Annotated in this window: 203 protein-coding genes, 3 rRNA genes, 5 pseudogenes and 1 riboswitch (2 of these 212 only partly in view); of the genes and pseudogenes, 78 read left to right on the top strand and 133 right to left on the bottom strand. The window is 70.7% G+C overall.

The features are described 5' to 3' along the window. Both OG622_RS38925 and OG622_RS38920 read right to left on the bottom strand, forming a co-directional pair. Nucleotides 1-1,629, bottom strand: partial view of an FAD/NAD(P)-binding protein gene (locus OG622_RS38925; RefSeq protein WP_371581318.1) — the 5' portion only. It extends 228 nt beyond the left edge of the window; the window shows 1,629 of its 1,857 coding nt (coding positions 1-1,629); its start codon is at nt 1,627-1,629; its stop codon lies beyond the left edge, outside the window. A gap of 408 nt (nt 1,630-2,037) precedes the next feature. After that, nucleotides 2,038-3,261, bottom strand: coding sequence for a DUF5685 family protein (locus OG622_RS38920; protein WP_371581317.1), 1,224 nt, complete (start codon nt 3,259-3,261; stop codon nt 2,038-2,040). A gap of 303 nt (nt 3,262-3,564) precedes the next feature. Here OG622_RS38920 and OG622_RS38915 point away from each other — a divergent pair, with 303 nt between their 5' ends. Further along, complete coding sequence (locus tag OG622_RS38915; RefSeq protein WP_371581316.1) at nt 3,565-4,008, top strand: cell division protein SepF; 444 nt, start codon at nt 3,565-3,567, stop codon at nt 4,006-4,008. A gap of 51 nt (nt 4,009-4,059) precedes the next feature. On the opposite strand, the gene OG622_RS38910 is transcribed toward OG622_RS38915, so the two are convergent. Then, nucleotides 4,060-5,250: an acyl-CoA dehydrogenase family protein gene (locus tag OG622_RS38910; RefSeq protein ID WP_371581315.1), complete on the bottom strand. Its 1,191-nt coding sequence runs from the start codon at nt 5,248-5,250 to the stop codon at nt 4,060-4,062. Nucleotides 5,251-5,411: 161 nt separating this feature from the next. Continuing rightward, the gene (locus OG622_RS38905; protein WP_371581314.1) at nt 5,412-7,022 is read right to left on the bottom strand and encodes an MFS transporter; all 1,611 of its coding nucleotides are present in this window, start codon (nt 7,020-7,022) and stop codon (nt 5,412-5,414) included. 325 nt (nt 7,023-7,347) lie between these two features. On the opposite strand from OG622_RS38905, the gene OG622_RS38900 reads away from it, so the two are divergent. Together OG622_RS38900 and OG622_RS38895 are read left to right on the top strand one after the other, a co-directional pair. After that, nucleotides 7,348-8,541 carry a glycosyltransferase family 39 protein gene (locus tag OG622_RS38900; protein ID WP_371581313.1) on the top strand — a complete coding sequence of 398 codons (1,194 nt, stop codon included), beginning with the start codon at nt 7,348-7,350 and terminating at the stop codon, nt 8,539-8,541. 240 nt (nt 8,542-8,781) lie between these two features. Continuing rightward, entirely contained in the window at nt 8,782-9,804 is a 1,023-nt protein-coding gene (locus tag OG622_RS38895; protein ID WP_371581312.1) for a phosphatase PAP2 family protein, read from the top strand. Nucleotides 9,805-9,920: 116 nt separating this feature from the next. Here the strand turns inward: OG622_RS38895 and OG622_RS38890 are convergent, their stop codons facing one another. Continuing rightward, nucleotides 9,921-10,136, bottom strand: coding sequence for an I78 family peptidase inhibitor (locus tag OG622_RS38890; protein WP_371581311.1), 216 nt, complete (start codon nt 10,134-10,136; stop codon nt 9,921-9,923). 379 nt (nt 10,137-10,515) lie between these two features. On the opposite strand from OG622_RS38890, the gene ctaD reads away from it, so the two are divergent. Then, on the top strand, nt 10,516-12,246 hold the full coding sequence (ctaD, locus tag OG622_RS38885) for a cytochrome c oxidase subunit I (RefSeq protein WP_371581310.1): 1,731 nt from the start codon (nt 10,516-10,518) through the stop codon (nt 12,244-12,246). Here ctaD and OG622_RS38880 read toward each other — a convergent pair. From OG622_RS38880 to OG622_RS38860, 5 genes are all read right to left on the bottom strand, one after another. Further along, the gene (locus OG622_RS38880; protein ID WP_371581309.1) at nt 12,155-13,165 is read right to left on the bottom strand and encodes a helix-turn-helix transcriptional regulator; all 1,011 of its coding nucleotides are present in this window, start codon (nt 13,163-13,165) and stop codon (nt 12,155-12,157) included. The genes ctaD and OG622_RS38880 overlap by 92 nt on opposite strands. 84 nt (nt 13,166-13,249) lie before the next feature. Then, a complete protein-coding gene (locus OG622_RS38875) occupies nt 13,250-14,086 on the bottom strand; it encodes a hypothetical protein (protein WP_371581308.1) in 837 nt (278 codons plus the stop codon). Further along, complete coding sequence (locus OG622_RS38870) at nt 14,083-15,345, bottom strand: glycosyltransferase family 4 protein (protein WP_371581307.1); 1,263 nt, start codon at nt 15,343-15,345, stop codon at nt 14,083-14,085. Before OG622_RS38870 ends, OG622_RS38875 begins: the two co-directional genes overlap by 4 nt. Before the next feature lie 192 nt (nt 15,346-15,537). Further along, nucleotides 15,538-16,815: an ABC transporter substrate-binding protein gene (locus OG622_RS38865; RefSeq protein WP_371584359.1), complete on the bottom strand. Its 1,278-nt coding sequence runs from the start codon at nt 16,813-16,815 to the stop codon at nt 15,538-15,540. A 67-nt stretch (nt 16,816-16,882) separates the two neighbouring features. Next, a complete protein-coding gene (locus tag OG622_RS38860; RefSeq protein WP_371584358.1) occupies nt 16,883-17,470 on the bottom strand; it encodes a hypothetical protein in 588 nt (195 codons plus the stop codon). 123 nt (nt 17,471-17,593) lie between these two features. Here OG622_RS38860 and OG622_RS38855 point away from each other — a divergent pair, with 123 nt between their 5' ends. The 3 genes from OG622_RS38855 to OG622_RS38845 are packed head-to-tail and all read left to right on the top strand — an operon-like array spanning nt 17,594 to nt 21,896. Further along, nucleotides 17,594-18,097 carry a hypothetical protein gene (locus OG622_RS38855; RefSeq protein WP_371581306.1) on the top strand — a complete coding sequence of 168 codons (504 nt, stop codon included), beginning with the start codon at nt 17,594-17,596 and terminating at the stop codon, nt 18,095-18,097. Then, nucleotides 18,097-21,258: an ATP-binding cassette domain-containing protein gene (locus OG622_RS38850; protein WP_371581305.1), complete on the top strand. Its 3,162-nt coding sequence runs from the start codon at nt 18,097-18,099 to the stop codon at nt 21,256-21,258. Before OG622_RS38855 ends, OG622_RS38850 begins: the two co-directional genes overlap by 1 nt. Beyond that, the gene (locus tag OG622_RS38845; protein WP_371581304.1) at nt 21,255-21,896 is read left to right on the top strand and encodes an ATP-binding cassette domain-containing protein; all 642 of its coding nucleotides are present in this window, start codon (nt 21,255-21,257) and stop codon (nt 21,894-21,896) included. Before OG622_RS38850 ends, OG622_RS38845 begins: the two co-directional genes overlap by 4 nt. 97 nt (nt 21,897-21,993) lie before the next feature. On the opposite strand, the gene OG622_RS38840 is transcribed toward OG622_RS38845, so the two are convergent. After that, nucleotides 21,994-22,662, bottom strand: a complete 669-nt coding sequence (locus tag OG622_RS38840; protein ID WP_371581303.1) for a transglycosylase family protein — start codon at nt 22,660-22,662, stop codon at nt 21,994-21,996. Nucleotides 22,663-23,197: 535 nt separating this feature from the next. On the opposite strand from OG622_RS38840, the gene OG622_RS38835 reads away from it, so the two are divergent. Together OG622_RS38835 and OG622_RS38830 are read left to right on the top strand one after the other, a co-directional pair. After that, nucleotides 23,198-23,968: a hypothetical protein gene (locus tag OG622_RS38835; protein WP_371581302.1), complete on the top strand. Its 771-nt coding sequence runs from the start codon at nt 23,198-23,200 to the stop codon at nt 23,966-23,968. A gap of 197 nt (nt 23,969-24,165) precedes the next feature. Further along, nucleotides 24,166-24,522 (top strand): hypothetical protein, encoded by a 357-nt coding sequence (locus OG622_RS38830; protein ID WP_371581301.1) that lies wholly within the window; start codon nt 24,166-24,168, stop codon nt 24,520-24,522. A 66-nt stretch (nt 24,523-24,588) separates the two neighbouring features. Here OG622_RS38830 and der read toward each other — a convergent pair whose 3' ends face one another. From der to aroH, 5 genes are all read right to left on the bottom strand, one after another. Further along, the gene (der, locus tag OG622_RS38825) at nt 24,589-26,049 is read right to left on the bottom strand and encodes a ribosome biogenesis GTPase Der (RefSeq protein ID WP_371581300.1); all 1,461 of its coding nucleotides are present in this window, start codon (nt 26,047-26,049) and stop codon (nt 24,589-24,591) included. A 107-nt stretch (nt 26,050-26,156) separates the two neighbouring features. Further along, a complete protein-coding gene (locus tag OG622_RS38820; protein WP_371584357.1) occupies nt 26,157-26,747 on the bottom strand; it encodes a lysophospholipid acyltransferase family protein in 591 nt (196 codons plus the stop codon). 116 nt (nt 26,748-26,863) lie between these two features. Next, a complete protein-coding gene (cmk, locus tag OG622_RS38815) occupies nt 26,864-27,541 on the bottom strand; it encodes a (d)CMP kinase (RefSeq protein ID WP_371581299.1) in 678 nt (225 codons plus the stop codon). Nucleotides 27,542-27,833: 292 nt separating this feature from the next. Beyond that, nucleotides 27,834-28,919 carry a prephenate dehydrogenase gene (locus tag OG622_RS38810; protein WP_371581298.1) on the bottom strand — a complete coding sequence of 362 codons (1,086 nt, stop codon included), beginning with the start codon at nt 28,917-28,919 and terminating at the stop codon, nt 27,834-27,836. Beyond that, complete coding sequence (gene aroH, locus OG622_RS38805; protein WP_371581297.1) at nt 28,916-29,278, bottom strand: chorismate mutase; 363 nt, start codon at nt 29,276-29,278, stop codon at nt 28,916-28,918. Before aroH ends, OG622_RS38810 begins: the two co-directional genes overlap by 4 nt. A gap of 270 nt (nt 29,279-29,548) precedes the next feature. Here aroH and OG622_RS38800 point away from each other — a divergent pair, with 270 nt between their 5' ends. Genes OG622_RS38800 through OG622_RS38785 form a run of 4 tightly spaced genes read left to right on the top strand, consistent with a single transcriptional unit; the run spans nt 29,549 to nt 32,109 of the window. After that, nucleotides 29,549-30,217, top strand: a complete 669-nt coding sequence (locus OG622_RS38800; RefSeq protein WP_371581296.1) for a hypothetical protein — start codon at nt 29,549-29,551, stop codon at nt 30,215-30,217. Nucleotides 30,218-30,231: 14 nt separating this feature from the next. Next, on the top strand, nt 30,232-30,822 hold the full coding sequence (locus OG622_RS38795) for a DUF6529 family protein (protein ID WP_371581295.1): 591 nt from the start codon (nt 30,232-30,234) through the stop codon (nt 30,820-30,822). Then, nucleotides 30,819-31,253, top strand: coding sequence for a Rieske (2Fe-2S) protein (locus tag OG622_RS38790; RefSeq protein ID WP_371581294.1), 435 nt, complete (start codon nt 30,819-30,821; stop codon nt 31,251-31,253). Before OG622_RS38795 ends, OG622_RS38790 begins: the two co-directional genes overlap by 4 nt. 22 nt (nt 31,254-31,275) lie before the next feature. Next, on the top strand, nt 31,276-32,109 hold the full coding sequence (locus tag OG622_RS38785; protein WP_371581293.1) for a DNA polymerase beta superfamily protein: 834 nt from the start codon (nt 31,276-31,278) through the stop codon (nt 32,107-32,109). Here the strand turns inward: OG622_RS38785 and OG622_RS38780 are convergent. From OG622_RS38780 to OG622_RS38725, 12 genes are all read right to left on the bottom strand, one after another. Beyond that, nucleotides 31,990-32,787: a DNA polymerase beta superfamily protein gene (locus OG622_RS38780; RefSeq protein WP_371581292.1), complete on the bottom strand. Its 798-nt coding sequence runs from the start codon at nt 32,785-32,787 to the stop codon at nt 31,990-31,992. The genes OG622_RS38785 and OG622_RS38780 overlap by 120 nt on opposite strands. Before the next feature lie 3 nt (nt 32,788-32,790). Further along, complete coding sequence (locus OG622_RS38775) at nt 32,791-33,813, bottom strand: ADP-ribosylglycohydrolase family protein (protein ID WP_371581291.1); 1,023 nt, start codon at nt 33,811-33,813, stop codon at nt 32,791-32,793. Further along, nucleotides 33,813-34,565: an NUDIX domain-containing protein gene (locus OG622_RS38770; protein WP_371581290.1), complete on the bottom strand. Its 753-nt coding sequence runs from the start codon at nt 34,563-34,565 to the stop codon at nt 33,813-33,815. Before OG622_RS38770 ends, OG622_RS38775 begins: the two co-directional genes overlap by 1 nt. 177 nt (nt 34,566-34,742) lie before the next feature. Beyond that, nucleotides 34,743-35,864 carry a pseudouridine synthase gene (locus tag OG622_RS38765; RefSeq protein WP_371581289.1) on the bottom strand — a complete coding sequence of 374 codons (1,122 nt, stop codon included), beginning with the start codon at nt 35,862-35,864 and terminating at the stop codon, nt 34,743-34,745. Beyond that, entirely contained in the window at nt 35,864-36,520 is a 657-nt protein-coding gene (gene scpB / locus OG622_RS38760; protein WP_371581288.1) for an SMC-Scp complex subunit ScpB, read from the bottom strand. Before scpB ends, OG622_RS38765 begins: the two co-directional genes overlap by 1 nt. Then, nucleotides 36,517-37,602: a ScpA family protein gene (locus OG622_RS38755; protein WP_371581287.1), complete on the bottom strand. Its 1,086-nt coding sequence runs from the start codon at nt 37,600-37,602 to the stop codon at nt 36,517-36,519. The genes scpB and OG622_RS38755 overlap by 4 nt, the downstream gene beginning before the upstream one ends. A gap of 18 nt (nt 37,603-37,620) precedes the next feature. Continuing rightward, a complete protein-coding gene (locus OG622_RS38750) occupies nt 37,621-38,199 on the bottom strand; it encodes a hypothetical protein (RefSeq protein ID WP_371581286.1) in 579 nt (192 codons plus the stop codon). Then, nucleotides 38,184-39,311 (bottom strand): ParA family protein, encoded by a 1,128-nt coding sequence (locus tag OG622_RS38745; protein ID WP_371581285.1) that lies wholly within the window; start codon nt 39,309-39,311, stop codon nt 38,184-38,186. The genes OG622_RS38750 and OG622_RS38745 overlap by 16 nt, the downstream gene beginning before the upstream one ends. Nucleotides 39,312-39,760: 449 nt before the next feature. Then, a complete protein-coding gene (gene ald, locus OG622_RS38740; RefSeq protein ID WP_371581284.1) occupies nt 39,761-40,885 on the bottom strand; it encodes an alanine dehydrogenase in 1,125 nt (374 codons plus the stop codon). A 165-nt stretch (nt 40,886-41,050) separates the two neighbouring features. Then, a complete protein-coding gene (locus tag OG622_RS38735; protein ID WP_371581283.1) occupies nt 41,051-43,141 on the bottom strand; it encodes a tetratricopeptide repeat protein in 2,091 nt (696 codons plus the stop codon). 171 nt (nt 43,142-43,312) lie between these two features. Next, complete coding sequence (locus OG622_RS38730; RefSeq protein WP_371581282.1) at nt 43,313-43,939, bottom strand: NUDIX domain-containing protein; 627 nt, start codon at nt 43,937-43,939, stop codon at nt 43,313-43,315. Between the two features lie 97 nt (nt 43,940-44,036). Further along, nucleotides 44,037-45,695 (bottom strand): CTP synthase, encoded by a 1,659-nt coding sequence (locus tag OG622_RS38725; protein ID WP_371584356.1) that lies wholly within the window; start codon nt 45,693-45,695, stop codon nt 44,037-44,039. A 566-nt stretch (nt 45,696-46,261) separates the two neighbouring features. Between OG622_RS38725 and OG622_RS38720 the strand changes: the two genes are divergently transcribed. The 3 genes from OG622_RS38720 to OG622_RS38710 all read left to right on the top strand — a co-directional run bounded on the left by OG622_RS38720 (nt 46,262) and on the right by OG622_RS38710 (nt 51,462). Next, nucleotides 46,262-48,064 carry a glycoside hydrolase family 15 protein gene (locus OG622_RS38720; RefSeq protein ID WP_371584355.1) on the top strand — a complete coding sequence of 601 codons (1,803 nt, stop codon included), beginning with the start codon at nt 46,262-46,264 and terminating at the stop codon, nt 48,062-48,064. A 341-nt stretch (nt 48,065-48,405) separates the two neighbouring features. Continuing rightward, a complete protein-coding gene (locus OG622_RS38715; protein WP_371581281.1) occupies nt 48,406-49,788 on the top strand; it encodes an FAD-binding protein in 1,383 nt (460 codons plus the stop codon). A 21-nt stretch (nt 49,789-49,809) separates the two neighbouring features. Further along, entirely contained in the window at nt 49,810-51,462 is a 1,653-nt protein-coding gene (locus OG622_RS38710) for a PucR family transcriptional regulator (RefSeq protein ID WP_371581280.1), read from the top strand. A 22-nt stretch (nt 51,463-51,484) separates the two neighbouring features. On the opposite strand, the gene OG622_RS38705 is transcribed toward OG622_RS38710, so the two are convergent. From OG622_RS38705 to OG622_RS38685, 5 genes are all read right to left on the bottom strand, one after another. Next, nucleotides 51,485-52,621: a glycosyltransferase family 4 protein gene (locus OG622_RS38705; RefSeq protein WP_371581279.1), complete on the bottom strand. Its 1,137-nt coding sequence runs from the start codon at nt 52,619-52,621 to the stop codon at nt 51,485-51,487. Nucleotides 52,622-52,958: 337 nt separating this feature from the next. Beyond that, nucleotides 52,959-54,710 (bottom strand): DNA repair protein RecN, encoded by a 1,752-nt coding sequence (recN, locus tag OG622_RS38700; protein ID WP_371581278.1) that lies wholly within the window; start codon nt 54,708-54,710, stop codon nt 52,959-52,961. A 179-nt stretch (nt 54,711-54,889) separates the two neighbouring features. After that, nucleotides 54,890-55,795 carry an NAD kinase gene (locus OG622_RS38695; protein ID WP_371581277.1) on the bottom strand — a complete coding sequence of 302 codons (906 nt, stop codon included), beginning with the start codon at nt 55,793-55,795 and terminating at the stop codon, nt 54,890-54,892. Next, the gene (locus OG622_RS38690; protein ID WP_371581276.1) at nt 55,792-56,607 is read right to left on the bottom strand and encodes a TlyA family RNA methyltransferase; all 816 of its coding nucleotides are present in this window, start codon (nt 56,605-56,607) and stop codon (nt 55,792-55,794) included. The genes OG622_RS38695 and OG622_RS38690 overlap by 4 nt, the downstream gene beginning before the upstream one ends. 55 nt (nt 56,608-56,662) lie before the next feature. Then, nucleotides 56,663-57,007: a hypothetical protein gene (locus OG622_RS38685; RefSeq protein ID WP_371581275.1), complete on the bottom strand. Its 345-nt coding sequence runs from the start codon at nt 57,005-57,007 to the stop codon at nt 56,663-56,665. A gap of 42 nt (nt 57,008-57,049) precedes the next feature. Here OG622_RS38685 and OG622_RS38680 point away from each other — a divergent pair, with 42 nt between their 5' ends. Next, complete coding sequence (locus OG622_RS38680) at nt 57,050-57,397, top strand: SCP2 sterol-binding domain-containing protein (RefSeq protein WP_371581274.1); 348 nt, start codon at nt 57,050-57,052, stop codon at nt 57,395-57,397. Here the strand turns inward: OG622_RS38680 and OG622_RS38675 are convergent. The 4 genes from OG622_RS38675 to OG622_RS38660 all read right to left on the bottom strand — a co-directional run bounded on the left by OG622_RS38675 (nt 57,381) and on the right by OG622_RS38660 (nt 61,548). Next, nucleotides 57,381-58,241 (bottom strand): ABC transporter ATP-binding protein, encoded by an 861-nt coding sequence (locus OG622_RS38675; protein WP_371581273.1) that lies wholly within the window; start codon nt 58,239-58,241, stop codon nt 57,381-57,383. The two genes, OG622_RS38680 and OG622_RS38675, sit on opposite strands and share 17 nt — an antisense overlap. Further along, nucleotides 58,238-59,305, bottom strand: a complete 1,068-nt coding sequence (locus tag OG622_RS38670) for a FecCD family ABC transporter permease (protein ID WP_371581272.1) — start codon at nt 59,303-59,305, stop codon at nt 58,238-58,240. Before OG622_RS38670 ends, OG622_RS38675 begins: the two co-directional genes overlap by 4 nt. 29 nt (nt 59,306-59,334) lie before the next feature. Beyond that, a complete protein-coding gene (locus OG622_RS38665) occupies nt 59,335-60,378 on the bottom strand; it encodes a FecCD family ABC transporter permease (protein WP_371581271.1) in 1,044 nt (347 codons plus the stop codon). Between the two features lie 141 nt (nt 60,379-60,519). Continuing rightward, nucleotides 60,520-61,548: an HAD hydrolase-like protein gene (locus OG622_RS38660; protein ID WP_371581270.1), complete on the bottom strand. Its 1,029-nt coding sequence runs from the start codon at nt 61,546-61,548 to the stop codon at nt 60,520-60,522. Between the two features lie 149 nt (nt 61,549-61,697). Here OG622_RS38660 and OG622_RS38655 point away from each other — a divergent pair, with 149 nt between their 5' ends. Further along, nucleotides 61,698-62,990, top strand: coding sequence for a DUF1015 family protein (locus tag OG622_RS38655; protein WP_371581269.1), 1,293 nt, complete (start codon nt 61,698-61,700; stop codon nt 62,988-62,990). Nucleotides 62,991-63,069: 79 nt separating this feature from the next. Here the strand turns inward: OG622_RS38655 and OG622_RS38650 are convergent, their stop codons facing one another. Further along, the gene (locus OG622_RS38650) at nt 63,070-63,993 is read right to left on the bottom strand and encodes a hypothetical protein (protein WP_371584354.1); all 924 of its coding nucleotides are present in this window, start codon (nt 63,991-63,993) and stop codon (nt 63,070-63,072) included. A 33-nt stretch (nt 63,994-64,026) separates the two neighbouring features. Here OG622_RS38650 and OG622_RS38645 point away from each other — a divergent pair, with 33 nt between their 5' ends. Continuing rightward, entirely contained in the window at nt 64,027-65,613 is a 1,587-nt protein-coding gene (locus tag OG622_RS38645) for a hypothetical protein (protein WP_371584353.1), read from the top strand. 20 nt (nt 65,614-65,633) lie between these two features. On the opposite strand, the gene rrf is transcribed toward OG622_RS38645, so the two are convergent. From rrf to OG622_RS38625, 4 genes are all read right to left on the bottom strand, one after another. Next, a 5S ribosomal RNA gene (rrf, locus tag OG622_RS38640) occupies nt 65,634-65,750 on the bottom strand. Nucleotides 65,751-65,855: 105 nt separating this feature from the next. Beyond that, nucleotides 65,856-68,978: ribosomal RNA gene (locus OG622_RS38635) — 23S ribosomal RNA — on the bottom strand. A gap of 313 nt (nt 68,979-69,291) precedes the next feature. After that, a 16S ribosomal RNA gene (locus OG622_RS38630) occupies nt 69,292-70,817 on the bottom strand. Together the 16S, 23S and 5S rRNA genes form the textbook arrangement of a ribosomal RNA operon. 543 nt (nt 70,818-71,360) lie before the next feature. Then, the gene (locus OG622_RS38625) at nt 71,361-72,002 is read right to left on the bottom strand and encodes a DNA-3-methyladenine glycosylase (RefSeq protein ID WP_371581268.1); all 642 of its coding nucleotides are present in this window, start codon (nt 72,000-72,002) and stop codon (nt 71,361-71,363) included. Nucleotides 72,003-72,215: 213 nt separating this feature from the next. Between OG622_RS38625 and OG622_RS38620 the strand changes: the two genes are divergently transcribed. The 3 genes from OG622_RS38620 (at nt 72,216) to OG622_RS38610 (ending at nt 74,239) form a co-directional block, all read left to right on the top strand. Next, complete coding sequence (locus OG622_RS38620) at nt 72,216-72,998, top strand: sporulation protein (RefSeq protein ID WP_371581267.1); 783 nt, start codon at nt 72,216-72,218, stop codon at nt 72,996-72,998. A gap of 42 nt (nt 72,999-73,040) precedes the next feature. Beyond that, nucleotides 73,041-73,580 (top strand): YbhB/YbcL family Raf kinase inhibitor-like protein, encoded by a 540-nt coding sequence (locus OG622_RS38615; protein WP_371581266.1) that lies wholly within the window; start codon nt 73,041-73,043, stop codon nt 73,578-73,580. Nucleotides 73,581-73,732: 152 nt separating this feature from the next. Further along, the gene (locus OG622_RS38610) at nt 73,733-74,239 is read left to right on the top strand and encodes an HNH endonuclease (protein ID WP_371581265.1); all 507 of its coding nucleotides are present in this window, start codon (nt 73,733-73,735) and stop codon (nt 74,237-74,239) included. A 130-nt stretch (nt 74,240-74,369) separates the two neighbouring features. On the opposite strand, the gene OG622_RS38605 is transcribed toward OG622_RS38610, so the two are convergent. The 3 genes from OG622_RS38605 to OG622_RS38595 form a co-directional block, all read right to left on the bottom strand. After that, on the bottom strand, nt 74,370-75,308 hold the full coding sequence (locus OG622_RS38605; protein WP_371581264.1) for an SPFH domain-containing protein: 939 nt from the start codon (nt 75,306-75,308) through the stop codon (nt 74,370-74,372). Between the two features lie 158 nt (nt 75,309-75,466). Continuing rightward, nucleotides 75,467-75,898, bottom strand: coding sequence for an NfeD family protein (locus OG622_RS38600; protein WP_371581263.1), 432 nt, complete (start codon nt 75,896-75,898; stop codon nt 75,467-75,469). Between the two features lie 145 nt (nt 75,899-76,043). After that, nucleotides 76,044-76,835 carry an ABC transporter ATP-binding protein gene (locus OG622_RS38595; RefSeq protein ID WP_371581262.1) on the bottom strand — a complete coding sequence of 264 codons (792 nt, stop codon included), beginning with the start codon at nt 76,833-76,835 and terminating at the stop codon, nt 76,044-76,046. Between the two features lie 150 nt (nt 76,836-76,985). On the opposite strand from OG622_RS38595, the gene OG622_RS38590 reads away from it, so the two are divergent. Further along, entirely contained in the window at nt 76,986-77,771 is a 786-nt protein-coding gene (locus tag OG622_RS38590; protein WP_371581261.1) for a hypothetical protein, read from the top strand. 576 nt (nt 77,772-78,347) lie between these two features. On the opposite strand, the gene chpE is transcribed toward OG622_RS38590, so the two are convergent. From chpE to OG622_RS38575, 3 genes are all read right to left on the bottom strand, one after another. Next, complete coding sequence (gene chpE, locus OG622_RS38585) at nt 78,348-78,596, bottom strand: chaplin ChpE (protein ID WP_371581260.1); 249 nt, start codon at nt 78,594-78,596, stop codon at nt 78,348-78,350. A gap of 160 nt (nt 78,597-78,756) precedes the next feature. Next, complete coding sequence (locus OG622_RS38580) at nt 78,757-79,395, bottom strand: response regulator (protein WP_371581259.1); 639 nt, start codon at nt 79,393-79,395, stop codon at nt 78,757-78,759. Further along, on the bottom strand, nt 79,388-80,533 hold the full coding sequence (locus OG622_RS38575; RefSeq protein ID WP_371581258.1) for a GAF domain-containing sensor histidine kinase: 1,146 nt from the start codon (nt 80,531-80,533) through the stop codon (nt 79,388-79,390). Before OG622_RS38575 ends, OG622_RS38580 begins: the two co-directional genes overlap by 8 nt. 254 nt (nt 80,534-80,787) lie before the next feature. Between OG622_RS38575 and OG622_RS38570 the strand changes: the two genes are divergently transcribed. The 3 genes from OG622_RS38570 (at nt 80,788) to OG622_RS38560 (ending at nt 83,539) form a co-directional block, all read left to right on the top strand. After that, nucleotides 80,788-81,483, top strand: coding sequence for an SDR family NAD(P)-dependent oxidoreductase (locus OG622_RS38570; protein WP_371581257.1), 696 nt, complete (start codon nt 80,788-80,790; stop codon nt 81,481-81,483). Then, complete coding sequence (locus tag OG622_RS38565) at nt 81,480-82,577, top strand: S-adenosylmethionine:tRNA ribosyltransferase-isomerase (RefSeq protein ID WP_371581256.1); 1,098 nt, start codon at nt 81,480-81,482, stop codon at nt 82,575-82,577. Before OG622_RS38570 ends, OG622_RS38565 begins: the two co-directional genes overlap by 4 nt. 296 nt (nt 82,578-82,873) lie before the next feature. Beyond that, nucleotides 82,874-83,539 (top strand): transglycosylase SLT domain-containing protein, encoded by a 666-nt coding sequence (locus tag OG622_RS38560; protein WP_371581255.1) that lies wholly within the window; start codon nt 82,874-82,876, stop codon nt 83,537-83,539. Between the two features lie 92 nt (nt 83,540-83,631). Here the strand turns inward: OG622_RS38560 and OG622_RS38555 are convergent, their stop codons facing one another. After that, nucleotides 83,632-86,148, bottom strand: coding sequence for an FHA domain-containing protein (locus OG622_RS38555; RefSeq protein ID WP_371581254.1), 2,517 nt, complete (start codon nt 86,146-86,148; stop codon nt 83,632-83,634). A 242-nt stretch (nt 86,149-86,390) separates the two neighbouring features. On the opposite strand from OG622_RS38555, the gene OG622_RS38550 reads away from it, so the two are divergent. Next, on the top strand, nt 86,391-88,277 hold the full coding sequence (locus OG622_RS38550; RefSeq protein ID WP_371581253.1) for a streptophobe family protein: 1,887 nt from the start codon (nt 86,391-86,393) through the stop codon (nt 88,275-88,277). 153 nt (nt 88,278-88,430) lie between these two features. Further along, nucleotides 88,431-89,642, top strand: a complete 1,212-nt coding sequence (serB, locus tag OG622_RS38545; protein ID WP_371581252.1) for a phosphoserine phosphatase SerB — start codon at nt 88,431-88,433, stop codon at nt 89,640-89,642. 141 nt (nt 89,643-89,783) lie between these two features. On the opposite strand, the gene OG622_RS38540 is transcribed toward serB, so the two are convergent. The 4 genes from OG622_RS38540 to OG622_RS38525 form a co-directional block, all read right to left on the bottom strand. Beyond that, a complete protein-coding gene (locus OG622_RS38540) occupies nt 89,784-90,302 on the bottom strand; it encodes a histidine phosphatase family protein (protein ID WP_371581251.1) in 519 nt (172 codons plus the stop codon). 97 nt (nt 90,303-90,399) lie between these two features. Then, entirely contained in the window at nt 90,400-90,615 is a 216-nt protein-coding gene (locus tag OG622_RS38535) for a hypothetical protein (RefSeq protein ID WP_371581250.1), read from the bottom strand. A 155-nt stretch (nt 90,616-90,770) separates the two neighbouring features. Then, complete coding sequence (locus OG622_RS38530; protein ID WP_005477623.1) at nt 90,771-90,887, bottom strand: SGM_5486 family transporter-associated protein; 117 nt, start codon at nt 90,885-90,887, stop codon at nt 90,771-90,773. Nucleotides 90,888-90,936: 49 nt separating this feature from the next. Continuing rightward, nucleotides 90,937-92,316, bottom strand: a complete 1,380-nt coding sequence (locus OG622_RS38525) for a CynX/NimT family MFS transporter (RefSeq protein ID WP_371581249.1) — start codon at nt 92,314-92,316, stop codon at nt 90,937-90,939. Between the two features lie 70 nt (nt 92,317-92,386). Between OG622_RS38525 and OG622_RS38520 the strand changes: the two genes are divergently transcribed. Continuing rightward, the gene (locus OG622_RS38520) at nt 92,387-93,082 is read left to right on the top strand and encodes a FadR/GntR family transcriptional regulator (protein WP_371581248.1); all 696 of its coding nucleotides are present in this window, start codon (nt 92,387-92,389) and stop codon (nt 93,080-93,082) included. Here the strand turns inward: OG622_RS38520 and OG622_RS38515 are convergent. The 5 genes from OG622_RS38515 to OG622_RS38495 all read right to left on the bottom strand — a co-directional run bounded on the left by OG622_RS38515 (nt 93,057) and on the right by OG622_RS38495 (nt 96,101). Beyond that, on the bottom strand, nt 93,057-93,434 hold the full coding sequence (locus tag OG622_RS38515) for a hypothetical protein (RefSeq protein ID WP_371581247.1): 378 nt from the start codon (nt 93,432-93,434) through the stop codon (nt 93,057-93,059). The two genes, OG622_RS38520 and OG622_RS38515, sit on opposite strands and share 26 nt — an antisense overlap. A 189-nt stretch (nt 93,435-93,623) precedes the next feature. Then, on the bottom strand, nt 93,624-94,391 hold the full coding sequence (gene fabI / locus OG622_RS38510; protein ID WP_371581246.1) for an enoyl-ACP reductase FabI: 768 nt from the start codon (nt 94,389-94,391) through the stop codon (nt 93,624-93,626). Nucleotides 94,392-94,396: 5 nt separating this feature from the next. Beyond that, the gene (gene fabG / locus OG622_RS38505) at nt 94,397-95,116 is read right to left on the bottom strand and encodes a 3-oxoacyl-[acyl-carrier-protein] reductase (RefSeq protein WP_371581245.1); all 720 of its coding nucleotides are present in this window, start codon (nt 95,114-95,116) and stop codon (nt 94,397-94,399) included. Between the two features lie 162 nt (nt 95,117-95,278). Further along, nucleotides 95,279-95,560, bottom strand: a complete 282-nt coding sequence (locus OG622_RS38500) for an SEC-C metal-binding domain-containing protein (RefSeq protein WP_371581244.1) — start codon at nt 95,558-95,560, stop codon at nt 95,279-95,281. A 94-nt stretch (nt 95,561-95,654) separates the two neighbouring features. Next, entirely contained in the window at nt 95,655-96,101 is a 447-nt protein-coding gene (locus OG622_RS38495; protein WP_371581243.1) for a hypothetical protein, read from the bottom strand. A 488-nt stretch (nt 96,102-96,589) separates the two neighbouring features. Between OG622_RS38495 and OG622_RS38490 the strand changes: the two genes are divergently transcribed. Genes OG622_RS38490 through tyrS form a run of 3 tightly spaced genes read left to right on the top strand, consistent with a single transcriptional unit; the run spans nt 96,590 to nt 100,825 of the window. After that, the gene (locus OG622_RS38490) at nt 96,590-98,113 is read left to right on the top strand and encodes a TldD/PmbA family protein (RefSeq protein WP_371581242.1); all 1,524 of its coding nucleotides are present in this window, start codon (nt 96,590-96,592) and stop codon (nt 98,111-98,113) included. Next, the gene (locus tag OG622_RS38485; RefSeq protein WP_371581241.1) at nt 98,110-99,513 is read left to right on the top strand and encodes a metallopeptidase TldD-related protein; all 1,404 of its coding nucleotides are present in this window, start codon (nt 98,110-98,112) and stop codon (nt 99,511-99,513) included. The genes OG622_RS38490 and OG622_RS38485 overlap by 4 nt, the downstream gene beginning before the upstream one ends. A gap of 43 nt (nt 99,514-99,556) precedes the next feature. After that, nucleotides 99,557-100,825: a tyrosine--tRNA ligase gene (tyrS, locus tag OG622_RS38480; protein WP_371581240.1), complete on the top strand. Its 1,269-nt coding sequence runs from the start codon at nt 99,557-99,559 to the stop codon at nt 100,823-100,825. A gap of 79 nt (nt 100,826-100,904) precedes the next feature. Here the strand turns inward: tyrS and OG622_RS38475 are convergent, their stop codons facing one another. Further along, the gene (locus OG622_RS38475) at nt 100,905-101,183 is read right to left on the bottom strand and encodes a GlsB/YeaQ/YmgE family stress response membrane protein (RefSeq protein WP_371581239.1); all 279 of its coding nucleotides are present in this window, start codon (nt 101,181-101,183) and stop codon (nt 100,905-100,907) included. A gap of 244 nt (nt 101,184-101,427) precedes the next feature. Here OG622_RS38475 and OG622_RS38470 point away from each other — a divergent pair, with 244 nt between their 5' ends. After that, nucleotides 101,428-101,850 (top strand): DUF3099 domain-containing protein, encoded by a 423-nt coding sequence (locus OG622_RS38470; protein ID WP_371581238.1) that lies wholly within the window; start codon nt 101,428-101,430, stop codon nt 101,848-101,850. A 208-nt stretch (nt 101,851-102,058) separates the two neighbouring features. Next, the gene (locus OG622_RS38465) at nt 102,059-102,298 is read left to right on the top strand and encodes a hypothetical protein (RefSeq protein WP_371581237.1); all 240 of its coding nucleotides are present in this window, start codon (nt 102,059-102,061) and stop codon (nt 102,296-102,298) included. A gap of 5 nt (nt 102,299-102,303) precedes the next feature. Here OG622_RS38465 and moaA read toward each other — a convergent pair whose 3' ends face one another. The 3 genes from moaA to OG622_RS38450 form a co-directional block, all read right to left on the bottom strand. Next, nucleotides 102,304-103,293 (bottom strand): GTP 3',8-cyclase MoaA, encoded by a 990-nt coding sequence (gene moaA, locus OG622_RS38460; RefSeq protein ID WP_371581236.1) that lies wholly within the window; start codon nt 103,291-103,293, stop codon nt 102,304-102,306. 149 nt (nt 103,294-103,442) lie between these two features. After that, nucleotides 103,443-105,068: a cation acetate symporter gene (locus OG622_RS38455; RefSeq protein WP_371581235.1), complete on the bottom strand. Its 1,626-nt coding sequence runs from the start codon at nt 105,066-105,068 to the stop codon at nt 103,443-103,445. Beyond that, the gene (locus OG622_RS38450) at nt 105,065-105,421 is read right to left on the bottom strand and encodes a DUF485 domain-containing protein (protein WP_371581234.1); all 357 of its coding nucleotides are present in this window, start codon (nt 105,419-105,421) and stop codon (nt 105,065-105,067) included. The genes OG622_RS38455 and OG622_RS38450 overlap by 4 nt, the downstream gene beginning before the upstream one ends. Before the next feature lie 386 nt (nt 105,422-105,807). Here OG622_RS38450 and OG622_RS38445 point away from each other — a divergent pair, with 386 nt between their 5' ends. From OG622_RS38445 to OG622_RS38435, 3 genes and pseudogenes are all read left to right on the top strand, one after another. Further along, complete coding sequence (locus tag OG622_RS38445) at nt 105,808-107,343, top strand: S8 family serine peptidase (protein WP_371581233.1); 1,536 nt, start codon at nt 105,808-105,810, stop codon at nt 107,341-107,343. Between the two features lie 120 nt (nt 107,344-107,463). Further along, nucleotides 107,464-108,846 carry a CoA transferase gene (locus tag OG622_RS38440; RefSeq protein ID WP_371581232.1) on the top strand — a complete coding sequence of 461 codons (1,383 nt, stop codon included), beginning with the start codon at nt 107,464-107,466 and terminating at the stop codon, nt 108,844-108,846. Nucleotides 108,847-108,967: 121 nt separating this feature from the next. Further along, nucleotides 108,968-110,019, top strand: a pseudogene (locus OG622_RS38435) (CopD family protein). Nucleotides 110,020-110,152: 133 nt separating this feature from the next. Here the strand turns inward: OG622_RS38435 and OG622_RS38430 are convergent. After that, on the bottom strand, nt 110,153-110,857 hold the full coding sequence (locus OG622_RS38430) for a lysoplasmalogenase (protein WP_371581231.1): 705 nt from the start codon (nt 110,855-110,857) through the stop codon (nt 110,153-110,155). Next, on the bottom strand, nt 110,854-111,747 hold the full coding sequence (locus OG622_RS38425; protein WP_371581230.1) for a sterol desaturase family protein: 894 nt from the start codon (nt 111,745-111,747) through the stop codon (nt 110,854-110,856). The genes OG622_RS38430 and OG622_RS38425 overlap by 4 nt, the downstream gene beginning before the upstream one ends. Before the next feature lie 299 nt (nt 111,748-112,046). Here OG622_RS38425 and OG622_RS38420 point away from each other — a divergent pair, with 299 nt between their 5' ends. From OG622_RS38420 to OG622_RS38410, 3 genes are all read left to right on the top strand, one after another. After that, nucleotides 112,047-113,042, top strand: a complete 996-nt coding sequence (locus OG622_RS38420; protein WP_371581229.1) for a DEDDh family exonuclease — start codon at nt 112,047-112,049, stop codon at nt 113,040-113,042. Between the two features lie 105 nt (nt 113,043-113,147). Then, nucleotides 113,148-113,381 carry a hypothetical protein gene (locus tag OG622_RS38415; protein WP_078531414.1) on the top strand — a complete coding sequence of 78 codons (234 nt, stop codon included), beginning with the start codon at nt 113,148-113,150 and terminating at the stop codon, nt 113,379-113,381. A gap of 111 nt (nt 113,382-113,492) precedes the next feature. Continuing rightward, nucleotides 113,493-114,365 (top strand): SURF1 family protein, encoded by an 873-nt coding sequence (locus tag OG622_RS38410; protein WP_371581228.1) that lies wholly within the window; start codon nt 113,493-113,495, stop codon nt 114,363-114,365. 42 nt (nt 114,366-114,407) lie between these two features. Here the strand turns inward: OG622_RS38410 and OG622_RS38405 are convergent, their stop codons facing one another. The 4 genes from OG622_RS38405 to OG622_RS38390 form a co-directional block, all read right to left on the bottom strand. Continuing rightward, the gene (locus OG622_RS38405; RefSeq protein WP_371581227.1) at nt 114,408-115,367 is read right to left on the bottom strand and encodes a hypothetical protein; all 960 of its coding nucleotides are present in this window, start codon (nt 115,365-115,367) and stop codon (nt 114,408-114,410) included. A 262-nt stretch (nt 115,368-115,629) separates the two neighbouring features. Beyond that, on the bottom strand, nt 115,630-115,827 hold the full coding sequence (locus OG622_RS38400) for a YbdD/YjiX family protein (RefSeq protein WP_371581226.1): 198 nt from the start codon (nt 115,825-115,827) through the stop codon (nt 115,630-115,632). Then, the gene (locus OG622_RS38395; protein ID WP_371581225.1) at nt 115,824-117,989 is read right to left on the bottom strand and encodes a carbon starvation CstA family protein; all 2,166 of its coding nucleotides are present in this window, start codon (nt 117,987-117,989) and stop codon (nt 115,824-115,826) included. Before OG622_RS38395 ends, OG622_RS38400 begins: the two co-directional genes overlap by 4 nt. 85 nt (nt 117,990-118,074) lie before the next feature. Next, complete coding sequence (locus tag OG622_RS38390) at nt 118,075-118,332, bottom strand: DUF3311 domain-containing protein (RefSeq protein ID WP_371581224.1); 258 nt, start codon at nt 118,330-118,332, stop codon at nt 118,075-118,077. A 185-nt stretch (nt 118,333-118,517) separates the two neighbouring features. Here OG622_RS38390 and OG622_RS38385 point away from each other — a divergent pair, with 185 nt between their 5' ends. The 5 genes from OG622_RS38385 to OG622_RS38365 all read left to right on the top strand — a co-directional run bounded on the left by OG622_RS38385 (nt 118,518) and on the right by OG622_RS38365 (nt 123,731). Beyond that, nucleotides 118,518-120,074 carry a sodium:solute symporter gene (locus OG622_RS38385; protein ID WP_371581223.1) on the top strand — a complete coding sequence of 519 codons (1,557 nt, stop codon included), beginning with the start codon at nt 118,518-118,520 and terminating at the stop codon, nt 120,072-120,074. Beyond that, on the top strand, nt 120,071-120,793 hold the full coding sequence (locus OG622_RS38380; protein WP_371581222.1) for a SigE family RNA polymerase sigma factor: 723 nt from the start codon (nt 120,071-120,073) through the stop codon (nt 120,791-120,793). Before OG622_RS38385 ends, OG622_RS38380 begins: the two co-directional genes overlap by 4 nt. After that, the gene (locus tag OG622_RS38375) at nt 120,790-121,083 is read left to right on the top strand and encodes a hypothetical protein (RefSeq protein WP_371581221.1); all 294 of its coding nucleotides are present in this window, start codon (nt 120,790-120,792) and stop codon (nt 121,081-121,083) included. Before OG622_RS38380 ends, OG622_RS38375 begins: the two co-directional genes overlap by 4 nt. An 84-nt stretch (nt 121,084-121,167) precedes the next feature. After that, a complete protein-coding gene (locus tag OG622_RS38370; RefSeq protein WP_371581220.1) occupies nt 121,168-122,970 on the top strand; it encodes a glycoside hydrolase family 15 protein in 1,803 nt (600 codons plus the stop codon). A gap of 5 nt (nt 122,971-122,975) precedes the next feature. Next, on the top strand, nt 122,976-123,731 hold the full coding sequence (locus OG622_RS38365; protein WP_371581219.1) for an SDR family oxidoreductase: 756 nt from the start codon (nt 122,976-122,978) through the stop codon (nt 123,729-123,731). A 34-nt stretch (nt 123,732-123,765) separates the two neighbouring features. On the opposite strand, the gene amaP is transcribed toward OG622_RS38365, so the two are convergent. Genes amaP through OG622_RS38340 form a run of 5 tightly spaced genes read right to left on the bottom strand, consistent with a single transcriptional unit; the run spans nt 123,766 to nt 126,168 of the window. After that, entirely contained in the window at nt 123,766-124,344 is a 579-nt protein-coding gene (gene amaP, locus OG622_RS38360) for an alkaline shock response membrane anchor protein AmaP (protein WP_371581218.1), read from the bottom strand. A gap of 6 nt (nt 124,345-124,350) precedes the next feature. After that, a complete protein-coding gene (locus tag OG622_RS38355) occupies nt 124,351-125,070 on the bottom strand; it encodes a DUF6286 domain-containing protein (RefSeq protein ID WP_371581217.1) in 720 nt (239 codons plus the stop codon). Continuing rightward, nucleotides 125,067-125,441, bottom strand: a complete 375-nt coding sequence (locus OG622_RS38350; RefSeq protein ID WP_371581216.1) for a hypothetical protein — start codon at nt 125,439-125,441, stop codon at nt 125,067-125,069. Before OG622_RS38350 ends, OG622_RS38355 begins: the two co-directional genes overlap by 4 nt. Beyond that, on the bottom strand, nt 125,438-125,623 hold the full coding sequence (locus OG622_RS38345) for a hypothetical protein (RefSeq protein ID WP_371581215.1): 186 nt from the start codon (nt 125,621-125,623) through the stop codon (nt 125,438-125,440). The genes OG622_RS38350 and OG622_RS38345 overlap by 4 nt, the downstream gene beginning before the upstream one ends. Nucleotides 125,624-125,682: 59 nt before the next feature. Next, entirely contained in the window at nt 125,683-126,168 is a 486-nt protein-coding gene (locus tag OG622_RS38340; protein WP_371581214.1) for an Asp23/Gls24 family envelope stress response protein, read from the bottom strand. Nucleotides 126,169-126,255: 87 nt separating this feature from the next. On the opposite strand from OG622_RS38340, the gene OG622_RS38335 reads away from it, so the two are divergent. Then, nucleotides 126,256-126,984, top strand: a complete 729-nt coding sequence (locus OG622_RS38335) for a nucleopolyhedrovirus P10 family protein (protein ID WP_371581213.1) — start codon at nt 126,256-126,258, stop codon at nt 126,982-126,984. A gap of 42 nt (nt 126,985-127,026) precedes the next feature. Here OG622_RS38335 and OG622_RS38330 read toward each other — a convergent pair whose 3' ends face one another. The 3 genes from OG622_RS38330 to OG622_RS38320 form a co-directional block, all read right to left on the bottom strand. Continuing rightward, complete coding sequence (locus OG622_RS38330) at nt 127,027-127,818, bottom strand: enoyl-CoA hydratase/isomerase family protein (RefSeq protein WP_371581212.1); 792 nt, start codon at nt 127,816-127,818, stop codon at nt 127,027-127,029. 124 nt (nt 127,819-127,942) lie between these two features. Then, a complete protein-coding gene (locus tag OG622_RS38325) occupies nt 127,943-128,164 on the bottom strand; it encodes a helix-turn-helix domain-containing protein (RefSeq protein WP_266702971.1) in 222 nt (73 codons plus the stop codon). A gap of 348 nt (nt 128,165-128,512) precedes the next feature. Continuing rightward, the gene (locus OG622_RS38320) at nt 128,513-130,111 is read right to left on the bottom strand and encodes an ABC-F family ATP-binding cassette domain-containing protein (RefSeq protein WP_371581211.1); all 1,599 of its coding nucleotides are present in this window, start codon (nt 130,109-130,111) and stop codon (nt 128,513-128,515) included. A gap of 354 nt (nt 130,112-130,465) precedes the next feature. Between OG622_RS38320 and OG622_RS38315 the strand changes: the two genes are divergently transcribed. Further along, complete coding sequence (locus tag OG622_RS38315; RefSeq protein WP_371584352.1) at nt 130,466-130,879, top strand: VOC family protein; 414 nt, start codon at nt 130,466-130,468, stop codon at nt 130,877-130,879. 57 nt (nt 130,880-130,936) lie between these two features. On the opposite strand, the gene OG622_RS38310 is transcribed toward OG622_RS38315, so the two are convergent. The 3 genes from OG622_RS38310 to OG622_RS38300 form a co-directional block, all read right to left on the bottom strand. Next, nucleotides 130,937-132,334 carry a hypothetical protein gene (locus tag OG622_RS38310; protein ID WP_371581210.1) on the bottom strand — a complete coding sequence of 466 codons (1,398 nt, stop codon included), beginning with the start codon at nt 132,332-132,334 and terminating at the stop codon, nt 130,937-130,939. Between the two features lie 225 nt (nt 132,335-132,559). Beyond that, on the bottom strand, nt 132,560-133,687 hold the full coding sequence (locus OG622_RS38305) for an alpha/beta hydrolase family protein (protein ID WP_371581209.1): 1,128 nt from the start codon (nt 133,685-133,687) through the stop codon (nt 132,560-132,562). A 427-nt stretch (nt 133,688-134,114) separates the two neighbouring features. Then, nucleotides 134,115-134,846, bottom strand: a complete 732-nt coding sequence (locus OG622_RS38300; protein ID WP_371581208.1) for a class II aldolase/adducin family protein — start codon at nt 134,844-134,846, stop codon at nt 134,115-134,117. 488 nt (nt 134,847-135,334) lie between these two features. On the opposite strand from OG622_RS38300, the gene OG622_RS38295 reads away from it, so the two are divergent. The 3 genes from OG622_RS38295 (at nt 135,335) to OG622_RS38285 (ending at nt 137,949) form a co-directional block, all read left to right on the top strand. After that, on the top strand, nt 135,335-136,597 hold the full coding sequence (locus tag OG622_RS38295; RefSeq protein ID WP_371581207.1) for an anion permease: 1,263 nt from the start codon (nt 135,335-135,337) through the stop codon (nt 136,595-136,597). Nucleotides 136,598-136,626: 29 nt separating this feature from the next. Then, complete coding sequence (locus OG622_RS38290; protein ID WP_046709667.1) at nt 136,627-136,848, top strand: hypothetical protein; 222 nt, start codon at nt 136,627-136,629, stop codon at nt 136,846-136,848. A gap of 243 nt (nt 136,849-137,091) precedes the next feature. Next, nucleotides 137,092-137,949: a helix-turn-helix domain-containing protein gene (locus OG622_RS38285; protein ID WP_371581206.1), complete on the top strand. Its 858-nt coding sequence runs from the start codon at nt 137,092-137,094 to the stop codon at nt 137,947-137,949. 460 nt (nt 137,950-138,409) lie between these two features. On the opposite strand, the gene OG622_RS38280 is transcribed toward OG622_RS38285, so the two are convergent. Together OG622_RS38280 and OG622_RS38275 are read right to left on the bottom strand one after the other, a co-directional pair. Continuing rightward, on the bottom strand, nt 138,410-138,655 hold the full coding sequence (locus OG622_RS38280; RefSeq protein ID WP_371581205.1) for a hypothetical protein: 246 nt from the start codon (nt 138,653-138,655) through the stop codon (nt 138,410-138,412). Between the two features lie 96 nt (nt 138,656-138,751). After that, nucleotides 138,752-138,958, bottom strand: a complete 207-nt coding sequence (locus OG622_RS38275) for a DUF397 domain-containing protein (protein ID WP_371581204.1) — start codon at nt 138,956-138,958, stop codon at nt 138,752-138,754. A 235-nt stretch (nt 138,959-139,193) separates the two neighbouring features. Further along, nucleotides 139,194-139,336, top strand: a riboswitch (cobalamin riboswitch). Nucleotides 139,337-139,444: 108 nt separating this feature from the next. Here OG622_RS38275 and OG622_RS38270 point away from each other — a divergent pair. The 5 genes from OG622_RS38270 to OG622_RS38250 all read left to right on the top strand — a co-directional run bounded on the left by OG622_RS38270 (nt 139,445) and on the right by OG622_RS38250 (nt 146,075). Then, nucleotides 139,445-140,416, top strand: coding sequence for a cobalamin biosynthesis protein (locus tag OG622_RS38270; RefSeq protein ID WP_371581203.1), 972 nt, complete (start codon nt 139,445-139,447; stop codon nt 140,414-140,416). Next, the gene (locus tag OG622_RS38265; RefSeq protein ID WP_371581202.1) at nt 140,413-141,939 is read left to right on the top strand and encodes a cobyric acid synthase; all 1,527 of its coding nucleotides are present in this window, start codon (nt 140,413-140,415) and stop codon (nt 141,937-141,939) included. Before OG622_RS38270 ends, OG622_RS38265 begins: the two co-directional genes overlap by 4 nt. A gap of 76 nt (nt 141,940-142,015) precedes the next feature. Next, complete coding sequence (locus OG622_RS38260) at nt 142,016-144,097, top strand: putative cobaltochelatase (RefSeq protein ID WP_371581201.1); 2,082 nt, start codon at nt 142,016-142,018, stop codon at nt 144,095-144,097. Then, complete coding sequence (cobO, locus tag OG622_RS38255) at nt 144,098-144,697, top strand: cob(I)yrinic acid a,c-diamide adenosyltransferase (protein WP_371581200.1); 600 nt, start codon at nt 144,098-144,100, stop codon at nt 144,695-144,697. A 4-nt stretch (nt 144,698-144,701) separates the two neighbouring features. Beyond that, nucleotides 144,702-146,075, top strand: a complete 1,374-nt coding sequence (locus tag OG622_RS38250; protein WP_371581199.1) for a cobyrinate a,c-diamide synthase — start codon at nt 144,702-144,704, stop codon at nt 146,073-146,075. 44 nt (nt 146,076-146,119) lie between these two features. Here the strand turns inward: OG622_RS38250 and OG622_RS38245 are convergent, their stop codons facing one another. Beyond that, nucleotides 146,120-146,848: a ZIP family metal transporter gene (locus OG622_RS38245; RefSeq protein ID WP_371581198.1), complete on the bottom strand. Its 729-nt coding sequence runs from the start codon at nt 146,846-146,848 to the stop codon at nt 146,120-146,122. Nucleotides 146,849-147,029: 181 nt separating this feature from the next. Between OG622_RS38245 and OG622_RS38240 the strand changes: the two are divergent. The 3 genes and pseudogenes from OG622_RS38240 to cobC all read left to right on the top strand — a co-directional run. Further along, nucleotides 147,030-147,398, top strand: a pseudogene (locus OG622_RS38240) (cobalamin biosynthesis protein); the annotation flags it as partial. Nucleotides 147,399-147,778: 380 nt separating this feature from the next. Then, entirely contained in the window at nt 147,779-148,720 is a 942-nt protein-coding gene (locus tag OG622_RS38235) for a sirohydrochlorin chelatase (RefSeq protein WP_371581197.1), read from the top strand. Next, nucleotides 148,710-149,786, top strand: coding sequence for an Rv2231c family pyridoxal phosphate-dependent protein CobC (gene cobC / locus OG622_RS38230; RefSeq protein ID WP_371581196.1), 1,077 nt, complete (start codon nt 148,710-148,712; stop codon nt 149,784-149,786). Before OG622_RS38235 ends, cobC begins: the two co-directional genes overlap by 11 nt. A 129-nt stretch (nt 149,787-149,915) precedes the next feature. Here the strand turns inward: cobC and OG622_RS38225 are convergent, their stop codons facing one another. From OG622_RS38225 to OG622_RS38185, 9 genes are all read right to left on the bottom strand, one after another. Beyond that, on the bottom strand, nt 149,916-151,805 hold the full coding sequence (locus tag OG622_RS38225) for a DUF2264 domain-containing protein (RefSeq protein WP_371581195.1): 1,890 nt from the start codon (nt 151,803-151,805) through the stop codon (nt 149,916-149,918). A 124-nt stretch (nt 151,806-151,929) separates the two neighbouring features. Next, on the bottom strand, nt 151,930-153,174 hold the full coding sequence (locus OG622_RS38220; RefSeq protein ID WP_371581194.1) for a LacI family DNA-binding transcriptional regulator: 1,245 nt from the start codon (nt 153,172-153,174) through the stop codon (nt 151,930-151,932). A gap of 56 nt (nt 153,175-153,230) precedes the next feature. Continuing rightward, the gene (locus OG622_RS38215; RefSeq protein ID WP_371581193.1) at nt 153,231-154,883 is read right to left on the bottom strand and encodes a sugar ABC transporter substrate-binding protein; all 1,653 of its coding nucleotides are present in this window, start codon (nt 154,881-154,883) and stop codon (nt 153,231-153,233) included. 39 nt (nt 154,884-154,922) lie between these two features. Then, nucleotides 154,923-155,783, bottom strand: coding sequence for a carbohydrate ABC transporter permease (locus OG622_RS38210; protein ID WP_371584351.1), 861 nt, complete (start codon nt 155,781-155,783; stop codon nt 154,923-154,925). Nucleotides 155,784-155,848: 65 nt separating this feature from the next. Beyond that, a complete protein-coding gene (locus OG622_RS38205) occupies nt 155,849-156,703 on the bottom strand; it encodes an ABC transporter permease (RefSeq protein WP_371581192.1) in 855 nt (284 codons plus the stop codon). 273 nt (nt 156,704-156,976) lie between these two features. After that, complete coding sequence (locus OG622_RS38200; protein ID WP_371581191.1) at nt 156,977-158,068, bottom strand: amidohydrolase family protein; 1,092 nt, start codon at nt 158,066-158,068, stop codon at nt 156,977-156,979. A 110-nt stretch (nt 158,069-158,178) separates the two neighbouring features. Further along, complete coding sequence (locus OG622_RS38195) at nt 158,179-158,955, bottom strand: amino acid ABC transporter ATP-binding protein (protein ID WP_371581190.1); 777 nt, start codon at nt 158,953-158,955, stop codon at nt 158,179-158,181. After that, nucleotides 158,952-159,791, bottom strand: coding sequence for an amino acid ABC transporter permease (locus OG622_RS38190; RefSeq protein WP_371581189.1), 840 nt, complete (start codon nt 159,789-159,791; stop codon nt 158,952-158,954). Before OG622_RS38190 ends, OG622_RS38195 begins: the two co-directional genes overlap by 4 nt. Beyond that, a complete protein-coding gene (locus OG622_RS38185; protein WP_371581188.1) occupies nt 159,788-160,651 on the bottom strand; it encodes a transporter substrate-binding domain-containing protein in 864 nt (287 codons plus the stop codon). The genes OG622_RS38190 and OG622_RS38185 overlap by 4 nt, the downstream gene beginning before the upstream one ends. A gap of 214 nt (nt 160,652-160,865) precedes the next feature. On the opposite strand from OG622_RS38185, the gene OG622_RS38180 reads away from it, so the two are divergent. From OG622_RS38180 to thpD, 5 genes are all read left to right on the top strand, one after another. Continuing rightward, on the top strand, nt 160,866-161,966 hold the full coding sequence (locus OG622_RS38180) for an alanine--glyoxylate aminotransferase family protein (protein ID WP_371581187.1): 1,101 nt from the start codon (nt 160,866-160,868) through the stop codon (nt 161,964-161,966). Nucleotides 161,967-162,300: 334 nt separating this feature from the next. Then, entirely contained in the window at nt 162,301-162,852 is a 552-nt protein-coding gene (gene ectA, locus OG622_RS38175) for a diaminobutyrate acetyltransferase (protein WP_371581186.1), read from the top strand. Between the two features lie 68 nt (nt 162,853-162,920). Further along, complete coding sequence (ectB, locus tag OG622_RS38170; protein ID WP_371581185.1) at nt 162,921-164,192, top strand: diaminobutyrate--2-oxoglutarate transaminase; 1,272 nt, start codon at nt 162,921-162,923, stop codon at nt 164,190-164,192. A 98-nt stretch (nt 164,193-164,290) separates the two neighbouring features. Continuing rightward, entirely contained in the window at nt 164,291-164,689 is a 399-nt protein-coding gene (locus tag OG622_RS38165; RefSeq protein ID WP_371581184.1) for an ectoine synthase, read from the top strand. Nucleotides 164,690-164,691: 2 nt separating this feature from the next. After that, nucleotides 164,692-165,579: an ectoine hydroxylase gene (gene thpD / locus OG622_RS38160; RefSeq protein ID WP_371581183.1), complete on the top strand. Its 888-nt coding sequence runs from the start codon at nt 164,692-164,694 to the stop codon at nt 165,577-165,579. A gap of 131 nt (nt 165,580-165,710) precedes the next feature. Here the strand turns inward: thpD and OG622_RS38155 are convergent, their stop codons facing one another. The 7 genes from OG622_RS38155 to OG622_RS38125 form a co-directional block, all read right to left on the bottom strand. Next, entirely contained in the window at nt 165,711-166,811 is a 1,101-nt protein-coding gene (locus OG622_RS38155) for a maleylpyruvate isomerase family mycothiol-dependent enzyme (protein WP_371581182.1), read from the bottom strand. Between the two features lie 76 nt (nt 166,812-166,887). Continuing rightward, nucleotides 166,888-167,496, bottom strand: coding sequence for an RNA polymerase sigma factor (locus OG622_RS38150; RefSeq protein ID WP_371581181.1), 609 nt, complete (start codon nt 167,494-167,496; stop codon nt 166,888-166,890). 55 nt (nt 167,497-167,551) lie between these two features. After that, nucleotides 167,552-168,601: an aminotransferase class V-fold PLP-dependent enzyme gene (locus OG622_RS38145; protein ID WP_371581180.1), complete on the bottom strand. Its 1,050-nt coding sequence runs from the start codon at nt 168,599-168,601 to the stop codon at nt 167,552-167,554. 108 nt (nt 168,602-168,709) lie between these two features. Then, a complete protein-coding gene (locus OG622_RS38140; RefSeq protein WP_371581179.1) occupies nt 168,710-169,426 on the bottom strand; it encodes a DsbA family oxidoreductase in 717 nt (238 codons plus the stop codon). A 113-nt stretch (nt 169,427-169,539) separates the two neighbouring features. Beyond that, nucleotides 169,540-170,052: an N-acetyltransferase family protein gene (locus tag OG622_RS38135; protein WP_371581178.1), complete on the bottom strand. Its 513-nt coding sequence runs from the start codon at nt 170,050-170,052 to the stop codon at nt 169,540-169,542. Between the two features lie 182 nt (nt 170,053-170,234). Beyond that, nucleotides 170,235-170,843: a DUF1349 domain-containing protein gene (locus tag OG622_RS38130; protein ID WP_371581177.1), complete on the bottom strand. Its 609-nt coding sequence runs from the start codon at nt 170,841-170,843 to the stop codon at nt 170,235-170,237. A gap of 113 nt (nt 170,844-170,956) precedes the next feature. Next, nucleotides 170,957-172,486, bottom strand: coding sequence for an aldehyde dehydrogenase (NADP(+)) (locus OG622_RS38125; protein ID WP_371581176.1), 1,530 nt, complete (start codon nt 172,484-172,486; stop codon nt 170,957-170,959). Between the two features lie 135 nt (nt 172,487-172,621). On the opposite strand from OG622_RS38125, the gene OG622_RS38120 reads away from it, so the two are divergent. Together OG622_RS38120 and OG622_RS38115 are read left to right on the top strand one after the other, a co-directional pair. Then, complete coding sequence (locus tag OG622_RS38120) at nt 172,622-173,395, top strand: IclR family transcriptional regulator (protein ID WP_013004606.1); 774 nt, start codon at nt 172,622-172,624, stop codon at nt 173,393-173,395. A 109-nt stretch (nt 173,396-173,504) separates the two neighbouring features. Then, nucleotides 173,505-174,956, top strand: a complete 1,452-nt coding sequence (locus tag OG622_RS38115) for a peptidoglycan D,D-transpeptidase FtsI family protein (RefSeq protein ID WP_371581175.1) — start codon at nt 173,505-173,507, stop codon at nt 174,954-174,956. Between the two features lie 75 nt (nt 174,957-175,031). Here OG622_RS38115 and OG622_RS38110 read toward each other — a convergent pair whose 3' ends face one another. Continuing rightward, nucleotides 175,032-176,483, bottom strand: a complete 1,452-nt coding sequence (locus tag OG622_RS38110; protein WP_371581174.1) for an NCS2 family permease — start codon at nt 176,481-176,483, stop codon at nt 175,032-175,034. A gap of 269 nt (nt 176,484-176,752) precedes the next feature. On the opposite strand from OG622_RS38110, the gene OG622_RS38105 reads away from it, so the two are divergent. The 4 genes from OG622_RS38105 (at nt 176,753) to OG622_RS38090 (ending at nt 180,881) form a co-directional block, all read left to right on the top strand. Further along, on the top strand, nt 176,753-177,355 hold the full coding sequence (locus OG622_RS38105; protein ID WP_371581173.1) for a SigE family RNA polymerase sigma factor: 603 nt from the start codon (nt 176,753-176,755) through the stop codon (nt 177,353-177,355). Beyond that, nucleotides 177,352-178,236, top strand: coding sequence for a hypothetical protein (locus tag OG622_RS38100; protein ID WP_371581172.1), 885 nt, complete (start codon nt 177,352-177,354; stop codon nt 178,234-178,236). The genes OG622_RS38105 and OG622_RS38100 overlap by 4 nt, the downstream gene beginning before the upstream one ends. Nucleotides 178,237-178,336: 100 nt before the next feature. Next, a complete protein-coding gene (locus OG622_RS38095; RefSeq protein WP_371581171.1) occupies nt 178,337-179,167 on the top strand; it encodes a pectate lyase in 831 nt (276 codons plus the stop codon). A 31-nt stretch (nt 179,168-179,198) separates the two neighbouring features. Continuing rightward, nucleotides 179,199-180,881, top strand: coding sequence for a rhamnogalacturonan lyase B N-terminal domain-containing protein (locus OG622_RS38090; RefSeq protein ID WP_371581170.1), 1,683 nt, complete (start codon nt 179,199-179,201; stop codon nt 180,879-180,881). A gap of 104 nt (nt 180,882-180,985) precedes the next feature. Here the strand turns inward: OG622_RS38090 and OG622_RS38085 are convergent, their stop codons facing one another. Then, nucleotides 180,986-182,140, bottom strand: coding sequence for a right-handed parallel beta-helix repeat-containing protein (locus OG622_RS38085; RefSeq protein ID WP_371581169.1), 1,155 nt, complete (start codon nt 182,138-182,140; stop codon nt 180,986-180,988). A 248-nt stretch (nt 182,141-182,388) separates the two neighbouring features. On the opposite strand from OG622_RS38085, the gene OG622_RS38080 reads away from it, so the two are divergent. Then, nucleotides 182,389-184,593, top strand: a complete 2,205-nt coding sequence (locus tag OG622_RS38080) for a family 43 glycosylhydrolase (protein ID WP_371581168.1) — start codon at nt 182,389-182,391, stop codon at nt 184,591-184,593. Nucleotides 184,594-184,604: 11 nt separating this feature from the next. Here the strand turns inward: OG622_RS38080 and OG622_RS38075 are convergent, their stop codons facing one another. The 19 genes from OG622_RS38075 to OG622_RS37985 all read right to left on the bottom strand — a co-directional run bounded on the left by OG622_RS38075 (nt 184,605) and on the right by OG622_RS37985 (nt 208,018). Next, entirely contained in the window at nt 184,605-185,399 is a 795-nt protein-coding gene (locus tag OG622_RS38075) for an HAD family acid phosphatase (protein ID WP_371581167.1), read from the bottom strand. A 155-nt stretch (nt 185,400-185,554) separates the two neighbouring features. Further along, nucleotides 185,555-186,667 (bottom strand): pectate lyase, encoded by a 1,113-nt coding sequence (locus OG622_RS38070; protein ID WP_371581166.1) that lies wholly within the window; start codon nt 186,665-186,667, stop codon nt 185,555-185,557. A 35-nt stretch (nt 186,668-186,702) separates the two neighbouring features. Beyond that, nucleotides 186,703-187,905, bottom strand: a complete 1,203-nt coding sequence (locus OG622_RS38065) for a dienelactone hydrolase family protein (RefSeq protein ID WP_371584350.1) — start codon at nt 187,903-187,905, stop codon at nt 186,703-186,705. 4 nt (nt 187,906-187,909) lie between these two features. Then, nucleotides 187,910-188,944, bottom strand: coding sequence for a pectinesterase family protein (locus OG622_RS38060; RefSeq protein WP_371581165.1), 1,035 nt, complete (start codon nt 188,942-188,944; stop codon nt 187,910-187,912). 1 nt (nt 188,945) lies between these two features. Further along, a complete protein-coding gene (locus OG622_RS38055) occupies nt 188,946-190,154 on the bottom strand; it encodes a pectinesterase family protein (protein ID WP_371581164.1) in 1,209 nt (402 codons plus the stop codon). Further along, the gene (locus tag OG622_RS38050; protein ID WP_371581163.1) at nt 190,154-191,461 is read right to left on the bottom strand and encodes a polysaccharide lyase family 1 protein; all 1,308 of its coding nucleotides are present in this window, start codon (nt 191,459-191,461) and stop codon (nt 190,154-190,156) included. Before OG622_RS38050 ends, OG622_RS38055 begins: the two co-directional genes overlap by 1 nt. Before the next feature lie 113 nt (nt 191,462-191,574). Continuing rightward, nucleotides 191,575-192,381: a rhamnogalacturonan acetylesterase gene (locus OG622_RS38045; protein ID WP_371581162.1), complete on the bottom strand. Its 807-nt coding sequence runs from the start codon at nt 192,379-192,381 to the stop codon at nt 191,575-191,577. Nucleotides 192,382-192,588: 207 nt separating this feature from the next. After that, a complete protein-coding gene (locus OG622_RS38040; protein WP_371581161.1) occupies nt 192,589-193,935 on the bottom strand; it encodes a sugar ABC transporter substrate-binding protein in 1,347 nt (448 codons plus the stop codon). A gap of 71 nt (nt 193,936-194,006) precedes the next feature. After that, nucleotides 194,007-196,019, bottom strand: a complete 2,013-nt coding sequence (locus OG622_RS38035; protein ID WP_371581160.1) for a pectinesterase family protein — start codon at nt 196,017-196,019, stop codon at nt 194,007-194,009. A gap of 33 nt (nt 196,020-196,052) precedes the next feature. Beyond that, nucleotides 196,053-197,666 (bottom strand): family 43 glycosylhydrolase, encoded by a 1,614-nt coding sequence (locus OG622_RS38030; protein ID WP_371581159.1) that lies wholly within the window; start codon nt 197,664-197,666, stop codon nt 196,053-196,055. Continuing rightward, the gene (locus tag OG622_RS38025) at nt 197,663-198,508 is read right to left on the bottom strand and encodes a PmoA family protein (protein ID WP_371581158.1); all 846 of its coding nucleotides are present in this window, start codon (nt 198,506-198,508) and stop codon (nt 197,663-197,665) included. The genes OG622_RS38030 and OG622_RS38025 overlap by 4 nt, the downstream gene beginning before the upstream one ends. Then, nucleotides 198,508-199,707, bottom strand: a complete 1,200-nt coding sequence (locus tag OG622_RS38020) for a Gfo/Idh/MocA family protein (protein ID WP_371581157.1) — start codon at nt 199,705-199,707, stop codon at nt 198,508-198,510. Before OG622_RS38020 ends, OG622_RS38025 begins: the two co-directional genes overlap by 1 nt. Further along, a complete protein-coding gene (locus OG622_RS38015) occupies nt 199,704-201,011 on the bottom strand; it encodes a polysaccharide lyase family 1 protein (RefSeq protein WP_371581156.1) in 1,308 nt (435 codons plus the stop codon). Before OG622_RS38015 ends, OG622_RS38020 begins: the two co-directional genes overlap by 4 nt. Further along, nucleotides 201,008-201,910, bottom strand: coding sequence for a carbohydrate ABC transporter permease (locus OG622_RS38010; RefSeq protein ID WP_371581155.1), 903 nt, complete (start codon nt 201,908-201,910; stop codon nt 201,008-201,010). The genes OG622_RS38015 and OG622_RS38010 overlap by 4 nt, the downstream gene beginning before the upstream one ends. Next, complete coding sequence (locus OG622_RS38005; protein ID WP_371581154.1) at nt 201,907-202,842, bottom strand: carbohydrate ABC transporter permease; 936 nt, start codon at nt 202,840-202,842, stop codon at nt 201,907-201,909. Before OG622_RS38005 ends, OG622_RS38010 begins: the two co-directional genes overlap by 4 nt. Before the next feature lie 214 nt (nt 202,843-203,056). After that, nucleotides 203,057-204,778, bottom strand: coding sequence for an L-arabinonate dehydratase (araD, locus tag OG622_RS38000; protein ID WP_371581153.1), 1,722 nt, complete (start codon nt 204,776-204,778; stop codon nt 203,057-203,059). Next, on the bottom strand, nt 204,775-205,686 hold the full coding sequence (locus OG622_RS37995; protein WP_371581152.1) for a dihydrodipicolinate synthase family protein: 912 nt from the start codon (nt 205,684-205,686) through the stop codon (nt 204,775-204,777). The genes araD and OG622_RS37995 overlap by 4 nt, the downstream gene beginning before the upstream one ends. A gap of 97 nt (nt 205,687-205,783) precedes the next feature. After that, nucleotides 205,784-206,458 carry a GntR family transcriptional regulator gene (locus OG622_RS37990; protein WP_371581151.1) on the bottom strand — a complete coding sequence of 225 codons (675 nt, stop codon included), beginning with the start codon at nt 206,456-206,458 and terminating at the stop codon, nt 205,784-205,786. 966 nt (nt 206,459-207,424) lie between these two features. Next, nucleotides 207,425-208,018, bottom strand: coding sequence for a TIGR03086 family metal-binding protein (locus OG622_RS37985; RefSeq protein ID WP_371581150.1), 594 nt, complete (start codon nt 208,016-208,018; stop codon nt 207,425-207,427). Between the two features lie 300 nt (nt 208,019-208,318). On the opposite strand from OG622_RS37985, the gene OG622_RS37980 reads away from it, so the two are divergent. Then, nucleotides 208,319-208,927 (top strand): dihydrofolate reductase family protein, encoded by a 609-nt coding sequence (locus OG622_RS37980; protein ID WP_371581149.1) that lies wholly within the window; start codon nt 208,319-208,321, stop codon nt 208,925-208,927. Nucleotides 208,928-208,965: 38 nt separating this feature from the next. Here the strand turns inward: OG622_RS37980 and OG622_RS37975 are convergent, their stop codons facing one another. Next, nucleotides 208,966-210,132: a hypothetical protein gene (locus OG622_RS37975; RefSeq protein ID WP_371581148.1), complete on the bottom strand. Its 1,167-nt coding sequence runs from the start codon at nt 210,130-210,132 to the stop codon at nt 208,966-208,968. Next, the gene (locus OG622_RS37970; protein WP_371581147.1) at nt 210,129-211,085 is read right to left on the bottom strand and encodes a 5-dehydro-4-deoxyglucarate dehydratase; all 957 of its coding nucleotides are present in this window, start codon (nt 211,083-211,085) and stop codon (nt 210,129-210,131) included. The genes OG622_RS37975 and OG622_RS37970 overlap by 4 nt, the downstream gene beginning before the upstream one ends. A gap of 268 nt (nt 211,086-211,353) precedes the next feature. On the opposite strand from OG622_RS37970, the gene OG622_RS37965 reads away from it, so the two are divergent. The 3 genes from OG622_RS37965 (at nt 211,354) to OG622_RS37955 (ending at nt 213,991) form a co-directional block, all read left to right on the top strand. Then, on the top strand, nt 211,354-212,163 hold the full coding sequence (locus tag OG622_RS37965) for an NAD-dependent epimerase/dehydratase family protein (RefSeq protein ID WP_371581146.1): 810 nt from the start codon (nt 211,354-211,356) through the stop codon (nt 212,161-212,163). Nucleotides 212,164-212,463: 300 nt separating this feature from the next. After that, nucleotides 212,464-212,685, top strand: a complete 222-nt coding sequence (locus OG622_RS37960; protein WP_371581145.1) for a hypothetical protein — start codon at nt 212,464-212,466, stop codon at nt 212,683-212,685. Nucleotides 212,686-212,758: 73 nt separating this feature from the next. Next, nucleotides 212,759-213,991 carry a TerD family protein gene (locus tag OG622_RS37955; protein WP_371584349.1) on the top strand — a complete coding sequence of 411 codons (1,233 nt, stop codon included), beginning with the start codon at nt 212,759-212,761 and terminating at the stop codon, nt 213,989-213,991. A 152-nt stretch (nt 213,992-214,143) separates the two neighbouring features. Here OG622_RS37955 and OG622_RS37950 read toward each other — a convergent pair whose 3' ends face one another. The 5 genes and pseudogenes from OG622_RS37950 to OG622_RS37930 all read right to left on the bottom strand — a co-directional run bounded on the left by OG622_RS37950 (nt 214,144) and on the right by OG622_RS37930 (nt 219,792). Continuing rightward, nucleotides 214,144-215,163: a 1-aminocyclopropane-1-carboxylate deaminase gene (locus OG622_RS37950; protein WP_371581144.1), complete on the bottom strand. Its 1,020-nt coding sequence runs from the start codon at nt 215,161-215,163 to the stop codon at nt 214,144-214,146. Between the two features lie 257 nt (nt 215,164-215,420). Beyond that, nucleotides 215,421-216,059: pseudogene (locus OG622_RS37945) on the bottom strand (GntR family transcriptional regulator); the annotation flags it as partial. Nucleotides 216,060-216,303: 244 nt separating this feature from the next. Then, nucleotides 216,304-217,101, bottom strand: coding sequence for a hypothetical protein (locus tag OG622_RS37940; protein WP_371581143.1), 798 nt, complete (start codon nt 217,099-217,101; stop codon nt 216,304-216,306). A 75-nt stretch (nt 217,102-217,176) separates the two neighbouring features. Then, a pseudogene (locus tag OG622_RS37935) lies at nt 217,177-217,911 on the bottom strand (alkaline phosphatase PhoX); the annotation flags it as partial. A gap of 414 nt (nt 217,912-218,325) precedes the next feature. Continuing rightward, nucleotides 218,326-219,792: a hypothetical protein gene (locus OG622_RS37930; RefSeq protein WP_371581142.1), complete on the bottom strand. Its 1,467-nt coding sequence runs from the start codon at nt 219,790-219,792 to the stop codon at nt 218,326-218,328. Between the two features lie 397 nt (nt 219,793-220,189). Here OG622_RS37930 and OG622_RS37925 point away from each other — a divergent pair, with 397 nt between their 5' ends. After that, nucleotides 220,190-222,013 carry an endonuclease/exonuclease/phosphatase family protein gene (locus OG622_RS37925; RefSeq protein ID WP_371581141.1) on the top strand — a complete coding sequence of 608 codons (1,824 nt, stop codon included), beginning with the start codon at nt 220,190-220,192 and terminating at the stop codon, nt 222,011-222,013. A gap of 41 nt (nt 222,014-222,054) precedes the next feature. On the opposite strand, the gene OG622_RS37920 is transcribed toward OG622_RS37925, so the two are convergent. The 3 genes from OG622_RS37920 to OG622_RS37910 form a co-directional block, all read right to left on the bottom strand. Beyond that, entirely contained in the window at nt 222,055-222,798 is a 744-nt protein-coding gene (locus OG622_RS37920; protein ID WP_371581140.1) for an SRPBCC domain-containing protein, read from the bottom strand. A gap of 20 nt (nt 222,799-222,818) precedes the next feature. After that, the gene (locus OG622_RS37915) at nt 222,819-223,553 is read right to left on the bottom strand and encodes an ArsR/SmtB family transcription factor (RefSeq protein WP_371581139.1); all 735 of its coding nucleotides are present in this window, start codon (nt 223,551-223,553) and stop codon (nt 222,819-222,821) included. Between the two features lie 132 nt (nt 223,554-223,685). Beyond that, nucleotides 223,686-224,393, bottom strand: a complete 708-nt coding sequence (locus OG622_RS37910) for an antibiotic biosynthesis monooxygenase (RefSeq protein WP_371581138.1) — start codon at nt 224,391-224,393, stop codon at nt 223,686-223,688. A gap of 114 nt (nt 224,394-224,507) precedes the next feature. Here OG622_RS37910 and OG622_RS37905 point away from each other — a divergent pair, with 114 nt between their 5' ends. Further along, entirely contained in the window at nt 224,508-225,632 is a 1,125-nt protein-coding gene (locus tag OG622_RS37905) for a YihY/virulence factor BrkB family protein (protein ID WP_371581137.1), read from the top strand. A 168-nt stretch (nt 225,633-225,800) separates the two neighbouring features. Next, nucleotides 225,801-225,894: pseudogene (locus OG622_RS37900) on the top strand (MarR family transcriptional regulator); the annotation flags it as partial. Between the two features lie 392 nt (nt 225,895-226,286). On the opposite strand, the gene OG622_RS37895 reads toward OG622_RS37900, so the two are convergent. Both OG622_RS37895 and OG622_RS37890 read right to left on the bottom strand, forming a co-directional pair. After that, nucleotides 226,287-226,565, bottom strand: coding sequence for a DUF3618 domain-containing protein (locus OG622_RS37895; protein ID WP_371581136.1), 279 nt, complete (start codon nt 226,563-226,565; stop codon nt 226,287-226,289). Further along, nucleotides 226,562-227,023, bottom strand: coding sequence for a phage holin family protein (locus tag OG622_RS37890; RefSeq protein ID WP_371581135.1), 462 nt, complete (start codon nt 227,021-227,023; stop codon nt 226,562-226,564). The genes OG622_RS37895 and OG622_RS37890 overlap by 4 nt, the downstream gene beginning before the upstream one ends. Nucleotides 227,024-227,213: 190 nt before the next feature. Here OG622_RS37890 and dapA point away from each other — a divergent pair, with 190 nt between their 5' ends. Next, nucleotides 227,214-228,113: a 4-hydroxy-tetrahydrodipicolinate synthase gene (dapA, locus tag OG622_RS37885; protein ID WP_371581134.1), complete on the top strand. Its 900-nt coding sequence runs from the start codon at nt 227,214-227,216 to the stop codon at nt 228,111-228,113. A 17-nt stretch (nt 228,114-228,130) separates the two neighbouring features. On the opposite strand, the gene OG622_RS37880 is transcribed toward dapA, so the two are convergent. Continuing rightward, nucleotides 228,131-229,360, bottom strand: a complete 1,230-nt coding sequence (locus OG622_RS37880; protein WP_371581133.1) for a WD40 repeat domain-containing protein — start codon at nt 229,358-229,360, stop codon at nt 228,131-228,133. Further along, nucleotides 229,357-229,602: the final stretch of a SigE family RNA polymerase sigma factor gene (locus OG622_RS37875; RefSeq protein WP_371584348.1), read on the bottom strand. The gene runs 309 nt beyond the window's last position; 246 of the gene's 555 nt are visible here — the last part of the coding sequence; its start codon lies off the right edge, out of view — the gene reads right to left on this strand; its stop codon occupies nt 229,357-229,359. The genes OG622_RS37880 and OG622_RS37875 overlap by 4 nt, the downstream gene beginning before the upstream one ends.

Below are 229,602 nucleotides of genomic sequence, written 5' to 3'. Positions count from 1 at the left end.
GACGACATCCCCGTCGTCGTACAGCTCGCGCAGCAACCCGTCGCGGACCCGCGCCACCGTCGGCTCCGGCAACCGCGCCTCGATCAGCGCCCTCGCCTCGACGGACCCCCCGGGCACGGTGACACTGGAGGCCCGGAACACCCCGCCCTCGGCGACCACTCCCATGTCCGCCCCGACGAAGTTCAGGACGCCGGCCCGCGACAGGGCGAGCATCTGCCGCAGCCGGGGACCTGGCGGCCCGGAGGCCAGATAGCTGAAGAACCCGTGCCACCAGGACCCGACGTTGCCGAGCCGGATCAACTGCCCGTAGACGGACAACAGCCCGAAGAAGACCCCCAGGTCGGCACTGAAGGCGTCGTCGTGACGGCGTGCCAGGTCGGCCTCGACATAGCCGCGCAGCCCGTCCTGGAACTGCTCGTGCGACCCGTACCGCACCCCCTCCAACGGACGGTCCAGCGCGGCCAGGTCCAGCCGGTCGGCCGCGTCCGGCACCGCCGACGCCACCAGCACCGCCCGCTCCCCCGCGTCCGCCGCCGCGTACTTCTCCTCGAAGTCCGCCCAGGCCATGGCCGTCCGCCCGGGATGAGCGGTGAACAGCCGGTGGTAGTGCGCGAACCCCAGCTCCTTCTCCACCAACGGCCACACATCGCGCCGGAAGTCGAACCCGGCCGCCCTGCCCAGCAGTTCGTCGACCTCGGCCGGCCCGAAGAACCTCGGCAGCGGCGGCCGTTCCCCCTCCAGGTCGTACCCGATCTTCGAGTGGTACGGCACCCCGCGCCGCGACCCGACATGCAGCACGGGCTCCCGTCCGGACGCGTGATACGTCAACTCCCCGTCAGTGTTTCCCTCGTACCCCTCGTACCCCTCGTACCCCTCGTACCCCTCGTACCCCTCGTACCACCCGCCGCGCCCCTCCGTCAGCAGCACCATGAGGTCGACGAAGGCGAGCCCGAAGCCCCGCACGAGCACCGGTTCTCCGGGGGCCAGCAGCGACAGGTCGCTGTCGGCGGTGAAGTCCGGCGGCATGTGGACGAGCCCATGGGCGCGGGCGTAATCGGCCAATCGCTGCTGCTCGTCGTCGAGTTCGGCGTCCAGATGACCGAGCGCGAGGACGACGAGGTCCGCGAGGAGCGGACGCGGGCGCCCCTCCAGCCACACCTGCTGACGCCCTTCACCCGGTCCGCCGACCCGCAGCGCCCGCCGCGGGTGATGGTGAACCGTGACCCCCTCGGGCAGATCGGCCACGGCACTCTCGTGCACCCACCGCAGATACTCGCCCTGTATGCGCCGGTCCGCGAAGACCCGCCCGTCGAGCCCCGCCCACTCGTGCAGGGTGGGCCCCTCCCGTACGGGCCCGTCCATCCGCACCGTCTCGTCGGTGAACATGGTGATGTCCTCGGCCTGCGAGTTCATCCACAGCAGCGGCGACTGGTCCGCACGCCAGATACGCCCGGCACCCGGCGGATGAGGATCGACGAGATGGATGTCGAAGCCCACGCCCGCGTACAGCTCACCGGCGTTGGCGGCGATCCGCTCGATCAGTCCGGTGCCGCGCGGCCCGGCCCCGACGATCACCAGGGACGGCCGCGAGGAAAGCGTGGAGGAATGAGAAGAAGAGGCAGACGGCATGCGAAAGGCTCCGTGATGTCCGAGTCGAACACGGGTGCCTTCACACGGAGCGCGTCCATGGACGTGGACGCGGGCGACCGAGCCCCTCAGCAGCGGTCTGTGCCGAGAGTACGGCGGTCTTTCCCCTCACTGTCAAGGTTGTCCGAACTGTGAGCGCTACGTCTCAAGCCAGTTGACGCGCAATCGGATGCCTGTTCCACTTGACCCCATGCATTCGCAGCAGTGGCTGGTCACGCGCTCCCACATCGACTTCGGTCGAGTGTGGTCCTCGTCCTGTTGAGCTGACCCGACCCCACTGCGCGCCCCGCTTTCCGAGGGGCGCCGTTCGTGTTCTCCCCCTTGGCCTTCACACGCGCACCCCTCCCCTCGCGTTCGCCCGTACCTCGTCCCTCGCTCCCGGCCGCCGTCTCAGCAGTCGCAACCGCAGCACTCGCACGCCTCACAGCAGTCACAGTCGCAGTCCCGGCAGCAGCCCTCACGCTTCTTCCGGGACCAAGGGCCCTCGTACTCCTTCGCGCAGCACATCTGGCAGGTGCAGCACAGCAGCGTGAACATCCCGCACCCCGCCCAGAACCCCCGCCGCTTCGGCGGCTGCGGCGACGGCACCCCACCGAAGCCACCGCCCCCGCCATACCCTCCGCCGCCACCACCGAACGGATTCCCACCGCCGTCGGCGTAGGGATCACCGGCGCCGCCCGCGTAGGGATTCCCGCCGTCCCCGGCATACGGATCGCCCGGCACCGGCGCCCCGCCGGGCTGATGCGCCGAACACACCGGCACCGCCCCGAACGCCCGGTCCACCGACCTGCGCAACTCGTGCACGAGCAGCCGATGGGCCAGCTCGCCGTCCACGAAGTCGGCCTCGCGCAGGGCGAGCCGAATGCCGTGCAGGGCGTCGTCGGCGAGCCACCGGGCCTCGGCGAGGGAGGTCCCCGTGGCGGTCAGCGGGTTCCACGCGCCCACGGCGGCGTCGGCGGCGCGGTCCTCCACGGCGTCCAGCAGATGGGCGAGCCGTCCGAAAAGGCGTCCGGCCTCGGCGAGCGGTGCGGCGTTGCCCGGCCGTCCGGCCAGGATCGCGGTGTGCGCGAAGGCCGCCGCCGTCGCCGTCTCGGTGGGCTCGGTGACCGTCAGCAGCGGGGTTCCCGGCCCGGCGAGCGCCTCGATGCCGACCTGCCGGTCCACGGCGTCGACCAGCACCGCCGTGTCGAACCCGATGTCCGATCCCGTACGCGCCCCGGCGCGCCCCCAGTTCGTCGCAACCCGGCGCGCGGCGCGCGCCACCGGCTTGCGCGCGAGCACTCCGTCTCCATCAGCCACATGGTCACGCACCTTGGCCGAGGCGAGCACCAGCGAGACGGCGGCGGCGAGCCGCGCGCCCTCGCCCTGTGCGACGGAGGCGGTGCGCATCCCGCGCAGCGGACAGGGTCCGGCGGTGCGCCGCCAGTCGCTGGTGCGCTCTGCCTGAGCCTCCGTCAGAACCGAGACCAGCAGACCGTCATAATTGGTGACGATCCGGGCGAACTGCCCGTGATCCCCGCGCAGCGCGAGGCAGAGCCCGCACAGATGTGCCATCCATTGCGTCCGCAGCCCTTCGCCGAGCCGATGGCTGCAGGGCCTCACCATTCCGAACACGACACTCCCCCGTGTCTCCCCGTGTCTCAGCACGCTCGTCGGCGTCGCCGCATCGTAGCTGCCGGAACGTTCACCCGGACGGACCCCGGCTCACCCAAACGCCACGAACAATATTATTTCACTCCCTGTCAGCAGGTGTGTACAGCGGAGCCCTTGGGGCACATGGACTCTCGACGAATTCGTTCTGCACCAGTACCGTCACGAAACCCCCGTGCGGCGTCTATCCACTTGGCGAGACCTCCGCATCATGGACGACGATAGGGATGCGGAAAGCACGAAAGACCGCTGCGAGAGGAGGCGTCCATGGGATCGGTGCGCAAGGCGAGTGCCTGGCTTGGCCTCGTCGACGACAACGATGACGAGCGTTACTACGACGACGACTACGCCGATGAGCGGGAGTCCGGCTCCGGCGAGGCCTGGGTCACCGACCCTCGCGTCAAGGTCGCGTCCGAGTCCGTGCAGGACCACGGCCGCCGGATCGGCACGGTCACGCCGGACAGCTTCCGTGACGCCCGGCACATCGGTGAGCTCTTCCGGGACGGCGTCCCGGTCATCATGAACCTCACGAACATGGAGGCCGGCGACGCCAAGCGTGTCGTCGACTTCGCGGCCGGCCTGATCTTCGGTCTGCGCGGCTCCATCGAGCGGGTGTCCAACCGCGTGTTCCTGCTGACCCCGGCCGACACGGAGATCGTCAGCGGCGAGGTCGCGAGCCGTCCGGTCGACGGTTTCTTCAACCAGAGCTGAGGCAGGGCCGCTCGCCGGCCCGTCCTCCGGTGCGCGGTCGCACGACGCGGCTCACCGGAAGGCGTCAAGACCGGTGAGCGCCTTGCCCAGCACCAGTTGGTGCATTTCGACGGTGCCCTCGTAGGTGAGCACGGACTCCAGATTCGTCGCGTGCCGCATCACCGGGTACTCGAGGGAGATCCCGTTCGCGCCGAGAATCGTGCGGGCGGTACGGCAGATCTCGATCGCCTCTCGTACGTTGTTCAGCTTGCCGAAACTGATCTGCTCGGGACGGAGCCGTCCCGCGTCCATCCGCCGCCCCAGATGGTGGGCGAGCAGAATCCCTTTGTGCAACTCGACCGCCATGTCGGCGAGTTTGGCCTGGGTGAGCTGGAATCCGCCGATCGGCTTCCCGAACTGTTCCCGCGTCCTGGCGTATTCGACGGCCGACTCGAAACACGCCCGCGCGGCGCCCATCGAACCCCACACGATTCCGTAGCGGGCGTGCGAAAGACAACTCAGCGGCCCTTTCAGTCCCCTGACCTCCGGGAGTACGGCGGCTTCGGGCAACCGCACGTCGTCCAGGACGAGTTCACTGGTGACGGAGGCGCGCAGGGACCACTTGTGCTTGATCTCCGGCGCGGAGAACCCGGCGGTGTCCGTGGGCACGACGAACCCCCGGACGCCCTCCTCGGTCTGCGCCCACACCACGGCGACCCCGGCGACGGACCCGTTCGTGATCCACATCTTCCGCCCGTTCAGGACCCAGTCGCCGCCGTCCCGCTTGGCGTACGTACGCATCGACGACGGGTCGGACCCATGGTCGGGCTCGGTGAGCCCGAAGCACCCGATGACCTCACCGGAGGCCATACGCGGCAGCCACGTCTGCTTCTGTTCCTCGCTCCCGAACCGGTGGATCGCGTACATGGCGAGCGACCCCTGCACGGACACGAGCGAACGGATCCCCGAGTCCGCTGCCTCCAGCTCCAGACAGGCGAGCCCGTACTGCACCGCACTGGCCCCCGCGCACCCGTACCCCTGGAGCGACATCCCCAGCGCCCCGATCGCCCCCAACTCCCGGGCCAACTCCCGGATCCCGGGCAACTCCCCCTGCTCGTACCATTCGGCGACATACGGCAGTACCCGATCCCCCGCCCAGCTCCGCACGGTCTCCCGCACGGCGAGATCCTCGGGGTCGAGCAGATCGTCGAGGCCGAGGAAATCGGCGGGGTCGAAGGACGGCGATTTCGTGGGCGCGGTCATGGAACAACCTCCGGCTCATAAACTAGCGATGCTAACTACCGTACCCAACCCTTCGCCGTCTCAGCTGTGGGCCGGGCCGTCCCTGGCCGGTCACACCCACGCGGCGGAGCCGCACAGGGCGACAGCTCCGCGCCCGACGGGGCCCAGCCGCCCCGAACAGCTCAGCGCATCGACTCCGCGCGGACGGGCGTCGCCGCCTTGGCCTCCCGGGGCCCGGGAACGTCCGCGGACGCCCCGCACTCCATCCCCCGTGGCAGCCGCAGAGCCATCACCGCACCCAGCACCAGCAACGCCGCACTCACCAGCAGCGTCACATGCAGACCGTGCACGAACGCATCACGCGCGGCGTGCCGCAGCGCCTCCCCCGGGGGCCCGCCCAACCGGTCCGCGACCTGGTACGCCTCGCCGAGCGAGTGCCCGGCGGCATGGGACGCCGACGAAGGCACCCCCGGCACGGACGACAACCCGGGCGCGTACGCCGCGTTCATCACGCTGCCGAGGAGCGCGATGCCGATGCCGGCGCCGAGTTGGTAGGAGGTCTCGCCGATCGCGGCGGCCCCGCCCGCCGAGGACGCGGGCGCCTCGCTCAGCATCGACTCGTAGGCGCCGAAGAGGGTCGTCTCCAGACCGAAGCCCAGCAGGACGAACCCGGCGAGCAGCAGTCCCGCGTTGTCGTGGCGTCCCATGGCCGTCAGCAGGACGACCGCGAAGGCGGTGAGGCAGAAGCCGAGGGACACCATGCGGCGCGGCCCGAAGCGGTGCAGCAGGTGGGAGCCGACGAGACCGGCCGCCATCGCGGCGATGGTCAGCGGCAGCAGCCGCAGTCCCGTCTCCAGGGGGGACAGCCCGAGGACCAGTTGCAGATACTGCGCGGCGATCAGCTCGAGCCCCACCAGCGCGAGCATCGCGAGGACGATGCAGCCGACCGACGTGCTGAAGGCGGGGCGCGCGAACATCCGCAGGTCGACCAGCGGATGGGTACGGCGCCGTTGGCGTCGTACGAACGCGATCAGCAGCCCGGCGCCGCCGAGGAGCGCGAGGGCGGTGCCCGGGTCGAAGGGCAGGTGTCCACCGCCGAGCCGCTTCACGGCGAAGACGACGCCGAAGAGACCGACGGCCGCCATCAGGGCGCCGACGACGTCCCAGGGGCCGTCGCGGTCGCCCGTCGACTCGGGCAGCAGCAGCCGTCCGATCGGCAGACCGACGAGCATCAGGGGGATGTTGACCAGGAAGACGGAGCCCCACCAGAAGTGTTCCAGCAGGAACCCGCCGAGCAGCGGTCCGACGGCCGCGCCGACCGCGGCGACCGCGCTCCAGATGCCGATGGCGAGCGCCCGCTCGCGCCGGTCGGGGAAGACCTGGCGCAGGATCGACAGCGTCGCGGGCATGATCATCGCGCCGCCGACGCCGAGCAGGGCGCGGGCCGCGACCAGGACCTGTGGGTTGTCGGCGCAGGCCGCGAGGCCGGACGCGACGCCGAAGAGGCCGTATCCGAAGAGGAGGATCCGTCTGCGGCCGACCCGGTCGCCGAGCGTGCCGAAGAGGATCAGCAGCGAGGCGCAGACCAGCGGGTAGACGTCGACGATCCAGAGCAGCTCCATGGCGCTCGGCTTGATGTCCTCGGTGACGGCGGGGACCGCCACGTGCAGCACGGTGGCGTCGACGGCGACGAGCAGCAGGCTGACGCAGAGGACGACGAGGACGACCCAGCGGTTGGCACCGGCCCCGGCCTCCCGGCGGCGTCGCACAGCGGCCGTGGGCGTCCCGGACATGTACGTACCTCCCAGATGCTCTCGCGTTCGGCGGTACCAACGGGGTGGGGACTCCCCGGCGGCCACGGCCCGGGAGGAGCGGCGTCCCGGGCCCGCGCAACGAAAGGCGAGCGAGCCGACAGCGTACGCGAGTCCCGGCCGGTGGAGAGTGGCGGGCGTCTCATGGAACCCTCATGTGACGTGTGGCACACATCACGCCCCGGGCCGTCCACCGGTCCTCCATGACTCCTTCGTCACCCGTCCGTGGTTCGACCGTCACCGTCCATCACGGACCACCACGTGACCGCGTCCCGGCCGGTTCCTGGCTCCGCCGATAATCGAGCGCGTGACCGATCCTGCTACGCGCCCGGCGCCGCCCCTGCTGAGGCGGGCCGCCCCCGCACTCCTCGGGTACGCCGCCGTGCGCGCCCTGGGCCTCGTCGCCCTCGCCCTGTGGAGCGCGGCGCGCGACAAGAGCGCCCTGACACTGCTGTCGGCGCGCTGGGACTCGCTCTGGTACACCCGCGTCGCCGAACTCGGTTACGGCTACGAGGTGCGCCTGCCGAACGGCGACGTCCACTCGAACCTGGCCTTCTTCCCACTGCTCCCCTGGCTGGAACGGGCGGTGTCGGCGGTGACCCCGCTGTCGTACGCCCACGCCGGCCTCGTCGTCGGCACGCTCGCCTCGCTCGCCGCGGCCTGGGGGATCTTCGCGGTCACCGACCATCTGTACGGCGGACGGGTCGGGGTCTGCGCGGTGCTGTTGTGGGCGGTGCTGCCGGTCGGGATCGTGCAGTCGATGGCGTACACGGAGTCACTGTTCACCGCGTTGGCCGCCTGGTCGCTGTACGCCGTCCTGACCGGCCGCTGGGTGACGGCGGGCGCCCTGGCCGCCCTGGCCGGGCTGACCCGCCCGGTGGGGCTCGCCGTGGTCGCGGCGGTCTGGGCGGCGGCGATCGCGTCGTACCTGCGGGAACGGCGACACGAGCCCGCTCCCCCGTTCGTACGGAACCGGAGTGTGGAGGCGTTGAACAGCGCTTCTCTCTGGCCGCGCGCCCTGGGGATGCTCCTCGCGCCCCTGGGTGCCGCCGGTTACGTCCTGTGGGTCGGTCACCGCACGGCCCGGGGCCCGCTCGGTTATCTCGACGTCCAGGCGGGGTGGCGCAACGGCTTCGACGGCGGCCTCGCCTTCGCGCGCTTCGTCGCCGACAAGTTCACGTCGTTCCCGTCGGCCCTGGCGGGTGTCGGACTGATCATCGGAGTGGCGTTGATCATCTGGCTGTACACGGTGTGCGTACGGCAGGGGCAGCCGCTGCCGTTGCTGGTCTACGCGGGGGTCGTCACCGCGCTGGCGCTGTGCGCGTCGAGCTACTTCGGCTCGAAGCCCCGGCTGCTGATGCCCGCCTTCCCGCTGCTGCTGCCCCTCGCCCGGACTCTCGCCGGAGCGCGTACACCCGGCTCAGCGACGATCGTCGGCGCTGTCGGGGTGGCGTCGGCGATCTACGGAGCGTTCTGGCTGAATGGCTCCGGTCCGCCCTGACCCGGCCCGCGGCGGACAGCGAGCGGGCGGGTAATTCCATGTAAGCATTCGGTGAACGAATTCAAAAGGGTCGCAAAACGGATGCCCAGTATTAAGCCATGGAATTGAAGGCCGAGTGGCGCAACGATTCGTCATTCAGCAGAAATAAGCATCAATATGAGAGCCATCCCACATCACGGCGTCATCACAAAGCCGGTGATTCACGCCGCGTCGGAGCTCACTCGCTGTAACGTCGATTGAGTGCGTACCGAACTAAAGCCGACCCGTCTGGACCGGGTCTTCTCCAGGCTGGACCGTGAGCCGGAACGACCGGCCCACATCGATGTGCCGGTGATGACCCGGCACCGGGTGGTGCTCCTCGCCTCCACCCTGGCCTTCTACGTGGCCATCGTGTGGGCCATCGTGATCACCTCGTGGCTGGTCCGGCTCGACTGGCAGATCATGTTCTTCCGGCCGTACCAGCAGTGGCAGCAGATCCACGCCTTCCTGGACTACTACGTCGTCCTGGGCCAGCGCGGACCCACCGCCGTGATGGTCGCCGCCTGGCTGGGCTGGCGCTCCTGGAGACAGCACACCCTGCGCCCGATGCTCGCCCTCGGCGTCTCGCTGCTGCTGCTGAACATCACGGTCGGCGCCGCCAAGATCGGCATGGGCCGGCTCGGCCCGCACTACGCCACCGAGGTCGGCTCCAACGAGATGTGGCTGGGCGGCGACATATTTCCTTCGGGACACACCGCCAACGCCGTGGTGACCTGGGGCATCCTGGCCTATCTGGCGTCGACGCCGAGGGCCAGACGCTGGCTGTCCGCGCTGTCCGCCGTGATCTCGCTCGGCGTCGGCCTCACCACGGTCTACCTCGGTACGCACTGGTTGAGCGACGTCCTGCTGGGCTGGGCCGCCGGTCTGCTGATCATGCTTGCGCTGCCCTGGTTCGAGCCGCTGATCGCCCGCGCCGAGGCCTGGCTCTTCTCGCTGCGGGACACCCTGCGCGACCGTCGTGCGGCGCCACTGCCGGCGCCCGTACCCACGGCGGTGGGCACGGCCCCGCTGCGCCAGCCCGGCCATGAGCCCGCGGCCGTCCGGGAGACCGGCATCGCGGCCCGTGCCGCCCACGCCCCGATCGTGCCGCTGCACCTGTCCCCCGGGCCTCATCCGACCAGGTCGGAGCGGGCCCCGGTCACCCCGACCGGCCCCCGCCGACCGCCTCACGCGGACCGGGTCGCCCACAACGCGACCTCGGCCCGACCGGTCGCGGGCGGCTGACACGAGACAGCGGGGCCGGTACGCACAGCCCATGCCCCGCACGGTGAAGGCCCGGCTCTCCGCGAGCCGGGCCTTCCCCCGTCCTTGATCTGACGGCGATCTGACGACGCTCGGTCTCAGCCCTTCCAGGCGCGCCTCACCCGGCCGTCCTCGACCTCGAGGTTCAGCCGGCCGAAGCGGTACTCCATGGTGACGATCGCGCCAGGTGACAGCTTCCGGACGGTGGACCAGCCGCGTTCCACGGCTCGGCGCTCGGCGTTCGGCGCCTCCAGTCCGACGTAGGCGTCGGGGTCGTCCCGGGGCTCTTCGGAGGGGGTGGGAATGGGTGCCATGACCGCCACGGTAGGCGGCCGAGGCCCCGCTGTCCTCCCGCAGTCACGCTTCTGTCACAGAACCACGACACGCGTTTCGGCCCAACTCAGTCACACGTACGAGCGGTTCCTTACGCCTTCCGCGTGCTGCCGAACGTAATTCCCGGCCACTTCGGCACCATCACGAATAGCCCGTCGGAAAGTATGTCCGGGGCCGTGTGTGTCCGGTGCATGTCCAGCCTTTTCCCACTGATTCCCGGACGGCTCCAGGAAGCCCCCACCTCATGGGAAATACACGGTTCCCGCACACTTCCCCCGTACGTCCCCTGTCGGAGCGACCGGGGCGCGAGCATCATGGCGTGCGGCACGGGCCCAGGACGCGGCAGCGAAGGGGCGAGCGATGGGGACCGAGACCGTACAGGCGCCGGCACGACCCGTACGGGCGAGGGCGCCGGGGCGGCTGGTGGTCGACTGGCTGACCACGACGGACCACAAGAAGATCGGCCACCTCTACCTGGTCACGTCGTTCCTGTTCTTCCTGGCGGCCGGTCTGATGGCGCTGGTGATGCGTGCCGAACTGGCCCGGCCGGGCACACAGATCGTGGACAACGAGCAGTTCAACCAGCTCTTCACCCTGCACGGCACCATCATGCTGCTGCTCTTCGCGACTCCGACCTTCGCCGGGTTCGCCAACGAGATCATGCCGCTGCAGATCGGCGCGCCCGACGTCGCCTTCCCCCGGCTGAACATGCTGTCGTACTGGCTGTTCCTGTTCGGCGGGCTGATCGTGCTGGGCTCGCTGCTGGTGCCGTCGGGGCCCGCCGCCTTCGGATGGTTCGCCTACGCGCCGCTGAACGGTCTGGAACGGTCACCGGGGATCGGGGCCGACATGTGGATCATGGGGCTCGCGCTGGCCGGCTTCGGGACCATCCTCGGCGCGGTGAACTTCCTGACCACGATCATCGGGATGCGCGCCCCCGGCATGACGATGTTCCGGTTGCCGATCTTCACCTGGAACACGCTGTTCACGTCGATCCTGATCCTGATGGCGTTCCCGGTGCTCGCCGCGGCGCTCCTGGTCCTGGAGGCGGACCGGCGGTTCGGCTCGCAGGTGTTCGACGCGGCCAACGGCGGCGCGCTGCTGTGGCAGCACCTGTTCTGGTTCTTCGGGCACCCCGAGGTCTACATCATCGCGCTGCCGTTCTTCGGGATCATCTCGGAGATCATCCCGGTCTTCAGCCGCAAGCCGATCTTCGGCTATCTGACGCTGGTCGGGGCGACGATGGCGATCACCGGGCTGTCGGTGGTGGTGTGGGCGCACCACATGTTCGCCACGGGCGCGGTGCTGCTGCCGTTCTTCTCGTTCATGAGCTTCCTGATCGCCGTGCCGACGGGGGTGAAGTTCTTCAACTGGACGGGGACGATGCTGAAGGGCTCGCTGTCGTTCGAGACACCGATGCTGTGGGCCACCGGCTTCCTGGTGTCGTTCCTGTTCGGCGGTCTGACGGGGGTGATCCTGGCCTCGCCGCCGATGGACTTCCACGTCACGGACTCGTACTTCGTGGTCGCGCACTTCCACTACGTCGTCTTCGGCACGGTCGTCTTCGCGACCTTCGCGGGGTTCTACTTCTGGTGGCCGAAGTTCACCGGCAAGATGCTCGACGAGCGGCTCGGCAAGATCCAGTTCTGGACGCTCTTCGTCGGCTTCCACACCACGTTCCTGGTACAGCACTGGCTGGGCGCCGAGGGCATGCCCCGGCGGTACGCGGACTATCTGGCAGCCGACGGCTTCACGGCCCTCAACACGGTCTCGACGATCGGCTCGTTCCTGCTGGGCCTGTCCACGCTGCCGTTCCTCTACAACGTCTGGAAGACCTCCCGGTACGGCGTGCAGGTCGACGTCGACGACCCATGGGGCTACGGCCGGTCGCTGGAGTGGGCGACCTCGTGTCCGCCACCGCGCCACAACTTCGTGACGCTGCCCCGCGTCCGCTCCGAGGCACCGGCGTTCGACCTGCACCATCCGAGGTTCGCGGCGATCACGCCGCCCCAGACCCGGAAGGGCCAGGAGGGGACGCCGCATCCCCGCTTCGGTCAAGAGCGGCCGACAGCCGGTCCCGGAGAGTCCTGATCGCCCCGGTCAGCTCCTCCGGTTCGACGACCTCGAACTCGACGCCGGTCATCATCACGTGAATGGCCATCACGTCGAGGTTCGGCGCCCCGGTGCGCAGCAGACAGCTGTGCTCGTCGTAGGCCTCCAGGGTGCCCGCCGAGGGCGAGATCCGCTCGGCGGCCTCGTGGAGGGGCACCAGCAGCCGTACGACGGCGTGCGAGGCGTACACGCGCGTGGAGACGCCTTTGGACACGTACGCGGCGAGGTCATCGGCCGGTGGCTCGCGAGGGGTGAAGCGCGGGCCGTGCGGCGGCCTGGGCGTGACCCGGTCCACGCGGAAGGTGCGCCAGTCGGCGCGGTCGACGTCCCAGGCGACCAGGTACCAGCGGCGTTCGGTGCACACCAGGCGGTGCGGCTCGACCGTGCGGCGGGTGGCGGCGCCGGCGTGGTCGCGGTACTCGAAGCGCAGCCGCTCGGCGTCCCGGCAGGCGTTCGCGAGTTCGGTGAGGACCGTCGGGTCGATCGCGGAGAGCTGCGGCCCGCGCAGCAGCGGCACGGTGAAGGCGTTCAGGGCCCCCACCCGGCGGCGCAGCCGGCTCGGCAGCACCTGTTCGAGCTTGGCGAGTGCGCGTACGGAGGACTCGCCGATGCCGTCGATGCCCTGCCCGGCGGCCGAGCGCAGCCCGACGGCCACCGCGACCGCCTCCTCGTCGTCGAGGAGCAACGGCGGAAGTTCGGCCCCGGCGCCGAGCTGGTAGCCGCCGCCCGTGCCGGGGCTGGCGTTGACGGGGTAGCCCAGCTCGCGCAGCCGGTCCACGTCGCGGCGGACCGTGCGCGCGGTGACGCCGAGCCGGTCGGCCAGGTCCGAGCCGGACCATTCCCGGTGGGCCTGCAGGAGCGAGAGCAGTCGTAGCAGCCGTGCCGATGTCTCCAACATGGGGCGAGTCTGTCAGCGGTCGAGGACAGGGAGTGTCCTCGACCGCCGAAGCCCGCTCGGCTCTGCTCAGCTCAGCTCGTTCAGTCAGCTCACGGCGACGACCGTGACGGAGAGGTCGTTGTCGGCCGTGTAGGACGGCTCGGCCTCCACCGGGCCGTGCTCGGTCTCGACACGCTTCCTGGGATAGACGAAGACCGGGGTCTTCTCGACGATGTCGTCGAGAAGCCGCGCGACGCGCACCCGCGGGCCGGACTCCCCCTGGGGGCGCAGCCACACATCCCAGGTGCCGGGCCGCAGCTCGCCGTAGGCCACGGTGAAACGGAGGCCGCCCCGGCCGTCCGGGGTGAGGCCGGCCCGTACGGCGGGCGCGGACTCCTGCCGGTCGGTGAACTCGGCGTACGCCTCGGGCGTGGGTTCGGCGCCGTACGCCCGGACGGTCACCTCCAGCGCCGCGTCACCGATGTGGAGTTCGCCCGCCTCGGCATGGGGGGAGCGCTCCCAACTGCGGATGGTGAGGTTGCCGTGCTTGGTGCCGTACGGGATGCGGACGGCGACCCGGTCGGCGGTGGCGGCCGGAGCGCGGTCGACGAGGGAGCGCAGGTCGTTGAGGCCGGGAGACAGTCGGCACGGCTCGCCGTCGGCGATCTGGAGGTAGGCGTCCCAGCGGCCCTCGGGGACGTCCGCGCTGCCGGGCAGCGCGGCCCTCAGGCGGCCGTTGCCGGCCGGGGTGAGCGGCAGGCGCACCTTCCGGTCGCTGTCGCGGAGGAAGAGGACCAGGTGGGCGGGGTCGGACACGCCTCGGTCGTCGATGTCGAAGGTCAGGCCGCCGGCGAAGTCGGCAACGCAGTCGGTGCGCGGGGGCGTGACCCTGTCCTCCTGGTCGTCGCGGTGCGTGGGCTGCTGCGGTGCCAGCGTCATCATGCGGTGCGCCCCTTCTTGATGGCGGAACGACCGGCATCCCGAACGGCGTACGCGCGGCCGAGCAGAGCGCCGCGGGTGCGATGCAGGGAGCCGCGCATCCGGCCCACCGACGAGCCGCCGCCACGGGCGGCGAGGTCGCCGAAGAGCGTCTCGTAGCGCTCGGCGATGCGGGACGGGTCGAAGCGCTCGGAGTCCTGGAGAGCGGCGTGCGCCATCTGCTGCCGCTTGCCGTCGTCGTTGATGAGTTCCAGCAGACCGTCGGCGATGGCGTCGACGTTGCCGACCTTGACCAGGCGGCCGTCGACGCCGTCGTCGATGATCTCGCCGGGGCCGTGCGGGCAGTTGGTGGAGACCACCGGCAGTCCGCAGCGCATGGCCTCGACGATCGTCATGCCGAACGACTCCAGGCTGGAGGTGACGGCCGCGATGGAGCCCTTGGCCCACTCGGGTTCGATGGGATTGGCGGGGCCCATCAGATACACGTGGTTGTAGAGGCCCAACTTGTCGACGAGGGTGCGGAGTTTCTCCTTCTGCTTACCGCCGCCGTAGATCCGCAGGCGCCAGTCGGGCCGCTCCTCCCGCACCTTGTCGAAGGCCTTGATGAGCAGGTCGTAGCGCTTCACGGGCGCGAGTCGCCCGGCTGCGACGACCCACTTGCCGGAGCCGTCGGCCGGGTCGATGCCCGGCGCGGGCACCGGGTTGGGCACGGCCTGCACGCGGACGCCGGGCAGCCGCATCTTCGAGCCGTACGCGCGCGCGTCGGCCTCGGTGGTCGTGGTGAGCGCGTCGAGCCTCGGGTAGACCCCGCGCAGGGTGGCGCGCAGAGCCGAGGAGTGGCTGTCGAGCGTGAGGTGCTCCTGGCCGACGCGGACCGGGCCGCGGCGGGTCTGCCGGGCCATGTGCACGTTCAGCCCGGGGCGGGTGCCGACCAGGACGTCGGCGTCGACCGAGGAGAGGTGTTCGGCGATGCGCCGGTCGGTCATGGCGCTGTACTGGGCGTAGCGGCCCTCGGCGCGCGGGAACACCCTGGCGGAGCGCTCCAGGTCGGCGTGGCCCTTGTCGGCGCCGCCCTCCCGGATGTCGACGAGGCCCCGCAGCCGGACCCTCGGGTCGACGTCGAAGACCGGCTCGTCCCGGTGGCGGAAGACGGAGACGATCTCCACGTCGTGCTGTTCGGCCAGGGTGTTTGCGAGGTTGTACGTCGTCCGGATCGTTCCCCCGATGCCGTACGCGTTGTGTATGAGGAAAGAAATGTGCATGCGTCCCCCGAGCCCCCTGATTTCCCTGGTCATCCGTTGATTTCGCCGGTCATCCGTCAATGGCGGTGCTGGTCCACCGCCACACCGTTAGACCCGGCATCCCTGGGAATGGTTGGACAGCATCATCAACTTGTTTTGGAACGGTTGCCCGATCGATAGCGGGATGAGGGAACTTGTCGGCTCCGAATCGCATCAGGGCTGGTAAGGAAGTTGTGGAACGTCGAAACAGGTGTCGTTCATGTCCCCCTGGCTCACCCACCCCTTCGCGTCCTGCCAGCGGGCCACGGACACACACGTCCGGCGCGTGCTCGGGGGCTCGGTGAGCCGTTCGAAGCGGACGGGCACGAGCAGTCCGTCGGCGCTGTAGAACTCGGCTCGGTTCATGAACCGGTCGACACACGCGCGCGTGACGCCTTCCCGGCCCCCCGCGCACGAGCGCGCCGCGTCCGTGAACCACATCGCTGCCGCCCAGCCCTCCAACTGCCACTGGGAGTGCGTCTTCAGATTCTTCGTCGCGTCCCGGAACTCCCGTACGGCCTCGTCGCCCTCGTCCGCGTGGTTGCGGCTGGAGCCGGTGGCCCACAGGGCGTTGCGGCAGCGCGGGGCGTCCTTGTAGTCCTCGGCGACCGTGGAGGTCCAGTTCTGCACGTTGGTGACCTTGGCGGTGAGTTCGACGCCCGCCTCGTCCATCGCCTCGCAGAGCCGGGCGTTGCCGTGGCTGTCGATGGCGTCGAAGACCAGGTCTGCGCCCTGTTCCCTGATGTCGGCGGCGGCCGCGCGGAAGTTGGGCAGCGCGAAGTCGACCTGCTCGGTGACCACCTCGTACCCCTCGGCCTTCAGCCCCTGCACGACCAGACGCGCGTACGCGGCCGACGCGGACTGGTTGTACGAGACCACGGCGGCGGTACGGGCGCCGTGCTCACGCTTGAAGTAGCGGTAGACCTCGGTGCCGCCGTACTGCGTCCCGTCCCAGCCGGTCGTGCCGTCGCGGGGCGCGAGGCTGCCGTAGACGCTGTACAGGTACGGGTACGTGTCGTAGGCCGGGCCGATGGGCTGGCCGCCGATGTCGGGCACGCGCGCGTGTGCGACACGGGAGGCGCCCGCGTAGTCGAGGGCGGTGGTGGCGACGAGCGCCACCACGTCGTCCTCCTCCACGAGTTGCCGCACGCACTCGTTGTTGCCGACGCCGCTGCCCCCGTCGTCGCACTCCCGCACTTCGACGCGGCGGCCGTCGATGCCGCCGCGCGCGTTGAGCGCGGCGAAGTAGGCTTCCGCCCCGTCGCGCGGCCCGGTGAACGCGGCACCGCCGACCGGGCTGGTGACGCTGGTGATGATGCCTACGCGCAACGGCTCGGCGCTCGCCGGTGCCGTGGTGCCGTCCCGGCGCTCGAAGTCGCTCTCCGGGAGCCGGCTGCCGCAGGCCGTCACCAGGAGGAGCAGCAGGCCTGCGGCCAGGGCGTGTGGTGACAGTCCCGTGCGGTGCCTGCGCCGGGCGCCGCGGGTGCTGTGCGGGACTTTCACCACACGCTCCGAGGTCTCAGCAGCCAGGGCCCGGTGTCGCATTGCCGCTCAGCGCGACCAGTCCGCACAGTGTCTTGACGGAGACCTTCCAGGTGCCGTCCTCCTCGACGGCCGTACCCGCCGCGTCCGGCAGGGCCGTGGCGCCCTCCAGGAGCAGGGTGTACGTCACGTCGGCGTCGGTGGCCGAGGTGAACACGACCTTCTGGACCTGGGCCTCCACCTTCCCGCCGCGCTCGTCGCCGCTGAACGCCGCGAGGACCGGGCCCATCTCGTCGCCGTTCTCCAGCACGGCCTGTTTCTCCTTGGTGGAGGTGGCCGGGTCGAAGAACGTCTTCCAGCTCTCCTTGATCTGTTTCTCGGCCGCCGCCGTGTCCGCGGGCCCGCTCGCGCTCGTGGTCGCTTCGGCGGGCTCGCTGGTCGTGCGTTCCACGGACGGTGTGGGCGGCGCCGTGTCGCCGCCGCCACCGCTGTCGTCACTGCACGCCGCGAGGGCCGGGGCGAGGAGGAGGACGAGGGCGGCCGCCAGGGCCGTACCCCGTCCCGCCGCCCGTGGGCCGCGGCCCCGCCGTCCGTTCGCCCGCCTGAGGTCGCTCCCGAGAACCATCTGGCTCACCACCGGGGTGTCGGACCGGGCGGCACGCGCCCGGTTCTTTCAGGGTCAGCTTGCAGAAGGCATAGTGCAAGCCATCGGCTGGGATGGACAGACACACGACGTGTGGGAGCCCCGATGCGGACAGCCCGACTGCGGACCGTGCACCCCGTCCTCTGGGCCGGCTGGGCCGCGCTCGCCGGCGGCGCGGTGCTGTGCGTCGTCGGCTGGTACGGCATCTCCGGCGAGCGATTCGCCGAACGACAGCTCCCCTACCTGGCCTCCTGCACGGTCCCCGGCGCCGCGCTGATCATCGCGGGCGCGGTCCTCCTCGCCCACGGCCGAAACGCCCTGGCCGCCACGCGTGTGGAGGAGCTGTACGGCCTCCTGGTCACCGCCGAGCCCTCCGACGCCGACGCCGAGACGTCCGCGCAGGCGACGGCCGGGCCCCTCGCCACCAGCGGCAGGCTGCTGATGGTGCCCGGCGGCACCCTCTGGCACCGCGCGGACTGCCCACTGGTGGCCGGCAAGGCGGAGGCGGTGCCGGTGGACTCCCGGGTACTCACCGGCGGCGAACTGCGGCCGTGCCCGATCTGCGAGGCACCCTCCGGAAGCGACCCCGCCGAGCCCGCGGAGGGCTGATGGCGTCCCTGACGTACGACCTGACGCTGGCCGGGCTGTCGGTCGGCAGCGCGGCGGCCCTCACCGGAATCGGTCTGATCGTGACGTACCGGGCGACCGGCGTGCTCAACTTCGCACACGGGGCGATCGCGATGGTGTGCGCGTATCTGCTGCGCCAGTTCACCGTGGAGTGGGGGTGGCCTCTCTGGCTCGGCGCCCTCGTGACCCTGTTCCTGGTCGCCCCCGCCATCGGCCTGATCCTGGAACGCCTCGTCTTCCGCCCGCTCGCCGTGCTCGGCGGCGACCCGGCACAGACACTGGTCGCCTCGATCGGCGTCTTCGTCCTCCTTGTCGGCGGGGCCGCGCTGCTGTGGGGCCAGGGGGCGCGGGACGACGCGCCGACGCTGGTGCCGGCCGACCCGTGGGGCCAGCCGGCGGTGGCCTTGGCGGTCGCGGCGACCGTGGGCGCGGTCACCCGCTGGACACGCTTCGGCCGCGAGCTCCGCGCCGTCGTGGACGACCGGTCCCTCGCCGTCCTCGACGGTATCGACGCGGACCGGGTCGCCGCCGCGGGCTGGGCGTTCGGCTCGTTCACGGCGGGCCTGACGGGCGTCCTGCTGGCCCCGTACGTACGCCTCGACCCGTACGGCATGCCGCTCCTGGTGATGGAGGTGGTCGCCGTGGCGGTCGCCGCCCGGATGCGCAGCCTCCCGATGGCCGTGCTGGTCGCGCTGGGTATCGGGATCGCCCAGAGCCAGCTGACCCGGTTCCACCCGTCGGGCTGGGCGGAGCCGCTGCTCCAGGCCGTGGGCACCAACCTGTTCGTGGTCGCCCTCCTCGTCGCGGCCCTGGTCCTGCCCGGCGTGGGCACCCGCGACGCGCTGCCCCGCACGGCGACCGCGCGGGTCGGCACACCCGCCGGCGCGTGGATCGTGGCGCTCCCGCTGTTCCTGATCCCGCTGGGCTTCGCGGGCGAGGACCTGCACACTGCCGTCCAGGTGCCCGCGCTGGGCGTGGTCCTGCTCTCCCTGGTGGTGGTGACGGGCAGGGGCGGCCAGATCTCCCTGGGCCAGACGGCCTACGCGGGCCTGGGCGCGCTCTTCACGGCACTGCTGTCGGCCGGCCGCTTCCCCTTCCTCCCCACGCTCCCCGAACTGACCGCCCTCCTGGTGGCCGTCCTCCTGGTGGCCCCCCTCGGCCTGCTGACCGGCTGGCCCGCCATCAGCCGTCACGGTCTGGCGCTGGCCCTCGCCACGTTCGCCGTGGGCGTCGGTGTGAGCCGCTTCGTCTTCGCCCAGCCGTACGCGACCTCGGGCCTGACCGTCACCCGTCCCCCTGGTTTCGAGGGCGACCGCGCCTACTACGTCCTGGAGTTGGGACTGCTGTCCCTGGCGCTCCTGGCCACCCACGCCCTGCGCCGGGGCCGCACCGGCCGGGCCCTCGCCGCCCTGCGGGACCACGAGGCGGGCGCGTCGGCGGCGGGCGTACGCGTCCCGTCGCTGAAACTGGCGGCGTTCGTGACGGGCGCCGCCCTGGCCGCCCTCGGCGGCGGCATGCTCGCCATGGGCCTCCGCGCCTTCGACCCCACGGCCTACGACCCCGTCCGCGGCCTCATCTGGTTCGCCGCGATCGTCGTCCTGGGCGCCGACAGCACGCTCGGCGCTCTCGGGGCGGCCGCCCTGCTGGTCGGCCTGGACGCGGGCACCAGGGGCGGCGTGGCGGCCGCGGTCATCGGCGTCCTGGCGGTCCTGGTGGGCCGCTTCCCCGGCGGGCCCTACGAAGCGGTGCGGGCGGGGTTCGTACGGCTGCGGCCGGGGGCGGGCGGCCGACACGAGCTGACGTCGGCGGGGACGCGGGCCCGAAAGCGGGTACGGGCGGGGGCGCCCGTCGGGGTGGATCGACCGAGGTCGGCTCTTCCGGGCAGGGGCGCGGCGTCGGCGGACCGCTCGACACAGGACGCGAGCACCGGGTGGGCGAGACGTGGCACGGGCGCGGCCACAGCCTCGGCGGTCGCCGCGACGGACGGCCCGGCGCGGGGCTGGTCCTTCGCGGGCGCGGCGGCGCAGGACGCGCTTGACCAGGCCGTCCGGGACGAGGGCCCCGTGGTGGGCAGAAGACCGGCCGTGAGCAGCGGCGGTCCTGGTCGCGGAACCCCGGGCGGCGGGCGAGGCCGTGACGGGATCGGCCGACGGTGGCGGGTAGCGGCCTCGGGCCGAGTCACGTCGCAGGACGAGGGGCAGCCCACCGAGAGCGCGCCGGGCGGGGCGGAGCCCGCCGGTCACGACGGGAAGCGGTCCGACGAGGCGAAGCCCGCCGATCACGGCCAGGAACGGTCCGACAAGGCACGGCAACCGCCCACCCCCGACCTCGGCACTCCCGCCGGGCACCGGCCCGAGGTTGTCCCGGCCTCCCCTCCTCGGCCGGCCGGCGGGCGCGCCACGCGCTCTCCCCGTGCAGCCCCTTCTCCCGCCCCCTCCCTCCAAGCCCGCGACCTCCACCTCGGTTACGGCGGGTTCACGGCCCTCGGCGGTGTCGATCTCGACGTCATCCCGGGGCGGGTCTGCGCGGTGGTGGGTCCCAACGGTGCCGGGAAGAGCACGCTCTTCCACTGTCTCGCCGGGACACTGCGGCCCGGCGCCGGCCAGGTGCGCCTCGGCTGGCGGGACATCACGCGGCTGCCGGCGCACGCCCGAACCCGGCTCGGTATCGCCCGGACGTTTCAACAGCTGGCCGTGTTCCCGTCGTTGACCGTGGCCGAGAACGTCCGGGTCGGCGCCGAGCAGGGCCGGATCGCCGATCCCGGAGCCGTGGAGCGGGCGCTGCGGCTGTTCGGGCTGGACGGGCCGGTGCGGAAGGCGCCGGCGGCCGGACTGCCGACCGGGACACTGCGGCGGGTCGAGCTCGCGCGGGCGCTCGCCGGGAGCCCGCGCGTGCTGCTGCTCGACGAACCCGCCGCCGGACTCGACGCGGCCGAGCTGGCCGCCCTCGCCCGCGTGCTGCGCGCCCTCGCCGACGACGGCATGGCCCTGCTGGTCGTCGAGCACGACCTCGACCTCGTCGCGGACCTCGCGGACGTCGTGCACGTCATGGCGGCGGGCCTGATCGTCACCTCCGGCCCCGCCGACCATGTCCTCCGTGCACCGGGCACACGCGACCCGTTCGACCCGGCGGTCGAACGATGACCCTCATCTCCCTGCGTCACGCCCGCGTCCGATACGGCCCCCTGGAGGCGCTGCACGGCCTCACCCTCGCCGCCCCGGGCCCCGGCCTCACCGTGCTGCTCGGCCGCAACGGCTCCGGCCGTACGACCGCGTTGCGGGCCCTCGCCGGCACGGTCCCGCTCTCCGGCGGCGCCGTGGTGTGGGACGGGGCCGACATCACCCGGCTGCCCGCGTACGAGCGCGCCCGCCGCGGCCTCGTCCTCGTACCGGAGCGGCGCGCCGTCTTCGGTTCGCTCACCGTGCGCGAGAACCTCGAACTGGCCGCGTCGGACCTCTCGTACGCCCTGGACGCCTATCCACGGCTCGGACCCCTGCTCCCTCGCCGCGCCGGCACCCTCTCCGGCGGCGAGCAGCGCGTGCTCGCCCTCGCCCGCGCCCTGTCGGCCCGCGCGCGTGTCGTCCTCGTCGACGAACCCACCCAGGGCATGTCACCGGCGGTCGCGGCCCGCACCTACGAACTGCTGAGCGACCTCGACGCCTGCGTGGTCGTCGCCGAACAGCGCCTGCCGCCGGGACTGCGCGGCGTACCGGGCGTCCTGGTGTACGAACTGCGGCGCGGGGCACTGGCGTTCGGTGGCGAGGCGGCGGAACTCGCCTGAGACGGCAGGGGCCGTCGCCGTCCGGAGAGGCACAGGTCCCACCCGGCGGGTGTGCCGGGTGGGACCTCGGCGCCCAGGGGAAACGGGCGCGGGCGGGTCAGAGGTCGAGCCGCTGGCCCGGCACGATCATGTCGGGGTCGCCGCCGATGACGGCCTTGTTGGCGGCGTAGACCTGCCGCCAGGTGGTCCCGTGCCGGGCGGCGATACCGCTCAGGGTGTCGCCCTGCCGGACGGTGTAGTCACCGCGGGAGGCGCTGCGGTCCGAGTGGCCGGCGGGGCGCGACGGTGTCGTCGAGGGGGCCGGTGTGACGGACTTCCCGGATTCGGTGGGGTCGGCCGGCCTGGTCGACCCGGTGGGGGCCGAGCCGGTGGCGGGTCCCGCGGGTGCGCTGCCGGAGGCTCCGGCGCGCCCGGCGCAGGTGGGCCACGCTCCCCAGCCCTGCGCGCGCTGGACCTTCGTGGCGATCGCGATCTGCTGGGCCTTGGAGGCCTGGTCGGCGGTGGCCGCGTAGGCGGTGCCGCCGTAGGCACGCCAGGTGGAGGCGGCGAACTGGAGACCGCCGTAGTAGCCGTTGCCGGTGTTGATGTGCCAGTCGCCGCCGCTCTCGCACTTGGCGATGCGGTCCCACACCCCGCTGTCGGCCGCCGAGGCGGTGCCGGTGACGGCCAGGAGTCCGAGGGGGGCGAGCAGGGCCGCCCCGGCGAGGACCGCCGTCGTACGTGTCCTTCGAGCGCTGCCGCGCGCGGTATCGGCACATTCGGACATGAAGATCCCTCTCCACGGACCCGGGGTCCCCCAGGACGGGGCGCTTCCCGCGCATGGACGCGGGTGTCGCGCTCCGCCCCGTCCGCCGGAGGTGGTGCTGCGCGCTGTCTGGCTCTGCGCGGCCGGCGGACGTACCCGAGCGGTGCTCGTTGCACACGGCCGGGAATGTATGGAGGTTGACGGGCTGTCAGCAAGCAATCGCCGGTCATTCGAGGCCAGTTCGCCGTTACCGCGAGTAGCGGCCAATTCCGGACACCTACTTCATTCCCTTATTTACTGATATGTCGGCCAGACGCCTCGACGATCTGTGACCCACTTCACCGGCGTAACTTGGCCGGGCCCTTGGGAAGTTGGCGCGGAGTAACTGATTCCGCCCATGGATTCACCCTGCGCTGCGGTTGGTTCGATTCCGTTCGTCATCGGGCGTGACCCCGGCCACAGATCGCACGTTGTCTCCTTCATGAGCCGGAACCTCCGTGCTCATGGGCCGGGCGCCACCCGGCACCGACACGCACCGCATCCCGAGGAGCCACCCGTGCCGCGCATGCTCGAGGTCAGCGACGAGGTACGCGCCGAGATCGGCGACGAAGAGGCCGACCGGCTGCTCGCCGGAGAGAACGCCCCCGGCGGCTACGACTGCACGTCGTGCCGCACCCCCGGCGACTCCGAGCAGGAGCGCACCAGCACCGTTCTCTTCGTCGGCGACGAGACAGCCGTACTCGCCTTCGCCCACGCCACCTGTCTGCCCTCCCAGGTGGTCCAGGTCACCGAGGAGCAGTTGCAGGGCGCCGCCCGTTCCATCGCCGGGGACAACCCGGCCCAGGCCGTCCCCGAGCAGGCCGTGCTCGGCGTCACCAGCGGACTGATCCTGCTCAGCGGCGAGCTGCACCCGGCGCTGGTCGTCGAACCGACCGCTCCCATCGCCCGCCCCGGCACGACCGGCGTGGGCGACGACTTCCTGCCGCTGCTCATCGAGCAGGGCTTCATGCCGCTCCCCCAGATCGACTCCGTACCACCCGTACTGCACGGCTGGTCCGTCCTGCTCGCCATGGGTCAGCTGCACGCCATCCTGCAGCCGGGCCCCTCCGGTGGTTCGCCGGTCGCGTGGTGGCAGGCCCATCAGGCGCTGCAGGTCGCCGACGCGTGGCGGGCGGCCGCGAACAAGCACCAGCAGGTGCTGCTGTTCGCGGCGCCGGTGGGGTCGATCGGACGGCAGCCGCGGGAGGATCTGCTGCGGGACGCGCTCGACAAGGCGGCGGCCAACGGGAAGTTGGTGGCGGCCACCCTGCCGCTGGCCGGCACCTGATCGCGCCGCTCGGCGAGCCGTGACAATCCGCCATGGCGGAGCCGCATATCGGTACAGCCCCGCGCCCCTCGGGGCCGCGATTCCTTCCCGGAGGCTGAATGGTGGAGGCAGCGCATCCCTTCCGCGGTGGGGTCGTTGGCACAGGCGTGCACGCATACGAGGTTCCTCGCCGCCAGTCCTACCAGTCGATCCCGTCCATGCGGCCGACTCAGGATCCGTCGGCCACGCCCATCTACGACACGCTCTACGCGGAGTGGGTCAGGACCTACCGCACCCTGCCGGGCGACCGGCACGGGGAGGAGGATCTGGGGTTCACGGGCTTCGGCAGCCTGTCGCACGGCTCGGGCGGATCTCGCACCACAGCTCCGTACACCTCCGGCTCGTTCGCCGCCCGGCACGGGGCGGGGCATCTCGCCACCCAGCGCGAGACACAGTCCGGTCAGACGGCGACGACGACGGCCGTGTGGCAGCCGGTGGGGCGCATCCCCACCGGGTACACGGGGATGCACCACATCCCGTCCCCACTGCCCCCGGGCCCACGCCGAGGTCTTTGAAGCGGGCACATGAGGAGGCGGCCACCCGGATGTCCGGGTGGCCGCCTCCTCATGTCGTGCCGCTGTCTACTTCTTCCTGCCGCGCTTCTCGCGCACCCGCACCGAGATGTGGATCGGGGTGCCCTCGAAGCCGAACTCCTCACGCAGCCGGCGCTCGATGAAGCGTCGGTAGCCCGCCTCGATGAAGCCGGAGGCGAAGAGGACGAAGCGCGGGGGCTTCGTGCCGGCCTGGGTGCCGAAGAGGATGCGGGGCTGCTTGCCGCCCCGGACCGGGTGCGGGTGGGCGGCGACCAGTTCGCCGAGGAAGGCGTTCAGGCGGCCCGTCGGGACGCGGGTCTCCCAGCCGGCGAGGGCCGACTCGATGGCGGGGACCAGCTTCTCCATGTGCCGGCCGGTGCGCGCCGAGACGTTGACCCGGGGCGCCCAGGCGACCTGGGCGAACTCGGTCTCGATCTCCCGCTCCAGGTAGTAGCGGCGCTCCTCGTCGAGGGTGTCCCACTTGTTGTACGCGATGACCAGCGCGCGGCCCGCATCGACCGCCATCGTCACGATGCGCTGGTCCTGGACCGAGATGGACTCGGAGGCGTCGATGAGGATGACGGCCACCTCCGCCTTCTCGACGGCGGCGGCGGTGCGCAGCGAGGCGTAGTAGTCGGCGCCCTGCTGGAGGTGAACGCGCTTGCGGATGCCCGCCGTGTCGACGAACTTCCAGACGACACCGCCGAGTTCGATCAGCTCGTCGACCGGGTCACGGGTCGTGCCCGCGACCTCGTTGACGACGACGCGATCCTCGTTCGCCACCTTGTTGAGGAGGGAGGACTTGCCGACGTTCGGGCGGCCGATCAGGGCGATACGGCGGGGGCCGCCGACGGCCGTGCCGAAGGTCTGCTCGGGCGCCTCCGGCAGGGCCTCCAGGACGGCGTCCAGCATGTCGCCGGTGCCGCGGCCGTGCAGCGAGGAGACCGGGTGCGGCTCACCGACGCCGAGGGCCCACAGAGCGGTGGCATCGGCCTCGCCGCTCGGGCCGTCGACCTTGTTGGCGCAGAGCACCACGGGCTTGTTGGCCTTGCGGAGCAACCGGACGACGGCCTCGTCGGTGTCGGTGACGCCGACCTTGGCGTCGACGACGAACACGACGGCGTCGGAGGCCTCGATGGCGTACTCGGCCTGGGCGGCGACGGAGGCGTCGATGCCGAGGACGTCCTGCTCCCAGCCGCCGGTGTCGACGACCTTGAAGCGGCGGCCCGCCCACTCGGCCTCGTAGGTGACGCGGTCGCGGGTGACGCCGGGCTTGTCCTCGACGACCGCCTCGCGGCGGCCGATGATCCGGTTCACGAGCGTCGACTTGCCGACGTTCGGGCGGCCGACGATGGCGAGGATGGGCAGCGGGCCGTGGCCCGCCTCCTCGATCGCGCCCTCGACGTCCTCGATGTCGAAGCCCTCTACCGCGGCGAGCTCCATGAACTCCGCGTACTCGGCGTCGCCAAGCTCTCCGTGCTCGTGCTCGGAGGGAAACTGGTCGTTCATGAAGTCCGTACCTCGTAGTCATCGTGGTGATCGGTGGAGCACCCGGCTTGTCCGCCGGCTGGTCCACTACTCAGTGTCGCCCAGCGCCCGATCGGGCGCCCGGCGTTTTACCGGCGGCCGGTGAGCCGCCGGGCATGCTCCAGGTGCGCGCCGAGATGCTTCTGGATGCGCACGGTCGCCTCGTCGAGGGCCTTGCGCGTACGCCGTCCGCTGCCGTCGCCCGCCTCGAACGGGTCGCCGAAGACGACGTCGACGCGGGAGCGCAGCGGGGGCAGCGCCTTTATCAACCGTCCGCGCCGCTCCGTGCTTCCCAGTACGGCCACCGGGACGATCGGTGCGCCGCTGCGCACGGCGAAGTAGGAGAGCCCGGCGCGCAGCGAGGCGAAGTCGCCCTCGCCCCGGGTGCCCTCCGGGAAGATACCGAGCACGCCGCCATCGGCCAGGACGGCGAGCGCGCGGGTGACGGCGGTGCGGTCGGCGGTCGAACGGTCCACCTCCACCTGGCCGACGGCGTGCATGAAGGGGCCGAACAGACCGACGAACGCCTCCTTCTTGACCAGGAAGTGCGAGGGCCTGGGCGCCACGCCGATGACCATCGGGCCGTCGATGATGTGGGAGTGGTTGGCGGCGAGGATCACCGGGCCGGTCACGGGGACCCGCCAGGCGCCCAGCACGCGCGGCTTCCACAGCCCGTACATCAGACCGACGCCGATCCGCCGGCCCACCTCGGCGCCACGCGACGAAGGAGCCTCGGCCGACGGTGTCCGGGCCGAGGTCGCTCGGGCCGACGGGGCCCGGTCCGCTGAGGCTTCGCTCACTTTCCCGCCCGCTTCTCCTCGACGAGGGTGACCACGCACTCGATGACCTGCTGGAGGGTGAGGTCCGAGGTGTCCACCTCGACCGCGTCGTCCGCCTTGGCGAGCGGCGAGGTCTTCCGGCTGGAGTCGGCCGCGTCCCGCTTGAGAAGGGCCTCACGGGTCGCCTGGACGTCGGCGCCCTTCAGCTCGCCGCTGCGGCGCGCGGCGCGGGCCTCCGGCGAGGCGGTGAGGAAGATCTTCAGGTCGGCGTCCGGCAGTACGGTCGTGCCGATGTCACGGCCCTCGACCACGATGCCGCTCTCGGTGTCCGACGCGATGGACCGCTGCAGTTCGGTGATCCGCGCCCGCACCTCCGGTACGGCGCTGACCGCGCTGACCTTGGAGGTGACCTCCTGGGTGCGGATCGGCCCGGCGACGTCCGTGCCGTCGACGGTGATGGTCGGCCCGGACGGATCGGTGCCCGACACGATGTCCGGCTTGCCGGCGACGGCGGCGATCGCCGACGGGTCCTCTATGTCGATGGCGTTGTTGACCATCCACCACGTGATCGCCCGGTACTGGGCTCCCGTGTCCAGGTAGCTCAGCCCGAGCTGTGCGGCCACGGCCTTCGAGGTGCTCGACTTGCCCGTGCCGGAGGGGCCGTCGATGGCAACGATCACTGTGGCGCGTTCCACTGGGGAGCACCTTTCCTGGTCCGAGGTGGTGGGGCGGGACGGAAAGCGCCCCGGACAAGGGTACTGGTTGCCCGTACCCCATCCAGCCGCATGTCTCCGGCAGGCGCGCGCCCGCTGCTCATCGCCGACCGGGCGCACTCGGCCCGTCCGGTCCGAGGACGAGGCCGCGAGGCCGCGAGGCCGCGAGGCCGATGCGGGGGGCCGGGGCGCGATACTCGGGGACGGGAAGGGCAGGGGCGGCGGGGGCGGGCGATCTGCGCCTGCCGCACACCACCGATACCGCGCACCACCCCTACTGCCGGATGGCCCAGCCCCGCTCCCGCAACGCCGCCGTCAGCACCACCGCCGCCTTCGGCTCCACCATCAGCTGCACCAGACCGGCCTGTTGCCCCGTGGCGTGCTCGATGCGGACGTCCTCGATGTTGATCCCGGCGGCCCCCGCGTCGGCGAAGATACGGGCCAGCTGGCCCGGCTGGTCGTCGATCAACACGGCCACGACCTCGTAGATCCGCGGAGCGGACCCGTGCTTGCCGGGGACGCGGATCTGGCCGGCGTTGCCGCGGCGCAGGACGTCCTCGATGCCGGTGACACCCTCGCGGCGCTTGGCCTCGTCGGAGGCCTGGAGGGCGCGCAGGGCCTGGACGGTCTCGTCGAGGTCGGCGGAGACGTCGGCCAGGAGGTCGGCGACCGGGCCGGGGTTGGCGGAGAGGATGTCGATCCACATGCGCGGGTCGGAGGCCGCGATCCGGGTCACGTCCCGGATGCCCTGCCCGCACAGCCGTACGGCCGACTCCTCGGCGTGCTCAAGCCGCGCGGCGACCAGGCTGGACACGAGGTGCGGCATGTGCGAGACCAGGGCGACGGCCCGGTCGTGGGCGTCCGCGTCCATGACCACCGGGACGGCCCGGCAGTGCGAGACCAGCTCCAGGGCGAGGTTCAGGACCTCGGTGTGGGTGTCCCGGGTCGGGGTGAGCACCCACGGGCGGCCCTCGAAGAGATCACCGGTGGCGGCCAGCGGGCCGGACTTCTCACGGCCCGACATGGGGTGGGTGCCGATGTAGGAGGAGAGGTCGAGGCCCAGCTCCTCCAGCTCACGGCGGGGTCCGCCCTTGACGGAGGCCACGTCGAGGTAGCCGCGCGCGAGGCCCCGGCGCATGGCGTCGGCGAGGGTCACGGCCACATGCGCGGGCGGGGCCGCGACGATCGCGAGGTCCACCGGCCCCTCGGGCTCCTCTTCCGTGCCGGCGCCGAGCGCGGCCGCCGTACGGGCCTGCTCGGGATCGTGGTCGGTGAGGTGGACGATGACACCGCGCTGGGCCAGGGAGAGGGCGGCCGAGGTGCCGATCAGCCCGGTGCCGATGACGAGTGCGGTTCTCACTGGGCGATGTCCTTGCGGAGTGCGGCCGCGGCCCCCAGGTACACATGGGCGATCTCGGACCGGGGCCGGTCGGACTCGATGTGCGCGAGGACCCGTACGACCCGGGGCATGGCGCCCTCGATGTCCAGCTCCTGTGCGCAGATCAGCGGTACGTCCACGATGCCGAGCTTGCGGGCCGCGGCGGCCGGGAAGTCGCTGTGCAGGTCGGGGGTGGCCGTGAACCAGATGCTGATCAGGTCGTCCGGGGTGAGTCCGTTGCGCTCCAGGACCGCGGTGAGCAGCTCGCCCACCTGCCCGTCCATGTGCCCCGCCTCGTCCCGCTCGAGTTGGACGGCGCCCCGGACCGCTCGTACCGCCACGGCTCTGCTCCTCGCTGATGTACATCCCGGCTCGTTGTACGACCAGCCTAGTCAGCCCGCCCCGGGCCGGTGCTCGGCGCCCGCCTGCCGAGACGCGCGGCCCGGGAGGTGGTTCCGGTGGCGGATCACCGCGGCAGACCCTGACAATGTCACGCGAACGTCACTGTCCCGTCACTTGGGGTGAAATACCTCCATGCACCCCTGGACGCCGTCCCGCGCGTCCGCTTGCATGGGGGAGGCCGTCCGCGCCACGCCTCGGGGGAGGCCCGTATGAAGCGCTCCGGACCACTTCTCACCCTTCTCGGCGGGCTGTTGCTGGCCCTGTTCATGCTGTCGCTCAACGCGACGACAGGGACCCGCGCCACCTCGTCGTCCACCAGGAACGACCCGCCGCCCGCCTCGGCGTCGGCAAGTCCGTCCCGGAGCCCGTCGCCGACGAAGACCTCGCCGTCGCCGAGTCCGACACCCGCCTCGCCGGCCGATGCCGACTACGCGGGCCGCACCGACGACGACTCCGCCGCGATCGCCGTGACACTGCGCGACGGCAAGGCGGTCGCCTACTTCTGCGACGGACGCGACAAGGAGTCCTGGCTCAAGGGCGAGGTCGAGGACGACGGCGGCATGAAGCTCACGGGCAGGGACGGCGCCGAGCTGAACGGCACGCTGAAGGGGAGGAGCGTCCGCGGCACGGTCGACATCGGCGGCCGGGAGTACGGCTTCACCGCGCCCGAGACCGTCAAGCCCTCGGGGCTGTACCGCGCGACCGCCAACGTACGCGGGGCCGAGGTCGACGGCGGCTGGATCGTCCTGCCGGACGGCCGCCAGGTCGGCATCCTCAAGCGCGACGGCAAGCCCACGACGGCGCCGGAGATCGACCCGGAGACGGGCGCGGTGACGGTCGACGGGCAGCGGCTCACGGCCCGCCCCGTCACCCCATGACCAGGGAGCAGCCCATGACCGTCGACCCGAACGCCGCCACCCAGGACTTCCCGTCCCCGGGCCCCGCCCCCGCCGAGAACCCCGGCGGCGCCTCCCGCTACCTGGTCCCGGCCCTCGTCGCCGGCGCGGTGGCGGTCGGTCTAGGCGCCTACGGCAAGGTGCATGATCCGGCGGGCACCGCGTTCAATCTGGCGGGCTTCAGCAGCACGGGCGCCGTGAAGTCATGGCTGGCGACGGCGTCGTTCGGCTTCGTGCTCGTGCAGCTGACGTCGGCGCTGATGATGTACGGCAAGGTGCCGGGCCCGAGCTGGTCGGGAGTACTGCACCGCTGGTCGGGGCGGGCGGCGTTCCTGATCGCGGTGCCGGTGGCGGTGCACTGTCTGTACGCCCTGGGCTTCCAGTCGTACGAATCACGCGTTTTGTGGCATTCTCTCCTGGGTTGTTTCTTCTTCGGTGTTTTCAGTGCAAAGATGCTGCTGCTCCGCTCGGAGCGACTTCCCGGCTGGCTCCTGCCGATCGTCGGCGGTCTCGTCCTCACCGCTCTCACGGTCGTCTGGCTGACCTCCGCCCTCTGGTTCTTCCGCACGTTCGGAGTGACGACATGACGATGGGTTCCACCCGCCGCGCGGTGCTGGCCACCGGAGCCGCGGGCACGGCGGCGCTGCTCATGGGGTGCGGCGAGTACGGCGGCGACGACGGCGGCGACACCGGGGAGAAGACTTCCCCCGGGGACGCCGGTACGGACGGCGGCGGGGAGCTGGCGAAGACGACCGACATCCCGGTGGGCGGCGGCAAGATCTTCAAGGACCGGAAGATCGTCGTGACCCAGCCCGAGGAAGGCGCCTTCAAGGCCTTCTCGGCGGTCTGCACCCACGCGGGCTGCATCGTCAGCAGCGTCTCGGACGAGACGATCAACTGTGCGTGCCACGGCAGCAGGTTCAAGATCGCGGACGGGGCCGTGGCGCACGGACCGGCCACCGAGCCACTGCCCGCCGAGGAGATCAAGGTCTCCGGAAATTCGATTCAGCCGGCCTGAGCCACCCCGTACGCTCCCGGGCATGCAGCCCCCGCACCCACACGCCCTGGTCCGCGACCACACGATCTACGCCTGTGTGATGGGGTCGCGGGCCTTCGGCCTCGCGACGGACGACAGCGACACGGACCGGCGGGGTGTCTTCCTGGCCCCCACCGAGCTGTTCTGGCGCTTCGAGAAGCCGCCGACGCATGTGGAGGGCCCGGCGGAGGAGCAGTTCGGCTGGGAGCTGGAGCGCTTCTGCGATCTGGCGCTGCGCGCCAACCCCAACATCCTGGAGTGTCTGCACTCCCCCTTGGTGGAGCACGTCGACGCCACCGGCCGTGAACTGCTCGCCCTGCGCGGGGCGTTCCTGTCCCGGCAGGCCCACGAGACGTTCGCCCGGTACGCCCTCGGCCAGCGCAAGAAGCTCGACGCGGACGTCCGCACGCACGGCGCCCCCCGCTGGAAGCACGCCATGCATCTGCTCCGCCTCCTGATGAGCTGCCGGGACCTGCTGCGCACGGGCACGCTGATCGTCGACGTGGGGGACCAGCGCGAGCCCCTGCTGGCGGTGAAGCGCGGCGAAGTGCCGTGGGCCCAGGTCGAGTCCTGGATGGCCCGGCTGGCCACGGAGGCCGAGGAGGCGGCGGCCCGCAGCCCGCTGCCGCATGAGCCGGACCGGGCCCGGGTCGAGAACTTCGTCGTACGGACCCGGCGCGCCTCAGCCCTTCGGGCCGGCTCGGAACTCCAGGCCGGCTCAGACTTCCAGGCCGGCTCGGACCTTCAGGCCGGCTCGGACCTTCAGGCCGTCCAGACGGACGCGGACGACGAAGTCGTGCAGGGCGTCGTACGCGGACGGGTTCTCCGGCAGTACTGACAGGGCCTGCTCCTCGTCCAGTAGGCCCTGGAGCCGCTCCACGTCCGCCGCGACCCGCTCCTGGTCGACCTCGGCCTTGCCGTGCTCGTGGGCCGCCTTCGCCGCCACGAGGTCCGGGAGATACGCGGGGGCGTCCTCGACCTCCGGCAGCAATGTGGGCAGATGGGCCTGCACCTCGCCGCTGCGCATGAGGTGGATGCCGGTGAGCAGCACCCGGAACGTGTAGAGCAGCGGCTTGAGTTCACCGGTCTTCTCGAACAGCCGCCACTGGGTGACGGCGAAACCCCGGTAGTGGTGGGCGTGGTGACGGGTGAGGACCCCGGGGGCGAGCGCGATCAGTTCGCGGTGCGCCTCGCTCGTGTGCACGACGAGCGGGGAGAGCAGCTGCTCCAGCACATAGCCGTTGCGGCGCAGCATCAGCCGGGCGAACTTGCGCAGGTCGTGCGTGACGAGGTCCATCTCGACGCCGTCCCGGTCCCACATCTTCGACCGGGTCTCCTCCGGCTCGCGCAGCCCGACCAGTTCGGCCGTGGGCAGCAGATGCACACCGCGCAGGTCGACGTCCGAGTCGCGCGAGGGGAAGCCGTACAGGTGGGCTCCGGAGACGGTGGCGAACAGCAGGGGATCGGGCTGTTCCGCGACCACGGGGGCCAGGTCGATGTCGAGGGCGTCGGTCATCCCTCAAGCGTCCCAGAGGGCTCCCAGCGAGACGAGGTCGCCCTGGTACTCGATCCGGTCGGCCCACTCGGCGGGCCAGGCGTCCGGCCCGTGGTAGGCGCCCGCGAAGGCACCGGTGAGGCAGGCGATGGAGTCCGAGTCGCCCGAGGTGCAGGCGGCGCGGCGCAGCGCGGTGACGGGCTCGTCGACGAAGAGCAGGAAGCACAGCAGCCCGGTGGCGAGGGCCTCCTCGGCGATCCAGCCCTCCCCCGTGGACAGGCAGGGGTCCGTCTCGGGCGACGGGAGCCGCAGGGCCTCCTGGACCCTGTCCAGGGCCTGCAGGCAGTCGTCCCAGCCCCGGGAGATGTAGTGCTCGGGTGAGGGGTCCTGGCTGTAGGTCCACAGGTCGCCGAGCCAGCGCGCGTGGTAGCGGGCGCGGTTCTCGTACGCGTAGGAGCGCAGCAGGCCGACCAGGCCCATCGGTTCGGTGCCCTGGGCGAGCAGCCGTATCGCGTGGGCGGTGAGGTCGGAGGCGGCGAGGGCGGTGGGGTGGCCGTGGGTGAGGGCGGCCTGCAACTGGGAGGCGCCCGCGCGCTGTTCGTCGCTGAGCGGGCCGATCAGGCCGAGGGGCGCGACCCGCATGTTGGCGCCGCAGCCCTTGGAGCCGATCTGGCTGGCGAACTGCCAGGGGTTGCGCTCGACCGCGAGAAGGTCACAGGCGACGAGGCAGGTGTGGCCGGGGGCGCGGTTGTTCTCCGGGGAGCGGGACCAGTCCACGAACTCCTTGCGGACGGCCCGCTCCAGCGCCTCGGCGCCGAGCGACCCGCGGTCCATGGCCGCCCGCAGCCCGTGCGCCAGCGCCAGCGTCATCTGTGTGTCGTCGGTGACGATCGCGGGCCTCGGCAGCTCCATCTTCCGCCAGGGGCCGCACTTGGCGAGGATCGCGGGCACGTCGTTGAACTCCGTCGGGAAGCCGAGGGCGTCTCCGAGGGCGAGGCCGAGCAGGGATCCGGTGGCGGAGCGCTTCGTACGCAGCGTCATGGTCATCAGGACCGTCCTTCCGTGGTGGGTCGCAGCAGGGGCGGGTGCAGGGCGGTGGCCCCACCCGCGCGGTAGAGCGCGGCGGGCTTGCCGCGACCGCCGGTCAGGCGGGCGGCGCCGGGCACCTGTTCGACGAAGCCCGGCGTGGCCAGCACCTTGCGCCGGAAGTTGGGCCGGTCGAGCGGAGTGCCCCACACGGTCTCGTAGACCTGCTGCAGCTCGCCGAGGGTGAACTCGGGCGGACAGAAGGAGGTGGCGAGACAGGTGTACTCGAGCTTGGCGCCGACGCGTTCGTGGGCGTCGGCGAGAATGCGGTCGTGGTCGAAGGCGAGCGGACCGATGGCGTTGAACCGCAGCCACTGGGCCTGTGCCGCGTCGCCGCCGCCGTGCGCGATCGGCAGATCCGGGAACAGCGCGGCGAACGCGACGGTGACGACTCGCATCCGCGGGTCCCTCCCCGGCTCGCTGTAGGTCCGCAACTGCTCCAGGTGGAGCCCGGGGACCTCCGTGACCCCGGTCTCCTCCGCAAGTTCGCGCCAGGCGGCCTCCTCCGCGGACTCGTCCGGCAGCACGAACCCGCCCGGCAGCGCCCAGCGGCCCGCGTACGGCTCCTGCCCGCGCTCGACGAGCAGCACCTGGAGGGTGCCCGCGCGGACGGTGAAGACGGCCAGGTCGACGGTGACGGCGAAGGGTTCGTAGGCGTACTTGTCGTAGCCCTCCGGTGCGGCGCCGTTCGACGCGCCGCCAGGTGCGGTCATGTCCGCCACCCCCTTTATGGTCACCATGACTAATAGTCATAACGACTATAAAAGAACGCGGGTCGGCGCACAACCCTTTTACGGGGAAAGGGAAGCCAAGAGTGGCGCCGGGAACGGCAAAGGGCCGACCCCGAAGGCAAACCCGGGACCGGCCCACTGCTCGAACGCGACGCAGACCTAGAGGTCGACCTCCTGCATCAGCATGCCGACCTCGGTGTTCGACAGCCTGCGCAGCCAGCCCGACTTCTGGTCGCCGAGGGTGATCGGCCCGAAGGCGACGCGCACCAGCTTGTCGACCGGGAAGCCGGCCTCCGCCAGCATCCGGCGCACGATGTGCTTGCGCCCCTCGTGCAGGGTGACCTCTACGAGGTAGTTCTTGCCGGTCTGCTGCACCACCCGGAAGTGGTCCGCGCGCGCGTACCCGTCCTCCAGCTGGATGCCGTCCTTGAGCTGCTTGCCCAGGTCGCGCGGGATCGGACCCACGATGTGCGCGAGGTAGACCTTCTTCACGCCGTACTTGGGGTGGGTCAGCCGGTGCGCCAGTTCACCGTGGTTGGTGAGCAGGATGACGCCCTCGGTCTCGGTGTCGAGGCGTCCGACGTGGAAGAGCCGCGTCTCGCGGTTGGTGACGTAGTCGCCGAGGCACTGACGGCCCTCGTTGTCCTCCATCGTCGACACGACACCGGCCGGCTTGTTCAGCGAGAAGAACTGGTACGACTGCGTCGCGACGGTCAGCCCGTCGACCTTGACCTCGTCGTTCTCGGGGTCGACGCGCTTGCCCTGCTCCAGGACGATCTCGCCGTTGACCTCGACCCGGGCCTGCTCGATCAGCTCCTCGCAGGCGCGCCTTGAGCCGTAGCCCGCGCGCGCGAGGATCTTCTGCAGCCGCTCGCCCTCCGGCTCGGCGCCCGGGAAGGTCTTGGGCAGCTTGACGTCCTTCTTGTCCGCGTACCGCTCGCGGTTGCGCTCCTCCGCCCGTGCGTCGTACTCGCGGGAGGTCGCCGGGGCCCAACGGCCGCGCCCACCGCTCGGGGACTGCTTGGGGCCACCCTTGGCACCACCGCGGGCCGCGTTGCCCCGCCCGGACTTCGGTCCTTCGTGGGTGGCGCCGGGGCCCACGTCGTAGCGGCGCTCCTCGGGACGGGGCTTGCCCTCGCGCTTCGGCCTGTCGTCGCGCCCTCCCCCGCCCTTCGGCTGGGAGCCGCTTCCACCGGACCCGCGAGGGTTGCCGCCCCCACCGCTTCCCCGGGGGTTGCCGCGCCCGTTGTTCCTACCACTGCCGCTGCCACTGCTTCGCATCAAAGTTCCGTCGTCGTCGTGTCGTCTGCATCTGCATCCGGTGCGTCCGGATCGAACGACGGGACCCCTTCCAGCGTCTCGGCCTCGATCGCCTCCGCCTCCGGGAGGAAGGGCGCGAGCTCCGGGAGCTCGTCCAGGCCGCGCAGGCCCATCCGCTCCAGGAAGTAGTTCGTCGTCCTGTACAGGATCGCACCTGTTTCGGGTTCCGCGCCCGCCTCCTCGACCAGACCGCGTTGGAGGAGGGTCCGCATGACCCCGTCGCAGTTGACTCCCCGCACGGCGGAGACCCTGCTCCGGCTCACCGGCTGCCGGTACGCGACCACGGCCAGCGTCTCCAGCGCGGCCTGGGTCAGCCGGGCCTGCTGCCCGTCCAGCACGAACCGCTCGACGGCGGCGGCGTACTCGGGCCGGGTGTAGTACCGCCACCCGCCGGCGATCAGCCGCAGCTCGAAGCCACGGCCCTGCACGGCGTACTCGTCGGCAAGCTCCCTGAGCGCCTTGGCGATCTGCCGCTTCGGCCGCTCCAGTATCTTGCTCAGGTGCTCGACCGTGGCGGGCTCGTCCACGACCATGAGGACGGCCTCCAGGGCGGGCTTGAGGTCGAGGTCGGCGACGGTACGCGGCCCTGCGGACACCCCGGTTCTCTCCTCGCTCACACCTTCTCCTTCCTGGGCGGCTCGGGCGGCTCGGGCGGCCGGTCGAACTCGTCGGTGACCACGGGCTCCACGCCCCCGTCCCCACCGGTCCACCGCACGACGAGATCCCCGAGCGCGGTCTCCTGGTCGAGGACCACGGCCTTCTCCCGGTAGAGCTCCAGCAGGGCGAGGAAACGGGCCACGACCGTGAGGGTGTCGTCGGTGTCCTCGACGAGCACCCGGAACGACGCCTCCCCCAGCTCCCGCAGCCGCGCGACGACGATCCCCGCCTGCTCCTGCACACTGACGAGGGGTGCGTGGATGTGATCGACGTACACCTGCGGCTTCGGCTTCGGCTGCATCGCCTTCACGGCCAGCCTGGCGAATCCTTCCGCCCCGATGCTGATGACCACCTCGGGCAACAGCTCCGCGTGCTGCGGCTCCAGCCCGACGGTCCGCGGATACCTCCGCGCCTCCTCGTCCAGCCGCCGGTTGAAGATCTCCGCGATCTGTTTGTACGCGCGGTACTGCAGCAGCCGGGCGAAGAGCAGGTCGCGTGCTTCGAGGAGCGCCAGGTCGGCTTCGTCCTCGACCTCGGCGGCGGGCAGCAACCTGGCCGCCTTCAGATCCAGCAGCGTCGCCGCGACCACCAGGAACTCGGTCGTCTCGTCCAGGTCCCAGTCGGGCCCCATCGCCCGGATGTGCGCCATGAACTCATCGGTGACCTTGGACAGCGCGACCTCGGTGACATCCAGCTTGTGCTTCGAGATCAGCTGGAGGAGAAGATCGAAGGGCCCTTCGAAGTTGGCGAGCCGAACCTTGAAGACCCCGTCGTCGGGTTCTCCGGCCTGGTCGGCCACATCCGGCACAGCACCGGCTTCGGCTTCGGCTTCGGCAGGGACGGCAGCGGGCGGTTCCCCGTCACCGCCGCCAGTCGGAACGGGTGGGCGCAACGCCCCACCGGCCTCGGCTGAAGAACGCTCCTGAGCCGAGCGCTCGCCCGGATCCGGCTCAGCCGGCGGAGCCAAGGGCCCCCTCCCCAGCGCACGCCGTCGACCGGCCGAACCGCCGGAGGCCGACGCAGAGGAGTCATACGAGGTCATAACCCCCGCAGGCTACTCCTACCGCCCACGAAGTCGTCGTACGAGGATGCTCGCGTCCCCTCGGGCCTCCAGATCCGCCAGCACCACGGCGACAGCCTCCCGCACGATCCGCCCGCGGTCGACGGCCAGCCCGTGCTCCCCGCGCAGCACCAGCCGCGCGTGTTCGAGATCCATGAGCTCCTCGGCGGAGACGTACACGGTGATCTTCTCGTCGTGCCGCTCCCGTCCACTGGGCCGGCGCCCGGAGCCCCGCCCCCGCTTGCGGGGCTCGGCGGAGGCAGAACCTTCCTGCGGATTCTGCTGTCGCCCGGCGGCGGCTGCCCGCTCGGCCCCCGCGGCGGCGGACCGGCTGCGCGGTTGGTCACCGTCGGACTCGGCGTCGGCGGCCACGTGCTCGGAGCCCTCGCCGTCCCCGCCCTGCACGGGCACGGACGGCGGCGCGTTCTCCGCGCCGACGGCCCCGTCGCCGCCCCCGGCGGGAGCGGGCACACGGACTTCTCCGTTGGGCCCCCGCCGGGGAGTGGACGGCTGCAGCGCCGTTCCCCCTGTCGTACGGAAGAGTTCGTCGGCCCCTGGCAGACTCACTCGGCGTGACACCGGGCGAGCACCTCCCTGGCGAGCTGACGGTAGGCGGCGGCGCCGACGGAGTTGGAGGCGTATGTGGTGATCGGCTCGCCGGCGACCGTGGTCTCCGGGAAGCGGACCGTGCGCCCGATGACCGTGTGGTAGACGTGCTCGTCGAACGCCTCGACGACACGCGCGAGGACCTCACGGCTGTGCACGGTGCGCGAGTCGTACATCGTGGCGAGGATGCCGTCGAGCTCCAGGTCGGGGTTGAGTCGCTCCTGGACCTTCTCGATGGTCTCCGTCAGCAGTGCGACACCACGCAGGGCGAAGAACTCGCACTCCAGTGGGACTATCACCTTGTGCGCGGCCGTCAGGGCGTTCACGGTGAGCAGGCCGAGTGAGGGCTGACAGTCGATCACGATGTAGTCGTAGTCGGCCAGCAGCGGCTTGAGCGCCCGCTGCAGCGTGGACTCGCGCGCGACCTCGGAGACCAGCTGGACCTCGGCCGCCGACAGGTCGATGTTGCTCGGCAGCAGGTCCATGTTGGGGACCGCGGTCTTCAGCAGGACCTCGTCGGCCGACATGCCCCGCTCCATGAGCAGGTTGTAGACCGTGAGGTCGAGCTCCATCGGGTTCACCCCGAGGCCGACCGAGAGGGCACCCTGCGGGTCGAAGTCGACGAGCAGGACCCGGCGGCCGTACTCCGCGAGCGCGGCACCCAGATTGATGGTCGACGTCGTCTTGCCGACGCCGCCCTTCTGGTTGCACATCGCGATGATCTTCGCGGGACCGTGGTCGGTCAGCGGCCCCGGGATCGGGAAGTACGGCAGCGGGCGACCGGTCGGACCGATGCGCTCGCGGCGCTGGCGGGCCGCGTCGGGCGCGAGCGTGGCCGCGTACTCCGGATCCGGCTCGTACTCGGCGTCGGGGTCGTAGAAGTGCCCGTCGGGCAGCTCGTCGTAGTCGGCGAAGTGGTTGCGGACCCCGCCACTTCCGTCGCCGGCCATGGCGTTCACGTGTAGGCCATCCATGCTCTGGAGTGCTGTCGGAGTTGCCTGCGGACTCTGGTGGGCCGCGAAGGTGCGGACAGCGACCGAGCCGACAGCCGCGAACCCCATAGGGCCCGAGACCGGCGCAGGCATTCCTGGTTGACCACCCCCGGGAGTAAATGTCGACTCATTCACAAGTCGTCTTACCTCCTTGGTGACCAGGAAACTTCTAGATAGGTCAGCGTGGCACCATGCCGACAGCTGGCGACTCTATGGCGTGTCGGCGGTCCGCAGCAACACAATCCGCCGGACCCGGCCCGATGTGTCGGCAATGAAACATGCGGCTGTCAAGGGCGTAGGGCCGTCGCACGGCAGGTTTCACCGGTGCACGAAACATCCGAACGGTTACGTTCGAGGCGAGTTGCGCGAGTGTCGCAAAGTGACCATACACACATCCGGCCGGACCTTGTCGGGCAAGATCCGGCCGGGTAAGTGCTGTTGACGACCTGTGTTGACGTATCGCCTTTTGCCGCAAGGTGACTGGAAACAGCCGGTCAGCGGCCGGTCGGCGCCTGTTCCGGCGGGCTTCGCCCGTCGGCGGGTCAGACGAGCAGCGACGCCAGCTCGACGTGTTCCAGGCCGTGCGCCTCGGCGACCTCGCGGTAAACGACCCTGCCGTCATGGGTGTTGAGCCCCCTGGCCAGCGCGGGGTCGCGGCGCGCCGCCTCGGCCCAGCCGTGGTCGGCGAGTTCCACGATGTACGGCAGCGTGGCGTTGGTCAGCGCGTACGTGGAGGTGTTGGGCACCGCGCCGGGCATGTTGGCGACGCAGTAGAAGACCGACCCGTGGACCGGGAAGGTCGGCTCGGCGTGGGTGGTGGGCCGGGAGTCCTCGAAGCAGCCGCCCTGATCGATCGCGATGTCGACAAGGACACTTCCGGGCTTCATCCGGGACACCAGCTCGTTGGTGACCAGCTTCGGGGCCTTGGCGCCCGGGATGAGGACGGCCCCGATGACGAGGTCGGCCTCCAGGCAGGCCTTCTCCAGCTCGAAGGCGTTGGAGACGACGGTCTGGATCTTCGTGCCGAAGATCTTGTCGGCTTCCTTGAGCTTGTTGATGTCCTTGTCGAGCAGGGTTACGTGGAAGCCCATGCCGATGGCGATCTGGGCGGCGTTCCAGCCCGACACGCCACCGCCGATCACGACGGCCCGGCCGGCCAGCACCCCCGGCACACCGCCGGGCAGCACACCGCGGCCTCCGTTGGCCCGCATCAGGTGGTAGGCGCCGACCTGCGGGGCGAGCCGGCCCGCGACCTCGGACATCGGCGCGAGCAGCGGCAGCGCACGGCTCGGCAGCTCGACGGTCTCGTACGCGATCGCGGTCGTGCCCGACTCGACGAGGGCGTCGGTGCACTCCTTGGAGGCGGCCAGGTGGAGGTAGGTGAAGAGCGTCTGGTCCTTGCGGAGGCGGTGGTACTCCTCGGCGATGGGCTCCTTGACCTTGAGCAGCAGGTCGGCGGTGGCCCACACCTCGTCGGCCGTCGGCAGGATCGCGGCGCCGGCGGCGACGTACTCGACGTCCGGGATCGACGAGCCGACGCCGGCGCCCTGCTCGATGACGACCCGGTGGCCATGGCGCACCAGCTCGTGCACGCCGGCGGGGGTGATGGCCACCCGGAACTCGTTGTTCTTGACCTCGCGGGGGATGCCGACCTTCACGTCGATCACGGTCCTTGGCTCGGAGGGGTGTGGGGGCCCATGCGCATGGCGGCACATGCCGACGCAATGCAGCCCATACCTGTACGCATCTGAGCGCACCGGGAGACACCGCAGGAGAACCGGCGGCGTAGCCAGTCTAATGAAGGCGTCCTCGCTGTCTAGCCTTTCAATGCATCAATCTTTCACGGATGCACTACGGATTTCGCAGGCGTTAGCATCCTGTTCCGGCTCGATCTCATGGGTTTCGGGGTCCGGGACCTCGTCGTCGAGCAGTCGCTCGGCGGCTCCCCGGTGCAGCCGGGCCGCCGCCGGGTCGCCGAGCCGCTCCAGGGTGTCGGCGATCCGGAGCTGGATCGCGGCCTGCAGCCGGGTGTCGTCGGCACGCCGCGCCCACTCCGCCGCCTCCTGGCAGGTCCCCAGGGCCTCCTCCGGCCGCCCCGCGTACTCCTGGACGCGCGCCATCTCGCTCAACGCCCTTGCCTGGCCGCCCACATCACCGAGCCTGCGGTGGCCGGTGAGCGCCGAGCTCCAGTTGCGCAGCGCCTCGCCGTAGCGGCCCGCGTAGGTGTGCGCGGTGGCGATCCGGCCGTACAGCCGCGCGGCGTCCTCACGCTCGTCCCGGGCGAGCCGCTGGGCGAGCGCCCTGCCGTACCAGTCGGCGGCCCGGTCGTAGTCCTCCAGCTCCTGATGGGCCCCGCCTACGGATTCCATCGCGCGGCCGGTCGCGTACGGGTCGTTCGCCCGCCGTCCGGCGTCGAGCGCGGCCCGGTAGCGGGCCAGCGCCGCCTGCGTACGGCCGGTCCGGGCGTCCAGGTCGCCGAGATTCAGCAGCGCCGCCGCCTGCTCGCGCGGCAGGTCGCGGCGCTCGGCGACATCGAGGACGAGCCGGTGGACGCCGTACAGGTCGGGGGCGGCGGCCTGGGTGCCGAAGTGCGCCACCATGGCCCGGACCAGCTGGGACATCAGCCGCCGGGCGAGGGTGTCCAGCTCCCCGTCGGCGACCGCGAGCCGGGCCGCGGCCAGCAGCGCGGGGCGGCGGGCGCGCAGCCACTCCTCGGCGGCCCGGGGGGTCGGGAACCGCAGCGCCTTGGGCATCGCGAGAAGCTTCTCGCGGGCCATCGGGCTGTCGGTCTCGGTGATGGCCCGGCAGGACTGCAGCAGCCGTACCGTCCGCTCCAGCATCCGCGCGCGGGCCAGCTGCAGCTCGCCCGGCCGCTCCTGCCTCTCGGCGAGGGACCACAGCAGCGGCTGCAGGCAGCCGGGGACCTCGTACTGCGGCAGCGCCGCATCGGCCTGGTGCAGGAACCCGAGCGCCACGAAGTCGTCCAGCGTGGTGCGGGCCGCGCCGACCGAGCAGCCGGCGAGCCCGGAGGCGACGTGCGGGTCGACCAGGCCCGCCGGGGCGAGCGCGAGGAGGCGCAGTATCCGGGCGGCGGCGGTCGGCAGCGAGGCGTACGCCAGCTTGAAGACCCTGGCGAGCGGCGGACTGTCGTCGTCCCCGGCGCGCAACTGCTTGGCCAGGTCGGAGACGGCCGCGGCGGGCCGGGCGGCCAGCCACCCGCCGGCGAGCCGCAGCGCGGCGGGCTGTGCCCCGCACACCTCGGCGAGCCCTTCGGCCGAGCGCGGGTCCACGGTGATGCGCACCGAGCCGCTGAAGCGTTCCAGCAGCTCCACGGCGGATTTGGTGTCCAGTCCGCCCAGGGTGCACGGGCGGACGTCGGAGATGCCCGTCAGCGGCCCCTCGGAGACCGCCACGACCAGGGAGTCGGGGGTGTCCGGCAACAGCGCGTCGACCTGTTCGGCATCGGCCGCGTCGTCCAGCAGGACCACCACCCGGCGGTCGGCCAGCGCCTCCCGCAGCGCCTCGCTGAGGTCGTCCTCGTCGGCACCGGCCGGCGCCGGCAGCCCGAGTTCCCCGAGCAGCTCCCGCGCCGCGCGCTCGACCGGTACCCGGGTGCCGTCGGGTTCGGTGAGCCGAGCCCGCAGCACACCATCGGGGTAACCGTCGGTAACTTGCCGTACGAGTTCCTCGGCCAACGCGGTGCGGCCGAAGCCGGGCCGGCCGGCGACGAGCAGCACACGCGCGTGCGGCGCCTTGCGGCCCGCGAGCGTGTTGAGCCCGGCCCGGCCGATGTCGGCCCGCAGTTCCTTCAACTCTCTTGTCCGGCCGAGGAACTGACTGTCCGTGGGGGCGGTCTCGACAGCCGGGGGCCGCCCTGTTCCGGACACCCGGGCACCCCCGATGTCCACCGCCTGATCCGCCACGGGCCACGCTCCCGTCCCACCGCACGAGCAAGCCCGCCGGGACTCCGGTTCGGGCGTTTCCCGAGCCTAGTTCACGCTCTGCGACGATCTGGGCGGAGCAGGGCGGCGAGGTCGCTCGATCGGATCAGCAGATCGTACGACTGGTGGTGTGTGGTCGCCATGAGTGCGGGTTCAGGACTCGAACGGCCGGGCGGGCCACGGTGCCTCCGCCGCACGCAGCGACTCCACACCGCCCCCACTCCTCGCCGCCACCAGCGAAAGCACCCCCACCACCAGGCAGTTGTTGTGCAGCTCGCCCGCGAGCACCCCCCGTACCAGCTCGTCCAAGGGCACCCGGGCCAGCTCCATGTCGGCCTCCTCGTCCTCCACCCCGAACCGCTGCCCCTCGGCCTCGGACAGATCCCGGGCCAGGAAGATCCGCACGGCCTCGTCGCAGCCGCCGGGCGTGGTGTAGACGTCGGTCAGCACCCGCCACTCCTCCGCCTTGACGTGCGCCTCCTCGTACAGCTCGCGCTGGGCGGCGTGCAGGGGGTTCTCGCCGGGCACGTCGAGCAGCCCGGCGGGGATCTCCCACAGCTTCTCGCGGACGGGGTGGCGGTACTGCCGGATGACCAGGACCCGGTCCCGGTCGTCGACGGCGAGGACGGCGACGGACCCCGGGTGGACCTGGTAGTCGCGGCGGACGACCGAGCCGTCGGGCATGACCACGTCGTCGGTGCGCACGGAGGTCTTCTTGCCGACGAACGGCGTCTCGCTCGCCCGGACCTCCCACTCCTCGGCGGTGTCCTTGATCGTCATCTCGACTCGTCCTCCCACACGTGCAACGAAGAAACCGGGGCACACATCCCGAAAGACGCGCACCCCGGTCACCGTACAGCTCTTGTGTCGCCCGGTTTTACTTACCGGTCTTGCGCTCCACCGCGGCCTTCACCAGCCCCGCGAAGAGCGGGTGCGGGCGGGTCGGGCGGGAGCGCAGCTCGGGGTGCGCCTGGGTCGCGACCAGGTACGGGTGGACCTCCCGGGGGTACTCGACGTACTCGACGAGCTTGCCGTCGGGCGAGGTTCCCGTGAACTGCAGGCCGGCCTTCTTCTCCAGTTCCCCGCGGTAGGCGTTGTTCACCTCGTAGCGGTGGCGGTGGCGCTCCTCGACGTACTCCTTGCCGTCGTACACCTCGCGCACGATCGAGCCCTCGGCAAGCTTGGCCGGGTACATGCCCAGCCGCATCGTGCCGCCCATGTCACCCTCACCGGCGACGATGTCGAGCTGCTCGGCCATGGTGGAGATGACCGGGTGCGCGGTGGCGGAGTCGAACTCGGTGGAGTTGGCGTCCGGGATGTCGGCCAGGCTGCGCGCGGCCTCGATCACGATGCACTGCAGGCCGAGGCAGAGGCCGAGCAGCGGGATGCGGTTCTCGCGGGCGTACCGGATGGCACCGACCTTGCCGGAGACGCCCCGGTCGCCGAAGCCGCCGGGAATGCAGATGGCGTCGACGTCGGCGAGCTGGGCCGCGGCGCCGGCCGGGGTCCTGCAGTCGTCCGAGGTGACCCACTTGATCTTCACGCGGGCCTTGTTGGCGAAACCGCCCGCGCGCAGGGCCTCGGTGACCGAGAGGTAGGCGTCGGGCAGGTCGATGTACTTGCCGACGAGCGCCAGGTTGATCTCGTGGAGCGGGTTGTGGACACGGTCGAGCAGGTCGTCCCAGGTCGTCCAGTCCACGTCGCGGAACGGCAGGTCCAGCTTGCGGACCACGTAGGCGTCCAGGCCCTCACGGTGCACGGTCTTCGGGATGTCGTAGATCGACCGGGCGTCGGGACACGCGACCACGGCGGCCTCGTCGACGTCGCACATCAGGGAGATCTTGCGCTTGATCGCGGCCGGCACCTCGCGGTCGCAGCGCAGCACGATCGCATCCGGCTGGATTCCGATGTTGCGCAGAGCCGCAACCGAGTGCTGGGTCGGCTTCGTCTTCAGCTCTCCCGACGGCCCGATGTACGGCAGGAGCGAGATGTGGACGACGAAGACGTTGTCACGGCCGACCTCGTGACGGACCTGGCGGACGGTCTCCAGGAACGGCAGCGACTCGATGTCGCCGACGGTGCCGCCGACCTCGGTGATGACGACGTCGACCTCGTCGGAGGCCATGCGCCGGATGCGGTGCTTGATCTCGTTGGTGATGTGCGGGATGACCTGCACGGTGTCGCCCAGGTACTCGCCGCGCCGCTCCTTGGCGATGACCGTGTTGTAGACCTGGCCGGTGGTGACGTTGGCCGAGCCGTCCAGGTCGCGGTCGAGGAAGCGCTCGTAGTGGCCGATGTCCAGGTCGGTCTCGGCCCCGTCGTTGGTGACGAACACCTCACCGTGCTGGAAGGGGTTCATCGTGCCGGGGTCGACGTTCAGGTAGGGGTCGAGCTTCTGCATCACGACGCGCAGCCCGCGGGCCTTGAGCAGCATTCCGAGGCTGGAGGCGGTCAGACCCTTGCCGAGCGAGGAGGCGACACCCCCGGTGACGAAGATGTGCTTGGTCGTCGTGTTTCGAAAAGCAGCGGGCGGCATGGCCAAGAGGGGGCTCCCGTGGTCGCGGTTCGGTGTGCGGGTCGGCCGCCGCCCGATCTCATCCGTCGGGGGTGCCTTCGCTGCGGTTCGGGGGTCCCTCTTGCGTCGGGGCGCCCACCGGTCCACGGGCTACCAGGGTATCAGCGACAGAACACGATCGCTTCCGGCCACGCTCCGCGCACGGGCCGACACGGACGTCGTACGACCTCGGGCCGATCTCGGTCGGCCTTCACCCCTGGCTCACCCGTTCGGCACACTCGCGTTGCCGGGAGCGGCACGCGGAGCCCTCCAGCGCGTCGTATCCTCTTCGGACACTCGCTGCCGAGCGCGGCCGGCGCGACGGCACCACCCCCGCCCGTCTCCGGCAATCATGAGAACTCGTCAGTCCGTTGAGCAACGAACGCCTCAAATGCGTTGAGGATCGTTGAGCGACATCGCATGACACCGTCCCTCGGATCACTCTGGAAACATGGTTCCTTTGTCGTTCCCAAGGGTCCCTTGACCGCACACCGCACAGCGACCGCCCCTCGGGGGGCGACGACGTGGCCGTTCGACTGGAGTTGCACGTGGCCGGGCGCATCGAAGACTACGCACTCATCGGAGACATGCAGACCGCAGCGCTGGTCTGCCGAGACGGCACGGTCGATTGGCTGTGCCTGCCCCGCTTCGACTCCCACGCCGTCTTCGCCGGACTGCTCGGCACCGAGGAACACGGATTCTGGAGACTGGGCCCCGCGCACGCCTCGGACGCCGAGCCGCCGACGGCCTCCCGCCGCAGGTACCGCGGCGACTCGCTGATCCTGGAATCCGAGTGGGACACCCCGCGCGGCACGGTCCGTGTGACGGACTTCATGCCGCCCCGTGACGGCGCCCCGCAACTGATCCGAATCGTGGAGGGCGTCAGCGGCCGGGTGCCGATGCGCTCGGCGCTGCGCATGCGGTTCTCGTACGGCCGTGTGGTGCCCTGGGTGCACAAGCACGAGGGGCGCACGGTGGCCGTCGCCGGGCCGGACTCTGTGTGGTTCGACACCGAGTGCGAGACGTACGGCAAGGCGTTGACCACGTACTCCGACTTCACGGTGACACCCGGCGACCGGATCGCGTTCACGATCTCCTGGGAGCCCTCGCACAAGCAGCCCCCGCCGCTGCCGGAGCCCGAGCCGTCGCTGCGGGCCACCGAGGAGTTCTGGCACGACTGGGTGGAGCAGTGCACGTACCACGGCCCGTACCGCGAGGCCGTGATCCGCTCGCTGATCACGCTGAAGGCCCTCACGTACGCGCCCACCGGCGGCATCGTCGCCGCGCCGACCACCTCGCTCCCGGAGCACATCGGCGGCGTCCGCAACTGGGACTACCGCTACACCTGGCTGCGCGACGCGGCCATCACCCTCTCCTCGCTGCTGCGCACCGGCTACCGCGACGAGGCCCGCGCCTGGCGCGAGTGGCTGCTCAGGGCCGTCGCCGGCGACCCGGAGAACCTGCAGATCATGTACGGCATCGCCGGTGAGCGGGAGCTGGGCGAGGCCGAGCTGGACTGGCTGCCCGGGTACGAGAACTCGGGCCCGGTCCGGGTCGGCAACGGCGCCGCGCACCAGCTCCAGCTGGACGTGTACGGCGAGGTCACCGAGGCCCTGCACCTGGCCCACATGACGGGCCTGGCCCGCAACGACTACGCCGCCCTCCTCCAGCTGAAGCTGATCCGCTACCTGGAGGACCACTGGGACCAGCCGGACGAGGGCATCTGGGAGGTGCGCGGCCCGCGCCGCCACTTCGTGCACTCCAAGGTCATGGCCTGGGTCGCCGTGGACCGCACGATCAAGCTCATCGAATCCGGTGACGCGGACGGCCCGCTGGAGAAGTGGCGCGAGCTGCGCGACGACATCCACCGGGACGTGTGTGAGAAGGGTTACGACAAGGAGCGCAACACCTTCACACAGTCGTACGGCTCGAAGGAGCTGGACGCCTCGCTGCTGCTGATCCCGCAGATGGGCTTCCTGCCGCCGGACGACAAGCGGGTCATCGGCACCATCGAGGCGATCCAGCGCGAGCTGTCGACCCCGGACGGCTTCATCCTGCGCTACCCGACCTCCGGCGAGGACGAGGGCGTGGACGGGCTGCCGGGCGACGAGGGCGCTTTCCTCGCCTGCTCGTTCTGGATGGCCGACGACCTGGCGATGATCGGCCGCGTGGACGAGGCCCGCAAGCTCTTCGAGAAGCTGCTCTCCCTCCGCAACGACCTGGGTCTCCTCGCCGAGGAGTGGGACCCGGTCCTCAAGCGCCAGGTCGGCAACTTCCCGCAGGCGTTCAGCCACGTGCCGCTCATCGACACGGCCCTGCGGCTGACCGCCTCGGGGGCGTACGGCGGCTGAGTGCGCCGTCCGGTCCGGCGCGCACGGCGGCGGACCGGGGCGCGGGCAGGCGCGCGTGGGCAAGCGCTTGCGCTCGCTGGTACGGGTCTGCTGGCCCGCCGTCCCGGCTGCCCCGCCTGCCCCGCCTGCCCCGCCTGCCCCGCCTGCGGGTAATCGTGCCGCTGGGGCGGCACGGGTGGGCTCAGCGGCACCTCGTGAGCGCCGAGCCGCGGAGCCTTCCCCACCCAGCACCGGCGCCGGGTGCCCAGTCCTTCGCCACGCACCGCCGAACAGGCCCTGTACGCCGCCCCCGCCTAGCCTGGAGGTAGTCCTGTCCCCCGGCTGAAAGGGGGCGGCTCGCCATGGCTCCCCTCTCGAAGGCGCGCACGGCCCTGGCCGCGCTGCGCGAGGATCTGTCCGGCGACGTGTTCGCGCCGGAGGATCCGGGGTACGACGAGGCCCGCGCGGTCTTCAACGCCATGATCGACCGACGCCCGGCCGTGATCGCGCAGTGCGCGGACGAGACCGATGTCGTCCGTTCCGTGCGTTTCGCCCGCGATCTGGACCTGAAGATCGCGGTGCGCGGCGGCGGCCACAGCGTGGCCGGAATGGCGCTGAACGACAACGGCCTCGTCATCGACCTGCGCCGGATGCACGGCGTCACGGTCCACCCAGGGTCCATGAGCGCCCGGGTCGAGGGCGGCGCCACCATGAGCCATCTCGACCGCGCAACCGAACCCCACCGGCTGGCGACCACGGGCGGCCGGGCGTCGACCACGGGTGTGGGCGGCTTCGTCCTCGGCGGCGGCAGCGGCTGGCTGGACCGCACCTTCGGGCTCGCCGTCGACAACCTGCTCGGCGTCGACCTCGTGACCGCTGACGGTCACGAGGTTCGCGCGAGCGCCGAGGAGAACCCGGACCTGTTCTGGGCGCTGCACGGCGGCGGCGGGAACTTCGGCGTGGCCACCGCGCTCACCCTCCGGCTGCACGAACTGCCCGCGTTCGCCATCGCCCTGCTGCTCTACCTCCCGGAACACGGCGCCGAGGTGATCCGCGTGTACCGCGAGGTCATCGAGACCGGCCCACCGGAGGCGAGCGGCGGTGTCCTCTATCTGACCGGCCCGCCCGAGGAGTTCGTCCCCGAGCACCTGGTAGGCAGGCTCGTGTGCGGCGTCCTCCTGACGTACGCGGGCACCGAGGACGACATGCGCAAGGTCGCCCAGCCGCTGCTGGCGCTGCCGCACGAGGCCGAGATCGTCGGCGCGATGCCGTACGCGGACGTACAGTGCATGATCGACGACCCGCCGGGCCTGCGGAACTACTGGTCGGCTGAGTATCTGACCGGTCTGCCGGACGAGTTGGTGGACGTCTTCGCCACCCGTGCCTGGACGATGCCCGTGCCGACCGGCACCCAGCACGTTCTCTTCCCGCTGGGTGGCGCGATCGCCGACGGCCCCGACCACTACCCCGTGCCGTACCGGAACTCCCCTTGGGTCGTGCACCCCTTCGGCGTCTGGGAGGACCCCGCGGACGACGAGCGGAGCGTCCGGTGGGTACGCGACGTCCGCGCCGACGTGCGGCCGTGGAGCACCGGCGCGGTCTATCTCAACTTCGTCGGCGACGAGGGCGCCGACCGGGTGGTGGCCGGTCTCGGCGTCGACAACTACCGGCGGCTGACCGCGGTGAAGACCCGGTACGACCCCGACAACGTCTTCCGCTTCAACCACAACATCCCGCCGGCCTGACGACCGGGTACCGTCCGCTCCATGGACACCCGTGACAGCCGCGCACCAGGTGACGGCCGTGAGGCGCAGGGCGGTATCACCGTGCGGCGGGCGCTGGAGCTGCCCGGACTGCGCGGCGGGCTGCCGGAGGTCCTGGCCGGCGCCGACCGGCTGCACCGGGCCGTGCGCTGGGTGCACGCGGGCGAGGTCCCGAACATCGCCTCACTCCTCAAGGGCGGCGAACTGCTGCTGACCACGGGGTACGGGCTCGGCACCCGCCCCGCCGACCAGCGCGCGTTCGTCCGGACCCTCGCCGAGCGCGGCATCGCGGCCCTCGTCGTCGAACTGGGCCCGCGCTTCGCCCGGCTCCCGGCGGCTCTCGTCGAGTCGGCGCGGACGGCGGGTCTGCCCCTCGTGCAGCTGCACCGTGAGGTGGCCTTCGTGACGGTCACCGAGGAGATCCACACCGAGATCGTCAACGGCCACTACGCGCTCCTCCAGCAGGCCGAGGAGGTCCACCGCCGCTGCACCGAGGCCCTGCTCGGCGGGGGCGGGATCCCGCAGGTCCTCGACATCCTGGCCGGCTTCAGCGGCAACCCGGTCTTCCTGGAGACCGCCGACGGACAGCTCCTGTACGCCGCCGGGACCGGCCCGGCGGACACCGATCCGCTCCAGGTGTGGGAGGGGCTGCGCGACCGGCACCAGGACGCGCCGCCGGCCGGGACGAGCATCGTCGACGTACCGGGAGGCGGCCCGGGGACGGGCTCGGTACGGGCTCGGCTGGTCCTCCTCCCCGTCGTCGCCCCCCTGGCCCCCGTGCACCGGATGGCCGCCGAGCGCGCGGCCGGTGTCCTGGCCGTCGTCCTGATGCAGGCCCGGCAGGAGGAGGAGCTGGCGGCGCGCGGGCGCGGCGATTTCCTCACCGACCTCGCCGAGGGCCGCGTCCGGGCCCAGGACGCCCCCGCACAGGCCCGCGTCCTCGGCTTCAAGCCGGGCGGCGGCCCCCTGCTCCCCGTCGTCATGCGGCTCGCCGACGGCCTGTCCCCCGAGGGGGGAGGCTGGGCCGTCCTCGCCCGCGCGGTGGCCGAGGAGCTGGCCTCCGTGGGCGTGCCCGTCCTGCTCGGCGTACGCCCCGTCGAGGGCCGCGTCCCGCTGCTGCTGGGCCTGCGCGCGGAGTCCGAGCGTCCGGCGGTCGCCGACAAGGTCGCGGCGGCGCTGCGGGCGGGGGCGGAGCGTGCCGGGATGCGGCGGCCGGGCGGACGGCCGCCCGTGGTGGTCGTGGGCGCGCCCGGGAGCTGGGCGGCCGCCTCGGCGGGTCTGCGGCACGCGGCGGAGACGGCGACGGCCGCACAGGGCCTGGCCGACCGCCCCTGGCACGACGCCCGGCGCCTCGACATCGACCTGCTGCTGTGGCGGCTGCGCGACCACCCCGACCTGGCCGCCTTCGTGGACCGCGCGATCGGCCCGCTCCGCGACCACGACGACCGTGCCAAACCCCCGCTGCTGCCCACCCTGGAGACCTATCTGGCGCATGCCGGCCGCAAGGCGGAGACCGCCCGCGAGCTGCACCTCAACCGCCAGACCCTCTACAACCGCCTCGCCCGCATCGGTGAACTGCTCGGCACCGACCTGGACGACCCTCAGGCCGTCCTGGCCCTGAGCCTGGCACTACGGGCGCGCAGACACGTCGCCTGAGGCCGTGACCGTCGGATGTCCGTCAGCTGAGGGGCCTCAGCTGCGTCAACTCGTCGTAGACGCTGAGCACCTGGGCCACCGTCTCGTCCTCGGTCGGCCAGCTGGCGGCCTGCCGCGCGCCCCGCTCCCGCAGCGCCTCGCGGCGGGCGGGGTCGTCGAGAAGGCGTACAACAGCCGTGGCGAGCGCCCTGGCGTCGCCGTACGGGACCAGTTCGGCACCGTCGCCGACCAGGTCGGGCAGCGATCCGACGGCGGCGGCGACGAGCGGCACGCTCGCGTGGAGCGCCTCCTGGGCAAGGACGGAACGGGCCTCGGGACCGCCGGGCAGCAGCGCGAGGTCGGCGGCCGCGATCAGCTCGGAGACGTCGTCGCGCCGCCCGACGAGCCGTACGGGCAGCTCCTCGTCCTCGATACGCCGCTGCAGGACGCTCCGCAGCGGCCCCTCGCCGGCGACGACGAGCAGCGGCGCCGGGTCGAGGCCGCGCCATTCCCGGGCGGCGTCGAGCAGGGTGTCGTACCCCCGGTGACGGTCGAGCGTGCCGACGGCCATGAGCAACGGGCGTTCGGTGGCGCCCAGTTCGGCCCGGACCTTGGAGGCGGGCCGGTCCGGCTCGTCGCAGGGGTCGGCCCGGCGCGGCGTGGGCAGGGCGACGGCGGCGAGCCGGGCGTCGCGCGCGCCCCGGCTGCGGGCCCGGTCGACCAGGTCGGAGGAGGTGCCGAGGACCACGGCGGCGGCCTTGGCGACGCGCCGCTCCAGCAGCCGCAGCAGATGCGCCCGCGCCCCCTCCGCGTACGAACGTGTGTGCCAGGTGACAACGAGCGGGGTGGTGCGCCGGCCGAGCGCGAGGGTGGCCCGGAAGCCGGCGTGCAGGCCGTGCGCGTGCACCAGGTCGGCGTCCGCGCACGCGCTGCGCAGGCTGGCCACCGAGGCGGGGTCGCTGCTGCGGGGCACGTGGACATGGTGGGCGCCCACGCCGGTGAAGTCGTACACGCCGTCGGCGTCACTGGGGGCGCACACAGTGACCCGCACGCCCCGGGCGACCAGACCCGAGGCCAGCGACCGCACATGCGCACTGCTCACCGCACTGCCGCCGCCGAGCACTTGCACGGTCCGCAGCGGCGACTGGCCGTGCGGTGAGTGGCTGCTCACGTGGCTCACGTGGCCGGGGCTCCTGGTTCGGGGTCGGACGGTCACGAAGAAACGTACAGAAGGATCCCGCTGTGGGGGTGGACCGTACGAGGCGGTTCCGTACGGTCCACCCAGCACGTCCTGTTACGTCGTTCCTGTCCAAGGATGCCAGGTCGCAAGGGTGTTCCGGGACAGTCGAACGGGGCGGAAGCCGGAGGGCCCGGCAACTCCGGACCCAGGGTCACCCACACGAGTGAACTCCCGCACGCGGTTGCCCCTCCGCACGACTCCCGCCCCACTCTTTCCCGCCACGTTCACCGCCCCCCGTTCACTCACGGCCGACGAAACGGCGGTCCCCGCCCTCGCCCTACGCGTCCGCGCGGGCCGCCGCCAGCAACTCCTCAGCGTGCGCCCGTGCCGTCTCGGAGTCCTCCTGGCCGGCGAGCATGCGCGACAGCTCACGCACCCGGTCCTCGCCCTCCAGGACCTTCACCCCGGACCGGGTCACGGACCCGTCGCTGGTCTTCTCCACCAGCAACTGCCGGTCGGCGAAGGCGGCCACCTGCGGCAGGTGGGTGACGACCACGACCTGCGCCGACCTGGCGAGCCGGGCGAGGCGCCGGCCGATCTCGACCGCGGCCTTGCCGCCGACTCCCGCGTCGACCTCGTCGAAGAGGTACGTCGGCACGGGGTCCGTCCCCGCGAAGACGACCTCGACGGCCAGCATCACCCGCGACAGCTCACCACCGGACGCGCCCTTGGCGATGGGCCGGGGCGGCGCCCCCGGATGCGGGGCGAGCAGCAGTTCGACCTCGTCGGCACCGGACGGCCCGTACGCGACCGTACGCCCGCCCACCTCGACGCCCACGGGATCCTCGCTCTGCCGGATCTCGAACGACACGCGCGCGTGCGGCATGGCGAGCGAGGCCAGCTCGGCGGTGACGGCGGCGGCGAACCGTTCGGCGGCCTCCTCCCGGGCGTCCGTCAGGGCCTGCGCGAGCCCGCCCAGTTCGGCCCGCAGCGCGTCCCGCTCGACGGTCAGCTCGTCGATCCGCTCGTCGTCGCCGTCGAGTTCGGTGAGCCGCTGGGCGCCCTCCTCGGCCCAGGAGAGCACGGAGGCGGTGTCCTGTCCGTACTGGCCGTACTTCCGGGTGAGCGCGTTGAGGGCGGCACGCCGCTCCTCGACGGCCGACAGCCGCAGCGGGTCGGCGTCCAGGTCGTCGGCGTACCCCGCCAGCTCCCCCGCCACGTCGCCCAGCAGGATCCCGATCTCCCCGATCCGCTCGGCGAGCGCGGCCAGCGCCGGGTCGTGCGACCGCACGGTCTCCAGCGCCCGGTGCGCGCCCGCGACGAGCGTGGTGGCGTCCACGCCCTCCGGGTCCTCGGGATTGCCCGCGAGCGCGGCGTGCGCGGCCGTGGCGGCGGAGGCCAGCGCCTCCGCGTGCCCGAGCCGCTCGGCCTCCTCGGCCAGCTCCACGTCCTCGCCGGCCCGCGGCTCCACGCCCGCGATCTCGTCGAGTCCGTACCGCAGCATGTCGGCTTCCTGGGCCCGCTCACGCGCGCGCGTGACGATCTCGTCGAGTTCGCCGGCCACGGCCCGCAGCCGCCGGTAGGCCTCGCCGTACTTGGTGAGCGGCACGGCCACCGCGTCCCCCGCGTACCGGTCGAGCGCCGCCCGCTGCCGGGACTGCTTCAACAGCCCCTGCTGGTCGGTCTGCCCGTGCACGGCGACCAGTTCGTCGGCCAGCTCGGCGAGCACGCCCACCGGGACGGAACGCCCGCCCAGGTGCGCCCGCGACCGTCCCTCGGCGGAGACGGTCCGACTGATCAACAGCGCCCCGTCGTCGAGTTCGGCCCCGGCCTCCTCGGCCCGGACCATCGCCGCCGCGCCCTCGGGCACGGTGATCCGGCCCTCCACGACCGCGCTCTTCGCGCCGATCCGCACGAGCGCCGGGTCCGCCCGCCCGCCGAGCAGCAGGCCGAGGCTGGTGACCACCATGGTCTTGCCCGCACCCGTCTCACCCGTCACGGCGGTGAAGCCGGGCGACAACTCGACGACAGCGTCGTCGATGACTCCGAGCGACCGTATCCGCATCTCCTCCAACACGGACACGACCATACGAGGTCCGGGGAGCGAAGTGTGACGCCCCCCGTCCCCAATGTCACTCCGGCGAGCTACGACGCCCCTGAAAGGGGCGCGGGACCGTGTCGATATGCGGCCCCGCCGCATGGACGCGAGCAACCGAGACGAACCCGCGGCCGCCGACGGTCCCGCCCTCCCCCACAGCGCGCTACGCGCTAGTGCCGAGCCCCCCGCCACCCGGAAACGGGCAGAGCGAACTTGGCCACCAGCCGGTCCGTGAAGGACGCATGGTGCAGCCGAGCCAGCCGCACCGGCACAGCCCCTCGCCGCACCTCGACCCGGGCCCCCGGTGGCAGCTCGACGGTCCGCCGTCCGTCACACCACAGCACCCCGGGCGGAATATGAGGCAGGACCTCCACCGCCAGCACGGAGTCCGGCGACGTCACCAACGGCTTCGCGAACAGCGCGTGCGCACTGATCGGCACCATCAACAGCGCCTCGACCTCGGGCCACACCACGGGCCCACCGGCCGAGAACGCGTACGCCGTGGACCCTGTCGGAGTCGACAGGACGATCCCGTCACACCCGAACCCGGTCACCGGCCGACCGTCGATCTCGAGGACGACTTCCAGCAGCTTCTCGGCGCCCGCCTTCTGCACGGCCGCCTCGTTCAGCGCCCAGTCCGTGTGGACGATGTTCCCGTTCTGATGAACGACGACATCGACGGTCATCCGCTCCTCGACCTCGTAGGCCTTGGTCACCACCCGGTCGACTACCTTGTCGAGGTCGTCCCGCTCGGCCTCCGCGAGGAAGCCGACGCTGCCGAGGTTGACGCCGAGCATCGGCACCCCGGACGCGCGGGCGAACTCGGCGCCGCGCAGCAGCGTGCCGTCACCGCCGAGGACGATGAGCAGCTCGCACCCGTCGAGGCACTGCGGGGTGGCCTCCTTGACGAGTTCCACCTCCTCCGGCACCGGGATGTCCTCGGCCTCGTGCTCCAGGACGCGCACACCGATGCCGTGGTGCAGCAGCCCCTTGACGACGAGTTCGGCACTGCGGATCGCCGCCGGCCGCCCGGTGTGGGTGAGCAGGAAAACAGTTCGAGATCGGTCCTGAGTCAACGCGGCCCCTCCGCCACAGCTCGGTCGACGTCGGCCGGGTCCAGCGCGGGAGCCCCGGCACGCAGCCACAGAAAGTACTCGACATTGCCCGAGGGTCCGGGCAGCGGACTGGCCGTCACACCCTTCACCCCGAGCCCCAGCTCCCCGGCCCGCCGGGCCACCCCGCGCACCGATTCGGCGCGCAGCTCCGGACTCCGTACGACTCCCCCACTGCCCAGCCGCTCCTTACCCACTTCGAACTGCGGCTTGACCATCATCACCAGATCGGCATCCGGCTTCACGCACCGCACCAGTGCGGGAAGTACCAGGCCGAGCGGGATGAAGGACAGATCCCCCACGACAAGATCCACAGGCTCCCCATCGATCACTTCGAGCGTCAACTCGCGTACGTTCGTACGGTCCTTGACGGTGACGCGTTCATCGCTTTGAAGAGTCCACGCCAGTTGTCCGTATCCGACGTCAACGGCGACGACGTGCGCGGCCCCGGCCCGCAGCAGGACGTCGGTGAATCCGCCGGTGGAGGCGCCGGCGTCCAGTGCCCGCCGCCCCTCGACGGCCAGCCCCTGCGGGACGAAGACATCGAGGGCGCCCGCGAGCTTGTGCCCGCCTCTGGACACGTACTCCGGGTCGCCGTCGTCGGTCACGACCACGATCGCGGCCGCGGTCTCCACCTGGGTGGCGGACTTGGTCGCGACGGTCTTGCCGACGGTGACCCGGCCGGCGGCGATCAGCTGGCTCGCGTGCTCACGCGACCGCGCGAGCTTCCGCCGGACCAGTTCGGCGTCCAGACGGCGGCGTGCGACTCCTGCCACGGTGGGTTCAGCTCCTGCTCTCGTACGTCAATCGATAGGTGCGACCCGAAGGGTCTCATTGAGGGGCGGTGGTCGGGTGACGGGTGGGAACCGGAGGTCCCGGGCGGGCGTCGAGCGCGGTGAGCGCGTCGCGCAGCCCCCGGTGTACATCCTCGTACACCTCCACATGGCCGTCGGTCGCGAGGTGGTCGGCGTCGGCCAGCCGGCCGAGGGCGGTGTCGACCTCGGGGTGGCCGGTGGCGGTGCGGGGCACGTTCAGCGGGGCCGGTGCGGCGGGGTTGTCCCCGGGTTCGACGACCGGGGGCTCCGACCGGGGGCCGGGCTCGCCGGCCGTCCCGGCCGCCTCCTCCGGAACCACTGCTTCCACCCTCGCCTCGACCTCGGGCAAAGAGTCGCTCATGCCCAGACGCTACCGCGAAGCTCTGGGGTACCGTCGATCGCGATGGCAACGATTGAGGAGTGCCGCGCCGCACTCGAAAAGCTCGCGGACAACATGGCAGGCGCCGACGGACACGTGAGCGAGGCGACGGCCCTCGACCGCTCGGTGAGCTGCCATGTCAGGGATCTCGACGTCACCTTCGTGGGCCGTATGCGCGACGGGCGCATCGAGGTGCACGACACCCTTGAAGGGCCGCCGTCCGAGAAGGCCCAGATCCGGCTCGCCATGACGGGCGACGATCTGGTGGCCCTCGTCGGCGGCGAGCTGAACTTCGCCAAGGCCTGGGGTTCGGGCCGGGTGAAGCTGGAGGCGGGCTTCCGGGACCTGCTCCAGCTCAGGAAGCTTCTGTAGCGCCCACCTTCTCGATCTTCTCCATGCCGGTCCGCGCCCTGCGCGCCGCCGGCACCACCAGCGGTGTCCCCGTCTCCGGGTCGTCGATGACCTGACAGCGCAGCCCGAAGACCTCCTCGACCAGCTCGGCCGTGACGATCTCGGAGGGGGCGCCCTCGGCGATCACCGAGCCGTCGCGCAGGGCGATGAGGTGGGTGGCGTAGCGGGCGGCGTGGTTGAGGTCGTGCAGCACCGCGACCAGCGTGCGGCCCTTCTCCTCATGGAGTCCGGCACACAGGTCGAGCACGTCGATCTGGTGCTGGATGTCCAGGAAGGTGGTGGGCTCGTCGAGGAGCAGCAGCGGGGTCTGCTGGGCCAGCGCCATGGCGATCCAGACGCGCTGGCGCTGACCGCCGGACAGCTCGTCGACGTATCGGTCGGCGAGCTCGGCGACCCCGGTCGACTCCATCGACTCACGGACGATCCGCTCGTCCTCGGTGGACCACTGCCGCAGCAGCCCCTGGTGCGGGTACCGGCCACGGCCCACCAGGTCGCCGACGGTGATCCCGTCGGGCGCGATGGACGACTGCGGCAGCAGCCCGAGTGTCCGTGCGACCTTCTTGGCGGGCATCGACTGGATGACCTGCCCGTCGAGCAGCACCCGTCCCTGGGACGGCTTCAGCATCCGGGACAGGGCGCGCAGCAGCGTGGACTTGCCGCAGGCGTTGGGGCCGACGATCACGGTGAACGAGTTGTCGGGTATCTCCACCGACAGCTGCTCGGCGATGACCCGCTGGTCATAGGCGAGGGTGACGTTCTCGGCGGACAGGCGGTTCACGGTGCTCCTCTTGTCGTTCTCGTTCATATCCGCCCGGTCTTCCGCTCGGTGACCAGCAGCCACAGCAGATAGACGCCGCCGAGCACGCCGGTGACGACGCCGACGGGCAGCTGGTCGGCCCCGAAGGCCCGCTGCGAGGCCCAGTCGGCGACGAGCAGCAGGGTCGCGCCCATGCACATCGCGGGCACGAGGTTGGGGCCGGGTGAGCGGGTCAGCCGCTTGGCGAGCTGGGGCGCGGTGAGGGCGACGAAGCTGACCGGCCCGGCGGCCGCGGTGGCCCCGGCGGTGAGCAGCACGGCCGACACCATCAGCAGCAGTCGTACGCGCTCGACGCTCACCCCGAGGGCGTACGACACGTCGTCGCCCATCTCCGTCATCCGCAGCCCGCGCGCGTTGCCGAGCACCAGCGGCACGAGGATCGCGCACATGATCAGCAGCGGCTGGACCTGGGCCCAGTCGCGGCCGTTGAGGGAGCCGGTCATCCAGACGACCGCGCGGGCCGCGTCGACCAGGTCGGCCTTGGTGATCAGATAGCCGTTGACCGCCGTGACGATCGCCGAGACGCCGATGCCGACCAGCACGAGCCGATAGCCGTGTACGCCCCGCTTCCATGCCAGCGCGTAGATCGCGAGGCCGGTGACCAGGCCGCCGACGAGCGCGCCGAGGGCGACCTGGTTCGCGCTGCCGGAGAACAGCACGATGACGACCAGCGCGCCGGCGGTGGCGCCCTGCGAGAGGCCGAGCACGTCCGGACTGCCGAGCGGATTGCGGGAGATGGACTGGAACAGCGCCCCGCCGAGCCCGAGCGAGGCCCCGACAAGGAGCCCGACCAGGACCCTCGGCAGCCGCAGTTCGTTGACGATGAACTCCTGGCCCGCGTCACCGTTGCCGAGCAGCGTCTTCAGGACGTCGCCCGCCGGGATGGGGAAGTCGCCGGTCCCGATCAGTGCGACGCCGGCGGTGAGCGCCGCCACCAGCAGCAGGGCGACGACGGTGCACGCCCGTACGTCCAGTCGGAGCGACAGCCCGCCGGGGGTGCGGACCGCGCGGTTGCGTACGGCGGGCTTGCTCACGACCCGCGACTTCCTCATGCCCCGCGATCCCCTCATGACCTGCATCTTCACAGCTGCGCCGTCCTCCGCCGTCGTACGAGAAAGATGAAGACCGGGCCGCCGAGGATCGCGGTGACGATGCCGACCTGGAGCTCCGCGGGCCGCACCACCATGCGGCCGATGACATCGGCGCCGAGCAGCAGCACGGGCGACAGAACGGTCGCGTACGGCAGGATCCAGCGCAGGTCGGGCCCGGTGAAGGACCGCACGACGTGCGGGACCATCAGCCCGACGAAGACGATCGGCCCGCAGGCGGCGGTCGCGGCACCGCACAGCACGGTGGCAGCGCCCATCGAGAGCGCCCGGGTGCGGGCGAGGTCGGCGCCGAGCGCGCGGGCGGTGTCGTCGCCCATGGCCATCGCGTTCAGCGGCCGGGCGAGCAGCAGCGCGACGACCGTGCCGACGGCCAGGAACGGCAACACCTGTGTGATGGTCTCGTCGGTCGCCGAGGCCAGCGAACCGACCGTCCAGAAACGCATCTTGGAGAGCGCCGCGTCATCCATGATCATCACGGCCTGCAGATAGCCGTAGAGGGCCGCGCTGATGGCCGTGCCGGCGAGCGCGAGGCGCACGGGTGTCGCACCCCGGCTGCCGCCGAGGAACCAGACCAGCGCCCCGACCACGGCGGCACCGGCGAACGCGAACCACACGTATCCGCTCAGCGAGGTGACGCCGAAGTAGGTGATGGCGGTGACCACCGCGGCGGACGCACCCGCGTTGATGCCGAGCAGGCCCGGGTCGGCCAGCGGGTTCCGGGTGAGCGCCTGGAGCACTGCCCCCGCGAGGCCGAGCGCGGCGCCCGCCAGCAGTCCGAGGAGAGTGCGCGAGATCCGTTCCCCGACGACGGCGTCGCCGTACGTTCCCGTGTCCTCGGACAGGCCGTGCCAGACCTGTTCGAACGTCAGCTCTTTCGCGCCGATCGCGATACTCGCCAGGGCGACCAGGACGAGGAGCACGAGGGCCACGAGGAGCCCCGCGGCTCGTACCACGCGGCGGTTCGAGGGCGCGGGGGCGGTCTCCGCGCTCGGTTCAGGAGGACTGTCGACCAACACCCAGTTAGGTTAGCCTACCCTCTCTTCACGGCTCGATCGCGTCCACGAACACCGCGAAGGTCTCCGGGCCGTACGGCAGGACTCCGCTCACACAGGCCACGGCCACCGCACGGCCCTCCGGAATCCCCGGGCCTCGGACGCTCACAACCCCAGTCGGGCCAGCGCCTTCTCCCCGTCCAGCTCGCACGAGCCCTCCCCGGCAGCCGTCCAGGCCGCCGCGCACAGTGCCCTCAGTCCGTCCAGCGCCTCGCCCTCGCCGTCCAGTTCGAGCCGCTCTTCGCCGGCGGTCGCCGTCCAGCCGCCGCAGCGGAAGCCCGCGCCCGCCTCGACGACCTCCGGCTGTCCGGTGAGCATGCCCCGCAGATCGGCGTCGACGTACGTCGGCCGGTGCTGCGGGGGCGCGGCCAGCAGTTGTGCGCCGTCGGTCACGCCGGTCAGCACGAGCAGCGAGTCGACCTCGCCGTTGAACGCGCCCTCGATGTCCGTGTCCAGCCGGTCCCCGACCACCAACGGCCGTTCGGCGCCGGTCCGCAGGATCGTCTCCCGGTGCATCGGCGGCAGCGGCTTGCCCGCCACCTGCGGTTCGGCCCCGGTCGCGATCCGGACAACCTGCACCGCCGCCCCGTTGCCGGGCGCGATGCCCCGCGCGCCCGGAATCGTCAGGTCCGTGTTGGACGCGTACCACGGCACCCCGCGCGCGATGGCGAAGCTGGCCTCCGCGAACCGCCCCCAGGGCAGATCGGGTCCGCCGAACCCCTGCACCACGGCCGCCGGATCGTCATCCGCCGACTCGACCGGCTCCAGACCCCGCTCACGCAACGCCACCCGCAGCCCCTCGCCGCCGATGACCAGCACCCTCGCCCCGGCGGGCATCTGCTCACTGATGAGCCGGGCCACGGCCTGCGCCGAGGTGATGACGTCATCCGCCTCGGTCGGTATCCCGAGCGCCGTGAGATGCGCGGCCACCGTGTCGGGGGTCCGCAGCGCGTTGTTCGTGACGTACGCGAGGTGCATACCGCCCGCGCGGGCCGTGCCGAGTGACTTCACGGCGTGCGCGATCGCACTGCCGCCCGCGTACACCACTCCGTCCAGATCGAGCAGAGCCGTGTCGTACGCCTCGCTCAGGGCCTGCCCACTGCCATCGGGCCGTGTCCTGACTTCCTGGCTCATCGCACTCTGCTCCTCGCTCGATCCATCGGTCGTTCCATCAATCGTTCCCATCGGTCGTTCCCATCGGCCGGTCGCACGGTGGGTCAACAATCGGTCAGGTCACTTTCTCCGATCATCCCTCACCGCACTGACACCCATACGATGCATCAATGAACTACGCAGGTCCCGCGGAGGAGATCCCGGCGCGCAGCGGCCTCGAACTGACCCCGTTCAGGGGACTTCGCTACGACCCCGACCGGGTCGGCAGCCTGGCCGCCGTGACATCACCGCCGTACGACGTGGTCGTACGGCCGGACGGACTGCTCCACCTCGAATCCGCCGATCCACACAACATCGTCCGCCTGATACTCCCTCAGGCCAGAACACCCGCCGCCCGCGACGAGCAGGCGGCCGGCACCCTCCGCCGCTGGCTCGCCGACGGCATCCTCGTCGCCGACACCGAGCCCGGCCTCTATGTCTACGAGCAGGCGGACGACAGCATCCTGCAGCGCGGCCTCATAGGCGCCCTGCGCCTCTCGGAGCCGTCCGCCGGCGTGGTCCTCCCCCACGAGGACGTCATCCCCCACGTCATCGCGGACCGCGCGGCCCTGATGCGCGCCACCTCCACCAACATGGAGCCGCTTCTCCTCACCTACCGGGGCAACGGCAGCGCGGCCGGCGCGACAGCAGTGGTCGAACGCGCCACGGAACGAGCCCCTCTCTTCGCCACGACCACGGAGGACGGCTTCAGCCACCGCCTCTGGGCGGTCACCGACCCCGCCGACGTCGCCGAGATCCAGTCGGACCTCGCCCACCACCAGGCCCTGATCGCCGACGGCCACCACCGCTGGGCGACCTACCTCCGGCTCCGCACGGAGCACCCGTCCCCCAGCCCCTGGGACTACGGTCTGGTCCTCCTGGTGGACACCGCCCGCTACCCCCTCCGCGTCCGGGCGATCCACCGCCTCCTCCACCGACTCCCGGTCTCCGAGGCCCTCACCGCCCTGGACGGCCGGTTCCGCGTCCGCCGCCTCACCGTCCCGCTCCCGGAGGCCCTGGAGGCCCTGGCGGACGCGGCCGCCGCCGGCAACGCCTTCCTTTTCGCGGGCGACGGCTCCTTCCACCTCGTCGACCGCCCGGACCCGGACCTGCTCACCCGTACGATCCCCGCCGACCGCCCGGCCGCCTGGCGCAACCTCGACGCGACCGTTCTGCACACCACACTCCTCCAGCACGTCTGGCGCCTCCCCGAGGACTCCCCGGCCCACATCGCCTACATCCATGACACGGCCGCCACCGTCGAGAAGGCCGAACGCGACGGCGGCACGGCCGTCCTCATGCACCCTGTCCACGAGGAGGTCGTACGCGACCTCGCCCGCCAGGGCGTCACCATGCCCCGCAAATCCACGTCGTTCGGCCCGAAACCGGCGTCGGGCCTGGTGCTGCGCGCGCTGGAACTCTGAGGAAGCCCTCCGGAAGACCGGCATACGAAAGGGCGGGACCCCATACACGGGCCCCGCCCTTCACCGTCTCTGCCGGACGTCAGTCCTTGACGTCCTCGGCGTCCTTGTCGTGCTCGTCGTGCTGGACGCCCTGGACGTCGATGACGTCGTCGGTCACGTCGGCGTCGATGTCCTCATCGGTGACATCGTCGTCGGCGTCCTCGTCGGCGTCCTCGTCGGCGTCGCTGTCCTTACTGTCCTCGACGACCTGGTCGTCCGCCGCGGAGGCGCTCTGCGGCGCCTCGTCACCCTCGTGCCTGTTCTCGTCGTCCTCGTCGCCGAGGGCGTCGACGAACTCGACACCGTCCATTTCCGCGAGCCGGTCCGACGCGTCCGTGCTTCCGTCCTTGTCGGCCTCGACGGCCTTGGCGAACCACTCCCGCGCCTCGCCCTCACGCGCGGCCGCGAGCAGCGCGTCGGCGTACGCGTACCGCAGGCGCGCGGTCCACGGCTGTACCGAGTTGGAGGCCAGTTCCGGGCTCTGCAGGGTCACGATGGCCGCGTCGAGCTGGTCCATGTCGCGCCGCGCACCGGCCGCCACGAGCCGCATCTCGACCTGACCTGCCTTGTCCAGCTTGTTCACCTCGGGCGCCCCGGCCATGTCCAGCGCCTTCTCGGGCCGCCCGAGACCACGCTCGCAGTCGGCCATGACGGGCCACAGGTCGACGTTGCCGGTCATTCGCCGGGCCGCCCGGAACTCCGCGAGCGCCTCGCTGTACTTCTGGGTGGCGTACGCGGCGAAGCCGGCGGCCTCCCGCACGGCGGCGACACGCGACGCCAGCCGCAGAGCCACCCTGGAGTAGCCGTACGCACCCTCGGGGTCCTCGTCGATGAGCCGCGCGACCATCACCAGGTTCTTGGCCACATCGTCGGCGAGCGTCTTGGGCAGGCTCTGCAGCTCCTGCCGTACGTCCTTGTCGATCTCCTCGCCGGTGACGTCCTCCGGGATCGGCAGCCGCTTGATCGGCTCACGATCCCGCTCCCGCTCGTCACGGAAATGTCCACCACCGCGCCGGTCGTCGCCGCCCCGCCGATCGTCCCGGTCACGGAAGCCACCACCGGGTCGGCTGCCACGATCGTCCCGACGGGGACCATGGCTCCGATCGTCACGGCCGCGATCGTCCCGCCCACGGAAGCCGCCGCTGCGCTCACCGCCGCGGCTGTCGTCCCGCCGGAAGCCGCTGCTGCGCTCGCCGCCGCGGTTGTCGTCCCGGCGGAAGCCGCCGCGGTCGTCGTCGCGGTTGTCGTCCCGGCGGAAGCCGCCGCGGTCGTCGTCGCGGCGGTGCGCGGGACGGTCGCTCTCACGACGCTCGGGGCGGTCGTCACGGCGGTCATCGCGACGGAAGGCCGGCCGGTCCCCGCTCCCACGGTCGTCGCGCTGGAACGGCGGACGCCCACCACGGTCGTCCCCACGCCTGTCATCGCGGCCGCGATCGTCCCGCCCACGGAAGCCACCGCTGCGCTCGCCGCCACGGCTGTCGTCCCGCCGGAAGCCACCACGGGCGTCACCACCGCGGTTGTCGTCCCGGCGGAAGCCGCTGCTGCGCTCGCCGCCGCGGTTGTCGTCCCGGCGGAAGCCGCCGCGGTCGTCGTCGCGGCGGTGCGCGGGACGGTCGCTCTCACGACGCTCGGGGCGGTCGTCACGGCGGTCATCGCGACGGAAGGCCGGCCGGTCCCCGTTCCCACGGTCGTCGCGCTGGAACGGCGGACGCCCACCACGGTCGTCACGGCGGGGACCCGCACCTGCGGGACGCTCATCACGCCGGAACGCGGGGCGAGGCCCACGATCACCCTCACGACGATCGTCCCGCCCACGGAACCCACCGCCACCACTGCGCTGCTCACCACCACGGTTGTCGTCCCGCCCACGGAAGCCACCGCTGCGCTCGCCGCCACGGCTGTCGTCCCGCCGGAAGCCACCACGGGCGTCACCACCGCGGTTGTCGTCCCGGCGGAAGCCGCTGCTGCGCTCGCCGCCGCGGTTGTCGTCCCGGCGGAAGCCGCCGCGGTCGTCGTCGCGGCGGTGCGCGGGACGGTCGCTCTCACGACGCTCGGGGCGGTCGTCACGGCGGTCATCGCGACGGAAGGCCGGCCGGTCCCCGTTCCCACGGTCGTCGCGCTGGAACGGCGGACGCCCACCACGGTCGTCACGGCGGGGACCCGCACCTGCGGGACGCTCATCACGCCGGAACGCGGGGCGAGGCCCACGATCACCCTCACGACGATCGTCCCGCCCACGGAACCCACCGCCACCACTGCGCTGCTCACCACCACGGTTGTCGTCCCGCCCACGGAAGCCACCGCTGCGCTCGCCGCCACGGCTGTCGTCCCGCCGGAAGCCACCACGGGCGTCACCACCGCGGTTGTCGTCCCGCCGGTCGTTGTCCCGATGCGGTCCACCGCGATAGCCGCCACGGTCACCACTGTCCCGTCGCCGCTGGTCGCGCTCCGGTCGATCGTCGGGAGAGTTGGTGGACATGGTGACTCCTGTCTTCGGTACCGCAAGTCATTCTCGCGCAGCCGGGTACCCGGCGCGCTCCGGAAAAACAAAAAAGGACCCCTGGTCCCAGCTGTACGCTGGTGACCAGGGGTCCTTCAAAGATTGTTCGGCGGCGTCCTACTCTCCCACAGGGTCCCCCCTGCAGTACCATCGGCGCTGTAAGGCTTAGCTTCCGGGTTCGAAATGTAACCGGGCGTTTCCCTCACGCTATGACCACCGAAACCCTATTGGTTTCGAGCGAACAAGCACACTTTTCAGTTGGATGTTCTGCTCTGAGCCGACAACTGTTCGTTGTCTCAGAACTAACACAGTGGACGCGAGCAACTGAGGACAAGCCCTCGGCCTATTAGTACCAGTCAACTCCACCCGTTACCAGGCTTCCATATCTGGCCTATCAACCCAGTCGTCTACTGGGAGCCTTACCCCATCAAGTGGGTGGGAATACTCATCTCGAAGCAGGCTTCCCGCTTAGATGCTTTCAGCGGTTATCCCTCCCGAACGTAGCCAACCAGCCATGCCCTTGGCAGGACAACTGGCACACCAGAGGTTCGTCCGTCCCGGTCCTCTCGTACTAGGGACAGCCCTTCTCAATATTCCTGCGCGCGCAGCGGATAGGGACCGAACTGTCTCACGACGTTCTAAACCCAGCTCGCGTACCGCTTTAATGGGCGAACAGCCCAACCCTTGGGACCGACTCCAGCCCCAGGATGCGACGAGCCGACATCGAGGTGCCAAACCATCCCGTCGATATGGACTCTTGGGGAAGATCAGCCTGTTATCCCCGGGGTACCTTTTATCCGTTGAGCGACGGCGCTTCCACAAGCCACCGCCGGATCACTAGTCCCGACTTTCGTCCCTGCTCGACCCGTCGGTCTCACAGTCAAGCTCCCTTGTGCACTTACACTCAACACCTGATTGCCAACCAGGCTGAGGGAACCTTTGGGCGCCTCCGTTACTCTTTAGGAGGCAACCGCCCCAGTTAAACTACCCATCAGACACTGTCCCTGATCCGGATCACGGACCCAGGTTAGACATCCAGCACGACCAGACTGGTATTTCAACGACGACTCCACCCGAACTGGCGTCCGAGCTTCAAAGTCTCCCAGCTATCCTACACAAGCCGAACCGAACACCAATATCAAACTGTAGTAAAGGTCCCGGGGTCTTTCCGTCCTGCTGCGCGAAACGAGCATCTTTACTCGTAGTGCAATTTCACCGGGCCTATGGTTGAGACAGTCGAGAAGTCGTTACGCCATTCGTGCAGGTCGGAACTTACCCGACAAGGAATTTCGCTACCTTAGGATGGTTATAGTTACCACCGCCGTTTACTGGCGCTTAAGTTCTCAGCTTCGCCACCCCGAAGAGTGACTAACCGGTCCCCTTAACGTTCCAGCACCGGGCAGGCGTCAGTCCGTATACATCGCCTTACGGCTTCGCACGGACCTGTGTTTTTAGTAAACAGTCGCTTCTCGCTGGTCTCTGCGGCCACCCCCAGCTCACCGAGTAAATCGGATCACCAGTGATGGCCCCCCTTCTCCCGAAGTTACGGGGGCATTTTGCCGAGTTCCTTAACCATAGTTCACCCGAACGCCTCGGTATTCTCTACCTGACCACCTGAGTCGGTTTAGGGTACGGGCCGCCATGAAACTCGCTAGAGGCTTTTCTCGACAGCATAGGATCATCCACTTCACCACAATCGGCTCGGCATCAGGTCTCAGACTATTGCCAGGCGGATTTACCTACCTGACGTCCTACACCCTTACCCCGGGACAACCACCGCCCGGGATGGACTACCTTCCTGCGTCACCCCATCACTCACCTACTGCAAGTCTGGTCCGTCGGCTCCACCACTTTCCATTCCCCGAAGGGTCCGGAACGGCTTCACGGACTTAGCATCGCCTGGTTCAATGTTTGACGCTTCACAGCGGGTACCGGAATATCAACCGGTTATCCATCGACTACGCCTGTCGGCCTCGCCTTAGGTCCCGACTTACCCTGGGCAGATCAGCTTGACCCAGGAACCCTTGGTCAATCGGCGCACACGTTTCTCACGTGTGTATCGCTACTCATGCCTGCATTCTCACTCGTGAACCGTCCACAACTCGCTTCCGCGGCTGCTTCACCCGGCACACGACGCTCCCCTACCCATCCCAGCAGGCGTTGGCCCTATATGCTGAAATGACACGACTTCGGCGGTACGCTTGAGCCCCGCTACATTGTCGGCGCGGAATCACTAGACCAGTGAGCTATTACGCACTCTTTCAAGGGTGGCTGCTTCTAAGCCAACCTCCTGGTTGTCTCTGCGACTCCACATCCTTTCCCACTTAGCGTACGCTTAGGGGCCTTAGTCGATGCTCTGGGCTGTTTCCCTCTCGACCATGGAGCTTATCCCCCACAGTCTCACTGCCGCGCTCTCACTTACCGGCATTCGGAGTTTGGCTAAGGTCAGTAACCCGGTAGGGCCCATCGCCTATCCAGTGCTCTACCTCCGGCAAGAAACACACGACGCTGCACCTAAATGCATTTCGGGGAGAACCAGCTATCACGGAGTTTGATTGGCCTTTCACCCCTAACCACAGGTCATCCCCCAGGTTTTCAACCCTGGTGGGTTCGGTCCTCCACGAAGTCTTACCTCCGCTTCAACCTGCCCATGGCTAGATCACTCCGCTTCGGGTCTTGAGCGTGCTACTGAAGCGCCCTGTTCGGACTCGCTTTCGCTACGGCTACCCCACTCGGGTTAACCTCGCAACACACCGCAAACTCGCAGGCTCATTCTTCAAAAGGCACGCAGTCACGACGCACCGAGTAAACTCGATGCGCGACGCTCCCACGGCTTGTAGGCACACGGTTTCAGGTACTATTTCACTCCGCTCCCGCGGTACTTTTCACCATTCCCTCACGGTACTATCCGCTATCGGTCACCAGGGAATATTTAGGCTTAGCGGGTGGTCCCGCCAGATTCACACGGGATTTCTCGGGCCCCGTGCTACTTGGGTGTCTCTCAAACGAGCCGTTAATGTTTCAGCTACGGGGGTCTTACCCTCTACGCCGGACCTTTCGCATGTCCTTCGCCTACATCAACGGTTTCTGACTCGCCGACCAGCCGGCAGACTGATCAAGAGAGATCCCACAACCCCGTATACGCAACCCCTGCCGGGTCTCACACGCATACGGTTTGGCCTCATCCGGTTTCGCTCGCCACTACTCCCGGAATCACGGTTGTTTTCTCTTCCTGCGGGTACTGAGATGTTTCACTTCCCCGCGTTCCCTCCACTTGCCCTATGTGTTCAGGCAAGGGTGACAGCCCATGACGACTGCCGGGTTTCCCCATTCGGACACCCCCGGATCAAAGCCTGGTTGACGACTCCCCGGGGCCTATCGTGGCCTCCCACGTCCTTCATCGGTTCCTGGTGCCAAGGCATCCACCGTGCGCCCTTAAAAACTTGGCCACAGATGCTCGCGTCCACTGTGCAGTTCTCAAACAACGACCAACCACCCATCACCCCCGGTAACCACCGGAGTTCACTGGGGCCGGCACTGAAGGCAGCCATACGGCCATACCCTCAGACACCCAACAGCGTGCCCGACCGGATCCCGTCCGAAGATCATGTTTTCCACGCCCTTGCGAGCAGTACTAACAGTCTCCGACCCGGAAACCAGCCGAATAATCAACGTTCCACCCTTGAGCAACCACCGCAGAACATTCGCCTGCGTCATGGCCCTGGACCACCGGGCAAGCCCGGCAGCCTAGATGCTCCTTAGAAAGGAGGTGATCCAGCCGCACCTTCCGGTACGGCTACCTTGTTACGACTTCGTCCCAATCGCCAGTCCCACCTTCGACAGCTCCCTCCCTTACGGGTTGGGCCACCGGCTTCGGGTGTTACCGACTTTCGTGACGTGACGGGCGGTGTGTACAAGGCCCGGGAACGTATTCACCGCAGCAATGCTGATCTGCGATTACTAGCAACTCCGACTTCATGGGGTCGAGTTGCAGACCCCAATCCGAACTGAGACAGGCTTTTTGAGATTCGCTCCGCCTCACGGCTTCGCAGCTCATTGTACCTGCCATTGTAGCACGTGTGCAGCCCAAGACATAAGGGGCATGATGACTTGACGTCGTCCCCACCTTCCTCCGAGTTGACCCCGGCAGTCTCCTGTGAGTCCCCATCACCCCGAAGGGCATGCTGGCAACACAGAACAAGGGTTGCGCTCGTTGCGGGACTTAACCCAACATCTCACGACACGAGCTGACGACAGCCATGCACCACCTGTCACCCGACCACAAGGGGGGCACCATCTCTGATGCTTTCCGGGCGATGTCAAGCCTTGGTAAGGTTCTTCGCGTTGCGTCGAATTAAGCCACATGCTCCGCTGCTTGTGCGGGCCCCCGTCAATTCCTTTGAGTTTTAGCCTTGCGGCCGTACTCCCCAGGCGGGGAACTTAATGCGTTAGCTGCGGCACCGACGACGTGGAATGTCGCCAACACCTAGTTCCCACCGTTTACGGCGTGGACTACCAGGGTATCTAATCCTGTTCGCTCCCCACGCTTTCGCTCCTCAGCGTCAGTAATGGCCCAGAGATCCGCCTTCGCCACCGGTGTTCCTCCTGATATCTGCGCATTTCACCGCTACACCAGGAATTCCGATCTCCCCTACCACACTCTAGTCTGCCCGTATCGAATGCAGACCCGGGGTTAAGCCCCGGGCTTTCACATCCGACGCGACAGACCGCCTACGAGCTCTTTACGCCCAATAATTCCGGACAACGCTCGCGCCCTACGTATTACCGCGGCTGCTGGCACGTAGTTAGCCGGCGCTTCTTCTGCAGGTACCGTCACTTTCGCTTCTTCCCTGCTGAAAGAGGTTTACAACCCGAAGGCCGTCATCCCTCACGCGGCGTCGCTGCATCAGGCTTTCGCCCATTGTGCAATATTCCCCACTGCTGCCTCCCGTAGGAGTCTGGGCCGTGTCTCAGTCCCAGTGTGGCCGGTCGCCCTCTCAGGCCGGCTACCCGTCGTCGCCTTGGTGAGCCGTTACCTCACCAACAAGCTGATAGGCCGCGGGCTCATCCTTCACCGCCGGAGCTTTCCACACTCATCGGATGCCCGAGAGTGTTGTATCCGGTATTAGACCCCGTTTCCAGGGCTTGTCCCAGAGTGAAGGGCAGATTGCCCACGTGTTACTCACCCGTTCGCCACTAATCCCCACCGAAGCGGTTCATCGTTCGACTTGCATGTGTTAAGCACGCCGCCAGCGTTCGTCCTGAGCCAGGATCAAACTCTCCGTGAATGTTTACCCGTAATCGGGTCGACACCACGAGAGCGGAACAGTCAGGCGGAATAAGCCCGACCGTTCACAACGTCCTCGCTGTGTTTTACTTCAAAGGAACCTCGACCACCGGAAAAGAATCCGGCGGACGGGGTATCAACATATCTGGCGTTGATTTTTGGCACGCTGTTGAGTTCTCAAGGAACGGACGCTTCCTTTGTACTCACCCAAGCTACTCTCGGGCTTTCCTCCGGGCAGTTTCCCTTCGGTCTTGCGTTTCCGACTCTATCAGATCGTTTTCCGATCCGATTCCCTGTCGGGGGGATTTGCCTTTCGGCTGCCTTTTGGCCTCTCGGTTTCCCTTGCGGCCTTTCGACATTCACTACGTTAGCCGATTCCCTCGGCAACTCATAATTGAGTGCTGCGGACTTGAATCAGGGCATGCCTAATTCGCCCCCGCTGAGGGGATGTTGTAGGTAGTGGGTTGGCCGCTCTCGGCTGCTGGCTGATCGCCGTAACCGGTTCAAGCGGCTCGGGCTACGTTACGGATCGCCCAGGAGCGAGTCAAGTTGAGCGCCGACGGGGGACATGGGCCCTGTAGGGGCTGACAGTCGGGTCGCCGGCGGTCCAGAAGCGCCAGGCGTGGACGCCGCCGTCGCCGGAGACGCCGGTGCGGGGACCGTTGAGTACCTGGTCACGACTGACAGGGATGCCCGTCAGGACCGTCAGGGGTGAGACGCCCGAGGCGCAGACGTCCGTGCCGTCGAGGGCTCGGTCCACGTCCAGGGCCGTGGCCAGGCGGGCGGGCCCTTTGGCTAGTTCCTTGTCATTTCGGGCTGAGATTCGACGTTTGCGGACGAGATCGGCGCCTTCGACGATCTCGCCGGCGCGCAGCAGAACCGCGCTCGCCCGGCCCTCCGGACCGCACACCAGGTTCATGCAGTGCCACATGCCGTAGGTGAAGTAGACGTACACGTGTCCGGGCGGACCGAACATCACGCCGTTGCGGGCTGTGCGACCCCGATAGGCGTGGGAGCCGGGGTCGTTCGCACCGTCGTAGGCCTCGACCTCCGTGAGGCGGAGTTCGATCGGCCCGTCCGGGGTGGTGCGGACGAGGACACGTCCCAGGAGATCCGGTGCCACCTCCAGTACGGGGCGGTCGAAGAACTCGCGGGCGAGGGGCGTACGGTCGGGGCTCGCGATCATGGCGTACGAGCGTAGTCCAGACGGTGCGTGCCGACGGGTGGCGTGGGGGCGTCCTCCTTGGAAGGGTTGGGAAGAGGGAGGGCGCGGAACCGGGCGCCGTCGGTTTGCGTTTGTAGGGATCAAGGATCCACGCCACGCAGAGCGATCCACACCAGAAGCACAGAACACAGAACCACACAGATACGCAGGCATTGCCTGACGGGAGGAACAGACATGGGGTTCAAGCGGCTGCTCGCGAGCCTGGGGGCCGGTGGGGCTTCGGTCGAGACGGTGCTGACCGAGGTCAATGTCGTCCCGGGCGGTGTCGTCCAGGGTGAGGTGCGGATCCAGGGCGGCTCCGTGGACCAGCAGATCGAGGCGCTGTCCGTCGGTCTGCAGGCCAGGGTCGAGGTCGAGGGCCAGGACGCGGAGTACAAGCAGGACATGGTGTTCACCAAGCAGCGGCTCGGTGGTGCCTTCGAGCTGAAGGCCAACGCGGTGCACGTGGTGCCGTTCGGGCTGGAGATCCCGTGGGAGACGCCGGTCACCACGATCCAGGGGCAGACGCTGCCGGGCATGAACATCGGTGTGACGACCGAGCTGGAGATCGCGCGTGCGGTCGACTCCGGCGACCTGGACCCGATCAACGTGCACCCGCTGCCGGCGCAGCAGGCCATTCTGGACGCCTTCATCCAGCTGGGCTTCCGCTTCAAGAACGCGGACCTGGAGCGCGGTCACATCCGGGGTACACGGCAGAAGCTGCCGTTCTACCAGGAGATCGAGTTCTACCCGCCGCAGCAGTACCACGGCCTGAACCAGGTCGAGCTGAGCTTCGTCGCCGACGACCGCGAGATGGACGTCGTGCTGGAGATGGACAAGAAGCCGGGGCTGTTCAGCGAGGGCAGCGACTCGTTCCGTTCGTTCCGGGTCGGGCTGCACGACTTCCAGGGCACGGACTGGACCGCGTACCTGAACCAGTGGCTGTCGGAGGTCGGCAGCAAGCGCAGCTGGTTCTAGGCTCTGAGCACACCTACCCCGGATCCATCAGGAGGTATAGAGGTGACCGAGCCGAAGAGGCCGCCCCTCCCCCACGATTTCCACCCGGTCGTGCCGTCCTTCACGGTCGCGAGCGAGGACGTCGAGGCGGGTGCGACGCTGCAGGATGCCCAGGTCCACGCGGGCGGGAACACCTCGCCCCAGCTGAGCTGGGAGGGCTTCCCGCCGGAGACCAGGAGTTTCGCCGTGACCTGCTACGACCCGGACGCCCCCACGGGCAGCGGGTTCTGGCACTGGGTCGTGTTCGACATCCCGGCGTCGGTGACGGAGTTGCCGACTGGTGCGGGCACGGGAAAGTTCGAGGGGCTCCCCGAGGGCGCCGTCCACGTGCGCAACGACTACGGCACGAAGGATTTCGGTGGGGCCGCGCCGCCGCCCGGGGATCCGGCGCACCGGTATGTGTTCACGGTCTACGCCGTGGATCAGGAGAAGCTCGGTCCGGATGCGGATGCTTCGCCCGCCGTGGTCGGATTCAACCTGCGGTTCCACACTCTGGCGCGCGCTCAACTCATCGCTGAGTACGCCGCTGTGGCGGAAAAGTAACGAAGCCGGACGTTCATTGAGCGTTTGCCCGTCTCTGGTCTTGGAAGTGATCAGAGACGGGCATTTTTTTATTGCGTTGTCCATCTCGGCGTGCCCGGCCAGAGTTGATCCAAGCCCGCCGGGGGGTGGGCTGGCACAGGAGGTGGGCTGGAATGCGGGACACGCTGGTACTGAACGCGAGCTTCGAGCCGCTGTCGACGGTGACGCTCAACCGAGCCGTCGTTCTGGTACTGCAGGACAAGGCCATCGTCGAGCAGACCCACCCCGAACTGCGCATGCGCGGCGCCGCGGTCGATATACCGGCGCCCCGGGTGATCAGGCTGTGCAGGTACGTGAGGGTGCCGTTCCGAAGACAAGCGCCGTGGTCGAGGCGAGGTGTCCTGGTACGGGACAGGCACAGGTGCGCGTACTGCGGCAGGCGGGCGACGACCGTCGACCATGTGGTGCCGCGGTCGCGGGGCGGTGGTGACACCTGGCTGAACACGGTCGCGTCGTGCGCCGAGGACAATCACCGCAAGGCCGACCGGACTCCGGAGCAGGCGGGGATGCCGCTGCTGCGGCAGCCGTTCGAGCCGACGCCGGCCGATGCGATGCTGCTGTCTCTGGGGCACGAGGACTACGACGCGTTGCCTGCCTGGCTGTCGCAGGGAGCCGCGTAACGCCGTCGGGACTGCGGCTGTTGGCGGTCTACGGGCGCGTCGTGGCTCGTCGCGCAGTTTCCAGCGCCCCTTGACAGGCAAAAGCAGTGGGGCCCGCCTTCTCTCGAAGGCGGGCCCCACTGTCTTGTCTTCAGTCGATGGCCGGCTTCTCACGGCGTTCGCTGTCGCCGTCGGCGGGCCTGGGGACGGACGGGCCGCCGCCGAAGTTGCCCATGGCTCCGGAAAGGCCCTTGAGGGCGTCGCCGATTTCGCTGGGGACGATCCAGAGCTTGTTGGCGTCGCCCGCGGCGATCTTCGGAAGCATCTGGAGGTACTGGTAGGACAGGAGCTTCTGGTCCGCGTCGCCGGCGTGGATGGCCTCGAAGACCGTACGGACGGCCTGGGCCTCACCCTCGGCACGCAGGGCGGCTGCCTTGGCCTCACCCTCGGCGCGCAGGATCTGGGACTGCTTCTCACCTTCGGCGGTGAGGATGGCCGCCTGGCGCGTACCTTCGGCGGTGAGGATCGCGGCGCGCTTGTCACGGTCGGCGCGCATCTGCTTCTCCATCGAGTCCTGGATGGAGGTGGGCGGCTCGATCGCCTTCAGCTCGACGCGGTTGACGCGGATGCCCCATTTGCCGGTGGCCTCGTCGAGGACGCCGCGCAGGGCCGCGTTGATCTCCTCGCGGGAGGTCAGGGTCCGCTCCAGGTCCATGCCACCGATGATGTTGCGGAGGGTGGTGACGGTGAGCTGCTCGATCGCCTGGATGTAGCTGGCGACCTCGTAGGTCGCGGCGCGGGCGTCGGTCACCTGGTAGTAGATGACCGTGTCGATGTTCACGACCAGGTTGTCCTGGGTGATCACCGGCTGGGGCGGGAACGGCACGACCTGTTCGCGGAGGTCGATGCGGTTGCGGATCGAGTCGATGAACGGGACGACGATGTTGAGGCCCGCGTTGAGTGTGCGCGTGTAGCGGCCGAACCGCTCGACGATGGCCGCGCTGGCCTGTGGAATCACCTGGATGGTCTTGATCAGGGCGATGAAGACCAACACCACCAGAATGATCAGGACGATGATGATCGGTTCCATCGTTGCTCCCCGTGCCCTTCTCTGCCGTGGCGCTTCCTGAAGATCTTATGCCTGTCGGAACCATTGAAGATCTTGCTGGTCGAGTCTGGCAGAACACCGCCCGCCAGGTGGGTCGTTCAGGTCATAGCGTCACCGGCTCGTGACCACATCGTGCGAGGTCACATGACGATCGCCGTGGCTCCCTCGATCTCCACGACGTCCACTTCCCGACCCACCTCGTAGGCCTGACCGCTGTCGAGCGCGCGGGCGGACCAGACCTCGCCGGCCAGCTTGATACGGCCGCCCATGCCGTCGACCCGTTCCAGGACGACTGCCTGTTTGCCCTTCAACGCGTCGATACCGGTCGCGAGTCGGGGCCGCTGGGAGCTGTGCCGGGCCGCGATGGGCCGTACGACGGCGATGAGCGCGACGGAGACGATCGCGAAGACGACGACCTGGAGTACGACACCCCCGCCCAGCCCCGCGGTCACGGCGCCGGCGACCGCGCCCAGGGCGAGCATTCCCAACTCGGGCATCGCGGACACTACGAGGGCGATCCCGAGCCCGGTCGCGCCGATCAGCCACCACACCCATGCGTCGATGCTGTCCACATCGGCCATGGTAGAACCGCGATCGGGCCGCCGAACAGAGCGCATGGTCAAAGATCGCGTACTGAATACGCTCAAGTCGGGTGCGCCTGGGCCCGGTTGCGGTCCAGGGGCGCCCGACCGGCGGAAGATCGGAAGAAGTTGGAGGTCAGGTGAGCGGCAGGCCGTGGGCGGTCCAGCGCTCGCCGAGCTGGTCGACCACCAGCGGGAGACCGAAGCAGAGGGACAGGTTGCGGGAGGTGAGTTCCAGCTCCAGCGGGCCCGCGGCGAGGATCTTGCCCTGACGGATCATCAGGACGTGGGTGAAGCCCGGCGGGATCTCCTCGACGTGATGCGTGACCATGATCATGGAGGGGGCGATCGGGTCGCGGGCGAGGCGGCCGAGACGGCGTACGAGGTCCTCGCGGCCGCCGAGGTCGAGGCCGGCGGCGGGCTCGTCGAGGAGCAGCAGCTCGGGGTCGGTCATCAGGGCGCGGGCGATGAGGGTGCGCTTGCGCTCGCCCTCGGAGAGGGTGCCGAACTTGCGGTCGACGTAGTCGGTCATGCCGAGGCGGTCGAGGAAGGCGCGGGCGCGCAGCTCGTCGATCTCCTCGTAGTCCTCGTTCCAGCTGGCCGTCATGCCGTACGCGGCGGTCAGGACGGTCTGCAGGACGGTCTGGCGCCTGGGGAGCTTCTCCGCCATGGCGATACCGGCCATGCCGATGCGGGGGCGCAGTTCGAAGACGTCGACCTTGCCGAGGGTGTCGCCGAGGATCGTGGCGGTGCCCTTGCTGGGGTAGAGGTAGCTGGACGCGATGTTCAGGAGGGTGGTCTTGCCTGCGCCGTTCGGGCCGAGGATGGCCCAGCGCTCGCCCTCCTTGACCGACCAGGAGACCTGGTCCACCAGAGCCCGGCCCTCGCGGACCACGGATACGTCCTCCAGCTCCAGAACATCGCTCATGAGCGCGCTGTCTCCCCTTGCAGTGTCGGCCTGTCTCGGCTGGCGCGTACGCCTGTGGTCGGAGCCACCGCCGGGTGGGCGCAGCCCTCAGGGAAATCTACGCCACCGGTCGGGCCGTCCATCCCCGCGGTCGGTCCTTAGGGTGGAGGCATGCTTTCGGAACCACGCTCAGGGCGTCTCGCCTCATGGGGAAATGCCCTTATTGCCGGACTTGTCTCACCGGATGACGCGGTGCTCGCGATCGTCGGGGAGGACGCGGTGCACCGGGTGGAGGGGCTGCCCGGTGAGTCGGGGCCGGTCGGGCTGACGCTCGCGCTGGGGCGGTTGCGGGCGCTCGGGGTGACCGGGCTGCGGGTCGCGCTGCCCACGGCGGGGCATCCACTGGGGCTGAGCGGGCCGCCGGAGTTCAACAAGCGGGCGCTGGAGGCGGAGGAGGCGGTCGTCTGCCACGGGGGTGCGCTGGGGCTGGTGCCGGAGGTCTACGCGGTGGGGCCCGCCGGGGACGAACATGTGGAGGTCGTCTGGCAGTGCCTGGAGGTGCGGGAGGCTCCACCGGCCGATGTGCCGTCCCTCGGGGAGGCCGAGCGGGAGTTGGCGGAGGCCTTGCGGGAGGCGACCGCCGTGCTGTCCCGGCTGGACGTCGCGGCGTCCGGGCCGGTGGCGGAGGCGGCGATCGACGCGTACCGGGCGCGGGCCGAGCGGGGGCGGGAACTCTTGGCGCCCGGGTATCCGCCGCGCGCGGTACGGGTGCTGGAGCTGGCGCAGCGAATCGGGCTGCTGATCTCCGTGGCCCGGGAGAACGGCCACGGGGGCGCCGTGAGCGCCTCCGAGATGGCCTCGCGGACGGCTGCGCTGCGACCGGTGGAGCGGACGGCTCGGCGGGCCCAGGTGGCGGCGTACAACGCGTTCGTGGAGGAACGGGAGCGGGGGCGGTAGTCGGCCGGGGGTGCGCTGCCCTCTTTTGGCGGACTGTCGCCTGGCGGCTGCGCTGGGCGACAGGCGGTGTGTTGCCCGGCGGCTGCGGTCGGCGGGAGAACGGGGTTTCGCTCACCAGCGCTTGCCGGGTGCCGCTGCGCCCACCCGTGCCGCCCCTGGCGGCACAACTACCCGCAGCCGGGTAAGCCCGCCGCCGGGTCGGCGGCGCCGCTTCGCGGGGCCTGCGGGCCAATGCGGCGCGGCTCAGTGGTTGGCCGTGATGTTGCGGAACGCCAGGTTGAGCGCCAGAGGCGGCGGTGACGGCCAGGGCGGCCTTCTTGGCGAAGTTCGCGAGCTGCGTTCCTCACGCGTCGTACGGGTCCGGCCCGCCCTCGGGCCGCGCGCTGATCGACGCAGGCCAGGGGCGCGGTGGCACGGACGAGCGGTGGGAACTGCCCGGTCGACGCATCAGGGCATCAGGGCATCAGGGCATCAGGGCGATGGAACGACGACGCGGGGAAATGATGAGGCGAAAGCCTGACCGGCCTCCCAGGCGCCTGGAAGGCCGGTGGTCACTGGTGCTCCGGGGCGGGAACGTCAGTGGTTGACACCCAGGTTGCCGAAGGCCGGGTTCAGGATGCCGACGACGTTCACGCTGTTGCCGACCGCGTTCACGGGAATGTCGACCGGGGCCTGAATGACGTTGCCCGAGACGACGCCCGGCGAGCCGATGGCCTTGCCGTCGGCGTGCGCCCCACCGTCGGTGGCGGAGGCCATACCGGCACCGGCGGCGACGAGGCCACCGGCCACCATCGTGACAGCGGCGGCCTTCTTCAGGTTCTTCACTTTGAGCCCTTCCTTGCGATCACTGCGGCGGTCGCACGCAGCACGCACTGAAGAACGCGGGCAGTCCCGACAGGATGCGCCACCCGAGGGACATACACCCGACAGTATGAATCTCAGCCCGGAGTGGAACCCTCCATGTTGCCGGATAATCCGTACATCATCAGGCCACACCGTGACGTACCGCCCATAGTGCGGCCTGGGTGCGGTCCGCGAGGTCGAGCTTCATCAGGATGTTCGAGACATGGGTCTTCACCGTCTTCTCGGAGAGGACCAGTGCGCGGGCGATCTCCCGGTTGGAGCGGCCGTCGGCTATCAGGCCGAGTACCTCGCGCTCCCGCTCGGTGAGTGAACCGCTCCTCCCCTGGCCGGAGTTCACCTCCTCCCGGGACAGGAGCGCGTCGGCGACCTCCGGCTGGAGGAGGATGTGTCCGGCGTGCACCGAGCGGATGGCGCCGGCGAGGGCGTCGGGGTCCACGTCCTTGTAGACGTACCCGGCGGCGCCGGCGCGCAGTGCGGGGACGACGGTGCGCTGCTCGGTGAAGCTGGTGACGATGAGCACGCGCGCGGGGTTGGCGAGTTCGCGGAGCTTGCGCAGCGCGTCGACACCGTCCATGCCCGGCATCTTGACGTCCATGAGGACGACGTCGGGCCGGAGCTCCTCGGCGCGGGCGACTCCTTCGGCTCCGTCAGCGGCCTCTCCCACGACCTCTATGTCGTCCTGCACCTCCAGGAAGGTGCGCAGGCCGCGTCGGACCACCTGGTGGTCGTCGACGAGCAGCACCTTGATTGCGTCAGCCACCGGGGACCTCCATCTCGATCGTGGTGCCCTTTCCGGGCGCCGATTCCACGCTCAGTCGGCCGCCGACCCCGCCGGCCCGGTCGCGCATGGAGACCAGGCCCAGGTGGCGGCCCGCGCGGCGTACGCCCTGGGGGTCGAAGCCGGCGCCGTCGTCCGTGACCCGCAGGACGGCTCCGCCGCCGTGCCGGTCGAGGGTGACGTCGACCCGCTCGGCTCCCGAGTGCCGCAGGGCGTTGTGCAGGGCCTCCTGGGCGACGCGCAGCATGGCCTCCTCCTGGGCGGCGGGCAGCGCGCGGGCGCCGCGGCCGGAGAAGGTGACGCGGGCGCTGTGGGCACGGTCCAGTACGTGGATCTGGGTGCGCAGGGTGGCGACCAGGCCGTCCTCGTCGAGTCCGGCGGGGCGCAGCTCGACGACGGCGGCGCGCAGTTCGTCCGCGGCCTCGGCGGCGAGTGCGGCCACCTGCTGGAGTTCGCCCTTGGCGCGGGCGGGGTCGCGGTCGACGAGGGCGGCGGCGGCCTGGGCGGTCAGGCGCAGGGAGAAGAGTTTCTGGCTGACCGCGTCATGGAGTTCGTGGGCGAGCCTGGAGCGCTCCTCGGCGATGGTCAGCTCGCGGCTGCGCTCGTAGAGGCGGGCGTTGGTCAGGGCGATCGCGGCGTGCTGGGCGAGGGTCGACAGCAGTTCCTCGTCCTCTCCGGTGAAGCCGCAGCCGCCCTCGGGGCTGGGGCAGCGCTTGTTGGCGAGGAAGAGGGCGCCGATGACCTCGTCGCCGTCGCGGATGGGCAGGCCCAGGAAGTCGACCAGGTCGGGGTGGGCGCTCGGCCAGCCTTCGAAGCGGGGATCCTTGCGGACGTCGGCCAGGCGCTCGGGGGTGGCCTCGTGGAGCATGGCGGCGAGGATGCCGTGCTGGCGCGGGAGCGGTCCGATGGCCTTCCACTGGTCGTCGCTGACGCCGTCGACGACGAACTGGGCGAAGCCGCCGTGGTCGTCGGGGACGCCGAGCGCGGCGTACTCCGCGTCGAGCAGCTCACGCGCGGAGGCGACGATCGTCTTGAGGACGTCGCGCACCTCCAGGTGCCTGCTCATGGCCAGCAGCGCGGAACTCACCGCGGCGAGGCCGGACCGTGGACCTTGACTCATGACCTCACCGTACCGGCGGGGTCCGACACCGCGGATCGGACCGTCGGAGGCCTGGTCCGGGCCCTCGGACCTAGGCCGGAGGCCTACGACCGGTCCTAGGACAGTTCTAGGACCCAGCCGGGCCCGGTGGGCCTAGGGCGAAGGGCCCCGGTGTTCTGCGGCCCGCGCACGAGGCGGCGGGGGCCGCCCCGTTCCTACGTTGGGGTCACCGCCGACCGGGTCGGGAGGCGGCTGAGGACGAGGGGACGGATGTCATGCCGGTAGCGATCATCACGGGGGCTTCGAAGGGGCTGGGCCGGGCGCTGGGCGCGGCGCTGGCGGAGCGCGGGTGGGACCTGGTGCTCGACGCCAGGACCGCCGAGGCGCTGAAGGAGTCGGCGGCGGAGCTGTCGGGGTACGGGACGCGGGTGGAGGCGCTGCCGGGTGATGTCACGGACGCCGGGCACCGGGCCGGGCTGGTGGCGGCGGCGCGGGGGCTGGGCGGGGTCGACCTGCTGGTGAACAACGCAAGCGCGCTGGGCGCCGAGCCGCTCGTCCGGCTGGAGGGGCTGGCGCCGGACGGGTTGCGGCGGGCGCTGGAGGTCAATGTGGTCGCGGCGCTGGGGCTGGTCCAGGAGGCGTTGCCGCTGTTGCGGGCCTCCGGGGCGGGTGCGGTGATCGGCGTCAGCTCGGACGCGGCGGTCGAGGCGTACGAGACGTGGGGTGGGTACGGGGCCTCGAAGGCGGCGCTGGACCAGCTGTCGGCGGTGCTGGCCGAGGAGGAGCCGGGGCTTCGGGTCTGGGCCGTCGATCCCGGGGACATGGGCACGGACCTGTACGCGGCGGCCGTACCGGGCGACGACGATCCGCGGCCGAGCCCGAGGAGTGTGGTCCCGGCCTTTCTGCGGTTGCTCGACGAGCGGCCGGCCAGTGGCCGCTACGGGGCGCCGTCCCTGCTGGAGGGGCGATGACGACGGCGGCGGTGCGTGTGCCGGACGGGTCGCACGCGCGCGTGCCCGCCGAGCAGCGCGGGCCGGGCCTCGACCGGGACGGGGTACGGCTGCTGGTCTCGCGCGGTACGGAGGTGTCGCACCACGCGTTCGCGGCGCTGCCGGGGTTGCTGAGGGCGGGGGACCTGCTGGTCGTCAACACGTCGCCGACGCTGGCGGCGGCGGTGGACGGGACGGTGGGGCACGCGCGCGTGGTGGTGCATTTCTCCACGCGGGGCGACGACGGGCGGTGGGCCGTCGAACTGCGGGATCCGGACGGGCGCGGCACCACGCGCGCGCGGGCGGGCGGTCCGGCGGGGACGGAGGTGCGGCTTCCCGGTGAGGTGCGGCTGGTCCTGGAGGAGCCGCTGAGCGGACGGGGTGAGCGGCTGTGGTGGGCCCGCGTGTCCTCGGCGGCTGTCGCCGGGGTGCTGCGGGAGCACGGGCGGCCCATTCGTTACTCCTATACGGAGCGGGATCAGCCGTTGTCCGTGTATCAGACGGTGTTCGCGTTGCCGTCCGAGGACGGGACGGGGAGCGCGGAGATGCCGAGTGCGGGGCGGCCGTTCACGGCACGGCTCGTGGCGGAGCTGGTGAGCCGGGGTGTGCAGTTCGCGCCGGTCGTGCTGCACACCGGGGTGGCGTCGGCGGAGGCGCACGAGCCGCCGTATCCGGAGCGGTTCGCGGTGCCGGAGGCGTCGGCGCGGTTGGTCAACGCGGCGCGGGCAGGTGGCGGGCGGGTCGTGGCGGTGGGGACGACCGCGGTGCGGGCCGTGGAGTCGGCCGCCGGGTCCGACGGCGTCGTACGGGCGTGGGAGGGGTGGACGGACCTGGTGGTGACGCCGGAGCGCAGGGTGCGGGTGGTGGACGGGCTGCTGACGGGGCTGCACGAGCCGGAGGCCTCGCATCTGCTGATGCTGGAGGCGGTCGGGGGGCGGGCGGCGATCGACCGCGCCTACGAGGAGGCGGTCGAGGGGCGCTACCTGTGGCACGAGTTCGGGGACGTGCACCTCATCCTGCCGGGCCGCTCGCCGAAAGGGCCTCACGGAGAGCATTGCGACAGCAACTGCCGGTGAGACCGGCGCCCGACCCGTGTGAGCCCGCCCATAGGGTGCGCATCACGTACGAACGTGCCTAGGAGAGGGATAAGGGCGGTTTGAGCGGGAGAGACGGGTTGGTCTGTCCTGTTTTGCCGGTTCCGGTTCAACTAAGCAGGATCGTACGTCACACCTTTGCCAGACGATTTTGCGGCCGCTAAGAATTGCTTCAGTCGCTCGACGCCGTGGGTTCTTCCGCGGCGTTTCCGCTGGAAGAGCAGTGTCCTGAACCGGCCCGAGAGCGACCTCCGCGCTATCGAAGAGGTCCATCACTTATGCCCAAGAACGCCAACGTCCTCCGCAACCGTCTCGCCCTGACCAAGACCCACAAGCTGTCGTTCGCCGGAGTGGCCGCCGTCGGCGCCGCCTCCCTCGCGTTGTCGCTGGTGCCGGCCCAGGCTCAGACCTCCGCGAAGACGGTTTCCGCGGCGCCGGTGGCGTTCAGTCAGAGTGCGACCCAGGCCGCGAAGGCGAGCGTCACGGACCAGGCCGCCGACGCCGACAAGAAGGCCGCCGCCGCTGCCGCGAAGAAGAAGGCCGAGCAGGAGCGCGCGAAGAAGGAGGCCGCCAGCCGGTCCGCCCAGCGCGCCAAGATCGCCAAGGCCGCCGCAAAGACCTACCCGGACAATCTCGACGGCTGGATCCGTGAGGCGCTCGACATCATGAAGAAGCACAAGATCCCGGGCACCTACCACGGCCTGCACAAGAACATCATGCGGGAGTCCTCGGGCAACCCGAAGGCCATCAACGACTGGGACATCAACGCCATCAACGGCGTCCCGTCGATCGGTCTGCTGCAGGTCATCAAGCCGACCTTCGACGCCTACCACGTCCCGGGCACGGCCAAGAGCCAGTACGACCCGGTCGCCAACCTGACGGCCGCCGCGAACTACGCCGCCGACCGCTACGGGTCGATCGACAACGTCAACAGCGCGTACTGAGGCCTGCGCGGACCTCTGAGAACGTGGAAGGGCGGCACCCGGTGCGGGTGCCGCCCTTCGTACGTCGGTGCCCGGCCCATGGGCCGTGGGCGCTACTTCCGCATGACCTCCGGTTCGTGGCGGCGCAGGAAGCGGGCCACGAGGACACCGCAGATCACGCCGATCACGATGAGGGCGATCATGTCGAGGCTGTAGGAGCCGACCGTGTGGTCCCACAGCGGGTCGGTGTCGCCCGCCTCCTTGGGGGGACTGATGTTGTTGAAGTCCAGCGTGGCACCGGCGGCGGCGACCGCCCAGCGCGACGGCATCAGGTACGAGAACTCGTTGACGCCGGGGCTGCCGTGCAGGGCGAAGAGGCAGCCGGTGAAGACGACCTGGACGATCGCGAACATCACCAGCAGCGGCATCGTCTTCTCGGCGGTCTTCACCAGCGAGGAGATGACCAGGCCGAACATCATGGACGTGAAGCCGAGGCCCATGATCGGGATGGAGAGTTCGAGCATGACGGCGAACTTGCCCTCGCCGAAGATCAGCGCCTCGTCCGGGATCGTCCGACTGGAGAAGCCGATCGCGCCGACCAGGGCGCCCTGGAACACGGTGACCGCGCCGAGGACGATCACCTTGGACATCAGGTACGCCGAGCGTGACAGGCCGGTGGCCCGCTCCCGCTCGTAGATCACCCGTTCCTTGATCAGCTCGCGGACGGAGTTGGCGGCGCCCGCGAAGCACGCGCCGACCGCGAGGATCAGCAGCACCGTGGTGGCCGTGCCGTTCGGGACGGGCAGGCCGGACGCCTTGTTCACCCCCCGGACCAGCAGGTCCTTGTCCGGGTCGATGAGCAGGCTCACCGCGCCGAGCACGGCCGGCAGGATCACCGTCAGCGCCAGGAAGCCCTTGTCGGACGCGATGACGGAGACGTAGCGCCGGACCAGGGTGCCGAGCTGGGAGAGCCAGCCCTGCGGCTTCGGCGGACGCATCGACTGCGGCGGCGGCATGTGCACCGACTGCGGGGCCACGGCGTCGATGTCCGCGGCGTACATCTGGAAGTGCTGCGAGCCCTTCCAGCGGCCCGCCCAGTCGTAGTCGCGGTAGTTCTCGAAGGCGGAGAAGACGTCGGCCCAGGTCTCGTAGCCGAAGAAGTTCAGGGCCTCCTCGGGCGGACCGAAGTACGCCACCGAGCCGCCCGGGGCCATCACCAGCAGCTTGTCGCAGATCGCCAGCTCGGCGACGGAGTGGGTGACCACCAGGACCGTACGGCCGTCGTCGGCGAGGCCGCGCAGCAGCTGCATGACGTCGCGGTCCATGCCCGGGTCGAGGCCGGAGGTCGGCTCGTCCAGGAAGATCAGCGACGGCTTGGTCAGCAGCTCCAGGGCGACCGAGACGCGCTTGCGCTGGCCGCCGGAGAGCGAGGTGATCTTCTTGTCCTTGTGGATGTCGAGCTTCAGCTCGCGCAGCACCTCGTCGATACGGGCGTCGCGCTCCTGGGCCGTGGTGTCGGCCGGAAAGCGGAGCTTGGCCGCGTACTTGAGGGCCTTCTTGACGGTCAGTTCCTTGTGCAGGATGTCGTCCTGCGGGACCAGACCGATGCGCTGGCGCAGCTCGGCGAACTGCTTGTACAGGTTCCGGTTGTCGTAGAGGACGTCACCCTGGTTGGCCGGGCGGTAGCCCGTGAGCGCCTTCAGCAGGGTGGACTTTCCGGAGCCCGAGGGGCCGATGACCGCGATGAGCGACTTCTCCGGGACGCCGAAGGAGACGTCCTTCAGGATCTGCTTGCCGCCGTCGACGGTGACCGTCAGATGGCGTGCGGAGAAGGAGACGTCACCGGTGTCGACGAACTCCTCGAGACGGTCGCCGATGATACGGAACGTCGAGTGGCCGACGCCGACGATGTCGTTCGGGCCGAGGAGTGCCGTGCCGCCCTTGGCGATCGGCATACCGTTCACGAACGTGCCGTTGTGCGAGCCGAGGTCACGGATCTCGAAGCGCCCGTCGGGCGTCGCGTGGAACTCGGCGTGGTTGCGCGAGACCTGCAGGTCGGAGACGACCAGTTCGTTCTCCAGGGCACGGCCGATGCGCATGACACGGCCGAGTGCCAGGTGGTGGAACGTGGTCGGGCTGCGGTCGCCGTAGACCGGCGGCGCCCCCGCGCCACCACCGGGGCCCTGCTGCGGGAAGCCCTGCTGCTGCGGGACCTGTGCCTGCTGCGGCTGCTGCCAGCCCCCCTGTGGCGCCTGCTGCGGCGGGGCCTGCTGGCCGGCGTATCCGGCGCTCGCGCCCTGCGCGGCGTACGGCTGCTGAGGCTGTGCGACGGACGCGGCGGAACCGGAGAGGCTGACTCTCGGTCCGTCGGTCGCGTTGCCCAGGTGCACGGCCGAGCCGGGGCCGATCTCCAGCTGGTGGATCCGCTGCCCCTGCACGAAGGTGCCGTTGGTGCTGCCGTGGTCCTCGATCACCCAACTACGGCCGCTGTAGCTGATCGTGGCGTGACGCCAGGACACCCTGGCATCGTCGAACACGATGTCCCCCTGCGGATCACGTCCGAGGGTATATGCCCTGGACGGATCGAGCGTCCAGGTTTGTCCGTTCAATTCCAGTACGAGTTCCGGCACTCCATGCCCCACTGAGTTGTCCCCCGATTTACCCCCATCACAGGGAGTCTAGGGATGTCGAACATCGGGGGGAACTATTTCAGGCTCGGCCCCCTGACCGAAAGTCGGGCCTTGTGAAGAGTGCGTACGGGGGCATCGGCCGGGCCCGTTGACGGGGTTGAAACCGGGCCGGAGAGTGGTAATCCCACGCGAGGGGGACATCAGCGGTACAACGCCGCGATGCGGATCGGGGGGGTCCGACCATGAGCGACCGGAAAGTCGGCCGAGGCAGGAGCGTGCCGTGGGGGGATGTACTGTTCTCCGCGATCGCCGCCGTGAGCTGGGCCTTGATCGGAATGGCGGGTACGGCGGCACTCGGCCTGCATCTGCTGGAGGCCGACTCGGCGGGCGAACTCGGGCCCATGACGGCGGCGGTTGTGGCGCTCGGGGCGGGTGGGTCGGTGACCCCGTCCGGCGATGTGTCCGTCTTTGGCCTGGAAGGAGCACAGGCCACCACCGCCATCGAGATCACGCCACTGGGTGTAGGCCTGGTGGGAGCGCTCCTGCTGTCCTGGTTCTTCCTCCGGTCCCTGCGGGGAGCGGGAGTTGTGATCACCCCCGTCGAACTCCTCGCGCGGGCGGGCACGGTGCTCGCGCTCTTCGTGGCACTGATGGGCGGCCTGGCCTGGGCCGGGAACGCCGTCATCACCCTCGACGGAACCCAGCTGGGGATCGACGGACAGCTGCCGGGCGGCGACGCTCTCGACGACGTGGAGATCCCCGGGCTCGGTGACATCGGGGACATCGGCGGCGGCCTGCTGCCGGACCGGCTGGGTGACCTGGCCGACGCGAACGCCAAGGTCGGCTTCACGGTCGACACCGTGCCGACCCTGCTCGGCGGCCTGGCCTGGTGCCTCGGAGTGCTGCTCATCGCCCTGCTGGCGTCGCGCCGCACGCCCCTGCCGCACGCCCTCGACGCCGTCCACCGCGTCGTACGGCCGGCCGTGTCCGCCGTGGTGACCGTGCTGCTGGTGGCGGTCCTGGCCGGGCTCGCGGCTGCGGCGTACGCGGCGATCAGCGACCCCCACCCCGAGCGGATCGCCGGCGCGGCCCTCCTCGGCGCGCCCAACGGCGTCTGGCTGGGCGTCCCCATCGGCCTCCTCGTACCCTGGGACGGCCAAGCCACCGGCGCACTGGCCGACCTCCTGCCCGACCCGCTCGACGAGCTGCTGCGCATCGACGCGAGCGAGCCCGTGACGCTCGGGCGCCTCGCCGAACTGGACAGCAGGGTCTGGCTGTTGGGCCTCGCGGCCGCGCTGATGATGCTGTACGCCGGGGTCCTGACCGCCGTACGTACGCCTTTTGCACGGGAATCGGCTGCCGCTGCTGCCGGGGGTGCGTCCGGTGCTGATGTACGGGGCGGAGGAGTGCTCGGCTTCGTGGGGCGCTGCGCTCTTCGGCTGGGCCTCGCGACAGCAGTGGCGCTGCCGTTGCTCGTATGGCTGACGGAGGTGTCGGTGGACGCCTCGCTGAGCCTGTTCGGCTTCGACGCGTTCGACGCGGGGGTCGAGCTGCGCGGGCAGACGGTGATGGCCCTGGTGCTGGGCGCGCTGTGGGGCGCTGGTGCGGGGGCCGCCGGGGCGCTGCTGGCGTGCGCGACGCGGACCGCCGGGCTGCGGGCCTCGCCGTGGGCACGGGGGGACTCGGGTGGCGGCGGGGCGGGGGGCACCACCGAGGCCTACGAGACCTCCGCGACACCCTCCTCTTCGGGACCGTACGCGCCGGGGGCGCCCTACCGGCCGCCGAACCCGGACACCAATCCGTATCTGCGCCTGCCGGACGAGCTACGGAGGCCGCAGGGCCCGCCGGGGGCACGGGAGCCCCGGGAGTCCCAGGGGTCTCGGGAGTCCCGGGGGTCTCGGGACTCTCAGGGGTCTCGGCCACCCGACGTGAACGCGGCGCCCACGGTGGTGCGACGGTTCACTCCTCCGCCGCGACGGCCGGGGTCGGGTGCGGGGTCCGGGGCGGGGTCGGGGGCAGGCGCCGGGTCCGGGGCGGGTGGCTGGCCGGCTCCGCCGCCGCCACCGGAGGAGGGGCCGCCACCGCCTCCGCCACCGCCACCGCCTCCGCGAGGGCCCCGGGGGCGTTGAAATGTCCGAGGACGACGGGGTGATCCGAGGGACTGTCCGGGGGCGTCGTGCACGATCCGGGTGCGCCTTCAGTCACTGGTAACCCAGTGTTCTCCGTCCGCTGGGCGAACCTCAGGGGCGAAAGGCACGGGCGCCGGATACGGTTGGCACATCATGAGCGCTTCGCAGACCTACTCTGACGTCCCCACCATCCTCGTCAAGATCTTCGGCAAGGACCGGCCGGGGATCACCGCCGGGCTGTTCGACACCCTCGCCGCTTACTCCGTCGACGTGGTCGACATCGAGCAGGTCGTCACCCGTGGCCGGATCGTGCTGTGCGCGCTCGTGACCGAGCCGCCCGCCGGGCAGGAGGGCGACCTGCGGGCGACCGTCCACAGCTGGGCGGAGTCGATGAAGATGCAGGCGGAGATCATCTCCGGCCTGGGCGACAACCGGCCCCGTGGCCTCGGCCGCTCGCACGTCACCGTCCTCGGCCACCCGTTGACCGCCGAGTCCACCGCCCGCATCGCCGCCCGGATAACCGCGACCGGCGGCAACATCGACCGTATCTTCCGGCTCGCCAAGTACCCGGTGACGGCAGTGGAGTTCGCGGTTTCCGGCGCGGACCCGGAGACGCTGCGGACCGCGCTGGTCACCGAGTCGGTGGCGCTGGGCGTGGATGTGGCCGTGGTCGCGGCGGGGCTGCACCGGCGGGCGCAGCGGCTGGTGGTCATGGACGTGGACTCCACCCTCATCCAGGACGAGGTGATCGAGCTCTTCGCCGCGCACGCCGGGTGCGAGAAGGAGGTCGCCGAGGTGACCGCGGCCGCGATGCGCGGCGAGCTGGACTTCGAGCAGTCGCTGCACGCGCGGGTGGCTCTGCTGGAGGGGCTCGACGCCTCGGTGGTGGAGAAGGTACGCGGCGAGGTCGTGCTCACACCGGGGGCGCGTACGCTGATCCGCACGCTGAAGCGGCTCGGCTTCCAGGTCGGCGTTGTCTCGGGCGGGTTCACCCAGGTCACGGACGACCTCAAGGAACGGCTGGGGCTCGACTTCGCGCAGGCCAACACGCTGGAGATCGTCGACGGCAGGCTCACCGGCAAGGTCGTCGGGGAGATCGTCGACCGCGCGGGCAAGGCACGGCTGCTGCGCCGGTTCGCCGCCGAGGCGGGGGTGCCACTGGCACAGACCGTGGCGATCGGCGACGGTGCCAACGACCTCGACATGCTCAACGCCGCCGGCCTCGGCGTCGCCTTCAACGCCAAGCCGGTCGTCCGCCGGGCCGCGCACACCGCGGTGAACTTCCCCTTCCTCGACACCGTGCTGTACCTCCTCGGGGTGACCCGGGAAGAGGTCGAGGCGGCGGACACACACGACGAGGAGTAGCGGGGCGTACGACCGGGCCGTGAGTTTGCCCGGCCCGCTCGGTGTTGTGCGGCGCGCGCCCGTATGCGCGGGAAGGCCCGGCACCACAGTGGTGCCGGGCCGCTGTCGTACCGGGTGCCGGTGGGGCCGCGCGGCCGGGTGTTACTCCGACGGCGCCCAGTAGTCGGCCAGCGTGGTCGCGCCCGGCTCCAGGCTCTTCCAGGCGCCCTCGAAGGAGAGCACGGCGAAGGCGGCGGTCGGGAAGCCGCGGCGGTTCATCCGCTCGCGGGTGTCGCCCTCGGCGCTGCCGGCGAGGATGTCGGCGAGGCCCTGGATTCCGGGGTTGTGCCCGATCAGGACCACGTTCTGCGCGTCGTCCGGGGTCTCGTTGAGCAGGGCGATCAGCTCGCCGGGCGAGGCGTCGTAGATCCGCTCCTCGTAGACCGTTTTCGGCCGCTCGGGCAGTTCGTGGACAGCGAGCTTCCAGGTCTCGCGGGTCCGTACGGCGGTGGAGCAGAGGGCCAGGTCGAGGGGGATGCCGGAGTCGGCCAGCTTGCGCCCGGCGACGGCGGCGTCCATGCGGCCCCGGTCGGCGAGCGGCCGCTCGTGGTCGGAGACCTGTGGCCAGTCGGCCTTCGCATGCCGGAAGAGGACGATCCTGCGGGGTTCTGCGACGCTCATGTGTCCCAGCTTCGCACGAAACAGGCCATGGGGCGCAGGGAGTTGAAGTGCGGATACCCGGCTGCGGTACATGTGCTTCCGGTGGGCTGGTCGGTCGTCACAGCGCGTGGCTCAGCAGGGCCTGCTGGATCCGCTCCAGGACGTGGCCGATCATGGGGTCGCCGCTCGCCGCCCGGGCCTGCGCGGGGTCGAGGATCAGCAGGAGGAGAGCGGCGAAGGCGAGGGCGGGCAGGGCCACCGCCCACCAGGGGAGCCGGATGTCGACGCCGCCCGTGGTCGCCGGGTGGGGTCGGGTGTGCGTAGGGGCCGACATGCCGCCTCCGTGGTCTCCGGGTGGTCTGCGGCCCGTTTTCGCGGCCACATCTCGAAGCTACGGAATCCGAGCGCCTCGGCCCATCCGGTGATCCACCCACTTCACCCTGAGACTCGCCCCCTAGGGGACGGGGGGTTATCCCCACCCCTCGGCACTCAGGGTGACGCGATGGCCGCGATGATCCCGATGACGACGAAGATGGCGAGGAACGAGCCGAAGACCAGGAGCATCTTCTTCTGGCCGTTCTGGGGGTTCGGGTCGAGCACTGGCATGCGCCCAGTCTCGCACCCCCGACCCGCCGTGGAGCCGCCGGGGTGTGGCTCAGCGGGCCGCCTCGTCCTCCACCACCCGGTCACGGCCTGCCAGGATGCCCGCCGCGATCTGCGGGAGCATGAGGGCGGCCATGAGGGCGAGGGGCAGGCCCCAGCCGCCGCTGTGCTGGTAGAGGACACCGACGAGGAGCGGGCCGGGGATCGAGATCAGGTAGCCCGTGCTCTGCGCGAAGGCGGACAGCTTGACCACCCCGGCGCCGGTGCGGGCCCGCATGCCGACCATGGTGAGCGCCAGCGGGAAGGAGCAGTTGGCGATGCCGATCAGCATCGCCCACGCCCAGGCTCCCTCGGCAGGGGCGAGGTAGAGGCCGCCGTACCCGAGGAGCCCGCAGACGCCCAGGGCGACCGCGATCGGCCCCTGGTGGGGCAGCCGGGTGGCGAGCCGGGGGATCACGAAGGCCAGCGGGACACCCATCACCATCGTGACGGCCAGCAGCAGTCCCGCCGTGCCGGCCGGGACCCCCGCGTCCCGGAAGATCTGCGCCATCCATCCCATCGTGATGTAGGCGGCGGTCGCCTGGAGCCCGAAGAACACGGCGAGCGCCCAGGCGGTACGGCTCCGGGTGATGCGCGGCGCGGGCCCTTCCTCGCGTACGGGGGCCTGCGCCGCCCCGGCCCGCCCGGCGGAGCCGGCGCCCCGGTTGCGTACGAACGGCAGCCACGGCACCACGGCCGCCGCCGCGAGGACCGCCCATACGGCCAGGCCCGTCCGCCAACTCCCGCCCAGGGCCGCGGTCATGGGCACGGTGACGGCCGCGGCGGCGGAGGTGCCGAGGGCGAGGGCCATGGAGTAGAGGCCCGTCATGGAGCCGACCCGGTCGGGGAACCAGCGCTTGACGATGACCGGCATCAGGACGTTGCTGACGGCGATGCCCATCAGGGCGAGGGCGCTCGCGGCCAGAAAACCGGCCGTACCGCCCGCGTACGGCCGGATCAGCAGGCCCCCGGCGATCGCGACCATACCGGCGCAGACGACGGCGGCCGGGCCGAAGCGGCGGGCGAGCCGGGGCGCCATGGCGCCGAAGACGGCGAAGCAGAGCGGTGGTACGGAGGTGAGAAGGCCGGCGACGCTGCCGCTCATGCCGAGACCGACGCGCACCTCTTCGAGGAGGGCCCCGAGGCTGGTGATGGCGGGGCGGAGGTTGAGGGCCGTCAGGACGATGCCCACGACCACCAGTCGCGTCGTCCACGCGCGCGTGCCCCGCGCCGGAGGCCCGGTCCGCGGGTCGGCTCGGGCCTGTTCGGGCGCGACTCGTGCGGGTGCGGCTCGTTCGGGTGCGATTCGTGCGGATGGGGCTCGTTCAGGTGCGACTCGTGCGGGTGCGACTGTCGGCGTCAGGGTCTCCTTGCTCACCATGCCACCCATCATAGAATCATAGGATGATTGGTTGTCCATGGCCCGACCACTCCCGGTCGGCCCGTCCGTGCGAAGGTGTGCCATGCCGCTGAGCCATCCCCGCCGATCGGCGCTGTCCGAGCAGGTCATCGCCGCGCTGAGGAACCAGATCACCTCGGGCGAGTGGCCGGTCGGCTCCCGCATCCCCACCGAGCCCGAGCTGGTCGAGCAGCTGGGCGTCGCCCGGAACACCGTCCGCGAGGCCGTCCGGGCGCTCGCGCACAACGGCCTGCTGGACATCCGCCAGGGCTCCGGCACGTACGTCGCCGCGACCAGCGAACTCGCGGGCGTGATGCACCGCCGCTTCGCGGACGCCGATCCGACCCACATCGCCGAGCTGCGCTCCGCCCTGGAGTCGAGCGCGGCGAAGCTGGCGGCCGAGCGGCGCACCGAGAAGGACCTGAAGCAGCTGGACACGCTCCTGGCCCGGCGTGAGGAGGCCTGGGAGTCGGGCGACGCGGAGGCCTTCGTGACCGCCGACGCGACCTTCCACATGGCGGTCGTGGCCGCGTCCCACAACGACGTCATGACGACCGTCTACGCGGACCTGGGCGAGGTGCTGCGGGACTGGCTGCGCGGTGACGTGGGCGAGGAGCTGACCCCGGAGACGTACATGGACCACGCCCGGCTCGTGGACGCCGTCCGCGCGGGCGACGCGGAATCCGCCGCGGCGGAGGCTGCCGGGTATCCGTTCCACTGCCGTCCGGGACGGGTCAGCCCTCCCCCCGCCCGTGGCTGAACCAGACCGAGCGGACTTCCTTCCAGCAGCGCCCGGTGAGCCGTACGGTCCGTGCGGGGCCCGTCGCGACCGCGGCGCTGTCACTGTCGATGTCCCACCACCGCGCGCACTCGATGTGCAGCCGGACGTGGTCGACGGCGACGTAGGGGTTGTAGCAGTGCGCGATCACCTGGGAGCCGGTGACGGTGCTGTGGCAGGCCGCCCCGAACGGGTCGGGCTTGTTGTCGTCCACCACTACGCGCGCGTGCCGCTCTCCGGCCTCCACGCGCGCGTGCGGTGCCGACTCGGACGGGAGGGTGAGTACGAGAGCCAGGGCGACGACCGCTGGGGCGATGCTGCGGGAGATGCGCACAAGGGGGACCTCCTCGGCCGAGTGGCTGAGCGGTGTACGTCCAGCGTGCGCGGCACCCGGCCCGGGTGGCCCGCCGGATAAGCCGAACGAGTGATGATCCCGGCGCAGAGGAGTACGGCGAGGGCGCGCACCCGAATGGATGCGCGCCCTCGTACCGTCGTGCCGTCGTGGAGCCTTCAGCGGCAGCGCTCAGGCGCCGATCGCGTGCAGCCCGCCGTCGACGTGGATGATCTCGCCGGTGGTCTTCGGGAACCAGTCGCTCAGCAGGGCGACGACGCCCTTGCCGGCCGGCTCCGGGTCCTTGAGGTCCCACTCCAGGGGCGAGCGGTCGTCCCACACGGCGGCCAGCTCGCCGAAGCCCGGGATGGACTTGGCGGCCATGGAGGCGAGGGGGCCGGCGGAGACGAGGTTGCAGCGGATGTGCTGCTTGCCCAGGTCGCGGGCGATGTAACGGCTGGTGGCCTCCAGGGCGGCCTTGGCCGGTCCCATCCAGTCGTACTGCGGCCAGGCGAACTTCGCGTCGAAGGTGAGGCCGACGACCGAGCCGCCGTTCTGCATCAGCGGCAGGCAGGCCATGGTCAGCGACTTCAGGGAGTACGCCGAGACGTGCATCGCGGTGGCGACGGACTCGAACGGCGTGTTCAGGAAGTTGCCGCCGAGGGCGTCCTGCGGGGCGAAGCCGATGGAGTGGACGACGCCGTCGAGGCCGCCCAGCTCCTCGCCGACGATGTCGGCCAGGCGGCCGAGGTGCTCGTCGTTGGTGACATCGAGCTCGATGACCTTGGTGGGCTTGGGGAGCTTCCTGGCGATGCGCTCGGTCAGCGTGGGCCGCGGGAACGCGGTCAGGATGATCTCGGCGCCCTGCTCCTGGGCCAGCTTGGCGGTGTGGAAGGCGATGGAGGACTCCATCAGCACACCGGTGATCAGGACGCGCTTGCCCTCGAGGATTCCACTCATGGTGATCAGTGACCCATTCCCAGTCCGCCGTCTACGGGGATGACGGCTCCAGTGATGTACGAGGCGTCGTCCGAGGCGAGGAACCGCACCGTCGCGGCGACCTCCTCGGGCTGCGCGTACCGGCCGAGCGGCACCTGCTTCACGATGCCCGCGCGCTGCTCGTCGGTGAGCACCTTGGTCATGTCCGTGTCGACGAAGCCGGGGGCGACGACGTTGAAGGTGATGTTGCGCGAGCCCAGCTCACGGGCGAGGGAGCGCGCGAAGCCGACCAGGGCGGCCTTGGAGGCGGCGTAGTTGGCCTGACCGGGCGAACCGTAGAGACCCACGACCGAGGAGATGAGGACGACGCGGCCCTTCTTCGCCCGCAGCATGCCGCGGTTGGCGCGCTTGACGACCCGGAAGGTGCCCGTGAGGTTGGTGTCGATGACCGAGGTGAAGTCCTCCTCGGACATGCGCATCAGAAGCTGGTCCTTGGTGACGCCGGCGTTGGCGATCAGGACCTCGACCGGGCCGTGCTGCGCCTCGACCTCCTTGTAGGCCTGCTCCACCTGCTCGGAGTCGGTGATGTCGCACTTGACGGCCAGGCAGCCCAACTCTGTGAGGGCGGCCGGCGGCTCCCCCGAGCGGTACGTGATGGCGACCTTGTCGCCGGCGTCGGCGAACGCGCGGGCGATGGCGAGGCCGATGCCCCGGTTGCCTCCGGTGACGAGAACCGAGCGGCTCAACGGATCACCCTTTCGTTCTGAGGTCTGGTACCACTCGAACCTATCCGCCCGCCGAGCCGGGTACCGATTACGACAGCGACAGGGCGACGTGGTGCTGTCTGTGGGGTTCCCACAGACAGCACCACGTCGCGGAACGTGTCGGTGCGATGCGTCACCGGAAGATCACATGAGCGCGGAACCCCCACAGCACTTCTTGTACTCGCGCTCCGAACCGCACCAGCAGGGTCCGTTGCGCGGAGGCGGCCAGTCGGGTCGCCTGCCCACTGCGGGCCGGCTCGGCGGCGTACGCGGACCGGGCCGCCGAAGTGTCGGGGGAACCTCTTCCCTCTGCCTCCAGATACGCCGTGAGGCCACTCGACGATGCCCGATCGACCGCCAGGCGCGGGGCGCCCGCGTCGGACAGCTCACGCAGCGTGCGTTCGACCTGGAGGCGATGTCCGCCATGGTCGTCGCCGTACGCGTCCGCGGCCGACGGCCGACGGCCGACGCTGGAGCAGTCGCGCGAACTCGTCGGACGGCCAGAACGGGACGCGGTTCTTCACCGGGCCGGAGACCGCCTGTTCACCTTCGTCGTGCTCGCCCGGGAGCGCCTCGAACTCGGCCCGCAGGGCCAGTCGTCGTGCGGTTCGCCCAGCAGGCGTCGCACCCGGTGCCGGCCGATGACGAGTTCCTGCAGACCGAAGGAGTCCGGGGCGTCGGCGACCACGTCCGCCGTCACGGGGGCGCCGACGCCCAAGGAGTGCGTGATGCCGGCCGTGTACCACTCGGCGGCCTTCGCCGTGTCGTCTCCTGCCCCGAAGACCTGGGCGACGACGCTCCAGGCATCCGCGACCCGGGGACGCCGCGCGCGGAACGCGGCAGCCGCCGCCCGAGCGTCGTCCTCACGCCCGGCGTACCACAGTGCGTCGATGCGCCAGGCGTCCACGCTGTCCGGCTCCTGACAGCCGCCCGACTCCGGGTCGAGCAGCCGCTCGTAGAGCGCCACCGCCCGCTCGTGCTCGCCGGCGTCGAGCCATGCCTGGCGGCCTCACGGAGCAACTGCTCCCGGGGCCTCGGGGTAGTAGGGCTCCGGTTGGGGCGGAGGAGGAACGTTCCGCGGTCACCGGTCCGGGTGGTACGACGGGTGTTGGACGAACGCGCTTACGGTGACGGCCTCTTGAGCCGGTGGCGCCGGCATGCGCCCGGGGTGGTGGGGAGGAGGCCATCTTTTTGTACGCGTACGAGTGTCGGACGGTGCCCGGGGTGGTCGCAGCCTGAGGGTACGCGCGGGCGGTGGTTCGAGCGTCAACTCCCGCCGTGGTCCGAAGAGCAGACCAGTCGCCGGGTCACGGCACAGGGGCATCGTTCCAGCGGTCCGATCACTGGTTCGCGGCAGGCACGGGAGTTGGTTTCCCGTGTCCGCCCGTTTGTCTGTGCCCCATGATTCACTGCCTCCGACGGTCACCACAGGCAAGCCCGAAGGGAACCCCACCCGTGCCCCATGAAGTCGATCAGTCGTTCCTGGCACTCCCCCTACGGGCTCTCGCCGACGCCGCGCTGGCCCGCGCCCGTGCCCTGGGCGCCGACCACGCGGACTTCCGGTTCGAGCGGGTGCGCAGTGCCTCCTGGCGGCTGCGGGACGCGAAGCCGGCCGGGTCGTCGGACACGACGGATCTCGGGTACGCGGTGCGGGTGGTGCACGGCGGGACCTGGGGGTTCGCGTCCGGGGTGGACCTGACGATGGACGCCGCCGCGAAGGTCGCCTCGCAGGCCGTGGCGATGGCCCAGCTGTCCGCGCGGGTCATCAAGGCCGCCGGGTCCGACGAGCGGGTGGAGCTGGCGGACGAGCCGGTGCACGCGGAGAAGACCTGGATCTCCTCGTACGGGATCGATCCGTTCACCGTCCCCGACGAGGAGAAGACCGCGCTGCTCACGGAGTGGAGCACGCGGCTGCTGGCGGCCGACGGGATCAACCATGTGGACGCCTCCCTGCTCACGGTGCACGAGAACAAGTTCTACGCGGACACCGCCGGCACCGTGACCACCCAGCAGCGCGTACGGCTGCATCCGGCGCTGACCGCCGTGTCGGTCGACGAGTCCAGCGGTGAGTTCGACTCGATGCGCACGCTGGCGCCGCCGGTCGGGCGCGGCTGGGAGTACCTGACGGGCACCGGCTGGGACTGGGACGACGAGCTGGCGCGGATCCCGGAGCTGCTCGCCGAGAAGATGCGGGCGCCGAGCGTCACGTCCGGTGTCTACGACCTGGTCGTCGACCCGTCCAACCTGTGGCTGACCATTCACGAGTCCATCGGCCACGCCACCGAGCTGGACCGCGCGCTCGGCTACGAGGCCGCGTACGCCGGCACCTCCTTCGCCACCTTCGACAAGCTCGGCAAGCTGCGTTACGGCTCCGAGCTGATGAACGTCACCGGTGACCGCACCGCCGAGCACGGCCTGGCGACCATCGGGTACGACGACGAGGGGGTGGAGGGCCAGAACTGGGACCTGGTGAAGGACGGCACCCTTGTCGGCTATCAACTCGACCGCCGTATCGCGAAGTTGACCGACCTCGGACGCTCCAACGGTTGCGCGTACGCCGACTCCCCCGGGCATGTGCCGGTGCAGCGCATGGCCAACGTGTCGCTGCGGCCGGACCCGGCCGGGATGTCCACCGAGGATCTGATCGGCGGGGTCGACCGGGGGATCTATGTCGTCGGGGACCGGTCGTGGTCCATCGACATGCAGCGGTACAACTTCCAGTTCACCGGTCAGCGGTTCTTCAGGATCGAGAACGGGCGGATCGCCGGGCAGCTGCGGGACGTCGCGTACCAGGCGACGACGACCGACTTCTGGGGTTCCATGGCGGCCGTGGGCGGGCCGCAGACGTACGTCCTGGGCGGTGCGTTCAACTGTGGGAAGGCTCAGCCGGGCCAGGTCGCCGCGGTGTCGCACGGCTGCCCGTCGGCCCTCTTCAAGGGCGTCAACATTCTGAACACCACGCAGGAGGCCGGTCGATGAGCGCGGGGAACAACAAGGCGCACAAGCCGCACGAGATCGTCGAGCGCGCTCTTGAGCTGTCGCGGGCCGACGGCTGTGTGGTGATCGCCGACGAGTACTCGACGGCGAACCTGCGCTGGGCGGGCAACGCGCTGACCACGAACGGGGTCACCCGGGGCCGGTCGGTGACCGTCGTCGCCACCGTCGACGGCAAGGAGGGCACCGCCTCCGGGGTCGTGTCGCGGTCCGCCGTGACCGCCGCGGAGCTGGAGCCGCTGGTGCGGGCCGCCGAGGCCGCCGCGCGCGGCGCCGGACCCGCCGAGGACGCCCAGCCGCTGGTCACGGGCGTGGCACACTCCCCCGACTTCACGGACGCGCCCGCCGAGACCTCCTCCGACGTGTTCGCCGACTTCGCGCCGGCGCTCGGGGAGTCGTTCGCACGCGCGCGTGCGGGCGGCCGCGAGCTGTACGGCTTCGCCAACCACGAACTGGTGTCGAGCTACCTCGGTACGTCCACGGGGCTGCGGCTGCGGCACGACCAGCCGAACGGAACGCTGGAGCTGAACGCCAAGTCCCCGGACCGCAAGCGCTCGGCCTGGGCGGGGCGCTCCACGCGGGACTTCAAGGACGTCGACCCGGCGGTCCTGGACGCGGAGCTGGCCGTACGGCTGGGCTGGGCCGAGCGACGGGTACCGCTGCCCGCCGGGCGGTACGAGACGCTGCTGCCGCCCACGGCGGTGGCGGACCTGCTGATCTACCAGATGTGGTCGGCGTCGGCTCGGGACGCGGCCGAGGGCCGGACGGTGTTCAGCAAGCCCGGTGGCGGTACCCGGATCGGCGAGCGGTTGACCGACCTGCCGCTGACCCTGCGCAGCGACCCGGACGAGCCGGGCCTGGAGTCGGCGCCGTTCGTGCTGGCCCACGCCTCCGGCGGCGACAGCTCGGTGTTCGACAACGGCCTGCCGCTGAAGGAGACCGAGTGGATCAGCGGGGGCGAGATCGCGCACCTGCCGACCACCCGGCACAGCGCGGGGCTGACCGGGCTGCCGGTGGTGCCGACGATCGGCAACCTGATCCTGGACGGCGGCGAGGACCGCTCCCTGGAGGAGATGGTCGCCGCCACGGAGCGCGGGCTGCTGCTGACCTGCCTGTGGTACATCCGCGAGGTCGACCCGGCGACGCTGCTGCTGACCGGGCTGACCCGGGACGGCGTCTACCTCGTGGAGAACGGCGAGGTGACGGGTGAGGTCAACAACTTCCGGTTCAACGAGTCGCCGGTGGACCTGCTCGGCCGGGCCACGGAGGCCGGGCGCACGGAGAAGACACTGCCGCGCGAGTGGAGCGACTACTTCACCAGGGCCGCGATGCCGGCGCTGCGGGTGCCGGATTTCAATATGAGTTCTGTCAGCCAGGGCGTATAACCTCGTACCTGATTACGAGCTCAATCAAGGAGACACGAGAACCGTGACGGACATCGTCGACGAGCTGAAGTGGCGGGGGCTGTTCGCCCTGTCCACCGACGAGGACGCTTTGCGCAAGGCGCTCGCGGACGGTCCCGTCACGTTCTATTGCGGTTTCGACCCGACCGCGCCGTCCCTGCATGTCGGGCATCTCGTGCAGGTGCTCACCGTGCGCCGGCTCCAGCAGGCCGGGCACCGGCCGCTGGCGCTGGTCGGCGGCGCGACGGGCCTGATCGGTGACCCCCGCCCCACGGCGGAGCGCACGCTGAACGACCCGGAGACGGTCGCGGGCTGGGTCGGCAGGCTGCGTGCCCAGATCGAGCCGTTCCTGTCCTTCGAGGGTGAGAACGCGGCCGTCATGGTCAACAACCTCGACTGGACCGAGGGCCTCTCCGCCATCGAGTTCCTGCGGGACATCGGCAAGCACTTCCGCGTCAACAAGATGCTGACGAAGGACTCCGTCGCCCGTCGTCTGGAGTCCGACCAGGGCATCAGCTACACCGAGTTCAGCTACCAGATCCTCCAGGGCATGGACTTCCTCCAGCTCTACCGCAGGTACGGCTGCACGCTCCAGCAGGGCGGCAGCGACCAGTGGGGCAACCTCACGGCCGGCCTGGACCTGATCCACCGGATGGAGCCCGGCGTCGAGGCGCACGCGGTGGCGACGCCGCTGATGACCAAGGCGGACGGCACCAAGTTCGGCAAGACCGAGGGCGGCGCCGTCTGGCTCGACCCGGAGATGACGACGCCGTACGCGTTCTACCAGTTCTGGCTGAACGTGGACGACCGTGACGTGACGCGGTACCTGCGGATCCTGTCCTTCAGGTCCCGCGAGGAACTCGAGGAGCTGGAGAAGCAGACGGAGGAGCGGCCGCAGGCGCGGGCCGCGCAGCGTGCGCTGGCCGAGGAGCTGACGACGCTGGTGCACGGGGCCGAGCAGACCGCCGCCGTGATCGCCGCGTCCCGCGCGCTCTTCGGACAGGGCGACCTGGCCGAGCTGGACGAGAGGACGCTGGCCGCGGCGCTGTCCGAGCTGCCGCACGCGAAGGTCGCCGAGCTGGCGACGGTCGTCGATCTCCTCGCGGAGGTCGGGCTGGTGCCGAGCAAGTCCGCGGGGCGACGGACCGTGAAGGAGGGTGGAGCCTACGTGAACAACGTCAAGGTCACCGCCGAGGACGCGGTTCCCTCCCGGGAGGAGCTGATTCACGGGCGGTGGCTGGTGTTGCGGCGCGGAAAGAAGAACCTGGCCGCCGTCGAGGTGACTGGGGCCTAGGCTCCGCAGGGGCGTGGGGATCTGGCGGGTGCCGCTTCGTCGTGGCTTGTCGCGCCGTTCCCCGCGCCCTTTTCGGGGCTCAGGTTCGTTGTTTGTTCTTGCCCAGGGTCGCCATGTAGGCCATGTCGCCCAGGGCCACGATGACGATCGCGGCGATCAGCTGGAAGGCGTGGCGGGTCCAGTCGATGCCGGAGGTCTCCTCGACCCCGAAGCCACGCGCGATCGCGTTGCCGACGACGGCGCCCAGAATGCCGAAGATCGTCGTGAGCCAGAGCGGGCTGTGCTGCTTGCCCGGAATGATCGCCTTGGCCAGCAGGCCGAGTACGAATCCCACGATGATCGCCCACAACCAGCCCATGGCTGCCTCCTCGTACGGCTCGACGTGAGCATTACGCCCAGTGTCGGCCCGCCTCCGATACGCCGCATGTCGGGCACGGCCGTACGCGCTACGGCGGATTTCCTCCACCCCCGTGGAAGTGACCCGGTCTCGTAGGCGGCGCAGACGCGGCGTAACGTGGAGCCTGTCCAGGCCGCGTCCAGGAAGCGGGCGCGGGTGGGGCACGGACCGGGGAGCGTCCGATACAGGCGGGTGGTGGAACGTGATGCGGAAGCAGAGCAACGTCGAGGTCTTCCGGATCACAGGCGCCCGGCAGGGCCTCGCCGACGACGTGCGCGGCCGGCAGCGTCGCTACATCATCTCGATGTCCGTCCGCACTCTCGCGGTGATCGCCGCCGCGGTTCTCTGGAACGTCGAACGGCACGTCGCGGTCGTCGCGCTCGTGCTCGGCGCGGTGTTGCCGTACATCTCCGTGGTGATCGCCAACGCGGGCCGGGAGAACGCGCCCTCGCTGCCGTCCACGTTCGTGCGTGCGCCCATGCGTCCGATGATCACGCCGCCACAGGAGACGGGCCCCTCCGCCTCGGCCGAATTCGGGGCCGAGGGACGCTCCGCGGAATCCGTCCCGGAAGACGCCGCGGCCGATCCTGCGGACGGTCGGCGCAGTGAGCCGCGCGAGCGGGCCTGAGCACCGGGAATCCGGACGAAGCGGAATCGAATCACCCGCCAAGCTCAAGAAATGCTCAGATCAATCATGTAGTTCCTGTGCCGGGCAGAGGCCTACCCGTGACATACTTCGTACGCGCTCCGCATCCCCCGTCGGAGCGACAGACCGACGCCGGGCAGCTCCCCCCGTGGCTGCTCGGCGTCGCCTTTTCTGCGGCTAGGGTCGACGTGTGAACATCCTCAACGTCCCCGGCTCCGATCCGTCCTCCCCCGTCTGTTCGGCCAAGGGCTGTCGTGCCGACGCGGTCTGGGTGCTCGCCTGGAACAACCCGAAGCTGCACACGCCGGAGCGCCGTAAGACATGGCTCGCGTGCGACGAGCACCGGGAGCACCTGTCGCAGTTCCTGGGGGTGCGGGGGTTCCTGAAGGACGTCGTGAAGCTGGACGACTGGGAGGACCCGGCGCGGTAGAGCGCTCAGCCCCCGATCGCCGACATGGGGCGGTCCGGCTGGACGAACGACGGGTCGTCCAGGCCTGCTCCCGCCTTCTTGCCCCACATCGCCAGGCGCCAGACGCGGGCTATCTCCTCGTCGGGGGCGCCGGAGCGCAGCGCGGCCCTGAGGTCGGTTTCCTCGCGGGCGAAGAGGCAGGTGCGGACCTGGCCGTCGGCGGTGAGGCGGGTGCGGTCGCAGGCCGAGCAGAACGGGCGGGTGACGGAGGCGATGACGCCGACGCGGTGGGGGCCGCCGTCGACCAGCCAGCGTTCCGCCGGGGCCGAGCCGCGTATCTCGGAGCCCTCGGGGGTGAGGTCGAAGCGGGTGCGGAGGGACGTCAGGATGTCGCCGGCCGTCACCATGCCGTCGCGCTTCCAGCCGTGTTGGGCGTCCAGGGGCATCTGCTCGATGAAGCGCAGCTCGTAGTCGTGCTCCACGGCCCAGGCGAGGAGGTCCGGGGCCTCGTTCTCGTTCAGGCCGGGCATCAGGACCGAGTTGACCTTGACGGGGGTCAGGCCGGCGTCGCGAGCGGCGGCCAGGCCTTCGAGGACGTCCTTGTGACGGTCCCGGCGGGTGAGGGTCTTGAAGACGTCCGGGCGGATGGTGTCCAGGGAGACGTTCACCCGGTCCAGGCCCGCCGCCTTCAGGGCGGCTGCCGTGCGCTTGAGGCCGATGCCGTTGGTGGTCAGGGACATCTGGGGGCGGGGGGCGAGGGCCGCCACGCGCTCCACGATGCCGACCAGGCCCGGGCGCAGCAGCGGCTCACCGCCGGTGAAGCGGACCTCCGTGACGCCCAGGACGCGGACGGCTATGTCTATGAGGCGGACGATCTCGTCGTCCGTGAGCAGGTCGGGCTTGGCCAGCCACTGCAGGCCCTCCTCGGGCATGCAGTAGGTGCAGCGCAGATTGCACCTGTCGGTCAGCGAGACCCTCAGGTCGGTGGCCACTCGGCCGTAGGTGTCGATGAGCACGTGGGCCCCCTCCCTCGAAGCGGATCACAGATTCTCCAACACCTGCGAGCCTACGTGACGCCGCTGACAACATCACCGGCCGATTCGCACGAGACACGACGCGGGGCCGCCGTAGAGATCTACGACGGCCCCGGGCGGAGTGAGCCGGATCAGTGGGCTCCGGTGCCCGTGAGGGACCGGACCTCCAGCTCGGCGTACTTGTCGGCGTCGGGCTTCTCCTTGGACAGGACGGTGCCCAGCCAGCCCATCAGGAAGCCGAACGGGATGGAGATGATGCCCGGGTTCTTCAGCGGGAACCAGTGGAAGTCGACGTCCGGGAACATCGCCTTCGGGTCGCCGGAGACGACGGGCGAGAACAGCACCAGGCCGACGGCGACGATCAGACCGCCGTAGATCGACCACAGCGCGCCCTGGGTGGTGAACTTCTTCCAGAAGAGGCTGTAGAGGATCGTCGGCAGGTTGGCGGAGGCCGCGACCGCGAAGGCGAGGGCGACCAGGCCGGCCACGTTCAGGTCGCGGGCGAGGGCGCCCAGGCCGATGGAGACGATGCCGATGAAGACGGTCGCCCAGCGGGCCGCGCGGACCTCCTCGGCGCCGGAGGCCTTCCCCTTGCGGATGACGTTGGCGTAGATGTCGTGCGCGAAGGAGGACGACGAGGCGAGGGTGAGGCCCGCGACCACGGCGAGGATCGTCGCGAAGGCCACCGCCGAGATGGTGGCCAGCAGGATCGCGCCCCAGGCCGAGTCGACGCCGCCCAGGTGCAGGGCGAGCAGGGGGGCCGCCGTGTTGCCCGACGGGTTGGAGGCGATGATCTCCTCCTGGGAGATCAGCGCGGCGGCGCCGAAGCCGAGCGCGATGGTCATCAGGTAGAAGCCGCCGATGATGCCGATCGCCCAGTTCACGGACTTCCGGGCGGCCTTGGCGTTGGGCACCGTGTAGAAGCGGATCAGGATGTGCGGCAGACCGGCGGTGCCGAGGACCAGGGCGATGCCGAGGGAGATGAAGTCCAGCTTGGAGGTGCCGGTCGCGCCGTACTGGAGGCCGGGCTCCAGGAAGGCGGCGCCCTTGCCGCTGTTCTCGGCGGCGGTGCCGAGCAGATCGGAGATGTTGAAGTTGAACTTCAGCAGCACCAGGAACGTAATGAGGATCGTGCCGCTGATGAGCAGCACGGCCTTCACCATCTGGACCCAGGTGGTGCCCTTCATGCCGCCGATGGAGACGTAGACGATCATCAGCACGCCGACCAGGGCGACGATGAGGACCTTGCCGAAGTCCGAGGTGATGCCGAGCAGCAGCGAGACGAGGACACCCGCGCCCGCCATCTGGGCCAGCAGGTAGAAGATCGACACGACGATCGTGGAAGTACCGGCGGCGGTGCGGACGGGACGCTGGCGCATGCGGTACGCGAGGACGTCGCCCATGGTGTAGCGGCCGGAGTTCCGCAGCGGCTCGGCGACCAGGAGGAGGGCGACGAGCCAGGCGACCAGGAAGCCGATGGAGTAGAGGAAGCCGTCGTAGCCGAACAGGGCGATGGCGCCCGCGATGCCGAGGAACGACGCGGCCGACATGTAGTCGCCGGAGACCGCGAGGCCGTTCTGGAAGGCGCTGAACTGGCGTCCGCCCGCGTAGAAGTCGGCGGCGTCCTTGGTCTGGCGGCCGGCCCAGACGGTGATGGCGAGGGTCGCCAGGACGAACAGCCCGAACAGGGTGATGATCAGTGGCCGGTGCTCACTGGCTTCTCCGGCCGCGAGGACTGTCTGCTGTACGGGGCTCATGCGCCGCCCTCCATCCGGGACTTGATCGCCTCGGCCTTGGGGTCGAGCTTCGCGGCGGCGTGCCGCGAGTACCACCAGGCGATGAGGAACGTGGTGACGAACTGGGCGATGCCGAGGACGAAGGCGACGTTGATGTTGCCGAAGAGCTTGGTGCCCATGAAGTCGCCGGCGTAGTTGGAGAGTAGGACGTACAGCAGGTACCAGGCGATGAAGGCCACGGTCAGCGGGAAGGCGAACGAGCGGTAGGAGCGGCGCAGTTCGGCGAACTCGGCGCTCTCATGGACCGCGACGAACTCCTCCGGTGGGGGGAGATGATGTTCGGCCTTCGCGGGGGGCGGTGCGTCGGTTGCCACGGAGTCTCCTCGCGTCTCCGCCGCCGTCACGACGGCGGACGGAGACTGCTTCGCCGTCGGATCGGGGGACGGACGGGGTACGGACATGGGTCGGCTCTGTTCCTTCGGTGACGGGTGCACGATCGTGCTCGGGCTCCCTGCACAACGTCACGGCGGCGCACGAGGACCGGTTCAACCGTGCGCGTTTCTTTCGGGAACCGATGCGCAAGCGGCCCGGACGTGCGGTGACTTCGAGGGTTACCCCTCTGATTCGGCCTCCCGCCCATCAAGTCATTGCTGGCCGACGACGACCAGAGATAGCTTCGGGCTGCACCACCAACGTCATGTACCTGCCCAGGCACCCGTGCGTCCCGGGCCGGTTTCTTTGAAAATGATGTGGAGATCCCATGGCTCATCTGCGCTCCAGACGACGGCTCGCTCTCGCGGTGCCGGTCGTCCTGTCGCTGACCGCCTCGCTCGGTTTCCTGCCGGGTGTCGCCTCGGCGGCCCCGGTCGCGGAGTCCAGCGCCGCGACCGCGGCGGAGGGCCCGAACCTCTCGTACGTCGTGAACACGAAGACGAACAAGCGCACGATAGCCGCCGTGCAGGAGGCGATAGTCGAGGCCGGCGGCAAGATCGTGATCACGTACGCCGAGATCGGCGTGATCGTGGTCCACTCGACCGACCCGGGCTTCGGTGCGACGATCCGCGCCGTGCGTGGTGTGCAGTCGGCCGGTGCCACCCGGACCTCGCCGCTGACGCCCGCCGGTACGACGGACGTGGGCGCGGCCGACTACCTGACGGCCAAGGAGGCCGCGAAGGTGAAGGCCGCCTCGGCGGACATCCCCGGCGCCGAGCCCCTCGAGGCCGACCAGTGGGACCTGCGGGCGATCGGCGCCGACAAGGCCGCGAAGATCAACCCGGGCAGCAAGAAGGTCACCGTCGCCGTGATCGACACCGGCGTCGACGACACCCACCCGGACCTCGCGCCGAACTTCTCCGCCTCCCAGTCCGCCAACTGCAACGGCGGTGTCGCGGACACCAGCGAGGGCGCCTGGCGGCCGTACACGGCGGCGGACTACCACGGCACGCATGTCGCCGGTGAGATAGCCGCAGCCCGCAACGGCGTCGGTGTCGCCGGTGTCGCGCCGGGCGTGAAGGTCTCCAGCATCAACGTGACCGACCGCAGCAGCGGCCTCTTCTACGCGGAGAGCGTCGTCTGCGCGTTCGTGTTCGCCGCCGACCACGGCGTGGAGATCACGAACAACAGCTACTACGTCGACCCGTGGCTCTACAACTGCATGGACGACCCGGACCAGAAGGCGATCGTCGACGCGGTCAACCGGGCCCAGCTGTACGCCACGAAGGAGGGCACGCTGAACCTGGCGTCGGCGGGCAACTCCAACCACGACCTCGCCTCCGACGCGATCCCGGACGCCTCCAGCCCCAACGACACCACGCCGGTCGAGCGCACCATCGACCCGAGCGAGTGCTTCGACGTGCCGACCCAGCTGCCGGGTGTCGTCACGGTGAGCGCGACGGGCGTGAAGAACGAGAAGTCGTACTACTCCACGTACGGCAACGGCGTCATCGACATCGCGGCCCCGGGTGGCGACGCCCGCTACCAGCTCCCGGACACGCCGTCGAAGAACGGCCGCATCCTGTCCACCATGCCGAACGGCGCGTACGGCTTCCTGCAGGGCACGTCGATGGCGTCGCCGCACGCCGCCGGTGTCGCCGCGCTGCTGAAGTCCACGCACCCGGGGGCCAACCCGGGCCGGCTGCAGCGGCTGCTGAAGGCCGAGGCGGACAAGCACGCCTGCCCGACGTCGTACGACCAGAACGGCGACGGCACGCAGGACGCGGTGTGCCAGGGCGACCTGAACCTGAACGGTTTCTACGGGTTCGGCATCGTCAACGCCCTCAAGGCCGTCAAGAAGTAACCCTGCGAGCAACCGCACGAGGCGGAACGGCTGGGCGGTGACACCACCGCCCAGCCGTTCCGTTTCTGTTTCTGTTTCCGTTTCCGTTTCCGTTTCCGTTTCCGTTGCATAGTGCGGGTCATGACAGACATGAATCACGCGTGGGCGGCCCTGGGCGGCGATCCCGCGCTGTTGCCGAGGGTCTCGACCGTCGTACGGGACGGGGTGCTGGACGCCCGACTGCCGGTACGGGAGCTGGCGCGGGCCTGCGTGGGGGTGTGCGCGCTGGCGGCGGCCGAGTTGGGGGCGCGGCGGGCCGGGCTCGCGGAGGTGCCACGGGTGCGGGTGGACGACGGGGCGGTCGGCACCGCCTTCGTGAGTGAACGGCATCTGCTGGTCGACGGGCGGGCGCCGGTCTCCTTCGCGCCGCTGTCGCGCTTCTGGCGGACGGCGGACGGGTGGGTGCGGACGCACGCCAACTACCCGCACCACCAGGGCCGGTTGCTGTCCGCGCTGGGGGTGCCGGAGGCCTCTTCCGATCCGGTCGCCGCCGTAGGAGCGGCGCTCGCCGGGCGTTCGGCCCTGGAGGCCGAGGAGGCCGTGTACACGGCTGGGGGCCTGGCGGTCGCCCTGCGGACGGCCGAGGAGTGGGCGGCGCACGAGCAGGCGTGGGCGGTGGCGGCGCGGCCGCTGGTCGAGCACGAACGGCTGGACACGGCGTACGCGTGCGTGCCCGCCCCGATCGAGGGCGGGCCGCTGTCGCCCGCCGCCGGGATGCGTGTTCTGGACCTGACCCGGGTCATCGCGGGCCCGGTCGCCACCCGCACGCTCGCCCTGCTGGGCGCGGACGTCCTGCGCGTCGACCCGCCCGGGATGCCCGAGATCCTCGACCAGCACGCCGACACCGGTTTCGGGAAGCGGTCGACCATCCTCGACCTGGGCCGCACCGCCGACCGGCGCGCCTTCGAGGAGCTGCTGGCCGCCGCGGACGTCGTCCTCACCGGCTACCGCCCGGGCGCGCTCGACCGCTTCGGGCTGTCACCGGACGCGCTGGTCGCCCGCCGGGCCGGGCTGGTCGTGGCGCAGCTCTCGGCCTGGGGCGCGTACGGGCCGTGGGCCGGGCGGCGGGGGTTCGACAGTCTGGTGCAGGTGGCGACGGGCATCGCGGCGACGGAGGGTGCGGAGGAACGACCGGGCGCGCTGCCCGCGCAGGCGCTCGACCACGGGACGGGGTATCTGCTGGCGGCGGCCGTACTGAGGGCGCTCACCGAGCAGTCGGAGCAGGGGTACAGCAGGGTCGTCCGGCTGTCGCTGGCGCGGACGGCGGCTTGGCTGACGGGCGGGATCGAGCGCGCCCCGGGCGAGGGCGAGGCTCCCGGCGGGCCGGACGCGTGGCTCGCCGAGCGGGACAGTCGACTCGGGCGGCTGCGGTACGCCCTGCCACCGGTGTCCTTCGAGGGCGGGCCGGGTGACTGGGCACGGCCACCGGGGCTCTGGGGAGCGGACGAGGCGCGTTGGGGTTGACGCACGTCGAGTCACCGGAAGCTCTGAACCGTACGTATGGGTGGAATGTCGAACTGCCGGTTGTTTCCCGGCGCTTGCCTGCCACTTGCCCAGTTCTGGTGCGACTGGTGAACTTTTCGGGGTGAGCCTGACGAGACGGACCGCGGAGGCGACGGGGACGGGGGCGGACGAGCCCGAGCGGAGTTCCGGGCAACGAGCCGGGCGGCGAACGGGTCGGCCCGGAGGTGGGGCCGGCCGGGCCGTCGTCGTGCTCGTCCTGGTGGCCGTGGGCGCGCTGATCCCGCTGCTCGGGCCGCGGGCCACGCTGGACGGTACGGGTGAGGCCGGGGCGCCCGGGGCCGGGGGAATCGCCCTGTCGCGGGCGGTGCTCCTTGCGGCGTTGTGTGTGCCGGTGGGTGAGCTGTTCGTGGCGTGGCTGGTGCGGCGGGTGCCGGGCGCGCCCCGGGAGGCGCCGCGCGGTTGGGCGCCGTGGGCGGCGGGGGCCGGTTTCGTGGCCTCGTTGGGGCTGGCCTCGGTCGTGGCCACGGGCAATCTGGTGCCCGACTCCCCCGCCGACATGGACGTGGGCGGCCTCTACGCGACCCGGGACGGCAGACTCGCGCTCCTGGAGGTCAACGCCTTCGCGGCGGCCGGTCTGCTCGCGCTGTCCCGCAGGCCGGCCGCCCAGACGCTGCCCCTGGCCGCGATCGTGGTCGCGGAGGCGCTGCGCGCCCACCCCACCACGGAGGACAGCCCGCTCACCGGCACCGGTCTGACCCTGCGTGCGCGGCACTGTGGGCGGGCGGACTGCTCCATGTCCTGCGGACGTTGCGCACGCGCGCGTGGCACTCGACGGAGACGGGCACCGCCCTGTTGGGCCTCTACGCGCGCGTGGCCGCCGTTCTGCTCGCCGCCGTCACCGCCACCGGCGTGTGGAGCACGCTGCGCCGGATGCCGCCGGGCACGGTCCTCGACCAGCTGACGGAGACGGCGTACGGGCGTGCCCTGCTCGCCAAGGTGCTTCTCGTGGCCGCCGTCGCCGCCCTCGCCCTCCGGGCCCGGCTGCGGTTGCGCCGCGCGGCCGACGACCGGCTCGACGTCTGCGCTCCCGCGCGCGCCGAGGTGGCGGTGCTGGGCGCGGTCGTCGCGGTGTCGGCGCTGCTGACGGCACTGCCGGTACCGATCCGCTGGTGAGCGCCCGGACGACGGCGCCGACGGGCTCCCGCGCCTCGGGCTCGGGGACGTCCTCCGCCCTCGTGCCGTTCGGGGGAATGGCTGGTGCGCGTGTGGGGGCGGAACCTTCGCGCGGTCGAGCCGTTCGGCCTGCTCAGACCGTGTGCGTGGACGCCTCACCGTACGCCGGGGTGGGTTCGGGCCGCGTGCCGAGGGTGCCGAGGACCCCGTGGACCAGCAGGTACTGGGCCGCGAGATAGGTGAGCATGATCCACAGGTCGGGGCGGGGCGGTTGCGGCCACTCGGCGACGCCGGTCGCGATGAGCATGTCCGACACCACGAAGAGGGCGCCGCCGAGCCCCGCGACGAGCCCCGACCGCCCGGCCGCCCACGCCATCGCGGTCAGCAGGGCGCTGTATCCCGCGACGGGCAGCCGTAGTTCCGCCGGCAGGCCGGGCCACAGACTCGCGACGGCGGCGACCAGGGCGAGGGTGTACGCGACGCCGTACGCGAGGGAGCTCCGGGCTCCACGCGCGCGTGGAGCCCCCTTCTCGGGTCGCCGGACCTTCCCGAAGAGCACGAGGTAGCAGACGTGCCCGACCGCGAAGGAGCCCATCCCGGCGAGGAAGGCCGGCTCGACGTCGGAGAGGAGCAGCACGTCTCCGCCCCAGCCGAACAGCAGGGCGGCGACCAGCGGTCGAGGCCCGCCGCGCGTGTACGCATAGGCCGCGAGCAACGGCATCAGCAGGGGCTTGGCGACGACGTGCCCGGGAGTGGAACCGAGGGCGAGGGCCCCGAGGTCGACGACGGCGGCGACCCCGAACGCGGCGAGGAGGACAGAGGCCCTGTCCCATCTCACGCGACGGTCCCCGTGACGGTGGCCGTGTCCTCGTCGGTCACCGCGGCCCGCTCGGACGACTGTGCGGGCTGCCAACCGGGCCCGCGGAGGATCCGCCCCGCCCGTTCTCCCCAACTCCCCGCCTTCCGAAGGTCCTTGGCGATGGAGACGTACTCATGGGTGGCGACCCGCAGCGGGTTGTATGTGCCGATGTTCTTGGTCAGCCCGTACACCGGCCGCTCGGTCTCCTCGACGAACGACCCGAAGAGCCGGTCCCAGACGATGAGGATGCCGCCGAAGTTGCGGTCCAGGTAGCCGCCCTGGGAGGCGTGGTGGACCCGGTGGTGCGACGGCGTGTTGAACACGAACTCGAACGCGCGGGGCAGCTTGCCGATCCGCTCGGTGTGGATCCAGAACTGGTAGACGAGGTTGGCGGAGGAACAGAAGGCGAGCGCGGCCGGGTGCACGCCGAGGGCGATGAGCGGGACGTAGAAGGGCCACACGGTCAAGGTCGTCCAGGGTTGCCGCAGGGCGGTCGTCAGGTTGAACTTCCGGCTGGAGTGGTGGACGACGTGGCAGGCCCAGAGGATCCGGATCACGTGGTGGCCGCGGTGCGACCAGTAGTAGAAGAAGTCCTGCGCGAGCAGCATCAGCGGGACCGTCCACCACAGGACGGGTACGCGCAGCGGGGTCAGCTCGTAGATCGCCGTGTAGATCGCGACGATCGGGATCTTCCAGAGGAAGTCGAAGACGAGACTTCCGAGCCCCATGCCGACGCTCGTCGCGGCGTCCTTCGTCTCGTACCCCGCGGCATCGTCGTCCGGATGGATCCGGACACTGATCACCTCGATCACGGTGAGCAGCACGAAGGCGGGTATCGACCACAGCACGACATCGGGCAGGTTCGGCATGTGGGCACGGTAGATCCGCTGGTCGGCTGGGGCTAGACGTTGTTACTGACAAGTATTCCCAGTGGTACGCGCTTGCTTCTTGGCGTTCTCCACCAATGCGGGAGGCCACGAAGGGGCCTGCGTGCCTCAGCCGGATGCGACTGTCGCGTGCCCGCCCGGAGTTGTACGGTGCCGCGCCGGCCCTGCCACCCGAACCGCCCGGGCCGGCACAGATCGAGCACTCGGCGCCGCCCCCTTCCCCCGAACCGTCTCGGCATCGGGTAACAGGCTGTCAGTCCCGGCCCGTATCCTCATGGACCATGCTCGAAGACCACACGACCGCAGCGCCGCAAGCGCCTTGGCCGGCCGCGTATCCACAGGGGTACGCGGTCGTCGACGTGGAGACGACCGGACTGGCCCGGGACGACCGGATAATCTCCGCGGCTGTGTACAGACTGGACGCGCGGGGCGAGGTCGAGGACCACTGGTACACGTTGGTGAATCCGGAGCGCGACCCGGGGCCGGTGTGGATCCACGGACTGACGAGTGACGTGCTCGAAGGGGCGCCGCTCTTCCCTGAGATCGCGGAGGAGTTCTCGTCGCGGCTCGCGGACCGCGTGCTCGTCGCGCACAACGCGGTGTTCGACTGGTCGATGATCGCCCGGGAGTACGCGCGCGCGGAGACCGAGGCGCCGGTGCGGCAGCGGCTGTGCACGATCGCATTGTCGAAGGAACTGGGGCTGCCGTTGCCGAACCACAAGCTGGAGTCGCTGGCGGCGCACTTCGGGGTCGTGCAGCAGCGGGCGCACCACGCGCTGGACGACGCGCGGGTGCTGGCGGAGGCGTTCCTGCCGAGTCTGCGGGCCGCCGCCGCGAGCGGTGTACGGCTGCCGCTGCACGAGTGCCGGCCGCTGACCGAGTGGCGGGACAGCCCGGCCGCGCCCCGGATCGGACAGCAGGCGGGCCCCGGCGGCTACGGCAGCTATCGACCCACCAGTTGGCGGCCGTCACGGAAGCGGCCCGCGTGCCCCCATCCCAACCCCGGGCGTTACGAAGACGGCACACCGCTCAAGCAGGGCATGCGGGTCGCCTTCTCCGGCGACACGTCGATCGAACGCGACCTGCTGGAGGACCGTGCGATCGAGGCCGGGCTGCATGTCGCGACGAGCCTTTCCCGGGTGACCAGCCTGCTCGTCACCAACGACCCGGACTCGAACACGTCGAAGGTCGTCAAGGCCCGGCAGTACGGAACGCCGGTCGTGGACGAGGCGGCCTTCGGGCAGTTGCTCCGCGATGTCGAGCCCGCGGACGAGTGAGTGGCGGGTAAGGCCCGCGGAGGCGGCCGTACGGATGGGTGATTGCCGCGCGACTCGCCCGCCGCCCGCTCGCCCGCACGGTGGTGACGGCCCACCCTGTGGCGCATGGCGAGATGCGAAGTTTGCGGCAATGACTACGGAATGACCTTCGAAATTCACGCTCAGGGAGCGGTGCACGTCTTCGACTGCTTCTCCTGCGCGATCCACCGCATGGCCCCCATCTGCGAGCACTGCCGGGTGCAGATCATCGGCCAGGGCGTCGAGGTCGAGGGCCACTGGTACTGCGGCGCCCACTGCGCGCGGGCCGAGGGGAAGGCGGGGATCGTCGACAAGGTCTGACCACGTCCTCGGCAGGGCCCCGGACGGCAGAGCCCCGGACGGCCGGGCCTCACGAGGTCCGAGCGCACACCCGCCCGAACACGCCCCACGACCGAGTTGTACGGTCGTGGGGTGTACCGCTTCCTGTTGTCCCGGCAGTGGGTGATCCTCACGCTGCTCTCCCTCGTCCTGATCCCGACCATGGTCAGGCTGGGTATTTGGCAGATACACCGCTATGAGGAGCGCAGCGCGCGCAATCAGCTCGTCGCCGACGCGCTGGCCGCCCAGCCGGTCCCCGTGGAGCGGCTGACCTCCCCCAAGCACACCGTCACCAGCGCCGAGCGCTACCGCACGGTGACCGCGAAGGGCCGCTTCGACACCGACGACGAGGTCGTCGTCCGCCGGCGCGTCAACGCCGACGACGAGGTCGGCTTCCATGTCCTGACCCCGTTCGTGCTCGACGACGGCAAGGTGCTGCTCGTCAACCGGGGCTGGATCCCCGCGGACGGCCCGAGCCAGACGGCGTTCCCCCGGATTCCCGCGCCGCCCGGCGGCGAGATCACCGTCACCGGGCGGCTGATGCCCGACGAGACGACCGAGGCGAGCGGGATCAAGGATCTCAAGGGCCTGCCGGACCGGCAGATCATGCTGATCGACAGTGAGCGGGAGGCGGACCGCCTCGGCGTCCAGGTGCTCGGCGGCTATCTCGCGCAGACGGCGCCCGAGCCCAAGGGCGCCACCCCGGAACAGCTCGGCAGCCCCGGAGACGAGAACGCCGCGCTGAACTACGCCTATGCCCTGCAGTGGTGGCTCTTCGCCCTCGGCGTTCCCATCGGCTACGTCATCCTCGTCCGCCGGGAGCGCCGCGACCGCACGGAGGCCGCGGCCGGTGCGGAGGCGGAGGCCGGTGCGGAGGCGGAGGCCGGTGCGGAGGCGGAGGCCGGTGCGGAGGCGGAGGCCGGTGCGGAGGCAGAGGCGGAGGAGACGGCGCCCGCACCGGCGTAGTCAGGGTCGGAGCCGGAATCGGGGTCGGGAGGGGGTTCGGCCTCATGTCCGGCCACGGCGACCGGTCGCGCTCTCCCGCCAGTACGCGAACGTGCGCTCCGGCTCGGGCAGCAGGTCCCACGGATGGCGTGTCATGTGGCGGCCGAGGCGCTGGAAGACGGGGGCCGCCTCCGCGGGGCGGTGGGCGCGGGTCAGGGCGAACGCGAGGATGTTAAGGTCGGTGACGCCTTCGGCGTGGAGTGCGGTGCCGACGTCGAACCAGCTCTTGAGGGCCAGGTCGATCTCGTGGACGGATCGGGGCTCGTTCCAGTTTCCGCCGCCCGAGCCGAGAACGCCCAAGGGTGTCGCCCCCTGGCGGTGGGCCATGAGTTCGACGCGGGCCGCCACCGGGAGCAGGGCGAGCGGTGATCCGTGCGGTGCGCGGGCGGCGGCCTGCCAGGCGAAGTCCATCATGTCGGGGACCGTCCCGTGTCCGCGTGGCGACAGGTAGCGCAACAGCCGGTGGTAGGACGTCCGGAGCCAGGGGGCCCGGTTGACGGCCTCGGTCCACGCGGGGACGGCGTCCTTGACCGGCACGGCACAGGCGTACATCAGGGACAGCAGCGCCAGCCAGGGGGTGGGGTCCTCGGGGCAGGCCTCGGCGGCGCGGAGGCAGGAGTGTTCGGCGCGGCGGACGGCGTCGTGGTCGGTGGCGGGGGCGCGGTTCGACGCGACGAAGGCGTGCAGGGTGAGGGCGTCGCCGTCTCCCGGGCGGTCGGCGGTCCAGCGCTGCGGGACGGCGGCGGGGAGGCGTTCGGCCAGGACGGCGAGGCGGTGCGCCCGGCGGTCCCAGTCCCGGCCCGTGGCCCTCAGCAGGTCGGCCACCGCTTCCCACGGGGGTCGGGTGCGGCCCGCGCCCAGGCCGTGCAGCTGTTGGGCGGGGCGGAGTTCGGTCAGGGTCGTGTGCAGGGGGTCGTCGTCGAGTTCGGGGCGGATCAGCAGGGAGGGTCGGCGTCTCAGCATCTCTGGATCCGGTCGGGTCGGGGGTGGCCGGGGGTGGGCGCCGTGGGGTTGCCAGGCGCCCGGCGGCTGTGGCTGGGCGGGGGTGGGTTTCACTCACCGGCGCTCGCCGGGTGCCGCTGCGCCCACCCGTGCCGCCCCAGCGGCACGACTGCCCGCAGCTGTGCGCGGGTGGGTGGGCAACCGCCCCAGCTGCGGGGCTTCCCGCAGCTGAGGGCCGCTGAGTGGGTGGCGGCGGTGCTGTGTGTGTCCTCGCGTCGTGGCCTCAGCAGCAGCGGCCCTCCGGGTGTTCCTCTCTGCGCAGGGTTCGCCAGACGTCGTACTCCCGCCGGGTCGGTAGCGGCGCCTTCGGATGGTGGCGGCGGTGCCGGTCGCAGTAGCGGTCGTACTCCGCCTCTCCGGTCAGCTCCCGCAGGTACCAGCGGACGGTGCGTACCCAGTGCCGGGCGGTGCGGGCGGTCACCGGCGGGCCCCCACCAGTTCGTCCTCGCCCCGCTCCGCCGCGTCGATGCGCGACTCGACGTACGGAGCCTCGGTCGACGGCAGCGGGACCGGGGAGCGTACGGCGCGGACGCACACCATGGCGCAGTTGACCAGGACCGTGAGGACCAGGATCAGGAAGATCGCCATGATCACGCCGTCGACCGTGTTGTTGATGACGATCGTGTGCATGTCGTCCATGGTGGTGGCCCCCGGCAGGAGGTCACCCTTGTCGATGGCGGCCGCGTACTTGTCCCGCAGGGCGAAGAAGCCGATCGCGGGGTTGTCCGAGAAGATCTTCTGCCAGCCGGCGGTGTAGGTGACGGCCACGTCCCAGGCCAGCGGGATGCCGGTGACCCAGGCCCAGCGCAGTTTGCCGGTCTTGATGAGCACGGTGGTGGTGACGGCGAGGGCGACCGCGGCGAGCAGCTGGTTGGCGATGCCGAACAGCGGGAACAGCTGCTTGATGCCGCCCAGGGGGTCGGTGACACCGGCGTACAGGAAGTAGCCCCAGGCGCCGACGACGATGGCGCTGGTGATCCAGATGCCCGGCTTCCAGGTGACGCGGCCGATCGGCTTCCACACGTTGCCGAGCATGTCCTGGAGCATGAAGCGGCCGACGCGGGTGCCGGCGTCCACCGTGGTGAGGATGAACAGGGCCTCGAACATGATCGCGAAGTGGTACCAGAAGGCCTTCATCCCGGCGCCGCCGAAGACTCCGGCGAAGATCTCCGACATGCCCACGGCCAGGGTGGGCGCACCGCCGGAGCGGCCGACCAGGGTCTCCTCCTCGACGGCCTTGGCCGCCGCGGTGAGCTGTTCCGGGGTGATGGTGAAGCCGAGGTTCTTGACCGCCTCGGCGGCGGTGTCGACGGTCGGTCCGAGCAGTGCGGCCGGGGAGTTCATGGCGTAGAAGAGGCCCGGCTCCAGCACGCACGCGGCGATCAGGGCCATCACGGCGACGAAGGACTCCGTGAGCATGGAGCCGTAGCCGATCAGCCGGACCTGGGACTCCTTCTGGATCAGCTTCGGCGTGGTGCCGGAGGAGACCAGGGCGTGGAAACCGGACAGGGCGCCGCAGGCGATGGTGATGAAGAGGAAGGGGAAGAGGGAACCGGCGAAGACCGGTCCGGCGCCCGTGTGGGCGAACTCGGTGACCGACTCGGCGCGGAGGTTCGGGGCGGCGATCACGACACCGACGGCCATCAGGGCGATGGTGCCGACCTTCATGAAGGTGGAGAGGTAGTCGCGCGGGGCCAGCAGCATCCACACGGGGAGTACGGAGGCGACGAAGCCGTAGCCGACCAGGCAGAAGACCAGGGTCTCGGGGCTCCAGACGAAGTACTCGGCGAGCGAGGAGTCCTGGATCCAGCCGCCGCCGAGGATGGCGAGCAGCAGCAGGGCCACCCCGATGAAGCTGGTCTCCACGACTCGGCCGGGGCGCAGATAGCGCAGGTAGAAGCCCATGAAGAGGGCGATCGGGATGGTCATCGTGACCGAGAAGGTGCCCCAGGCGGACTCGGCGAGGGCGTTGACTACGACCATCGCGAGAACCGCGAGCAGAATGATCATGATGGCGAAGACGCCGATCAGCGCGGCGGCACCCCCCACCTTGCCGATCTCGTCGCGGGCCATCTGGCCGAGGCTCTTGCCGTCCCGGCGCATGGAGAGGAAGAGGACGATCATGTCCTGGACCGCACCGGCGAAGATCACACCCGCGATGATCCAGATGGTGCCCGGCAGATAGCCCATCTGGGCCGACAGCACCGGTCCGACCAGGGGGCCGGCGCCGGCGATGGCCGCGAAGTGGTGGCCGAACAACACCCGCTTGTCGGTGGGGTGGTAGTCGACGCCGTCCTCAAGTCGTTCGGCCGGCGTGGCCCGGGTGTCGTCGACCTGGAGGACCCGGCGGACGATGAACCGCGAGTAGAAGCGGTAGCCGATCGCGTACGAGCCGAGGGCCGCCATGAGCAGCCAGACGGCCGAGATCTCCTCGCCCCGGGACAGGGCCAGCACGGCCCAGCCGATCGCGCCGACGAGGCCGACGGTGATCCAGAGCGCGATCGACTTGGGTGACATCCGGGACCCCTCCGGCGCCTCGGGATCGGGGCCGGGACCGGTTTCGGGCATGGCTGATATGGACATGGCGGCTCCTGAATTCAACGGATGGTGCGGCGGAGAGAAGCGGGGAGACGGCGGGAGCGTGCGGGGGATGGCGGGAGAGTGCGGCTCAGCGATGCCGGTCGGAGCGCCGTCCGTCCGAGCGGTGTCCGTCCGGGCGATGGCGGTCCGTCAGCGCGTACGCGGCGAGCAGGCAGAGGCCGCATCCCGGGACCCAGGCGAGCTGGTACCAGTAGAAGAACGGCGTGCCCGCGAGCCGTGGCTCCGCACCGGCGTACCAGGGGACCCAGAGCAGTCCCGCGGCGGGGGCGAGGAGCAGTACGGCGATCGCGACGCGCCGTAGCCGCTGGTGACCGTTGTGTGCCATGAGCTGTGCTCCTCTCCCGATCGCTGTGGGTCTGTGCAAGAGTTGCCCACCCGCCGGATCCGGTTGACAGCGAATTTCCAGAAGATTTCCCGCCGATCCGTGTCCTCCGAACCGGCCACCCACGCAACCAACACGCGAGGGCCCAGGTACACCCGGGGGCTCAGGCACACCAAGGACGGTGACCCGTGGCGGACGCTGCCATGACCGCGACGTTCCTCGCCGTGATCGGCGGAGCGTCGCTGCTCGCCGTCACCGCGCGCCGGCTGCGCCCCACCGACCGGCTGCCCTCACTGGAGGGCTGGGCGCTGGCGGACCGCGGCCTCGGCCCGGTGTGGACCTGGCTGCTGCTCGGCGGCACGATCTTCACCGCGTACACCTTCACCGCCGTGCCCGGACTGGCGTACGGCAACGGGGCGCCCGCCTTCTTCGCGGTGCCGTACACGGTGATCGTCTGTCCCCTGGCCTTCGTCCTGCTGACCCGGCTGTGGGAGGTGGCCCGGCGGCACGGGTACATGACGGCCGGGGACTTCGTGCGCGGGCGGTACGGTTCGGCGCCGCTCGCCCTGGTGGTGGCGCTGACCGGGATCCTCGCGACGATGCCGTATCTGGCGTTGCAGCTGCTCGGCATAAGGGCGGTGCTGACGGCCGGCGGCCTGTACCCGAAGGGCGCGGCCGGTGACCTCGTGATGGTCGCGCTGTTCGCGGGGCTCGCGGTGGCGACGTACCGGCACGGCCTGCGGGCGCCCGCCGTGATCTCGGCGCTGAAGGCGGTGGCCGTCTTCGTGTCGCTGACCGCCGTGTGCTGGCTGGTCCTCGACCGGTTCGGCGGTCCGGGCGCGGTGTTCGAAGGAGCGGCCCGCCGCCTCGGTGGCACGAGTGTCGAGCAGTCCGCACTGCTCCTCTCCCCCGAGCAGCAGCCCGCCTACGCCACTCTCGCGCTCGGCTCGGCGCTGGCCCTGCTGATGTACCCGCACGTCCTCACCGCCGGATTCGCCGCCGACGGGCCGCGTACGGTCCGCAAGGTCGCGGTCGCGCTGCCCGCCTGGACGGGTCTCCTGGCACTCTTCGGATTCCTCGGCGTGGCGGCGCTCGCGTCCGGGGTGCGGGCGCCCGAGGGCGGTGCCGAGGCGGCCGTGCCGATGCTGGTGGACCGGCTGATGCCGGGGCCGCTGGCCGGACTGGTGTTCGGCGCGATCACCGTGGGCGCGCTGGTCCCGGCGGCGGTGATGTCGATCGCGGCCGCCACCGGCTTCGTCCGCAATGTGTATGTCGAGTACTTCCAGCCCACCGCCACGCCCAAGCGCCAGGTGCGCATCGCCAAGGTGGTGTCGCTGACCGCGAAGGTGGGGGCGGTGGCGTTCGTGTTCGGGCTGCGCGACCAGGACGCCATCAACCTCCAGCTCCTCGGCGGGGTGTGGATCCTGCAGATCTTCCCGGCGGTGGCGATCGGCCTGTTCACCGGGCGGCTGCATCCCCGGGCGCTGCTGGCCGGGTGGGGCGTCGGCATGGTGACCGGCACCTTCCTGGTGGTGCGCGAGGGGTTCTCTTCGATCGTGCTCCTGGGCGGCGGCTCGCTGGAGATCTACGCCGGCCTGCTCGCCCTCCTGCTCAACCTGACCGTCGCCGTCCTCGGCACCACGGTCCTCGAACGGCTCGGTGTCCCGCGTGGCGCCGACGCGACCGACCTACCGTCCCGCCTGACCGTCAGGCGGCGCCCCGAGACGGGAGCGAGCAACCCGTGAGACGCAGACAGCACATGCGTGTGCCAGTGCCCCCGGCGGCTGCGACACCCGTGACCGCCGCCGGGCCCGTGGGCCGGATACCGGCTCCGGCCGCCGCCGAGCCACCGGTCTCCAGCCCCGCGCTGGTCTCCGATCCGGCGCTGGTCTCCAACCCCGCGCTGGTCTCCGATCCCGCGCTGGTTTCGAACCCCGCCCTGCCGCCGGGCGCCCTCGGTGATCCCTCCGACGTGGAGCGTGAGGTGGGTGTCGCCCGGCTGTTCGAGCTGCACTACTCCTCGATGCTGCGGCTCGCGGTGCTGCTGGGCGCCGACGACCCCGAGAACGTGGTGGCCGAGGCGTACTACCAGATCTACCGCAAGTGGCGGCGCCTGCGGGACGCCGAGGCGGCGGAGGCGTATCTGCGCTCCACGGTCTGCAACCTCACCCGGATGCGGATACGGCACCTCCAGGTCGCCCGTAAGCATGTGGAGGCCCCGGCGGCGGAGGAGCCGGTCGCCTCCGCCGAGAGCACCGCGCTGCTCCACGACGACCAGCGAACACTGATCGTCGCGCTCCAGCGGCTGCCCGCCCGGCAGCGGGAGGCGCTCGTGCTGCGCCACTGGCTCGGGCTGAAGGAGAGCGAGATCGCGGCCGCGATGGGTATCTCCTGCGGCTCGGTCAAGACCCACACCGCACGCGGCCTCGCCGCCCTGACCCAGGCGATGGAGGCCCGGCGATGAACGACACCACCGGCAACGACACGGGTCAGGACCGCACCGAGCGGGACCTGGCCGAGGCGCTCGCCGCGCTGGCGGGCGGGGTCCACGCCGCCCCCGACGCCTACCGCTCGGCCCGCGGCGACTGGCTCCGCCGCGAACGCCGCCGTCGCCTCGTCCTGGCCGTCCTCGTCCTCCTCGTCTTCACCCTCGCCACCCTGCTCGGCCTCTGGGTCCTCAACCAGGCCCCGTCCGGCTCCGGGGTGATCTTCTCGGGGGTGGGAGGGACGACGGCGGGAACGGGGCCGGGCTGACGGAGGGGGTGCCGTCGCCGTGCCCGGCCGCGGGCCCCGGATCCCCTTGGACTGATCACCCCCGGCTCCGGGCACCCGTTCCCCGTGCACCCCCACATCGAGGACTACGCCCTGATCGGCGATCACCAGACCGCCGCGCTGGTGAGCAGCCACGGTTCCATCGACTGGCTCTGCCTGCCCCGGTTCGACTCGGCCGCGTGCTTCGCCGCGCTGCTCGGCGACGAGGAGAACGGACACTGGACGATCGCGCCCAGAGGGGGCGGGGCCTGCACGCGGCGGGCGTACCGGCACGACTCACTCGTCCTCGACACCGAGTGGGAGACGGACGAGGGAGCGGTACGGGTGACCGACCTGATGCCGCAGCGCGACCGCGCCCCCGATGTCGTACGGATCGTGGAGGGCCTGTCCGGCCGGGTGACCGTGCGCAGCACCCTGCGCCTGCGCTTCGACTACGGCTCGGTCGTGCCGTGGATGCGCAGGTCCGACGGTCACCGCGTGGCGGTCGCCGGTCCGGACTCGGTGTGGCTGCGCAGCGAACCCGGGGTGCGGTCGTGGAGCGAGGACCGGGCCACGTACGCGGAGTTCACGGTGGAGCCGGGCGAGAAGATCGCCTTCGTACTGACCTGGCACCCGTCCCACGAACCACGTCCCCGGCTCGTCGACCCGTACGAGTCGCTGCGGTCGAGCCTCCACGACTGGCGGGCCTGGGCGGCGCGCTGCCGCTACGACGGCCCGCACCGGGACACCGTGGTCCGCTCCCTGATCACCCTCAAAGCCCTGACCTACGCCCCGACCGGCGGCATCGTCGCGGCCACCACCACCTCTCTCCCCGAGGAGATCGGCGGCGTCCGCAACTGGGACTACCGGCACTGCTGGCTGCGCGACTCCACCCTCACCCTCGGCGCCCTGCTGTCCTGCGGCTACCAGGAGGAGGCCGAGGCCTGGCGCGACTGGCTGCTCCGCGCGGTCGCGGGCGACCCGGCCGACCTGCAGATCATGTACGGCCTGGCCGGTGAGCGCCGCATCCCCGAGTACGACCTGCCCTGGCTGTCCGGCTACGAGGACTCACGCCCGGTCCGCGTCGGCAACGAGGCCGTGCGGCAGTTGCAGCTGGACGTCTACGGCGAGGTCGTCGACTCCCTGTTCGTGTCCCGGCGTTCGGGCCTGCCCGACAAGCCGGACATGTGGCCGATGCAGTGCGCGCTGATGGAGTATCTGCGGTCGGCCTGGCGGAAGCCCGACGAGGGGCTGTGGGAGGTGCGCGGACCGCGCCGCCACTTCACGCACTCCAAGGTGATGTGCTGGGTCGCCGCCGACCGGGCCGTCCGCACCCTGGAGGACGACCCGGAGCTGACCGGCGGCGACCTCGACGGCTGGCGGGCCATGCGCGACGAGATCCACCGCGAGGTCTGCGAACGGGGCTACGACGCCGACCGCAACACCTTCACGCAGTCGTACGGCTCCCGCGAACTCGACGCCGCGCTGCTGCTCATCCCTCTCATGGGCTTCCTCCCGCCGGACGACCCCCGGGTCATCGGCACGGTCGACGCGATCCGCGAGGAGCTGAGCCACGAGGGGCTCGTCCGCCGCTACAGCGCCGACCACCTCACGGCCGCGGCCACCTCCGTCGACGGGCTGCCGGGCGGCGAGGGCACCTTCCTCGTCTGCTCGTTCTGGCTGGCGGACGCCCTGCGTCTGACCGGCCGTACGGCCGAGGCGCGCGAGCTGTTCGAACGGCTGGTGGGGCTGGCCAACGACGTGGGGCTGCTGGCGGAGGAGTACGACCCCGTCGCGGGCCGACAGCTCGGGAACTTCCCGCAGGCGTTCAGCCATGTCGGTCTCGTGGGCACCGCCCTCGCCCTCTTCGGCGGCGAGGAGGCAGGATAGGGGCCATGGATCTTGGGCTGAAGGACCGTGTCTACATCGTCACCGGGGCGACCCGCGGACTGGGCAACGCGGTCGCGCGGGAACTCGTCGCCGACGGCGCGAAGGTGGTCGTCACGGGCCGCGAGGAGGAGAGCGCGGGTGCGGCGGCGGCCGCGCTCGGGGCGAACGCGGTGGGGGTCGCCGTGGACAACGCCGACCCGGAGGCCGCCGGGCGGCTGATCGCCGCCGCCCGTGAGTACTTCGGGGGCTTCGACGGCATCCTGGTCAGCGTGGGCGGGCCGGCGCCGGGCTTCGTCGCCGACAACACGGACGAGCAGTGGACCGCCGCGTTCGAGTCGGTTTTCCTGGGGGCGGTCCGTCTGGCGCGGGCCGCGGCCGAGGAACTCGGTGAGGGTGGCGTCATCGGGTTCGTGCTGTCGGGGTCCGTGCACGAGCCGATTCCGGGGCTGACCATCTCGAACGGACTGCGGCCGGGGCTGGCCGGGTTCGCCAAGTCACTCTCCGACGAGCTGGGGCCGCGGGGAATCCGGGTCGTGGGTCTCCTCCCGGCCCGTATCGACACCGATCGGGTGCGTGAGCTGGACGGGATGTCGGCGGATCCGGAGGCGACCCGGACGGCGCACGAGTCGCGGATTCCCTTGCGGCGGTACGGGCGGCCGGAGGAGTTCGGGCGTGCGGGGGCGTTCCTGATGTCTCCGGCCGCGTCCTATCTGACGGGGGTCATGCTGCCCGTGGACGGCGGTATGCGGCACGGGTTCTGACGGTCGGTGTGCCGGGTCGGGGCGGGGCCGGCTGTCAACTCACCCTCTCCGCACGGTGTTTGGCTCCCTGCAGTCTGACCTCCGCCGGTAGCGCGGCCAGTCCCGCCGAATCCCTGGCGTGAGCCAGTGCCTCCGTCGTCAGGGTGTTGAGGGCGTCGCCCGGGTTCACGTGGGGCTGGAGGAGGAGGCGGACCCGGGCCTCGGGTGCGTTGCGGCGGCCGGTCAGGCGGGTGTGGGCCCGTTCGACGCCGTCCGCCTCGGCCGCCTCGGTGGTGAGTACGCCCTCCAGCGCCCGCCCTCGCAGCAGTGCGCCCTCGCCGTCGCCGGTGTCGACGAGTACCTCGGCGAGGCGGTGGCGGCGCAGGACCGCGGTCAGCCACCACAGGGCGAGCAGGACGAGCACGGCGAGCACGGCGATGACGCCGGGCCACCACCAGCCGGAGTCGCGCCATCGCGTCCGGTCGGCGTCGCTGAGCAGCACGTCGTTCCGGCCGTCGTGCGGCCACCACGACGGCGGGTCCACGCCGAGCCCGACGGCGAGGACGGCGCCGCCGACCACGACCAGCACCAGCCCGACGAATCCGAGCAGCACCCTGTTGACGGTCCTCAGCATCGCGTCTCACCCCTTCCGGCCGGGCCGGCGGACATGCACATACAGGGCGGGCGGCCGGGACAGGCCCAGTCCTCGGATGCCGTCGGCGAGCGTGACGTCCAGGTCGGCCCGTACCTCGTCGAGTTCCCTGAAGTGGGACACCGCGCGGACGTCGACCCGCTTCCGGCCCGCCCGGACCCGTACGGACCGCACGCCGGACACCTCCATGGCCCGGTCTCGCAGGGCCAGCGCGGCGGCGCCCCGGTGCAGCCCGGCCCGTACCCGGGGGTGGACGCGCCGCATCGGCAGGACGTCACGGAGCCCGGGGGTCGCGGCCAGCAGGATCAGCCAGAGGCCGAGGAGTACGGCGACGCCGGCGCCGACGAGCACCCAGGTGTCGTCGAGGGGTCGCTCGGCGAGCTGCCGGGCCAGCGAACGGCGCCACTCCATGGCGGGCCGGTCGGCGCGGACGGCGGCGACGTCGTACAGGAGGAGGCCCGCGCCCGCGAGAAGCAGCACCGCGAGGATGCCCGCGGGAGTTCTGCGCGCGGACCAGAAGCGCTTCTCCCTGCCGTTCTCACCGTCGAGGGCGGGCAACGGGTCGTAGGCGGCGGCGGACGCCGACTGGTCCGGCTCGCGGTCGGCCGCCGTGCCGTCGGCTGTCGCGTCGTCGGCTGTCGCGTCGTCGGCCTTCTCGATGACGGGTAGTCGTCGCGTGCCGCCATCGGAGCGCTGGGGTTCGCTCACCGCGTCCTCCCCTGTGCCACGTCGTGTGCGTGCGCCAGGTGCAGCCGTTCCACCTGAACGGCCACCTCCGACACGTGCATTCCCGCCAAAGTCCCTACCCGCTCGGCGACATGACGACGCACCGCAGCGCATTGGCCACCGATGTCCGAGGGGTAAGGGAGCCCAAGACTGACGCGGACGCGCGCGGTCTCGCGCAGCACGACGACCGTGGCGGAAGGGGGCGCGGAGTCCCGCGGCGGCGCCACCAGCGCCTCGCGCGCCGCCTGCGCGGCGATCTTCGCGACCACCCGGTCGGCGATCCGGGTCGCCCCGCGCTCACCGGACGGAACGGCGTTCCCCCGCGTGGGGCTGCCGCTGTCCACCGGGTTCACCGGCGTCGGTCGTCACGCGGGCGGAAGAAGTCGCCCAGCTCCAGGTCCCCCTCCAGGAACCGGCCGACGACGAAGCCGACGGCGCCCAGCGCGGCCACCAGCAGAAAGGCGCCGAATCCGCCGAAGTACCCGGCGAAGCCCAGCGCCATCCCGGCGATCATGCCGCTCACGGCCAAGCTCATCCTGCGCTCCTAGGGACTCAATGACTCCTGTCGCGTTCCATCGGAGCCGAGGGCTCCGCTCACTGCAGCCGGGACTCCGGCTCCTCGTCCTCCTCGTCCGGCAGCTTCACGTCGCTGACCGCGATGTTGACCTCGACGACCTCCAGACCGGTCATCCGCTCGACGGCCGCGACGACGTTCTCGCGCACGTCACGGGCCACGTCGCTGATGGACACGCCGTAGTCGACGACGATCTCCAGGTCCAGCGCGGTCTGCACCTCGCCGACCTCGACCTTCACACCCCGGGTCACGGACTTGGCCCCGCCGGGGACCCGGTCCCGCACGGCCCCGAGGGTCCGTGACAGCCCGCTGCCCATGGCATGCACACCCATCACTTCCCGCGCGGCGAGCCCGGCGATCTTCTCGACGACGCCGTCGGCGATGGTCGTACGCCCCCGGCCCGCCGGATCACCGCCGCCGCGCCGGGTGGCCCTCCGCCCGACCTGCGTCGGCTCCTTGGCAGTGTCGGGCCCTTCCGTCCGGTTCCGCTCCGTCACGTCAGTCATGCCGCACGTCCCTTCCGGTCGTCCCCCTCAAGCCCACAGTAAGCGCGGTTGCGGCGCCGCGCGCCGGGGATACGGCAGGCTGGAGGAATGACGTCGGACGGTTGGACGAAGGCGGTACGCCGGCAGCTCGGGTTCGGCCGTGTGCTCCCCCTGGGCAGCCCGCACGACGGCGCGTGGATCACGGAGAGAGCTGCCGAAACAGTGCTGCGCCGCGAGGCCGCCGCGTTGCGAGGGCTCCGCCTCGGTGCGCTCCGCATCTCACTGACCGGCTCCGGCGAGCACGACGCCGGCGTGCCACCGCCCCCGAGTGCGCTCCCGCCCGGCCCGCTCCGTGTCACGGCCGACTTCGCGGTCGCGGCGGGCCCGACCGTCGAGCCCTTCCCGGCGATGGCCGCCCGGCTGCGTACCGTCCTGTCCACCACGGCCAGGGAACGCCTGGGCCTGAGGGTGGAAGAGGTGGATCTCCGGGTGACGCATCTGCTGGAAGGCGACGAGCAGACGGTCCACCCGGCCCCCGAACCGCCGCCCACCGCCCCGACCACCCCACCCACCAGCGACGACGAGGTCTCCCGCGTGGCCGCCGCGGCCCTGTCGGTCCCCGGCGTCACCCGTCTCACCACCGCCTTCGGGGGCCACGTCGCGACCGGGCCCGCCCTCCCCCGCCGCCACATCCTCGTGGAACTGGCGGTGACGGAGGAAAGACGAGCCCTGGATCTGGCACGCGAGGTGCGAACAGCGGTGAGCGACGCCCTGCCCGATCATCCGTCGGTGGCGGTACTCATCACAGCGGTGACAGGGCCGGCCGCCGTCGTCTGACCTCCGCGGACCGCTGCGCCCACCCGGCGTCCGCCGCGCCGACTACTCCGCGACCCCCGCGAGGTCCCGCAGGCGGCGCGCCTGCGCGGCCCTCTCCGCCGCCCGCTGTTCGTCGTACGAACGCCCCTGCGCCCCGCGCAGCAACGCCTTCGTCTCGACCACCGCGTCCCGCGGCGCGGACACCAGCGCAGCGGCCAGATCCCGCACCGTGTCGTCGAGCTGGTCACCGGGCACCGCGAGGTTCGCGAGCCCGACCCGCTGCGCCTCGTCCGCCTGGACGAAGCGCCCGGTGAGGCAGATCTCCAGCGCGCGGGCATACCCGACGAGGCTCACCAGCGGATGGGTCCCCGCGAGGTCGGGGACGAGCCCGAGGCTGGTTTCGAGCATGGCGAACTGCACGTCGTCGGCGACGACGCGCAGATCACAGGCAAGGGCAAGCTGGAAGCCCGCACCGACGGCATGTCCCTGCACGGCGGCGATGGACACGATGTCGTTGCGCCGCCACCAGGTGAACGCCTCCTGGTATTCGGCGATGGTCGAGTCGAGCCCGGCGTCGTCACGGCGCGCGAGATCGATGAACGACGGCTCCCCCTCGATGCCTTCGGGCGTGAACATCTGCCGGTTGAGGCCGGCGGAGAACGATGTGCCCTCGGCACGCAGCACGACCACACGGACGGAGCCCGGCACCAACCGCCCGGCCTCGGTGAGCGCCCGCCACAGAGCGGGGCTCTGCGCGTTGCGCTTGGCCGGATTGGTCAGCGTCACCGTGGCGATCGCGTCGTCGACGGTGAGCCGTACGCCGTCCTGGTCGAGCAGTGGTTCGAGTGAAGCCATGGGGCGCCTCCGATGAGTGCGGTCAGCAGAGCGATGGAGCATGCTAAGTGACTGCACAGTAACCACCCGGTCGATCAGCCGACCGACCGGGTGGCCACCATCGAAGCCGATGGGCCGCCCGGCGTCAGGCCGAGGCGGCCTTCTTGCCCCGTGTCGCGCCGCCACGCCCTCGGAGCGTGACGCCCGACTCGCTGAGCATCCGGTGTACGAAGCCATACGAGCGGCCGGTTTCCTCGGCCAGCGCCCGAATGCTCGCACCGGAGTCGTACTTCTTCTTCAGGTCTGCCGCGAGCTTGTCGCGCGCGACGCCGGTAACCCGGCTGCCCTTCTTCAGAGTCTCGGCCACCCGGTCCTCCTCATGGGAAGTGCGCTCTGGTCTCCTCATGATCACCCCTCCGGCGCGCGATGGCCACCCATTCGGCAAGGTCCGTGGGACAAGGTTTTGACGACAGGAGCGCGTACCCACGAGTGGAACCTGTGATTCCGCCCAGAGGCGTCCGTACGCCCGAACGGGTTGTTCCGTGAAGTGCCTGGTCAGAGACGCACGGCGGCCGAGCCCTTCACACGGAAGGACTCGGCCGGGAAATCGGTGTAGGACACACCTCGGTACGAGGAGATCTCACACAGATGATGGATCACGGATGGGCCGAATGATCCAGACGCAGTTGATCAACCCATTCGATCGGCCATTCGCTCAGGCGAGCGCGACGAGATCCGCGTAGTCCGCGCCCCACAGGTCCTCGACGCCGTCCGGCAGCAGGATGATCCGCTCCGGCTGGAGCGCCTCGACCGCGCCCTCGTCGTGGGTGACGAGGACGACCGCGCCCTTGTAGGTGCGCAGCGCGCCGAGGATCTCCTCACGGCTGGCGGGGTCGAGGTTGTTCGTCGGCTCGTCGAGGAGGAGGACGTTCGCCGACGAGACCACCAGCGTCGCGAGCGCCAGGCGGGTCTTCTCGCCGCCGGAGAGGACGCTGGCCGGCTTGTCGACGTCGTCGCCCGAGAACAGGAACGAGCCGAGCGTCTTGCGGACCTCGACGAGGTCCAGGTCGGGGGCGGCGGAGCGCATGTTCTCCAGGACGGTGCGCTCGGGGTCGAGGGTCTCGTGCTCCTGCGCGTAGTAGCCGAGCTTGAGGCCGTGGCCCTCGATGACCTCGCCGGTGTCGGGCTTCTCGGCGCCGCCGAGGAGGCGGAGGAGGGTGGTCTTGCCGGCGCCGTTGAGGCCGAGGATGACGACCCTGGAACCCTTGTCGATGGCCAGGTCGACGTCGGTGAAGATCTCCAGCGAGCCGTACGACTTCGACAGTCCCTCCGCGGTGAGCGGGGTCTTGCCGCAGGGCGCGGGCTCCGGGAAGCGCAGCTTGGCGACCTTGTCGGAGACCCGTACCGCGTCCAGGCCGGCGAGCAGCCGGTCGGCCCGCTTGGCCATGTTCTGCGCGGCGACCGTCTTGGTGGCCTTGGCGCGCATCTTGTCGGCCTGCGAGTGCAGCGCCGCGGCCTTCTTCTCGGCGTTCTGCCGCTCACGCTTGCGGCGCTTCTCGTCGGCCTCGCGCTGCTGCTGGTAGAGCTTCCAGCCCATGTTGTAGACATCGATCTCGGCGCGGTTGGCGTCCAGGTAGAACACCTTGTTGACGACCGTCTCGACCAGGTCGACGTCGTGGGAGATGACGATGAAGCCGCCGCGGTAGGTCTTGAGGTAGTCCCGCAGCCAGATGATCGAGTCGGCGTCGAGGTGGTTCGTCGGCTCGTCGAGGAGCAGGGTGTCGGCGTCGGAGAAGAGGATCCGGGCCAGCTCGATACGGCGGCGCTGACCACCGGAGAGGGTGTGCAGCGGCTGGCCGAGCACCCGGTCGGGCAGGTTGAGCGCGGCGGCGATGGTGGCGGCCTCGGCCTCGGCGGAGTACCCGCCCTTGGTGAGGAACTCCGTCTCCTGGCGCTCGTACTGCCTCAGCGCCTTCTCGCGGGTGCTGCCCTGTCCGTTGGCGATGCGCTGCTCGTTCTCGCGCATCTTGCGGATCAGTACGTCGAGGCCGCGCGCGGACAGGACGCGGTCGCGGGCGAGGACGTCGAGGTCGCCGGTGCGGGGGTCCTGAGGGAGATATCCGACCTCGCCGGAGCGGGTGATGGTGCCGCCTGCCGGGATGCCCTCGCCGGCCAGGCACTTGGTGAGGGTGGTCTTGCCGGCGCCGTTGCGGCCGACCAGACCGATGCGGTCGCCCTTGGCGACACGGAAGGTGGCGGACTCGATGAGGACGCGGGCACCGGCGCGCAGCTCGACGGCGGAGGCGGAGATCACGGACAGACTCCAGGGCGGATCGGGGAGACGGGTGGGCGGCTGAGGCGTTCCCGCCGTCTAATGCGCGAGGAGAATGGCCATGGGCCAATTCTAACTGGGGGCAGCAAGCGGTTTTCCGCCCCTATGACAAGGGATCACGTGGCATCGGTCACCGAAGCGCCGGACACCGGCTCTTCGCGGACCGCGAGTCGGACAGTGTGTTCGGCCGCCCGACCGCCCGCCCAACCTTCCGTTTCGTCCGACCGCCCCTCCGTTCGTTCGTTCGTTCGTTCGTTCGGCAGGGTGCGTTGTCAGTGGTGGGTGCAAAACTGAGCAGCGGGTCGTATTCCGGACGACGGAGAGGTCGTGATCGGTATGACGGGCAGGAGTGACGGGCGTCCGAGCGTCTATCCGACGCTGCTGTACGCGGACGCCAAGGCCGCCATCAGACAGCTCACGGAGGCGTTGGGCTTCACCGAGCTCTCGGTGTACGAGGGTGAGGACGGGGTGGTGCAGCACGCCGAGCTGACGCAGGGCAACGGCGCGGTGATGGTCGGCTCGAAGGGCAGCGGCAGCGTCTTCGACGGCGCGATGAAGGGCGCCGGGCCCACCGGGGTGTACATCGTGGTGGACGACGTGGACGCCCACCACCGGCGGGCCGTGGAGCACGGCGTGGAGATCCTGACGCCCCCGACGGACCAGGACTACGGCTCGCGGGACTACATGGCCCGGGACGCCGAGGGCAATGTGTGGAGCTTCGGCACGTACGCCCCCGAGACAGGCGGCTGACGCCCACGCGACCGGCCTGTTCCGCGTGGCCCGGCGCCGGTCGGCCCCGTCTGCCGGTCAGCTGCCTCCGGTGTGCACCTGGAAGGCGGCGCGGCGGACGGCCTTGGCGAGGGCGGGGTCGGGGTGGGCGGCGGCGAGGGCGACCAGGACCTGGACGGTGCGGGGATGGCCGACCGCGCGGACCTCGGCGAGCAGCGCGGGAACCGTGGGCTGCATCGCGGACTCCAGATGCCGTACGAGGAGGGGGGCCTCGCCGTGGTCGGCGACGGCGGCGGCGGTGTCCACCCAGAGCCAGGTGGCCTCCTCGCGGGTGAGGACCTCGTGGGCGTCCTCGGGGTCGGCGCCGTCGTGCACGGCGAGCCAGAGCAGGGCGTAGGGGCGCAGCGGGGTCTCGTCGGCGACCGCGCGGACGTCGGGCTCGGCGGGGGCGCCGACGACGCGCAGGGCCTCGAAGGCGAGGCCCCGGATGAGGGCGTCCTCGCCGCGGGCGGCGTCGATGAGCTCGGTGACGGCGCCGCCGACGGGGCGGGCGGCGAGCCAGGCACGGTACTCGGCGCGGGCCGCGTTCGGGCGGAGCTGGGCGCAGCCTCGGAGCATGTCCTCGGCGGAGACCTCGATGTTCCCGGCGGGGCTCTGCGCGGCGACGCAGATCTGCTCCAGCTTGACCCAGACCGCCCAGCTGCCGAGCGGGGTGAGGGTGGCCTGGGCGTCGCCGTAGGTGAGGGCGCCGACGGAGGCGAGGGCCCGCAGGGACCAGTCGAGCAGGGGGGCGAGCGGGGTGTCCTCGGCGCTGGGCTCCGGGCTCGGCCCGGCCTGCGGGCCGTAGGGGACTTCGCAGCGCTCGGTGCGCAGTTCGGTGACCCGCTGTTCGAGGAGGTCGAGGAGCTGCTCGACGGGGACGGGCCCGGCGGAGAGCTGGAGGAAGGAAAGCACCTGGGGCATGGCCGAGACGACCTCGGCGACCGCCGCGGGCTCTCGGTCCTCGGGCTCGGGGTAGGCGATGGACCAGGCGTCGAAGAACGCGACCCAGCCGCGCAGTACGGCGCTGTCGTCGCGGTTCCAGGCGCGCAGCCGCCAGCCGGGGCGCGCGCTGTCGCCGTGCACCTCGACGAGTCCGGCCAGCCGTGCCGTGTCCCAGTCGTGGCGGACCTGATCCGGGGTCAGTCCCAGGTGGTCGGCGGCCCGTTCGGCGGACGCGACGGAGAGGGTGCCCTTGCCGTCGGGGCTCGCGCCGTCGCGGCCGGGACGCAGGGCGGCATCGGCCCAGTGGGCGACGCGGGCCGCGTCCGCCAGGACGGCGCGGGCCATGCGGGCGAGTTCCACGGGCGGCGGTGTGCCCTCCGGGGGCCGGGGAGCCGGTCGGCGGCGCTGGGTCACTGCCGCTCGGGGAGCGGCGGCCAGGGTTCGCGGGCCGACGAGTCGGAGCCTGGAGTCGCGCGGGTTACGGGACGTCACGGGGGCAGTCTTCCGGTTGACGGTCCGAAAACCCAAACGGAATGTCACAGCGGGCGACAGGAGTGGCCAACGCACGGGTTCCCCAGGGGCTCGACACCGAGGGGGATCGCCTCGGCACAGCCTAAACGGAATGTGGCGCACCTCTCCTTGGCGGGCGGTTTCTCGGCACCCTTCCATCCGGGTGCCGAGGGGTCGGCCGCTCGACCGCCGACGGCAGGCGGCTGCCTACATCAGTGGTGTGAGGAAGCGGCGGAGGGCCTCTTCGTAGGCCTTGGGGTCGGCGTTCCACATGGCGCCGTGCGGGGCGTGGCGGACGGTGCGGAGGGTGACCCGGTCGGGGTGGAGGGCGGCGAGACGGCGGGAGGGCCCCCAGGGGGCGACGGCGTCGTCCGGGCCGTGGAAGAGCAGGGTCGGCGCCCTGAGCCCCGGTGGGGCGACGCCCTGGCCGAGGGTGGCGGCGCGCAGTCCCGTGCGGCCCTGGGCGGCGCGGACCGCGAGGGGCAGCAGGGCGTTGGGGGTGCGGCGGGCGGCCGCCAGGGCGCGCAGGGTGGCGGCCCAGTCGAGGACCGGTGAGTCCAGGACGAGTCCGGCGACGCGGTCGCGCAGCGCGGAGTGCGTGGCGGCGCGCAGGGCCATGGTGGCGCCGGTGGACCAGCCGTGCAGGACGACCCGCTCGGCGCCGTACCGGACGGCGTACCTGATGGCGGCGTCCACGTCGCGCCACTCGGTCTCGCCGAGGTGGTTCAGGCCGTCCAGGGAGCGGGGTGCGCCCGAGTCGCCGCGGTAGGCGAGGGCGAGGACCGGGAACTGGTGGCGGTGCAGGGACTCCATGACGTTCATGGTGTGTTCGCGGGTGGCGCCGAGCCCGTGCACGGCGATCACCCAGGTGTCGCGGGCGGCGGGCACGAACCAGGCGGGCAGGACGCCGAGTTCGCCGGGGACCTCGACGTCGTCGTGGTCGAGGCCGAGCGCGGTCCGCGGGTCGCCGATATGGAGGTCGGGGGTGAGCCATACCTTGTCGCCCGGCTCCAGGGTGCCTTGGGTGACGCGCTCCAGGCGGCGTACGACGGCGTCGGGAGCGTGCGGGGCGGCGTCCAGGACGTTGCCGACGACCGCGTGGGAGCCGTTGCCGGTGAGGCCGTAGGTGCCGGGGCGCCGGGAGGCGAAGGCGCGGGTCAGCGCGATGCGGCCGGCGGCGGTTGAGTGCACGGTCAGTCGGGGTTCCGTGGGCAGTGGTTCGCCCGGCGGCGCCTTCAGCGCGACGTCGCTCGCCAGCCGGCCCGCGGCGACACTGGCCGCGCCGGCGGCGAACGCGACCCCGAGGGCCGAGGCTGCCGCTCTGACTCCACGCACGGATCCAGTGTCCTGGCGGACCGCGACATGGGCCAGTGGGCGTGCGTACGAGGGTGACCGGGGCGGCGTGGGCGGAGCCGCGTGGGCGGAGCCGCGTGAGTGGAGCCGCGTGAGTGGAGCCGCGTGAGTGGAGCCGCGTGAGTGGGACCGCATGGGTGGGGCAATCGGGGTGACGAGCCCGGAGCCCTGGTGGCCAAAGGGGCACGCGTGGGAGCGGCACCGCCGGACAGGCACGATTCGGCTCCGCGCCGTCGCGGCGGAGAGTAGGGACCGGCAGAAGAATGAGGCCGACGGACAGTGGGGGCGGCCGGAGGGTGGAGCGGGCCGGAAGGGTGCGGGGCAAACCACAGGGGTGCGGGGCGGCCTGAGGGTGGAACGGGCGTGGAGGCTGCGGGGCGGGCCGGAAGGGTGCGGGGCGGCCTGAGGGCTATTGCGGTTGGCCGTAGTCCTTGAGTCGTTGCCCCGTCCTGTTCACCTGTTCGCGGGTGAGTAGATGGGGGGTGAGGCCGGGCACGGAGGAGGCCTTCAGCCAGACCTGGCACATCCATTCGAGTTGGGTCGTGCGGTCGTAGGCCTCGGAGAGGGTGTCCCCGTAGGTGATCGTGCCGTGGTTCTGGAGGAGACAAGCGGTGCGCCCCGTCAGAGCGCGGAGCATGTTCTCGGCCAACTCGGGGGTGCCGTAGGTCGCGTAGGGGGCGACTCGGACGGGTCCGCCGAGGGCCGCGGACATGTAGTGGATCAGCGGCAGCTCGCTCACGAGGGTGGAGACGGCCGTCGCGTGGACGGCGTGGGTGTGGACGACGGCGCGGGCCTCGGTGGTGGTATGGATCGCCAGGTGCATGGGGAGCTCACTCGTCGGGCGAAGCGCGCCGAGGACCTGCCGGCCGGAGAGGTCGACACCCGTGACGTCGTCCGACGTCAGACGGTCGTACGGCACTCCCGTCGGTGTGACCAGGACGGTGTCCCCGACGCGTACGGACACGTTGCCGGAGGTGCCGACGACCAGACCGTCGGCCACCGTCCGGCGGGCCGCCGCGACGAGCTCGTCCCACGCGCGCGCCACGTCGTCCGGCACACCCCGCCGCCCCATGTCCCGCGAGTTCTGTGCGTCCTCACCCGTGCCCCGCTCGTCCCGGGTGTCGCGCCACTGCTCAGCCATGCCGTGATCCTGCCAGGCGGATCCCCCGACGGCTCCCGGGCGGGGGCACGGCAGGCCGGACGAAGACCTCCGGAAGAGCCCATATAGGCCTATATCGACCGGCGTTGACGATTGGCCGGTGATCGCCGAACCGAGTCGTCCGGCAAGGCCCGGGCCGCCCGCTTCGTGAACAATGGCGGCGGCCGACGCTCGGACGGTCGACGCTGCCGCCGGCCGTCGACATCGAGTACAAATCGAGTACAACCCGTACGACAAGCCGGCTGAAGAAGTTCGCCAAGGGCCAGCGGGGTAGCGGGTAGCGGACCTCGACGTTCCGTCTCAGTTCGAACGTCAGGCCGCCAGACGTCAAGCCCGACGCGTCCGGCTCCGCACAAGCGGAGCGGCGACATCTCATTCACTACACCCGTACGCCCGCCCCAGTTCATCTTCCGTTCACCCAGGTTGCCTACGGTCCTTATGCCAATGACGTCCGAAAGAAGCTCGGGTAAATGGAAAACTTCTCGCTGATCCTCGCGATCGTGGTCATCACCGCGCTTGCGTTCGATTTTACGAACGGTTTCCACGACACCGCCAACGCGATGGCCACCACCATCTCGACAGGCGCCATGAAGCCCAAGGTCGCGGTAGCCATGTCCGCCGTGCTCAACCTTGTCGGCGCGTTCCTTTCCATCGAGGTCGCCAACACCATCTCCAAGGGACTCGTCGACGAGTCCGGCATACAGCCAGAGGTCATATTCGCGGCGCTCGTCGGCGCCATCCTCTGGAACCTGCTGACCTGGCTCGTCGGACTCCCCTCCAGCTCCTCGCACGCCCTGATGGGCGGCCTGATCGGCGCCACCATCGCCTCGGTCGGTGTGGGCGCGGTGCACGGCGACGTTCTCGTCACCAAGGTGCTGATCCCCGCCGTCGCCGCCCCGCTGGTCGCCGGTCTCGCGGCGATGCTCGCCACCCGGCTGACGTACAGACTCGGTGAGCACACGAGCGAGAAGGCCTCCGGCAAGGGCTACCGCGCCGGCCAGATCGCCTCCGCCGGCCTGGTCTCGCTGGCCCACGGCACGAACGACGCCCAGAAGACGATGGGCATCATCACCCTCGCCCTGGTCGCCGGCGGCACCCTCGCACCCGACTCCGACCCGCCGGTGTGGGTCATCTTCTCCGCCGGTACGGCCATCGCACTCGGCACCTACCTGGGCGGATGGCGCATCATCCGCACGATGGGCAAGGGCCTGACCGACCTCCAGCCGCAGCAGGGCTTCGCCGCCCAGACCAGCGCGGCCACGGTCATCCTGGCCTCCTCGCACCTCGGCTTCTCGCTCTCCACCACGCACTCGGTCTCCGGTGCGGTGATGGGCGCGGGGCTCGGCCGCAAGGGCGGGGTGGTCCGCTGGTCCACCGCGACCCGGATGTTCATCGCCTGGGGTCTGACCCTGCCGGCCGCCGCGCTGGTCGCCGCGCTCGCCGAGTGGGTGACGTCCTTCGGCACCTGGGGCACGGCCGTCGTCGCGGTCTTCCTCGTCGCCTCCAGCGCCGCGATCTGGGTGGTCTCGCGCCGTGAGGTGATCGACCACACCAATGTGAACGACACCGAGGAGCCGCCCGGCGTGGTGACGACGGCGATGGCCGCCGTGACTCCACCGCCGGTCGGCACCGTGGCCGAGGATCTCACGGCGACCATCCCGGCCCCCGCGGCCACGGTCGCCGCCGAGACCACGGCCCCGGCGGGCTCGTCCACGCCGACGCCCGCCGTCTGAGCCCCACGACTCCCTGAGGAATCACCACCATGCACATCGACTGGGCAGCTCTCGGCTCCGTCTTCGGAGTCAGCCTCGTGGTCACCGTGGCCCTCGTCGGCCTCTTCACCCTGGGCATCGTCGGTCTCTCCAAGCGGGAGCAGGCGTCGACCCGGGGCGACTCGGTGGCGGCGGCGACCACTGGGGCGTACGTGTGCTTCGCGCTGTGCGCGGCGGCAGTGGCGTACGGAATTTCCCTGATCATGACCTGAGACCGGAAATCCCACGGCCCCCACGGGGCCGTAGTGACAACTGCAGAATCAACCCCCGAGAGCGTTCATGACGCTTTCGGGGGTTTTGTTTGCATTGAGGATGCCTTGGCGAAGTTTTCGAATCGACACATGTCATAATGACGGCCGCTAGCCGATGACAGCTAACTCACCTACTCTATTGGGGAGTTACTGTTCGAAGGTGGCGGTCTGACGAGTCGGGTACGACATGTGGCAGGGAGCACCATGGCCAGGGACATCGATCCGAGCCTGAATCGACGCAGGCTTCGCATCGAGCTGCGCAAGGCGCGTGAGAACGCCGGGCTGACCCAGCGGGACGCGGCGCAACACCTGGAGTGGTCACTCTCCAAGCTGATCAGGATCGAGGCCGGCACCGTGAGCCTCGGCGTCACCGACCTGCGCGCACTCCTACAGATGTACGAAGTCACGGATGCCGAACGCGTGACCGAGCTGGAGAACGCGGCCCGGGGTTCGAAGGGCCAGTCCTGGTGGGCGCAGTACAGCGAGCTGGTGTCTCCGCAGTACGCCCAGTACCTCGGCTACGAGGGCGCGGCGAACAGCATTCGCATGTACAACCCCATCATCCTTCCCGGCCTCGTGCAGACCGAGGACTACGCCACCGCGCTGCTGTCCGCCCAGGCACCGGAGTCCCAGGTGCGCCAGCAGGTTGAGTTGCGTATCACCCGGCAGGAGCGCTTCTTCGAAAGCGAGAACGGCCCCACGATGAACATCGTTCTGGACGAGGCGGCCGTGCGGCGCGAAATCGGCGGTCCGGCGGTGATGCGGCGGCAACTGGACCACCTCAGGACGATGGTGGAGCACTCCCGCACAAGCCTCCAGCTACTGCCGTTCTCCGCCGGAGCCCACTACGGCATCGCCGCGCCGTTCATCCTGCTGGAGTTCAAGGACGACGACGACCTGCTGTACATCGAAGGTCCCACGGGGGGCCTGTCGAGCCGTGACGACCTGGGCCTCACAGCGCGCTACCAGGAGTGCTTCGAGGACATCAGCTCCATCGCGTACCGCGGCGACCGGATGGTCGGGGCGCTCGACGCGATCAAGGAGAGTCTCAGCAACGACTGACCCCGGGCGGGACACCCGGGCAGAGAAACGGGGGGAGGCCTCATGGCGGTCTTCGGAATACGGGCGTGGTGGCGGGGGTTGGGCTCAGCCCCCGCCGTTCCACCGGACAGCACGGCGAGAGATCCCGACGAGACGGCGGGCCGACAGGAGTCCGCCGCACTCGACGACTGCACCCTCAAGCCCTACCCCATGCAGCAACCCGAGTGGACCGACGCCCTCATTCGGGTCGAAAGCGCCCGGGTCGCCGGACAGATTCGCCTGCCGTCGGTACGGCTGCTGTTGGGCACGACATGCGGCAGCGCTCTGCTGTTCAGCATCTCCGTGGCCACTCGGGTCGCCCCGGGCGCTCCGCTCGGAGCCTCAACACCGTTGGCCACGGCTGTGATCGGCGCCGTGGGAGCAGCCCTGGTCACAGCGCTCGGGGCATGGCTGGGCAGAGCACTGCGCCACCGCACCGGCGTCAGTGGCGCTCCGGCCTCCGGGGCTGTGCCGCCGCGAGAGCCCGGTTCAGGACCCGGAGCCGCTCAGCGACCGGAGTGAGACCCCACCAGAGGCCGGCACCGGCGGCGACGAGAACGGTCACCACCAGCCAGACCAGACCGCGCACTTCACCTCCTGGGACGAGGAACGCCACCAGTGCGCCCGCACCGACTGCCAGCACCCCCATGACCGAGCAGAAGAGTGCCAGTGGCGCTGCCGCCGTCACCCACGTTCCGCGCGCGCGCTGATATCCCGTGCGCGACGAGACCGTCTTCCTGGGCCGATCTTCCATGTGTGCACCTCCCGTCCCCCGGGTGACCCGTCACGAGTCGCCCGTCCCCGGGTCCACAAGTCCAGCCAGAAAACCACACCACGCCGTGTAGCGGAAGGTGAGCACAGAGTTCTGGCTCCAGTTCGAGTCGCGCAACAGTACGCGCCCCCGCTCGGGCAGCACCTCGACGCACTCACCCTGCGTGCTGGAGTAACTGCTCCTGCGCCACAACCGCTCCGGCGAATCCCTGCCGACCACACCGACCTCCACCTCACCAGTCAGCGCGCCGACACGGCGTCCTCACCGCGGCGACCCGAGCGCCGTGTCCCGATGCCGCTCGTCGGCGCTCAGCTTTCGTACTGCCGTTCCCTCAAGTGTTCCCAGCTTGGGCATCGGGGAAGAGCGTGGAAAGAGCCGATTCGGGCGTCTGGCGATATTTCGGCGATGTGGGGCTCAGCACACCGCTGCACCGCAGGTCAACAGCAAGTTGACGGGTCTTCCGGGGGCGTGGTGGACTGCCGGGGCCATGTACGACGGTAGGAGAGGAAGCCGGTGCGAGTCCGGCGCGGTCCCGCCACTGTCACCGGGGAAGAACCTCCCGGGAGCCAGGAACTCTCGCCGTCGGTCTCGTCGAACCAGGGCGTGGACACCCTGAGTGAGGACATTTCGCCATGTGCGCCATGTGCGGCTGCTCGTCGGGCCTCGGTGCCCGGTCCCTGCCCGACCCCGTGATCGGCTGAACGGGTGTGTGCCGACCGCGTCTTCGCGTACGGCGCCGCCGCCGGACTCCTCGGTGATCTGCTGCTCGGTGATCCTCGCCGGGGCCATCCGGTCGCCGCGTTCGGGCGGGCCGCCGGTGCCGTGGAACGGGTGCTGTGGCGGGACCACCGGGGGTGGGGCGCGCTGCACACGGCGGTGTGCGCGGGTGGCGCCGTGGCGTTGGGGGCGGCTGCCGCGTCCGCGGTGCGGCCGTCGCGTGCGGCCTCCGTCGCGTTGACCGCCGCTGCCACCTGGGCCGTCGTCGGGGGGACCTCGCTCGGGCGGGAGGCCCGGGCCGTGGGGCGGTACCTGGAGTCCGGGGATCTCGAGGGTGCTCGTGCGCGGTTGCCGCATCTGTGCGGGCGGGATCCTCAGTCGCTCGACCCGGCCGGGATCGCGCGGGCCGTCGTGGAGTCCGTCGCCGAGAACACGTCCGACGCGGTGGTGGGGGCGCTCGTGTGGGGGGCCGTCGGTGGGGTGCCCGGGCTGGTCGGGTTTCGGGCCGTCAACACGTTGGACGCCATGGTCGGGCACCGGTCGGAGCGTTATCGGCGGTACGGGTGGGCCTCCGCGCGGCTGGACGATGTGGCGGGGTGGCCGGGGGCCCGGCTGACCGCGGTGCTGGCCGCGGCCGCGGGCGGGGATGCCCGGGGTGCCGTTCGAGCCTGGCGTGCCGATGCGGGGAAGCATCCGAGTCCCAACGCGGGGCCGGTGGAGGCGTCGTTCGCGGGGGCGCTCGGAGTGCGGTTGGGGGGCACGTTGTCGTACGGGGGGCGGGTTGAGCATCGGCCGGTGCTGAATGGGGAGGGGCGGGCTGTCGCCGTGGCGGACATCGAGCGGGCTGTTCGGTTGTCCCGGCGGGTGAGTTGGCTGGCGTTGGGGGTCAGTGCGGGTGGGGCGGTGCTGCGAGGGCGGGTTTCGAGGCGCCCGGCGCGGCGGTTGAGGAGTCAGGGATGAGTGGCGGACTACTGGTCGCCGGGACCACCTCCGACGCCGGGAAGAGTGTCGTCACCGCCGGGATCTGTCGGTGGCTCGTGCGGCAGGGGGTCAAGGTCGCGCCCTTCAAGGCGCAGAACATGTCGCTCAACTCCTTCGTGACGAAGGAAGGCGCCGAGATCGGGCGGGCTCAGGCCATGCAGGCGCAGGCCTGTCGGGTGGAGCCCAGTGCCCTCATGAACCCCGTTCTGCTGAAGCCCGGGGGTGAGCGGAGCAGCCAGGTGGTGCTGCTGGGCAAGCCCGTGGGGGAGATGAGTGCGCGCGGGTACCACGGGGGGCGGCAACAGCGGCTGCTCGGGACCGTGTTGGAGTGTCTCGCCGAGTTGCGGGGCACGTATGACGCGGTGATCTGTGAGGGGGCCGGTTCCCCCGCCGAGATCAATCTCCGGAGGACCGACATCGTCAACATGGGGATCGCCCGGAACGCCGGGCTTCCCGTGCTCGTCGTCGGCGACATCGACCGCGGTGGGGTCTTCGCGTCGTTCTTCGGGACCGTCGCGCTGCTCTCGCCCGAGGACCAGGCGCTCGTCGCCGGGTTCCTCGTCAACAAGTTCCGGGGGGACGTCTCCCTGCTGGAGCCGGGGCTCGACATGCTGCACGGGCTCACCGGGCGGCGGACGTACGGCGTGCTGCCGTTCCGGCACGGGCTCGGGATCGACGAGGAGGACGGGCTGCGGATCTCGCTGCGGGGGACGGTCCGGGAGTCGAACGTCGCGCCGCCCGTCGGGGCGGACGTGCTGCGGATCGCCGTGTGCGCGGTGCCGCTGATGTCCAACTTCACCGACGTGGACGCGCTCGCCGCCGAACCCGGTGTCGTCGTGCGGTTCGTGGACCGGGCCGAGGAGCTGGCCGACGCCGACCTCGTCGTCGTTCCGGGGACCCGGGGGACGGTGCGGGCGTTGGACTGGCTGCGGGAACGCGGGCTCGCCGACGCCCTGGTGCGCAGGGCCGCGGAAGGGCGGCCGGTGCTCGGCATCTGCGGGGGGTTCCAGGTGCTCGGCGAGCACATCGAGGACGAGGTCGAGAGCCGGCGGGGGCATGTGGACGGGCTCGGGATACTGCCCGTGCGCGTGCGCTTCGCTCCCGGGAAGACGCTCACACGGCCCGTCGGGGAGGCCCTCGGGGAGCCGGTCGAGGGATACGAGATCCATCACGGGGTCGCCGAGGTCCTGGGCGGGGTTCCCTTCCTGGACGGATGCCGGGTCGGGCAGACCTGGGGCACGCACTGGCACGGGTCGTTGGAGTCGGACGGGTTCCGGCGGGCCTTTCTGCGTGAGGTGGCGGCCGCCTCGGGGCGCCGTTTCGTGCCGGCCGCCGACACGTCGTTCGCCGCGCTGCGCGAGGAGCAGCTGGACCGGCTCGGCGACCTGATCGAGGAACACGCGGACACGGACGCGCTGTGGCGGCTCATCGAGTCGGGCGCGCCGGCGGGACTGCCTTTCGTGCCGCCGGGAGCACCGGGAGTACCGGGAGCGTCCGGATGAGCACAGGCTCGCTGTTGAACGACCGGCCGCGGGTCAACCGCCCGTGGCCGGAGGGTGACTTGGAGGGCGACGCAAAGTGAGTGTTCCGTTTCCGTTCACGGCCGTCGTCGGCCAGGACGACCTGCGGCTGGCGCTGCTGCTGAACGCGGTGTCGCCGGCGGTCGGCGGTGTGCTGGTGCGCGGTGAGAAGGGGACCGCGAAGAGCACCGCCGTGCGGGCGCTCGCGGCGCTGCTGCCGGAGGTGGAGGTCGTCGTCGGCTGCCGGTTCTCGTGCGATCCCGCGAAGCCGGACCCCGCGTGTCCGGACGGGCCGCACGAGCCGGCGTTCGAGACGCGGCCGTCGCGCATGGTCGAGCTGCCCGTCGGCGCCTCCGAGGACCGGCTCGTCGGCGCGCTCGACATCGAGCGGGCGCTGTCCGAGGGCGTGAAGGCGTTCGAGCCGGGGCTGCTCGCGGACGCGCACCGGGGGATCCTCTACGTCGACGAGGTCAACCTGCTCCACGACCACCTCGTCGACCTGCTGCTCGACGCGGCCGCGATGGGCGCCTCGTACGTGGAGCGCGAGGGTGTCTCCGTACGGCATGCCGCGCGGTTTCTGCTCGTCGGGACCATGAACCCCGAAGAGGGTGAGCTGCGGCCGCAGTTGCTCGACCGGTTCGGGCTGACCGTCGAGGTCGTGGCCTCGCGGGAGCCGGACCAGCGGGTGGAGGTCGTACGGCGGCGGCTCGCCTATGACGACGACCCGGCGGCTTTCGTGACCCGTTGGGCGGACGAGGAGACCGACGTACGGCAACGGGTCGTCGCCGCACGGGAGTTGTTGCCGTCCGTGGTGCTGGGCGACGGGGTGCTGCGGCAGATCGCGGCGACCTGTGCGGCCTTCGAGGTGGACGGGATGCGGGCCGACATCGTGATGGCCCGGACGGCGACCGCGCTGGCCGCGTGGGCCGGGCGGACCGAGGTGCTCGCGGAGGATGTGCGGCAGGCGGCGCTGCTCGCGCTGCCGCACCGGCGGCGGCGGAATCCGTTCGACGCGCCCGGCCTCGACGAGGACAGGCTCGACGAGACGCTGGAGGAGTTCGCGGAGCCACCGGCGGACTCGGCAGACCCAAAGGACCCAGAGGACCCGAAGGACCCGAAGGACGAAGACCCCGATCCCGATCCTGACGGGCCCGGTGGCGGTGGGCAGCCGCCCTCCTCCGAGCCCGACGGGCCGCAGGGCGGCGACAGTGGGGCTCGGTCCGAGAGCGGGGAGGGCGTGCCGGCGCAGGCTCCGGCCGCCGGGGAGCAGTCCGCCGTACGGGCCGCCGAGCCCTTTCGTACGAAGGTGTTGAGCGTGCCGGGGCTCGGGGAGGGCGCTACCGGGCGGCGTTCGCGGGCGCGGACCGAGCACGGGCGCACGACCGGGGCGCGTCGGCCTCGCGGCACGCTGACCAAGCTGCATCTGGCGGCGACCGTGCGGGCCGCCGCGCCGCATCAGCGGACGCGTGGCCGGTCCGGGCCGGGGCTGGTCGTCCGCCGGGACGATCTGCGGCAGGCGACCCGGGAGGGGCGCGAGGGGAACCTCGTGCTGTTCGTGGTCGACGCCTCCGGGTCGATGGCCGCGCGGCAGCGCATGAGTGCCGTGAAGGGCGCTGTGCTGTCGCTGCTCCTCGACGCCTATCAGCGGCGGGACAAGGTGGGTCTGGTGACCTTCCGGGGGTCGGCCGCCGAGGTGGCGCTGCCGCCGACCTCGTCCGTGGACGCGGCGGCGACCCGGCTGGAGTCGCTGCCGACGGGTGGACGGACGCCGCTCGCCGCCGGGCTGCTCAAGGCGCACGACGTGCTGCGGGTGGAGCGGTTGCGGGACCCCGCGCGTCGGCCGCTGGTCGTGGTGGTGACCGACGGCCGGGCGACCGGCGGGCCGGAGCCCGTCGCGCTCGCCGGGCGGGCGGCGCGGCTGTTCGCGGCCGAGGGCACCGCCTCCGTGGTCGTCGACTGCGAGTCGGGCCATGTCCGGCTGGGGCTCGCCGGGCAGCTCGCTGGTGAACTGGGCGGTACGGCGGTGACGTTGGACGAGCTGCGCGCGGACTCCATCGCCGGGCTGGTTCGGGATGTGCAGGGAACGCACGGGACGCACGGAACGCAAGGACCGCAGGGAACTTCGAGGAGGGCCGCGTAGATGCCGCAAGGACAGCCGAGTGTCGTACCCGACGACGGACTGACGACTCGTCAGCGCCGGAATCGTCCGCTGGTGTTCGTGCACACGGGCGTGGGCAAGGGCAAGTCCACCGCCGCGTTCGGGCTCGCGCTGCGCGCCTGGAACCAGGGGTGGCCGATCGGGGTGTTCCAGTTCGTCAAGTCGGCGAAGTGGAAGGTCGGCGAGGAGAACGCGCTGCGGGTGCTCGGGGCGTCCGGTGAGGGCGGGTCCGTCGACTGGCACAAGATGGGCGAGGGCTGGTCGTGGGTGCAGCGCGACGGGCAGATGGACAACGAGGACAAGGCCCGGGAGGGCTGGGAGCAGGTCAAGCGGGACCTGGCGGCCGAGACGTACAAGCTGTATGTGCTGGACGAGTTCGCGTACCCCCTGCACTGGGGGTGGATCGACACCGACGAGGTCATCGAGGTGCTGCGGGACCGGCCGGGAACCCAGCATGTCGTGATCACCGGGCGGAACGCGCCGGAGAAGCTCGTCGACTTCGCGGACCTCGTGACCGACATGTCGAAGGTCAAGCACCCCATGGACGCGGGCCAGAAGGGCCAGCGGGGCATCGAGTGGTGACGTCGTGACCTCCTCCCTTTCCACTCCCCTGCCCTCCGTCCCCCGGCTGGTCATCGGCGCGCCCTCCTCGCGCAGCGGCAAGACCACCGTCGCCACGGGGCTGATGGCCGCGCTCACCGAGCGGGGGCTCGCCGTGTCCCCGCACAAGGTGGGGCCGGACTACATCGACCCCGGCTATCACGCGCTCGCGAGCGGGCGGGTGGGGCGGAACCTCGACGCGTATCTGTGCGGACCGGATCTGGTCGCGCCGCTCTTCGCGCACGGGGCGCGCGGGTGCGACATAGCCGTCGTCGAGGGTGTGATGGGGATGTACGACGGGGCTTCGGGCCAGGGGGAGTTGGCGTCCACCGCGCATGTGGCGAAGCTGCTGCGGGCGCCGGTGGTGCTGGTCGTGGACGCCTCGTCGCAGTCACGGTCGGTGGCGGCGCTGGTGCACGGCTTCGCCTCCTGGGACCCCGAGGTGTGGATGGGGGGCGTGATCCTCAACAAGGTCGCCTCCGACCGGCACGAGGAGTTGCTGCGGGACGCCCTGGAGTCGACCGGTGTGCCCGTGCTGGGGGTGCTGCGGCGAGCCCCTCAGGTGGACACGCCGTCCCGGCATCTGGGACTGGTACCGGTCGCCGAGCGACGACGCGCGGCGGTGGAGGCCGTGGCGGCGATGGCCGCGCAGGTACGGGCGGGGTGCGATCTGGAGGCGCTCGTCGCGCTCGCCCGCAGCGCGGGGGCGCTGTCGGGTACGGCGTGGGAGCCGCCCGTCGCCGACCCCACGGACAGGCGGGAGGTGGTCGCCGTGGCCGGTGGGCCCGCGTTCACCTTCTCCTATGCCGAGCACGCCGAGCTGCTGACCGCCGCCGGCGCCGAGGTCGTCGTCTTCGACCCCCTGCGCGACGAGCAACTGCCTGACGGAACAGGCGGGTTGGTGATCGGCGGCGGGTTCCCCGAGATGTACGCCGCCGAACTGTCCGCCAACGAGCCGCTGCGGAAGGCGGTCGCCGAGCTGGCGTTCGGCGGGGCTCCGGTGGCCGCCGAGTGCGCCGGACTGCTCTACCTGTGCCGGGAGCTGGACGGGCGGCCCATGTGCGGGGTGCTCGACGCGACGGCACGGATGGATGAGCGGCTGACCCTCGGATACCGGGACGCCGTGGCCGTCGGCGACAGCGTGCTCGCGCCGGCCGGGACCCGGATGCGGGCGCACGAATTCCACCGGACGGTCGTCGAGCCGGGGGCCGGACCGGCTCCCGCCTGGGGGGTACGCAGCCCACGGCCGCGGGTCGAGGGGTTCGTGCAGCAAGGGGTGCACGCGAGTTATCTGCACACGCACTGGGCGGCCGAGCCCGGTGTCGCCCGGCGGTTCGTGGAGAGATGCCGGACCTCATGAGCGGCGGCCCGGTCGGAGCCCCGGTCGGCTTCGCGCCCTCCCGCTCACTCCGCCACGCCCACCACCAGCCAGATGAAGGCCGCTCCGGCGACGGTGCACAGCAGGGTGGAGCGGGCCGGGTGTTCGTGGTGGGCCTCGGGGAGGATCTCGGCGGCGGCGAGGTAGAGCAACGCGCCGCCGAAGAAGCCGAGGTAGCAGCCGAGGGGGCCCTCCGGGATCGTGAACAGCAGGGTGGAGGCGGCTCCGACCACCGGGGCCGCCGCGTCCGCGAACAGCATCGCGAGCGCACGGCGGCGGGCGTTGCCGTAGAGGCTCGTCAGCGTGTAGGTGTTGAAGCCGTCCGCGAAGTCGTGGGCGATCACCGCGAGCGCGACCGCGATGCCCATGCCCTCGCCGATCTGGAAGGCCGCGCCGATCGCGACGCCGTCCATGGCGCTGTGCCCGACCATCGCGGCGGCGGCCGTCAGACCCACCTGGGGCGTACGGCCGTTGTTCTCCTCCCCGCCGTGCGCCGCCTGGCGTACGGCCAGCAGGCGTTCCACCAGGTGGGCCAGGAGAAAGCCGGCGACGAACAGCAGCAGCGCCGCCGGTACGCCGAAGATCTCGCCGCCGGCTGCCTCCAGTGCCTCGGGGAGCAGGTCGAGGCCGACCACGCCCAGCATCAGGCCGCCGGCCAGGCCCAGCACCAGGTGACGGCGGTCCGTCACCCGTTGTGCCGTCCAGCCGCCGACCAGCGTCATCAGGAACGCGCCGAGTGCTACGAAGACCGCCATGCGTACTTGCTACCGGAAGAGCGGGGGCTGTCGGCTGCGGCGCCCCGAGCGAGTGCGGAGTGGGGAGGCCGGGTTCTGACCGCGGATTCGTCGTGGCTGGTCGCGCCCACGCGGCGGAGCCGCCTCTGCCGCAGCCCGGCGCCCCTTACGGGGCTCTGCAGTGGCTGACCATCTGCTCGGCTCCCTCGTCATCGGTGTGGGCGCCTCCAGAGGCGCGCCGGTGGCGGAGATCCTCTGCCTGATCGAGGGCGCCCTGCGGGACGCCGGTCTCTCGCCCGGGTCGGTCGCCGTGCTCGCCACCGTCGACGCCAAGGCCGACGAACCCGGCATCGTCCGGGCCGCCGAACGCCTCGGCGTTCCCCTGGTCACCTACTCCGCCGAGGAACTGGCCACGGTGGAGGTGCCGAACCCCTCCGACGCGCCCCTCGCCTCCGTCGCCACCCCGTCCGTCGCGGAGGCCGCCGCGCTGGTGAGCGGCGGCCGACTCCTCGTGCCCAAGCGGAAGTCGGAGCCGCTGGACGGACGATCGGCGAGGGTGACGTGTGCCGTCGCGTCGGCCGGTGCGGTGCGGGACGCGTCGCTGCCGGACGAGTCGAGCCGGTCTACGGGCCCTGACTTCGCCGGCCCCGGCGCCGGTCGGCATGATGATCGTCGTGACCAAGAGCAAAACCAGGACCAAGAGCAAGAGCAAGAGCAAGACCGAGGCCGTGACAGAGACAGAGACGGTGGCTGTGGCTGTGGCTGTGGGAGACACGGCGGCTCGGTGGACGCCGGGACGCTCGGGACGACGGTGACCACCGCCGACCCACCCATGAACGCCGTCCCGCACCAACCGCGTTCCGCTTCGCACCCGCACCCGCACCCGCACCCGCACCCGCACCCGCACCCAGCTTCCGCCTCAACCAATGCCGTCACTTCCGAGGAGACATCGTGACCACCCCGCCGCCCGCCCTGCTCATCGCCGGTCATGGCACCCGGGACGATGCCGGGGCCGAGGCCTTCCGCGGCTTACTGCGCGAGCTGGGGCACCGCCATCCCGGGCTGCCCGTCGTGGGCGGCTTCGTCGGGCCGTCCCGGCCGTCGCTGGGCGAGGCCGTGGACGAGCTGGCGGAGCGGGGGGTACGACGGTTCGCCGTGGTCCCGCTGACGTCGGAGCCCACCGGGCGGGCCGAGCGGGACGTGACGGCGGCGCTGGCCCTCGTGCGGGAGCGGCACCCGGCGATCTCGTACACGTGCGGGCGTCCGCCGGGCCCGCACCCTGCCCTGCTGAACCTCCTGGAGCGGCGGACGGAGGAGGCACTGGGGTCGCCCGCGCCGCGTACGCCGGGTGACCGGGCCGATGTGACCGTGCTGCTCGTCGGGCACGGGTCCACCGACCCCGGGGCCAACGCCGAGGTGCACAGGGCGGCCCGGCTGTTGTGGGAGGGGCGCGGGTACGCGGGCGTGGAGACGGCGTTCGTGTCGCTGGCGGCGCCGGACGTGCCGAGCGGTCTCGACCGGTGCGTGAAGCTGGGCGCGCGGCGGATCGTCGTGCTGCCGTACTTCCCGCTGACCGGCGGGCCGGCGGACCGGGTGCGGCAGCAGACCGAGGGCTGGGCTGCCGCTCGTCCGGAGATCGATGTACGGTCGGCCGATGTCATCGGACCGGAGCCGGAGCTGCTCGATCTGGTCGTGGAGCGGTACCGGGAGGCGCTGGAGGGCGACCCGCACATGAACCGCGATGCGTACGACCGCTCCGCCCACGGCGGCACCCCGCCCGGCGTCGAGAACGCCTCGGGGCTGCCGCGACAGCCGCGCGTCCATCCGGACGACGACGGTCAGCAGGGCCACGATCATCACCAGTGGGGACACGCGCACTCCCATGCACACTGAATCCGACTCCGGGAGCAAGCACGACCTGCGGCATCACGGCGACGCCGAGGTGCGGGACGACGGGGCGAGGCTCATCGATCTCGCCGTGAACGTCCGGTCCGACACACCGCCCGCCTGGCTGCGGGAGCGGATAGCCGGGTCGCTGACCGGGCTGGCCGCCTACCCCGACGGGCGGGCCGCCCGTGAGGCGGTGGCTGCCCGGCACGGGCTGCCTACGGACCGGGTGCTGCTCACGGCCGGAGCCGCCGAGGCCTTCGTGCTGCTCGCCCGCGCCCTGAAGGCCCGTCAACCCGTGGTCGTGCACCCGCAGTTCACGGAACCGGAGGCCGCACTGCGGGACGCCGGGCACACCGTGGACCGGGTGCTGCTGCGGGAATCGGACGGCTTCCGGCTGGACCCGGCGGCCGTGCCGGACGACGCGGACCTGGTCGTCATCGGCAACCCGACCAACCCCACCTCGGTGCTGCACCCGGCGGCGTCCATCGCCCGACTGGCCCGGCCGGGGCGGACGTTGGTGGTCGACGAGGCGTTCATGGACGCGGTGCCCGGCGAGCGTGAGGCGCTGGCCGGCCGGACGGACGTGCCCGGCCTCGTCGTCCTGCGCAGCCTCACCAAGACCTGGGGGCTGGCCGGCCTGCGGATCGGCTACGTCCTCGCCGACCCGGGGACGATCACCGAACTGGAACGCGCCCAGCCCCTGTGGCCGGTGTCGACTCCCGCCCTCGCGGCGGCCGAGGCCTGCGTGTCGGACCGGGCGCTGGCGGAGGCGGCCGACGCGGCCGGCCGGATCACCGCCGACCGGGCCCATCTGGTCGCCGGGCTGCGGGAGTTCGGCCCCGACGGCCTCGTCGTGGCCGAGCCCGCCGAGGGCCCGTTCGTACTGATCCGGCTGCCCCGCGCGACCGCCGTACGACGGCATCTGCGCAGCCTCGGCTTCGCCGTCCGTCGCGGCGACACCTTCCCTGGGCTGGACGAGGAATGGCTGCGCCTGGCGGTCCGCGACCGGGTCACGGTCAACGGTTTCCTCCAGGCACTGGACCGGGCGATGACGCTGGCGGACCGCTGAGCGGAAGGGGCTCAACCACGTCAGGGAGTCACGGGGTTCGGCGAAATCGTCACTTCGGCCATCGCCCCTGAGGGGTCGCTGCTCCTCAGGGGGCCGCTGATCCTGAGAGATTGTCAGCGGCCGTTGCTCCTAAGGCAGTTCGTTCCAGCACACCCGTTCCCGGGTGCCGTCCGGGAAGCGGATGTCCACGTCCCCGGCGGCGTCGACCGTCGCGCTCGCCCCCGTGTGGGGGGCGCGCGGGTCGCCGCTGAGCATGACGAGGGTGACCAGGACCGGGCCGCTGCCGGCGGGCCCTCGCAGTACGGGTGTCGCCGAATGGTTCCCGTACGCGTTCGCGCCGACGGCCCGGGCCACGGCTCCGGGCCCGTCGCCCCAGCCGTGCAGGCCCACGATCACGCTGGTCAGACCGTCCGCGCGGCGGGCGAGGGCCCAGCCCGGACCCGACAACTCCACAGACGGCTCCGCATCGTCGGCCACGGCCCACCCCCCTTCCCGTACGGGCGTGCCGGTCGGGGTCTCGAAGCGGTGCGCCCTCACCTCCCAGGGGCCGTGCACCACGCTGACCGTCTCGGTGCCGTCGCCGTACCGGGACGCGGCGCGGCGGCCCCCGACGCCCAGGGGATGGATACGGCCTCGCGGGGAGGGCGTCCCGTCGGGGGCGAGCAGGGCGAGGTGGTTGTCGGGGCCGGCCTCCGGAGGTGGCGGGGTCTCCGGTGCCGTGGCGCTGGAGTAGGCGAGCCGGGAGTAGTGCGGGCTGTCGTCGGCGGGCGCGGGCGGGGGCGGCAACCGGTCGCTGCCGTGGTTGACGAGCCGTACGAGCCCGTCGGCCGCGGTGGAGTGCAGCAGCCAGCCGGGGCCGGGCAGGGCGAGCGTGATGTCGGCCGTGTCGATGGGCGCGGGCTCCTCCGGCGCGGTCCACACGGGGTGGCTCGCGGGCAGGAGGAGGCCGAGGAAGGCCTTGCTCGCCCAGTACGGGGAGGCGGGGCCCGAGTAGCGCTGGGTGACGGGGAGGAAGGGCCGGTACCAGCCGAGCGTGAGCAGACCTCGCTCGTCGGGCACGCCCCGCTCCGCGAAGTGCTTCAGGGCACCGGAGGCGAGCCTGCGGGTGCGGCCTGGCGGCAGGGGCGTGGCGTCCGCGAGGGCGCCCGCCCACAGCGGGGCGGCGGTCGCGAAGCGGTAGGTGAGCGAGCGGCCCTGGTGCACCGGTGCCCCGTCGGCGCCGAAGAAGTGCTGGTGGGCGCCGAGGAACTCACGCAGCCGCCCGCGATGCCGGGCCACCAGCCCCGCGTCCGCCCGGGGGCCCGCGATCCGCGCCCACAGCACCGGATACAGGTGCAGCGCCCAGCCGTTGTAGTAGTCGAACTTCCGTCCGTCGCCGTCCGTGTACCAGCCGTCGCCCCGGTACCAGTCCTCCAGCCGGGCGAGCCCCGCGTCGATCTCGGCGCGGCTGTGCGGGGCGCCTACCGAGGCGAGGAACTCCTCGGTGATCACCTGGAAGAGCCGCCAGTTGGAGTCGTTGACATCGGCTCCGACGAATCCGCCCAGCCAGTCGGCGATCCGCCCGCGTACGGCGTCGTCGAGGTGGTCCCACAGCCACGGGCGGGTCTCGTGCAGGGCGATCGCGATCGACGCGGCCTCCACCATGGGCTGCGCCCGGTCCGTGATCGCCGGCCACCGCTCGGCGCCGCCGCGCGGATCGGTCCCGGCGGCGAGCCCGGCCGCGTACCGCTCGATCAGGGCCGGGGAGACCCGTCCGCCCGAACCCGCGATCCGGAAGGCCGCGAGCAGGAAGGAGCGGGCGAACCCCTCCAGCCCGTCGGACAGGGGCCCGGAGTGACTGGCCCGCCCGGGCAGCCGGTACTGGGCCAGCCCCGGCGACGCGTACGGCACCAGCCCGTCGAGCAGCCGATCGGCGACGGCTTCCCAGTGGGCGCGGGTCCAGCCGGTGAGGGGGGAGAGGAGGAGATCGGTGGGCGGGAGCGTCGAGTGATCGGCGGTCGACACGTGCGGCGCGGTCATTCGGGGGTGAATCCTCCGTGAGTTGTGGACAGGGGCAGGGGTGGCGCGCCCGTCAGGAGCGGGGGCGGCGCGCCCCCTCAGGGGCGCGGGGAACTGCGCGACCAGCCACACACGACCCGCACCATCACGACGGCCGCCGCGGAGCAGCGACACTGCGCCGCACGACTATGTGCGTGCCCAGGAGGTGATGGCTCCCAGCCCCCCGCTCCGGATCCCGCAGAGCGATCCGCACAGCCGCCCGCCCCAACTCCTCTGCGGGCGTGCGCACCGTGGTGAGCGGCGGATTGAAGTCCTCGGCCAGCGGAATGTCGTTGTATCCGACCACCGAGATGTCGTCGGGAACGCTCAGCCCCATGTCGGCGATCGCGCGGAGCACCCCCGCCGCGACCATGTCGTCGCCCGCGAACACGGCCGTGAACTCCCGTGTCTCCTTGAGCAGTTCGGTCATCGCACGCAGCCCGGCGGGGCGCCCGAGGCCGCAGTCCACGACCCGCGCGGCCTCGGGCGGCAGTCCGTGCTCCGCCAGCGCGGCCCGGTACCCGGCGACGCGGGCGTCGAGCGCCGTGTTCCCGGGCAGCCCGCCGAGGAAGACGATCCGGCGGTGCCCGGCCGACAGCAGATGCCCGGTGATCGCCCGCGCCCCCGCCTCGTTGTCGAACTCGACGACCAGCGCCGGGATCCCGGGATCGGGGGCCGGCCGGCCGCACAGCACGAGCCGGGCCCCGGAGGAGTCCAGGGCCTGCGCGTACTGGGCCACGCGCGAGCGGTACGCGTCGTCCTCGACGACCCCGCCCACCAGGATCACCAGGCGGGCCCCCTCCTCCCGCATGAGCCGCACGAAGTCCATCTCCCGCTGCGGGTCTCCCCCGGTCGCGCCGACCACGCACAGCCAGCCCCGGTCGGCGGCCTCCGCCTCCACGCCCTCGGCGACCTGGGCGTAGAAGGGGCTGGTGACCTGGCGGACGACGACGGCGGCCATCTTGCGGCCGCCGCCGACCAGGGCGCGGGCGTGCGCGTTGGCGACGTAGTCGAGCTCGCGGGCGGCGCGCAGGACGCGGGCCCGGGTGGCGGCGGGCACGGGATGGTTGCCGCTGAGCGCGCGGGAGGTGGTGGCCGTCGACACCCCGGCCCGCTCGGCGACCTCCCGGATCGTGATCCGTCCCTTGGACACCGGGTCCTTGGTGGCCGGTGCCCTGGAGACCGGTGCCCTGGAGACCGGATCCTCCGACACCGATTCCCCCGACGCCGGCGCCCCGGGCACCGGCGTCCTGGGCATCAGCGGGTCGGGCACGGGTGTCCCCGGCACCGACGACCTGCGCACCAGCCCCTCGGGCATCGGCTCCGTGGGCTCCGTCTGCTTGGGTGCCATGTCGCTTCCCATCCCCCGCGTCTCCTGTTCCGCCGCCGCCGGCCGCCGGCCGTTGTTCACGTATTGGCCGTGTGGTCCTTCGCGAACTCCTCGGCCATTCTGTCGCCGCCCCCGGCCCGCCACTTCTTCACCGTCGCGTCCCACTCCGACAGCGGGATCCGTCCCGCGACGATCCCGGTGACGGTGTCGTCGAGCAGCGTCTGCAGCGTCGCGCCCTTGGCGTTGTTCGTGGTGGACTGCAGACCGAAGGAGGCGTTGCGGACGGCGTGCGGCACCACCTTCTGCTGCCAGGCGTGCAGGGCCCGTACGGCGTCGGGCATACCCGGCACGAACAGCACCTGCGGGCCCTCGGCGAGGTATTTCAGCGGCAGGTTGGTGTTGTTCTCGACATCGCCGAGCTTGGTCGGCTGGGGCGAACCGTCCTTGCCTCGGGTGAAGTGGGTGCCTTCGACGCCGTAGTGGACGAGCTCCCACTCCTTGCTGCCGAAGGGGGCGGCGAGGTAGTCGAGGATGCGCAGGAGAAGCTCGATGCGCTCCTTCTTCGCCTTCTTCAGCACGGTGTAGCCGAAGGAGCGGCGGGCGGCGACGATGCCGCCGGACGTGCCGCCCACGCTGTACGGCAGCGCGGCGGCCGGTGTCATCCCGTCCGGGGCCTCCCGGTACTTGGGCAGGTACGCGCCGAAGCCGTCCTGCATGGAGCCGACGGTGCCGTTGTAGTAGAGGGTGGTCAGGTCGATCTGGGAGACGGACGTCGACTCCGGGTAGAAGGAGCCCTCCTTGCGCAACCGGGCCCGGAAGGCGATGGACGCCTTGTAGCGTTCGTCGGCGTAGCCCGGCAGGAATGTGCCGTCCTTGGAGACGGCCCAGCCCTGGGGCGCGTTGTGGGCGGCGGAGTGGAAGCCGTTGCAGAACCCGGAGCCCTGCGCAGCGCCGAGGGCGTACGTTCTGCCGCTGGTGGCCTGCTTCGCGACGGCGGCGAAGTCGTCGGAGGTCCAGCCTTCCTTCATGCCCGCGTCGGTGAACGTGCCCTGGTTGATCCAGAGCGTGGAGCCGGGCAGCGGGCGCTCCAGCGGGATGCCGTGGATACGGCCACCGATGCGGCCCATGTCGCGCCAGGCGTGGGTGGGGATGTTGGCGAGGTTCGGGTAGTCGGCGATCGCCTCGCCGGACAGGAACGGTGTGAGGTCCTCGGCGCGGCGCTGCACGAACTGGCCCTCGCGGGGCAGCACGAACCCGGAGAACATGTTGATGATGTCGGGCAGGCCGTCGGCGTCGCCGGCCATGACCGTGGCCATCTTCTTCTGGTAGTCGGCCTGGGAGACGATCGTGTACTCGATCTTCACGCCGAGGGCCTTCTCGACGGCCGCCCAGAACTGGTTGGCGGAGGCCGGCTTCGGCGGTACGCCGAAGGACACCGTCATGACCTTGACGGTGGAGCCGTCGCCCGGGGTGCGGGCCACGGACTGCGTCAGGTCGGCGGGGTAGGCGGTGTACCCGGCCTGGACACCGGCCTCCGTGGGCTCCAGGTCGGGCTTGGGCGCCTTGGCGGTGGGGCGGTAGGCGGGCCACGGGGCCAGCTTCTTGCCCGCGTTGGAGACGTCGCCGTCGCCCGAGCTGGTGGAACAGGCGGACAGCAGGGCGGGGGCGGAGAGCGCCGCGCCACCCACCGCCACGGAGCGCAGGAGCGTGCGTCGGGACATGCTGGACATGGGCAGGTCACCTTTCTACATGCGGCTCTTGATGACGTATCAGCTTTTGATGGCGCCGGTGAGCACGCCCTTGGTGAAGTACTTCTGCAGGAAGGGGTAGACGAGCAGGATCGGCACGGTGGCGATCACCAGCACCGCCATCTGCACGGTCTGCGGGGCGCTGATCGTGCCCTCGCCGGTCGTCGCGTCGGTGAGGCCCGAGCCGGCCACCACGTAGGTGCGCAGGACCTGTTGGAGGGGCCAGTGGTCGCTCTCCAGGTACAGCGAGGCGTAGAACCAGGAGTTCCAGTACGCCACCGCGTAGAACAGTCCGACGACGGCGAGCGCGGCCTTGGACAGGGGCAGGACGACCGAGAACAGCACCCGCCAGTCCCCCGCCCCGTCGAGCCGCGCGGCCTCGTACAGCTCCTCGGGGATGCCCTGGAAGAAGCCGCGCAGGACGACGAGGTTGAAGACGTTCACGAGGACGGGCAGCACGAGCGAGGCGTAACTGTCCAGCAGACCCAGCTCCTTGACCAGCAGGAAGCTCGGGATCATGCCAGGCGGGAAGAGGAAGGTGAACAGGATCAGCAGCAGCATCGGCCGGCCGCCGAAGACGCCGGGGCGGGAGAGCGCGTAGGCGAGGGTGACCGTGCAGGCGAGGCTGAGCAGGGTGCCGACGAGCGTGACGCCGGCGCTGACGCCGAGGGCGTGGGTGACGATGCCGCCGTCGAGGATGTCGCGGTACGCGTCGAGGCTGGGCTGGGTCGGCCACAGTACCCAGCCGCCGTTGGCCACGACCTCGTCGGTGGAGGCGAGGGACGTCGACACGATCACCAGGAACGGCACGCACACCAGGAGGACGACGGCGGCGAGGGCGACGGCCTTGGCGGCCTGGGTCACCGGCTTCGGCTTCTCCATCCAGCCGGGCCGGACGGCGGTACGGGGGGCCCGGCGGCCGGCGGTCCGGGTGCTGGTGCGGGCGCTCACTTGTAGACCCCTTGTTCGCCGAGGCGGTGGGCGACCTTGTTGGCGGCGTAGACGAGCAGCGCGCCGATGACGCCCTTGAACAGGCCCGCGGCGGCGGCGAATCCGTAGTCGCCGCCGACGATGCCCTGGTAGTAGACGAAGGTGTCGATGATCTCGGCGGCCTCCGGGCCGACCGCGTCGCGCTGGAGCAGCATCTGCTCGAAGCCGACGGAGAGGATCTCGCCGAGCCGCATGATGAGCAGCAGCACGACCACCGGGCGGATGGCGGGCAGCGTGACGTGCCAGAAGCGGCGCCAGGGGCCTGCCCCGTCGATCGCGGCGGCCTCGTACTGCTGTTCGTCGACCTGGGCGAGCGCGGCCAGGAAGATGATCGTGCCCCAGCCGGCGTCCTTCCAGATGACCTGGGCGACGGTGAGCGGCCGGAACGCGTCCGGGTTGCCGATGATGTCGACGGTGCTCAGACCCATGCCGTCCAGCGAGGAGTTGAGCAGTCCGGTGTCGCCGAGCAACTGCTGGAAGAGGGCGACGACGATCACCCATGAGATGAAGTGCGGCAGATACGCGACCGACTGCACGAAGCGGCGGATGCTGCTCCGGGTGAGGCTGTGCAGCAGCAGGGCGAGGGCGAGCGGTACCGGGAAGTAGAAGACGAGCTGGAGGACGGCGATCCAGACCGTGTTGAGGACGGCTGCCCAGAACGCCTCGTCCACGAACATCCGTTGGAAGTTGCCCGTGCCGACCCAGGGGCTGGCCCAGATGCCGTCGAACGGCACGTACTCCTTGAACGCGATGAGGTTGCCGGCCAGGGCGCCGTAATGGAACAGCAGGAAGTAGCCGAGGCCGGGGAGCATGAGCAGGACGAGTGCGCGGGAGCTCCGGATCCGGCCCTTGCTCTGAAAACCTTTTCGTCGCGGTAACGGCTCGTCCGTCCGACGGCTCGCCGACCCTACCTCCTCTGCACCTGCGCGTTCCCGTAGTACAGCGGCCACGGGTCCCCCTCACATCTCGAAGTCGGAGCGAGGGAAAGTTAAAACGTTTTCAGTGCGCGGTCAACAGTCCTGACAGACAACGGAGTTGAATCTCGACCGTTGGCCGCCCGGACGTGGCCGGCGCTGACGCCGCTCCTAGCCGACGACCAGCCCGTTCAGGACCACCCTCGACGGTGCCGCCAGTACCCGCACATCCGTGCGGGGGTCCTGCGCGTAGACCACCAGGTCGGCGGGGGCGCCCTCGGTCAGACCGGGGCGGGCCAGCCAGTCGCGGGCGGCCCAGGTGGTGGCCGCGAGGGCGTCCAGCGGCGGGATGCCGGCGGTGACCAGTTCCGCGACCTCGGCGGCGACCAGGCCGTGGGCGAGGGAGCCGCCGGCGTCGGTGCCGACGTAGACCGGGATGCCGGCGTCGTAGGCGTTGCGGACGGTGTCGTAGCGGCGTTCGTGGAGCCGGCGCATGTGCGCGGACCAGCGCGGGAACCTGGCCTCGCCGCCGGCCGCCATGGACGGGAACGTGGCGATGTTGACGAGTGTGGGGACGATGGCGACGCCGCGGGCGGCGAAGAGCGGGATCAGGTCCTCGGTCAGCCCCGTCGCGTGCTCGATGCAGTCGATGCCCGCCTCGACGAGGTCGCGCAGGGAGTCCTCCGCGAAGCAGTGGGCGGTCACCCGGGCGCCCAGCACATGGGCCTCCGCGATGGCCGCCTCGACGGCCTCCCGGGGCCAGCACGCGGTCAGGTCCCCGACGCCGCGGTCGATCCAGTCCCCCACCAGCTTCACCCAGCCGTCACCGCGCCGGGCCTCCTGGGAGACGTACGCGACGAGCTCCTCCGGCTCGATCTCGTGGGCGAAGTTCCGGATGTAGCGGCGGGTGCGGGCGATGTGACGGCCGGCCCGGATGATCTTCGGGAGGTCGTCGCGGGCGTCGATCCAGCGGGTGTCGGAGGGTGAACCCGCGTCGCGGATCAGCAGCGTGCCCGCCTCGCGGTCGGTCAGCGCCTGCTTCTCCGCCACGTCGGCGTCCACCGGGCCGTGCGCACCCAGGCCCACGTGGCAGTGCGCGTCGACCAGGCCGGGGAGGGCCCAGCCCTCGACGGTACGGACGTCCCGGGCGCCGGACGGACGGTCGTAGGAGACGCGTCCGTCCACGACCCAGAGGTCGTCGCGGACGTCCTCCGGGCCGACGAGGATCCGTCCCTTCACGTGCAGCACCGCGTGATCGCTCATATACCGCACGATAAGGCTCCCCCGGGGCGCCATGTCGACCGCGGGTGGTGTTCTGTCGCGGCCGGCCGCGCCCACCCGGCGGAGCCGCACATGTCACAGCCCCGTGCCCCTCACGGGGCGCTGTCGTCCTCCTCGACATTCGCCATCGCCGGGTCCAGCAGACGCGAGAGGAAGTGGCGCGTTCGCTCGTGGCTCGGGTCGGTGATGACCTGGTTCGGCGGACCGTCCTCGACGATGACCCCGCCGTCCATGAAGACCACCCTGTCGGCGACCTCCCTGGCGAACGTCATCTCGTGCGTCACGACCATCATCGTCATGCCCTCCTGGGCGAGCATGCGCATCACCGCCAGGACGTCCCCCACCAACTCCGGGTCCAGCGCCGACGTCGGCTCGTCGAACAGCATCACCTCGGGGCCCATCGACAGCGAGCGGGCGATCGCGACCCGCTGCTGCTGACCGCCGGAGAGGGAGGCGGGGTAGGCGTTCGCCTTCTCGGTCAGGCCCACGCGCTCCAGGTTCTCGGCGGCCACCTTCGCCGCCTTCGCCCTGCCGCGCCCGAGGACCCTCCGCTGCGGCAGCGTGAGGTTCTCGGTCACCGTGAGGTGCGGGAAGAGGTTGAACTGCTGGAAGACCATGCCGATACGACGGCGTACGGCATCGATGTCGACATCGGGGTCGGTGAGTTCGGTGCCGCCGACGAAGACCTGGCCGCTGGTGGGCTCCTCCAGGAGGTTCACGCACCTGAGCAGGGTCGACTTGCCCGACCCCGACGGGCCGATCACGCACACGACCTCGCCCCGGCCGATCTCCAGGTCGATGCCCTTGAGGACCTCGTTGTCGCCGAACGACTTGTGCAGAGCGCGTACTTGGATCTCGGGCCGGGTCATTTCACGGCCTCCTGGGCCTTCGCCTCCATACGGCGCACGACGAAGCCGAGCGGGACGGTCACCAGCAGGTAGCACAGGCCGGCGACCAGGATCGGCGTGGAGTTGGCGGTGGTACTGGCCAGGTCGCGGCCGTACTTGGACAGTTCGCGCTCCTCCAGCGTGACGCCGAGGAACAGGACGAGCGAGGAGTCCTTGAAGAGGAGGACCAGTTCGTTGGTGAGCGGCGGCAGGATGATCCGGAACGCCTGCGGAATGATGATCGAGACCATCGCGCGCGCGGGTGAGAAGCCCAGCGAACGGGCCGCCTCCAGCTGCCCCTTGGGGACCGCCTGGATACCCGCGCGGATCGTCTCCGCCATGTACGCGGCGGCCACCAGACCGAGCGCGAGGGCCACCTTGCCGTAGGTGCCGCCGGGGATCTCCGTGCCGGGGAAGGCCAGCGGCACGGCGACGCCGATGAAGATGAAGATCAGCAGGGCCGGCAGGCCCCGGAAGATCTCGATGTACACACCGGCGAACCAGCGGTACGGGCCCACCGACGACAGCCGCATCAGCGCGATGACCATGCCGAGGACGAGTCCGAACACGAAGCCGGACAGCGTGTACAGCACGGTGTTCTTCAGCGCCAGCGTGATGACGTCGGGGAACATCTCCTCGGCGATGTCCCACTGGGCGAACTGGTTCTTCAGCCGGGCCCAGTCGGCGGACACCGCGAAGGCGACGACGGCCGCGACGAACACGACGTACTGCGCGCCCCGCGACAGGGCGCGCTTACGGCTCCGGCTCAGGCCCTTCCTCTTGGGCTGGAGCGGTGACTCCGTGTCGGTCGGGCTCATGAGGCGGACGGGGAGGCGGAGGCGGCGTCCTCGTCGTACGGGCCGATCCACTGCTCGTACAGCTTCTTGTACGTGCCGTCGGACTTCGCGTCCGCCAGCGCCTTGTTGATGGCGGCGAGCAGCTTCGTGTTGCCCTTCTTCACCGTGATGCCGTACTCCTCACCGGTGTTGATCTGCTCGGCCACCGCGTAGGCGTCGGCGAGCTCCGCGTTCTTCAGCCAGCCCTGGACGACCGGGTAGTCGATGACGACGGCGTCGACCTGGCCGGCGCGCAGACCGTTGAGGACGGCGTCGGAGGACTCGAAGGAGACCGGGTCGAGGCCCTGGCTCTTGGCGTAGTCCTCGCCGGTGGTCTGCGCCTGGGTACCGACCTTGAAGTCCCCGTCGCCCTTGAGATCCGCGAAGGAGCGGATGTCGGTCTTCTTGGCGGCGAGGACGGCCTGGGTGGCCTCGAAGTACGGGTCGGAGAAGTCGACGTTCTTCTTGCGCTCGTCGGTGATCGTCATACCGGCCGCGGCGAGGTCGCACTCGCCGGAGTTCAGGAAGGCGCCGGTCTTGAAGTTCTCGAACGGGGTGTCGACGATCACCTGCTTCACGCCCAGGTCGTCGGCGACGAGGTCGATCAGCGACACGTCGAAGCCCTGCGCCTTGCCGTCGATCTCCGACTGGAACGGCGGGTACGGGAGATGGGTGCAGGTCGTGAGCTGACCGGCCTTCACCAGTTCGACCCCACCGGCCGCGGTCCTGGTGCCGCCTCCGTCGCCGTCGCCGTCCGAGGAACAGCCGGCGACGAGGAGCAGCCCGGCCGTCGCGGTGATGGCGGCAAGCACGCGGGTGCGGCGTCCGAGGACCGAGTTCACGGGGAGACCTCCTGTGGGGGGAACTGGGGAACCTGTGAAGCACAGATGGGGCACAGACATCCGATTATAAGGAAATCTTTGACTCTCTCAAACCAATGTGATGGTCATGGAGTTGTTCGACCTCGGAAGTCATCGGCCGGAAAGGTCCCGAGCACACTGATGACGCTCGACCTACCCTCGACACCATCTACCCCGTGAACGAAGAGAGCACCCCGTGACACACCCGTTTCTGGATCTGGCCCCGTTGAGCGCGGCGCACTTCGCGTCGATCGAGGACCGGGTGGCCCGGCTGCTGTCCACCGCGCAGGACGTCGTGATCACCCAGGGCGAGGCGCTGCTGCCGCTGGAGGGCGCGATCCGCGGGGCCGCCGGGCCCGGTACGACCGCGCTGAACGTGATCACCGGCCCGTACGGGCAGACCTTCGGGAACTGGCTGCGGGACTGCGGGGCGACCGTGATCGACCTGACCGTGCCCTTCCACACGGCGGTCACGGCCACGCGGATCCGGGACGCCTTCACCGAGCACCCGGCGATCGACTTCGTGTCGCTGGTCCACGCGGAGGCGGCGACCGGCAACACCAATCCCGTGGCGGAGATCGGCGAGGTCGTCCGCGAGCACGGCGCCCTCTTCTACCTGGACGCGGTCGCCTCCGTCGGCGCCGAGCCGGTGCTGCCGGACGCGTGGGGTGTCGACCTGTGCGTCATCGGGGCGCAGAAGGCCATGGGTGGACCGGCCGGAGTGTCGGCGATCTCCGTGAGCGAGCGGGCGTGGACGCGGATGGCGGCCAACCCGCAGGCCCCGCGCCGCTCGTACCTCTCCCTCCTGGACTGGAAGGAGCGCTGGATCGACGGCGGCCGCCGCGCGCTCCTCCACGCGCCCGCCCAACTGGAGATGCTGGCCCTGGAGGCCTGCCTGGAGCGCATCGAGGCGGAAGGGCTCGACACCGTGATGTCCCGGCACGCGTCCGCCGCCGCGGCGACCCGGGCGGGGGCGCTCGCGCTGGGCGGGGGCCTGGAGCCGTACGTCCACGAGGCGGTCGACGCCGCGCCGGTCGCCACGACCCTGCGGGCACCCGCCGGGGTCGACGCGGCGGAGCTGGTCGCCAAGGCGCTGGCCGCGGACCCGGCCCTCCCGCTGGCCGCGGGCGGCGGCACCCTCGCCTCGGAGATGGTCCGGGTGAACCACTACGGCCCCGACGCGACCCCGGGGGTCGTGCACGCCGGCCTCGCGGGGCTGGGGGCGGCGCTGACCGGGTTCGGCAGGGCGGTGGACCTGGAGGGAGCCCGCCGCGCGGCGGCGGAGGCCTGGGCCTAAAAGGCTTCCCCGCGGAAATAGCGGCACTTCACCCCGAGGGAATTCATTGAATTCAGCGGGCAGAACCCCGTATTCTTCTGCCCGCTCTCCTCTCCCTCAAACGCGAAGATTTCGCGAACACCGAGGGGCGCGATTCGAGCAGATCTCGTGAGGGTTGCGTACGTGTGACAGACTCCACAGCGCACCCTTTTCGTACGGTAATTTCCGGACGAACAGCACCAGATCCCCCACTCCTTCCTGGAGCACTCACGCCCGCGTGATAACACGCGGGCATCGCATACGTAACCCCTCGGGGCAATGCGATCCGAAATTCTGCTGGGTAAATTCAAGCCGTATGACTGCCGCACAAGCAGACCTGCACACCCAGCCCCTGGAAGCACCTCGGGAAATCATGGAAGGCATTCGGATCGACCGCCCGGACGTGGCGGACGGCGCGGCGCTGTGGCGCATCGCCGGGGACTCCGGAGCCCTGGACCTGAACTCCTCGTACAGCTATCTGCTGTGGTGCCGGGACTTCGCGGACACCTCGGTGGTGGCGCGGGACGAGTCCGGAGAACCGATCGGGTTCGTGACCGGGTACGTGCGGCCCGAGCGGCCGGACACCCTGCTCGTGTGGCAGGTGGCCGTCGACGAGGCGCACCGCGGGCTCGGCCTCGCGGCCGCGCTGCTGGACGGGCTCACCGCACGGGTCGCGCGACGGCACCCCCTGACCACCGTGGAGACCACGATCACGCCGGGCAACACCGCGTCCGAGCGTCTGTTCGCCTCGTACGCCGACCGTCATGGCGCGGACGTCGAGCGCACGGTCCTGTTCGAGGCGGCGGACTTCCCCGACGGCCCGCACCAGCCCGAGATGCTCCACCGCATCGGCCCGCTGTCCCCCTGAGCCGCACCCGCACCCCCTCCCCTCTCTCTTCCCTCTCCCTCCCCCCACGCATCGAGGAGCGATTCGACGTGACCATCACCCAGCCCGACCTGAGCGTCTTCGAGACCCTGGAGTCCGAGGTGCGCAGCTACTGCCGCGGCTGGCCCACCGTCTTCGACCGCGCGCAGGGCAGCCGGATGTTCGACGAGGACGGTCACTCGTACCTGGACTTCTTCGCCGGCGCCGGTTCACTCAACTACGGCCACAACAACCCCGTACTCAAACGCGCCCTCATCGACTATCTGGAGCGGGACGGCGTCACCCACGGGCTCGACATGTCGACGACCGCCAAGCGGGCGTTCCTGGAGTCCTTCCAGAACCTGGTGCTGCGGCCGCGCGACCTGCCGTACAAGGTCATGTTCCCGGGCCCGACCGGCACCAACGCGGTGGAGTCGGCGCTGAAGCTGGCCCGGAAGGTGAAGGGGCGCGAGGCCATCGTGTCGTTCACCAACGCCTTCCACGGCATGTCCCTCGGGTCGCTCGCCGTCACCGGCAACGCCTTCAAGCGGGCCGGGGCGGGGATTCCGCTCGTCCACGGGACGCCGATGCCGTTCGACAACTACTTCGACGGTCAGGTCCCCGACTTCCTGTGGTTCGAGCGGCTGTTGGAGGACCAGGGGTCCGGGCTGAACAAGCCCGCCGCCGTCATCGTCGAGACCGTGCAGGGCGAGGGCGGCATCAACGTCGCCCGCCCGGAGTGGCTGCGCGCTCTCGCCGGGCTGTGCGAGCGGCAGGACATGCTGCTGATCGTCGACGACATCCAGATGGGCTGCGGTCGTACGGGCGCCTTCTTCTCCTTCGAGGAGGCGGGCATCACCCCCGACATCGTGACCGTCTCCAAGTCCATCAGCGGCTACGGGCTGCCGATGTCGCTCTGCCTGTTCAGGCCGGAGCTGGACATCTGGGAGCCGGGCGAGCACAACGGCACGTTCCGCGGCAACAACCCCGCCTTCGTCACGGCGACGGCCGCCCTGGAGGCGTACTGGGCGGACGGCTCCGTGATGGAGAAGCAGACCCGGGCGCGCGGTGAGCAGATCGAGGAGGCGCTGATCTCGATCACCGAGGAGAACCTCGCCGACGTGAAGGAGTACCGGGGGCGCGGCCTGGTGTGGGGCATCGAGTTCCACGAGAAGGCGCGTGCGGGGCGGATCGCCCACCGGGCCTTCGAACTCGGGCTGCTGATCGAGACGTCCGGCCCGGAGAGCGAGGTCGTCAAGCTGCTGCCCGCCCTCACCATCACCCCCGGCGAGCTGGACGAGGGGCTGCGCGTCCTCGCCAGGGCCGTGCGGGAGACCGTCTGAGAACGCAACAGACTGCAACAGACTGCAACAGACCGCAAGGAACCACAGAAGATCGCAGCAGATCAGCTGAAATCCTATCGAGGAGGCATCGCAACACCGTGATCGTCCGTTCGTTCAAGGACATCGAAGGAACCAACCGGCATGTGAAGTCGGCATCCGGCACCTGGGAGAGCAAGCGGATCGTCCTGGCCAGGGAGAAGGTCGGCTTCTCCCTCCACGAGACGGTTCTGTACGCGGGTACGGAGACGTCGATGTGGTACGCGAACCACGTCGAGGCCGTCGTGTGCGTCGAGGGCGAGGCCGAGCTCACCGACCAGGAGACCGGGCGGAGTTACACGATCACGCCCGGAACCATGTACCTCCTCGACGGGCACGAGCGGCACACGCTGCGGGTGAAGGAGGACTTCCGCTGCCTCTGCGTGTTCAACCCGCCCGTGACCGGCCGGGAGGACCACGACGAGAACGGCGTCTATCCCCTACTGACGGAGGAGGGCTGACCATGACCACGCTCACCGACCTCTACCCCAGCCGCGGAGCCACCGAGGTGTCGGTCCCGCGTCAGGACCCGGTCGTCTGGGGCTCCCCCGGCACGCCCGGCCCGGTCTCCCTCGCCGAACTCCAGGCGTACGAGCGCGACGGCTTCCTCCCCGTCGAGCAGCTCATCGCGCCGGACGAGGTCGCCGTCTACCGGCAGGAGCTGGAGCGGCTCGTCGCCGACCCGGCGATCCGCGCCGACGAGCGCTCGATCGTCGAGCCGCAGTCGCAGGAGATCCGGTCGGTCTTCGAGGTGCACCGGATCAGCGAGCTGTTCGCGCGGTTGGTGCGTGACGAGCGGGTCGTCGGGCGGGCCCGGCAGATCCTCGGCTCGGACGTCTACGTCCACCAGTCGCGGATCAACGTGAAGCCGGGCTTCGGCGCGTCCGGGTTCTACTGGCACTCCGACTTCGAGACCTGGCACGCCGAGGACGGCCTGCCGAACATGCGGGCGGTGTCCGTGTCGATCGCGCTGACGGAGAACCACGACACCAACGGCGGCCTGATGATCATGCCGGGGTCGCACCGGACGTTCCTCGGCTGTGCGGGGGCCACCCCGAAGGACAACTACAAGAAGTCGCTGCAGATGCAGGACGCCGGCACCCCCTCCGACGAGGCGCTGACGGCCATGGCCTCCGAGTACGGCATCAAGCTGTTCACGGGCAAGGCCGGTTCGGCGACCTGGTTCGACTGCAACTGCATGCACGGCTCCGGCGACAACATCACGCCGTTCCCGCGCAGCAACGTCTTCATCGTGTTCAACAGTGTGGAGAACACGGCGGTCGAGCCGTTCTCGGCGCCGGTACCGCGGCCGGAGTTCATCGGCGCACGGGACTTCACCCCGGTGAAGTGACCCCGCCGTCCCGGTGAGAGGGCCGGGCGGTCGCTGCCCCTCAGCGACCGCCCGGCCCTTTCACGCGTCCCGATCGGCTGAATCGGCTGTATCGGGCACAGCCCCGCCTCCCTCACGGGGCGCGCCCTCTCTCACAGCCACGCCAACGACGCCGCCCTCTCCAGAACGTTCCGTGCCGCGCTCTCGTCGCCCGTGATCCCTCTCGGTACCTCCTCCGGGGCGTACCGGCCGCCGACCAGCAGGCAGAAGTCGACGGGATCCAGGGTGAGTTCGGCGTGTGCGGGCTCGGAGTCGTCGCCGAGGATCCAGCTGGTGTCGGTGGGGCCGGTGACCTCGAAGAGGACGGGGGGCGCGTCGTGGAGGGCCAGGCCGAGGATGCGGACGGCCAGGCGGACCAGGGACCAGAGGTGTTCGTCGGGGGGCGGGGGGACGGGGAGGCCGAGCGCGCGGCCGATGTCGTCCGTGTGGATCCACGCCTCGAAGGCGCGGACCAGGAAGTGGTCGGCGACCGGCAGCCGCAGGCCCATCACCGTGACGGCTCGGGCCGCGGGTTCGGGGTCACCGGCCTCGGGCGTGGCCAGCAGCGCGGCGGCCTGCGCGGCCCAGGTGGCGACCGTCTCCCCGGCAGTGCGCCCGTGCTCGTGGGCGATGACGTCGGCGGTACGCCTGCCCCAGGCGTCCTCGGCGGCCATCCCCTCCGGGATGTGCGAGGCGGGCAGGCCCGTGTCGATGCCGAGGTGCACGGCGAGGTGCTCGTCGGCGGCGACGAGATGCGCGACGGTGGCGTGCGCGTCCCAGTCGTGCACGACCGGTGTGCCCCAGCGGCCGTCCAACTCCGGGACCAGCGCCTGCAGTCCGGCCACGGCGGCGGCGTAGGGGGCGGCATGGTGGGCGATCTCGGCGGCGCGGGGGCGTCGGGAGCGGAGGGCGAGCGCGAGGACACCGTCGGCGCTCCCGTTCACGGCACCGGCCCGCAGGGCATCGGCGCCGTCCCGTGCGGCGCCCGGCGCACCGCCCCGCGCGACACCCGGCCTCGGCTCCGGCCCCGGTGCCGGTCCTGGCCCCGCCGCACCGTCCAGCAGGCGTACGGTGGCGCGGAGCCGCTCGGCCTCCGCCGCGCACGATTCGCAGCCGGCCAGGTGCGGGAGGACCGTCCGCCGGTCGCCGGGTGGGAGCGCGCCGACCGCCCAGGCGGCCAGCAGCTCCCGTACGCCGTCGTGGTCGTTGGTCATCGCGCGCCGCCCTTTCGCCCTGCCATGTCCACGATACGCACGCCCCGCGCGGCCCGGACGGTTGCGTACGCCCCCATCACGCGCCCCTCACCGCTGCCGGGTCCGGTGGGTCCGCGAGGGACTCCGCCAGTTTGCGCAGGGCCGAGCGGAGCCGGGTCTTCGCGGTGCCCTCCGGTATGCCCAGTTCGACGGCGGCCTGGCGGTAGGTGCGGCCCGCGAAGTAGGCGAGATGGACCACCTCCCGCTGGGGGCGCGGGAGTTCGGCGAGGGCGGTGTGCAGCAGGAGGGAACGCTCGCGGTCGACGACCGCCTCGTCCGGGCCGGGCCCGGCGTCGGGAATGGCGTGCAGCGCGGAGTCGTCCGCGCGGGCGTCCTTGCGGTGCCGGGCCTCTCCGCGTACCCAGTCCACGGCCCTCCGGTGGGCGACCATGGACAGCCAGGTGCGCAGCGAGCCACGGCCCGCGTCGAAGCCGTAGGGCCTGGTCCAGAGCTGGGCGAAGACCTCCTGCGCCACGTCCTCGGCGGCCGCCGGGCTGCGGGTGACCCGGACGGCCACCCGCCGGACGAGTCCCCCGTACGCCGCGTACGCCTCACGCAGCGCGGACTCGTCCCCGTACACCAGCCGCCGATGCAACTCCACATCGATGAACGGCTGTTCGAGCGTCGGCTCCACCGGCACCACCACCTCGTGATGCCTTCCTAGCGTCCGAGGCACGGTCCGCGCCAGTGGGTCTCGGAAGTCAGCCGGACAGGACGTCCAGAAGCCGGTCGACGTCCGTTCGCGTGTTGTACAGGTGGAAGGCGGCCCGCAGATGGCCCGCGCGATCGGAGACCTCGACCCCCGCTCGGCTCAATTCCGCCTGCCGATGGCCGAGTCCGGGCACCGACACGATCGCCGATCCGGGCGCCGGAACCGGCTCGTGGCCGAGGCCGGCCAGGCCCGCGCGGAACCGGTCGGCCAGCGCCAGGTCGTGATCGCGCACGTTCGCCACGCCCAGCTCCTCGATCAGCGCCAGGGACCGGCGGGCGCCCGCGTAGGAGAAGAGGCTGGGGCTCTCGTCGAACCGGCGGGCGGAGTCGGCGAGTTCCTCCACCGGGCCGTAGCAGCTGTCCCACGGCTCCTGCCCCGCGACCCAGCCGGCGAAGAGGGGGGTGAGGCCGCCGAGGTCCTCCGGGACGACGAGAAAGGCCACTCCGCGCGGGCAGACGAGCCACTTGAAGGCGACGGAGACGACGTAGTCGTACGCGTCCGCCTCGATCGGCAGCCAGCCGACGGACTGCGACGCGTCCACGTACGTTCGCGCCCCGTGCGCCCGCGCGGCCTCACGGATCGCGCCCAGGTCGGCGACCCGGCCGTCGGCGGACTGGGCGGCGCTCACCGCGACGAGCGCCGTGCCGGGGCGCACCGACTCGGCGACGCGCTCCAGCGGGACCTGGCGCACCTTGAGGTCGCCGCGCACATGGAAGGGGTTCACGAGGGACGTGAAGTCGGCCTCCGCGGTCAGCACCTCCGCGCCCTCGGGCAGCGAGGCCGCGATCAGCCCGCTGTAGACGGCGACCGAGGCCCCGGCCGCCACGCGGCGGTCCGGCACCCCGACGATCCGCCCGAACGCCGCCCGCGCGGCCTCCACGTCGGCGAACATGTCCTGCGGCTGCCCGGCCGCCACGGAGTCGACACCGGCCTTCATCGCGTGGACGGTGCGGGCCGGCAGCAGCCCGGTACTCGCGGTGTTCAGATAGGTGTTCTTCGGGGCGAACTCGGTCCGGACGAGGCTCTCGAAGGTCTCCATGTCACCACTGTGCGGCCGGGCGCATCTCACGTCCATTGAGATGTTCTGCGCGCTTTCCCCAAGTAATGCTTATACATGGCAGCTGACCTGCGGTGCGGGTCTCGCGGCCTACTGAGGCACCGCGCACCCGTCCGGCCCGCAAGCCTCCGCACCCTCGGCCGCCACGACCCGCAACGGCGCCGGCCTCTCCCCCCACGCCTGGGTGAGAGCCTTCTCGAACACCTCCGCGGGCTGTGCCCCGGACACCCCGTACTTCCGGTCCAGTACGAAGAAGGGGACCCCGTTCGCGCCGAGCTCGGCCGCCTCCCGCTCGTCCGCGCGGACGGCGTCGGCGTACGCGCCGGAGTCGGCCAACACCTTGCGGACCGCCCCCTCCTCCAGCCCCGCCTCGACGGCCAGCTCGACCAGATACGCGTCCGCGTCGGTGTACACGGACCGCTCCTCGGCGAAGTTCGCCCGGTAGAGGGCCTGCAGCAGCTCGCTCTGCCGCCCCTGCTCCTTGGCGAAGTGGAGCAGGCGGTGCATGTCGAAGGTGCTGCCGTGGTCCCGGCCCTCTGCCCGGTAGGCGAGCCCCTCGGCGCCGGCCTGCTCACGGAGGTTGTGCTCGCCGGCCTGGGCCTGCGCCTCGCTCATCCCGTACTTCTTGCTCAGCATGGTGAGGACCGGCTGGACGTCGTCCTTGGCACGGCCGGGGTCGAGCTCGAAGGAGCGGTGCACCACCTCGACACCATCACGGTGCGGGAAGGCCGCGAGCGCCTTCTCGAAGCGGGCCTTGCCCACGTAGCACCAGGGGCAGGCGATGTCGCTCCAGATCTCGACGCGCATGGTGTCAGCTCTCTCCAGGTCGTACGGGTACGGAGACGCCCTCCGCCTCTACGGTTGATGAACGTTCAAGCAGCCTGGCTCATTCCCCGGCCACGCTCATTCCCCGGCGACCCTCATTCCCCGGCCACCGTGAACATGAGCAGGAGGTGGTGGTCGTCCGGGGCGGGCGGGTGGCGCGGGTCGGGGGTCCAGCCCAGGCCTGCGTAGAAGGCGCGGGCCCGGTGGTTGTCGATGTGCACGGAGAGGCCCGCCGTGCGTGTGCCGTCCGCCCGCCACGCCTCCACACAGGCCGCGTGCAGGGACCGGCCGGTGCCCCGGCGCCACCGGTCGGGGTCTACGTGGAACTGCGCGAGGTACACCGTGCCGTCGGGTGCGCCCTCGGCGCGGCGGAAAGAGGCGATGCCGGTGATGCGACCGTCCTCCACCACGCACAGCACCTGTCCGTGGGGCCGTTCGATGGCGTGCTGCCAGGAGGCGAGCCAGTCCGTGCCGTCCTCGGGGGTGCCGTCCGGGTAGTACGTCGCTCGGGCTCGGGCGTGCAGGGCAGTGATGGGCTGGGCCTCGGCGGGGAGCGCGGTCCTGATCACGCGCGCTCCGGTCACTCGGTTCACACGGTCCTTGATCATGCCGGTGAGGACGTGACCGGGGGCGGGGTGGTTCCGGGGTGCTTTTTCGCCCCCGCCGCCCCTACCCGTCCCATCCCCAGGGGCTACGCCCCTTCCACCCCCGTCACCGGCCCTGTCAAAGATTCGGGGCTACGGCCCGGACCCGTTCGCGCCCGGTTCCCCGCCCCCCTGAAAAGACCGGATCAGCTGCCGTTTCTCAGGTCCTCCGGCCAGTTCGGGCGGAATTCGATCTCGTCGTAGGTGACCACGCAGCCCTCGCCCATCGGGGACTGGGTCATGAAGCCGACGAGGGCGGCTCCGCTCTCGTGCTCGCCGGCGAGGGTGAAGAGGCGGACGAAGGTCCACTGCTTGCCGTCGCGTGAGGCGTGGAAGGCGAAGGCACGGCCGGTGCGACTGACCCGCAGCCACACCGAGCTGCCCTCCACCGTGAAGGAGTTGGCGTCGTCCGAGTGTCCCCGGGTGACCACCGTGCACACGGTCGGCACGTCCGGCGAGTGCTCCAGGCAGAGCTTCGCCCAGGCCCGTTCCCCCACGTGCACATACAGAACGCCCGCGTCGAACCCGGCGGCGAAGCCGACGGTGACCCGGGCGATCAGCTGGAAGTCCCCCTCCGGCGCACCCAGCAGCCGGGGCGCGTCCGAAGCCGGATCCAGGCCCTCGCCGGTGGGCGACACGAACCGGTCCTGCCGAGCACCGGCCCACCCGGTGAGCACCCCGTCCTCATGGGACCAGTGCCCATCGGGTCCGTATGTGCGGAGCGAGAACGGGAGTTCGGGAATTTTGACGTCCATTGGGGGATTCTCGCAGCTCCGCGCCCCCATCCGCGCCCCTTCGGGGGCGCGGGGAACCGCGCGGGCAACCATGACGCACGCGCGGTCCGAAACGAACCGAACCCCCTACGCCACTACCGTTCCAAGTGGCCGTTGAACCGCCGCGGCAGCCCCAGCGCGTTCTCGTCCCGCAGCTCCGCCGGAAGCAGCGCCTCGGGCGCCCCCTGGTAGGCCACCGGCCGCAGCCACCGCTCGATCGCCGTACCGCCCACCGACGTGGACGTGGACGTCGTCGCCGGGTAGGGCCCACCGTGGTGCTGGGCCGCGGCCACGGCCACACCCGTCGGCCAGCCGTTCACGAGCACCCGTCCGGCCAGCGGCGTCAGCTCGGCCAGCAACTCCGGCCCACGCCCCTCGCCGGAGGCCTCTCCGGCGGACACGTGCACCGTGGCGGTGAGGTTGCCCGGCAGGCGGGACAGCACCGACTTGGCCTCGTCCTCGTCCTCGTAGCGCGCCACGACCGTGAGCGGCCCGAAGCACTCCTCCAGGAGCAGGTCGTGCTCGCCCTCGGCGGCCAGCTTGCCGGCGGGGACGGTCAGGAATCCGGGGCTGACGGTGTGCTCGCCACCCGCGCCGGCGGTCACCGGCGACTCCACGTCGGGCAGTTCGGCGCGCTCGGCGACACCGGCGAGGAAGTTGTCGCGCATCCGGTGATCCAGCAGGACCCCGGAGCCGACGTCGCTGACCGCGTCGGTCAGCGACTTGAGCAGCCGGTCACCGGCGTCACCGGCGGGCGCCAGCACCAGGCCCGGCTTCACGCAGAACTGGCCGACGCCGAGGGTCATCGACCCGGCGAGCCCGGCGCCGATCGCCTCGGCGCGCTCGGCGGCGGCGGCCTCGGTGATGAGGACCGGGTTCAGGGAGCCCAGCTCGCCGTGGAACGGGATCGGCACCGGCCGGGCGGCCGCCGCGTCGAAGAGGGCACGGCCGCCGCGCACCGAGCCGGTGAAGCCGGCGGCGGTGACGAGCGGGTGCTTGACCAGTTCGACGCCCGCCTCGAAGCCATGGACGAGGCCGAGGACGCCCTCGGGGATGCCGTGCTCGGCGGCGGCGCGGCGCACCACGATCGCGACCAGCTCGGACAGCGCCGGGTGGTCGGGGTGGGCCTTGACGACGACCGGGCAGCCGGCGGCCAGCGCGCTCGCCGTGTCGCCGCCGGAGACGGAGAAGGCGAAGGGGAAGTTCGAGGCCGAGTAGACGGCGACGACACCCAGCGGGACCTTGTAGCGGCGCAGGTCGGGAATGGGCGGGGTGGCCGTGTCGTCGGGGTGGTTGATCACCACGTCGAGGAACGCGCCCTCGTCCACGATGTCGGCGAAGGCCCGCAGCTGGTAGCAGGTGCGGGTGAGTTCACCGGTGAGCCGGACCGGGCCGAGCGCGGTCTCGGCGTCGGCGACCTCGACGAGCTGGTCCTTGGCCGCCTGAAGCTGGTCGGCGGCGGAGCGCAGGAAGGCCGCGCGGACCGTGCGGTCGGTCAGGGAGGCACGGGCGGCGTGCGCCGCGCGGACGGCGGCGTCCACCTCCTGAGCTGTGGCTTCCACCGCAACCTGCTCGCGCTGCTTCCCGGTTCGGGGGTCGACACTCCAGACTGGTGCTGCTGCCACCGGGGGTTCCTCCACGTATTCCTGAGCGTATTTCTGGGTCCATTCACCAGGGTCGTTCGATATGCTGAACGCTGTCTCTGATGATGAATATGCTGTCTGAGACTATTTCCCGTCGAACGATAGGGGTCAAGGGCGATGTCGGCAGTCGAGACGGGCGGCGGAGCACAGGTCAAGTCGGCGGTGAGGACCGTTGAGCTGCTCGAATACTTCGCCGGGCGCCCCGGTATGCACTCCCTGGCGGCGGTCCAGGAGGCCGTCGGTTACCCCAAGTCGAGCCTGTACATGCTGCTCCGCACCCTCGTGGAGCTGGGCTGGGTCGAGACGGACGCGACGGGCACGCGGTACGGCATCGGCGTACGGGCACTGCTCGTGGGCACGTCGTACATCGACGGCGACGAGGTGGTGGCGCTGGCCCGGCCGACGCTGGACCGGCTGTCGGACGACACGACGGAGACGATCCACCTGGCCCGTCTCGACGGCACGAACGTCGTCTATCTGGCCACCCGGCAGTCGCAGCACTATCTGCGCCCCTTCACCCGTGTCGGCCGCAGGCTGCCCGCCCACTCCACCTCGCTCGGCAAGGCGCTGCTGGCCACCCACACCGACGAGCAGGTCCGCAAGATGCTCCCGGAGACCCTTCCGGCGCTGACGGAGCACACGATCACGGACCGGGAGCGGCTCATCGAGGAGCTGCGCCAGATCCGTGAGCAGGGGTTCTCCGTGGACCGCGAGGAGAACACGCTCGGGCTGCGCTGCTTCGGCGTGGCGATCCCCTACCGCACACCGGCCCGTGACGCCATCAGCTGCTCGGTCCCGGTCGCCCGGCTGACGCCCGCCCACGAGCAGCTGGTCAAGGACGCCCTCTTCGACGCGCGTGACCGGCTGACGCTGGCGACCCGGCGGCTCTGAACCCCACCTCTCACGCCCTCCTCAGCGCCCTCATGCCCTCATGAAGAACCAATGAGAAATCCGGGCGAAGGGAACGATTGATCGCATCCTGCTCGTCTTTTCGGGTGCCATGAACAAGACGATCAGGCGCTCCGCCGTCTTCACCCTGCTGCTCGTGCTCGCCCTGCTGGTCAGGGCGACCTGGGTGCAGTTCTACGAGGGCACGGCGCTCGCGGACGACCAGGGCAACCGGCGCAACGTGATCAGGACGTACGCGGACCCGCTCGGGAACATCGTCGTCGGCGGCGAGTCGATCACCGGCTCGGCCCGCACGAAGGGCAGCGACCTCGCGTACAGACGCACGTACACGGACGGCGAGCTGTACGCGGCGGTGACGGGCTACGCCTCGCAGGCCTACACGCCGACCCAACTGGAGGGCGTCTACCAGGACCTGCTGGACGGCACGGACCTGCGGCTGAAGACCGTGATGGACACGGTCACCGGCGAGCGGGCCGAGCCGGGCAATGTGATCACCACGATCGAACCGGCCGTGCAGAAGGCGGCGTTCGAGGCGCTCGGCGACAAGAAGGGCGCGGCCGTGGCGATCGACCCGACGACCGGGAAGATCCTCGCGGTGGTGTCGACCCCGTCGTACGACCCGTCCTCGCTCACCGACGCCAACACCGCCGGTACGGCCTGGAAGAAGCTCAACGCGGACGAGGACAAGCCGCTGACCAACCGGGCGTTGCGCCAGCCGCTGCCGCCGGGGTCGACGTTCAAGCTGGTCGTGGCGGCGGCCGCGCTGGAGGACGGGCTGTACACGTCGGTGGACACGAAGACCGACAGCCCGGACCCGTACACCCTGCCGGGCACGACCACCGAGCTGTCGAACGAGAACCCGAGCGCGCCCTGCGAGAACGCCACGATCCGTACGGCGCTGCGGTACTCGTGCAACAACGTCTTCGCGAGGATGGCCGTCGCCCTGGGCCAGGACAAGGTGAGGGCGATGGCCGAGAAGTTCGGCTTCGACGACAAGGCGCAGGACGTGCCCGTGCGGGCGTACGAGAGCGTCTACCCGTCGGACATGGACGAGTCGTCGACCGCACTGACGGGCATCGGCCAGTACGACGTCACCGCGACGCCGCTCCAGATGGCGATGGTGTCGGCGGCGATAGCCAACGGCGGCAAGCTGGTCGCGCCGCACATGGTGTCGCAGATCACCAACGGCGGAGGCGATGCCCTGGAGGACTACGACGCCGACGCGGACACGAAGGAGATCATGAGCTCCGGCACCGCCGAGCAGTTGCAGTCGGCGATGCGGACCGTCGTCGAGGACGGCACGGGCACGAACGCGCGGATCAGCGGGGCGACCGTGGGCGGCAAGACCGGTACGGCCCAGCACGGCGAGAACAACAGCGAGACGCCGTACGCCTGGTTCACGTCGTACGGGAAGGCCGACGGCAAGGAGGTCGCCGTCGCGGTCGTCGTGGAGCAGTCGAACGCGGCCCGGTCGGAGGTCAGCGGCAACGGACTGGCGGCGCCGGTGGCCAAGGCGGTCATGGAGGCGGCGCTGAAGGACTGAGGGACCACATGAAGAGGAAGGGCCGCCCTCTCTCCCCCCGGAGAGCGGCCCTTCGCCGTCAGTGCGTGAACGGTGTCACCTCACCCCGAACAGCTGCTGGATCGGGTTGATCGCGAAGTACACCAGGAACAGGGCCGAGGTGGCCCACAGCAGCCAGTGGACCTCCTTCGCCTTGCCGAGGACCGTCTTGATCAGGACGAAGGCGAGGAAGCCGGCGCCGATGCCGTTGGTGATCGAGTAGGTGAACGGCATCACGGCGATCGTGAGGAACGCGGGGATGGCGATCTCGTACTTGTCCCAGTCGATGTTCTTGACCTGGGTCATCATCAGGAAGCCGACGGCGACGAGCGCGGGGGCGGCGGCCTGCATGGGGACGATGGTCAGCAGCGGGGTGAGGAAGAGCGCCACCGCGAAGAGGCCGCCGGTGACCAGGTTGGAGAAGCCCGTGCGGGAGCCCTCGCCGACACCGGCCGCGGACTCGATGTAGGAGGTCGCGGAGGACGAGGAGGCGGCACCGCCCGCGACGGCCGCCGCGCCGTCGATGAGGAGGACCCGGCCGAGGTTCGGGACCTTGCCCTCCTCGTCGAGCAGGCCCGCCTCGGCGGTGATGCCGAAGACCGCGCCCATGGTGTCGAAGAAGTCCGAGAGCAGCAGGGTGAAGATCAGCAGGACGACCGTGATGACGGTGGTCTCGCCGAACGAGCCGAACAGGCTGAAGTCGCCGATCAGTCCGAACTCGGGGGCGGCGACGATGTCCTCGGGGACCTTCGGCGTGGTCAGGCCCCAGCTCTTGATGTCGGCCACCGAGTTGATCACGATCGCAACGACGGTCATCGTCAGGATGCTGATCAGGATCGCGCCCTTCACCTTCCGGGCGAGCAGGCCGATGGTCAGCAGGACACCGAGACAGAAGACCAGGATCGGCCAGCCGGACAGCGCGCCCGTGGCACCGAGCTGCACCGGCACGGTGGTACCGGCGATGTCCGGGATCCGGCTGACGAACCCGGCGTCGACGAAGCCGATGAAGGCGATGAACAGGCCGATGCCGACGCTGATCGCCTGCTTGAGCGGTTGCGGGATGGCGTGCATGACGGCCTCACGCAGGCCCGTGACCACCAGGACGCAGATCAGCAGGCCTTCGAGGACGACCAGGCCCATCGCGTCGGGCCAGCTCATCAGCGGGGCTATCTGGAAGGCGACGACCGCGTTGAGTCCGAGGCCGGCGGCGAGCGCGAGCGGCAGGTTGCCGCCGACGCCCATGATGATGGTCATCACCGCGGCCACGAGGGCGGTGGCGGTGACGAGTTCGGCGCCGTCGAGGGTGTGGCCGTACTTGTCCTTGGCGTTGCCGAGGATGATGGGATTCAGGACAAGGATGTACGCCATCGTGAAGAACGTGGCGAGGCCGCCGCGTATCTCACGGGCGAAGGTGGACCCCCGGGCGCTGATCTTGAAGAAGCGATCGACGCTGTTCGCCCCGGGTGGCTCGGCTGCGGGCCGGTCGGCCACCTTCTGTGCGTCGGACATGAACGGTGCTCCTAGTGACATGCGTGGACTACGCGCGGATGCTGGCTGGATTGTGTCCCCGTTGAACCTGATTCAGGTTTTCTCCGTGTTACGGAATCGGAATTCTCCCAGCAAGACGGCGTTCGAAGCCGCGTACGAACACCTTTCACGATCACTGCTACTCTTCCGGATCTCGTCGGGGGTCGACCCCTGACGATCACATGTCATTCACATGACACGCACAGGCAGCCGGCTCGGCTGCTGTGGCCGTAGCCAGGAGAGAGGTCCCCGTGGGCACTGTCGTCGACGACGCAGCCTCCGTGGAGTTCCACGCCTTCTTCGAACGTCACTACGCCGAACTTTCCCGCCTGGCGCACCTGCTGACAGGTGAGGCCGACGCCGCCGACGACCTGGCCGCGGACGCGTTGCTCGCGATGTGGCACCGCTGGGACCGGGTCCGCGCGGCGGACCATCCGGTGGCGTACGCCCGGGGCATCGTCGCCAATCTGGCCCGCACCCGGATCCGCAGCGCGGTCCGTGAGCGCCGCAGGGTCACGCTGTTCTGGTCGCAGCGCGAGGAGAAGACCGAGAATCCCGATGTGCCCGGCGTGGTCGACGTCCAGTCGGCGCTGCGCAGACTGCCGTTCCGCAAGCGGGCCTGTGTGGTCCTGCGGCATGCCTTCGACCTCTCGGAGAAGGACACGGCGCTCGCCCTCGGGGTCTCGGTCGGTACCGTGAAGAGCCAAACGTCCAAGGGGATGGCCGAGTTGCAGAAGCTGCTCGGCACCGAGGACGCACCACGGCGTATGCATGCCGGCATCACGACCGGGGGCGTGCCGGGCGCGAGAGTGACCGGTGCCGGTGCGCCGGGCAGCGGAGGAAGGGACCGATGAGGGACGTGCACGAGGAGCTGCGCGCCCGGCTGCGCGAGTCGGCCGAGGCGCACGAGCCCGACCGCGCCCGCATCCTGGCCCGGATCGAACGCGGTATGGCCGCCCCCGAGGAGCGCCGGAGCCGCAAGGTGACCCGGCCGCCGTTGTGGGGCTGGGTGCGGGTGATCACCGCCACCGCCGGTGTCGCGAGTGTGCTCGCGGTCGGCGGCTACGCGGTCGCCTCCGCGGTGAAGGGTGCCGAGACACCGCCGGCCGACCAGACCGTGGCGGTCTCCCCGACACCGGTCGACTCCCCGGGCGCGACGAGCCGGGCCCCGATCGACCCCGACCACCCGAGGCCGAGCACCGGCGGCAAGACGGAGAGCGAGCCCGGCTCGGCCCCGTCGAAGAGCCCGTCCACCAAGGACACGACCGCGCCGGAGCTGCCCGCCTCGGGGAGCGTGGAGGACGGTCCGCTCTGGTCGGACGGCTCGGTCGACCCGCACAGCAACGACTTCTGGGCGCAGAGCAACCTCACCCTGAAGACGAGCGAGCAGCTCACCGAGCTGACCGTCCAGTTGCGGATCGCCCAGACCGGCGGGGTCACCTCGGCCGGCGCCTGGCGCTCGCTGCCGGAGCAGGACTTCGACCTCACGGTCGAGGCCGACGACGGCTTCCTGGTCTACACCTGGGTGCTCAAGGACGGCCTCACGGTCCCGAAGGGCGAGTTCGTCTTCGCCGGGCAGTACAACCACGAGCGCGGCGGCCGTGACGCGGGCGACGACCGTTACGCGATGAAGGCGAAGGCGAAGGGCGAGGACCTCGCGGTGGCGGGCGACTTCGAGGGCCACGACGACAACGACTCCTCGGACAACGACTCCTCGGACGAGGGCGATTCGTAGAAAAGATCTTTCGTGAAAAAGATCTGTGGACGCGGCAACCCTTCCTCCACCGGTGGCGACCAGTAGGCGCAGGAGTCACCACCGGCAAGGAAACGGGTTCATGACCGCACCAGCAGAACAGCGCGTCCGGCACCGCCGTCGGGTCATCGGCCGGCGGGCCGTGATCGGCTCGGCCGCCGCCCTCGCCCTCACCGGCGGGGCCCTCGCGACGACGTCGCTGCTGTCCGGCGCCGGCGCCGCCACGACCTGGCCGACGGCCAAGGGCAGCAAGGCCGTGTCCAGGACGATCGAGGTCTCGGGCACGTACGACGGCAAGCTCAAGAAGTTCTTCGGCAAGGGCGCGCTCGGCAGCGGCAGCCAGGACGAGGGCCAGGACCCGATCTTCGAGCTGGCGGACGGCGCGGTCCTGAAGAACGTGATCATCGGCCTCCCGGGTGCGGACGGGGTGCACTGCAAGGGCAGCTGCACCCTGAAGAACGTGTGGTGGCTGGACGTCGGCGAGGACGCCGCCAGCTTCAAGGGCAAGTCGTCGAAGGCCGTGTACAAGGTCGTCGGGGGCGGCGCGAAGAAGGCGTCGGACAAGGTCTTCCAGTTCAACGGCGCCGGGAAGCTCAGCATCACCGGCTTCCGTGTGCAGGACTCCGGCAAGCTGGTGCGCTCCTGCGGCAACTGCGAGAAGCAGTACAAGCGCACGATCACGCTGAGCGACATCGACGTCGTGGCGCCCCTGAAGGCGATCGTCGGCGTGAACGCCAACTACGGCGACACCGCGACGCTGTCGAAGATCCGTATTCACGGCGACCCGAAGAAGAAGGTCAAGATCTGCGTGCGCTTCAAGGGCAACAGCTCGGGCAGGGAGCCCACCCAGATCGGTGTCGGCGCGGACGGAACCACCTGCAAGTTCTCGTCATCTGCCATCACGTACAAGTAAGCCAAGATCCGACAATCCCGGAGTACCACCCTTGAGCACCCACAAGAGACGCCTCACGCGCCGGCGCGTGCTCGGGGCCGGCGCGCTCGGCGTCGCCGCCACCGGCGCCGCCGTCGCGGGCGGCACCGGACTCCTCTCCACCGCGTCCGCCGCCGGGTTCGGCCACTCGGACGACGGAAGGAACCTCGTCGTCGACACCGGGGCGAACCTGGTCTTCAAGGTCTCCAAAGCCACCGGCGACCTCACCTCGCTCCGCTACCGGGGCAAGGAGTACGAGGGGTACGGAGGCAAGCACTCGCACGTCGAGTCCGGGCTCGGCGCCTCGACGGTCACGATTCGGCAGTCCGGGTCGACGATCCTGATCAAGGCCGTGCACGGCGCGATCACCCAGTGGTACGCGGCCCGCAACGGCCAGAACAACGTCTATCTGTGGACCGACAAGGCGGACGCGTCCTTCACGGCGACCCGCTTCCTCGTCCGCCTCAAGCCCGGGATGTTCCCCAACGAAGGCCCGGACTCCTGGATCGAGGCCTCCGACAAGGTCATCGAGGCCGGTGACGTCTGGCGGCGCGCGGACGGCACGACCCACTCCAAGCACTACTCGGGCAAGCGGGTCGTCGACTACGACCACATCGGCTTCACCACCGGAGAGGCCGGCCTCTGGATCGTCCGCTCCAACCACGAGAAGGCCTCCGGCGGCCCCTTCTACCGCTCCCTGCTCCGCCACTCCAACGACCTGTGCGCCGGGCTCTACGAGATCCTGCACTACAACCAGGCCCAGACCGAGGCGGAACGTTTCGGCCTGCAGGGTCCGTACGTGCTGGCCTTCACGGACGGCGGGGCGCCCTCGGCGTCGCTGGCTCACGACAAGCTGGACACGTCCTGGGTGGAGGGCCTCGGCATCACGGGCTGGGTCGGCAAGGCGGGGCGCGGCAAGGTGGCCGGTGTCGGCCTCAGGGGCATGGACGCGAAGTACGCCTACACGGTCGGTTTCGCGAACAAGGACGCCCAGTACTGGGCGAAGGCCGCCGCCGACACCGGCGCCTTCTCCTGCAAGGGCATGCTGCCGGGCACGTACACGCTGACCGTCCACAAGGGCGAACTGGCCGTGCACACCCGGGAGGTGAAAGTGACGGCGGGCGGTTCGACCGCACTGAACAGCATCACCATCACCGGCGACCCGTCCATCGCGAAGACGGTCTGGCGCCTCGGCGACTGGGACGGCACGCCCGGCGAGTTCAAGAACGCCGAGCTGATGACGCGCGCGCATCCGTCCGACGGCCGCGCGGCGAAGTGGACGGGCAACGTCACGCTGGGCAGTGGTGACCCGGCGGCGTCCTTCCCCGCGTACATCTGGCAGGACGTCAACGACGGCATCCAGATCTTCTTCAAACTCACCGCCGCCCAGGCCGCCGCCGCGCACACCCTGCGGATCGGTGTGACGGACGCCTTCGCGGGCGGACGGCCGCGGGTATCCATCAATGACTGGGTGTCGCCGATTCCGGCGGCCCCGAAGCAGCCCTCCACCCGGTCGCTCACCACGGGTTCGTACCGGGGGAACAACCACACGTTCACCTACAGCGTCCCTGTCAGTGCATGGAAGTCGAACACCAGTCAGTACAACGTACTGAGACTCGACATCGTCAGTGGTTCGAGCGGCACGGCCTTCCTCAGTCCGGGCACCTCGTTCGACTGCGTGGACCTGCTGGCCTGAGCCCCCCTCGGCCGGCAGCAGGTGCCGACCGGAGCCCCCCTCGGGGTCGGCACGACAGGGACCGCCCCCGCCGGTGACGGCCGACGGGGGCGGTTCGTGGCAGTTCAGTCCATGGTCGAACCGATGGTCGTGGAGCCCGTGGTCAAGAACGTCGTGACCGGCAAGGACCCGTCCGCCTGCCGAGAGGCATACGCGGTTGCCGCGTCCGTCGACCTGAAGGCCGGCGCGGTCACTCCGCTGTCCCAGTTGTTCGCGGCCGACACCGTGGACGAGCCCAGCTTCGCCTTCCCCGATCCGTTGCCCACCGCCAGGTTCCGCGCCGGCCGGGCCTTGCCCGTGGCGAAATAGAACCCGTTCTTCTTGTTGGCGTAAGCGGTGTTCCTGTTCAGCAGTACGGCCCCGGTGTTGGAGTTCTCGGTGAACCCGTGCAACGTGTTGTCCCAGGCCGCGTTGTTGTTGACGGAGTGCGCGACGGACACCCCTCCCCCGCCCAGCTTGAACCCGTTGCCGTTACCCTCGAACGCGGAGTCGTTCCAGCGGTTCTCGCCGTTGCCGAAGGCCCAGGAGTGCTCGATGGTGACGGGCGAGGAGAACTGCCAGAGGTCGAGCCCGTCGTCCGCGTTGTTGTAGAGGCGCGCGCCGGTGATCCTGTTGCCGGTGCCGGAGCCGAACTTCACCGCGATGCCGTCGGCGTTCTGGCCGTGGTCGGCGGCGTCGTAGTTGCCGTGGCTGTCGAGGTTCCGCACGAGGTTGTTCGTCGTGCCGTCGCCGCGCAGCGTGAACCCGGAGTCGCCGTTGTTCGCGGTGACGAGGTTCTTGAAGATCCCGCCGACCGACGACGTGGCGACGAAGCCCTGGGCCGGGGAGTTCTGGAAGGTGAGGCCCGAGACCGTCCAGTAGTCGCCGTGGATCCCGGCGAGCCAGGAGCCGGCGGCCAGCCCCGACCCGTCGATCCTGACCTTCTCACTGCCGTACGCGGTGAGCGTGATCCGGGCCGAGGCGGTGCCGTTCGCCGTGGACTTCAGGGTCTTCGTCGGCCGGTAGGTGCCACCGCGCACCTGGATCGTCGTTCCGGCGACGGCGTTCGCGACGGCCGACTCCAGCGACGCGGTGCTGGAGACGGTGACCGTGGTGGCCGCGGCCTGGGCGCCGTCGTGCGAGAGGCCGAGGTAGACGCCGCCCGCCCCCGCGGCGACGGACACGGCGGCGGCGATCGACAGGGTGCGGGTCCTTCGGTGGCGTCCGATGGTCTGACGCACAGGTGTTCCTTTCGCAGGCGACACGTCTCGGGGAGACGAGGAACGAAGCGGGCCGGAGGGGCCGCCCCGGCCCGCTTCTGATCACTGGTCGCCACCCGGCGGCAAAGGGTTGCCGCGCCACCACGAAATCGTTCGAAAGTTTCGCTCGAAGCCTTCACACGCCCACCGATTGACGAGCCGAACCCCACTGGCAACACTCCGAGGACAGCTCATCCAACAGAATCCACCAGACCCCCACAGGATGTGTCATGAGCCGCACCGCCCGCACGATCCTGCTCCCCCTCCTGGCTCTCCTCCTCGGCCTCCTGGCCGCCCCACCGAGCCCGGCGCAGTCCACAGAGCAGGTGGTGAAGAAACCCAAGAAGTACGCGGGATATCTCTTCGCCTACTTCACCGGCGAGGGCACGGCCGACGGCGAGCAGATCCGGTACGCCCTCAGCCGTGGCAACGACCCCCTGCACTGGCGGGAGTTGAACGCGGGCAAGCCGGTCCTCACCTCCACCACCGGCGAGAAGGGGCTGCGCGACCCGTTCGTGATCCGCTCCCCCAAGGGCGACAAGTTCTACATGATCGCGACCGACCTGCGCATGTACCGGAACAGCAGCGGAAGTTGGGACTACGTCCAGCGCCACGGCAGCAAGTCGATCATGGTCTGGGAGTCGACCGACCTGGTCCACTGGACCGACCAGCGCCTGGTGAAGGTCTCCCCCGACTCGGCCGGCAACACCTGGGCACCGGAGGCCTATTACGACGAGCAGCTCGGCTCGTACGTCGTCTTCTGGGCGTCGAAGCTGTACGCCGACGACGACCCCGAGCACACCGGCTCGACGTACAACAAGATGATGTACGCGACGACGAAGGACTTCCGCACCTTCAGCGAGCCCAAGGTCTGGGACGATCCGGGCTACTCCGTGATCGACTCAACTGTCGTGGAGCACAAGGGGACCTACTACCGCTACACGAAGGACGAGCGGGACCCCACATCCTCCAGCCCCTGCTCGAAGTTCATCACCGCGGAGAAGTCGACCTCGCTGACGGACACCTCGTACGACTTCGTCTCCGACTGCGTCGGGAGCGGGTCGATCGACCGGGGTGAGGGACCGACTGTCTTCAAGTCCAACACCGAGAACAAGTGGTACCTGTTCATCGACGAGTACGGCGGTCGCGGCTACGTCCCCTTCGAGACCACCGATCTCAACTCCGGCAAGTGGACGATGTCCGCCGACTACCAGCTGCCCGCCAGCCCCCGCCACGGCACGGTGATGCCGGTGACGCAGGCGGAGTACGACCGACTGCTGGCCGCCTACCCGGACACCCCGACATCCGTCGTGGACGCCACGGCCGGTGGGCAGAAGGGGTACGCCGTCGTCACGGAGGCGGCCGCCAAGGTCGTGCTGCCGATGCGGCCTGACGCCGAACTCGCCCGGCTGGACCCGAAGTTGTGGGTCGGGGCGGGGGCGAGGGTGAGCCCCGCGTCGGGTACGCGGCGTGACTTCCGCAAGCCGCAGAAGTACACGGTGACGGCGGCGGACGGGACGCGCCGCACCTGGACGGTAGAGGCGGTGCCCACCCGCAGCCCGGTTCTGCCGGGGCTGTACGCCGACCCCGACATCCAGTATCTGGACGGCCGTTACTGGATCTACCCGACGACCGACGGCTTCCAGGGCTGGAGCGGCACCAGGTTCAAGGCGTTCTCGTCGAAGGACCTGGTCCACTGGACAGACCACGGCGTGATCCTCGACCTGGGACCCGATGTGTCCTGGGCGGACAAGAACGCCTGGGCGCCGGCGATCGCCACCAAGAACGGCAAGTACTACTTCTACTTCTGCGCCGAGCAGGCGATCGGGGTCGCGGTGGCCGACTCCCCGGCGGGCCCGTTCAAGGACGCCCTCGGCAAACCCCTGGTGGCGAAAGGGCAGTTGAGCGGCCAGATGATCGACCCGGCCGTCTTCACCGACGATGACGGTCAGGCGTACCTCTACTGGGGCAACGGGCACGGATACGTCGTACCGCTGAACGAGGACATGGTGTCGTTCGACGCGGCGAAGGTGAAGGACATCACCCCGGACAACTTCCGTGAGGGTTCCTTCGTGGTGAAGCGGCAGGGGACGTACTACTTCATGTGGTCCGAAGACGACACCCGCAGCGAGAACTACCACGTCGCCTACGCGACCGGACCGTCCCCGCTCGGCCCGTGGACCAAGCGGGGGACGATCCTGTCCAAGCGCCCCGAGTACGGCATCAAGGCCACCGGCCACCACTCCGTGGTGAACGTGCCCGGCACCGACGACTGGTACATGGTGTACCACCGGTTCGCCCTGAACGGCCCCGGAAAGGCAGGCGGTGACGGCATGCACCGGGAGACCACCATCGACCTGATGCGCTTCGCGGCCGACGGGACGATCCTGCCGGTCGTACCCACCCTGGAGTCGATCAGGCCGCTGAAGAGGTGAAGACCTGAGGATCAGCTCACGAAGTACGTCGGGTTCGGGAGCTTGTACGTCTTGTCGGCGTAGCCGCCTTCGAGGTCCGAGTACTGGTCGCCGAAGTTGGCGATGACGTCGTACCCGAGGTCCTCGATGTGCTTGCGGGTGCCGGACTTGTACTGCACGGTCGTGCAGGTCCAGGTGCCGGGTGTGGCGCAGGCGCTCAGGTAGGCGGGCGGGTTGGCCGCGTCCTTGAGGAACATGTGGGCGGCGTCGAGGTTGATGTCGGCGCCGACCTTCTTCAGGTTCGCGACGGCCGCGGCGCGCTGCGACTCCTTCAGACCGGAGTTGTAGAACACCTCGACGCCCTTGGCCTTGGCGTAGGCGACCAGCTCGGGCGTGCCGAAGACGGCCGGGCGGTCGGCCTTGGCCACGTACTCGGCCCAAGTGGCCGAGTTGTACGTGTAGTTGGTCCTCTTCTCGTAGTCGAGGGAGAGCAGCAGCGTGTCGTCGACGTCGAAGACGACAGCGGGCTTCTTGCCCTTGCGCAGCGCCTTGCGCGCCGCCTTGTCGATGTCCTTCTTCGCCGCGGACTCGATGCGCGCCAGGTCCTTGGCGTAGGGGCTGGTGGCGGAGGCCTGGTACACGCCGGCGCTGTCGGCCGTGGTGCCGTAGTAGGAGTCGATCTCCTGGACCAGGAGCCCGATGTTGTGGGGCTCGTGGGTTGAGTTCGCCGTGGACTGACCGGCGGTGGCCGCGCCGGCGCCGTACAGGGCGGCACCGGCGACGGCACAGGCGACGGCGAGCGTCGCGAAACGGAATGGCTTATGCATGACAGGTTTCTACGCGCGTCACCCTCTTGACTGCCAGACCTTTTGCCTGATCCATATCAAGTCAATAGGGACCGGAAACCGGCCATTGAGGGGTGAGGGGTGCGGTAGCGACGCCGCACCCCTCGGTTCGTCTCGCAGCTCGTCCCGACGGACGGTCAGTTCATCGTCGACCCGATCGTGCTGCTGCCCGTCGTCAGGAACGTCGTCGCGGGCAACGTCCCGTTCGACGCACGGGAGTTGAAGGTGGTCGACGCGTTCGTCGACGCGAAGGCCGGAGTCGATATCCCCGAGTCCCAGTTGTTGCCGGACGAGGTGACCGACGAGCCCTTGCTCACCGAGCCTGAACTGTTGCTGACGGCCAGGTTCTTGCCGAGCTTCGCCGCTCCGGTGGCGAAGTAGTAGCCCCACTTGGCGTTGGCGTAGGCGGTGGTGCGGTTGATGACGATGGCGCCCTTGTTGCTGTTCTCGGTGAAGCCGTTGCCCGCGTTGTCCCAGGCGGCCGAGTTGTTGATGACATGGGCCACGGTCTCGCCGTCGCCGCCCAGCTTGTAGCCGTTGCCGTCGCCCGCGAACGCGGAGTCCGACCAGCGGTTCCTGCCGTTGCCCATCGCCCAGGTGTGCTCGACGGTGACGGGCGACGAGAAGGACCAGAAGTCCAGGCCGTCGTCCGAGTTGTTGTAGAGCCGGGCTCCGGTGATGAGGTTGCCGGAGCCGGAGCCGAACTTCACGGCGATGCCGTCGGCGTTCTCCCCGTGGTTGGCCGCGTCGTAGTGGCCGTAGGAGTCGATGTTCCGGACGGTGTTGTTGGTGGTGCTGTCGCCGGTGAGCGTGAAGCCGGAGTCGCCGCCGTTGATGGTCTTGATGTTGTCCCAGACCGTGGAGGCGCAGGACTGGCAGACGACCGCGCTGTCCGGGGAGTTCTGGAACGTGATCCCGGAGACGGTCCAGTAGTCGGCGGTCAGCTTGAAGATCCAGTCGCCGTCGGGGAGGTTCGAGCCGTCGATCTTCACGGTCTCCGAGCCGTACGGCTGGAGGTATATCCGGCTGGAGGAGGTGCCGTTCGCCGTCGACTGGATGGTCGCCGTCGGGTAGTACGTGCCGCCGCGCACCTGGATGACCGTGCCCGCGGTGGCGTTCTTGATGGCGTTGGACAGGTCGGTGGAGTTGCTGACCACCACGGTGGCGGCGTACGCCTGGGTGGGGAGTACGGCCAGACCGGCACCGAGGGCCAGGGCCGTGCCCAGGGCGAGAGTGGTACGACGAGACATGGAGAGCGGTTCCTTTCTCGTGCGGGTGGGGTGGTTCACAGGACGGAGTCGAGCCATTCGAAGACCTCGTCCTGCGGGGGAGCGGTGAACACATGGCCGAGGTCCGGCCAGGTCGTCAGCCGCAACCGCTCCTCGGCGTGGCGGGAACGCCAGACGGCGCGCAGCTTGTCGTGGGCCACGCGAACGCCGTCGGCGGGGAACAGCGGATCGAGGCCGCCGTTCAGGAACAGCATCGGCTTGGGGGCGCCGATGCTCGCCACGTCGGGGAAGTCGAGATGCCGGGCGAGCCCGGGATGGAGCATGTAGTAGGAGGACTGGCCGCGCAGGATGTTGTTGCCGGGCACCATGACCTCCTTGAGCCCGGTCATCCAGCACACGCTCGCGGCGGCCGCGATGTCGTCGCTGAGCGCGGCCGTCTGCCAGGCCCGGAACGCGCCCATCGAGAACCCGAGGGCCGCCACCCGGCGCCGGTCCACCCGGTCGAGGCCGGCCAGGAAGGCCGCCGCGCGCACGTCCTCCCTGGCCATGAGCCCGGCGAGCGACGAACCCAGGTTGTAGAGGTTGCTCGCGAGGGCCTGCTGCTCCTCGTAGGCGACCGGACCCCGGTCGCCCCAGCCGAGCGCGTCCACGGCGAGGACCACGTATCCGCGCCGGGCCAGTTCGTCGCCGACGAACCGGCCGCTGAAGTACCGGTCCGCCCAGGCCTGCGCGGAGGTCAGACGGGTGTCGTCGTACCACGGCCGGACCAGCTTCTCCTTCCCGATGTCGAACCTGGCGCCGTGGTCGTGCAGCAGGAGGACGGCCGGGAACGGTCCGGTGCCGTGCGGGGTGAGCAGGGCGCCCCGCACCCGGCCGTAACGGCTGAGGGAGAAGGTGACCAACTCCCGTGTGTAGCCCTCCCCTTCGGTGTTCCGCTCGCCGAACTCGGGGACGTACGGGGTGTCGTCCCGGGCGACGAACAGGTGCTCCTCGACCTTCGCCCGTGCCGCCCGCCGCCAGGTGCGGAAGTCCCGGATGGGCGAGGTGCCCCAGGCGAGCGGGAAGCGGAGCTCGTCCTTGAGGAGGGGATGGAAGTCGGGGAGGGCGCCTTGCGGGGCGGCCGGCTCGGCGGCGGCGCCCGCGGCGAGCCGCGAGGGCTCCGCCCCGGCCGCCGCCGCCGTTCCCGCCCCCGCGAAGAACGCCCCCGCCCCCGTGCCCACGACGAAGGCCCGGCGCCCCACGGGGTCGCGGCTGCCCATCGGATCACCCGTGGGCATGGGGCCTCCAGTCCCCCAGATACGTCCGCCGCGTGTGCGCCCCGGCTTCGGCCGCTGTGAGCTGCGGCCGGTTCTCCGGCTCCGAGATCACCGCGCCCGGGCCGGAGTTGGCGTACTCACGAAAACGCATGGTCTGCCAGGGGTAGGCCTCACGCATGTTGGTGTACGGGGCGACCGCGTCGATCCCGGGGCCGATCCAGGTGTCCCGCACGACCAGCGAGGGCCAGGCGGTCGTCTCGTACGAGGGCACCCAGGGCCGGGCGATCTTGTACGCGGCCTCCTCGGCACCGGAGGTGATCCGGCTGTGCAGGGCGAGGAAGCCGTAGGGGTTGGCGCGGGCGGTGGCGGGGGCGAAGACCATGCCCTTGGGGGTGAAGGACACGTCCCGCTGGAGGGTGCGGAAGTGGCACGCGTCGAAGACGGCCCTGGCCCGCCCGAACACGAAGTCGACGTCGCCCTCGATGTAGCAGTGCCGGTAGTACTGCCGGTCGAAGGCGTCCAGCGCGGTGGTGTCCGCGAACAGGGTGTCCTGGTGGGCGAGGAACCGGACGTTCTCGAAGTGCGAGCGGTCCCCGGTGACGTACGCGGCGACCGCCTGTGTCCCCGTGTAGTCCGGATGGTCCGCGCGCAGCCAGTCGTTGGCGAGGGTCAGGTCGCGTACGGTCAGGCCGGGCGCCGCCGAGGTGAAGGTGGCGGAGCCCGCGGTGCCGTACGTGCCGCCCTCCGGCCTCGGGGTGCCGTTGGCCCGGTCGAAGACGATGACGGCGGCGCGGGGGTCGCGGGACGCGCCGCGTAAGGTCAACTCCCCTTTGCCGACCGGGATGTTGACGACCTCGCGGTACGTCCCCGGGTGGACGACGATCGTCCACCCGGGGCCGGTGACGGCGTCCACGGCGGCCTGGACCGACCCGCCGGGCCGGACGTGCAGGACCCGGCGGGTACGGCCGTCGGCGACGGCGGGGGTGGTGCCGCCGGCCACCAGGCCACCGGCGAGCCCGGTGAGCAGTGTGCGCCGGCGCATCTCAGCACCTCTCCCACGGGGTCCAGTCGCCGAGATATGCCTCGCGGGTGGCCGACGCGGCGTCCGCGGCCGTGAGCTGGGGCCGGTTCTCCGGTACGGAGACGACGGCGCCCGGCCCGGTGTTCCGGTACTCGGCGAACCGCTGGTCCTGCCAGGGGAAGCCCGACGACATGTTGGTGTAGGGCGCGACCGCGTCGATCCCGGCACCGAGGCGGGTCTCGCGCACGGTGAGCATGGGCCGGGCGGTGGTGTCCGAACTGGGCACCCAGGGGCGGGCCAGCTTGTAGTAGGCGTCCGGGGCCTCACTGGTGATGCGTCCACCGGTGACCAGATAGCCACGCGGGTTGGCGCCCGCGGTGGAGGGCGCGAACACGAACCCGTACGGGGCGGACCCCAGATCGGTCCTGGTCAGCGTGTGGAAGTGGCAGCGCTCGAACACGGCCGTGGCCCGCCCGAAGACGAAGTCCACGTCCCCTTCGGCGTAGCAGTCGCGGAAGTACTGCCGGGCGAAGGTGCCGAGGGCCATCGAGTCGGCGTACAGCGTGTCCTGATGCCCGAGGAACCGGCACCGCACGAACGCCGACCGGTCGCCCTGCACCTTGATGGCGACGGCCTGCGTGCCACTGATCCCGGGATGGTCGGCGCGCAGCCAGTCGTTGGCGAACGTGAGGTCCCGCGCGGTGAACCCGTCGGCCTGCACCAGGGTCGTGGCGGACCCGGTGGTGCCGTACGTGCCACCGCCGGGCTTCGGCGTACCGGCCGCGTTGTCGTACACGACCACGACGTCCCGGGCGTTCCCGGAGGCCCCGATCCAGGTCATTCCCGTACGGGCGACGCTGACGGCGACGGTCTCCCGGTACACGCCCGGCGCGATGACCAGCGTGTATCCGCTGCCTCCCCCAGTGCTAAACGCCTGGGAGGTACCCCCAGCCGCGGTCACGGCGGCCTGGACGGTGGTGAAGTCACCGGTGCCGGCGGCGTCGACGTAGAGGGTCTGGGCGTTGAGCCGGGCCGAGGGTGACCCGTACCGGCCGAAGACGGAGCGTCCGCGGGCGGCTTGGGCGGGGGGCGCGACGCCGAGGGTGAGGGCGGCGCCGACGCTCGCGGCGAGGAAGGAGCGCCTGCCGAACGTTTGGTCGGGGAAGGAGCGCCTGCCAACCGTTCGGCCGGAGAACGGCCGCCTACCAGACGTTTGGTCAGAACCGGCCATCAGCAGACCTTCCCTGCGCCCGCGCGGTTCGCGACGATGCCCGGCACGGCCCGCGGCGAGTCGACCTTGGTCCGCAGGGTGGGTGTCCACCCGGCGCCGGACTGCAGGATCTCCGAGGGGATCTCGGCGTTGTGGACGGCGATGAGGTCCGTCAGCTTGCCGTTGACGTAGTTGTTCTGGGCCGTGAGCGGGGACTCGTTCCACTTCTTCAGGGCCTTGCCGACGCTCGCGCTCGCGGGCAGCGTGATCGCGTTGTCGCTGGCGTGGAGCTGCGAGCGGATGCCGACGCCGAAGACGTAGTAGTCGTCCTTCTGCTCCTCGGTCACCACGTAGTGGTTGTTGTAGACGTCGACCTGTCCGAACCGCACGCGCGGGGAACGCTGGAGGATTCCGTCGAAGCGGTTGTGGTGCATGGTGACCTTGAGCTTGCCGGCGTCGGTGGTGGCGGTGCTGTCGCTGTTCCCGATCAGCATGTTCTTGTCGTGGTCCTTGAAGGAGTTCCAGGACACGGTCACGTAGTTGGCGCCGCGCACGATGTCCGTCAGCCCGTCGTGCTGCTGGAAGACCTTGCCGAAGTAGCTCGGCCGCTCACTGTCGGGGTAGCGGCCGTCGGTGAGCGTGTTGTGGTCGATCCACACGTGATCGGTGCCGAAGACGACCACGGCGTCGTACTCGGAGTTCCAGTTGCCGGTGTTGTTGTCGTCGGTCGGGTCCCACTTGGGGAAGCAGTCGAGCGGGGCCTCGATGGTCAGGTTGCGCAGGATGACGTTCGAGACGCCCTTGATCTGGAGGCTGCCGCCGAGGATGCCGGAGTTCTTGCCGACACCGACGATGGTGGTGTTGCTCGGGATGTTGGCCTTGATCTCCGCGTCCTGCCTGGCGGCGGAGGCGACCCGCGCGTCCTCCTGGGGACCCATGGCGATCTTGTCGTTGCCGTAGACGGCCGGGTCGTAGTCCTTGAGGTACTGCTGGAGGTCGTAGCCGCCGGTGACGAAGGCCTCGCATCCCTCGGAGACGGCGTCGATCATGCCCTTGACCTTGATGATCTTCGGCGCGTCACCGCCGGCCCTCAGCGCGGTCTTGAACTCCGCCCAGGTGGTGACGGTGTACACGTGCTCGGTGTCGGCCGCCGAGCCGCCGGTCGTGCCACCCTCCGCCGACCCCCAGCCGTCACCCGCTCCGAGAACCTGCCGGCCGAGGTCACGCCCCTGGGACTGGGCGACGCCGGTCCCGGTGACGCCGAGCACGAGCGCGGTGCAGCCGACAGCGGCAGTAATGGCATGGGCATGCCAGATGTGAAGACGCATGAGTACGGTTCCTTTCGAAACAAAGGGAGAAGTGGCGCCCCACCAGGGGCACGGGGAGCTGCGCGACCAGCCGGAACGGGCCCGCGGTCGGAAACCGGTCTGCGAGCGGAGCGCTACGCCTCGGGCCAGGTGATCCAGGAGTCGGGGATCTCCTCGCCCAGGCGACGGACCTCCCGCGGCGAGAGAACCCGCCGTCGCAGCAACTCACCCACGACGAGCCGCGCCACGGCGATCGCCCCCGGCGGGTTGAAGTGCGTGTTGTCCTGCTCGGTCGCGGTCCAGTTGAAGTACTTCTTGGTCTCCTCGACGCCGAGCCTCTGCCACAGCCCGATGGACAGCGCCTGGATGTCGAGGAGCGCGACACCCTCCTGGGCGGCGAGTGCGATCGCCGCTGCCGGATAGTCGCCATGGGTCGGCACCGCGTTGCCTGCCGCGTCGAACTTCCTGCGCTCGACGGAGGTCGCGAGCACCGGCCGTGCCCCTCGGGCCCGCGCGCCGTCGATGTACTGGCGCAGATAGTCCTGGTACGTCGTCCACGGCTCGGTGTACCGCGTGGGATCGGCGACCTTGGAGTCGTTGTGCCCGAACTGGATGACGAGGAAGTCGCCGGGCCGAATGGCGCCGAGGATGACGTCGAGCCGCCCCTCGTCGATGAAGCTCTTCGAACTGCGGCCGTTCACCGCGTGGTTGGAGACCTTCAGTCCCGACCGGAGGAAGAAGGGGAGCGCCATGCCCCACCCCGTCTCGGGGGCGGCGTCGGCGTACTTCTGTGCGGCGGTGGAATCACCGGCGATGAAGAGCGTGCGCTCACGACGCCCCGCGCCGCGCGAATCCGCGGCGGACGCGGGCCCCGTGGCGGCGACGGCGAGCGGAACAGCGGCGAGCGCCGCGGTGGTGAGCTGTCTACGGGTGAGTGACACGTGCGGGTGCCCTTCTCAACAGGCTTGCGGGACAAGGAGGTTGGGCGGTGCCTTCCGATTTGGGGGGTGCTCCCCGCGCCCCCTCTTCTTGGGGGCGCGGGGAGCTGCGCGACCAGCCACGACGAACCCGCGGCTTGGGGGCGCGGGGAGCTGCGCGACCAGCCACGACGAACCCGCGGCCGGTCACGGACGAACCGGACCGGGCTCTTAGCCCTTCTGCTCCTGCCACTCCGCCTGTGCCTTGTTCAGCTGGTCGGCCAGCGAGTCCAGGAACTCCTTCGCGCTGGTCTGCCCGTCCATCACCTTCTGGAAGGCCGGCTCGTTGTCGGTCTTCGAGATCGTGTTCCAGTCCGGCAGGAAGTACGGCAGCTGCACGATCGTCGTGGACCCGTCGGTCAGCGCGGCGGCGGCCAGCTTCGTGGGCTCCGCCTCGGAGATCCAGCTGTCCTTCGCGGCGTCGTTGTTCGACGGCACCTGCCCCGCCGACTTGTTGAACTTGGAGTTCTCCTCGTGCGAGGTGGCGAACTCGATGAACTTCCAGGCCGCCTCCTTGTTCTTCGAGCTCTTGAACAGCCCGAGCCCGTCGACCGGGTTGGAGACCTGGACCCGCTTGCCGTCGGGGCCGGTCGGCTGCGGGATGCCCCGGAACTTGTCGACGCCGAACGCCTTCACGTGGTCCTGGTAGGAGCCCAGGTTGTGGTTGAGCATGCCGATGGTGCCGGAGTCCCACTGGGCGACCATCTTGGTGAAGTCGTTGTTGAGGTCGGCGGCCGGGGTGGCCTTCTTGTAGAGGCCGACGTACTTCTCCAGGGCCTTGACGTTCTTCGGGTCGTTGACCGTGGTCTTCTCACCACTGGAGTCCCAGAACGAGGTGATCCCGGACTGCCCGTACATCGCGTCCAGCGCCTGGGCGATGGAACCGGCGCCACCGCGGATGGTGTAGCCGAACTTGTTCTTGTCCTTGTCGGTGAGCTTCTCGGCGGCCGCGTAGAACTTGTCCCAGTCGGTCGGCTCCGGCAGGCCCGCCGCCTTGAACAGGTCGGTGCGGTAGTAGAGCACACCGTTGTTGGCGGAGGTCGGGATCGAGTAGAGGGCGTCGCCGCCGCCGGCGGACTTCAGCGACTCGACCATCGCCTCGTTGAGCTTGCCGTTGAGGGAGGACTTGGAGAGCCGGTCGTCGAGCGGCTCCAGCGTGTTCTGGGCCGCGAACCCGGCGGCCATGGCCGCGCCGACACCGCCGACGTCCGGGAGGCCGCCGCCCTGGATGGCGGTGTCGACCTTGGACTGGTACTCGGTGGAGGCGATCCCGACGTACTCGACCTCGATGTCCGGGTTGGCCGTCTCGAAGTCGGCGATGATCTCCTTCCAGATGTCGGTGCGGACACCGCCGTTGTTGTCCCAGAAGAGGACCTTGCCCTTGCCGCTGCCCTCGGAGCCCTTGTCGCCGCCCGCGCCACTGCCGTCGTCACCACAGGCGGTGGCGGTCAGCGCGAGTACGGATCCCAGGGCTATGGCCGCGGCGGCGCGCCTGCTTCTGCGATTGCTGATCTTCATTGAACGGCTCTCTTCTTCTGGATACGAGGGTTATGAAGTTGTGGGGGGTCTGTGCTGTCTCCGGAGCGGACTCAGTGGCCGGTGCGCCCGCTGTGCGGCGCCCAACCGTCCGTCCCCGCGAGGTACTTGGTGACCGTGTGGGCCGAGGCGTCCGCCCCGTCGAGCTGCGGCCGGTCGGCGGTCACGCCGGCCCCCGGCCCGTACGTCCGGTACTCCGTGAACCGCGCGTCCTTCCACGAGAACCCGCTCATGTCCGTCCACGGCGACGACTTGATCGCGGCGGGCAGCTCGGTGTCCCGGAAGAGCACCTGGGCGACGGCGTTCGGCTCACCGCCCGGGTGCCAGGGCCGGCCGAGGTGGTAGGTCCCGGCGGGCGCGTCACTGACGACCTTCGACCTGGTGATCAGGAAGCCGTAGGGGTTGTCCTTCCAGGTGGAGGCGGCCGTGATGTAGCCGTTGTTGCTGTCCGAGCCCCGGCTGAGCGCCTTGATCAGGGAGCGCTCGATCACGGTCGTGGCGCGACCGTAGACGAAGTCGACATCGCCCTCGATGTACGAGTCGCGGATGTAGACCCGGCTGATGACGTCGAGCCTGGGGCTGTCGGTCATCAGGGTGTCCTGGTTGCCCAGGAAGGCAGTGTTCTCGAAGACGATCCGGTCGCCGGTCGTCTTCACCGCCAGCGCCTGCTCGCCCTTCAGCTCGTGCGCGGCCTCGTCGAAGTCGTTGCTGAAGGTGAGGTTGCGGGCGGTCACGTCACTGGCGAGGATCCGCACGGTGGCGCTGCCGTTGGAGCCGCCGTACTCGGCGGGCGTGTCGTAGACGATGACGGTGTCCGAGCGATCCTGTCCAGTCCCCTGCAGCACCAGGTTCGGCTTGTTCGCGGGGACCAGGACCTTCGCGCGGTGGGTGCCGGGCGCGATACGGATCGTGACGGTGCCGTCGTTGCCTGCGGGCACGGCGTCGACGGCGGCCTGGACGGTCGCGTAGTCGCCGGGGACGTTCAGCACGGTGTTCGCGCCGATGCCCTTCTGCGGGCCCGAGAAGCGCGTGACCAGCGTGGGCACGGCGGCGGCCCGGTCGAGCCGGTAGGCGTAGAAGTCCTTGGGGTCGAAGGCCGCGCCCCACGCGTCCTGGCGTCCGCCGACGTTCTTCAGGATCGATCCGCGCTGCACCAACTCGGCGGTGGCGTCGGCCTGGTAGGGGTGCTGGACCCCGTCGTAGTAGCTGTTCTCGATGACCATCTTCGTCTTGCCGCGCGACCAGTTCCCGTAGGTCCACACGGGGTCGCCGTCGGCCACCTGTGCCGAGAGGTAGTTGTTGTAGAGGTGGGCGTAGGCGCAGTTGTCGGCGGAAGGGTTGCGCTGCTTCGTGCCGGTGAACCAGTTGTGGTCGATGGTGATCTCGGTCCGGACGTTGGTCGTCCAGCCGATACCGAGGGCCTTGTTGTGGTTCTTGAACTGGTTGTAGGAGACGGTGACGTACCGGCTGTCCTTGCGGATGTCGAGGAGTCCGTCGCCCATGCGCTCGAAGCGGTTGTGGTCGATCCAGACGTGGTCGACGGTGTCCATCTGGATCGCGTCGAAGTCGGTCGTCTTACCGTCCCAGTCGCCCTCGACGTAGGAGTCCCGGATCGTCAGGTTGCGGATGATGACGTTGCTGGTACCGGGGTTGAGGTGCAGCTCGCCGTGGACGATCTCGCCGGTGTCGCCGACGCCGATGATCGTCTTGTCGGAGGTCACGACGATGTCCGAGCCGAAGGGTTCGACGTCGATCGCCCCGGCCACCCGGATGACGTACGGCTCCGCGGCGGCCGCGTACCGCACCAGCGAGGCCTGGTCGGAGACGGTCACGACCTTGCCGCCCGCGCCACCGGTGGTACCGCCGTCGAGGGAGGCGAAGCCGTGCGGCCGGTCACTCCAGCGGGGCGCCCCCACGGACCGGGCGGTCTCGGCGGACTCGGTGGCGGACACGGCCACGGCCTCCGCAGGGGTGAACGCGCCGACGACGAACGAGGCGATCAGGGCGGTGACGGCGGCTAAGGCTCTCCCTCGGTGCGGCAAGCGCTTGCTACGGAGGTGCGTCATTGCGGCTCCAAACAGGCGTACGAAGACTGGGGGTCAGGCGGTCGTGGCTCGTGCGGCGGTGATCCGGAACTGTGTGAACGTGGCCGCCCCGGCGTGGCCCCCGCCGGTGGGCGCGACCGCGAAGAGGCCGAGCAGGGCGCCGACCCAGCGCCAGGGGGTGGCGGCGAAGACCTGTCCCGAGGACTCCCACCCCTCCCCCACGTCGTAGGAGAAGCGGCAGCGCGCCCCCGCCGAGGTCTCGATCCGCAGCCGGGCCCGTCCCTCGGGGGCCGGCTGCGGATGGTCGGCGTCCCGCTCCCGCTCGGCGACGGTCTCGGCGAACCGGTGGACGAGGTGCACGGTCCCGTCGGCCCCCCGCTGGAGTCCGATCCAGCGAAACGCGTCCCCGAGCACCGCGAGCCCTGCCCGCGCCCCCGGTTCCTCGCTGTCGAGCCTCAGCTCCACCTCGATGACGGCCGGGATCCCCGGCAGCCGCTGTGTGAGCACATTCGCCAGTTTCCGCAGGTCGTGCGCGTGCACGGAGCGTGCGCACGTGAGCCGCAGCCCGTCCCCGGAGTGCTGGGTGGCCCAGCCGTCCTGCGGGTTCGCGGTCCACTGCCACTGGCGTCCGAAGCGGCCGCCGGGGAAGTCGTCGTCGGTGGCGGGCGCGGCCGGCGGCTGCGGCGGCAGCTTCGGCTTGCGGTGTACGGCGACGGGGGCGCCCTCGTCGCCGAGCACGGGCCAGCCGTCCGGAGCCCAGCGCATCGGCTGGAGGTGGACGACCCGGCCGTACGCGCCCCGCTGCTGGAAGTGCGCGAACCAGTCCTCGCCGGCCGCCGTGCGCACCCAGCCGCCCTGGTGCGGACCGTTGACCTCGGTGTCCTTCTGCTCCAGGGCGATCCGCTCCTCGTAGGGCCCGAAGAACTCGCGGGAGCGGAGGACGCCCTGCCAGCCGGTCTCCACGCCCCCGGCGGGGGCGAAGATCCAGTACCAGCCGTCGTGGCGGTAGAGCTTGGGCCCCTCCAGCGTGAACCAGCCGGGAAGCCGGTCCGCGTCGACGATGACCTTGCCCTCGTCGAGCAGTCCGGTGCCGTCGGGCCGCATACGGTGCCCGGTGAGCCGGTTCTTGATCCCGGAGCGGGACTTGGCCCAGGCGTGCACCAGGTACGCCTCGCCGGTCTCCTCGTCCCACAGCGGGCAGGGGTCGATGAGTCCCTTGCCCTCCTTGACCAGGTGCGGTCGGGTCCAGGGCCCCCTGATTCCGGGGGCGTTGACCTGGAAGATGCCCTGGTCGGGGTCGCCCCAGAAGATCCAGAACCGGTCGTCGAAGTGCCGCAGCGAGGGCGCCCACACCCCGCAGTCGTGCCGCGGGACCCTGAACTCGGCCGCCGGTTCCAGGAGTTGGAGCGCGTGGCCGACGAGCGTCCAGTTGACCAGGTCCCGGGAGTGGAGCAGGGGAAGGCCCGGGGCCCGGCCGAAGCTGGAGGCCGTCATGTAGAAGTCGTCGCCCACGCTCAGGACGTCGGGGTCGGACCAGTCGGCGTCGAGAACCGGGTTGCGGTAGGTGCCGTCGCCCTGGTCGGCGGAGAGCGCGGGCGCGGAGGCAGTGGCGGCGACGGTGGCGGACGCACCGGCCGTGGCGGCGAGGGCACCGGTTGTCGCGCTCACGGGCTCACCGCCTTGCGGACGAGGGCCGCGGCCCCGCCCCGGTCGAGGGTGCCGTCGGCGACGACGGTGACGACCCGGCGTACGGCGGTCTCGCCCGGTTCGATCGGGAGGCGCTCGGTGTGGGCGAGGGAGGAGCCGACGCCGGGGTACTCCTCGGCGCGGACGAACCACGGGTCGCGGCGGGTGGTGTCGGTGGCCCCGGCGAAGACGAGCGTCCAGTTGCCGCCGGCCAGGGCGAGCCAGTCGGCGCGGGCGCCGTGGACCTCGGACTCGCCCTCCGCGTCGGCGGTGAAGACGCGGGGTGCGGCGGCTTCCTTTCGGGCCCGCCAGAAGAAGCCGCCGTACGCGGCGCCGGGGCGGCCGTTGGTGGCGGGGCTGCCGATCGACAACGGGCCGTCGGTGGTGTTGGTGAGGGAGAAGGTGAAGTCCAACGCCCAGGCCGAGTCGGTGAGTTCGGTGGCCGCGACCGTGCGGCGCTCGCGCAGCAGCTCTTTGCCGGACGCCAACCAGCGCAGTTCCTCGACGAAGCCGTCGGGGTCGCGCAGCTGGAAGGCGGTGTGGCGCTGGGAGCCGTGGTTGTCGAGCTCGGTCGGGCCCTGGTCGCGGACGTAGGTCCGCCCGCCCCAGAAGTTGTGCCCCTCGACGTCGGGAACGGCGACACCGACGCCGAGGTGGTGGAGGTGGTCGGCGGGGCTCAGTTCGGTGACCGCCGTACCGGACAGGGTGGTGACGGGATGCAGATAGGGGCGGGGCGAGTGCCGCTCCGGCAGTTCGGGCCGGGTGAGATAGCGGCCCACCGGACGGCCCGCCACCCGCAGGACCAGGGATTCGTCGGTCGTCATCAAGTGCTCACCTCTTTCGCCGGTGCTGCGGGGAGCGCCCAGGAGGCGCCGAGTTCGGAGTAGAGGGCGAGGTTGTCGGCGGCGGCCGTGACGAGGCCGTCGATGCCGTCGACGACCCGGCGGTCCTCGTCGGGCAGCCGGTGCCAGGCGTCGGCCGGGAGCGCGATGGGGTCCGGGGCGACCCGGATCGCCTCGACGACCTTCATGAACGCGCCGGTCACCGCCGGCGGGACCAGCAGATCGGTGCCGTCGACGAGGTGGTCGACGAGGTTCTCCAGGAGGTCCGTGCGGGCGTACTCGATCTCCTCCGGGCCGTGTCCGGCCCGCTGGACGAGCACCCGGTCCTGCTTGTACCAGAAGGTGATCCGGCCACTGGTGCCGTGCACGACGTTGTACGGCTCGCCCGGGTCCTCGGCGCACAGCGTGACGGCGACGGTGATCCGGCCGCCGTCGGCGGTGGTGACCCGTACGCACGAGGTGTCGTCGGACTCGATGTCGTTGGCGCGCAGCAGCTCGGTCTCGATGGCGGTGACGTCCTCGGCGCGGCCCGCGCCGGCGAGCGCGAGCCCGGTGGCGACGGCGTGCGCGAGGGGGTTGGTGAGCGCCCCGTCGATCACGTCCACGCCGTTCAGGCGCCGCTTGCCCGCCCAGGGTGCCCGCCGGTAGTACGCCTCGGCGCGGGCCCAGGCCCCGGCACCGCCGATGCCGACGACCTCACCGATCAGGCCCTCCGCGACCATCTTCCGGATCGCGGGCACGGCGTGCGAGCCCAGCGACTGGAACCCGATCTGGCAGACCGCGCCGGCTTCCGCGACCCCGTCCGCCATCCGGCGGAACTCGGCGTACGACGGGGCCGGCGGCTTCTCCAGCAGGACGTGCACGCCCCTCCGGGCCGCCACCAGCGCCAGGTCCGTGTGGGTCGGGATCGGGGTGCAGATCACGGCGATCGCGGCGCCCGTGGTGTCGAGGAGGGCCCCGAAGTCGGCGGACTGCTCGGGTGTGCCGAGGCCGTCCGGGATCTCGTCGGCGCCCAGCGGGGTCAGCTCGCAGATGCCGGCGAGCCGGACGATGCCCTTGTCCTGCAGCCGCCGGATGTTCTCCAGGTGCCAGCGGCCGTGGCCGCGGGCACCCGCGAGGACCAGCGGAAGCGGGGTGTCGTACGTCGCGGTGTGCGGGTTCTTCTGGTTCGTCGGGTTCATCGGATCCTCCCTGCGCCCGCGCCTCGTGCCACCTCTCGGTCGGCCTTCCCGGCGCTGTCGATCTTTTGGTGCAGGGTAGGCGCCCAGCCCACGTCGGCCGTGAGATCACGCTCGCTGCCGGAGTTGTAGGCGTTGTGGATGGCCAGGAGATCCACCGGATAGCCGTTGAAGAGGGTGCCCGTCTGGTGCAGGGCGGTGCCGTTCCAGCTCTTCACCAGGTCGGCGGCCTCGACATGGCCGGGTGTGGTGAACGCGTTGTTCTCCGCGTACACGGCGGACTCGGTGGAGACGCCGAAGGAGTAGCGGTAGTCGTGGGCGTCGGCCGGGACGACGTACCGGTTGTTGTACAGGTGGACCTGGCCGAAGCGGACGCGCGGCGCGCGCTGCACGACGTTCTCGAACTGGTTGTGGTGCAGCGTCACCCGGAGCCTGCCCCGGTCGCCGGTGGCCGTGTCGCCGTTGCCGATCAGGATCCCCTTGTCGTGGTCGACGAAGCGGCTCCACGAGACGGTGACCAGGTCGGAGGCGTTGGTGATGTCGAGCAGGCCGTCGTGCCGGAGGTAGTTGCGGCCGAAGTACGTCGGCTCGTCCGCATCGGGGTGGCCCTTGTCGGAGATCGTGACGTGGTCGACCCAGACATGACTGGAGCCGCGCACCCAGATGTTGTCGTACGCCGTCTTCCAGTCGCCGAGGCCGCCGGTGTTGGGCTGCCAGACGGGGAAGCAGTCGTAGGCGTCCCGGAGTTCGAGGTTGCGGACGATGACGTTGTCCACGCCCCTGAGCTGGAGACTGGCGCCCTTGAGGACCGCCGAGGAACCGAGGCCGACGATGGTGGTGTTGGAGCCGACGGCCAGTTCGATCCGCTCGGCCTGCTTCGCGGCCGACACCTGGCGGGCCTCCTCCTGGGGGCCGCTGGGCCTGGCGGAGCCCCAGGTGCGCGGGTCGTACGCGGCCAGGTACTCCTTCAGGTCGTAGCCGTCGGTCGCGTAGTCGGCGCAGTCGAGCCTGTCGCCGTCGTCGGCGGTGTTGGCGTCGACGGTCCCCGCGATGCGGATGATCTTCGGAGTGGCGCTGCCGCCGTCCAGCGCGCGGACCAGCTCGCTCCGGTCGCGCACGGTGAAGACATGGGCGTCGTCTGCGGTGGAACCCCCCGTGGTACCACCGTCGGCGGCCGCCCAGCCGTCGTCCGCAGCGAGCGTGTCCCGGCCGATGTCCCGGGACCCGGCCCCGGCCGGGGTGGTGAGCGTCGCGCCCAGCACCCCTGCGAGGGCGACGAGTTGCACCGCTCTCCTGAGTACGGTCATCCCTTCACCGCCCCTGCGCTGAAGCCCGTGATCAGCCACTTCTGGATGAAGGCGAAGACGATGACCACCGGTACGGCGGCGATGATGCCGCCGGCCGCCAGCGCGCCCAGGTCGACGCTGTCGGCGCTGAGCAGGGTGTTGAGGCCGACCGGGATGGTCTGCTTGTCCTGGTTGCTGAGGAACATCAGGGCGAACAGGAAGTGGTTCCAGGAGTGCACGAAGGCGAAGGAGCCGACGGCGATCAGACCGGGCCGCAGCAGCGGCAGCACGATCACCCGGAACGCGGTGAACCGGTTGCAGCCGTCCACCCAGGCCGCTTCCTCCAGCGTGTACGGCACGTTCTTGATGAAGTTGCTGATCAGGATGATCGACAGCGGCAGCTGGAAGACCGTCTCGGCGAGGATGACACTGCCGAGCGAGTTGATCATCTGCAGTTCGGCGAAGATCTGGAACAGCGGGACGAGGAGCAGCGCGCCCGGCACGAACTGGGAGCACAGCAGCGCCAGCATGAACCCGCGCTTGATCTTGAAGTCGAAGCGGGCGAGGGCATAGCCGCCGGCCAGGGCGACGAGCGTGGTCATCAGCAGGGTGACGACACCGACGAGCACACTGTTCTGGAAGTAGACCCCGAAGCTGCGCTCGTTCCACACCTTCTCGAAGTGCTCGAACGTGATCGGCCACGGCACCAGCGAGGTCGAGCCGGGCTTGCGCAGCGCGAAGAGCAGGATCCAGTAGAAGGGGACGAGGGTGAAGACCAGGTAGATCCCCAGCGGCAGGTAGATCTGCCAGCGCGGGACCTCGTCCCAGGCGCGGCGGACCTTGCCCGGGCGCCTCGGGGGCTCCTCGGCCACGGGCGCGGGCCGCACCGGAGCGACCTTCTCGGCGTCCTTGGTGATCACTTGGACTCGCCTCCGAACTTGCTGAGCCGCAGATAGACCATCGAGCAGAAGAGAAGGATCACGAACGCGACCGTGGTCAGGGCGGACGCGTAGCCGAAGTTGTGGGCGTCGACCGAGGTGTTGGCGATGTACAGCGGGAGAGTCGTGGTCTCACCCGCCGGCCCACCACCGGTCAGGGTGTAGAGGAGGTCGACGTTGTTGAACTCCCACACCGCGCGCAGCAGCGTGGAGAGGATGATCGCGTCCTTCAGGTGCGGCAGCGTGATGTGCAGGAACTGCCGGACACGGCTGGCACCGTCGACCTCTGCGGCCTCGTACAGGTCCTTCGAGACGGACTGGAGGTCGGCGAGGATGAGGATCGCGAAGAAGGGGACACCGCGCCACAGGTCGGCGACGATCGCCGCCGAGAAGACGGTGGAGGTGTCGGAGAGCCAGCTGGTGCCGTACTCGCCGAGGCCCATGTCCGCGAGGTAACGGGTGATGCCTGTCTGGGAGTTGTAGAGGAGCACCCAGATCGCGGAGGTCAGCACGCCGGAGACGGCCCAGGGCGAGAAGACCAGTGCGCGGCCGACCGCCCGCCCGACGAACGTCTGGTTGACGATCAGCGCGAGCGCCAGACCGAACAGCAGCTGCAGCGAGACCTCGACGACCACCCACTTGGCGCTGAAGACGAGGGTGTCCCAGAACAGGGGGTCCTCGGTGAAGGCGTGGACGAAGTTGTCGAAGCCGGCGAAGCCGTTCCGCCAGGGTTTCGTCGGGTTGTAGTGCTGCAGGCTGTAGTAGAAGACGCTGATGACCGGGTAGGCGATGAAGCCCAGCATGAGCAGGGCGGCCGGGGCGATCAGCAGGTATGGCAGCCTGCGCGGTGTCGCGGAGGCACGGCGCCGCCGGGGTGGCGCGGGCGGTTTCGCCACGGCTGCGGCTTGGGCCATGACTGGGGCTCCGTTTCTTGGTACGTCGTGCGTTGTGTCGTGCTCTCGTGGCGCTCTCGTCGTGCTCTCGTCGTGCAGGAAGCGCTTTCTCGATGTGCGGGGGTGTGCCGGTCGCGCGATACGGGGTGCCTCTTGCGGTCGTGTGGCGGGTGCGGGTGCGTTCTGGCTGGTCGCGCGGTTCCCCGCGCCCCTTCAGGGCCCGGGATCGGGTCGTTCAGCCCGCGTACGGGTCCGGGACCTTGCCCGGCCGGGCCAGGAACTCGAAGTCGCAGCCGGTGTCCGCCTGGGTGATCTGTTCGTTGTAGAGCGCGCCGTAGCCGCGCTCGTACCGGGTGGGCGGTGGTGTCCACTGAGCCCGGCGGCGCTCCAACTCCTCGTCGTCCACGTTGAGCTGGAGAGAGCGGGCCTCGACGTCGAGGGTGATCGAGTCACCGGTGCGCACGAGGGCGAGGGGCCCGCCGACGTACGACTCCGGTGCGATGTGCAGGGCGCAGGCGCCGTAACTCGTGCCGCTCATCCGGGCGTCGGAGATCCGCACCATGTCCCGTACACCCTGCTTCAGCAGATGGTCGGGGATGGGCAGCATCCCGTACTCGGGCATGCCCGGTCCGCCCTTGGGTCCGGAGTTGCGCAGCACCAGCACGCTGTCGGCGGTGATCCCGAGGGACGGGTCGTTGATCGTGCGCTGCATCGTCCGGTAGTCGTCGAAGACGACCGCGGGACCGGTGTGCTTGAGCAGGTGCGGCTCGGCGGAGATGTGCTTGATGACCGCGCCGTCGGGGCAGAGGTTGCCGCGCAGGACGGCGACCCCGCCCTCGGTGGCGACCGGGTTGTCCCGGGCGCGGATCACGTCGTCGTCGTGCACGAGCGCACCGTCGAGCTGCTCGCGCATCGTGTCGTGCGAGACGGTCGGCCGGTCCAGGTGGAGCAGGTCGGTGATCCGGGACAGGAACCCGGGGAGGCCACCCGCGAAGTGGAAGTCCTCCATCAGGTACTTCTGGCCGCCGGGCCGGACATTGGCGAGCACCGGGACCGTTCGGGCGATGCGGTCGAAGTCGTCGAGGGTGAGCCTGACGCCCGCGCGTCCGGCCATGGCGATGAGGTGGATGACCGCGTTGGTCGAGCCGCCGAGTCCGAGGACGGTGGTGACCGCGTCCTCGAAGGCGTCGGCGGTGAGGATGTCGTTCAGCTTCCGGCCCTTGTGGACCAGTTCGACGATCCTGAGCCCGGCCGCGGCCGCCATGCGGTCATGTCCCGAGTCGACGGCCGGAATGCTGGACGCGCCAGGGACCGTGACGCCGAGCGCCTCGGCGGCGGCGGTGAGCGTGGACGCCGTACCCATCGTCATGCAGTGGCCCGGCGAGCGCGCGAGACCGGACTCCAGCTCGGTCATCTCGCAGTCGCCGATGAGCCCGGCGCGCTTGTCGTCCCAGTACTTCCACATGTCGGTGCCGGAGCCGAGGACCTCGTTGCGCCAGTGCCCGGGCAGCATCGGCCCGGCGGGCACGAACACGGCCGGCAGGTCGACGGAGGCGGCGCCCATGAGCAGCGCGGGTGTCGACTTGTCGCAACCGCCCATCAGCACGGCCCCGTCGACCGGGTACGAGCGGAGCAGTTCCTCGGTCTCCATCGCGAGCATGTTGCGGTAGAGCATGGGGGTCGGCTTCTGGAAGGTCTCGGAGAGGGTCGAGACCGGGAACTCCAGCGGGAAGCCGCCCGCCTGCCACACACCCCGCTTGACCGCCTGCGCGCGGTCCCGGAGGTGCACATGACAGGGGTTGATGTCGGACCAGGTGTTGAGGATCGCGATGACCGGCTTGCCGAGGTGCTCCTCGGGAAGGTAGCCGAGCTGGCGGGTACGGGCGCGGTGGCTGAAGGAGCGCAGGCCGTCCGTGCCGTACCACTGGTGGCTTCTGAGTTCTTCCGGCTTCTTCATATCGACCACCGGGCGGCAATGGCGGCGACCTCGGCGCGTTCGTCCTCGGGCAGGTGTCTGCTGGGTGCCCGGACGTCGCGGCGGCAGAGGCCGAGGGAGGCGAGGGCCTCCTTGACGACGGTGACGTTGTTGGCGGAGCCGTTGGCGGCGCGCAGCTCCTCGAAGCGCCGGATCTGCTCCCAGACCTTCATGGCGGCCGGGAAGTCACCCGATCGAAGTGCTTCGATCATGTTCAGCGAGACGGCCGGGGCGACGTTCACCAGCCCCGAGGTGAAGCCGGTGGCGCCGGCCGAGAAGTAGGAGGGTGCGTAGGGCTCGGCGAGCCCGGCGACCCAGACGAAGCGCTCCAGGCCGGCGTCGCGGGCGAAGGCGGCGAAGCGCGCGGCGTCCGGCACGGCGTACTTGACCCCGATCACGTTCGGACAGGTGTCGGCGAGTTCGGCGAGCCGGACTCCGGTGAGCTGGGCGTTGCGGATGTAGGGCACGACGCCCAGCTCGGGCACGGCCTCCGCGATCGCCCGGTGGTAGTCGACCCAGCCGTCCTGCGACACGTACGGGTGGACCGGCTGATGGACCATCACCATCTGCGCCCCGATCTCACGGGCGTGCTCGGCGGAGGCGACGGCGGTCGGCACGTCGTGTCCGACGCCGACCAGGATCACGGCCCGGTCGCCGACCTCGTCCATCGTCAACTCGGTGACCAGACGGCGCTCTTCGGGGGTGAGGGCGTAGAACTCGCCGGTGTTGCCGTTCGGGGTGAGGGTGGTGATCCCTCCGTCGAGCAGCCGACGCAGCAGGGCCCGGTGGGCGCTCTGGTCGACGGTGCCGTCCTCGGCGAACGGAGTCACCGGGATGGCCACCACGTCGGCCAGAGCCGTCCGTTGGGTCTCGAACGTCACGCTGCTCATTGATGACCTTCCTCTGCAAGGACTTCTTGGAGGACTGCGGAGGGCTGGCGGGTCCGCCGCGTCGTGCGGGCTCGCCGTGCCTCGTGGACTCGGGGGCTTACAGGGCCTGCTGGGCTTGCTGGGCCTGTTGTTCCTCGCCGGCCCCTGGGAAGGCCCGTTCGACGAACGAGGCGATGTGCGCGTGCAGGGCGGCGGCCGCGCCGTCGCCGTCGCCGTCGAGGGCGAGCCGCAGGATCTCCCGGTGCTCGGCGGCCTCCCGCTCCCAGGACGGGTCGGCGGCCCAGGCGACGGCCGACACCAGAGCGGCCTGGTCACGTACCTCGTCGAGCATCCGGCCGAGCAGCGGATTCCCGCACGGCACATACAGCGCGCGGTGGAACTCCCGATTGGCCAGCGACCGTTCGGCGGTGTCCGTGGCCTCGTCGGCCCTGGTCAACGCATCGCTCGCCACGTCCCACGGGGCACCGCGCCGCACCGAGCGCCGCAGGGCCTCCGGCTCCAGGAGCAGCCGTACGTCGTAGACCTCGCGCGCCATGTCCGCGTCCACCATGCGCACCGTGACGCCCTTGTACTGGCTCATCACGACGAGCCCGGTCCCGGCCAGTGTCTTGAGCGCCTCTCGCACGGGTGTCTTGGACACCCCGAACTGCGCGGCCAGGTCGGTTTCGACCAGGGCCTGACCGGGCGTCAACTGCCCGGTGAGGATGCGGTGCTTGATCCCCTCCAGCACGAACTGCGTGCGGGACGGGATCGGCGTGGGCACAGAGGTCATGCGCGCCTCTCGGTTCTCACGTGTGGCTCTCACATATGGGATCTCAGGTATGGGATCTCACGTATCGCGTCTCATATATGACGTACGAAGTGCGACGGGTTGAAGGTAGGAGGGGCTTCGTGTTTCGTCAATGCTTCTGGCAAAAGAAGATGTGGCCGCCGTCACGCGATCTTGGTGTCGCCCTCGCGCACGCTCCGGGCCGCTCCACCGAGGACGACGGCCGCCCTCGTACGTCCCGTCCGCGTCCGGCGTGGGATGCGCCCGGGGTTCGCCTTCGCGATGCGTGCCGACATCCGCCGCGCACAGGAACAGGTCGGCGTCGGCGTCCAGTTGACCGAGCCCGTCGCACGGACCGCTGTCCTCCGAGTACGCGAAGACCTGCCCCCTGCGCTGGGCGCGCAGCCCGTAGGACTCCACGTCGTGGACCAGGGCACGGACGGTGAGGCCGAGATTCCACTCCAGTGCCGGACCGCATGGCACGTCGTACGGGGGCGACGTCGAACACCCCGCTCAGGAGCGCCATGCCCGGCCGCCCGAGGCAGACCGCGAGCCGCCCCGCGCGGTCACCGGACGCGCGGGCGGGGCAGCGGCGCGGGCAGGGTGGAGCCGCCGTACGCGAACCCGTACATCGCGGCCACCGGATCCGCGACGGGGTACCGCCCGGTCGAGCGAAGCCGAGACTGGGGGAGGTCGGCGTGCGGATGCGAGATCCAGATCGCCGTGAGCCGGGCGGGGGTGGCGGCCGGCCGGGCGGGCGGGATCTGTGTGCCGCTGCAACTCGGCGAACGTACCGAACTCCGCGTCCCCCCTCGGCCCCCCGCCGCGCGGTGGACAGCCGGAGGCGGGCCGACCCGGGCGGGGTGCGGAGAGGCGGTGTCGAGGACGGTGAAGGTCAGGGTGCGATTGCGTGGTTGTTGCGTTCCGTCGTTCCTGCGTTCCGGCGTTCCGGCCTTCCGTCGCGGGAATCTACGGCTTCCAGATCGGATCGCGTCCGCTCAGCCCGATCGCGCGGTCCAGCAGCGGCGCGTCGTCCGGTACGGGCACCACCGGGCCGAAGATGTCGCCGCGCGAGGGATCGTCGGCCGAGGCGGCGAGGAAGGAGTGCGTCGCGGCGAGGGCAGCCGGATCGGGTTCGTACACCTGACCGGTGGCCCGGGCAAGGTCCCAGCCGTGCACGACCAGCTCGTCCGCCGCCACGGCCCCGGCGATCACCCCCGGCAACGGCACTCCGCCCGCCCGGGTCTCCCCCGTCCATGCGGCCGCGTCCCGCCAGGCCTCGGCGAGCTCGTCGAGCATCTGCGGCAACGCCTCACGCCACCCCGGCCCGACGGCGGGGAGCGCCGCCTGCGGGTCGGTGTCCGTCGTCGGCCCCAGGTCCTTCCGGCCCGCGTCCCGGAAGGCGACGGCCAGCCCGAGCAGGTGCCCGAGAATGTTGTGCACGGCGTACTCCGGGCACGGGGTGGGATCGGAGAGCTGATCGTCGCGGACACCTTGAGCGAGGCGGGCGATGATACGGGCCTGGGGGGCGAGGTCGAGGGGGGCCGGGGCGTGGTCGGTCATGCCGTGCTCCTTCGGTGCTTCAGGTGCTTCCAGCACTTCTCGGAGACGTGCCGGAGTCGTGTGTGTCTCTTGTTCGATAGACCTCCGCCGCCCCGAGAACTCATCGCTCGCCCCGCACCCACCCCTCCCGGCGACGATTCCTAGGGCATCCGCCCGATCCGTACGGCGGGTCCCCTCAGCGCCACGATCACCAGCCAGCTGGTCGACCCCCTGGTGCTGCTGCCGACCGTGGGGATGATGTGCCTACTGACAGCGGCCGGTCTCCTACGCCATCGCCGACAAGTAGGGGACCCTGTACGCATGGGCAAGGTGATCTGCGACATCACGGTCTCGGCCGACGGGTACTCGGCCGGACTCAACCAGAGCGACGAACGCCCGTTCGGTGACGACGGCGGCGACGGTACGGGCGGCACACTGCACGCCTGGATGTTCGACACTCCTGACGAGAACCGGGCCGAGATCGACCGGATGGCCGCCGCCAGGGCATTCATCATGGGGCGCAACATGTTCGGCCCGGTGCGTGGCGCATGGGACCGGCGGTGGAACGGCTGGTGGGGCGACGATCCGCCGTTCCACGCACCGGTGTTCGTGCTCACCCACCACGCCCGCGAGCCGCAGCCGATGGACGGCGGCACCACGTTCCGCTTCGTCACCGACGGAATCGAGTCGGCACTCGCACAGGCACGCGCGGCGGCCGGCGACGGCGACGTCGCGGTCCAGGGCGGCGCGACCACCATCAACCAGTACCTCGCCGCCGGCCTGATCGACGAGCTTCGGCTGCACATCGTGCCGCTCACCCTGGGCGCCGGCACGCGCCTGTTCGAGGGAGTCCCACCGATGGCACTGGAGCAGGTGGACTCCCGGCCGGCGAGCCTGGTCACGCACGTGACCTACCGCGTGCTGCCCTGAGCGGGAGCGTGCTGTCGCACGCCCCCTCTCCCCTCGGCTCACCCCACCGCCGTCAGCGCCTCCCGTACCGCCGCCAGGTCCTGGTCCGAGGCCAACCCCGCGTGGTACAGACGCAGTTCGGTCGCACCCAGCTCCACCGCCCGCCCCGCGTCCTCGGCCAGCGTCACCGGGCTGCCGCCCATTCCCGACACGACTCCGAAGTTGGCGGCCAGCACGGCGCCCTCGGCCTCGACCCCGGCGAACGCCGGCAGCAGTCCCGGCCCGCCCGCACACGGCACGACGACACCGTCCGCCACACCCAGAATGTGCGCGGGGTCGACGCCCGGGTTCGCCCCGCAGTGATACGTCACCGGGTCCGCGTGCAGGAGCACCTGGAACCCCGCGGGCGCGGCGGAACGTACCGCCGTGACGGCCGTCTCCTGGAGCGAGCGCGCGATCGCGTCGCGCCACATCCGCGTGGCCTCGGCCCGCTCGGCCCCGAGGCGTTTCTCCACGGCCGGCCAGCCGTCGTCGAAGGTCTCGCCCCGCCACAGCGGTTCCAGCGCATCGCGTACGGCCGCCGCCAGAGCATCCGGGTTCTGCCCGGCCTCGACGTATCCGTCGCGGCAGGTGCCGCAGAAGCAGAGCGACATCAGGTACTGCCCGGCGTCCCCCAGCCCGACCCCGCCCGTCTTGTCGTGGGCGTGGAGGTGGGAGACGCCGTACCAGCCGAGCGACTCCAGTTCCGTACCGCGCGCGCCCGGCCGGACCGCCGCCTCCACCGCCAGATCGACGAGGTACTCGCGGGTCGCCTCCTGCGCGACGCACGGCGCCCACGGATAACGGTCCCCGTACGCGTTGACCACGGAGGTCGAGGGATGCTCGGCGCCCAGGCGGGAGTTGTGGGCCAGGACCACCCAGGTGTGCACTTCGAGACCGGCGTGGGCGAGCGCCGTCGCCGCCTCCCCGAACGCGTCGCCGGGGGCCCACTCCCCCGCCGGGTACGGCCGCAGCGTACGGCCCTGCCAACGCGCACCCGGCGGATACAGCACGGCCGCGTGCTCGGCGGTGACGATGCGCTGCCGGGGGTGGCGGGGGGTGAGCGCGCGGGTCGAGTGGTACGCGGAGGCGAGCGTCGCCTGGCGCACACCCAGCCCCGCGATGCGCTCCGCGGCGGCCGGATCCCCGTTGACGTCCCACGGGTAGACGAACGTCGACGCCTTCACTTGCCCTCCTGGCACTCTTCCAGCAGCGCGTGACCGCGCTCGATCAACTGGCCCAGCTGCTTGACGTGTTCCTCTGCCGGCTCGTGCAGCGGCGGCCGTACTTCTCCCACGTCCAGCCCTCGTAGCCGTACCCCGGCCTTGACCAACGACACGGCATAGCCGCGTCCCCGGGCCCGGAGTTCGACGAAGGGACGGTAGAACCCGTCGAGCAGCCGTTCCACGATCGCATCGTCTCCCGCGCCGAGCGCCCCGTGAAACGCGAGGGCGATCTCCGGTACGAAGCAGAAGACGGCCGACGAGTACAGGGGGACCCCGACGGCCCGGTACGCGGGCTGGGTCAGCTCGGCCGTCGGCAGACCGTTGAAGTAGAGGAAGTCGTCCGGGCCGGGGGCTTCGCCGCGCACGGCGCTGACGATCCGCGTCATCAGGTCCAGGTCGCCGACGCCGTCCTTGAGGCCGACGATCCCTTCCGTGCGGGCCAGTTCGACCACCGTCTCCGGTGTGAACACGGCGTTGTCGCGCTGGTAGACGACGACGGGGAGGGAGGTCGCCGCGGCGAGTTCCCGGTAGTGGCGCAGCAGCCCTTCCTGGGCGGCCACGACGAGGTACGGCGGCATGGCGAGGAGGCCGTCGGCGCCGGCCTCCTCGGCGAGACGCGCGTAGCGCACGGCGAGGGCGGTGCCGTAGCCCGCGCCGGCCACGACCGGCACCCGGCCGGCCGTCTCCGCGACGGCGGCCCGTACGCACTCCTGGAACTCCTCGGGCGTGAGCGCGTGGAACTCGCCGGTGCCGCAGCAGGCGAAGACCGCGGCCGCCCCTGCCTCGACGCCCTGGCGGACGTGCGCGCGGTAGGCGTCGAGATCGACCGCGCCGTCCGGGCCGTACGCCGTGACGGGGAAGAACAGAGGTCCGCTGGGGACCCTGAGCCGGGCGGTGAGAGGGGCTGACGTCACGGGCTCTCCCAAGTCCACGGGCTCTCCCACTTCATGGGTTCCCCCTAGTGAGTCCATATCACTGACCAGTGTTTATATTTCTGAACAACAGCACGCTAAGGCGCCTCCTTGCGGGCGGTCAAGCCGGGCAACCCGCACCACATCAGCGATTTCACGCCTCGGCGTCACACTTGACGCACAGGACCCGGACTCCCTAGCGTGTCCATGAATGTGAATGTCGGACGCCCATGTGCACGGATCACAGATGGCGATGCAAGGAGATCCACGGATGCCCGCTCCCCGCACCGTTCTGCTCACCGGCGCCGCCGGTGGGCTCGGCACCCTGATGCGGGACCTGCTCCCGGCCCACGGCTACGAGCTGCGGCTCCTGGACCTGCTGCCCGTCGAGGGCGCGCCGGACGCGATCACGGCCGACCTCGCCGACAAGGAGGCCCTGCGCGAGGCCGTACGGGGCGTCGACGCGATCATCCACCTCGCGGGCATCTCCTTGGAAGCCTCCTTCGAGAAGATCCTCAAGGCGAACATCGAGGGGACGTACAACCTGTACGAGGCCGCCCTCGCGGAGGGCGTCCCCCGCATCGTCTTCGCGTCCTCCAACCACGCGGTGGGCTTCACCCCCCGCCCGCTCGGCCAGGATCCGCTGATCCCGGTCGACACCCCGCACCGCCCCGACACCTTCTACGGCCTGTCCAAGTCCTTCGGCGAGGACCTGGCCCAGTTCTACTGGGACAAGCACGGCCTGGAGACGGTCTCCGTGCGCATCGGCTCCTGCTTCCCCGAGCCCACCAGCGTCCGCATGCTCTCCCTGTGGATGAGCCCGGCCGACGGCGCCCGCCTCTTCCACGCGGCCCTGACCGCCGAGCACGTCGGCCACACGGTCGTCTACGGCTCCTCCGCCAACACCCGCCTGTGGTGGGACCTCTCCTCCGCTCGCGCCCTCGGCTACGAGCCGCAGGACGACTCGGAGCCGTACGCCGAGAAGCTGATCGCCGAGCAGGGCGAACTGGACCCCGAGAACGTGGCCCACGCCAACCTGGGCGGCCACTTCGTGAGCGACCCGCCGATCTGGCCCTACTGAGCGACCGGGACACACCTGGGTTCGCACGTCGTACGGGATACGAGGGCCGTACCGGCGTGCGGAAGGAGCGGGCGGGCACCGAACGGGCCCGCCCGCTCCCGCGTTCGGGCACGCCCGTTGCCCGATCCCCCGCCCCCCAGGTCCGTAACGGGCCACGGCGATGCGAGGCGGTCAGGGACGGGCATCGTCGGTCGCGCGACAGGCATCACCGTGCTGCTCGGCGGCCGGCCGTCAGCGAGGTCAGGGCCCAGGCGATCCGCGCCTCCCGGCGCACGGTCTTCCGCCCTTATCATCCGGGACATGCCACGCCCTCAGGGATTCACCTACACCCAGCACTCCGACAGCACGGTGACGATCGACCACCACGGTCACACGGCCACGACGCTGCGCGGTCCCCGAGCCGCCCGGTTCCTCGCCGAGGTGGCGGCGGGCGACCCGCAACTGGTCATGGCCCGCTGGACCGGAAACTACCGGCGGGGCAACGAGCGCACGGCCCGGGAGCACCCCCGCAACCGCCGATGACCCGAACGGCCGCCGACACCCATGGGTAAGGGAACGGTAAAGCGGCCTGAATCGTTCACCACGCATGACCGCTATGACCCCCGGCTCGAACATCCCGCTGCCCGTCACCCGCGTCGCGGTGGACGTCTCCGCGCCCGTGCGGCTCGACGTATCGGGCCTGCTGCTCACCGCCGACGGCAAGGTGCGCTCGGACGACGACTTCATCTTCTTCAACCAGCCGACCGGTCCGGGCGTGACGTACCGCTCCGGCGGCGGTACGACCCCCGACTCGATCACGGTGGACACGACGGCCGTCCCCCCGGGCATCGAGAAGATCGTCATTACGGCCAGCCCGGACGCGGCGGGCCAGACGTTCCAGGGCATCGAACCGACGGCCACGATCCGCAACGCGGCGGACGGCTCCGCGATCTCCACGTTCACCCCGCCCCAGCTGGGCACGGAGACGGCCCTGGTGATCGTGGAGATCTATCTGCGCAACGGCGCGTGGAAGGCCCGCGCGGTCGGCCAGGGGTACGCGAACGGGCTCGCGGGCATCGCGACGGACTTCGGCGTCACCGTGGAGGAGCCCGCCCCTGCCCCGGCCGCCCAGCCCGCCCCCGCCATGCGGCCCCCGGCTGCCCCGCCCGCCCCGCCGGCCCCGCCGGCCCCGGCCATGGACCCGCGCGTCATGGCACCCCCGGCACCCCCCGCCCCTCCGGCCGCGCCCCCGGCCCCCGTCCCCGGCGCCGGGAAGATCAACCTGGACAAGGGCCGCGTCAGCCTCCAGAAGAACCAGACGGTCTCCCTGGTCAAGGGCGGCCAGCCGCTGCTCTCCCAGGTCAAGATGGGCCTCGGCTGGGAACCGGCGTACCGGGGCAAGGACATCGACCTGGACGCGTCGGTCATCGCGTACGGCCCACAGCGCAACCACATCGACAGTTGCTACTTCGGCAAGCTCTCGATCGTGAACGGCGCGATCAAGCACTCCGGTGACAACCTCACCGGCGAGGGCGGCGGGGACGACGAGGTGATCGTGGTCGACCTCGGACGGCTCCCCCAGGAGGTCACCGGACTGGTCTTCACGGTCAACTCCTTCTCCGGCCAGAAGTTCACCGAGGTCGCCAAGGCCTACTGCCGTCTCATCGACGCCGCCACCGGCGAGGAGCTCGTCCGCTTCGACCTCACCAACGCCGAGGCCCAGACCGGCGTGATGATGGCCAAGCTGATCAAGCAGTTCTCCGGCGAGTGGGACATGACCGCGATGGGCGACTTCGTGAAGTCCCGCACGGTCAGGGGGATGGTGAAGCCGGCGGCCCAGTCCCTCTGAGGGCACGCGCGAGCAACGCCGGGCCACCCGACAAGGGTGCGCCCGGCTCCCCCTGCCGACCGTCCGCCCGCACGCCGTGCGCTGTATCCGGCCGGGTGCCGGCTGCGGCGGGAGCCCGTGTCCGGGTCAGCCCCCGCAGAACGCCCTCGACGTCACCCGATCACTCCGCTGTACGCGTTCAGCGCGGGCTGGCCGCCGAGGTGGGCGTACAGCACGGTGGACTCCGGGCCTATCTCGCCGCGCTCGATCAGGTCGACCATCCCGGCCATCGACTTGCCCTCGTACACGGGGTCGGTGATCATGCCCTCGGTGCGCGCGGCGAGCTGCATGGCGACGAGGGTGGCGTCGTCCGGGACACCGTAGATCCCGGCGTGGTAGCGCTCGTCCAGCTCGATGTCGGCCACGGTCAACTTCCGCTTGAGGCCGATGAGTTGCCCGGTGTTGTGGGCGATGCGGGCGATCTGCTCGCGGGTGGGGGTCGGCTTGGCCGAGGCGTCGATGCCGATCACCCGGCGCGCCCGTTCGCCCGCCTCCTCCAGCGCGGCGAACCCGGCGACCATGCCGGCCTGGGTCGAGCCGGTCACCGAGCAGACGATCACCGTGTCGAAGAAGACGCCCAACTCCCGCTCCTGCTCGGCGACTTCGTATGCCCAGCCCGCGAAGCCGAGGCCGCCGAGGGGGTGGTCGGAGGCGCCGGCCGGGATGGCGTAGGGCTTACCGCCGCCCTCCTCGACCTCCCTGAGCGCCAGTTCCCAGCTCTCCTTGAAGCCGATGCCGAAGCCGGCCCGGACGAGCCGTACGTCGGCCCCGGCCAGTCGGCTGATCAGGATGTTGCCGACCTTGTCGTACACGGCGTCCGGCCAGTCGACCCAACTCTCCTGCACGAGTACGCACTTGAGTCCGGCGCGGGCGGCGACGGCGGCGACCTGGCGGGTGTGGTTGGACTGCACGCCGCCGATGGAGACGAGGGTGTCGCAGCCCTGGGCGATCGCGTCGGCGACGAGGTACTCCAGCTTGCGGGTCTTGTTGCCGCCGTACGCGATGCCGGAGTTGCAGTCCTCGCGCTTGGCCCAGATGGAGGCGCCGCCGAGGTGTGCGGTCAGGCGCTCCAGCGGGTGGACCGGCGAGGGCCCGAAGAGGAGCGGGTAGCGCTCGAAGGACGAGAGGGACACGGGTTCTCCAAGGTGGAGTCGGGCGGGGCGGCGTTGGGCGGGGGCGGAGTGGGGCGGGGGCGATCGGGTCAGTGGTCCGCTTCGCGCACGCGCACGGGCACGGGCACGGGTTCGCGGGCGGGCTCGTGGGTGAGCCGGTGTTCGGATGCGCCGCCCGGCTCCTCTGCGGGTTCAGCGACCGGGGCGTCGCTCGGCCCGGTCCGCTCGTCACTCGGCCCGGTCGGCCCGGTCGGCCCGGTCGAATCGTCGGTCGGCTCGTCGGCGAGTGCGGCCAGGCCGCGCCAGATCTCCGCGGTGACGCTGACCGCCTGGTCCGTGTCACCGGCCGTGCAGGCCTCGATCAACTGCTCGTGCAGTCCGGCCGAACGGCAGTTGCCGCCCTCACCGAAGCGCCGCCGCTCCAGCCGGCGGATGAGCGGGGTGTAGCGGGCGACGGTGGCGGCGGCCGCGCGGTTGCCGCTCACCCGGACGAGGACGTCGTGCAGTGCGTCGTCGGCGACCAGGGCCGCGTCGACGTCGCCCGAGCGGACGGCCGCCGCGAACCGCTCGTTGGCAGAGCGCATCGTCTCGATGTCCGCCGCGAACAGCCGGGGCACGGCGGTCCGGGTGGCCAGCTCGTGCATGGCGCCGACCACGGCGGCGGCGTCCCGCACATCGGCGGCGACGACGGCCGTGACCCGCGTATAGCTCTGCGGCTTGCTCTCCAGCAGCCCCTCGTCCACCAGCCGGGAGAACGCCTCCCGCACCGGCGCCCGCGACAGCCCCAGTAACTCCGCGAACTCGGCGTCCCGCACCACCGCGCCCGGCTCGATCTCCCCGGCCACGATGGCGTCCCGGATGGCTTGGTAGGCGCGGTCCCTCAGCAGGGTGCGCCCGACCGGTCGTATGGCCTCCATGAACTGAAATGTTAGATGTCAATCTTAGGATCGGGCAAGGGCCGCGGACCATGCCGCAACATGGGCCACAGTCGCTGCGCGCAACCCAAGATCAGTCGTGTCGGGGACGTGCCCGGGTGAGCCGCGGCCGGATCATCACGGGCCCGTACGCGGACTGGCCGCGGTGACGATGAGCCCATGGACGAGACAATGTCAGTTTCTCGAAGCTACTCGACGGCCCTTTGGCCCACCGGCGTTCGTAATGTCAGTTGCCCGTCGCGACGCCGTTCGTGACCCACAAGCGGGACGGCTGCACCTCGACGCAGTAGGTCTTCTTCGCCCCGGCCGGTGCAATGCAAACGACGCGGTCCCACACAATGGACGCCACATTGACCTGGCATCCGTGCTTGGCGACATACTCTCGAATCTGCTGAAGTGTTCCGTCGTCGTGGCCGACCCATGTCGGGGTACGGCCGGTCATGTTGCCATCGCCGAGCATCGATCCGACGAACCAGCCGTCCCACTCGTCACCAAGAGTTCCGAAGAAGTCAGCGGTAAGCGGTGCAGGGACCGCGCACCCGGGCTCCAGAGAGGCGGTCGACTTCCAGGTCGGACGTCGTGAGCCTTCCCGGCTTCGGACAGCCCACCTGTGGTTGGCTGTCGCTTCGATCACGCGGCCCGAAGCGAACCTCACGGCGAGTACAGGCTGCGTACCAGTGTCGATCCAGCGAGCTGGGCGAGTGGTCACCAGGTTGCCAACTGTGCTGTCTCGCGGTGGGTAGGGGCGTCCGGGCCGGGCTTGGCGAAGGTCCCACTCCTTGTCATAGGCGAGAACAGAAAGCCTCTCGGCCACGACACTCTCCACGGGAGCCACCATGCCGTCCGGGAGCCAGACCGGAGTCCCTTCGGCAAGGCCCTCGGCAGCCGGTCTGTCCGTCCCCTCAGCGCTCGCGAAGCGCGCGCGGTTCGACGTGACGGCAGGGCGGTGTCCCGGCCGTGCCGTCACGTCGAGACCGCCCCCGACCAGGCTCTCCCGCCCCGTCTCGTCACATGAGTTGGACATACGGGAACGGTACGTTCAGCACCATTGGCCACTCACCGAATCAGACAAGCCCACCCGTACGAGTGACGAACCGTTCTAACGCCGCTGCCGCTTCCACGGCCCCGTGACGGCGAGCAGAATGCCCGGCGTCTGGATGTTGGCGTACAGGGTCTTTCCGTCGGGCGAGAAGGTGACGCCGGCGAACTCGCTGCACTCCGGCTCCTCCTCGGTGCCGCCCGCCGCGGTAGCGGCTGATGTCATGGCCAGGTCGTTGCGGGCGATCGGGTACGTACGGCCGCTGTCGGTGGCGCAGAACAGGTGAGAGATGCCCTCGCCGTCCTCGGCGAGGACGATGCCGCCGTAGGGGGAGACGGTGATGTTGTCGGGGCCGTCGAGGGCGCCGTCGGCGGACGGGTCGGGGTTGACGCCGAGCAGGACCTTCAGGGTCAGGGTGCGGCGCTTGGGGTCGTAGAACCAGACCTGGCCGTCGTGCCGGCCGGGGCTCTCGGAACGGGCGTAGGAGGAGACGACGTACGTGCCGCCGTCGCCCCACCACATGCCCTCCAGCTTGCGGGCGCGGGTGATCTCGGTGTCGGCGAACTGCTTGCGTACGGCGACGGTCCTGGCGTCACGGTCGGGGACGTCGATCCAGTCGCCCCCGTACACCGTGCCGGTCTTCGTGGCGCGGGACAGGTCGTCGACGAACCGGCCGCCGGAGTCGTAGCAGCGGGGGGCCTGGAGGACGCCCGCGTCGTCGGCGAGGGTGCGGAACTTCCCGGGGTCGTGGGTGAATCCCTTGGGCGGGGTCCAGCGGTAGAACAAGCCGTGGGGGGGCGGACCCGAGTTGTCGCGCCACGGTCGCGCTCGCGCTTGAACGCAGGCTGAACGGGGGTAGACGGAGCCCCCTGGCTTCGGTGAACCACCAAGGGGCTGCGCCCCTTCGACCCCCTTGGGCGCCTCATGGCTCGGGGATGCCTGTGGGTCGGCGGGCGCGGGTGGGTCCGTGGTTGCTCGCACAGTTCTGCGCGCCCCTGAAAGACCAGGCCCTCGCGCTCCTGAAAGACCAGGCCCTCGCGCTCCTGAAAGACCAGGCCCTTACGCTCCTGAAGGACCACGGGCCCTTCGGGCCGAAAAGCATGGGGCGGAGCCCCTGCTTTTCAGGGGCGCGGGGAACTGCGCGAGAAGCCCCACCGGACCCGCACCCGCCGACCCACAGGCATCCCCGAGCCATTGGGCGCCCCGCCCCTAGAACGCGCCCGGCCCCTTCTGCGACCGCGCCTTGAACGCCGCCTTACGGGCCTCCTTCGCCACCCGCTTGTCGGGGTGGATCCTCCCCATCGCCTCAAGGACATCCGGCGTGGCCGGGTGATCCACCCGCCACGCCGCCGCGAAGAACGAACCGTGCTGCGCGGCCAGCCCCTCCACCAGCGCCCGCAGCTCCGCGGAGTTCCCCTCGGCCGCCAGCTGCGCGGCAACCGTGTCGATGGTCAGCCAGAAGACCATGGCCTGGGACGGCGCGGGCACGTCGGTGGCTCCGTGCTCGGTCAGCCACACCCGGGCGAGCCCGCCCAACTCGGGGTCGTCCAGAACCTCCCGGAGGGCAGGTTCGGCCACCGCCCCCACGAGGGACAGCGCCTGCTGACAGCGCAGCCGCCGCAGCGGCGCGCCCGCGTCGGAGCCACGCGCGGCCGCGAGCAGCTCGCGGGCCGCGGCCGGCGACTCCCGGCGCGCGAGCCACTGCTCGGTCTCGGCCTGGGCCGCCGCCGGCGGGAACCCGGCGGTGCCGTCCAGCAGCGCGTCCGCGCCCTTGTCGACGAGGTCCCCGACCGCGGGCGCAAGTACGCCCGCCTCCTGGAGCCGCGCCCGCATCCCGTACAGCCCGAGCGGGGTGAGCCGGACCATGCCGTACCGCGTGACATCGGTGTCGTCGACGGCAGGCGCACCCGGCCCCTCGGCCGCGGCGGCCTCCTCCGCGTCCGTCATCAGCGCCTCGTCCACCGGCTGGTACTCCACCAGCCCGACCGGCTCCAGCACCCGGAACTGGTCGTCGAGCCGCATCATCGCGTCCGAGACCTGTTCCAGTACGTCGTTGGTGGGCTCCCCCATGTCGTCGGGGACGATCATCGAGGCGGCGAGGGCGGGCAGCGGCACCGGTCCGTCGGGGCCGTCCTCGCTGACGGTGAGGAGGTAGAGGTTGCCGAGCACGCCGTCGAGGAAGTCCGCCTCGGCGTCGGGGTCCCAGTCGAGTTCGGAGAAGTCGATCTCGCCGCCTGAGTCCATGGCGTCGACGAGGCCGTCGAGGTCGGGCACGCTCGCGTCGGCGAGGGCGGCCTCCAGGGCCGTGCGCCAGATACCGAGGACGTCCTGCGGGCCGCCGGAGACAAGGAGCGCGAGGTCCTCGCCCACGGCGACCGTCCCCGCCTCCTCGTCCACGATCTCGACGAGCCCGGTGTCCACGGCCACCCGCCAGGCCTCACTGGCCGAGGCCGCCGCGTCGTCGCCGTCGACGCCCGCGCCGGTGAGCCCGAGCGCCTCGGCGGCGGCGGACAGCTGCTCGTCGACGAGTTCGCCCCCGGAACCCACACGCGTGTCCGGCCCGGCCCAGCGGGCGAGCCGGGCGGCGCGCGAGAGCAGCGGTGTGGCGAGCGCCTCCCGCGCCAGCTCCGCTTCGGAGAGGAGCCGCACCGGCGGCAGTGGCGAGCTGTCTGACATCGGCGGGGATCTCCTCGGAACGGATGGTGACGAACGACTGCCGGGCGCTTCGGGCGGCCCCTGCGGAGAGGGCTCCCGTGAGCGATACGCGAACGAGTACGGGTACGAGTACGCAGCCGCTCAGCCTAGACGGATTTGAACCCATGCCGCCCGGTTCATGTACCTGCCAGGAGTCAGGTATGGCTGAAACCTTGACAACTGGCCTGACCAGGCAGGAGATTGACGCGCGTAGAAACTCATGGGTAGCTCTGGGAAGACTCCGGGGCCACCCACAGGCATGACCATCGGAGTTCATCGGGCCTGTCGGGTTCTACGCGCGTCGCGCCGCCCCACCGGTCGCAGGCCACCCAAGTCCACTCTCGTCCCGGCGCTCACGTACGTCCCCGGAGGGATCCCCTTGCCGAGCAAGAGAACCGCGCGCATCGGCGCGCTGACCGTCGCCACCATCTGCTCCACGGTGTCCGCCGTGGTCCTGACCTCGACCGCCGAGGCCGAATCCATACGCATCCACGACATCCAGGGCACCACCCGGACGTCCCCGCTCACCGGCCAGCAGGTCGCCGGGGTGCAGGGAATCGTCACGGGCGTCCGCACCTACGGTTCACGCGGCTTCTGGATCCAGGATCCCAAGGCGGACGCCAACCCGGCCACGAGCGAGGGTGTCTTCGTCTTCACCAGCTCCCGGCCGACGGTCTCCGTGGGCGACGCGGTGACGGTCGCGGGCACGGTCGGCGAGTTCGTGCCGGGCGGCACTTCGTCCGGAAACCAGTCCGTGACGCAGATCACCCGCCCGACGATCACGGTCGTCTCCACGGGCAACGCGGTCCCGGCCGCGACCGTCCTCGACACCAAGTCCGTGCCGAAGAAGTACGCCCCGGTCGGCGACACCGCCGCGGGCGGCTCGGTCAACGGCCTCAAGCTCGCCCCGGCCACGTACGCGCTGGACCGCTATGAGTCCCTTGAGGGCATGAACGTCCAGGTCGCCGACACCCGCGTGGTCGGTGCCACCGACCCGTTCACCGAGCTGTGGGTCACGGTGAAGCCCCGGGAGAACGACAACCGCCGCGGCGGCGCGCTGTACGACTCCTACACCTCGCAGAACACCGGCCGGCTGCAGATCCAGTCGCTGGGCGCGGTAGCCGACTTCCCGAAGGCGAACGTCGGTGACGTCCTGAAGGGCACGACGGCCGGCCCGCTGGACTACAACCAGTTCGGCGGCTACACGCTCGTCGCCAACCGGCTCGGCACCCTCAAGCAGGGCGGCCTGGAGCGCGAGACGACCCGCAAGCAGGCGAGCGGCGAGCTCGCGGTGGCGACGTACAACGTCGAGAACCTGGACCCCTCGGACGCCTCCTTCGCGGACCACGCGGGCGCGATCGTGCACAACCTGCAGTCGCCCGACATCGTGGCCCTGGAGGAGATCCAGGACAACAACGGTGCCGCCAACGACGGTACGGTCGCCGCCGACCGGACGGTGCAGAAGCTGGTCGACGCGATCGTGGCGGCCGGCGGCCCGACGTACGCCTGGCGGTCCATCGACCCGGTGAACCTCGCGGACGGCGGTGAGCCCGGCGGCAACATCCGCCAGGTCTTCCTGTTCAACCCCGCGCGGGTCTCCTTCGCCGACCGCGCGGGCGGCGACGCCGCGACCGCCGCCGGGGTGACGAGTGCGAACGGCAAGGCGCGGCTGACGGTGTCGCCGGGCCGGATCGACCCGGCGAACGCCGCCTGGACGAACAGCCGCAAGCCGCTCGTCGGCGAGTTCTCCTTCCGCGGCAAGTCCGTCTTCGTGATCGCGAACCACTTCGCGTCCAAGGGCGGCGACCAGGCGCTGCACTCGGAGTTCCAGCCGCCGAAGCGGAGCTCGGAGACCCAGCGCCACCTGCAGGCGACCGCCGTGAACGCCTTCGTCAAGCAGATCCTGGCGAAGGAGAAGAAGGCGGACGTCATCGCGCTCGGAGACATCAACGACTTCGAGTTCTCCGACACCGCGAAGCTGCTGGAGAACGACGGCGTCCTGTGGTCGGCGATCAAGTCGCTCCCGAAGAGGGAGCGTTACTCGTACGTCTTCCAGGGCAACGCCCAGGTGCTCGACCAGATCCTGGTCAGCCGCTCGGTCCGGCGCTCCACCGGGTTCACGTACGACAGCGTGCACGTCAACTCGGAGTTCAACGACCAGATCAGCGACCACGACCCGCAGGTGGTTCGGTTCGAGCCGTAAGCAGTAAGCAGTAAGCAGTAAGCAGTAAGCGACAGTGATTCTCAGGGCTGGCTGAACACTCCGTTCAGCCAGCCCTGCCATGCGATCTCGTCCGCCTTGGCGTCGGCACCCGGCGCGAAGTCGTGGACGCTCATGCCGACGCGGTAACCCCAGTGGTTGCGGCCGAAGAAGCGGATGAGGGCGTCGTCGGTGCGCAGGCCGATGAAGTACGGGTCGCGGTAGTCGACCACGGCGTCGAGGAGCTGCCCTTCGGGGCCCTTGGCCTGGACACGGGCCCCTTCGGGAGTGTCGTCCGCGAGACCGAGCGCCCGTCCGACGGTGGTGAGCGCGTCGGGGGTCCCGGCCGTCTCGGGCCCGTCGAAGGTGGCGAACGCGGTGACCGTCCGGCCCGCGAAGCGCGTCAAATACTGGCGCAGGGTGTGCAGATAGAACCCGGTGTGCTTGGCGGCGCCGTCGTACTGGTTGTCCCAGTCGTCGACGAAGATGCCGCTGTGCACGTACCGCACCCAGGCCCGCCGGCCGTCGTCGCGCGGTTCGATCGTGTAGTCCAGCTGGTTGAGGGTCTGTTCGGAGATGCCCTCGACGTCCTCGACGCGGTTGGTGTACCGATGCGGCGGATCCCATGCGACGACCTCGGAGCCGAACGGCCCCTTGCCGCCGACCCGCGGCTCGGGCGCCTCCATCGGCCACAGCCACCCACCGGTCCCGGCGGTGACGGCCTCCCACACCTCCTCGGGAGTGGCATCGACCTCGAACTCCCGGGCGATCTCGAATTCCTTGGACATGGCGTACTCCTCAACGGGTCTTACTGATCGGGCTGGTCGGTCTGATCGGTCGGTTCGGGCCGGTGGGAAGATCCGCGCCGGTCGGGCTGGGCGAGCTGATCGGGCTGATCGCGCTCGTCGGACTGGTCTGACTGGTCGGGCTCGTCGGACCGGTCCGGTACTTCGGCGGTCTGCGGCTTGACTGTCGGGTGGACGGCGACGACGATCCGGTGGCCTCGGCCGGCCTCCGCGTCCGGCGCGTCGTACTTGCGGATGAGCGCGCTCACCCCGGCCGTCAGCTCCTGGACGAACGCGGCCCGGTCGGCGGCCGAGGCGAAGGTGACCTCGCCGTCGAGCGCGTAGGTCGCGAGCCGCTTGTGGGCCTTGGCCGCGCCCGTGATGAGCGACCCGACGTCCCGGACCAGCCGGGCACCGAGCGCCAGCAGCCAGTGCGCGGAGAGCTGGTCCCGGAAACGGTCCGGGTCGGGCTGTACGGCGGCGAGCGCGAGCGGGGAGATCACATACGACGCGGCGGTCGCCCGCATCAGCCGCTCGGTGACATTGCCCTTGCGGCGCTCCCCCGCCAGCTCGACCAGGCCGTGCCGCTCCAGCGCCTTGAGGTGGTAGTTCACCTTCTGGCGCGGCAGCCCGACCTTCCCGGCCAGCATGGCGGCCGACGCGGGCCCGGCCGCCAGCTCGGCGAGCAGCCCGGCCCGTATGGGGTCCAGCGAGACCGCCGCTGCCTCGGGGTCCTCGATCACGGTGACATCCAACATGACTCCACCGTCCCACCGAAAACTTTTTTTGTCCAGACGGTTGAAGTTTTCGGTGGGTCGCCGGTCGCTGGGTCGCGAGTCGCCGAGTCACGGAATAGGAGGCGCCGATCGTGGAGGAGGGTGCTGTCGGGGTCAGTCAGGGAGGAGGCCGAGGGCGTAGTCGTAGCGCTTGACCGTGCTGCCCTTCAGTCCGGGCCAGGTCTGGACGCGCTGCCAGAGCGCCGAGGGTGTACCGACTCCGTCGCCGGGGGCCGCCAGGGCGTCGATGTGGTGCTGGGCGGTCTCCCACTCGGCGTAGTTGAGGACGTGGGTCCCGTCGGTGCCGAGATGGAAGTGGGCGGAGATGCCACCGGGGTGCGCGTTCGGCTCGCCGGCCAGCGCTTCCTCGACGGCATCCACCCAGGCCCGCTGCCGCGCCGGGTCCGGCCCGTCGAACTCGATGTCGACGATCACGACGCACCCCGGCACCCGTCCCGCCCGGTCGCCGTCCCCCGTGAGGCTGCGGTAGAGCCGGTAACGCCCGAGCCCCACCCGCTCGATTCCCGGCACGGCGGTGTCGATGGCGTCGTTGCGCTCCTGCCGATGCGTCCGCACGAAGGCTTCGTACGCCTGCTCGTCGGCCCACTGCGAGTAGTGCAGCAGGCCGGAGCCGTCCTGCGCCGCGTAGACGAAGTATCCCAACAGCCCCTCGGTGGGCCACGGCCGCCGCTGCCAGGTGTCGGCGATGGCCTCGACGGTCCGCCGCTGCCGCAGGGGCGTGCCGACCTGCCAGGTACTGAAGAAGGCCGCCCCGGCACCGGGGCGGTCGAGGACGGGGTGGAGGTCCGTACGACGGGTCATGCCGCTCTCCCATGGCCGGTACTCGGTGTGCGTGCACCGACCACCTTTCAACCTCAACCAGGATTCAGGTCAACTCCGCGATTCGGGGCCCGGTTTCGGGAGACCCGCCCGGTCATGGACGAGAAGCGGCCCGAGGCCGAGCGGGTGGGGAAGAAACCGGGACCTGGGGCGGAGACCGGAACGGGGCCCGAGGTGAGGGCCGGGGCGGAGACCGACGTCGGGCCCGGGGCGGAGGCCGAGGAGCGGACCGGCGGGGACGGTCCCACCGGACTGCCGAAACGTTCGTGGTGGGCGGTGGTGCGGCGCACGGCCAAGGAGTTCCAGGACGATGAACTGTCCGACCGGGCGGCCGCGTTGACGTACTACGGCGTCCTGTCGCTGTTCCCCGCCATCCTGGTGCTGGTGTCGATGCTCGGGATCGTCGGCCACCGCGCGACCGACAGGATCCTGGACAACATCGGCGACCTGGCGCCCGGCCCCGCGCGGGACATCCTGCGGGACGCGGTCGTCCAGTTGAGCGACAGTGGCGGTACGGGCGGGGTGCTGGCGATCGTCGGCCTGCTCGCGGCCGTGTGGTCGGCGTCGGGATATGTGGCGGCGTTCATCCGTACGTCCAACGCGGTGTACGACCTGCCGGAGGGCCGCCCGGTGTGGAAGGTGACGCCGCTGCGGATCGCCCTGACCCTGGTACTGATGGTGATGCTGGCGGTGAGCGCGTTGATCGTGGTGTTCACGGGGCCGCTGGCCGAGCGCGCGGGCACGACGATCGGGCTCGGTGACGCGGCGATCGCGCTGTGGAACATCGCCAAGTGGCCCGTGCTGCTGGTGCTGGTGACCCTGATGATCGCGCTGCTGTACTGGGCCGCGCCCAACGTCCGTGGCCGGGGCTTCCGCTGGGTCAGCCCCGGGGGAATCCTCGCCACGCTCATCTGGCTCGCCGCGTCCGCCGGTTTCGCCGTCTACGCCGCCAACTTCGGCTCCTACAACAAGACCTACGGCACCCTCGCCGGCGCCGTCGTCTTCCTCGTCTGGCTCTGGCTCACCAACCTCGCGATCCTGCTGGGCCTCGAGTTCGACGCGGAACTCTCCCGCGAACGCGCCATCACCGAGGGCCGCTCCCCCACGGACGAGCCCTACGTCGAACCCCGCGACACCCGCAAATGGCCGCCCCGCCTGCGGGCCCTGCGGGAGGCCCGCGCCCGGGCCACGGCCGAACCGGACACGATGAGCAAGAGTTGAGGTTGAGAGCTTGCCACCGGGGCGGTGGCGGGCGGAGGGGGCGTGGCACGCAGTGGCCGATGACGCCGAATGGTGACCAGCCGCGGGGCGCGCACGGGCGACGGGCGGAGCTGTGGGGCGCGCGACGCCGTCGAGATGTCGGCGTCGGCGGGTTCGTCCGGCACCGCGCGGTGCGGGTTGCCGGTGGTCGTCGAGAACGACGTCGCCGCGCTCGTCGAGGCCGAGACCTGGCGGCGCGGGACGCGGCCTCGACCGGTTCGTCGACGGTTGGCCCGTGTCCCGTCCATCACGAGCAGACTGACTGATCAACTGATCACAGGGAGGTCGGCTGCGAATCGACCTTCCCCCGGGCGGCGGCGGAGGCGAGGCCTTCTTCCCGGAGCGCGGCTGACCGGACCCACCAGCCACCCGCCACCGGGACGCGCGCCCTCACCACACACTCCGAGCCCGCACCCCCCGGCCCACACTCCGCCATCATCCGCGCATGCGGAGCAGACCCGGTCGCCGTCGTCACATGCGAACAGGTGAGATGCAGCCCTCACCAAGCCCTTCGGGCGGCAAGGCTCTTCGGCCGCGAAGCTCTTGAGCCGGGCTCTGAGAAGCGGAAAACGTTCGGTGTAACTCCCGATCAGGACGACCAGCCGGTCAGAGGCGCTAGTGGTAGTGGCGCCAGAGCAGGACCCCCACCATGGCCACGGCGACACCCGCGCCGCTCACGACCACCGCCTCCCGGGGCACCCGCTCCCACGCCGAGTGCGCCCTCGCCTGCGCATCGGCCTTGGCCGAGTGCACCCTCGCCTTCACATCCGCCTTGGCGGCCAGTTCCTCGACGGTGTCGCCGAGTTCCGCCCGGGTCAGCTCGATCTGCCGCCGGAGTTCGTCGGGCCCCTTGGCGCCCACCGAACCATCGGTCCTCCTGGATGCCTGTGTCATCGCCGGGCCCTCCCCTTGATCTCGTCCACGTCCGCCTTGACGCTGCCGAGCGCCAGCTCCGGCTTGGGAGGGGTGGCCCGCCGCAGTTGCGCGCGCCCGACCGCGGCCAGTACGGCGGCGATCACGAAGAGCACGGCCATGACGATGAGCGCTGCGGCCCACACGTCCAGCACGAGGGAGAGCGCCCCGACCCCGGCGGCGGCGAGGGTCATGAATCCCACATAGGCGACGGCGCCGGCCGCGCCGAGCAGCCCGCCGCCGCGCCCCGCGCGCCGCCCCTTCTCGGTCAGCTCCTCCTTGGCGAGGGCGAGCTCCTGTCGTACGAGCAGGGAGAGCTGTTCGGTGGCCTGCCCGACCAGCTCGCCCACGGAGTGGTGGTCGTGTTCGCCCGGCCCCGGACGTTCGGATCGCACAGAGCGCACGAATCGCGGGGGCCTGGTCTCGGTGGTCCCGGTCACGGTGTCGCCTCCTCACACATCGGGACGCCCCGAGTACCCTGCCCGGCCCCCGCTACCCCTCCACCTCCAGCGCTCCCGCCGACCGCCCGCCCACACTGCCGGCCCGCACCCCATCCTCGTAGCAAAGCTCCCACGCATCTCGTAGAAGAATTAAGTGGAGCTTCACAGTCGCCGGGCCGAGACTACCCGTATGACCCTCACCCACCGCCCCACCCCCTTCGGCCGCGCCCTCTGCGCGATGATCACGCCCTTCACCGCGTCCGGCGCGCTCGACCTGGACGGGGCCCAGCGACTCGCCGACCGGCTGGTGGCCGAGGGGTGCGACGGGCTGGTGCTGTCCGGTACGACGGGTGAGTCGCCGACGACGACGGACACGGAGAAGGCGGAACTGATCCGCGCGGTGCGCGCGGCCGTCGGCGACCGGGCCGTGATCGTGGCCGGGGTGGGCACCGCCGACACCCGGCACACCGTGGAACTGGCGCTGGCGGCCGAGAAGGCGGGCGCGGACGGCCTGCTGGCGGTCACGCCGTACTACAGCACGCCCCCGCAGGACGCGGTCGAGGCCCATTTCCGCGAGCTCGCCGACGTCTCGGGGCTGCCCGTCGCGCTGTACGACATCCCCGGCCGCACCGGCACCCGGATCGAACCGGACACCATGATCCGGCTGGCGGGCCACCCCCGGATCGTGGCGGTGAAGGACTGCGCGTACGACCTCCTCGGCACCCAGAAGGTGTTGGCGGAGACGGGGTTGGCGTACTACACGGGCTGCGACGAGTACGTTCTCGCGCTCTACGCGATCGGCGGGTCGGGTTACGTCAGCACCGTCGCGAACGCGGCACCCCGCCACTTCCGGGCGGTCATCGACGCGTTCGACGCGGGCGACACCGGCGAGGCCGCTCGACTCCAGCGGCGCACCATCCCGCTCACCGAGCTGATGATGGCCTCCGGCCTGCCCGGCACCGTGACGGCGAAGGCGCTCCTCGGCCGGCTCGGTCTCCCGTCCGGCCCGGTCCGCGCCCCGCTGCGGCCCGCCGACCGCGACACGGCCGACGGGCTGCTGAAGGCGTATGAACGGCTGGTCTCCGGCTGAGGTCCGGCGCCGGACAGTCAGCGGGTGGCGAAGACCGCGTTCCACCGCCCGTCCGCCCCGTCGTTGCCCTTGCGGGCTCCGCTGAGCGTGAGCGTCTTGTCGCTGCCGATGGTGACGAGCACCAGGGCGTTGCGGAACTCGTTGTCGCCGGCCGTGATGTCCCAGGCGACGAGCCGCTCATTGTCGGCCCAGGCGAGGAGCTGCTGGCCGCGGATCTTGTGGAGCCGCTCACCGGTGTACGGATCGAGGATCTCGGAGGCGGTGGTCTTGGCGCCGCCCGCGAAGCCGCCGGCCGCGAGCTTGCCGTTCGGAGAGAGCCGCGCCTCCACCGACCAGGTCAGGTACTTCTCGTCGGCCGGCTTGGCGACCTTGTCGCCCTTGAGGTCGTAGAACTGGTCGTACGGCTCCGAGGTCAGCCCGGAGTAGACCAGCTTGGCGTCGCCGCTGAAGGCGAAGTCCTGACGGGCGTTGAGGATGCCCATCTCGTTGCCGTCGTCGGGGACGACCTCACTCCAGTCGGTCTTTCCGGAGTCGACGTCGACGACGTAGAAGCCGGTCCGGTATGACGTGGACCAGTCCGAATCGAAGTCGTTCTTCTTGCCATCGCCGTCGGAGTCGTAGTCGGCCCTGTTCAGCAGGTCGGGGTTCTTGCTGTAGGTGGTGGCGACGAGCTTGGTGCCGTCGGCCGAGAACTCGACGCTCGCGACGCCCCGGTCGACCGGGATCCAGCGCTCGACCTCGCCGGTGAGCAGGTCGAGGAGTCCGATCCGCTCCGCGGGCAGATCTTTCTCCAGGACGGCGGCGGTCCGCATGCCGGGGGCGACCGAGATCTGCGACCAGCGGGTGTCCTTGACGTATTTGCCGGTCTCCTGGTCGAGGATCCGGTAGGTGCGTTGCCTGACCGCGGTGTCCTTGGAGGTCTTGACGGTGTCCGAGGTGTACCACGCGGCCAGCGCCACGTCCCCGGCGGCGATCAGATCGCGCGGCGGCGACTGGTCGGGGTGGGCGATGATGTCGCTCTTGTTCATCTCGGTGGCGAGTCGTACCTCGTCCTTGCCGGAGTCCAGCAGCGGCACGGCCACCGCGACGGCGACCACGGCGGCGGTGGCCGCGGCGACGGTCGCGAGCGCACGGGTCCGGCGGCGGCGCCGCACGGTCAGCACCCGGTCGGCGAAACCCGGCGACAGGGGCGTCTGTTCGGCGGCCTGCTCCCGCAGGGAGTCACGTACCAGTTCGTCGACGTTCACGGACGCACCTCCACGGGCGAGAAGTCACGGGACGGAGCATGTTCGGCGGCGGCAGGACCGAGCGCGGCCAGCTCGGGCGCGAGTTCGCGCAGGCGGGCCAGCGAGCGGTGGGTCGTGGACCGGACGGTCCCGACGGAGCATCCGAGGATGCGGGCCACATCGCCCTCGGGCAGGTCCTCGAAGTAGCGGAGCACGAGCATGGTCCGCTGCCGGGCGGTGAGCCGGGCCAGCGCCCCGCGCAT

This window comes from Streptomyces sp. NBC_01314, assembly GCF_041435215.1.
Classification (GTDB): Bacteria; Actinomycetota; Actinomycetes; order Streptomycetales; family Streptomycetaceae; genus Streptomyces.
Note: the sequence above shows the minus strand (reverse complement) of the source record. Positions and strands in the feature narration are given on the sequence as shown.

Excerpts from the sequence above, each read along its gene's own strand:
- OG622_RS38915 (WP_371581316.1), top strand. The coding sequence starts at position 3,565 with ATGGGATCGGTGCGCAAGGCGAGTGCCTGGCTTGGCCTCGTCGACGAC.
- OG622_RS38910 (WP_371581315.1), bottom strand. The coding sequence starts at position 5,250 with ATGACCGCGCCCACGAAATCGCCGTCCTTCGACCCCGCCGATTTCCTC.
- OG622_RS38905 (WP_371581314.1), bottom strand. The coding sequence starts at position 7,022 with ATGTCCGGGACGCCCACGGCCGCTGTGCGACGCCGCCGGGAGGCCGGG.
- OG622_RS38890 (WP_371581311.1), bottom strand. The coding sequence starts at position 10,136 with ATGGCACCCATTCCCACCCCCTCCGAAGAGCCCCGGGACGACCCCGAC.
- ctaD (WP_371581310.1), top strand. The coding sequence starts at position 10,516 with ATGGGGACCGAGACCGTACAGGCGCCGGCACGACCCGTACGGGCGAGG.
- OG622_RS38880 (WP_371581309.1), bottom strand. The coding sequence starts at position 13,165 with ATGTTGGAGACATCGGCACGGCTGCTACGACTGCTCTCGCTCCTGCAG.
- OG622_RS38875 (WP_371581308.1), bottom strand. The coding sequence starts at position 14,086 with ATGATGACGCTGGCACCGCAGCAGCCCACGCACCGCGACGACCAGGAG.
- OG622_RS38870 (WP_371581307.1), bottom strand. The coding sequence starts at position 15,345 with ATGCACATTTCTTTCCTCATACACAACGCGTACGGCATCGGGGGAACG.
- OG622_RS38860 (WP_371584358.1), bottom strand. The coding sequence starts at position 17,470 with ATGGTTCTCGGGAGCGACCTCAGGCGGGCGAACGGACGGCGGGGCCGC.
- OG622_RS38855 (WP_371581306.1), top strand. The coding sequence starts at position 17,594 with ATGCGGACAGCCCGACTGCGGACCGTGCACCCCGTCCTCTGGGCCGGC.
- OG622_RS38850 (WP_371581305.1), top strand. The coding sequence starts at position 18,097 with ATGGCGTCCCTGACGTACGACCTGACGCTGGCCGGGCTGTCGGTCGGC.
- OG622_RS38845 (WP_371581304.1), top strand. The coding sequence starts at position 21,255 with ATGACCCTCATCTCCCTGCGTCACGCCCGCGTCCGATACGGCCCCCTG.
- OG622_RS38840 (WP_371581303.1), bottom strand. The coding sequence starts at position 22,662 with ATGTCCGAATGTGCCGATACCGCGCGCGGCAGCGCTCGAAGGACACGT.
- OG622_RS38830 (WP_371581301.1), top strand. The coding sequence starts at position 24,166 with ATGCGGCCGACTCAGGATCCGTCGGCCACGCCCATCTACGACACGCTC.
- der (WP_371581300.1), bottom strand. The coding sequence starts at position 26,049 with ATGAACGACCAGTTTCCCTCCGAGCACGAGCACGGAGAGCTTGGCGAC.
- OG622_RS38820 (WP_371584357.1), bottom strand. The coding sequence starts at position 26,747 with ATGTACGGGCTGTGGAAGCCGCGCGTGCTGGGCGCCTGGCGGGTCCCC.
- OG622_RS38800 (WP_371581296.1), top strand. The coding sequence starts at position 29,549 with ATGAAGCGCTCCGGACCACTTCTCACCCTTCTCGGCGGGCTGTTGCTG.
- OG622_RS38795 (WP_371581295.1), top strand. The coding sequence starts at position 30,232 with ATGACCGTCGACCCGAACGCCGCCACCCAGGACTTCCCGTCCCCGGGC.
- OG622_RS38790 (WP_371581294.1), top strand. The coding sequence starts at position 30,819 with ATGACGATGGGTTCCACCCGCCGCGCGGTGCTGGCCACCGGAGCCGCG.
- OG622_RS38785 (WP_371581293.1), top strand. The coding sequence starts at position 31,276 with ATGCAGCCCCCGCACCCACACGCCCTGGTCCGCGACCACACGATCTAC.
- OG622_RS38780 (WP_371581292.1), bottom strand. The coding sequence starts at position 32,787 with ATGACCGACGCCCTCGACATCGACCTGGCCCCCGTGGTCGCGGAACAG.
- OG622_RS38775 (WP_371581291.1), bottom strand. The coding sequence starts at position 33,813 with ATGACCATGACGCTGCGTACGAAGCGCTCCGCCACCGGATCCCTGCTC.
- OG622_RS38770 (WP_371581290.1), bottom strand. The coding sequence starts at position 34,565 with ATGACCGCACCTGGCGGCGCGTCGAACGGCGCCGCACCGGAGGGCTAC.
- OG622_RS38765 (WP_371581289.1), bottom strand. The coding sequence starts at position 35,864 with ATGCGAAGCAGTGGCAGCGGCAGTGGTAGGAACAACGGGCGCGGCAAC.
- OG622_RS38755 (WP_371581287.1), bottom strand. The coding sequence starts at position 37,602 with ATGACCTCGTATGACTCCTCTGCGTCGGCCTCCGGCGGTTCGGCCGGT.
- OG622_RS38745 (WP_371581285.1), bottom strand. The coding sequence starts at position 39,311 with ATGCCTGCGCCGGTCTCGGGCCCTATGGGGTTCGCGGCTGTCGGCTCG.
- OG622_RS38730 (WP_371581282.1), bottom strand. The coding sequence starts at position 43,939 with ATGACGATCAAGGACACCGCCGAGGAGTGGGAGGTCCGGGCGAGCGAG.
- OG622_RS38725 (WP_371584356.1), bottom strand. The coding sequence starts at position 45,695 with ATGCCGCCCGCTGCTTTTCGAAACACGACGACCAAGCACATCTTCGTC.
- OG622_RS38715 (WP_371581281.1), top strand. The coding sequence starts at position 48,406 with ATGGCTCCCCTCTCGAAGGCGCGCACGGCCCTGGCCGCGCTGCGCGAG.
- OG622_RS38710 (WP_371581280.1), top strand. The coding sequence starts at position 49,810 with ATGGACACCCGTGACAGCCGCGCACCAGGTGACGGCCGTGAGGCGCAG.
- recN (WP_371581278.1), bottom strand. The coding sequence starts at position 54,710 with ATGGTCGTGTCCGTGTTGGAGGAGATGCGGATACGGTCGCTCGGAGTC.
- OG622_RS38685 (WP_371581275.1), bottom strand. The coding sequence starts at position 57,007 with ATGAGCGACTCTTTGCCCGAGGTCGAGGCGAGGGTGGAAGCAGTGGTT.
- OG622_RS38680 (WP_371581274.1), top strand. The coding sequence starts at position 57,050 with ATGGCAACGATTGAGGAGTGCCGCGCCGCACTCGAAAAGCTCGCGGAC.
- OG622_RS38675 (WP_371581273.1), bottom strand. The coding sequence starts at position 58,241 with ATGAACGAGAACGACAAGAGGAGCACCGTGAACCGCCTGTCCGCCGAG.
- OG622_RS38670 (WP_371581272.1), bottom strand. The coding sequence starts at position 59,305 with ATGAGGAAGTCGCGGGTCGTGAGCAAGCCCGCCGTACGCAACCGCGCG.
- OG622_RS38660 (WP_371581270.1), bottom strand. The coding sequence starts at position 61,548 with ATGAGCCAGGAAGTCAGGACACGGCCCGATGGCAGTGGGCAGGCCCTG.
- OG622_RS38655 (WP_371581269.1), top strand. The coding sequence starts at position 61,698 with ATGAACTACGCAGGTCCCGCGGAGGAGATCCCGGCGCGCAGCGGCCTC.
- OG622_RS38645 (WP_371584353.1), top strand. The coding sequence starts at position 64,027 with ATGTCCACCACCGCGCCGGTCGTCGCCGCCCCGCCGATCGTCCCGGTC.
- OG622_RS38625 (WP_371581268.1), bottom strand. The coding sequence starts at position 72,002 with ATGATCGCGAGCCCCGACCGTACGCCCCTCGCCCGCGAGTTCTTCGAC.
- OG622_RS38620 (WP_371581267.1), top strand. The coding sequence starts at position 72,216 with ATGGGGTTCAAGCGGCTGCTCGCGAGCCTGGGGGCCGGTGGGGCTTCG.
- OG622_RS38610 (WP_371581265.1), top strand. The coding sequence starts at position 73,733 with ATGCGGGACACGCTGGTACTGAACGCGAGCTTCGAGCCGCTGTCGACG.
- OG622_RS38605 (WP_371581264.1), bottom strand. The coding sequence starts at position 75,308 with ATGGAACCGATCATCATCGTCCTGATCATTCTGGTGGTGTTGGTCTTC.
- OG622_RS38595 (WP_371581262.1), bottom strand. The coding sequence starts at position 76,835 with ATGAGCGATGTTCTGGAGCTGGAGGACGTATCCGTGGTCCGCGAGGGC.
- OG622_RS38590 (WP_371581261.1), top strand. The coding sequence starts at position 76,986 with ATGCTTTCGGAACCACGCTCAGGGCGTCTCGCCTCATGGGGAAATGCC.
- OG622_RS38575 (WP_371581258.1), bottom strand. The coding sequence starts at position 80,533 with ATGAGTCAAGGTCCACGGTCCGGCCTCGCCGCGGTGAGTTCCGCGCTG.
- OG622_RS38570 (WP_371581257.1), top strand. The coding sequence starts at position 80,788 with ATGCCGGTAGCGATCATCACGGGGGCTTCGAAGGGGCTGGGCCGGGCG.
- OG622_RS38565 (WP_371581256.1), top strand. The coding sequence starts at position 81,480 with ATGACGACGGCGGCGGTGCGTGTGCCGGACGGGTCGCACGCGCGCGTG.
- OG622_RS38560 (WP_371581255.1), top strand. The coding sequence starts at position 82,874 with ATGCCCAAGAACGCCAACGTCCTCCGCAACCGTCTCGCCCTGACCAAG.
- OG622_RS38550 (WP_371581253.1), top strand. The coding sequence starts at position 86,391 with ATGAGCGACCGGAAAGTCGGCCGAGGCAGGAGCGTGCCGTGGGGGGAT.
- serB (WP_371581252.1), top strand. The coding sequence starts at position 88,431 with ATGAGCGCTTCGCAGACCTACTCTGACGTCCCCACCATCCTCGTCAAG.
- OG622_RS38540 (WP_371581251.1), bottom strand. The coding sequence starts at position 90,302 with ATGAGCGTCGCAGAACCCCGCAGGATCGTCCTCTTCCGGCATGCGAAG.
- OG622_RS38535 (WP_371581250.1), bottom strand. The coding sequence starts at position 90,615 with ATGTCGGCCCCTACGCACACCCGACCCCACCCGGCGACCACGGGCGGC.
- OG622_RS38530 (WP_005477623.1), bottom strand. The coding sequence starts at position 90,887 with ATGCCAGTGCTCGACCCGAACCCCCAGAACGGCCAGAAGAAGATGCTC.
- OG622_RS38525 (WP_371581249.1), bottom strand. The coding sequence starts at position 92,316 with ATGATGGGTGGCATGGTGAGCAAGGAGACCCTGACGCCGACAGTCGCA.
- OG622_RS38520 (WP_371581248.1), top strand. The coding sequence starts at position 92,387 with ATGCCGCTGAGCCATCCCCGCCGATCGGCGCTGTCCGAGCAGGTCATC.
- fabI (WP_371581246.1), bottom strand. The coding sequence starts at position 94,391 with ATGAGTGGAATCCTCGAGGGCAAGCGCGTCCTGATCACCGGTGTGCTG.
- OG622_RS38500 (WP_371581244.1), bottom strand. The coding sequence starts at position 95,560 with ATGGCGGACATCGCCTCCAGGTCGAACGCACGCTGCGTGAGCTGTCCG.
- OG622_RS38485 (WP_371581241.1), top strand. The coding sequence starts at position 98,110 with ATGAGCGCGGGGAACAACAAGGCGCACAAGCCGCACGAGATCGTCGAG.
- OG622_RS38475 (WP_371581239.1), bottom strand. The coding sequence starts at position 101,183 with ATGGGCTGGTTGTGGGCGATCATCGTGGGATTCGTACTCGGCCTGCTG.
- OG622_RS38470 (WP_371581238.1), top strand. The coding sequence starts at position 101,428 with ATGCGGAAGCAGAGCAACGTCGAGGTCTTCCGGATCACAGGCGCCCGG.
- OG622_RS38455 (WP_371581235.1), bottom strand. The coding sequence starts at position 105,068 with ATGAGCCCCGTACAGCAGACAGTCCTCGCGGCCGGAGAAGCCAGTGAG.
- OG622_RS38445 (WP_371581233.1), top strand. The coding sequence starts at position 105,808 with ATGGCTCATCTGCGCTCCAGACGACGGCTCGCTCTCGCGGTGCCGGTC.
- OG622_RS38440 (WP_371581232.1), top strand. The coding sequence starts at position 107,464 with ATGACAGACATGAATCACGCGTGGGCGGCCCTGGGCGGCGATCCCGCG.
- OG622_RS38425 (WP_371581230.1), bottom strand. The coding sequence starts at position 111,747 with ATGCCGAACCTGCCCGATGTCGTGCTGTGGTCGATACCCGCCTTCGTG.
- OG622_RS38420 (WP_371581229.1), top strand. The coding sequence starts at position 112,047 with ATGCTCGAAGACCACACGACCGCAGCGCCGCAAGCGCCTTGGCCGGCC.
- OG622_RS38415 (WP_078531414.1), top strand. The coding sequence starts at position 113,148 with ATGGCGAGATGCGAAGTTTGCGGCAATGACTACGGAATGACCTTCGAA.
- OG622_RS38405 (WP_371581227.1), bottom strand. The coding sequence starts at position 115,367 with ATGCTGAGACGCCGACCCTCCCTGCTGATCCGCCCCGAACTCGACGAC.
- OG622_RS38395 (WP_371581225.1), bottom strand. The coding sequence starts at position 117,989 with ATGTCCATATCAGCCATGCCCGAAACCGGTCCCGGCCCCGATCCCGAG.
- OG622_RS38390 (WP_371581224.1), bottom strand. The coding sequence starts at position 118,332 with ATGGCACACAACGGTCACCAGCGGCTACGGCGCGTCGCGATCGCCGTA.
- OG622_RS38375 (WP_371581221.1), top strand. The coding sequence starts at position 120,790 with ATGAACGACACCACCGGCAACGACACGGGTCAGGACCGCACCGAGCGG.
- OG622_RS38365 (WP_371581219.1), top strand. The coding sequence starts at position 122,976 with ATGGATCTTGGGCTGAAGGACCGTGTCTACATCGTCACCGGGGCGACC.
- amaP (WP_371581218.1), bottom strand. The coding sequence starts at position 124,344 with ATGCTGAGGACCGTCAACAGGGTGCTGCTCGGATTCGTCGGGCTGGTG.
- OG622_RS38345 (WP_371581215.1), bottom strand. The coding sequence starts at position 125,623 with ATGAGCTTGGCCGTGAGCGGCATGATCGCCGGGATGGCGCTGGGCTTC.
- OG622_RS38340 (WP_371581214.1), bottom strand. The coding sequence starts at position 126,168 with ATGACTGACGTGACGGAGCGGAACCGGACGGAAGGGCCCGACACTGCC.
- OG622_RS38335 (WP_371581213.1), top strand. The coding sequence starts at position 126,256 with ATGACGTCGGACGGTTGGACGAAGGCGGTACGCCGGCAGCTCGGGTTC.
- OG622_RS38330 (WP_371581212.1), bottom strand. The coding sequence starts at position 127,818 with ATGGCTTCACTCGAACCACTGCTCGACCAGGACGGCGTACGGCTCACC.
- OG622_RS38315 (WP_371584352.1), top strand. The coding sequence starts at position 130,466 with ATGACGGGCAGGAGTGACGGGCGTCCGAGCGTCTATCCGACGCTGCTG.
- OG622_RS38300 (WP_371581208.1), bottom strand. The coding sequence starts at position 134,846 with ATGGCTGAGCAGTGGCGCGACACCCGGGACGAGCGGGGCACGGGTGAG.
- OG622_RS38295 (WP_371581207.1), top strand. The coding sequence starts at position 135,335 with ATGGAAAACTTCTCGCTGATCCTCGCGATCGTGGTCATCACCGCGCTT.
- OG622_RS38290 (WP_046709667.1), top strand. The coding sequence starts at position 136,627 with ATGCACATCGACTGGGCAGCTCTCGGCTCCGTCTTCGGAGTCAGCCTC.
- OG622_RS38285 (WP_371581206.1), top strand. The coding sequence starts at position 137,092 with ATGGCCAGGGACATCGATCCGAGCCTGAATCGACGCAGGCTTCGCATC.
- OG622_RS38265 (WP_371581202.1), top strand. The coding sequence starts at position 140,413 with ATGAGTGGCGGACTACTGGTCGCCGGGACCACCTCCGACGCCGGGAAG.
- cobO (WP_371581200.1), top strand. The coding sequence starts at position 144,098 with ATGCCGCAAGGACAGCCGAGTGTCGTACCCGACGACGGACTGACGACT.
- OG622_RS38245 (WP_371581198.1), bottom strand. The coding sequence starts at position 146,848 with ATGGCGGTCTTCGTAGCACTCGGCGCGTTCCTGATGACGCTGGTCGGC.
- cobC (WP_371581196.1), top strand. The coding sequence starts at position 148,710 with ATGCACACTGAATCCGACTCCGGGAGCAAGCACGACCTGCGGCATCAC.
- OG622_RS38225 (WP_371581195.1), bottom strand. The coding sequence starts at position 151,805 with ATGACCGCGCCGCACGTGTCGACCGCCGATCACTCGACGCTCCCGCCC.
- OG622_RS38220 (WP_371581194.1), bottom strand. The coding sequence starts at position 153,174 with ATGGCACCCAAGCAGACGGAGCCCACGGAGCCGATGCCCGAGGGGCTG.
- OG622_RS38215 (WP_371581193.1), bottom strand. The coding sequence starts at position 154,883 with ATGTCCAGCATGTCCCGACGCACGCTCCTGCGCTCCGTGGCGGTGGGT.
- OG622_RS38210 (WP_371584351.1), bottom strand. The coding sequence starts at position 155,783 with ATGGAGAAGCCGAAGCCGGTGACCCAGGCCGCCAAGGCCGTCGCCCTC.
- OG622_RS38205 (WP_371581192.1), bottom strand. The coding sequence starts at position 156,703 with ATGCTCCCCGGCCTCGGCTACTTCCTGCTGTTCCATTACGGCGCCCTG.
- OG622_RS38200 (WP_371581191.1), bottom strand. The coding sequence starts at position 158,068 with ATGAGCGATCACGCGGTGCTGCACGTGAAGGGACGGATCCTCGTCGGC.
- OG622_RS38195 (WP_371581190.1), bottom strand. The coding sequence starts at position 158,955 with ATGACCCGGCCCGAGATCCAAGTACGCGCTCTGCACAAGTCGTTCGGC.
- OG622_RS38190 (WP_371581189.1), bottom strand. The coding sequence starts at position 159,791 with ATGAGCCCGACCGACACGGAGTCACCGCTCCAGCCCAAGAGGAAGGGC.
- ectA (WP_371581186.1), top strand. The coding sequence starts at position 162,301 with ATGACTGCCGCACAAGCAGACCTGCACACCCAGCCCCTGGAAGCACCT.
- thpD (WP_371581183.1), top strand. The coding sequence starts at position 164,692 with ATGACCACGCTCACCGACCTCTACCCCAGCCGCGGAGCCACCGAGGTG.
- OG622_RS38155 (WP_371581182.1), bottom strand. The coding sequence starts at position 166,811 with ATGACCAACGACCACGACGGCGTACGGGAGCTGCTGGCCGCCTGGGCG.
- OG622_RS38145 (WP_371581180.1), bottom strand. The coding sequence starts at position 168,601 with ATGGAGACCTTCGAGAGCCTCGTCCGGACCGAGTTCGCCCCGAAGAAC.
- OG622_RS38140 (WP_371581179.1), bottom strand. The coding sequence starts at position 169,426 with ATGCGCGTCGAGATCTGGAGCGACATCGCCTGCCCCTGGTGCTACGTG.
- OG622_RS38135 (WP_371581178.1), bottom strand. The coding sequence starts at position 170,052 with ATGATCAAGGACCGTGTGAACCGAGTGACCGGAGCGCGCGTGATCAGG.
- OG622_RS38130 (WP_371581177.1), bottom strand. The coding sequence starts at position 170,843 with ATGGACGTCAAAATTCCCGAACTCCCGTTCTCGCTCCGCACATACGGA.
- OG622_RS38120 (WP_013004606.1), top strand. The coding sequence starts at position 172,622 with ATGTCGGCAGTCGAGACGGGCGGCGGAGCACAGGTCAAGTCGGCGGTG.
- OG622_RS38115 (WP_371581175.1), top strand. The coding sequence starts at position 173,505 with ATGAACAAGACGATCAGGCGCTCCGCCGTCTTCACCCTGCTGCTCGTG.
- OG622_RS38110 (WP_371581174.1), bottom strand. The coding sequence starts at position 176,483 with ATGTCCGACGCACAGAAGGTGGCCGACCGGCCCGCAGCCGAGCCACCC.
- OG622_RS38100 (WP_371581172.1), top strand. The coding sequence starts at position 177,352 with ATGAGGGACGTGCACGAGGAGCTGCGCGCCCGGCTGCGCGAGTCGGCC.
- OG622_RS38095 (WP_371581171.1), top strand. The coding sequence starts at position 178,337 with ATGACCGCACCAGCAGAACAGCGCGTCCGGCACCGCCGTCGGGTCATC.
- OG622_RS38080 (WP_371581168.1), top strand. The coding sequence starts at position 182,389 with ATGAGCCGCACCGCCCGCACGATCCTGCTCCCCCTCCTGGCTCTCCTC.
- OG622_RS38075 (WP_371581167.1), bottom strand. The coding sequence starts at position 185,399 with ATGCATAAGCCATTCCGTTTCGCGACGCTCGCCGTCGCCTGTGCCGTC.
- OG622_RS38070 (WP_371581166.1), bottom strand. The coding sequence starts at position 186,667 with ATGTCTCGTCGTACCACTCTCGCCCTGGGCACGGCCCTGGCCCTCGGT.
- OG622_RS38065 (WP_371584350.1), bottom strand. The coding sequence starts at position 187,905 with ATGGGCAGCCGCGACCCCGTGGGGCGCCGGGCCTTCGTCGTGGGCACG.
- OG622_RS38060 (WP_371581165.1), bottom strand. The coding sequence starts at position 188,944 with ATGCGCCGGCGCACACTGCTCACCGGGCTCGCCGGTGGCCTGGTGGCC.
- OG622_RS38055 (WP_371581164.1), bottom strand. The coding sequence starts at position 190,154 with ATGGCCGGTTCTGACCAAACGTCTGGTAGGCGGCCGTTCTCCGGCCGA.
- OG622_RS38050 (WP_371581163.1), bottom strand. The coding sequence starts at position 191,461 with ATGCGTCTTCACATCTGGCATGCCCATGCCATTACTGCCGCTGTCGGC.
- OG622_RS38040 (WP_371581161.1), bottom strand. The coding sequence starts at position 193,935 with ATGAAGATCAGCAATCGCAGAAGCAGGCGCGCCGCCGCGGCCATAGCC.
- OG622_RS38035 (WP_371581160.1), bottom strand. The coding sequence starts at position 196,019 with ATGACGCACCTCCGTAGCAAGCGCTTGCCGCACCGAGGGAGAGCCTTA.
- OG622_RS38025 (WP_371581158.1), bottom strand. The coding sequence starts at position 198,508 with ATGACGACCGACGAATCCCTGGTCCTGCGGGTGGCGGGCCGTCCGGTG.
- OG622_RS38020 (WP_371581157.1), bottom strand. The coding sequence starts at position 199,707 with ATGAACCCGACGAACCAGAAGAACCCGCACACCGCGACGTACGACACC.
- OG622_RS38015 (WP_371581156.1), bottom strand. The coding sequence starts at position 201,011 with ATGACCGTACTCAGGAGAGCGGTGCAACTCGTCGCCCTCGCAGGGGTG.
- OG622_RS38005 (WP_371581154.1), bottom strand. The coding sequence starts at position 202,842 with ATGGCCCAAGCCGCAGCCGTGGCGAAACCGCCCGCGCCACCCCGGCGG.
- araD (WP_371581153.1), bottom strand. The coding sequence starts at position 204,778 with ATGAAGAAGCCGGAAGAACTCAGAAGCCACCAGTGGTACGGCACGGAC.
- OG622_RS37995 (WP_371581152.1), bottom strand. The coding sequence starts at position 205,686 with ATGAGCAGCGTGACGTTCGAGACCCAACGGACGGCTCTGGCCGACGTG.
- OG622_RS37990 (WP_371581151.1), bottom strand. The coding sequence starts at position 206,458 with ATGACCTCTGTGCCCACGCCGATCCCGTCCCGCACGCAGTTCGTGCTG.
- OG622_RS37985 (WP_371581150.1), bottom strand. The coding sequence starts at position 208,018 with ATGACCGACCACGCCCCGGCCCCCCTCGACCTCGCCCCCCAGGCCCGT.
- OG622_RS37980 (WP_371581149.1), top strand. The coding sequence starts at position 208,319 with ATGGGCAAGGTGATCTGCGACATCACGGTCTCGGCCGACGGGTACTCG.
- OG622_RS37965 (WP_371581146.1), top strand. The coding sequence starts at position 211,354 with ATGCCCGCTCCCCGCACCGTTCTGCTCACCGGCGCCGCCGGTGGGCTC.
- OG622_RS37960 (WP_371581145.1), top strand. The coding sequence starts at position 212,464 with ATGCCACGCCCTCAGGGATTCACCTACACCCAGCACTCCGACAGCACG.
- OG622_RS37955 (WP_371584349.1), top strand. The coding sequence starts at position 212,759 with ATGACCCCCGGCTCGAACATCCCGCTGCCCGTCACCCGCGTCGCGGTG.
- OG622_RS37940 (WP_371581143.1), bottom strand. The coding sequence starts at position 217,101 with ATGTCCAACTCATGTGACGAGACGGGGCGGGAGAGCCTGGTCGGGGGC.
- OG622_RS37930 (WP_371581142.1), bottom strand. The coding sequence starts at position 219,792 with ATGTCAGACAGCTCGCCACTGCCGCCGGTGCGGCTCCTCTCCGAAGCG.
- OG622_RS37920 (WP_371581140.1), bottom strand. The coding sequence starts at position 222,798 with ATGTCCAAGGAATTCGAGATCGCCCGGGAGTTCGAGGTCGATGCCACT.
- OG622_RS37915 (WP_371581139.1), bottom strand. The coding sequence starts at position 223,553 with ATGTTGGATGTCACCGTGATCGAGGACCCCGAGGCAGCGGCGGTCTCG.
- OG622_RS37910 (WP_371581138.1), bottom strand. The coding sequence starts at position 224,393 with ATGACCCGTCGTACGGACCTCCACCCCGTCCTCGACCGCCCCGGTGCC.
- OG622_RS37905 (WP_371581137.1), top strand. The coding sequence starts at position 224,508 with ATGGACGAGAAGCGGCCCGAGGCCGAGCGGGTGGGGAAGAAACCGGGA.
- OG622_RS37895 (WP_371581136.1), bottom strand. The coding sequence starts at position 226,565 with ATGACACAGGCATCCAGGAGGACCGATGGTTCGGTGGGCGCCAAGGGG.
- dapA (WP_371581134.1), top strand. The coding sequence starts at position 227,214 with ATGACCCTCACCCACCGCCCCACCCCCTTCGGCCGCGCCCTCTGCGCG.